Below are 230021 nucleotides of genomic sequence, written 5' to 3' on the forward strand. Positions count from 1 at the left end.
CCACCGCCGCCGTAGCCACCCTGCTGACCGCGGCCGCCGCCGCTGGTCTTGGTGACCTTGGCCGTGGCGCTCCGCAGGCTGGCGCCGACCTCGTCGACGTCCAGCTCGTAGACCGTCCGCTTGACGCCGTCGCGGTCCTCGTACGACCGCTGCTTCAGGCGGCCCTGGACGATGACGCGCATACCACGCTGGAGCGACTCCGCGACGTTCTCCGCCGCCTGCCGCCACACCGAGCAGGTGAGGAACAGGCTCTCGCCGTCCTTCCACTCGTTGGTCTGGCGGTCGAAGGTGCGGGGGGTGGACGCGACGCGGAACTTCGCGACCGCCGCACCGGACGGGGTGAAGCGCAGCTCGGGGTCGTCGACGAGATTGCCGACGACCGTGATGACGGTCTCGCCTGCCATTGGGATGACCTCTCGACTGGCTTTGGGCAGTGCTTGGTGACTGCTACGCGAAGTCCGGACTAGTGCAGTTCCGGACGGAGGACCTTGGTCCGCAGCACCGACTCGTTCAGGTTGAGCTGGCGGTCCAGCTCCTTGACGACATCAGGCGTGGCCTTGAGGTCGACGACCGAGTAGATGCCCTCGGGCTTCTTGTTGATCTCGTAGGCGAGACGACGACGGCCCCAGGTGTCGACCTTCTCCACGCTGCCGCCGCCGTTGCGGACGACGGACAGGAAGGACTCGATCAGCGGGGAGACAGCGCGCTCCTCGAGATCGGGGTCGAGAATGAGCATGAGCTCGTAGTGACGCATAGGGGAACCCACCTCCTTTGGACTCAGGCGGCCACGGCACTTCCGTGGCAGGAGGGTTTGTGCTTGCGTCGCAACGGTAGCGCGGGGCACCGACAAGGCGGCCCGGCAGCCTCTTCCGCTTCCTCGAAGGGGGCCGGGACCTCGGCGACACGCCCGGCAGACACCGGTGCAGACCGTACAGGCTACCCGCAACCGTCCCCCGGGTTGAAATCCGCTCCCGGATGCGCCCAATCTGTACACATCGGGTGTGACAGGCGCCACACGGCGCCACGACTCGGTCACGGAGGCATCCATGGCACAGCAGCACGCGGCACGGCCCGCACCGGCCGTCCGGACCCACCGACTGACCTTCAACACCGACGGCCGCCCCCATCCGCTGGAGAACAGCTTCGTGGCGGTCACCGCGGTCCTCGGCCTGATCGCCGTCATCACCTGCGCCTTCCACAGCCTGCACGTGCTCACCACGTGGACGGGCCTGGCGGGACTGCTCACCGGCGCCTACGGCCAGTTCATCTCGGCGACCACCGCCGAGCGCTACGTGCTGATCGTGAGCCTGGGCATGGCCGGCCTCGGCTTCTACCTGGGGATGGCGCACGGCGGCCTGTGGTGACCTCCCCGCGCCCCGGCGCGGCCGGCGCACCCCCGCGCCGGGGCCACCACGCGCGGCCGCGGTACTAGCGGCGCCGCTCCCCGTGCACAGTAGGCTTCGGGCCAGAAAAACCCGCAGCCGTGAGCACGTGAGCACCGAGAATCTTGAGCAAGGGGAGCGCGCCGGCATGAGCCTGACCCTGAGGACCATCAGCCGCGAGCAGCACCTGGCGTACATCCAGAGTCTGCCCGCGGCGAGCCACTGCCAGGTCCCGGCATGGGCTGATGTGAAGAACGAGTGGCGCTCGGAGAGCCTGGGCTGGTTCGAGGCGAAGAGCGGCCGGATGGTCGGCGCCGGCCTGGTGCTGTACCGCCAGCTGCCCAAGGTCAAGCGCTACCTGGCCTACCTGCCCGAGGGCCCGGTGATCAACTGGTACGCGCCCAACCTCGACGAGTGGCTGCAGCCGATGCTCGACCACCTGAAGAGGCAGGGCGCCTTCAGCGTCAAGATGGGTCCGCCGGTGATCATCCGCAGGTGGGACGCCACCGCGGTCAAGGCCGGCATCGCCGACCCGGACGTCAAGCGGCTGCGCGACGTCGAGGCCACCTTCATCGAGCCGCGCGCCTTCGAGGTCGCCGACCGGCTGCGCCGGATGGGCTGGCAGCAGGGCGAGGACGGCGGCGCCGGCTTCGGCGACGTGCAGCCGCGCTACGTCTACCAGGTGCCGCTGGAGAACCGCTCGCTGGACGACATCCTGAAGAACTTCAACCAGCTGTGGCGCCGCAACATCAAGAAGGCCGAGAAGGCCGGCGTCGAGGTGGTCCCGGGCGGCTACGACGACCTGCCGGAGTGGCAGCGGCTCTACGAGATCACCGCCGAGCGCGACCACTTCCGGCCGCGCCCGCTGTCGTACTTCCAGCGCATGTGGAAGGCGCTGAACACCGAGGACCCCAACCGGATGCGGCTGTACCTGGCGGTGCACGAGGGCGAGGCGGTGGCCGCGGCCACCATGCTCACCGTCGGCCGGCACGTCTGGTACTCCTACGGCGCCTCCGCCAACCACAAGCGCGAGGTACGGCCGTCCAACGCGATGCAGTGGCGGATGCTGCGCGACGCGTACGCCATGGGCGCGAGCGTCTACGACCTGCGCGGCATCAGCGACTCGCTGGACGAGACCGACCACCTGTTCGGCCTGATCCAGTTCAAGGTGGGCACGGGCGGCCAGGCTGCCGAATACTTGGGCGAGTGGGATTTCCCGCTGAACAAGCTGCTGCACAAGGCGCTCGACATCTACATGTCGCGCCGCTGAGCGGCTCCCCGCGGCCACGTCCGGCCGATGACGCACGAGGAAGGTCCCGAGCAGGCCATGGCGCTCACCCTGTATGTCGACACCGCGCGCTGGCGCGCCCACCAGCAGTCCGTGGTGGACCAGTTCCCCGGTCTCGTGCCGGTGTGCAAGGGCAACGGCTACGGCTTCGGCCATGACCGGCTGGCCGACGAAGCCACCCGGCTGCGCTCCGACATGCTCGCGGTCGGCACGACGTACGAGGCGGCCAGGATCAAGGACGTCTTCGGCGGCGACCTGCTGGTGCTGACCCCGTACCGGCTGGGCGAGGAGCCGGTGCCGCTGCCGGACCGGGCGATCCGCTCGGTGTCCTCGGTGGAGGGCGTGCGCGGGCTGGTCGGGGCGCGGGTGGTCATCGAGGTGATGAGCTCGATGCGCCGGCACGGCGTCGCCGAGGACGACCTGGGGAAGCTGCACACCGCGATCGACGACGTCCGCCTGGAGGGCTTCGCCATCCACCTGCCGCTCGACCGCACCGACGGCACCGACGCGGTGGAGGAGGTCTTCGCCTGGATGGAGCGGCTGCGGGCGGCCCGGCTGCCGCTGCACACGATGTTCGTCAGCCATCTGAAGGCCACCGAACAGGCCGCGCTGCAGCAGCAGTTCCCGCAGACCCGGTTCCGCGCCCGGATCGGCACCCGGCTGTGGCTCGGCGACCACGACGCGACGGAGTACCGCGGCGCGGTGCTGGACGTGACGCGGATCGCGAAGGGCGAGCGGTACGGCTACCGGCAGGAGAAGGCGGCGGCCGACGGGCACCTGGTGGTCGTGGCGGGCGGCACCTCGCACGGGGTGGGCCTGGAGGCGCCCAAGGCGCTGCACGGCCTGATGCCCCGGGCCAAGGGCGTCGCGCGGGCGGGTCTGGCCACGGTCAACAGGAACCTGTCGCCGTTCGTGTGGGCGGGCAAGCAGCGCTGGTTCGCCGAGCCGCCGCACATGCAGGTGTCGATCCTCTTCCTGCCCGGCGACGTGGCGCCGCCGGCGGTCGGCGACGAGCTGGTGGCCCATCTGCGGCACACCACCACGACGTTCGACCGCATGGTGGACCGGCAGCCCGCGTAGGCGCCCGGGGCGCGCACCGAAGGCGCGGCGCCTACCGCGTCGGAACCTGTGCCTCCGCGGCGTGCCGGGGGCGGTGCGGCTCGGGGCCGAGGACGAAGACGTCGTCCGCGCCGTCCAGCACACCGCCCGCCGGGTCGTCCTCGCCGCCCTGCCGCAGCACGTCGTACTGCGGCAGCAGGATGTCGCGGACCACGACCGCGCACAGGTAGAGCAGCCCGGCCAGGTGGACGGCGATGGCCAGCTGGTAGGCGTCGGCGGTCAGGCCGTGGTGCTTGGTGCCGGTGACGTACGCCAGCCGGTACCAGATGCCGAGGAAGTACAGCACCTCCGCGCCCTGCCAGATCAGCAGGTCCCGCCAGCGCGGCCGGGCCATCACGGCCAGCGGCAGCAGCCACAGCACGTACTGCGGCGAGTAGACCTTGTTGCTCAGCACCAGCGCCGCGACCGCGAGGAAGGCGAGCTGCCCGACCCGCGGCCGGCGCGGCGCGTACAGCGCCAGCCCCGCCGCCGCCACGAACAGCAGCATCATCAGCGCGGTGCCGAAGGCGTTGAGGGAGTCGACGCTGAAGGCGTGGTCGGTGCGCTCGCTGATCACCAGCCACAGCGAGCCGTAGTCGGTGGGCCGGTTGCGGCTGAAGACGTAGAACTGCTCCCAGCCGGGCCTGGCCCAGATGAGCAGCGGCAGGTTGACCACCAGCCAGGCGCCGGCCGCGGCGCCGAGCGTGACGGCGTAGGCCCGCAGGCCAGGCCCGCAGGCAGAGAACGAACAGCGCCGCGAGCAGCAGCACCGGGTACAGCTTGGCCGCGGTGGCCAGTCCGATCAGCACACCGGCCCAGCCGGTCCGGCCGCGCGACCACAGCATCAGCCCGGCCGCGGCGAGCGCCACCGCGAACAGGTCCCAGTTGACGGTGGCGGTCAGCGCCAGCGCCGGGGAGAGCGCGACGAGCAGCCCGTCCCACGGGCGCCGCCGGGTGGTCCTGGCCACGCAGACCACCAGCACGACCGCGCAGACCATCAGCATGCCGGAGTTGACCAGCCAGTACATCTGCGCGCTGTGCTGCGCCGAGCCGTGCGGGGTCAGCCAGGACGCGACCTCCATGAAGAGCCCGGTGAGCACCGGGTACTCCAGGTAGTGGATGTCGGCCGCGCCGCTGGTGGTGTACGGGATCTTGTCGAAGTACGGCACCAGGTCGGAGGCGAAGCCGCGCTGGGCGTACAGGTGCGGGATGTCGGAGTAGCAGGCGTGGATGTACTGCGGGTCGCCGCTGGCGAACCAGGCCCCGGAGTAGCAGGACGCCTTCTGCACCATGCCGAGCGCGAACATCCCGATGACGACCAGCGCCGCCACCCGCAGCGGGTTCCACCACGGGTGTCCGGTGACGGCGGCCCACCGGCCGGCCGGGCCGCCGATCAGCTCACTGCCCGAGGCGGCCAGCGGGTCCTCGTCCGTGGGGCGGACGGGGGACTCCCGCCGGTCGTCCTCTTCGCGGTCGCGCACGCTCGTCATGGGCGCCATCCTGCCGTACGCCGGGGCCCGGTGGGCCCCGGCGTGCCTCAGCCGCCGCCGAAGCCCGAGTTGTTCGGGCCGCCGCCGCCGTTTCCGTTGCCGCTCCCCGGTGGCGTGGCCGTGTCGGTCGGGGTGTCGCTCGGCGACGGCGACGAGTTGCAGCTGCGGTCCCACGGGAAGCACGGCGTGGTGGGCGTGTCGGTCGGCGTCGAGGGAGTGGTGGGCGGCGTCCACGTCGGGGTGGTCGGCGGCGTGGTGATCGTCGCCGGCGGCGTGGTCGTCATGGTCGGGGTCGGCGTGGTGTCGGTCGGTGTGGGCTTCGGGCTCGGCTTGCCGATGACCTCGCCGACCTTCTCCGTGGGCTTGGTGAACTGCTGCTGCGGCGAGTCCCCGAGCGCCGCGTTCATGTAGTCCTTCCAGATCTGCGCGGGGAAGGAATTACCGTGGATCGTCTCGTGGCCGCCGGTCCCGTACATCGACAGGAACGGGTTGTTGAGCGCCTTCCCGGTCTTGGGGTCGGTGTGCGTCTGGTCGTCGCGGCGGAACATCACCACGGTGGTGGACAGCTCCGGGGTGTAGCCGTCGAACCAGGCCGACTTGTTGTCGTCGGTGGTACCGGTCTTGCCGGCGGCGGGGCGGCCGTGCGCGAGCTGCGCGGTGGTACCGGTGCCCTCCTTGATCACGTCGGTCAGCATGCCGGTGATGGTGTCGGCCACGTTGGCGTCGAAGACGACCTTGGTCTTCATGTGCTGGCTGTGGTTGTAGATCTCGTCGCCCTGGTGCTTGACCGACTTCACCGAGAACGGCTCGTTCTTCTGCCCGTGGTTGTCGAAGGTGCTGTACGCCGTGGCCATCCGGATCGCGCTGGGCGAGGACGTGCCGATGGAGTACGTGACGCTGTTCTGGTAGTCGTTCAGCGCGTTGCTGGAGGTGGGGACCAGGCCGGCGGCGAGCGCCGCGTCGTGCACCAGATTGGTGCCCACGTCCTCGCCGAGCTGGACGAAGGGGGCGTTCAGCGACAGGTCCAGCGCCTTGCGCAGGGTGACGTGCGGGTAGCTGTCGCCGTCGTCGTTGGGCTGGAACCACGGGCTGCCGTCGTTGTTGTACCAGGGCTTGCCGTCGTAGCTCATGATCTGCTGCTTGTTCTTGCCGCTGAACACGCTGTCCGGCGAGACCTTGGTGCGGGTGTCGTCGCCCTGGACGGGACCGAGCTTGGGGTCGCGCACACCGTGCGTCATCGCGGCGGCGAGCACGAACGGCTTGAAGGTCGACCCGACCTGGGCGCCGGTCTCGTCGGCGTTGTTGGTGAAGTGCTTGGTGTAGTCGGTGCCGCCGTACAGCGCCAGGATCGCACCGGACTTCGGGTCCACCGAGGCCCCGCCGAACTGGACGTACTTGTCCTTGTCCGGGTCCTTCTTGTCGCTCTTGACGATGTGCGTGCCGGGCTTGATGTTCTCGCTCTGCACCTTCTTGACCGCGGCTTCCAGGTAGCCGACCTTCGACTTCTGGAAGGTGGTGAAGATCTGGTAGCCGCCCTGGGTGAGCTGGTCGACGGTGAGGACGTGGTTGTTGATCAGGTAGTTCTTGGCGGTCTCCACCAGGTAGCCGATCTGGCCGGCCATCTGGGCGTTCTTCACCACCGGCTTCGGCATCGGGTAGGTGGTGTACTTCGCGCGCTCGGCGGCGCTGAGCTTCCCGTCCTGGACCTCCTGGTCGAGGATCCAGCTCCAGCGCTCCTTGGAGTTCCTCAGGTTGGCCGCGGGGGTGGCCGCCGGGTCGATGTCGGTGTTGCCGGCCGGGTCGAAGTACGTGGGGCCCTTGAGCAGCGCGGCCAGCATGGCGGACTGGCTCGGGTTGAGGTTCTTGGCGTCGATGCCGTAGTAGGTGCGGGCGGCGGCCTGGATGCCGTAGGCGCCGCGGCCGAAGTACGAGGTGTTCAGGTAGCCGGCCATGATGTCCGTCTTCTTCAGGGTCGCGCCGACCTTGATGGAGATGAACAGCTCCTTGAACTTCCGGCTGAAGGTCTGCTGCTGGCTGAGCCGGGTGTTCTTCACGTACTGCTGGGTGATGGTCGAGCCGCCCTGGGTCTCGCCGCCCCTGGCCATGTTGTAGACGGCGCGGGTGATGCCCATCGGGTCGACGCCGCGGTCGGTCCAGAACGTCTTGTTCTCCGCGGAGACCACGGCGTTCTGCATGCTCTTGGGGATCTCGTCGATCTTGATGATCTGGCGGTTGACCTCGCCGCCGGTGGCGATCATCTGGCTGCCGTCGGCCCAGTAGTAGACGTTGTTCTGGGCGGTGGCCGCGAGGTTGACGTTGGGCACGCTGACCGTCGCGTAGGCGACGCCGATCACGCCGATGAGGGTGCCGAAGAAGCCGACGGCCATCGCCGTCACCTGGCGCCAGGACGGCATCCAGCGGCGCCAGCCCTCCTTGCCGAAGCGCGGGTAGTCGATGAAGCGCTTCTTGGCGGGGCGGCGGGCGGCGGTACGGCCGCGGCCGGGCCCGGCCGAGCCCGGACCCGCGGGGCCTCCCGGCCCGCCGCTGCCGCCGGGGCCGCCGCGCCGGCGGGCGCCGCGGCCCTGCGCGGCGCGCCGTGCGGCGGCGCGGCCCTGGTACGGCTCGCCGCCCGAGGGCGATCCGGCGGCCGAGCCGGCCGCGGGACCCGCCGCGGGCCCGCCCGCCGGAGTGCCCAGGGGCGTCGTTCCGTCGGTCCCGGCCGAACCGCCGGGACGGGACGGAGGGGGTGTCGGCTGCTGTCCCGCGCGCCGGGCGGCAGCACGGCCGCCGGGCGGCGGCGACTGCGGCGGCTTACGACGGTGCTCGCTCATGAACAGCTACTCCTCGACAGGCGGGATCGCCTGCAGGCATCGATGACGTTCTGGTCGGTCCCCCTGCGCGCGACCGGATCGAGTCGCACCGCACCGTGGATCAAGACGCTCGCCGGCGTCGCTGGGTTCCCGGTGCTCCGCATGGCGAACAGAGTACGCAGGGTCAAAAGAAGGGGGACCGGCCGCTTCACCGCATAACGGGCGCCACCGGGCCCACAGGTTCGCCGATGTGACACCGGTCACCACAGCGCGCCTTGCGTGATGTGTCGGGCCGTTCTATCGTCGCGATGTATCGACTCGATACATCGGGTCGAGACAGTCGGGAACGAACATGCTGAACACGGTAGCCGCGCCCCCGGACGGCCGGCGGCGGACCGCCCGATACGCGGACGAGGGGACGAGGGATTGAGCAAGCGCTCCGGAATCCTCGAATTCGCGGTTCTCGGTCTGCTGCGCGAGTCCCCGATGCACGGCTACGAGCTGCGCAAGCGGCTCAACACCTCGCTCGGGGTGTTCCGCGCCTTCAGTTACGGGACGCTCTATCCCTGCCTGAAGACGCTGGTCGCCCAGGGGTGGCTGGTCGAGGAGTCGGCTCCGGACGGCGACACGCCGGCCGCGCCGCTCGCCGGCCGGCGGGCGAAGATCGTCTACCGGCTGACGGCCGCGGGCAAGGAGCACTTCGAGGAGCTGCTCGCCAACTCCGGCCCGGACGCCTGGGAGGACGAGCACTTCGCCGCTCGTTTCGCCTTCTTCGGCCAGACGTCGAAGGACGTCAGGATGCGGGTGCTCGAAGGGCGGCGCAGTCGCCTGGAGGAGCGCCTGGAGAAGATGCGCGCCTCGCTCGCGCGCACCCGTGAACGGCTCGACGACTACACCCTCGAGCTGCAGCGGCACGGCATGGAATCGGTGGAACGCGAGGTCCGGTGGCTCAACGAGCTGATCGAGACCGAGCGGGCCGGACGCGTGGTGCGCCCGACCGCCGAGCGGGACGACAACGACAACAACCAAGAGAACGGCGGCCGACCCGGGGACCGGGGAACCGCGTGACGATTTCACAAGGAGCAACCGGTATGGGTTCGGTTCGCGTAGCCATCGTTGGCGTAGGCAACTGCGCCACGTCGCTGGTGCAGGGTGTCGAGTACTACAAGGACGCCGACCCGGACAGCAGGGTGCCTGGTCTCATGCACGTGCAGTTCGGCGACTACCACGTGCGTGACGTCGAGTTCGTGGCCGCCTTCGATGTCGACGCGAAGAAGGTCGGTCTCGACCTCGCGGACGCCATCGGTGCGAGCGAGAACAACACCATCAAGATCACCGACGTGCCGCAGACCGGTGTGACCGTGCAGCGCGGCCACACCCTGGACGGCCTCGGCAAGTACTACCGCGAGACCATCGAGGAGTCCGACGAGGCCCCGGTCGACGTCGTCCAGGTGCTCAAGGACCGCGAGGTCGACGTCCTGGTCTGCTACCTGCCGGTCGGCTCCGAGGACGCGGCGAAGTTCTACGCCCAGTGCGCCATCGACGCCAAGGTCGCCTTCGTCAACGCGCTGCCGGTCTTCATCGCCGGCACGAAGGAGTGGGCGGACAAGTTCACCGAGGCGGGTGTGCCGATCGTCGGCGACGACATCAAGTCGCAGGTGGGCGCGACCATCACGCACCGCGTGCTGGCCAAGCTCTTCGAGGACCGCGGCGTGGTCCTGGAGCGCACCATGCAGCTGAACGTCGGCGGCAACATGGACTTCAAGAACATGCTGGAGCGCGAGCGCCTGGAGTCCAAGAAGATCTCCAAGACGCAGGCCGTCACCTCGCAGATCCCGGACCGCGACCTGGGCGCCAAGAACGTCCACATCGGCCCCTCGGACTACGTGCAGTGGCTGGACGACCGCAAGTGGGCGTACGTCCGCCTGGAGGGCCGCGCGTTCGGCGACGTCCCGCTGAACCTGGAGTACAAGCTGGAGGTCTGGGACTCCCCGAACTCCGCGGGCGTGATCATCGACGCGCTGCGTGCGGCGAAGATCGCCAAGGACCGCGGCATCGGCGGCCCGATCCTGTCGGCGTCCTCCTACTTCATGAAGTCCCCGCCGGTGCAGTACTTCGACGACGAGGCCCGCGAGAACGTCGAGAAGTTCATCCGCGGCGACGTCGAGCGCTGAGGCGTACGGGGCTGACCGCCGGGCGCTGAGCCTGTCGGTCGCCGAGCCCACCGGGCGCACAGCCCGACGAACGCGCGTGCCGAGGCCCCGGGTCGTGTGCCCGGGGCCTCGGCATGCCGTGTGAAGGTGTGTCCATGGCTGTTCTCCGTGACCTGCGCGCACTGCTGCGGCTGCCGGACTTCCGGCGGCTGCTCGCGGTGCGCCTGCTGTCGCAACTGTCCGACGGCGTCTTCCAGGTCGCGCTCGCCGCCTACGTGGTGTTCTCGCCCGAGAAGCAGACCTCGCCCGGCGCGGTGGCCTCGGCCATGGCCGTGCTGCTGCTGCCGTACTCGCTGCTCGGGCCGTTCAGCGGAGTGCTGCTCGACCGCTGGCGCCGCCGGCAGGTGCTGCTCTACTGCAACCTGCTGCGCGCCGGGCTGTCGTGCGGCACCGCGGTGCTGGTCCTGCTGCACGTGCCGGACTGGCTGTTCTACCTCTCCGCCCTGTCGGTGACCGCCGTGAACCGCTTCGTGCTGGCGGGGCTGTCCGCCGCGCTGCCGCGGGTGGTCGACGGCGACCGGCTCGTCACGGCGAACTCCCTGTCGCCGACCGCCGGCACGCTCGCCGCGACCGCGGGCGGCGGCGCGGCCTTCGTGGTCCACCTCTTCCTCTCCGCCGGTGCGGGCGCCGACGCCGCCACGGTGCTGCTGGCCGCGCTGCTGTACGCCGCGGCGGGCGCGTCCGCGCTGACGCTCGGGCGCGATCTGCTCGGGCCGGACCTGGACGGGCGGGGCCCTCGGCTGGGCGCCGCCGTCGCGTCCACCGCGCGCGGGCTGCGCGAGGGGCTGGCGCACCTACGGGAACGCCCGCCGGCACGACAGGCGCTGACCGCCGTGACCGTGATGCGGTTCTGCTACGGCGCCCTCACCGTGATGCTGCTGATGCTCTGCCGCTACGCCTGGTCGGACCCGGGCGACGACGACCACGGGCTGGCGCTGCTGGGCCTGGCGGTGGGCATCTCCGCGGCCGGCTTCTTCGCCGCGGCCGTCGTCACCCCGTGGGCGAGCGCCCGCTTCGGCCGCTCGGGCTGGATCGCGCTGTGCTCGGCGGCCTCGGCGCTGCTGCTCCCGCCGCTGGCGCTGCCCTTCGACACCGCGCCGCTGATGCTCGCCGCCTTCGCGCTCGGCGTCACCACCCAGGGCGCCAAGATCGCCACCGACACGGTGGTCCAGACGGCCGTCGACGACGCCTACCGGGGCCGGGTCTTCTCCCTCTACGACATGGCCTTCAACGTCGCCTTCGTCGGAGCGGCGGCGGTCGCGGCGCTCGTCCTCCCGGCGGACGGCCGCTCGACGGGGCTCGTGGTCGCCCTCGCGCTGGTCTACGCGGCGGTCACCGCGGGGCTGCTGCGGACCGGTCAGGTGGCGACCGACCGCGCGCACGCGGACCGGGCGCTGCTGTAGGGCGCGACCGGGTGCGAGTTCACCGGGTGCGAGGTCGCCGGGTGCGATGTTCCACGTGGAACATCGCACCCCTCGCCGTCCGCTCGGCGGCGATGTTTCACGTGGAACATCGCACCCGCGTCAGGAGGACTGGGCCGCCCACCACTGCTTGAGGGCCTCCACGGCGGCTTCCTCGCCCAGCGGTCCGTGTTCGAGGCGCAGCTCCAGCAGGTGCTGGTAGGCGCGGCCGACGACCGGGCCGGGCGGGACGCCGAGGATCTGCATGATGCGGTTGCCGTCCAGGTCGGGCCGGATCGCGTCCAGCTCCTCCTGCTCCTTCAGCTCGGCGATCCGCGCTTCCAGGCTGTCGTACGTCCGCGACAGGGCGGCGGCCTTCTTCTTGTTGCGGGTCGTGCAGTCGGAGCGGGTGAGCTTGTGCAGCCGCTCCAGCAGCGGACCGGCGTCGCGGACGTAGCGGCGTACCGCGGAGTCCGTCCACTCCCCGGTGCCGTAACCGTGGAACCGCAGGTGCAGCTCGACCAGCCGGGAGACGTCCTTGACCTGCTCGTTGGGGTACTTCAGCCGGGTCATCCTGGCCTTGGTCAGCTTGGCGCCCACCATCTCGTGGTGGTGGAAGGAGACCCGGCCGTCCGGTTCGAAGCGGCGGGTCTTCGGCTTGCCGATGTCGTGCAGCAGCGCCGCGAGCCGCAGCACCAGGTCCGGGCCGTCGGTCTCCAGGTCGATGGCCTGCTCCAGCACGGTCAGCGTGTGCTCGTAGACGTCCTTGTGCCGGAAGTGCTCGTCGCGTTCCAGCCGCAGCGCGGACAGCTCGGGCAGCACCCGGTCGGCGAGCCCGGTGTCCACCAGCAGCCGCAGACCCTTGCGCGGGTGCTCCGACAGGATGAGCTTGTTCAGCTCGTCCCTGATCCGCTCGGCGGAGACGATCTCGATCCGGTCGGCCATCGCCGTCATGGCCGCGACCACCTCGGGGGCGACCTCGAAGTCCAGCTGCGCGGCGAACCGGGCGGCGCGCAGCATCCGCAGCGGGTCGTCGGAGAAGGACGACTCGGGGGTCCCCGGGGTACGCAGGGTGCGGGCGGCCAGGTCGTCCAGGCCGCCGTACGGGTCGACGAAGTCGGTGCCCGGCAGCGAGACGGCCATCGCGTTCACGGTGAAGTCGCGCCGGACCAGGTCCTCGTCGATGGTGTCGCCGTAGGACACCTCGGGCTTGCGGGAGGTGCGGTCGTACGCCTCGGAGCGGTAGGTGGTGACCTCCACCTGGTAGCCGTCCTTCTTGCCGCCGACGGTGCCGAAGGCGATGCCGACCTCCCACACCGCGTCCGCCCACGGCCGCAGGATCTTCAGGACCTGCTCCGGGCGGGCGTCGGTGGTGAAGTCCAGGTCGTTGCCCAGGCGTCCCAGCAGTGTGTCCCTGACCGAGCCCCCGACGAGGGCGAGCTGGAATCCCGCGTCGCGGAAACGGCGGCCGAGGTCCTCGGCGACCGGTGCGATCCGGTGACGGGCCTGCGGGTTCTGGGGGGCATGGCTGGCGTTCGGCACAACGTCAAAGGGTACGGGTCCGCGGGCACCCCCCGCGCCCCGGTTTCTCCCGCCCGGCAGCACTCGGACACAGTGCGGATCGTTACCATGCCAGCACGCACTTCCGATGAACGACCGACGAGTACCGACGAGTGACGACAAGGGACGGGCGAACGCGCGTGGGCGAGGCGGCACAGGCACCCGGCACACCTCCGTCCGCCCGCCGCCGGAGGCCCAGGGCCGCCGCGCTGCTCGCCGGCGCCACGGTGCTCGCCGGGCTGCTGCAGGGCGTCCAGGCGACCGGCTCGCAGGCGCGGGAACCCGACCGGGCGGACCCGCCCGCGGCGGCCCGGACGGCCCCGCAGAGCGCCTCGCGAACCCTGTCCGCGACAGCGTCCACCGCGACCTCGGCGACGGCGTCCACCGCGGCGTCCGCCACCGCCTCTGCGGCGTCCGCCACCGCCTCTGCGGCGTCCGCCACCGCCTCTGCGGCGTCCACCACCGCCTCCGCGGCCTCCTTCACCACCGCGGCGCCCACCGGCTCGCACACCGCCACGGTCTACCTCGACTCCGTCACCCCGCGGGTCCCGACCAAGGACGACTCGGTGACCGTCTCCGGCACCCTGGTGAACAACTCCAAGGTGACGATCACCCATGCGCACATGGCCCTGATGGTCGGCCCGCAGGGTCCGCTGACCAGCCGCAGCGCGATGAAGGCCGCCGTCTCCCGCAGCGGCTACGTCAGCGCCAAGGACGGCGACGAGATCGCCGACCACGTCGCGGAGCTGGCCGACGTCCCGGCCGGCGCCGGCGCCTCCTTCAGCCTCAAGGTCCCGGTCAGCGCGCTCGACCTCGGCTCCACCGGCGTCTACCAGCTCGGCGTCGTGCTGGAGGGCCGCACCTCGGTCGAGCCCTGGCAGCACGCGCTGGGCATCAAGCGCACGTTCCTGCCCTGGTACGCCGACGGGGAGAGCGCCAAGCCGACCCGCATCACTTACCTGTGGCCGCTCACCGACCGGCCGCACATCGCCGCCCGCGGCGACATCGACTCCCAGCAGAACCCGATCTTCCTCGACGACGACCTGGCCACAGAGCTGGCGCCCGGGGCCGGCTCCAGGTGATGGTGGACCTCGCCAAGAACCTCCCGGTCACCTGGGTCGTCGACCCCGACCTGCTGGCCACCGTCGAGGCGATGACCAAGGGCTACCGGGTCGCCGGTCCCGGCGGGGACGTCACCCACAGCACCCCGGGCACCGGCGCGGCGCTGGCCACCCAGTGGCTGAACGCCCTCAGAGGCGCGGTCACCGGCGACGAGGTGATCGCCCTGCCCTTCGGCGACACCGACCTCGCCTCGCTGGCCCACAACGGCCTGCACGTGCCCGGCAGCGTCGCCGGACTGAAGACCGCGACCCAGCTGGGCCAGGTCACGGTCGGCACCATCCTCGGCATCAAGCCGACCTCCGGCGTCGGCTGGCCGGTGGACGGCGCGATCGACCCGTCGATCGTGGCGGCGGCCAAGGCCGGCGGCGACGACCGGATCATCGCGCGCAGCGACCACTTCCCCGAGAACACGCTGGAGTACACGCCGACCGCCGCCCGGCCGGTGAGCGGCATGACCGCGGTGGTCGCGGACTCCTCGCTGTCCACCGCGTTCAGCGGCGACATGCTGAACGCGCAGGCCTCCGACCAGGCGGTCCAGAGCTTCGTCGCGCAGACCCTGCTGATCACCATGCAGGCGCCGGAGAAACAGCGGACCCTCCTCGTCGCGCCGCAGCGCCGGCCCACCGTCTCCCAGGCGCAGGCGATGGCAGAGGCCATCCGCACGGTGGACGACGACGGCAGCCGCTGGTCGCAGACCGTGGACTTCGGCACCGCGGCCTCGGCGCACGCCGACTCCCGGGTCTCCCACCGGGTGCCGGCCGCGGCCTCCTACCCCAAGGCACTGCGCGCACGGGAGCTGCCCGCCTCCGCCTTCCGGCAGCTGCGCACCGACCAGGACCGGGTCAACGAGTTCGTGGTGATCCTCACCATCAAGGACCGGGTGAGCGTGCCGTTCCGCAACGCCGAGATGCGGGCGATGTCCACCGGCTGGCGCCCCGACCCCTCCGGCGGCTCGTCCCCGGGCGGCGGACCGGACGCCAAGAGCTACCTGGACGCGATCGGCGTCTACTTCACCGACCTGATCAACGCCGTCCACATCATCGACAAGAAGACCGCGCTGACCCTGTCGGGCCGCAGCGGCACGATTCCGGTCACGGTGAAGAACGAGCTGAGCCAGCCCATCACCGGGCTGGTGCTGCGGCTCACCTCCAGCACCAACATCCGGCTGGAGATCAAGAACCCCGACCAGCCGATCAGCATCGACGGCGGCCACACCCGTACCCTGAAGTTCCAGACCAAGGCCAGCGCCAACGGCGCCGTCTGGGTCAACGCCGCGCTCTACGGCCCCGACGGCAGGATCTACGGCAGCAGCGGCATCCAGTTCGAGATCAAGGTCACCAAGGTGACCGACCTGGTGATGCTGATCATCGCGGGCGGTCTCCTGCTGCTGGTGCTCGCGGGCGTACGGATCTACCGTCAACGTAAGCGCCAGGCCGCTTCGGACGGCGGCGGGGACGACGGCGCCGGCGGCGGAGAGGGCAGCGACACGGAAGAAGAGGACGGCGGGGACCCCGGGCACCCGGGTGACCCTGTGGCTGACACCGGCCAGGAAAGTCCGGAGCCGTCCCCGGCAGGTGAGAAGGTGGACGGATAGCCGGCGGACAATAAGGTGGGGCACTGATGAACGCGCCGTATGACGGTGATCGCGACTCTGCGGGCCAGGTGCCTCCCACGCCCGAGCAGCGTCCCACGCCACCCGACCCGTACCTGCAGAACACCTACGCCTACGACCCGTACCAGCAGCAGGACCCGGCGGCGCAGGACCCGGTGGGCGAGGCGCTGTACGACCGCGCCGCGCACCCGCCGCCCCCGCCGTCACCGGACGGGGGCAGGCACTGGCAGCAGGGGGCGTACCCGCAGACGCCGTACGGCGACGATCCGTCGACCCGCTACGTCGGCGTGGACGGACTGGTCGGTCAGGCTCGCCCGGAGGACCCGCAGTACGACGCGTATGAGCACCTCTTCCGCGACCAGCGGCAGCCGGGCGGCGGTCCGCAGGACCCGGGGCAGTACCCCGAGCAGCACTACCAGCCGCCGCCCCCGCAGCAGTACGCCGACCCGCAGCAGCAGTACGCCGATCCGCAGCAGTACCAGGCAGCGCAGCAGCAGACGCCGCAGGCGCCGTACGGACAGCAGCAGTACGACCAGCCGCGGCAGCAGGACCCGCGGCAGGGGTACTTCCAGCAGCCGCAGCAGGACTATGCCGCCTACCCGCAGTACCAGGGCTGGGGGCAGACCTACCAGGCGTGGGACAACACCGGCACCGGCTTCTCCGAGCCGGTCTACGGCGAGCCCGCGTACGGCCCGCCGGTGTACTACCAGGGCGGCCAGTACCTCGGCCCCGACTACGGGCAGGAGCAGGGCGGCCGGCAGCAGTACGCCGAGCCCGGCTACGCCGATCCGCGGCCCGGCGCGTACCAGCAGCCGCCCGGCGGCCCGGACGAGGGGCTCGACGCGGGTCCGGCGACCGGCACGATGCCGCCGGTGCCACAGGACGGCACCGGGCAGATGCCCGCCGTCCAGCAGGCGCCCGCCGGGCGGGCCGGCGGCATCCTGAAGTCCAGCGCGCTGATGGCCGCCGGCACCCTGGTTTCACGTGTGACCGGCTTCGTCCGCACCCTGGTGATCGCCGCGGCGATCGGCGTCGCCACCCTCGGCGACTCCTACGCCGTCGCCAACACCCTGCCGACGATGATCTACATCCTCACCATCGGCGGCGGTCTGAACTCGGTCTTCGTGCCGCAGCTCGTGCGCGCGATGAAGGACGACGACGACGGCGGCCAGGCGTACGCCAACCGGCTGCTGACCGTCGTGATGGTGGTGCTCGGCGGCATCGTCGCGATCACGGTGGTCGGCGCGCCGCTGCTGATCCGGCTGATGTCCGCGAAGATCGCGGCCAATCCCGACACCTACGACGTGGCCATCGCCTTCGCCCGCTACTGCCTGCCGACCATCTTCTTCATGGGCGTGCACGTGGTGATGGGCCAGGTGCTCAACGCGCGCGGCCGGTTCGGCGCGATGATGTGGACCCCGGTCCTGAACAACGTCGTGGTGATCTTCACCTTCCTGATGTTCATCTGGGTCTACGGCCCCTACAGCACCACCCGGATGGACGCGACGACCATCACGCCCGAGGGCACCCGGCTGCTGGGCATCGGCACGCTGCTCGGCCTGGTCGTCCAGTCGCTGGCGATGCTGCCCTACCTGCGGGACGCGGGCTTCAGGTTCCGGCCGCGGTTCGACTGGCGCGGCCACGGCCTGGGCAAGGCCGCCAAGCTCGCCAAGTGGACGTTCTTCTTCGTGCTGGCCAACCAGGCGGGTCTGATCGTGGTCACCCAGCTGGCCACCTGGGCGGGCGCCGACGCCGACAAGAGCGGCTACCAGGGCACCGGCATCACCGCGTACAACAACGCCCTGCTGATCTGGCAGATGCCACAGGCCATCATCACCGTCTCGGTGATGGCGGCGGTGCTGCCGCGGATCTCGCGGGCGGCCGCCGACGGCGACATCACCGCCGTCCGCGACGACATCTCCTACGGGCTGCGCACCTCGGCGGTGGCGATCGTGCCGGCCGCCTTCGCCTTCCTGGCGCTCGGCGTGCCGATGTGCGCGCTGCTGTACGCCAGCACGGGCGCGGAGTCGGCGCGCAACATCGGCTTCATCCTGATGGCCTTCGGCGTCGGCCTGATCCCGTTCTCCGCCCAGTACGTCATCCTGCGCGGCTTCTACGCCTTCGAGGACACCCGGACGCCCTTCTACAACACGGTGGTCGTCGCGGTCGTCAACGCGGCGGCCTCGGCGCTGTGCTTCCTCACCCTGCCGGCCCGCTGGGCCGTGGTCGGCATGGCCTTCTCCTACGGGCTGGCCTACGCGGTGGGCGTGCGGGTGGCGGCGAAGCGGCTGCGCGGGCGGCTGCGCGGCGATCTGGACGGCCGCCGGGTGCTGCGGACCTACGCCCGTCTGGCGGGCGCCTGCGTCCCCGCCTCGATCGTCGCCGGCATCGCGGTCTACGTGATCACCCACTCGCTCGGCAGCGGCCCGGTGGGCGCGCTGGCCGCCCTGGTGGTCGGCGGCGTGCTGCTGCTCGGCCTGTTCGTGGCCGCGGCCAAGCGAATGAGGATCGAGGAGATGACCGCGATGATGGGCATGGTCAGGGGCCGGCTCGGCCGCTGAGGGGCAGGCGCGGCCTTCCCGGGCGCGTGCCGCGCAACCTTCACGCCCCACCGTGTGTCGTGCATAGAGCAGGAGTGCGGGCACAATTGTCTTCGGCGTCTTCGGTGCCTTCGGTGCCTTCGGGTTGATGTGGGATCGCGCAATGGATGGGGAGGCAGGAACGACGGTGGCGGATCGGAGCACGGCCGCCGTCGGAGTGGCCAACGAGGGCGGCGAGGGGTCGCCCGCCGTCCAGCAGGGCGGCGCCACATCCGACGGCGGGACGACGGACGACCAGACCAGCGGCAGCGGACCCGTCGGCGCGGGGGACGGTCAGGAGGACAAGCCCCAGGACAGGCCCGAGGGTGCGCGCGAGGACGAAGGCGCCGGGAGCGACACGGACGACGAGGCCGGGACGCCCGAGAAGGCAGGCGAGCCCGAGAAGACCGGGACGGCCGAGAAGACCGGGAGTGGCACGGGCGGGAGCGGGAAGGCGACGCCGGGAGATCCGGAGGCCACCGAGCCCATGGCGTCCCTGGACGCCTTCGACACGCTGGAGGAGCCCGCCGTCACCGCGAAGCCCGCCGTCGACGAGAAGCCCGGCACCGCCACGAAGCCCGGCACCGCCGCCAAGCCCGGCAGCGCCACGAAGCCCGGCGCCACCGAGAAGCCCGCGGCTGCGGCCAAGGCGGCGGTGCGGGAGCTGCACAGCGGTCACAAGCTCGCGCGCCGCTACCAGTTGGAGGAGTGCGTCACCCGCGTCGACGGCTTCAGCAGCTGGCGCGCGGTGGACGAGAAGCTGCGCCGGGCGGTGGGCATCCACATCCTGCCCGCCGACCACGAGCGCTCCCGTGCCGTGCTGGCCGCCGCCCGCTCCGCCGCGCTGCTCGGCGATCCCCGCTTCGTCCAGGTCCTCGACGCCGTCGAGGAGAACGACCTGGTCTACGTCATCCACGAGTGGCTGCCCGACGCGGTCTCGCTGGCCGACCTGCTGGCCGCCGGGCCGCTGGAGCCGCACGAGGCGTACCAGATGGTCAGCCAGGTCTCCCAGGGCATGTCCGCGGCGCACCGCGAGGGCCTGGCGCACCTGCGGCTCGACCCCGGGGCCGTGCTGCGCACCGTCTCCGGGCAGTACCGCATCCGCGGCCTCGCGGTCGCCGCCGCGCTGCGCGGCCTCAGCTCGGAGCGCCCGCAGCGCCAGGACACCGAGGCGATCGGTGCGCTGCTCTACGCCTCCCTCACCCAGCGCTGGCCGTACGAGGAGGACGCGCACGGTCTCACCGGGCTGCCCAAGGGCGTCGGTCTGGTCGCCCCCGACCAGGTCCGCGCGGGCGTGCACCGGGGTCTGTCCGAGGTCGCCATCCGCGCCCTGGTGAACGACGGCGCGACGGCCTCCCGCGAGGAGCCGCCGTGCACCACGCCGGAGGAGCTCGCCAAGGCGGTCGCCGCGGTGCCGCGCATCCGGCCGCCGGAGCAGGCGCCGCCGGTCTACCAGCCCACCGCGTTCCAGCCGCCCCCGCCGCAGCCCCGGGGCGCCACCCGCGCCCCCGCCCCGGTGCCGGCGCCGCCGCCCGCCCTGCCCGGCCGCACCGGGCGCGCGCTGAAGTGGGCGGTGTCCGCCCTGGTGATCGTCGCCATCGGGCTGGGCAGCTGGCAGCTCGCGGACGCGCTGAAGTCCCGCGAGGACCAGTCGACCAAGACCCCGCCGACCACGGGACAGAAGGCCGGGGGGAACCCGACGCAGTCGGCCGCTCCCCAGCCGATCACCATCGCGGACGCCAAGGAGTTCTCCCTCGACGGCGCCTTCCAGAACTCCGACAACGTCGGGACCACCTACGACAAGGACCCCTCCACCTACTGGCGGACGAAGTCGTACCACGGAGGACCGACGCTGGCGCCGTACAAGCCGGGTGTCGGTGTGGTCTACGACCTCGGCTCGCGGCAGACGGTCCGCTCCGCCGAGCTGGACGTCCTCTACCCGGGCGACCACACCTCGGTCACCCTGTACGCGGCGTCGTCGTTCTCCACCTCGACCCCGCTGTCGCAGATGACGAAGCTCGGGAGCGCCGAGAGCACCAGCAACACGATCAGGATCTCGGTCAAGGCGCCGCAGGCGACCCGCTACGTCGTCGTCTGGTTCACCGCCCTCCCGCACTCGGACGCGGACCAGTACTCCGACGCGGGGTACAAGCAGGGGCTCGAAGAGGTCTCCTTCGCCGGCTGAGCCCGGTCCCGGTACGCGTGCCTCAATGGGGGCCGGGTCCCGCCCGGCCCCCCACGCACGTCCCGCCCCCGTCCTGGGGAGCCGGTTCCTTGCGGTGCGGACCTTCGTTGTGGCGCCATCACCGCGGGGATAGCATGTGGGCGCGATTGGGGCCCGACACGTTCGCCCAGCGTGCACGGAACCGGGGAGCCGGCCTTGGAGGAGAACCCGCTCGGCGGCGTAGCCGACGCCGAGCTGCTCGCGCGGCATGTCGCGGGCGATCCGGACGCCTTCGGGGAACTGGTCAGGCGGCACCGGGACCGGCTGTGGGCCGTGGCCCTGCGCACACTCGGGGACCGCGAGGAGGCGGCGGACGCCGTGCAGGACGCTCTGGTGTCGGCGTTCCGGGCCGCCCACACCTTCCGCGGTCAGTCGGCCGTGACCACCTGGCTGCACCGGATCACCGTGAACGCCTGCCTCGACCGGGCCCGCAGGGCCGCCTCCCGGCGGACCGCCCCGGTCGCCGACGAGGAGAACTTCGAGGCTCTGATGGAGCCGCACGAGTCGGCGGAGGCGCCGGCCGAGCGGGGGAGCTGCACCGGGAGCTGCTGGCGGCGCTCGCCACGCTGCCGCCCGAGCAGCGGGCCGCGCTGGTGCTGGTCGACATGCAGGGTTATCCGGTGGCGGAGGCGGCCGAGGTGCTGGACGTCCCCGCCGGCACGGTGAAGAGCAGGTGTGCCCGCGGCCGGGCGCGGTTGCTGCCGCTCCTCGCCCATCTGCGACGGGACGCCACCCCGCCCGCGGCCGATCCGGTCGCCCGCCGAACCGGGGACGGACCCGCGCCGGCGGAGAACGGTGATCCCGCGCGGGGAAGGAACCGGACGGAGGGGACATCCGTCCCAGAGACGGGATCGGATCAGAGCGGAGGTGCACACCGATGACGTCGACCACGGGCCAGGGCCCGCACCCCGAGGTCTCGGAGCTCTCCGACTGGTCCGAGGGCCTGCTGCCGGCCGAGCGCGAGGCGGTCGTCCGCGCGCACGTGGACGGCTGCGGACTGTGTGCGGACGTCGTGGTCTCCCTGGAGGAGCTCCGGGGGCTGCTGGGCACGCTTCCGTCGGAGCCCATGCCGGCTGATGTCGCCGCGCGGATCGACGCGGCGCTCGCCGCGGAGACGGTCCTCGACGCGAGCGGCGACCGAGCGCCGGCGGCGGCGTCGGAGACCGCCCCCGAGTCGACGCTCGCGCATGTTCCACGTGAAACATCGACCGGCGCCGGCACCGGCGCTCCCGGCGGACGGCCGGCCGCGCCGACCGCGCGGACCGCGCCGACCGGGCCGACCGGGCCGACCGGGGCGGCCGGGCCCGGGCGCACGGGCTCGACGCGCAGCGGTCACGGCGGCCGGGGGGCACGCCGCCGCCGGGCCCTGCTCACCGGCGGGTACGCGGCGGCCGTCCTGGCGCTGGGCGGAGTCGTCTACGGCATCGTCGAGGCCGGGGGGTCGTCGTCGAACGGCGCGCAGACGGACAGCTCCACCGCCAAGACCCAGGCGGGAGCGAGCGCCGGTTCCGCCGACTCCGTCGCGTCCTCGGTACGGGCGCTGCTGGCTCAGCAGCCGGGTCAGGACGGCGCCGCCACCGACCGCGGCAACTCGCCGATGCTGAGCAAGACGCCGCATCCGGACGTGGCGCCGGCCGGCCCGACCGCCGTGCCGGCGTGCGTGCTGAGTGCCACGCACCGTGCCCAGCAGCCGATCGCCTCCGAGCGCGAGGTCTTCCAGGGCGTCGACGCGTACCTCCTCGTCCTGCCGCACCCGGCGGACAGCTCCCGGGTCGACGCCTTCGTGGTCAACGCCTCCTGCACGCCGGCCGCGCCGGGAACGGTTCTCTTCCGGAGCACCTACGCGCGGTGACCCGGCGCTCCGGCGCGCGTGCGTGAGCGGCTCGGCCCTCGGGGAATGCGGGACCCGTAGTATCCGTTAGGCAGGACGAGAGTCCAGCCAGGGCCCCCAAGCAGTTCGCAGAGACGAGGAAACCACCCGTGAGCGACGTCCGTAACGTGATCATCATCGGCTCGGGTCCCGCGGGATACACCGCGGCGCTCTACACGGCACGTGCCTCTCTCAAGCCTCTGGTGTTCGAAGGCTCCGTGACCGCGGGCGGCGCCCTGATGAACACCACCGACGTGGAGAACTTCCCGGGCTTCCGCGACGGCATCATGGGCCCGGACCTCATGGACAACATGCGGGCCCAGGCCGAGCGGTTCGGCGCCGAGCTCATCCCGGACGACATCGTCGCGGTGGACCTGACCGGGGACATCAAGACCGTCACCGACTCCGCCGGCACCGTGCACAAGGCGAAGGCCGTCATCGTCACCACGGGCTCCCAGCACCGCAAGCTCAACCTGCCCAACGAGGACCAGCTCTCCGGTCGCGGCGTCTCGTGGTGTGCCACGTGTGACGGCTTCTTCTTCCGGGAGCACGACATCGCCGTGATCGGCGGCGGCGACACCGCGATGGAGGAGGCGACGTTCCTCTCGCGGTTCGCCAAGTCGGTGACGATCGTGCACCGCAGGGACACCCTCCGCGCGTCCAAGGCGATGCAGGAGCGGGCCTTCGCCAACCCGAAGATCTCCTTCGTCTGGGACAGCGAGGTCGCCGAGATCCACGGCGACGGCAAGCTCTCCGGTCTGACGCTGCGCAACACCAAGACCGGTGAGACCTCCGAGCTGCCCGTCACCGGCCTGTTCATCGCGATCGGCCACGACCCGAGGACCGAGCTGTTCAAGGGCGTGCTCGACCTGGACGCCGAGGGCTACCTCGTCGTGCAGTCGCCGACCACCCGGACCAACATCCCCGGCGTCTTCGCCGCGGGAGACGTCGTGGACCACACCTACCGGCAGGCGATCACCGCGGCCGGCACCGGGTGCGCCGCCGCGCTGGACACCGAGCACTACCTGGCGGCGCTGTCCGACACCGAGAAGACCGCCTGACCGCCCTTCCAGACTTTCCGTCCCCACCACCGAGTCAGCCCGTTTCGAGATCCGAGGAGAGTGCAGTGGCCGGCAACACCAAGCCCGTGACCGACGCGACGTTCGCCGAGGAGGTGCTCGCCAGCGACAAGCCCGTGCTGGTGGACTTCTGGGCCGAATGGTGCGGCCCGTGCCGCCAGATCGCCCCGTCCCTTGAGGCGATCGCCGCGGAGCACGCCGACGACATCACCATCGTCAAGCTGAACATCGACGAGAACCCCGTCACCGCCGCCAAGTACGGCGTGATGTCCATCCCGACGATGAACGTCTACAAGGGCGGCGAGGTCGTGAAGACCATCGTCGGCGCCAAGCCGAAGGCCGCCCTGGAGCGTGACCTCGCCGACTTCATCGGCTGACGATCCCGCTCGACGGGTCGTCCGCGCAAGTCATCGGCACGAGTCGTCCGCAGTACCCGCAGTACCCGCAGTACCCGCAACGGCGAAGGGCGGGCGATGTTCCACGTGGAACATCGCCCGCCCTTCGCCGTTGTCACAGCGGGCGCAGCGCGGGTTCCTTCTGCACCGCGCCGAGCAGCCGGTCGATCGCCATCTCCACGTCTTCCTTCCAGGAGATGGTCGACCGCAGCTCCAGCCGCAGCCGGGGGTAGCGGGGATGCTGGCGGACCGTCTTGAAGCCCACCGCGGTCAAATGGTCGGCGGGCAGCACACACGAGGGCGTGGACCACTTGGCGTCCCCGAACGCCTCGATCGCCTTGAAGCCCCGCCGCACCAGATCCTTGGCGACGGTCTGCACCAGCACCCGGCCGAGCCCCTGCCCCTGGTAGCCGGGGAGCACCCGGGAGGTCATCAGCTGGACGGCGTCAGGGGAGACCGGGCTCGTCGGGAAGGCCAGGGAGCGCGGCACATAGGCCGCGGGGGCGTAGAGCACGAAGCCGGCCGGCACCTCGTCCACATAGACCACCCGGCCGCACGATCCCCACTCCAGGAGCGCCGCGGAGATCCAGGACTCCTTCTCCAGCTCGGGCTTGCCGGCCTGGACCGCCGCTTCACCGCTGACCGGGTCCAGCTCCCAGAAGACGCACCGCCGGCACGGCTTCGGGAGATCCGGAAGATTGTCGAGGGTGAGCGGTACGAGCCGACGTCCCATCGAGCCGAGACCCCATCTCTGTCGCGATCCGAACAGCCCTCGGGCACCCCGGCGATCGCACCGGGGTGCCGTCTGTCACTCGGCCTCGTCCTCGGACTCGTCGTCGTCTTCGAGCCGGCTTTCGAGGACTCGCCCTTCACCGGGGGCCATCGCTCCCAGGATGCGCTCCAGATCCTCTATCGAGGCGAATTCCACGACGATCTTTCCCCGCTTTTGGCCAAGGTCGACCTTCACACGGGTCTCGAAGCGGTCGGACAGCCGGGTGGCGAGGTTGGTGAGCGCCGGCGACACCCGGCGGCCGGCGCGGGGAGCGGCGGTCTTGCGTGCGGGCTGCGGGTTGCTGTTCATCAGCGTCACGATCTCTTCGACCGCGCGCACCGACAGACCCTCGGCGACGATCCGGTGGGCCAGCTTGTCCTGATCCTCCGCCTCCTCCAGAGCGAGCAGGGCCCGTGCGTGTCCGAAGGACAGCACACCCGCCGCGACTCGGCGCTGCACCGGAGCGGACAGCTTCAGCAGCCGCAGCGTGTTGGACACCTGGGAGCGGGAGCGGCCGATCCGGTCGGCGAGCTGCTCGTGGGTGCAGGCGAAGTCCCGCAGCAGCTGGTCGTAGGCGGCGGCCTCCTCCAGCGGGTTCAGCTGGGCGCGGTGCAGGTTCTCCAGGAGGGCGTCCAGGAGCAGCTTCTCGTCGTCCGTGGCACGGACGATCGCGGGAATCCGCTCCAGGCCGGCCTCCCGGCAGGCACGCCAGCGCCGCTCGCCCATGATCAGCTCATAGCGGTCACCGCCGATCTGGCGGACGACCACCGGCTGGAGCAGACCCACCTCCTTGATGGAGACGATCAGCTCGTTGAGGGCGTCCTCGTCGAAGACCTCACGGGGCTGGCGCGGGTTCGGCGTGATCACGTCGAGCGGCAGCTCGGCGAAATAGGCTCCGCTGACCGGGGCCCTGACGGCGGAGACGTCCGGCTCTGTTTCACGTGAAACAGGGATGTCCACCACCGGCGCGGAGGGCTCGGCGGCTTTGCGCTCGGTCAGACCGGCCACCTTGGCCGCGGCGACACCGCGTTCCGAGGGGAGCACCGGGCCGGTCGCCGTGGAGGCGCCCGCCGACGGCGGTCCGGCAGGGATCAGCGCGCCGAGACCACGGCCGAGCCCTCTGCGTCGATCACTCACTGGTTCCCCTCCGACATGCTGTGCTGGTTGTGCGCGTGCTGCTGTTGCTGGTCGTCCTGCGCGGGGTCGAACTGCGGGTCGTACTCGACCGCCACCTGACTCGGCAGACCGCGCAGGGCCATCTCCCGGGCCGCCTCCAGATAGGACAGGGCGCCACTGGAACCGGGGTCGTAGGTGAGCACGGTCTGGCCGTAGCTCGGAGCCTCCGAGATGCGGACCGACCGCGGGATGCTGGTCCGCAGCACCTCCTTCCCGAAGTGCGTCCTGACCTCCTCGGCGACCTGCGACGCGAGCCGGGTACGGCCGTCGTACATCGTCAGCAGGATGGTGGAGACGTGGAGCTTGGGGTTGAGGTGTGCGCGGACCAGGTCGACGTTCTTCAGGAGCTGGCCCAGGCCCTCCAGCGCGTAGTACTCGCACTGGATGGGGATGACCACCTCGGCGCCGGCGACCAGGGCATTGACGGTGAGCAGGCCGAGGGAGGGCGGGCAGTCGATGAGGATGTAGTCCAGCGGCTGCTCATAGGACTCGATGGCCCTCTGCAGCCGGCTCTCCCGGGCGACCAGGGACACCAGCTCGATCTCGGCGCCGGCCAGGTCGATGGTGGCGGGCGCGCAGAACAGGCCCTCCACATCGGCGACCGGCTGGACCACGTCCGAGAGCGGCTTGCTCTCCACCAGGACGTCGTAGATGGACGGGACCTCGGAGTGGTGGTCGATCCCCAGCGCCGTGGACGCGTTGCCCTGTGGGTCGAGGTCGATCACCAGCACCCGGCCGCCGTGCAGCGCCAGCGACGCCGCCAGGTTCACGGTCGTGGTCGTCTTCCCCACGCCGCCCTTCTGGTTGGCGACCACCATCACCCGTGTCTGCGCAGGCCGGGGCAGCCCCTCACCCGCACGTCCCAGCGCTTCGACGGCCAACTGGGCAGCGCGACCGATGGGGGTGTCGTCCATGGGTGGCAATGTTTCACGTGGAACATCGCCACCGAACCCCGGGGGCCCGGACAGGGGTCCCCCGGCTGAATCAGCGGATCGGGGACCGGGGACCGGATCGGCCATCGGCCCCGCGATGTTGGCGTCGGACCGCAAGGACTCACTCTCCTCGACTTCAGGCTCGCTATGAGAAGAGCCTGCCATGTCCGAGGGGTGCTGAACCAGCGAGCCCGGCCCACCTGTGGATAAATCGCGGGAATCGTGAGAACGGGAACCGGAACCGGTCGGCTTGGTGGATTTGTTGGCCCGCGCCTCGGCCGCGGCGCGACCTCGGCTGAGGACTCCGGGAAGCAGCGAGCGACGTTTCACGTGGAACACGATGCACAGCGCCGCACCACTATGTCCGGAGACACTCCGAAATGCGCATATCGGGCCATGGGGATGGCGTAGAGGTCGTCCACGGACCGGATCACCGGCCGACGCGTCGTCAGCGACGCCTGCGACCACCGTTGTTGTGCCTGGCGGCGCGGTCCGCCCGCGCGGCCTTGGCCCGGCGGGTGGCGGCCCGGACACCGCCGGGGCTCTCGCCGACCAGCACCCGCACCACGGTCGACATCGGTTCCACCACGCCCTCGCCGACATGGACCACCGTGGCGTCGACCGCGCCGAGCCTGCCCAGCGCAGCTCGCGCGCCCCTCAGCTCGTCCTCCGCGGTGTCCCCCTTCAGCACGGCCATCTCGCCGTGCGGCCGCAGCAGCGGCAGCCCCCAGCCGGCCAGCCGCTCCAGCGGCGCCACCGCGCGCGCGGTCACCACGTCGACCGGGGCCAGCTTCCCCAGTACCTCCTCGGCGCGCCCCCGCACCACCGTGACGTTGGACAGCCCCAGCAGACGTACCACCTCCTCCAGGAAGGTGGTACGACGCAGCAGCGGTTCCAGCAGGGTGATCTCCAGATCCGGACGTGCCAGCGCCAGCGGGATGCCGGGCAGCCCGGCCCCCGAGCCGACGTCGCACACCGAGACCTCGCGGTCGATCACCTCGGAGAGCACCGCGCAGTTCAGCAGGTGCCGCTCCCACAGCCGGGGCACCTCGCGCGGACCGATCAGCCCGCGCTGCACCCCGGCGTCGGCGAGCAGCTCGGCGTAGCGCACCACGTCGGCGAACCGGTCGCCGAAGACGGCGGCCGCCTGCGGGGGCGGCGCCGGAAGCTCCGCTGCTGCCTCGGTCACGGGGGGCGTCCTCTCTCCGGCGCCTTCTCCGGCGTTCCGGCGGTCTTGCGGGCTGGGGCTCTGCAAGGCTCGGCCCCGTCTGCGTACAGACGGGGCCGACACGTGATCGGGCCGGCGGCCCGCTCGACCGGTCAGGCCGGGAGGACGACCACCCGGCGCTGGGGCTCCTCGCCCTCGGACTCGCTGGTCAGTCCGGCGGCGGCGACCGCGTCGTGCACGACCTTCCGCTCGAACGGCGTCATCGGGTCCAGCTTCACCGGCAGGCCGGTCTCCTTGGCCTCGGCCGCTGCCTCGGCGCCGAGCTTGGCCAGCTCGGCCCGCTTGCGGGCACGGAACCCCGCGATGTCCAGCATGAGCCGGCTGCGCTCACCGGTCTCCCGGTGCACTGCCAGCCGGGTCAGCTCCTGAAGCGCCTCCAGCACCTCACCGTCCCGGCCGACCAGCTTGTTCAGGTCGCGGCTCGCGGAGTCGCCGATGATCGAGACGGACGCGCGCTCGCCCTCGACGTCCATGTCGATGTCCCCGTCGAGGTCGGCGATGTCGAGCAGACCCTCCAGGTAGTCCGCGGCGATCTCGCCCTCCTGCTCCAGCCGGGTCAGCGTCGCGGGCGTACCGCTGTCGGATGCCGTGCCGGTGTTGACGTCGCTCACGCCAGGACTCTCCTCTTACTTCTTCTTCGACAGGTTGGTCGGCTTGCCCTTGCCGCCGGCCTTGGGAGCGCCCGCCTTGCCGGCCCTCGGCGCACCGGCCCGGGGAGCGCCGGACGCCTTGGAAGCGCCGGACGCCTTGGAGGCACCGGACGCCTTGGAGGCACCGGACGCCTTGGGGGCGCCACCGGACCGCTGCTGCGCACCCGAAGCGCCGGAGCCGGCCGCCGCGCCGGCACCCGCCGCCGCGCCGCCACCGGAGCGCTGGGACTTGGTCTGCCGCTTGGGCTGGGTGCGGTTGGCGCGGGCTGCCTCGACGGCCTCGCGGGCCTTGACCTCCTCGACCGGCTCGACCAGCTTGCCCTTGGCCCGCAGCCGCTCCTGCCGCTGCTTGAACGCCAGGCTGCCGGGGGTCGGGTTGCGCCGGATGACCACCATCTGCTGGGCCATCGTCCACACGTTGGTGGTCAGCCAGTAGACCAGCACGCCGACCGGGGCGAAGATGCCGAAGACCGCGAAGATCACCGGGAACACGTACATCAGCATCTTCTGCTGCTGCATGAACGGCGTGTTCACGGACATGTCCACGTTCTTCGTCATCAGCTGGCGCTGGGTGTAGAACTGCGACGCGGACATCAGGACGATCATGATGATCGTGACGATGCGGACCTCGGTGTGGGTGGTGCCGAGGTGGGCCAGGGTGGCCGAGCTGTCCATGAACTTCGCCGGCAGCGGGGCGCCGAAGATGTGCGCCGACTGCGCGCTCTGGACGAGGTTCTCGTGGATGACGCCGACCGGCTTGCCCTTCGCCACGTTGCTGAGCACGTGGTAGAGGGCGAAGAAGAAGGGCGACTGCACCAGGATCGGAAGGCACGAGGAGAGCGGGTTGGTACCCGTCTCCTTGTACAGCTTCATCATCTCTTCCGACTGCTTCTGGCGGTCGTTCTTGTAGCGCTCCTGGATCGCCTTCATCTTCGGCTGGAGCACCTGCATGTTCCGCGTCGACTTGATCTGCTTGACGAACAGCGGAATCAGCGCGGTCCGGATCAGGACCACCAGCGAGACGATGGACAGACCCCACGCCCAGCCGCTGTCCTTGTCGAAGATCAGGCCGTAGAAGGAGTGGAACTGGACGATGATCCACGAGACGGCGTCATAGATGGGGTTCAAGATCCCCACGGTCAGGCTCCTTGGGCGTGAGAGGGTCCGGTGGGCTCGGGCGTGACGGGCCCGTCGGAGCCGCCCCGCAGGTAGCGGCGCAGCAGTTCGTGCCATCGCGGTCGCTTGCGCGGCGGGACGTGGTCCACGCCGCCGGGCGACCAGGGGTTGCACCGCAGGATGCGCCACGCGGTCAGCGCGGTGCCCTTGATCGCTCCGTGCCGGTCGATGGCCGTGTACCCGTAGTGCGAGCACGAGGGGTAGTAACGGCAAACCTGACCGAGCAGCGGACTGATCGTCCACTGGTACAGCTTGATCAGTGCCAGCAGCGGGTATTTCATCGGGCCACCCTCCCCTCGGCGTCGCCATGGGTGTCACGGCCCAGCAGCCGTTGCAGTGCGGCGTCCAGGTCGAGGGCAAGCTGTGCATGGGCCGCGCTGCCCGCGCCGGGCAGCGCGCGTACTACCACAAGGCTACCGGGGGGCAGCAGCGACATGCGGTCCCGCATCAGATGACGCAGTCGGCGCTTGACCAGGTTGCGCTGGACCGAGCCGCCGACCGCCTTGCTCACGACGAAACCCGCACGCGCCGGGGGAGACGTACTCCCCCTGGCGCATGCGGGTCCGTGGCGTCGCGGCGCAGGTGGACGACCAGCAGCGGGCGGCCCGCTCGGCGTCCGCGGCGAACCGCCTCCGCGAAGTCCTGTCGCCGCCTCAGCCGATTCTCGGTGGGCAGCACGGCATGATCCGATGAAAGCCGGGGCGATCAGGCGGACAGACGGGCGCGGCCCTTGCTGCGACGGGTCGCGAGGATGGCGCGGCCGGCGCGGGTGCGCATACGCAGACGGAAGCCGTGGGTCTTCGCGCGGCGGCGGTTGTTCGGCTGGAAGGTGCGCTTGCTCACTCGGGGGCTCCAGAAAAGATCGGGTCCGGCGGGGTGCGTCGCCTGGCTGTCACCGTTGGCTGTCACCGTGCGCCCACGAGAAGCTCGCGGACCTGTCGGGTGTACCGCTTTGACGATCACCCGGAGCCTTCCGGACGATCTTCGCCCATCAGTAGGCAGGCGGCAGCAGCCATCGACAACTCGACCTCGATACGGTACGTGCGGCCGGGGCGTCCGGTCAAACCCGCTCCCGGCCGCCCCCGCGCGCGCTCCGCCATTTGTACACACCCTGTGGACAACGACTTGAACCGCGCCTCTCGCCGTGACTACCGTGGCTGGACTCCGTGCCGGTCCGCCGGCGGAGCCGCGTGACTGGAGGACCACACGTTCGCGGGAGTTCTCAGCACCGACAGACGACCGAGAGAGCGTGCAACCGTGGCCGACGTGACTGCCGATCTTGCCGCAGTGTGGCCGCGGGTCCTGCAGAAACTGCTGGTGGAGAGCGAGGATCTCAAGCCCAAGGACGCGGAGTGGCTCAAGCGCACCCAGCCGCTGGCCCTGGTGGCCGGCACCGCGGTGCTCTCGGCGCCCAACGAGTTCGCCAAGAGCGTCCTGGAGGGCCGGCTGCTGCCGCTGATCACCGATGTGCTCAGCCGTGAGTTCGGTCACTCGGTGGGCATCGCGATCGCCGTCGCCTCCGGCGGCGACCAGGAGCAGGCCCCGCCCCCGCCGTCCTCCGCCGCCTCCCCTTCGGCCCCCCTCTCCTCGGCGCCGGCCCCGCAGGAGCACCGGCTCGGCCCCGACCTGTCCGACGGCGCCCGCCAGGACCCCGATCCGGGCCCGCGGATGCGCCCGGCGTACCCCGACCACGGCGACCGCGACCGGATCGACCACGCCGAGCGGATCGACCACGCCGACCGCCCCGGTCAGGGCCGCCGCGCCGACCCGGAGGACTGGCAGCAGCCGCGCCTGGGCAACTGGGGCGCGCCGGAGCCCGGCGTCTACACCGGGCGCGAGCCGTACGACGCCCGCGACCGCGACGCCTACGACGACCGTCGCGAGCTGCGCTACCGCCCCGAGCCGGGCGACGGCGGCTACTCGTCCGTACCGCACCAGCAGGGACCGCGCCGGCCGGACCTGCCGTCGCACCAACAGGGACCCCAGCACGGCGGGCCGCAGCACAACGGCCACCAGGGCCCGGTCTACGGGTCCGGGCCGTCGGGCTACCAGCAGCTCGGTCCACAGCTGCCGGGCGCCCGGTCCGCCGAGCCGTCCCCGGGGATGCCGGGTCACCAGGCTCACCAGGACCATCGTGATCCGCGCGACCACCGCGACGCTCAGGACCACCGCGACCCGCGCGACGGCCGCCCCGGCGGTCCGGGGGTTCCCGGCGGGCCCGGCTCGTCCGGCGGCTCCGGCGGCTCCGGCGGCTCGACCGGCGCCGTCGAGCCGACCGCGCGGCTGAACCCCAAGTACCTCTTCGACACCTTCGTCATCGGCGCGTCCAACCGCTTCGCGCACGCGGCCGCGGTCGCCGTCGCCGAGGCGCCGGCCAAGGCGTACAACCCGCTGTTCATCTACGGCGAGTCGGGCCTGGGCAAGACGCACCTGCTGCACGCCATCGGGCACTACGCGCGCAGCCTCTACCCGGGCACCCGGGTGCGCTACGTCAGCTCGGAGGAGTTCACCAACGAGTTCATCAACTCCATCCGGGACGGCAAGGCGGACGCGTTCCGCAAGCGGTACCGGGACATGGACATCCTGCTCGTCGACGACATCCAGTTCCTGGCGCAGAAGGAGTCGACGCAGGAGGAGTTCTTCCACACCTTCAACACCCTGCACAACGCCAACAAGCAGATCGTGCTCTCCTCCGACCGGCCGCCCAAGCAGCTGATCACCCTGGAGGACCGGCTGCGCAACCGCTTCGAGTGGGGTCTGATCACCGACGTCCAGCCGCCCGAGCTGGAGACCCGGATCGCGATCCTGCGCAAGAAGGCGGTGCAGGAGCAGCTGAACGCGCCGCCGGAGGTGCTGGAGTTCATCGCGTCGCGGATCTCGCGCAACATCCGCGAGCTGGAGGGCGCGCTGATCCGCGTCACCGCGTTCGCCAGCCTCAACCGGCAGCCGGTCGACCTGCAGCTGACCGAGATCGTGCTCAAGGACCTGATCCCCGGCGGCGAGGACTCGGTGCCGGAGATCAGCGGCACCGCGATCATGGCGGAGACCGCCGCGTACTTCGGGCTGGCGGTGGACGACCTGTCCGGCTCCTCGCGCAGCCGGGTGCTGGTCACCGCGCGGCAGATCGCGATGTACCTGTGCCGCGAGCTGACGGACCTGTCGCTGCCCAAGATCGGCGCGCTCTTCGGCGGCCGGGACCACACCACGGTCATGCACGCCGACCGCAAGATCCGCTCGCTGATGGCCGAGCGCCGGTCCATCTACAACCAGGTCACCGAGCTGACCAACCGCATCAAGAGCTGAGCCCTCGACGCTCCTCCGCGCCCTCCCCGGCCCGCCGCGCCCCGTGCGCCGCGGGCCGGTGCCGTGTCCGGTGCCCTGTCCGGTGCACACCCGCCTGTTCGATTACCGCGCGCCGCCGTGCCGTTCTCCACAGGATCGCGGCGTTTTGCTCGTCCACACCCTGGGGACACCGAAGTTGTCCCGATTCCCTCCACAGGCGGGCCGCCGTGGCGGCTCCCGGCCCAGCTCAGCGGCCTGGGGATATGTGGGCAACCGTCGTCCACAGCTTGTGGACGGTTCGGAGGCCCTCGACCGGCCGTCCACAGGAACGAGTCGATCACCCACAGGATGACGGCAGTTGTGCACAGGCAGGGCCCACTTCTCCACATCTTTGTCCACTGTTCGGCAACGAAATGCCCTCTGTCCCCCGCGGGAGTGAAAGGCGTCACACTGACGAGGTGGGTTGGCCTGGGGAGAACCTGGGTAAATCTGGGGACGCAGCTGGGGACAACCGGCCCTGCCCTGTGAATCAGGTGTGCACAACTTTCCGCCGTCCACAGGAGGCCCTGTTCGCCCACAGGCCCCGTCCACAGGCGCGGTGGACAAAAAACCGGGCCTGACCTGCGGTGGAATGGGTTATCCACGGGATCCACAACCCCTACTACTACTGCTACACGTAGAGAGCGGGGATCAAGCTTCGAAGCGGGGCCTGTGCACAACTCGCCCCGGAGCCGCCCGCGGCGCGTGTCACGGCTTGACGCCAACCCGCAGCGACTGTCGGTCCGGTACGTCAGACTGGTCCCCGACAGCCAGCAACAAGCAGGAGGCGGTTCCGGTGAAGATCCGGGTGGAGCGCGACGTACTCGCCGAGGCAGTGGCTTGGGCAGCCCGCAGCCTCCCGGCCCGTCCCCCGGTGCCCGTGCTCGCCGGGCTGCTGCTGAAGGCGGAGGACGGCAAGCTCAGCCTCTCCGGCTTCGACTACGAGGTCTCCGCCCGCGTGTCGGTCGAGGCCGAGGTGGACGACGAGGGCACCGTCCTGGTCTCCGGCCGGCTGCTCGCCGACATCTCCCGGGCGCTGCCCAACCGCCCGGTGGAGATCTCCACCGACGGCGTGCGCGTCACCGTCGTCTGCGGCAGCTCGCGGTTCACCCTCCACACACTGCCTGTGGACGAGTATCCGGCGCTGCCCGCCATGCCCACCGCCTCCGGCTCGGTGCCCGGCGAGGTCTTCGCCGCCGCGGCCGCCCAGGTGGCCATCGCCGCCGGCCGCGACGACACCCTGCCGGTGCTCACCGGCGTGCGGATCGAGATCGAGGGCGACACGGTCACCCTGGCCGCCACCGACCGCTACCGCTTCGCGGTCCGCGAGTTCCTGTGGAAGCCCGAGCAGGCCGACATGTCCGCCGTCGCGCTCGTCCCCGCCAAGACCCTGCTGGACACCGCCAAGTCGCTGACCAGCGGCGACACCGTCTCGATCGCGCTGGCCGGCTCCGGCGCGGGCGAGGGCCTGATCGGCTTCGAGGGCGCCGGGCGCCGCACCACCACCCGGCTGCTCGAAGGCGACCTGCCCAAGTACCGCACGCTGTTCCCGACCGAGTTCGCCAGCGTCGCGGTGATCGAGACCGCGCCCTTCGTCGAGGCCGTCAAGCGCGTCGCGCTGGTGGCCGAGCGCAACACGCCGGTCCGGCTGAGCTTCGAGCAGGGCGTGCTGACCCTGGAGGCCGGGTCCAGCGACGACGCACAGGCTGTGGAAAGGGTCGACGCCACCCTGGAGGGCGACGACATCTCGATCGCCTTCAACCCGACCTTCCTGCTGGACGGCCTGAGCGCGATCGACTCGCCGGTGGCCCAGCTGTCCTTCACCACCTCCACCAAGCCCGCGCTGCTCAGCGGCCGTCCCGCGGTCGACGCGGAGGCCGACGACGCGTACAAGTACCTGATCATGCCGGTCCGCCTGTCCGGTTGAGGCCCCGGCGGGCGGCCGACGTAGGCTCGTCCTAGGTCAGGTACCGGTCATGGACCGGACTCGCACGGGTCTGCCATGCCGCACGCGTCGAACGCTTCGAACGAAGGGTCAGTGATGGAGCTCGGTCTCATCGGTCTCGGCAAGATGGGCGGCAACATGCGCGAGCGCATCCGCCGCGCCGGCCACACCGTCGTCGGGTACGACCGGAACCCGGACCTCGCCGACGTCCACAGCCTCAAGGAGCTGGTGGACGCGCTGCCCGCACCCCGCGTGGTGTGGGTGATGGTCCCGGCCGGCCAGGCCACCCAGTCCACCATCGACCAGTTGGGCGAGCTGCTCTCCCCCGGCGACCTGGTGGTCGACGGCGGCAACTCGCGCTGGACGGACGACGAGAAGCACGCCGAGGAGCTGGCCGCCAAGGGCATCGGCTTCGTCGACTGCGGCGTCTCCGGCGGCGTCTGGGGCCTGGCCAACGGCTATGCGCTGATGTACGGCGGCAAGGCCGAGGACATCGCCAAGGCGCAGCCGATCTTCGACGCGCTCAAGCCCGAGGGCGACTCCGGCGCGGTGCACGCCGGCCGGGTCGGCGCCGGCCACTTCGCCAAGATGGTCCACAACGGCATCGAGTACGCGATGATGCAGGCGTACGCCGAGGGCTGGGAGCTGCTGGAGGCGGTGGACTCGGTCACCGACGTGCGCGAGGTCTTCCGCTCCTGGAAGTCCGGCACCGTCATCCGCTCCTGGCTGCTGGACCTGGCCGTCGACGCGCTGGACAAGAGCGAGCACCTGGAGAACCTCCGCGGCTACGCCGACGACTCCGGCGAGGGCCGCTGGACCGTGGAGGCCGCGATCGACAACGCGGTGCCGCTGCCGGCGATCACCGCGTCGCTGTTCGCCCGCTTCTCCTCGCGCCAGGACGACTCGCCGCAGATGAAGATGATCGCCGCGCTCCGCAACGAGTTCGGCGGCCACGCGGTCACCGCCGCCGAGTAGTCCGGACCGGCAGCGGGCCCGGCCCCGGCCGGGCCCCGCCGGGGCAGCACAGAGGGAGGTCGGCGCGCCCAGCGCCACAGCACGCGATGCACGTAGCGCACCTGTCGCTCGCCGACTTCCGCTCCTACGCCCGGGCCGAGGTCCCGCTCACCCCGGGCGTCACCGCGTTCGTCGGTCCCAACGGCCAGGGCAAGACCAACCTGGTCGAGGCGGTCGGCTACCTGGCCACCCTCGGCAGTCACCGCGTCGCGGCGGACGCGCCGCTGGTGCGGATGGGCGCCGAGCGCGCGGTGGTGCGTGCCCAGGTGGTGCAGGGCGACCGGCAGCAGCTGGTCGAGCTGGAGATCAACCCCGGCCGCGCCAACCGCGCCCGGATCAACCGCTCGTCCCAGGTCCGTCCGCGTGACGTGCTGGGGATCGTGCGCAGCGTGCTGTTCGCGCCCGAGGACCTGGCACTGGTCAAGAGCGACCCGGGCGAGCGGCGCAGGTTCCTCGACGAGCTGGTCATCGCCCGGACCCCGCGGCTGGCCGGGGTGCGCGGGGACTACGAGCGGGTGCTCAAGCAGCGCAACACCCTGCTGAAGTCCGCGGCGATGGCCCGTCGGCACGGCGCGCGGGCCGCGGCCGGCCCCGGCGGGCGTACCGGCGGCGGCGACCTGTCCACCCTCGACGTGTGGGACCAGCACCTGGCCAGGGCCGGCGCCGAGCTGCTGGCCCAGCGGCTGGACCTGGTGGCGGCGCTGCAGCCGCTGGCCGACAAGGCGTACGAGCAGCTGGCGCCGGGCGGCGGCCCGGTCGCCCTGGACTACCGCGGCTCGCTCGGCGAGAGCGGCGCCGCGGCGGGGCCGGCCGCGAGGAGCTGTACGCCGCGCTGCTGGCGGCGCTGGGCGAGGCCCGCCGGCAGGAGATCGAGCGCGGTGTGACGCTCGTGGGGCCGCACCGTGACGATCTGGTGCTGAAGCTGGGGCCGATGCCGGCCAAGGGCTATGCCAGCCACGGCGAGTCGTGGTCCTATGCCCTGGCGCTGCGCCTGGCCTCCTACGAGCTGCTGCGCGCCGACGGGGGCGAACCGGTGCTGGTGCTGGACGACGTCTTCGCCGAGCTGGACGAGCGCCGCCGGGTGCGGCTGGCCGAGCTGGTCGCGCCGGGCGAGCAGGTGCTGGTCACCGCGGCGGTGGACGACGACGTGCCGGACGTGCTGACCGGCACGCGCTACGGCGTGCGGGAGGGGAAGGTGGAGCGGCTGTGAGCGACCAGGAACCCGGCCGGCCGGGCATCCCCGCAGGTCCCGGCGGTCTCGCGGGTCCCGGCAGCCCGGCCGGCTCCGGCGTCTCCGGCGGCTCCGGTGTGGACCTCGCCCGGGTCGCGCTGCGCGCGGCGAAGGAGCAGGCCCGCGCCCGGGGCGCGGCGGCGGCGCAGAAGAAGCAGGCCAGGCGCGGCGGCCTGCGCAGCGGCGCGCGCGCGGACGGCAGGGACCCGCTGACGCTCGGCGCGGCCATCAGCCGGCTGATCACCGAGCGCGGCTGGGAGGCCCCGGCCGCGGTGGGCGGGGTGATGGGCCGCTGGCCGCAGCTGGTGGGCCCCGAGGTCGCGCTGCACTGCTCGCCCGACCGCTACGACGAGGACGCGCGGGTGCTGACCGTCCAGTGCGACTCCACCGCCTGGGCCACCCAGCTGCGGCTGCTCGCGCCGACGCTGGTCGCCCGGCTGAACGCCGACCTCGGACACGGCACGGTCAAGCTGATCAAGGTGCTCGGTCCGGCCGCGCCCACCCGCTCCTACGGCAGACTGCGCGCCCCCGGCAGCCGCGGCCCCGGCGACACCTACGGCTGACGGGCCCGACCGGCCGCGACCGCGCCCGGTCGACCAGCCCGGCCGCCCGCGCGCCCGGCTCCGGAGACCATCGCCAGCCCGTCCCCGCAGGCCCCCGAGTACCGCCGCCGTACGTGCCCGGAACCGGCCACCCCGGGCGCGTACGGCGATACGACCGTCGTACGACCGCCGCCGGCCGGGACCCGTACCGTCCGCGCACTCCCGACCGCGCGCCCCCGCGCCGCCGGAACCGCGGCGGGCGACCGGGCGGCGCGGCGCGCGGCGGGGGCCGGCGATGCCAGGCAGAGCCAGACGGGGCCGGACGGGGCGGAGAACGCACAGGTGAGCGGCGTGTGGCGAAGGGGACACCGGTGCCCCTGCTCACAGTAGCCGGGGGTTGACAGCCGGAAGCCCTGGACGCCCGTGTGAGCGGTTCGGGGGCTGGGGCCGCGTGTAGGGAGTCGGGCGATGGCCGTTTTGGACGGCACATGGGAACTCAGGTACCGCCAAAGCCCCCTTCATGTCGCCGCTACCGGTAGACTGAGCGCAGACCGCCCTCCCCTGGCATAGCGGCGGGGGGAACCCAGCGGAACATGTCGAGCGACATTCAAGCGACAGTGAGACGACACAGCCGATCCCGTACCGCGGGACCCGGCTCGTGCTGTGCCAGAAAGGGCGCTTCGTGGCCGATTCCGGCAACCCCAACGAGAACTCCAACCCGTCCTACGACGCCAGCGCGATCACCGTGCTGGAGGGACTCGACGCGGTGCGCAAGCGCCCCGGCATGTACATCGGCTCGACCGGTGAGCGGGGCCTGCACCACCTCGTGCAAGAGGTCGTCGACAACTCCGTCGACGAGGCGATGGCCGGCCACGCCGACACCATCGACGTCACGATCCTGCCCGACGGCGGCGTGCGCGTGGTGGACAACGGCCGCGGCATCCCGGTCGGCATCGTCCCCTCCGAGGGCAAGCCGGCCGTCGAGGTCGTGCTGACCGTGCTGCACGCCGGCGGCAAGTTCGGCGGCGGCGGCTACGCGGTCTCCGGCGGTCTGCACGGCGTCGGCGTCTCCGTCGTCAACGCGCTGTCCACGCGCGTCGCGGTCGAGGTCCGCACCGACGGCTACCGCTGGACGCAGGACTACAAGCTGGGTGTGCCGACCGCGCCGCTGGCCAGGAACGAGCCGACCGAGGAGACCGGCACGTCGGTCACCTTTTGGGCCGACCCGGACGTCTTCGAGACCACCGACTACTCCTTCGAGACGCTCACCCGGCGCTTCCAGGAGATGGCGTTCCTCAACAAGGGCCTGAAGATCTCGCTCACCGACGAGCGCCCCGACCACGTGGACGAGGAGGGCAAGCCGCTCTCCGCGACGTACCACTACGAGGGCGGCATCGTCGACTTCGTGACGTACCTCAACTCCCGCAAGGGCGAGCTGGTCCACCCCACCGTCATCGACATCGAGGCGGAGGACAAGGAGCGGCTGCTGTCGGTCGAGGTCGCGATGCAGTGGAACACCCAGTACAGCGAGGGCGTCTACAGCTTCGCCAACACGATCCACACGCACGAGGGCGGCACCCACGAGGAGGGCTTCCGCGCCGCGCTGACCGGCCTGGTCAACCGCTACGCGCGGGAGAAGAAGCTGCTGCGCGAGAAGGACGACAACCTGACCGGCGAGGACATCCGCGAGGGCCTGACCGCGATCATCTCGGTCAAGCTCGGCGAGCCGCAGTTCGAGGGTCAGACGAAGACCAAGCTCGGCAACACCGAGGCGAAGACCTTCGTGCAGAAGGTCGTCCACGAGCACCTGACGGACTGGCTGGACCGCAATCCCAACGAGGCCTCGGACATCATCCGCAAGTCGATCCAGGCGGCCACCGCCCGGGTCGCGGCCCGCAAGGCGCGCGACCTGACCCGGCGCAAGGGCCTGCTGGAGTCGGCCTCGCTGCCGGGCAAGCTCAGCGACTGCCAGTCCAACGACCCGACGAAGTGCGAGATCTTCATCGTCGAGGGCGACTCGGCCGGCGGCTCGGCCAAGTCCGGCCGCAACCCGCAGTACCAGGCGATCCTCCCGATCCGCGGCAAGATCCTCAACGTGGAGAAGGCCAGGATCGACAAGATCCTGCAGAACCAGGAGATCCAGGCGCTGATCTCCGCCTTCGGCACCGGTGTGCACGAGGACTTCGACATCTCGAAGCTGCGCTATCACAAGATCATCCTGATGGCGGACGCCGACGTCGACGGCCAGCACATCAACACCCTGCTGCTGACCTTCCTGTTCCGCTTCATGCGGCCGCTGGTGGAGGCGGGCCACGTCTTCCTGTCCCGGCCGCCGCTGTACAAGATCAAGTGGGGCCGGGACGACTGGGAGTACGCCTACTCCGACCGTGAGCGCGACGCCCTGGTGGAGCTGGGCAAGCAGACCGGCAAGCGCATCCGCGAGGACTCCATCCAGCGCTTCAAGGGCCTCGGCGAGATGAACGCCGAGGAGCTGCGGGTGACCACGATGGACGTGGACCACCGGGTGCTCGGCCAGGTCACGCTCGACGACGCGGCGCAGGCCGACGACCTCTTCTCGGTGCTGATGGGCGAGGACGTCGAGGCACGCCGCTCGTTCATCCAGCGCAACGCCAAGGATGTCCGCTTCCTCGACATCTGAGTCGGCCGACCACAGCCGCACCCCGCGAAAGGACTGAACACCAGCAATGGCCGACGAGATCTCCCCTGCCACGCCCGCGGACGGCCCCGAGGGCCCGGGTTCCGGAGCACCCGCAGCCCCCGCGGCCGCCGGACCGCTCGCCGCCGAGGACGGCCAGACGCTGCGCATCGAGCCCGTCGGGCTCGAGACGGAGATGCAGCGCAGCTACCTCGACTACGCGATGTCCGTCATCGTCTCGCGGGCCCTGCCCGACGTGCGGGACGGCCTGAAGCCGGTGCACCGCCGGGTGCTGTACGCGATGTACGACGGCGGCTACCGGCCGGAGAAGGGCTACTACAAGTGCGCCCGCGTCGTCGGCGACGTGATGGGCACCTACCACCCGCACGGCGACTCCTCGATCTACGACGCGCTGGTCCGCCTCGCGCAGCCGTGGTCGATGCGGATGCCGCTGGTGGACTCCAACGGCAACTTCGGCTCGCCGGGCAACGACCCGGCGGCGGCCATGCGGTACACCGAGTGCCGGATGGCGCCGCTGGCCATGGAGATGGTCCGCGACATCGACGAGGAGACCGTCGACTTCACGGACAACTACGACGGCCGCAACCAGGAGCCGACGGTGCTGCCGTCGCGCTTCCCGAACCTGCTGATCAACGGCTCGGCCGGCATCGCGGTCGGCATGGCCACCAACATCCCGCCGCACAATCTGCGCGAGGTCGCCGACGGCGCCCAGTGGTACCTGGCCAACCCCGACGCCGAGCCCGAGGAACTGCTGGACGCGCTCATCGAGCGGATCAAGGGCCCGGACTTCCCGACCGGCGCGCTGGTCGTCGGCCGCAAGGGCATCGAGGACGCCTACCGCACCGGCCGCGGCTCGATCACCATGCGCGCGGTGGTCGAGGTCGAGGAGATCCAGAACCGGCAGTGCCTGGTGGTCACCGAGCTGCCGTACCAGGTCAACCCCGACAACCTCGCGCAGAAGATCGCCGACCTGGTGAAGGACGGCAGGGTCGGCGGCATCGCCGACGTCCGCGACGAGACCTCCTCGCGCACCGGCCAGCGCCTGGTGATCGTGCTCAAGCGCGACGCGGTGGCCAAGGTGGTGCTGAACAACCTCTACAAGCACACCGACCTGCAGACCAACTTCGGCGCGAACATGCTGGCGCTGGTCGACGGGGTGCCGCGCACCCTGTCCCTGGACGCGTTCATCCGCAACTGGGTGACCCACCAGGTCGAGGTCATCGTCCGGCGCACCCGCTTCCGGCTGCGCAAGGCCGAGGAGCGCGCCCACATCCTGCGCGGCCTGCTCAAGGCGCTCGACGCGATCGACGAGGTCATCGCGCTGATCCGGCGCAGCGACACGGTCGAGACCGCGCGCGAGGGCCTGATGGGCCTGCTGGACATCGACGAGATCCAGGCCAACGCGATCCTGGAGATGCAGCTGCGCCGGCTGGCCGCCCTGGAGCGGCAGAAGATCGTCGCCGAGCACGACGAGCTGCAGGCGAAGATCAACGAGTACAACGCGATCCTCGCCTCCCCGGAGAAGCAGCGGCAGATCATCAGCGAGGAACTGCAGGCCATCGTCGACAAGTTCGGCGACGACCGGCGCAGCAAGCTGGTGCCCTTCGACGGCGACATGTCCATCGAGGACCTGATCGCCGAGGAGGACATCGTCGTCACGATCACCCGCGGCGGCTACGTCAAGCGCACCAAGACCGAGGACTACCGCTCGCAGAAGCGCGGCGGCAAGGGCGTGCGCGGCACCAAGCTGAAGCAGGACGACATCGTCGACCACTTCTTCGTCACGACCACCCACCAGTGGCTGCTGTTCTTCACCAACAAGGGCCGGGTCTACCGCGCCAAGGCCTACGAGCTGCCCGACGCCGGCCGCGACGCCCGCGGCCAGCACGTGGCCAACCTGCTGGCCTTCCAGCCGGACGAGCGGATCGCCCAGATCCTGGCGATCAAGGACTACGAGGCGGCGCCGTACCTGGTGCTGGCCACCAAGTCCGGGCTGGTGAAGAAGACCGCGCTGAAGGACTACGACTCCCCGCGCTCGGGCGGCGTGATCGCCATCAACCTGCGGGAGGCCGAGGGCGAGGCGGGCGGCGCCGGAGGATCGGACGAGCTGATCGGCGCCGAGCTGGTCTCGGCGGAGGACGACCTGCTGCTGGTCAGCCGGAAGGCGCAGTGCATCCGCTTCACCGCGACGGACGAGGCGCTGCGCCCGATGGGGCGGGCCACCTCCGGTGTCAAGGGCATGAGTTTCCGCGAAGGTGACGAACTGCTCTCCATGAACGTCGTCCGGCCCGGTACGTTCGTCTTCACCGCCACCGACGGCGGCTACGCCAAGCGCACCCGGGTCGAGGAGTACCGGGTGCAGGGGCGCGGCGGTCTCGGCATCAAGGCGGCGAAGATCGTGGAGGACCGGGGTTCCCTGGTCGGTGCGCTGGTGGTCGAGGGGACGGATGAGATCCTGGCCATCACGCTCAGCGGCGGGGTGATCCGGACGCGGGTCGACGAGGTCAGGGAGACGGGCCGTGACACCATGGGCGTCCAGCTGATTAACCTCGGCAAGCGCGATGCCGTCGTAGGAATCGCGCGGAACGCCGAAGCCGAGGAAGAATCGGTCGCGGCGGCCGTCGAGGCCGCCGCGGAGCAGCAGGACCAGCAGGACGTCCCGGCCGGCGAGAGCGGTCCGCGGGACGGGCAGGACCAGCACCACACTGCGGCCGAGGGCACGGAGCCCGCGGCCGGTGAACCGGAGGAGTAAGCCGTGAGTGGAGCCACGGGCGCCGCGGGCGGGACCGGGAGGACCGGGGGTACCCATGGCTCTGCCGACAGCGACGGCCCTCAAGAGGGGGGATACACCGTGACGGACACCCGTCAGCCGCCACAGCCGCACCAGCCGCCGTCGGCGTACGCGCCCACGCCGCCCGGCTCGCCCCCGGGCGGCCCGGTGGGCGGCCACGGCGGCGGGCACGCCACGCAGGGCGGCCGCGGCGCCGCGCCGTCGGCGAATCCGGCGGCGGCCGGGGTGCGCCGGCCCGGCCGGCGGCCCGCACCGTGCCGCGCACCCGCAAGGCGCGGCTGCGGGTGTCCAAGGCCGACCCGTGGTCGGTGATGAAGGTCAGCTTCCTGCTGTCCATCGCGCTGGGCATCTGCACGATCATCGCGGTCGCGGTGCTGTGGATGGTGCTCGACGCCATCGGCGTCTTCAGCACCGTCGGCGGCACGATCAGCGACGCGACCTCCACCGAGGGCGGCAAGGGCGGCTTCGACCTGGTGTCGTTCCTGTCGCTGAGCCGCGTGATGCTGTTCACCACGGTCATCGCGGTGATCGACGTGGTCCTGGCGACCGCGCTGGCCACGCTCGGCGCGTTCATCTACAACCTGTCCGCGGGCTTCGTCGGCGGCGTCGAGCTGACGCTGGCCGAGGACGAGTCGCCGGCCGCCGGCGGGCCCCGACAACCGATTTTGGGCGCGGGCCCGCCGTGCGCTAACCTTTCGGTGCAGCGCGGGGCTATAGCTCAGACGGTTAGAGCGCTTCCCTGATAAGGAAGAGGCCACAGGTTCAAGTCCTGTTAGCCCCACCGGCGATGCGGAGGGCGTCCACCCTGATGGGGTGGGCGCCCTCCGTGCCGTGCGGGGCGGGTGGCCCGGGGGGGGCGTCCGCCGTGTTCGGGCGGGGGTGCGGCCGGGCGGGTGTGCGGCGCGCGGGAGGGCAACCAGGAGGTCACTGTCAGGTATCGGCGGCTGTGTATAGTCGGGCGCGTCAGAAGCTGTCCCCACGTAGATGAAGGAGGTCACGCCATGAAGAAGTTTCTCCTGGTCGCGCTGGCCGCGGTTGCCGGGCTGTTCGTTTACCGACAGATTCAGGCGGACCGAGCCGAGCAGGACCTGTGGACGGAAGCCACTGACACGGTCCCGGGGTCCGGCGCGAACGTGTGAGACGCCGCCGGACGCCCGCGCGGCGTCCGAGCGCAGCAGGGCCCCGGCCGCCGGTGCGGTCGGGGCCTTCGCCGTCGCCGAGCGTGACGCCGCTCCCGTGAAGTCGCCTCGGCAGGCGCCGGGCAAGCACCGGCAAACAGAGGACGTTGCTCGGGCGGAACTGGTTGGGGTCGGGCCACGAGGGGGAGAGCGACGCCATGGAACGCCCGTGGATACGGCCGGCGCGGTCGGCGTGCTCGGCGCGGCGTGAGCGGACGGCGTGCTCGGCGCGGTCGGCGCGGCGTGAGCGGGCGGCGCGGGCGGCGCGGGCGGCGCGGCTGGCCCGGTCGGCGTGCTCGGCGCGCTGCTCGGCGCGGCTGCTCGCCCTCCTCACGCTGCCCCTGCTGCTCGCCGCCCTCGGCCCGGCGCAGGCCCGCGCCGAGGCTCCCGGGCGGGCCCCTGGCGCCTCCTACGAGCTGAAGGGCCGTCGGATCACCGGCGGCGCGAGCCGGGCCGCGGCGGCGCCGATCGCCCCCGGCCAGTACCTCGACACCATCGGCCCCGGCGAGACCCGCTGGTACGCGGCCACCCTGGGCGCCGACGCCGCCGACGACCTGTCGGCGACCGCGGTCCCACGGCCCGGCGTCGCGGTGGACTACGGCGACGGCGTCGAACTCCAGCTGAAGGCCGCCACCGGCTACGGCGCCACCTGCGACACCCAATCCCGGCACTTCGACCAGGCCGAGGGCGCGATGACGCTCACCGCGGCCGTCAGCCGCATCCCCGGCCAGGACCACGACGGCGGCTGCGACAAGGCCGGCCGCTACCTGCTGTCGGTGCACCGCACCAGCGCCGCCGCGTCCGACCGCGCCCGCTGGCCGCTGGAACTGCGCTTCGACCGCGAGGCGCCGCTGCCCGCAGGCACCGTGCCGGCCGCCGCCCGCACCGACTACGGCGCCCCGCCCGGGCCGCCGGCCGCCGCCCCGAAGGACGTCGCCGGCGGGACCGGCTTCAACGACGCGGCCCGGATCACCACCGGCTCCTGGCGCGACCGCGTGCTGCCGGCGCGGATCCGCTACTACACCGTCCACGTCGGCTGGGGACAGCAGCTGAGTTACACCGCCCAGTTCGCCAACGAGCCGGTCGCCGACGGCGCCGGCTCCGCCGCCTCGACCTTCGTGGCCACCTGGGCGTACGCGCCGGGCCGGGTGCCGCTGGCGGACGCCTCGGACGGGCACACCGAGCGGATGTACGACGGCACGCCGGCCGCGGTCGGCCTCGGGACGGTGCCGGTCACCTGGACCAACCGCTGGGTCGACGACGCACAGGCGAGCGGCGCCCACCGCGCGGGGGACTACGTCATCGCGGTCGGACTCGGCCCCGACGCCGCGCGGCTGGCCCGCGACACCGCGGTCGGCGTGGTGCTGCGGGTCCAGGTCACCGGCACGGAGCTGGCCGGACCGCAGTACCGCGCCCCCGCTCTCGCCGCTGGGGCCGACGCCAAAGCCGGCGGCGGCGCGGACGGCGACGGCGGGTCGGGCGGCGACGGCGGGTCGGGCGGCGACGGCTCAACGGCGCGGCGCGCGGCGGGCCCGGACGCCGCGCCGGTCGCCTCGGGGCCGGACTCCGGGTCCGGCATCACCGGCACGGACCTGCTCGCGGCGGGCACGGGCGGCGCGGCCGCGCTGGTCTGCGTCGCGGTCGTCGCCGCGGTCCACCGCAGGCGCGCGGGCGCCGGAGCCGGCGCGGGCACCGGCGGTCGTACGGACGGACGCGGCGCATGAGGCGTACGGACGGCAGGGGCGCGGTCGTGAGGAGCGCGGGTGTGAACGCGAGTGGGAGGGCCGCGAGTGAGAGAGTCGCGGCGGGCGTCGGTCCCGCGGCCACGGGCGCGGCGGCTGCGACCACGGACGGCACGGGCATGGACGGCACCGGCATGGACGGCACGACCACGGACGGCACCGGCACGGGCAGCATGCGCACGACGGGGAGGACGGCGAGCGTGGCACGTACGGCAGGGGCGGGGGACGGGGCGGCCGTGACCGGCGCGATGCCGCACACCGCGCGTACCGGCGGTCGGATCCTCGGGGGCGCGGTCGCCGGAAGCGCGGTCGCCGGGGGCACGGCCGCCGGGGGCGCGGTCGCCGGAGGGGACGCCGGGGCCGGGCGTACGGCGCAGGCGGCGCATACGGCGCAGGCGGCGCGTACGGCTGGGGCGGTGCGCCGGGCTGCCCGAGCCGCGGCCGGACGCACCGCCGTCCGTACCGGACCCCGCTCGGGTGGGCGGAAAGCCCGGCGGGGCGGGCGGGCCGCGGTCGCGTCGGCGGCCGTGCTGCTCGCGCTCGCCGCGCTCCAGGGGCGCGCCGCCGCCGACGCGACCACCGCGCCGGCCGGCCCCGCGGTGTGGCAGCCTCAAGGCGCGCCGCTCGCCGGGGCGGCCACCACCGCGGACGCGCCGCAGATGAAGGCCGCCGTGACGTACCGCGACGCCCTGAAAGTGGACGAGACCCGCTTCTACGGGCTCGCGCTGGACGCCGCCTCCTCCGCCGCGGTGTCCGTGTTCGCGGTGCCGCCGCCCGGCACCCGCGTGGGGTACGGCGACGGCATCGAGTTGACGTTGCAGAACGCCGACGGCGACGAGTGCGACAGCGCCGAGGTGCACTTCGGCGACGACGGCGACCCGCGCCCGATCGGCACCGCGGTCGCCCGGCTGGTCACCGGCGACGACTCGGACTCGTGCCAGAGCGCCGACCAGTACACGCTGGAGGTGCACAGGACCACCGACGCGACGTCCGACCCGGGGCCGTGGCCGCTGGAGCTGCGCTACGTCTCCGAACCCGGGCTGACCCCGGGCGCCCCGGCGCCGTCCGCCGCGGCGAGCGGTTCCGCGGCCGACGGCGGTTCCGGCGCGGACTTCGGCGGCTCGTCCGGCGACACCGCCTCGCCCACCCCGCTGCTCACCGGCATGCCGCGCCAGGCGTCCGGCGGCCCGTCGTTCGAGACGGCCGCGGCGCTGCGCACCGGCATCTGGAAGGACCGGGTGCTGCCCGGTGAGACCCGCTTCTACAAGGTGCCGGTCGACTGGGGCCAGCAGGCCACCGTCTTCACGGACTTCTCCAGCGCGCAGGTCACCGACGACTCGCCGTACGTCGCCGAGGGCGTGCGCGTCACCGCGTACAGCCCGGTGCGCGAGCTGGTGCGCGGCGACGACAGGTCGTACGCGGGCAAGCCGGTCTCGATCGGCGAGCAGCTCGCGCCGGTCGCCTACGCCAACCGCGCCTCGGACGACGGCGAGGTGGCCACCGTGCGCTACGCCGGCTGGTACTACGTGGCGGTGACCGTCCACCCGAAGGTCGCCGAGGCGGTCCAGGGGGCGGTCCCGGTCACGCTGCGCGTCGAGGTCTCCGGCGCCGTCCAGCCCGCGCCCGACTACGCCGGCGACCCCTCCGCCGCCGGGATCGGCGTCAGCTCCCACGACGTCGCGGCGGCCGACGGCACCGCGGGCGGCGGCGGTTCGGGCCACGGCGCGCTGCGCTTCCTCGCGTTCGCGATGTTCGGCGCGGCCACGGTGCTGCTGCTCACGCTCGGCTGCTGGTACGTGCTGGCGCGCCGCCGTGCGACGGCGGCGGCGGACACGGTGACGGCGCCGCGCCCGCCGGGGTACGGGTCGCCGCGGTGGTGACGGGCGGGGCGGGGTCGGGCGGCCCCGGTCCGCCGGCCGCGCGAGGGCTGTACGAGGACTGTACGAGGGTCGGGCGCGGGCCAGAGCCGGGCGTGGGGCGGGGCGGGGGTCAGGACGCCGCGAGGGCCACGATGCCGACGGCCAGGCAGAGGAGGGCGAGCGCGAGCATCGGGATCGCGATCCGCGCGGGCGGTCCGGGGCGTGGGGCACGGGCGGGCAGTTCGGCGGAGGCGGTGTCCGCGCCGGGTGCGCCGGGCACGCCGGCTACGTGGGGGCGTCCGTTTGCGGCGGCGGCAGCGGCAGCGGCGGCGTGCTGGCCGGGTGCGCCGGGCGGGCCGTACGGGCTCGGACCGGTCGGGCCGGTCGGGTGGTTCGGGTGGGGCTGGGGCAGCGGGTGGGGCGGCGCGGCCTCGTATTCGGGCAGCGGCTGCGCGCCCGCGCCCGCGTCGAGACGGGTCCTGGTGTGGCTGACCGGCTCGTACGCGGGCAGCGGCGCGGCGTGCCGGGGGCCGGACCGGAAACGGGTCTGCGGCTCGGCCCGCGCTTGTTCCCGCGCGGGGGCGGGCGGGGCGGGGGCCTGCGCGGCCGGAGCGGCGGGTTCGGCGTCCGGGCCTCCGTCCGGGTCGGCGGCGCGTTCGGCGTCCGGGTCGGCGTCGGCGTTCGGCGCCGGGCGTGGCCGCTCGGCGGCGGGCGCGGGACGGGCGGGTCCGGCGGCCGGAACCTCGGCGGGGATCTCGTCCGGGACCTCGGCTGGGACCTCGGCGGGGACCTCAGCGGGGGCGTCGGCGTGCACCCCGCCGCGCACCTCGCCGCCGGGCTCCCCCGCGGCGTCGCTCCGGGCCGCGTACCCCTGCGCAGGCGTGACCGGGCGCTCCGGCGGCGGCGCGACGTAGGGCGCGTTCGGAACCGGCACGGCCGGCGGTGGTGAGGCCGGCGTCCCGGGCCCGGCGGGCGCGGGCGGGGCGGGGCGCAGCGTCGGGCCCGCGGTGAGGCGGATCGGGCCGTCCGGGCCGAAGTCGACGGGCAGCGGCCCGATGTGGTCGAAGATCTCCACCGGCTCCTCGTCGGGATCCGGGTCCGGCAGGAGTTCGAGGGCGGCGCCCAGCGCCTTGCGCGCGCCGTTCGCGGTGCGGAAGCGGGCGAGCGGGTCGGGCTGCAGCAGCCCGGCGATGACCTGCCACAGCGGTTCGGGCACGCCCTGGGGCGCGGAGGGCGTGCCGACGGCCCGGTAGCGTTCGACGATCGCCCGCGCGTCGGGCTTGCTGCCGCTGAGCAGGTAGAGCGCGACGAGCCCGACGGCGTACAGGTCGGCCGGGAAGTCCGGTTCCTCGCCCTCCAGTTGCTCGGGGGCGAAGTAACCGGGCGTGCCGACCACGTAGTTGGTCTCGGTGAGCCGGGCCTCGCCCTTGCGCATGGCGATGCCGAAGTCCGACAGCCGGATGTGCGGGGTGCCGGTGCCGGTGGCCTCCAGCAGGATGTTCGCCGGCTTGATGTCGCGGTGGATGACGCCCTCGGCGTGCACGGCGGTCAGCCCGGCGAGCAACTGGCCGAGCAGCAGGGCCACGTAGCGCGGCGGCAGGGGTCCGTAGTCGCCGATCAGGTGGGAGAGCGAGCCGCCGCGGACCAGGCCCATGGTGAACAGCACCCGGTCGTCGTCGGCCGCCCAGCTCTCGGGCGCCAGCACGTGGGGGTGGTCGATCCGCAGCGCCTGCTCGCGGACGAAGCGCAACAGGGCGTGGGCGTCGACCTGTTGGAGCACCTTGGCGGCGACGTAGCGGCGCCTGCGGTGGTCCCAGGCGCGCCACACCGCGCCGACGCCGCCGCGGCCGATCGGGTCCACCAGCTCGTAGCGGCCCGCGAAGATCTCGCCCATCTGCCGCCGCCCCCTCGTATCGCTCGCCTCGTCCGGTCGGGTCCGTCCCGGCGCGTGGAGTCCCGGTGTGGTCAGCCCCCGCGCGTTCGGTCCTGGCGCGTTCGGTCCCGGCGCGGTCAGTCCTGGTGCGCCTTGTAGTGGTCGAGGGCGTCGCCGGTCCGACCCGTGCCGTAGACACGGAGGAACTCTGCCAGCTCCGGGTGGGAGGGCGCGAGGGCGCGGACGGCGTCGGCGATCTCGTCGGCGGCGGCCACCGAGCGCAGCACGGTCTGGATGCCGTGCACGACCTCGCGCGGCGAGGCGGGTGCGGCGGTGCGGCGGGAGGCGGCGGACGAGGGGGCGCCGGCCGAGGAGCCGGAGTGGGCGGTGCCCAGCACCGAGGTGCCCGCGGAGTTCCTGATCCGCTCCATCCGGGCGGCGGCCTCGGCCTGGCCGGTGGTCCCGTCGGCGACCTCCCAGGACAGCTGCTGCAGCATCTGGAGGCGCTGGACCACGGCGGGGTTGCCGATCTTCGCGCGCTGGCCGCTCATCAGCTGGCTCAGCATCGGCGCGGACAGGCCCAGCACCTGGGCGAGGCTGGCCTGGTTGCCCAGCCCCAGGCCGTCGATCAGCCGCCGGAACAGCTCGCCCAGCGGCTCCCCGTACCAGGTGCGCTGCAGCTCGACCGCCTCGCGCGTCCGGTCCCGGGCATCCCGCCCGTCCGCCGCGTCCCCCGTACCCATCCGTCAGCCCCTTCGCGCCCGCGGATCCGCGAACCATCCTACGGACCCCCGATACCGGCTCGGCCCACCCCGCCGGACCCGGTACGCTGGTGCCCCGAGGGGCCTTAGCTCAGTTGGTAGAGCGCTGCCTTTGCAAGGCAGATGTCAGGAGTTCGAATCTCCTAGGCTCCACTCTCATTCTCCGCGGGCCGGCGGCCCTTCGCCCGGTCATGGGCGGGAAGGCGACACCGCGTCTCAGAGGTTGGCGTAGCCGGGGACCGTGGACTTGATGCGGTCGAGTTCGCGGGGGTCGGAGACGCCCTGGTGGTCGAGGCGAGGGGTGTACGGAGCCTCCAGGCTGCGGGCCTCCTCGTCGGTGAGGACGAGGTCGAGGGACGCCACGGCGTCGTCGATCTGGCCGGTGGTGCGGGCGCCGACGACCGGGGCCGCGACCACGGGGTTGCGGCGCAGCCACGCCAGGGCGACCTGGGCGCGGGGGACGCCGCGGGCCTCGGCCAGGGCGCCGACCGCGTCGACGATCCGCCGGTCGGCGGCCGCGTCGGTGTAGAGCATGTCCGCGTAGGAGCCGTCGGTGGCGGCGCGGTCGCCGGCGTTCGCCCGGTCGAAGGGGCGGGCGAGGCGGCCCCGGGCCAGCGGGCTCCAGACCATGGTGGCCACGCCTTCGTCGGCGCACAGCGGGAGCATCTCGCGCTCCTCCTCGCGGGCCAGCAGGTTGTAGTGGTCCTGGAGGGTGACGAACCGGCTCCAGCCGTGGCGCTCCTGGAGGTGCAGCGCCTTCGCGAACTGCCAGGCGTGCATCGAGGACGCGCCGAGGTAGCGGGCCTTGCCGGCCTTCACCACGTCGTGCAGCGCTTCGAGGGTCTCCTCCAGCGGGGTCGCGCTGTCGAGCCGGTGGATCATGTAGACGTCGACGTGGTCGGTGCCCAGGCGGCGCAGGCTGTGGTCGATCTCGCTCATGATCGCCTTGCGGGACAGGCCGCCGCCGTTGGGCCGGCCGGGGCGCATCTCGTGGCGGACCTTGGTGGTGATGACGACGTCGTCCCGGTTCGCGTAGTCCTTCAGGGCCCGGCCGAGGATCTCCTCGCTGGAGCCGTAGGAGTACAGGTTGGCGGTGTCGAAGAAGTTGACGCCCGCTTCGAGGGCGTGGCGGATCAGCGGGCGGGCGGCCGCCTCGTCCAGCGACCAGACGGGGTGGCCGCGGTCGGGCTCGCCGTAGGTCATGGCGCCGATGGCGATGGGGGACACGTCCAGGCCGGTGCGGCCGAGCTTGATGTAACGCAACGGACTGCTCCTAGAATGGGGAACGAGGCAAACGGAGAACTCTCCGCCTGCTCCGCCACGCTAACGGAGAACTCTCCGCTTAGCAATCGGACGGCCGGGTGGCCGGGCGCCCGCGCCCCCACCGCATGCCTCGCACACCGGGAGGACCCTTGGCCGACGCAGGGCAGCACGCCGAGCAGCGGCATGCCGGGGCGCAGCACGCCGAGCAGCGCCGCGCCGCGCCGTCGCGGACCGAGCGGCAGCGCTCCGACGCGCTCAAGAACCGCGAGGCGATCCTCCAGGTCGCCCACGACGCGCTCGCCGAGTCCCCCGACGCCTCGCTCAACTCGATCGCCAAGCGTGCGGGCGTCAGCGCCGGCACCCTCTACCGGCACTTCCCGACCCGCGAGGCGCTGATCCTGGAGGTCCACCGGCACGACGTGGATCGCCTGGTCGCTTCCGTGACCGACGTCCTCGCCGCCCACGGCGACGCGCCGCTGGACGCGCTGCGCGCCTGGTTCACCACGCTCGCCGCGTACGTGCGGATCAAGCACGGCCTCGGCGAGGCCCTGCACTCCGCCGCGGCGCAGGAGGTGGTCAGCGCCTCCTGGCCCGCGGTCACCGCGGCCGTCGCCCGGCTCCTCGACGCGTGCGAACGGGCCGGTGAGGTGCGGGCGGGCATCGACCCGGTCGACGTGATCATGCTGCTGAGCTGCTTGTGGCGCACGCCCGCGACGCGGGAGGGTGCGGCGCAGGCGGAGCGCCTGCTGGAGCTGGCCATCGACGGGTTCCGGCCCTAGCGCGGCGAGGCGCTTTCTCGGGCCCTGCGGCGTCCCGGAGCGTCCCCCGGGCCGGGCGTCCTCCGGGCCGGGCGTCCCCGGGAGGGGTTCCCTCCGGGCGGGGCAGGGGCCGCCTTGTCGCTCCGACTACCGTGCGCATAGAGTCGGTCACCGGTCGTTCGAGGCGGTCGAACGTGCGGCGGCCGGGGGTACGTGTGGGGCGGGGCAGGGGGAGGGGGCGCGGTGAGCCGGTCGTTGCCGCATCTGGGGTTCGATCCGACGCCGGGCGATCCTGAGCAGGTGCGCGTGCTGGCGCGCAGCCTGGGGGACCTGCACGGCGACCTGACCACGACGGTGCACGAGCTGGACCGGCTGGACACGGGCGCCTGGAGGGGCGAGGCGGCGAAGGCGTTCGTCGCGCACGTCGACCACGACGTCGCGCCGCTGATCCGGAAGGCGCACACGTCGTTCGGCCGGGCGTCGACCGCGCTGGCCCGCTGGGCCGAGCAACTCGCCGGCTTCCAGGCCGAGGCGGACGCGCTGGAGCGGGAGGCCGCGGCCAAGCAGGGAGCGTTGGACCAGGCCAGGAGCGCGGCCGGGCTGCCGCCGGACGTCCCCGGGCGCCCGCAGCCGCAGCCGGAGGCGTCGCCGGTCCCGGGCCCGGACCCGGCGGCGGGCTCGGGTGCGGATGCGCGGGCCCGGTCCGAGGCCGCGGCCGCTGCCGCGAAGGAGCGGGCGGTGACCGACGCGGGCGACGCCCTGGACGCCGTACGCGGCCGGGCCCGTGAACTCCACGACCGCTACGCCCGGGCGGCCGGCGCCGTCAGCCACGACCTGGACAAGGTCGGCGACATCGCCCCGGACAAGCCCGGCCTGTTCCACCGCATCGCCCACGCCGTGGAAGGCGCCTGGAACGACGCGGTGCGGTGGGTCGAGGACCACGCCGAACTCATCAAGATGCTCGGCGACATGCTCAGCGCGCTGACCGGCGTCCTCGCGGCCATCGCCATCTTCACGGCCCCCTTCGAGCCGGTCGGCGCGATCTTCGCCGGCGCGGCCCTGGTCGCGGGCGCGGCCACCCTGGCCACCCACCTGGTCGCCATGGCGGCGGGCGCGGACGTGAGCTGGGTGACGCTCGGCTTCGACGTGCTGGGGGTGCTGCCGGGGATCGGCGGGTTCACGAAGGGCGCGAAGATCGCGAACCTCGGCAAAGCCCTCGACGCTGCCTCGGCCACGCGCATCGCGGAGGATGTCGCCGCCGGTGGCGGGCGGCTGTCGGCGTCCGTCGTCCAGGTGAAGAAGTACCTCATCTTCGGGCCCGCGAAAGACGAGTGGAAGGTCGTGCTCAAGGGCACGGGAATCGTCGGCCGCGGCCGAGCCGCCATCGAGGGCGCGATCCAGTTCGAGCGTGACAATCAACTCGTCGGCACCAAAGCCGTCAACACCGTGCTCAAGGTCACGGGACGCGAACCTTTGGAAGCGCTGACGCGGACCACCCGCCTCGTCGACGGCGCGGCCAAGGTCGCCAGCAAGGTTCCCGCCGCCCTGGAGATCAGGAGCGATGTGAAGGTCTTCGACAAGGAGCACCCACAGGCTGCGCAGGACATCAAGACTGCGGCGAAGGCGCTGGCATGGGTGGTCTCGGAGGGGCCGGGGTGAGCAAGGAGACAGAGAGCATTCCTCCTTTGTCGCTCTCGATCCCCGAGGGCTTCCACGAACTGCCCATCGACACGGCGGGCGAGGCGCGCGAGGAAGCCGTGGCGGCACTCGTCCAAGGCGTGTATCCCCAAGGGGACCCGGACCTGTGGAAGGGCGTCGCGCCCTTGTTCGCGAGCGCCACCGAGGCCATGGCCGGCGCGGACCTCACCTTCGCCGCGATCGGACTCTTCGGCGACGGAGCCGAGGGGGTCGCGCAGTGCGCGCTGACCCTGGCGGTGGCACCGTCGAACCACCCCACCGCCGAGGCCGCGGCGCACGGCATCCGCGAGATCCTGGCCCGTACGTCCACCGTCGAGGCCCAGTACGTGGACCTGCCGTGCGGACCGGCGGCGACGGGGATCTCGATCAGCGAGGTCACGTACGACGGCCGGTACACCACGACGGGCGAGCCGGCCACGGTGCGGATGGGCCGCCTGCAGGCCTACGTGCCGTTCCCGACCGGCCCCTATCTGGCGGTGCTCACCCTGGAGACGCCGGCCATGGACCACTGGGAGAACTTCGCCGTGATGATGGGGTCCGTGCTCACGGGCTTGGAGTTCCACGAAGCCTCGTAGCGGGTCGAGGAAAGTTCGTCACCCCGAAGCGGCGGGTGCTTCGGCCAGGAATTCCTTGAGCAGGGTGATGAACATGTAGGTCGGCTCGCTGGAGAGAGGGATACGCTTCGGCTCCCCCTTCACCGTGACGACCTGGTAGTTCTCCTCCCGTTCGGGGATCAGGGCGTCCTTGTCCGTCACCAGCCTGATGCGGACCCAGGACCCGTCGACGAAAGTCACCCGCATGACGGCCCCGGCGGTCATCGCCTTGATGTCCTTGTGCCCGAACTCCCAGAGCAGCGATCCCGACTTGGGATCGGTGAAGAGCAGCCGTCGGTTCGTGACGTGCAGGATCACGCGAGGACGCGCCTTGTTCCGTCCAGGGTCGAGCTGCCAGGGCGCGCCGGTGGCAAAGGTGCCGGGGTCCGCGCGCAGGACCGGGAAGTCGTTGAGTTCGTCGGGGTCCTCCGGCGCCGGAAGCGTGGCGGTGCTGAGGCCCACGAGGCTCAAGAGGATCGCGAGGGAGTTCAGCCCGAACCACGCGCTCGTGAGCAGTATGCCCTTGACCGACGTCCTCGCCGGCGGCTCGCCCGCCTTCGTGCTGGGGGGCCAGCCCGGTAGCTCCGCAGAGATGTTGCGGCCTTGGAAATCGCGGAAAGAGCGGAATCCCATGAGCCGCTTGTAATCGTGGCTGGGGAACTCCGTGGCGATGTTCCCGATCAGTGTCTCCCCCGGCTCCAGCGCCACGTCCAGCTTGTGCCCCATCGCCGCGTCCCCTCCCAGGTGGCCGACTGCCGGTCGACTGCCGGTCGAGCATTGCTGTAGCGAGCTGCTTGCGCAAGGTTACCCCGCTGCGGGTGGGCGGCCCCGGGAGGCGAGCTGGGACAGAATCTGAGGCGTGATGTTCGGGATTCTCGGTGCGACGCGGGTCGTGGGTGACGGCGGCGGCGAGGTCGGGATCGGGGGGCCGCGGCGGCGGGCGCTGCTCGCGTTGCTGCTGCTCGACGCGGGACGGGTGGTGGGCACCGAGCGGCTGGTCGACGGGCTGTACGGGGACGAGCCGCCCGCCGGCGTGGGGAACGCCGTGCAGTCGCAGGTGTCGCGGCTGCGCCAGGTGCTGCCGGTGCCGTTGGAGGGGCACCCCTCCGGGTACCGGCTGGCCGTGGAGCCGGAGGCGGTGGACGCGCACCGGTTCCAGCGGCTGGGCGCGCAGGGGCGGGACGCGTTGGCCGCGGGGGATGCGGAACGCGCCGCCGAGGTGCTGCGGGAGGCGCTCGCGCTGTGGCGCGGGCCCGCGTTGGCGGACGTGGGTGACGCGCCGTTCGCCGCCGCACAGGCCGTACGGCTGGAGGAGTTGCGTACGGCTGCGGTCGAGGACCGAGTCGAGGCCGATCTCGCGCTGGGGCGGCACCGGATGCTGGTCGCCGAACTGGGCGAGCTGGTCGGAGCGTATCCGCTGCGGGAACGCCTGCGCGGCCAGCTGATGCGGGCGCTCTACGGCGGCGGGCGGCAGAGCGAGGCCCTGGAGGCGTACGAGACCGCGCGGCGCGACCTCGCGGAGAGCCTGGGCGCCGACCCGGGGCCGGAGTTGGCGGCGGTCCACCTCGCGGTGCTGCGCGGTGATCCGGCGCTGCTGCCGGTGACGCCTGTGCTGCCGGTGACGCCTGTGCTGCCGGTGGCGCCGATGAAGCCGGTGGCGCCCGGTCAGGTGGCGGGGGCGGCGCCGGGGGTCGCATCGGCGTCGGCGGCAGGGAGTGTTTCACGTGAAACATTGCCCACGCTCTCGCCCGGCGCCGCGTCTGCCGCCGCGACCGGCGCCCGAGCCGCCACCGCCGGCGCACCCCGCGGCCCGCGGCACGACCTGCCCGCGTCCCTCACCAGCTTCATCTGCCGCGACGCGGAACTGGCACAGGTCGGTGACCAGTTGGCCGGGGCCCGACTGGTCACGCTGACCGGGCCGGGCGGCGCCGGCAAGACCCGGCTCGCGGTCGAGGCGGCCCGCCGCCATCCGTATGACGCGACGTTCGTGGACCTGTCCGGACTCGGCGCGGGCGCGGAGCTGCCACGGGCCATCGGCGCGGCGCTCGGTCTGCGCGACGGAGGTCTCGCGCTCACGGCCGCTCACGCCGCGCCGGGCACGGCCGCCCACGCCGCGCCGGGCACGTCTGCTCACGCCGCGCCGGGCACGTCCGCTCACGCCGCCCCGGCCGTCGACGCCCACCCCGGGCCCGGCACCGCGCCCCCCACGACCGCCGCCTCCCCCTCGGTCCCCGATCCTGTCCCCGGTCCCGCCGCGTGGATCGCCGGGGCCCTGGAGAGCCGGCCCACCCTCCTCGTCCTCGACAACTGCGAACACCTCGTCGAGGACGTCGCCCGCCTCGTCGAGGCTCTGCTCGCCGCCGCGCCGCAGGCCCGCGTCCTCGCCACCAGCCGGGAGGCGCTGGGCATCGCCGGCGAGGTGGTGTGCCCGGTCCCGACGCTGCCGGTGCCCGCGCCCGGCGCGGACCCGCAACGCGCCCTCGCCTTCCCCGCCGTGCGGCTGTTCGCCGAGCGCGCCGCGGCCGTCCGCCCCGGCTTCGACCCGACGGCCGACCCGGCCGGGGCAGCGGCCGTGCTGCGGCTGTGCGCCGCGCTCGACGGGCTGCCGCTGGCCATCGAACTGGCCGCCGCGCGGCTGCGGTCGATGTCCGTCACCGAGATCGCCGACCGGCTCGTCGCGGCGCCGGCCGACGACGCGCCGTACAGCCTGGGCGTGCGGCCCGACGCGCTGTTCCGGCTGCTGTCGCGCGGCAGTCGCACCGCGCGGCCGCGCCAGCGCACGCTGCGCGGCGTCGTGGAGTGGAGCTGGGACCTGCTGCCCGAGGACGAGCGCGCGGTGCTCCGCCGAGCCTCGGTCTTCGCGGGCGGCTGGACCCTGGAGGCCGCGGAGGCGGTCTGCGCCGACCCCGCCGACCCCGCCGGCTCCGCCGGTTCCGCCGACCCCGCCGGTTCCGCCGACCTCCGCACCCCCGACCCCGCCCGCCCGCGCATCGCGCCCGACGACGTCCTCGACCTGCTCGCCGCCCTGGTCGAGAAATCCCTCGTCGTGGCCCACCAACCCGCCGGCGCCGGTGGGGTCCGCTACCGCATGCTGGAGTCGATCCGCGCGTACGCCGCCGAGCGGCTCGCCGAGGCGGGGGAGAGCGCGGACACCCTGCGCGCCCACACCGCGTACTTCCTGGGCGTCGCGCTCGACGCCGACCCGCACCTGCGCCGGGCCGAGCAGTTGGACTGGCTGCGGCTGCTCTCCGACGACCGCGACAACCTCCAGGCGGCGCTGCACCGCAGCCTCGACGCGGGCGACGTCCGCACCGCGATGCGGCTGATCGCCGCGCTGTCCTCGTACTGGCTGCTGCGCGGCGTGCGGTACGAGGGAGCGGGAGCAGCCCGCAGGGTGCTCGCCGCGCTCGGGCCGAACCCGCCGCGCGGCATGGAGGAGGAGTACGTCCTGAGCGTGCTGGCCGTGGTCGGCACGCGCTCGGGCACCGAGGGCTTCGACGACCACGTGGCCGTCGCGACCCGGCTGGTGGACGCCATGAACCGGGTGTCGAGCCGCTTCCCGGCGCTCACGCTGCTGTGGGCGCCGTTCGCGGGGGTGCCGGAGGGCGACGTGGACACGCTGGAGGTCCTGGAGGAGTTCCTCGCCGAGCGCGACGACCCCTGGTACCGCGCGCTCGGCCACCTCGGCTCGGGCTTCCAGGCATGGTTGGTCGCGGGGGACGCCGCGCGCGCCGAGCGGCACTGGCGGGCCTGCCTGGACGGTTTCCGCGCGGTCGGCGACCGCTGGGGCATGATCACCTCCCTCGGCGTGCTGGCCGACCTCGCCGACCACCGCGGCGAGCCCGCCACGGCCACCGGCCTGCTCGGCGAGGCGCTGGGGCTCGCCGAGGAGCTGGACTCCGCGGTCGACATCGCCGAACTGCTCTGCAGCCGCGCCTCCTACGCGCTGCGCGCGGGCGACCACGCCGGGGCCGCCGCGGCCTGCGAGCGGGCCGTCGAGCTGTCCCGGCGGGCCGGCGCCGCGGACACGCTGGCGCTGGCGCACCTCGGCCTGGCCGAGACGGCCCGGCTGCGCGGCGAACTCGCCGCCGCGCAGGCGCTGTGCGAGCAGGCGCTCGCCGAGTGCCCGGCCGGCTGGTTCTCCGGCGCCGGCATCAGGACCGCGGTGCTGATCGCGATGGCCAAGATCGCGATCGCGGAGGGGGACGCGGACCGGGCCCGTACGGGGCTGGCGCAGGCCGTGGCGGGCGACCCCGCGGGCCTGCGCTTCCCGCGGTCCGGGGCCTCGGCCTGCGAGGCCGCCGCCGGACTCGCCCTCCTGCGAGCCGACCCGCGGCAGGCCGCCGCGCTGCTCGGCGCCGCCGAGGCGCTGCGCGGCAGCCCGCCGGCCGCCGACGCGGACGCCGCCGCGGCAGCCGCCCGCGCCGCGCTGGGCGACGAGCCCTACGACGCCGCCAGGACCGCTGCCGCCTCCGCCGACCGCGACACCGCCCTCGCCGCGGTGACCGCCTACCTCACGTCCCCGGCCGCCTGACCGGAGCGGGCGGTCGCCTCACCGGCCCCGGCACAGCGCCCCGCGCAGCGCGGACACCCGAGCGCAAGCCCAGCGCATGCGCACCGCCCGCCCACACGCACGCGCCCACGCCCGCCCACGCACCCCCATCGCACGCGCGGTGCGGGCGCGGTGCGCGTGCGGTCAGGGCGCGGTCAGCGCGGACCCGCACCCTCCTGGGCATGACACCGAAGACCCCGCACCCATCGACCACCGGGCAGGATTCCGCGACCACCCGGCAGACCCCCGCGACCGGGCAGGCGCCGCGGACCTCCCCGCGCACCGGCGCGGCCACCGCCGCCGGAGGCGACCCGCGCCGGTGGGCCGTCCTGGCCGTCTCCTGCGTCGCCGCCGCGCTGCTCGGCATCGACAACAGCGTGCTGACGTACGCCGTCCCCTCCCTGTCCCGGCAGTTGAACCCCTCCTCCACCCAGCTGCTGTGGATCGTCGACGTCTACGGCTTCGTGCTCGGCGGCCTGCTGATCGTCGCCGGCGCCCTGGGGGACCGGATCGGCGGCAAGAAGCTGCTGCTGACCGGCGTCGGCGGATTCGGCGCGGCCTCCGCGCTGACCGCCTACGCGCCCAGCCCCGAACTGCTCATCGCCGCACGGGCGCTGCTCGGCCTCGCGGGCGCCACGATCATGCCGTCCACGCTCTCGCTGGTCCGGACCGCCTTCACCGATCCCAGGGAGCGGACCACCGCGATCGGCGTCAGCGGCGGCGTCGCGGCGGCCAGTTTCGCGCTCGGCCCAGTCGTCGGCGGGCTGCTGCTCGACCACTTCTGGTGGGGCTCGGTGTTCCTGATCAACGTGCCGCTGATGGCGGCGATCCTGGTCGCGGGCGCGCTGGTGCTGCCGGAGTCGCGCAGCGCGCACCCCAGGCCGCTGGACTGGGCGAGCGTGCCGCTGTCGATCACGGGCATGTTCGGCGTCATCTACGCGATCAAGACCGCGGCCCGCGACGGCGTCGACGAGCCCGCGGTGTGGATCGCCGCGGCGGTCGGCGCGCTCGCCCTCGCCGCCTTCCTGCGCCGCCAGGGCCGGCTGGCCGCGCCGCTGCTGGAGCTGCGGCTGTTCCGCAACGAGGCGTTCTCCGGGACGATCGGCGCGAACGTCGTCACGATGCTCGCGTCCACCACCCTGTCGCTGGCCTGCTCGCTGTACTTCCAGGTGGTCCGCGGCTGGTCGCCGCTCACCGCCGGCCTGGCGCTGCTGCCGGGACCGCTGTCCGCGGCGTTCGCGGCGCCGCTGGCCACCCTGCTCGTCCCGCGGATCGGGCGCGCCCGCACCGTCGCGCTCGGGCTGCTGCTGATGGCGGTCAGCACCGCGGGCATCGGGATGCTGACCGCGCACACCGCGTACTGGAGGATGCTGCCGGTCCTGGTGGTCAACGGCGTCGGGATCATCTTCACCTTCGCGGTCACGTCCGACACGATCCTGGCGAGCGCGCCGCGGGACCGCACGGGCTCGGCCGCGGCGATCTCCGAGACGTCGATGGAGCTGGGCGGCGCGCTCGGCATCGCGATCCTGGGGTCGGTGCTGACCGCGGTCTACCGCGGCGCCGTCTCCCTGCCGCGAGGGCTGACCGGCGCTCAGGCGTCCGTGGCACGCGAGTCGGTGGCCGGCGGCGTCGACACGGCCGGCCGGGTGGGCGGCCCGCTGGGCCGCCGGATCGCGGACGCGTCCCGCGAGGCGTACCTGCACAGCTTCCACGTCACCACGCTGATCGCCGCCGCGGTCATGCTGGCCGGCGCCGCCGTCGCTCTGTGGACGCTGCGGAACGTCCCGGCGGAGCTGCCCGGCGACGCGGACCCGGTGCCGCGGCCGGCCGCGGCACCGGTGTCGGCGCCGTGACCGGGCCGTCGCCGGCGCGTCCGCGCGTCCGCGCGCGCCCTCATGCGTCCCTGTGCGTCCGGTGCGTCCGGTGCGTCCGGTGCGTCCGGTGCGTCCGGCAGAACGCGCGACGCCGCGGGTCCGGTCCGGGCGCGCCACGCGCCCGCTCGCCCCGCGCGACACCCGCGCCGGTCCGCGGCCCGCACGCTGCCCGCACGCCGCGCGCACGCCGGGCGGGTCATCCGGGGAATGCCCGGGTGACCCGCCTTCGGAGCGACGCCGACGCCCGCGCCGACGCCCCGCCGCGTAGGGACGCCCCGCCGCGTGGGCGACGCCCCGCCGGGTCAACGGCGCCCGCCGCGCGTGCGGCCGCGACGCCGCCGCGTCAGCGGTCCTCGTCGTCCCGCCGGTCCGCGTCCGCCTGCTTCGCCTCGACCTCGGGGTCCAGGTCCCCGCCGACCGAGCCGTCCACGCGGTCCACCTTCGGACCGGAGCCGTTGAGCGAGGCGGAGCCCTCGTCCAGCGGGTCCACGACCGTCAGCGTGCTGCCCGGGCCCACCCGGTCGTCGACCTCGGTGGCCTCCGCGGGCTCCACCAGCCAGTCGGGGCTGGTCTGCTTGCTCCACCACTTGTACGCGGCGAACACCGCGCCGCCGGCGAGCCCCGCGACCACCAGGGTCCGCAGCACCCGGCCGGCCTGCCGGCGCCTGGCCCGCTGCCGGACCAGTCGCTCGATCTCCGCGGCGGTCACCCGGCCGCGCAGCGCCTGGATCGCGGCCGCGCCGCGCACCGCGATCTCGTCCTTGGCCGGGACCGCGACCGCCATCGTGGAGGCCACGGCGGCGCCGACCTTGGGCGCGGTGAAGTCGGCCGCGGTCCGCGCGCCCTCCTTCGTACGGCGGGCGGCGGTCTCCACCGCGTCGGCCGCCTTGGGCGGCACCGCCGCCCACACCTGCTCGCGCGCCTGACCGACCCTGGGGGCCAGCCGCGCGTCGTACTTCTCCTTGGCGAGTGCGCCGGCCTGCCTGCCGTACGTACCGGCCTGGCGGCCGTACTGCACGGCGCTCTCCTTGGCCGTGCTCGCGTACGGGGCCGCCACCTCCGCGGCGTGCCGCACGCTGTCCTTCGTCACGTCGGCCGCGTGGCGCACGCTGTCGATGCGGGTCACAGGAACCTCCTCCTCGGTGGCGTACGGTTTTCGCCTTTCCACCCGGTTCGACATCATGCCCGGCAGCGGGAGCCACGGCATGCGCGGCGGGGCATCCGGGTCAGCGCCCCGGCCGGCCCGCGTCCCCGCACGCGGTTCGGGAGCAGTTCGGGGGAAGGCGGCGGCGGCACGACGCGGCGTGCGAGGATTTGTCCTCAGCAACTTCCGACGAGGCCGAGGCGGACCTCACCGGTGCGAGGGAAGGCAGATCGTGGCCGAGCAGCTCTACGCGACCCTGAAGACCAACCGCGGTGACATCGTGGTGCGGCTGCTGCCGAACCACGCCCCGAAGACCGTGGCGAACTTCGTCGGGCTCGCCGAGGGCACCCGTGAGTGGACCGACCCGCGCACCGGCAGCCCGACGACCGCGCGGCTCTACGACGGCACGGTGTTCCACCGGGTGATCTCCGGCTTCATGATCCAGGGCGGCGACCCGCTCGGGAACGGCACCGGCGGCCCCGGCTACGAGTTCGCCGACGAGTTCCACCCCGACCTGGCCTTCGACCGCCCCTACCTGCTGGCGATGGCCAACGCCGGCCCGGGCACCAACGGCTCGCAGTTCTTCATCACCGTCGCCCCGACCACCTGGCTGACCCGCAAGCACACCATCTTCGGCGAGGTCGCCGACGACGCCAGCAAGAAGGTGGTGGACGCGGTCATCGGCACGCCGACCAACCCGCGCACCGACCGCCCGCTGGACGACGTGGTGATCGAGACGGTCGTCATCGAAAAGCGCTGAGAGGCGCTGACAAGCGCTGGAGCGCCGGAGTACCGGGAAGGGCCGAAGGACCGGGAAGCGCCGAAGGACGCTGACAAGCGCTGGAGAGCCTGCGGGCCGCGCCGGCCCGCCCGACGGGAACACCCCGCCCCGCCCGGACGTATGACGGTCGGGGCGGAAACCGTACAGCCGGCGCACAGGTCGCGGGCGTCGTCAGGGAGAGGGCTTCGATGGATCAGCAGCAGGCGGTCACCTGCTACCGGCACCCGGACCGGGAGACGGGCATCCGCTGCACCCGCTGCAACCGACCGATCTGCCCGGACTGCATGGTCAACGCCTCGGTGGGCTTCCAGTGCCGCGAGTGCGTCACCGCACAGCACAGCGGCCATGTGCAGCCGCGCACCATCGCGGGCGGCACCGTCGCCGCCGACCCCTTCCTGGTCACCAAGATCCTCATCGGGCTGAACATCGCGGTGTTCATCCTGGTCAGGACGGTCGGCTACCGGCTGGTGGACGATCTGGGGCTGTACGCGATCTGCGGGCGCGATTTCGAGGGGCAGCAGCGGTGCTTCGGCGTCGCGCAGGGCGCCGACCAGTGGTACCGCCTGCTCACCTCGGCGTTCCTGCACTGGGAGTACTGGCACATCGGCTTCAACATGCTGTCGCTGTGGTGGATCGGCGCGCCGCTGGAGCAGCGGCTGGGCCGCTCCCGCTACCTGGCGCTGTACGTCGTGTCGGCGATCGGCGGCAGCGCGGTGGCGCTGCTGCTGTCCGCGGACGGACTCACCCTCGGCGCCTCGGGCGCGATCTTCGGCCTCTTCGGCGCGACCGCCGTCTACATGCGGCGGATGAACTACGACATGCGCCCGGTGATGATCCTGCTGGCGCTGAACATCTTCTTCAGCTTCACCTGGCCGAACGTCAGCTGGGAGGGCCACCTCGGCGGCCTCGTCTCCGGGACCCTGGTGGCGATAGGCATCCTCTACGCGCCGCGCGAGCGCCGCACGCTGATCCAGTGGGGGACGTGCGCGGGGGTCCTGGTGCTGTCGCTGGCCGTCGCCGGCATCGCTGTGGCACAGGTCACTCCCTGAACCCGTCGCGCCCCCGTGCCCCTGGCGTTGATCACACGTTATCCACAGCGTGACGGTCCCGACCGTCCTGTTGTGCACAGCAGGTGGGAACGGCTGTGCGGAGGGTCACCGGTCCGGGTTTGTCCTGCAAGATCACAGCAAGGGCAACGAAAAGACCGGTGGCCGCGGGTGGGCCACCGGTCGTACCGGCGTCAACCTCGTAGAGGTTATCCACAGATCTTCCGACCTTTTCCCCACTGTGGATACCCCTGTGGATAACCCTGTGGACAGGTCGGTGGACAACGCTGTGGACCGGCGTGTGGAGTGCTACTTCCACTGGGTCGAGACGACGAACCCGCCCGCGATGAAGCCGAAGCCGATGACGATGTTCCAGTTGCCGAGCGGGTCCACCGGCAGGCTGCCCTGGGTCACGTAGAACAGCACGATCCAGGCCAGACCGACGATGAAGAACGCCAGCATCAGGGGCGCCACCCAGCTGCGGTTGCCCAGCTTTATGGCGGTGGCGTTCTTCGCCGGGGGCGGGGTGAAGTCCGCCTTCTTGCGAATCCGTGACTTCGGCACGAGGGGTTCTCCTGTCGATGCGCGCTACTACCGCTTCCGGGCGTCGGTTAGCGTAGGGGCTACTCGGGCTGTCAAGGAGACAGGGTATTTGGTGACCGGAACCGGTGGCACCTCCCCCACCCCTTCTTCCTCCCGTTCTGTTCATCGCACGGTAGTCCTGCGAGTGCTCAGTGCGGGAGTCTTCGCGCTGGCCGGGCTCATCTTCTGGACGAGTTTCGACACCGCCAAGGGCGTCGACATCCGCAGTGACGACCCGCTGCCCAAGCTCTCGGACAACGTGCGGGCCAAGAACAACCGCAACGCCGAGCTGGACGCCCAGGTCGCGGCCGAGCGGCGGGAGGTCGACGAGCTGGCCGGCCGCGGCAGCGGGCTGAGCCCCGCCGAGCGGGCCCGGCTGGCCGCGCTGGACACGGCGGCCGGCACCGCGCCGCTGACCGGCCCGGGGCTGGAGGTCACCCTCGACGACGCCCCGCCGAACGCGGTGCCGCTGGAGCCCGGCGTCCCCGACCCGCAGCCGAACGACCTGGTCATCCACCAGCAGGACCTGCAAGCCGTGGTCAACGCGCTGTGGCAGGGCGGCGCCGACGGCATCCGCGTCATGGACCAGCGGCTGATCTCCACCAGCGCGGTCCGCTGCGTCGGCAACACCCTGATCCTCCAGGGCCGCGTCTACTCGCCGCCCTACCGGATCACCGCCGTGGGGGACCAGGACGCGCTGCGCAAGGCGATCGCCCGCAGCCCCGCGATCCAGAACTACCTCCAGTACGTCCAGGCGTACGGACTCGGCTGGAAGGTCTCCGCACCGGGCAAGGTCACCCTGCCGGGCTACTCGGGGTCGGTGAACCTGACCTACGCGAAGCCTGTGGACCAGCAGTGAAAGGGCGCCCCAACCCATGCCAATGCTTTGTCCTGGCGGGCCTCCCTCCGAGCCGATCAGCCTCTACTCTGTTCCGGGGACCCACGAGGAAGGCAGCAGCACATGTACGGCTGGATCTGGCGGCATCTGCCGGGTAACGCCTGGGTGAGGGCGTTCATCTCGCTCGTGCTGGTCCTCGCCATCGTGTACCTGCTCTTCCAGGTCGTCTTCCCGTGGGCGGAACCGCTGCTTCCGTTCAACGATGTGACGGTGGACAACAACAACGGCCTGCACGCCGTCACGCACGGGGTGACCGCCCTCCGATGAGCGCTCGCATCCTCGTGGTGGACAACTACGACAGCTTCGTCTTCAACCTGGTCCAGTACCTCTACCAGCTCGGCGCGCAGTGCGAGGTGCTGCGCAACGACGAGGTCTCCCTCGCCCACGCCGACGAGGGCTTCGACGGCGTGCTGCTGTCGCCCGGCCCCGGCACACCGGAAGAGGCGGGGGTGTGCGTGGACATGGTCCGGCACTGCGCGGAAACCGGAGTGCCGGTGTTCGGCGTCTGTCTGGGCGTGCAGTCGATCGCGGTGGCCTACGGCGGCGTCGTCGACCGCGCCCCCGAGCTGCTGCACGGCAAGACGTCCGCGGTGACGCACGAGGGCGTCGGCGTCTTCGCCGGGCTGCCCAGCCCGTTCACCGCGACGCGCTACCACTCGCTCGCGGTGGACCGCGCCACGCTGCCCGAGGAGTTGCGGGTCACCGCCTGGACGGAGAACGGGATCATCATGGGGCTGCGGCACCGCGACGCCGCCGTCGAGGGTGTGCAGTTCCACCCCGAGTCGGTGCTCACCGAGTGGGGACACCTGATGCTCGCCAACTGGCTGGGCGAGTGCGGCGATCCGGCAGCGGTGGAACGCTCCCGCGGCCTCGCCCCCGTGGTCGGTGCGGGCGGCCCGGCCGGGAGGGCCGGGGCGTGACCACGCTCCGACCGGAGCGTCCCGCCGACGGCCCGATGTCCTACGAGGACACCGGGCAGTTCGAGGTGGTCGTCGGCCAGCTGGCCGACCCGCTGAACGACCCCCTCCCGTCGCGCCCCCCGGTCGTCCCCGACCACCCGGAGGAGCCGACACCCCCCGCCGCCCCGCCGAACGCCACGGGGGCCCCGAGCGCCACCGCGCCGGGCCCGCTGAACGCCTCGACGCCGCCCGTGTCGCCGACGCGCGCCACGCATGCCGCTCCGGCCGCGCCGTCCAGCGCCGCCGCACCGCCGCCCGCGCCGAGCGCTGCCGCGCCGCGGTCGACCGCGCGGCACGCCGCGCCCGCGCCGCCGGTGACGCCGGAGGCCCCCGCCGAGCCCGCCTCGCCGTGGTTCCGGGCGCCCGCGGACCGCGAGCCCCGGGGACCGCAGCGGCCCGCCTCGCACGCCATACGTCCTCCCGACGCCGGTCCCGTGCCGCCCGTGGCTCCGGCCGCTCCCGGGCCCGTACGGCCGCCTGAGCCCGTACCGGCGCCCGCGCCGGTCCGCGCGCCGGAGCCGGCCGGTGCGCCCGAACCCGTAGCCGCGCCGGACGCCGGAGCGGGAGCCGGGGGCGGCGGTGACGACGACATCGCCGCGACCGCGCAGCTTCCCGTCGTCGACGCGGCGCTGCCGGCCGAGTCCGCGACCGCGCCGCTGCTCGCGCCGCCCGCGGACGGCGGCAGGGCCGCCCGGCGCAAGGCCGCGGCCCGCGGCGGCCACCGCGCGAAGGGCCGCGGGCCCGCGGCAGGAGCAGCGGGAGCGCCCGGCGCCGCCTCCGCCGCCTCGGAGAGCGCCCCGCCCGCTCCCCGATGAGCCGCGTCGAGGCCAGGAAGGCCGCCAAAGCCGCCAAGGACAGCCCCGCGGTGGTCATCAGCCGTATCGTCGGCGAACTGTTCATCACCACCGGCGTGCTGATGCTGCTCTTCGTCACCTACCAGCTGTGGTGGACCAACGTCCGCGCCCACCAGCAGGCCGCGAGCGCGTCCAACAACCTCGAACACCAGTGGGCGAAGGGCACCGCGCAGGGCCCGGACCGCAACCCCGGCACCTTCTCGCCCGGCGAGGGCTTCGCGATCATGTACATCCCGAAGCTGGACGTCAAGGCGCCCATCGCGCAGGGCGTGGACAAGCACAAGGTGCTCGACAAGGGCATGGTCGGGCACTACGACGGCTCGCTGAACACCGCGATGCCGTGGGACAAGACCGGCAACTTCGCGGTCGCCGCGCACCGCAACACCCACGGCGAGCCGTTCCGGTACATCAACCACCTGGTGCCGGGCGACAAGGTCGTGGTCGAGACGGCGAACGCGTACTACACGTACCAGGTGACCAGTTCCCTGGCCTCCACGCCGCCGAGCAACATCGGCGTGCTCAAGCCCGTGCCGGCCGGCTCCGGCTTCACCGCCCCCGGCCGCTACATCACCCTCACCACCTGCACCCCCGAGTTCACGAGCACCAACCGGCTGATCGTGTGGGGCAAACTTGTCGAGGAACGCCCCCGCAGCGCCGGCAAGCCGGACGCGCTCCTGCAGGGCTGACGGCACGGCGCGGTGGCCTCACGCGCCGACGCCGGCTCCGACGAAGCCACGAAGCCACGAAGCGACGAACGACCGAAGAACGGACCAGTGTGACCAGCGACCAACGCGGCGGACGCGGACGCGTCGCGGCCACCATCAGCGTCATCGGCGAGATCCTCATCACCCTGGGCCTGCTCCTGGCCCTGTTCGTCGTCTACTCCCTGTGGTGGACCAACGTCATCGCCGACCGGCACGAGAAGGCCGAGGCGAAGAAGGTGCGGCAGCAGTGGGCGCAGTCCGGGCCCACCGGCGGGAACGCCGCACCCAAGGGCCTGGACACCGGTGACGGCATCGGCTTCCTGCACGTCCCCGCGATGGGCAAGCACTACGAGGTGCTGGTGAAGAAGGGCACCTCGACCAAGGTCCTCAACGAGGGCGTGGCCGGCTACTACACCAAGCCCACGCCCTCCGCGCTGCCCTGGGACCCGACCGGCAACTTCACGCTCGCCGCGCACCGCGACGGCCACGGCGCGAAGTTCCACAACATCGACAAGATCAAGGACGGCGACCCGATCGTCTTCGAGTCCAAGGACACCTGGTACGTCTACAAGGTCTACAAGATCCTCGACCAGACCTCGAAGTACAACGTCGCCGTCACCGCCCAGGTCCCGAAGGAGTCGGGCAAGACCAAGCCCGGCCGCTACATCACCCTGACGACCTGCACCCCGGTCTACACCTCGCGCTACCGCTACATCGTCTGGGGCCAACTCGTCCGCACCCAAAAGGTCGACCCCCAGCGCACGCCGCCGGCCGAGCTGCGATAGCTCGGCCGCGCCATCGGATGTGGCCCGGAGCAAGTCGATCCGGTGTAACGGCTGTGTCGTATGTGGTGAGGCGAACGAGTCGTGTAGCAGCAGATGGCGGCTGCGAGGCCGAGGAAGGCCAGGTAGTTGCGGGAATGGCGTTCGTGACGGTGGTAACTGGTGAGCCAGGACATGGTTCGACGACCCATCTGCGGCGGCCGACGCGCTCGCTGGACTCGGCTTTTTTCCTGGCGATGCGGCACCCATGTCCTTGCCCCCAACCACTTTTCGCAGGTGGGGGACGTCGTACGCCTTGGCCGCATGGAGCTGACGGGGCTTGAAGTACCGGCCGTGGCAGGGATCGTGTCGGCTTGGGTGGTCGTCGACCATCGGCTTCAGCGCGAGGCTGTCGTGGAGTTCGCTGCGGAGACGCCGACGAGGAGGGGCAGTCCGTTCGCGTCCGACAACACGTGCATCCTGGAGCCCGGTTTAGCCCGGTCCACGGGGCTCCGACCCGTGAGGTCGCCCCCTTTTGGTGCGCACGTGGACCGAGCCGAGGACTGCGCGGGACGGATCGGGCAGGCTGGCGTCGTCCTGGTGATGCAAGATCTCCTCGTGTAGCCGTCCCCAGGCACCGGCTCTTGAACAGATGAGGAAGCTGCTGTGAGCCGTCGACTTCGATAGCCCGAAACGCAGGGCAGAGCCCGCCGGGCGCACTTAGAAGTCGTTTCTCTTGGTGAACGGGCGCGGGGCATCATGACCATCGGTAGAGGCCGCTGCGGGAGAGGACGGGTACGGCAGATGTCTGGAGGCGTAACGGCGGCTTTGACGGAGTTGTGGCAGCAGCACTGGCCCAACTGTCCTCCGGTTGGGTACAAGCTCCGCGACCCGTACCGGAATGCCTGGGTGCGGTTCCACAGCCTGCCGGAGTCGAAGCGATACGCGGACGACGAGAGCGAGTACACCGTCGTCCTGGAGCGGTACAACACCGTCCTCGATGAGTTGTTCGCCGGTGAGGATGTCTATGTGATCACTCCAGTTTGGGCGACCGAAGCCGAGGTTCCGCCATTCCAGCCAGATGCTGGCTACTGGCAGAGCCTGTTGGTGGAGGACGATCCAGATCCGGAGTTCCGTACCTACTGCCACCTCTTCGCCGCCCGCCAGCCCTGGCGATACGGCTGCCTCGACGAGCTGCTCCGCGACATCGCGGACGACAATGTTGCGGGAGTCCTCATCACCGACACCCAGATGGGGCGTATCTACCACCCCTACGACGGTGGCGCCGATGTCTTTCTCGCCACGCCCGAGGAGCGGGATCAGATGCGCGATCGGCATGCCGACTGGCTTTCCCGTCACCCGTCGGGTCTCTGACGGGACTGGTTCACCACCCCGCCCTCGTGGTGGGAATCAGGTGGTCAGCCGACGGAAGCAGATACGGAGGGCAGCTATGCCGACGAAGGCGAGGAAGTGTTCGGCCTTGCGTTCGTAGCGGCGGTGGAGGCGGCGGCAGCCGGCCAGCCAACTTACGGTCCGCTCCACTACCCACCGGTGATGGCCGAGCCGCTGTGAGGACTCCACGTCCTTGCGGGCGATGTGGTGGCGGATGCCAAGGTTGCGAAGCCACCGACGCAGATGGTCGTAGTCGTAACCCTTGTCGGCGTGCAGCTTCGCCGGGCGCCGACGGCGCGGGCCGCGGCGGGAGCGGATGGGCGGGATCCGGCGCACAAGCGGCTCCAGGCCCAGGCTGTCGTGCATGTTCGCACCGGAGATACCCAGGGACAGCGGCAGCCCGTTGCGATCGGTGATCAGGTGGATCTTCGATCCCAGCTTGCCTCGATCGGTCGGATTCGGTCCCGTCAAAGGCCCCCTTTTGCAGCCCTGACACTGACCGAGTCGATCGCGCACCGCGACCAGTCAAGCTCACCCCGAGCACCGAGTTCGTCGAGCATGACTCGATGCAGCCGGGCCCAGACCCGGTCCCGGCTCCACTGGGCAAAACGCCGGTAGACCGTGGGCCAGGCCGGCCCGAACACCGGCGGCAGCTGCCGCCAGGTGCAGCCTGACGTCGCCACGAAGATGATCGCGGCCAGAGCGTCACGGTCACCGGCCCGGCGCCGGCCACCGCCCTGCGGGCGCTTCACCTCAGTCGGCGGCACCACCCGCCGGAACAGCACCCACAACTCCTCCGGCACCAACCGCTCAACCAGATCTGTCATGCACGGCGCAACGAACGATCACGCCAAAGGAAGCGACCTCTTACAGCGGCTAACACAATGAGGTGGTTCGGTCCTGGTGGCCCTGTCCAGGGTGGTTGTTGCGCGTTCGGTTTGGTGTGAGTGCTGAGCCGTGGAAGGTGTCGGATGACTTGTGGCAGCGGATCGAGCCGCTGTTGCCGAGGCGGGAGCGGCGGTTTCGGTATCCGGGCCGCAGGCCGGTGCCGGACCGGGATGTGCTGTGCGGGATCTTGTACGTGCTGCATACCGGGGTGCAGTGGGAGTACCTGCCCAAGGAGCTGGGCTTCGGCTCAGGGATGACGTGCTGGCGGCGGCTACGGGACTGGAACGAGGCTGGAGTCTGGCAGCGTCTTCACGAGGTCCTGCTCGCCGAGCTCAACGCGGCCTCGCGCCTGGACTGGTCACGATGCGTGGTGGACTCTTCGCACGTCAGGGCGTTAAAAGGGGGCTCGCGACGGGCCCGTCGCCGGTCGACCGAGGCCGGGCGGGCTCGAAACACCACCTGATCACCGACGGGCACGGCACCCCGCTGGCAGTGCTGCTCACTGGCGGCAACCGCAATGACGTCACCCAGCTCCTGCCACTGCTCGACGCGGTTCCGCCGGTGCGCGGCCGACGTGGCCGCCCGCGCCGCAAGCCCGACTCGCTGTTCGCCGACCGCGGCTACGACCACGACGTCTACCGCGACCAGGTCCGCGCCCGCCGCATCGTGCCGGCCATCGCCCGCCGGGGAACCAGGCACGGCACCGGCCTGGGAACCTACCGCTGGGTCGTGGAACGCACCTTCGCCTGGCTCCACGGGTTCAAACGACTCCGCACCCGCTGGGAACGAAGGGCCGACATCCACGAGGCCTTCCTCAAACTCGCCTGCTGCCTCATCACTCACCGACAACTCAGCTCATTGTGTTAGCCGCTGTTATTGACCAGGACGTAGGTGATCGCTGCAAACAACGTCTCGTCAGGCGTGTCCTGCGTTTCTCCATCCTGCAGACGCACCTTGGACGGCGGGATCAGTGGCTTCGCGCTATCCCATGACCCCGTCCGGAACACTTCCAGCTCCAGGTACCCCGCTCCGTGCGGAGCCCAACGAGTGACCTCCAAATGGGACGCGGTATAAATATCATGGTAAGCAGGTCTTGTTCGATATTAATGTCCCATTCTGCACTGCTTTCAAATGAGATATAAAATGGCTCATCGGGTGTGATCTGCATAATATGGCAAGTGAGAAGTTTGATCGATTTTCACCCCATTGCCTGCTGCACCTCTGGGTGTCAGAATGAATAGAGGGAATCAGCGAGTCAGGCGAAGGAGAATGAGATGCGCAAGGCTGTCTCTGTAGTTGGAGGTGCTCTGCTGCTGCTGGGGGAGGACTCGTCTTCTCACCATCGGCCAGTGCTGCCACGGCGGCGTACGGATGTAGTGGCAGCGAAATTGACACCTACCCGATGTATGGGATCAATGGGCCCTTGCAAGGGGTGGAGGAGGCGAATGTGCATCTTTACTACGACTCGTCGACTGGTGACAACTGTGCCGTGACGGTTTCCACGACTGCCGGCGGGTACGGAACGAGCAAGTTCATGGCGGTCGAGTTGGCTGAATGTGCGCAAACTTCACCCGCGTCGACCTGCTCGATCATTCCGCCTACGCATACTGATCAGGGAAGCTATGCGTATTATGCCGGTCCCGTGACTGTGCATGCTCCTGGTCACTGCATCTACGTGTTCGGCGAGCAGAATTATCGCACGTCGGGCGCCGACTTCGTGAGTGGGGCCGTCCACTGTGGATGATTTCGTCGTCTATGGAATCGGCTGAGTCGGGAAATTCGAGCCACGGCTGTGGGCATTTCTCCTGTGGGTGGGGTGCTGAGGGCTGAGCGGGTGCGGGTGGTGGCGGTGTACACCGCACGAACCTCACAATTCGGCAGTTGGCGCCGCTGTTCGGGGTCTCGCCGGCAATGGTCTGCCGGGTGAGCCAGAAGCTGGTCCGCTGCTCGCGCTGGGGCCGGTGGCGCGTCGCACGGAAAATGCGGAGCGGTTGTGGATCGTGGACGGAACGCTGATCCCGGTGCGTGACCGCACCCTCGGAGCGTCGTCGCGCAGCTACCGGTTCTCGGCGAACGTGCAGGTCGTCATCAATGCGGACACCCGTCTGGTGGTGGCCACCGCCCGTCCGGCGCGGGGCAACCGGGCCGATGCGCAGGTCTGGCGCGCTTCGGGCCTGCCCGAGCAGTGCCAGGACGCCACCGTGCTGGGCGACGGCGCGTACATCAACACCGGCCTGGTCGTCCCGCACCGCAAGCACCCCGGCCGGTCCCTGCTTCCCGGCGAGGAAGCCGACAATGCCGAGTACCGACGGGTGCGGTCCCGTGTCGAGCACGCCTTCGCCCGCATGAAGACCTACAAGATCCTCCGCGACTGCCGCCAGAAGGGTCCCGCCCTCCACCACGCTGTCCAAGCCGTCGCCGGTATGCACAACCTTGCCTTGAGCGCATGATCACGCCGACCCGCAACCAGGCGTAGCGACGGAGATGCTGCGATCGGGAGCCAGGGTGTCGTGCTTGTGCAGGCGCACCAGACCGACGAGTTGGCTGCCGCAGAAGCTTGCAGTGGCGGTCACATTTTCGGTGACGATGAGCATGGCGACCGCGCAACCAGCGTATGAGGCAGGCTGGGCGCAGCAGCATAGGAGGCCGCCGAGGCACCTGCGCTGACGAGTTGAAACGTCTAACACCTCTCGATGGTACGGGTGCCTTGTGCGTTGCCTCCTCGTCACCCCATCAGTGGCCTCGCTGAAAAGCTTGGTGATGAGCAGGGAAGGATTTTCTCAGTTGCCTCCGCCGGGGCCGCCGCCGTTGCCGCCGCCCGGGCCGCCTCCGCCGCCGAACGCCTGGAGCTGGACGGGCTGGCCCTCCTGGAGTTGGCTTCCCGCGCCGGGCTGGACGTTGTAGATGCGGGCGTCGTCGCCGACCGGGTTTCCGTCCGGGCCCACCGCGGTGATCTGCAGGTTCAGACCCAGTGCGTTCAACTCGGCCTTGGCGTCGCCCACCGTCTTGCTGACGAGGTCATCCGGCATCGTCTGCTGCGGCTGCTGCGTCTGCTCCGGACCGGAGGAGACCGTCAGCACGATCTGGGTGTCCAGCGAGATCGCGCCGTCGCTCGGCGCCGGCGTCTGCTGGACCACGCTGCCCTTGGCCGTGGTGTCCGAAGGGATGTCCTGCTGCGCCCGAGTGACGTTGGTGAAGCCCTGCGCCTTCAGCTGCGCCTTGGCGTTGTCGTACGGCACGCCGGTGACGTCCACCGGGGTCTGCTTCTCCGGGGTCTTGGAGACCGTCAGCGTGATCTTGGTGTTCAGCGCCTTGCTCTCGCCGCCGGACGGGTCCTGCGCCAGGACGATGTTCGGGTCGTCCGTCGTGGAGTCCTTGTACTTCACCGTGATGTTGGTGAAGCCGTGGTTGATCAGCTCCTGCTTGGCGTTGTTGACCTCGTCGTGCAGCACGTTGGGCACGTCGGCCGGCGGCTTGCCCTTGCACAGCTGCACGGTGACCTGCTTGTCGGAGGGCGCCGGCGCGTTGGCCGCAGGCGTCTGCTTGCCGACCATGTTCAGCGGCACGGTCGGGCAGTCGATCGCGTCGCCCTCGGTGATCGTCAGGTCGACGTTCGCCGCCTTGGCCTTGGCGTCGGGCAGCGACAGACCGATGAAGGACGGCACCGCCTCGCTCCCGCCGCCGGAGTCCTTGCTGAACAGCGCCTTGCCCAGGAAGATCGCGCCGATCAGCACCAGCACGCCGGCGATGACCAGCAGCACTGTGGAGGTGTTGTTCTTCTTCTGGCGGCGCCGGTCCGGCCGGTCGTCGTAACCGTAGCCGCCGTCGTCCTCGCGCATCGGCGGCAGCATCGTGGTGTGCTGGTCGCCGCCCTGCGCGGGCAGCGCGGTGGTGGCCGCGCCGTCGCCGTAGGGCTGCGGGTAGCCATCGCCGGCCGCGCCCATCGCGACGGTCGCGCCGACCGGCTGGCCGTCCAGCGCCGCCTCGATGTCGGCCCGCATCTCGTCGGCCGACTGGTAGCGGTAGTCGGGGTCCTTGGTGAGCGCCTTGAGGACGATCGCGTCCATCGCCGGCGTGACCTCGGGGTCGAAGACCGACGGCGGCTGCGGGTCCTCGCGCACGTGCTGGTAGGCCACCGCGACCGGCGAGTCGCCGACGAACGGGGGCCGCACGGTGAGCAGTTCGTAGAGCAGGCAGCCGGTGGAGTACAGGTCGGAGCGCGCGTCGACCTGCTCGCCCTTGGCCTGCTCGGGGGAGAGGTACTGCGCGGTGCCGATCACGGCCGCCGTCTGCGTCATGGTCATGCCGGAGTCGCCCATCGCGCGGGCGATGCCGAAGTCCATGACCTTGACCTGGCCGGTGCGCGTCAGCATGACGTTGGCCGGCTTGATGTCGCGGTGCACGATGCCGGCCCGGTGGCTGTACTCCAGCGCCTGGAGGATGCCCACGGTCATCTCCATGGCGCGCTCGGGCAGCAGCTTGCGCCCGGAGTGCAGCAGCTCGCGCAGGGTGGAGCCGTCCACGTACTCCATGACGATGTACGGGATCGAGACCCCGTCCACGTAGTCCTCGCCGGTGTCGTAGACGGCGACGATCGACGGGTGGTTGAGCGAGGCGGCGGACTGGGCCTCCCGGCGGAACCGGGCCTGGAAGGACGGGTCGCGAGCGAGGTCCACCCGCAGCGTCTTCACGGCGACGGTACGGCCGAGGCGGGTGTCGTGGGCGAGGTACACCTCGGCCATGCCACCGCGGCCGAGCACCGAGCCCAGCTCGTACCGGCCGCCGAGGCGACGCGGCTCTTCCATAGCTCTGCCCTCTCCTCAAACCCGTTCGCTGACCGGCCCTGCCGTGCCCTGCTCCGACGGCGGTTCCTGCCATCCATCCGACTATCGGCCCGACGACCGTCGATCACCGAATCCGTGAAGCCGTAGCCTGCGCCTGCACGGGGATACGCTACCCGGCGTGTCGCGCGCAACTGCGCCCCGTGCGCCTGCTGATACCTGACCGGTACCTGCGGCGGACCCGGTCGCCACACCGCGCGCGGTGTGGCGCTTCTCACTTGTGGAGGACCGCCTCCATCACCTTCTTGGCGATGGGCGCGGCCAGGCCGCCGCCGCTGATGTCGTCGCGGTTGGCCGAGCCGTCCTCGACCACCACGGCCACCGCGACCGGGGAGCCCTGGTCGGTCATCGCGTAGGAGACGAACCACGCGTAGGGCGCCTTGTCGTTGCCGACGCCGTGCTGGGCGGTGCCGGTCTTGCCGCCGACCCGCACCCCCGGCTCGGAGATCTTGGCGTTGGTGCCGGTGCCCTCGTTGACCACGGTCTCCATCATCGACTGGAGCTTCTGCGCGTTCTCCGGGGACAGCGGCTTGCTCAGCTCGCTCGGGCTGGTCTGCGAGATGGTGCTCAGGTTCGGCGCCACCAGCTTGTCCACCTCGTACGGCTTCATCAGCACGCCGTTGTTGGCGATCGCCGAGGCGACCATCGCCATCTGCAGCGGGGTGGCCGCGGTGTCGTACTGGCCGATGGAGGACTGGGCGAGCAGGTCGTCCGACATCTTGGTGTCGAAGTTGCTGGCGTCCGCCCGCACCGGCACGAACTGCTCCTTGTTGAAGCCGAACTGCTCCGCCTCGTCGACCATGTCCTTCAGCCCGACCTCGGCGCCCAGCTTGCCGAAGACCGTGTTGCAGCTGTACTTCAGCGCGTTGCGCAGCGTGGCGTCCTTGCAGGGGATGTGGCCCTCGTTGACCAGCGGGGTGGTGGTGCCCGGCAGGGTGTAAGGGTCGGGCGTCGACGTCTTCTTGTCGATGTCGTCGATCTTCCCGCTCTGCAGCGCGGCCGCGGCGGTGACCAGCTTGAACGTCGAGCCCGGCGGGTAGGTCTGGCGCAGCGCCCGGTTGAGCATCGGGTCGTCCGGGTCGTTCTTCTTGTCCAGCGCAACCCAGTTCTTCTCGTCCGTCGCGGAGTTGCCCGCGAAGGACCCGGGGTCGTACGACGGGGTGCTGGCCAGCGCCAGGATCGCCCCGGTGCGCGGGTCGATCGCCGCGACCGCGCCCTTCTTGCTGCCCAGGCCCTTGTACGCGGCCTCCTGCGCCTTGGCGTTGAGCGTCGTGACGACGTTCCCGCCCTTCTTCTCCTTGCCGGTGAGCAGGTCGATGGTCCGGTTGAAGAACAGCCGGTCGTCGTCCCCGGTGAGGAACTTGTCGTCCACGCCCTCCAGGAAGGTGGTGCCGTAGGCCTGCGAGGCGAAGCCGGTCACCGGCGCCCACATCGGCCCGTCGGTGTAGGTGCGCTTGTACTTGAAGTCGCTGCCGGTGGTGGTGGTGTGGCCGGTGACCGCCTTGCCGTCGACGATGATGTCGCCGCGCGGCTGGGCGTACTGGTTGATCGCCACCCGGCGGTTGTGCACGTCGTTGGACAACTGGTCGGCCTGGACGAACTGGACGTAGTTCACCCGGACCAGCAGGGCGAGGACGAGCAGGCCGCAGAAGACCGCGACGCGTCGCAGGGGCTTGTTCACTGGCTGCGCACCACCTGGGTCGCTTCGGCGTCGGGGGAGGCCGCGGGGGCCGGGGCGGGCCGCCGCGCGGTGTCGCTGATCCTCAGCAGGATCGCGACCAGGGCCCAGTTGGCGATGACCGACGAGCCGCCCTGGGCCAGGAACGGCATCGTCATGCCGGTCAGCGGGATCAGCCCGGTCACACCGCCGGCCACCACGAACACCTGGAGCGCGAAGGCGCCGGACAGGCCGATCGCCAGCAGCTTGCCGAACGGGTCGCGGGCGGCCAGCGCGGTGCGCACCCCGCGCTCGATGAGCAGCGCGTAGAGCAGCAGGATCGCCATCAGCCCGGCCAGCCCCAGCTCCTCGCCGACGGTGGCCAGGATGTAGTCGCTCTTGGGCGCGATGCCGCCGATCAGCCGGGAGTAGCCCTGGCCGAGGCCGGAGCCGAACAGGCCGCCGGAGCCGAAGGCGTACATCGACTGCGCGGTCTCGGTGACGCCGCCGTTGGAGGCCAGCTCCAGCGGGTGCAGCCAGTCGTGGACGCGCACCTTCACGTGCGGCTCCGAGCTGCCGACCACGGCCGCGCCGCCCGCGCTGAGCAGCAGGCCGAAGACGATCCAGCTGGTCCGCTCGGTGGCCACGTACAGCATGATCACGAACAGGCCGAAGAACAGCAGCGAGGTGCCGAGGTCGGTCTCGAAGACCAGGATGAGCATGCTCATCGCCCAGATCACCAGGATCGGGCCGAGGTCGCGGCCGCGCGGCAGGTACAGGCCCATGAAGCGGCGCGAGGCCAGCGCCAGCGCGTCCCGCTTGACCATCAGGTAGCCGGCGAAGAAGACGGTGATGATGATCTTGGCGAACTCGCCGGGCTGCAGCGACCCGATGCCCGGCAGGGTGATCCAGATCCGGGCGCCGTAGACCGCGGGGAAGAACACCGGCAGCACCAGCAGCACCAGCGACAGGAACATCGAGATGTAGGTGTAGCGCTGCAGGATGCGGTGGTCCTTGAGGAACACCAGCACGCACACGAACAGCGCCACCCCGAGCGTCGACCACATCAGCTGCTTGGGCGCCATCGCCGAGCCGAGCACCGGCTCCTGGTCCAGCCGCCAGATCAGCACCAGGCCGAGGCCGTTGAGCAGGGTGGCGATCGGCAGCATCAGCGGGTCGGAGTACGGGGCGAACTTGCGCACCAGCAGGTGCGCGATGCCCGCGAGCACGCCCAGGCCCAGGCCGTAGCCGAGCAGGCCGGCCGGCACCGAGTCGTTCTTGGCCAGGCCGACGTTGGCGTACGCGAACACCGGGATGGCCACGGCGAAGACGAGCAGGGCCAGCTCGGTGTTGCGGCGGTTGGGCGCGCCGATCGAGGTGATGGTGGTGGTGTTGCTGGCGCTCATGAAGAGCCGGCTCCTCCTGCTGCTCCCGCTCCTACTGCTGACCGGTACCGCATTGCTGCGCCAGCTTCTTCTCGCTGTCGGTCAGGGGCGGGGTGGGGGCGGTGGACGGGGTCGGGGTGCTGCCGGCCGTGGGCGTGCCCCCCTTGGCGGGGGTCTTGCCGGGAGACGTGGTGGGGGTGCCGGCGGGCTTCTTCTGCCCGCTCTGCGTGCCGGCGCTGCCGGTGGCCCCGCCCGCGCCCACCGAGCCCGCGGCGGTCTTGGCCGCCCCGGAGCCGGCGCTGCCGACGACCGTGCGGGCGTCCGCGACCTTCCGGCACACGTCCGCCTGCTGGGCCAGCTCGTCGGCCTTGTCCGACGCCTGGCCGAGGCTGCTCACCGCGATGGTGTCCTCGACCTGCTTGCGCTGGTACGAGGGCAGGTACTTCAGCGGGATGTCGGTGCGGTCCTTGTGCACCTTCGACAGGCTGATCCAGCCCAGCTTCTGGTCGATGCCCTGGTAGACCGCGACGTGGTCGTCCTTGGCGCCGACGTAGTACTGCGTCTGCGTCCAGGCGTACGCGCCGTACAGCCCGCCGCCGACGACGGCCAGCACCACCACCGCGATGACGGTGCGCCTGAGCCAGGCGCGCCGCTTGGGCTTGTCGAAGGCGTCGTCGTCGTACGCGCCGAAGGAGCCGAGCACGCCGGCCTGCCCGGGGTCGCCGCTGCCGGGCGGCCCGAAGGCGCCGGAGGGGCCGCCCTGGTGCGGGGTGCGGCCCAGCTCCGAGGCGCGGCCCGCGGGGGTCTGCAGGTGCCGCGGGTCGGACAGCGGCAGCTGGGTGTCGGCGACCGCGCCTACGACCACTGGGGTGTCATTGAGCTGCGCGGCCAGCGTGTCGCCGTCGTCGGTGTCCAGCACGTCGGCGACGATGCACGTGATGTTGTCGGGTCCGCCGCCGCGCAGGGCGAGCTGGATCAGCTCCTGCACGGTCTCGTGCGGGGCCTGGTAGCCGGCGAGGGTGTCCTCGAGGGTCTGGTGGCTGACGACGCCGGACAGACCGTCGGAGCAGATCAGATACCGGTCGCCGACCCGCACCTCGCGGATGGAGAGGTCGGGCTCGACGTGTTCGCCGCTGCCCAGCGCGCGCATCAGCAGCGAGCGCTGCGGGTGCGTGGTGGCCTCCTCCTCGGTGATGCGGCCCTCGTCGACCAGCCGCTGCACCCAGGTGTGGTCCTGGGTGATCTGGGTCAGCGTGCCGTCGCGCAGCAGGTACGCGCGCGAGTCGCCGACGTGCACCAGGCCGAGCCGCTGGCCGGTCCACAGCAGCGCGGTGAGCGTGGTGCCCATGCCCTCCAGCTGCGGGTCCTCCTGGACCATGTGCAGCAGCTGGTCGTTGGCGCGCTGTACGGCGGTGCCCAGCGAGGTGAGGATGTCGGAGCCGGGGATGTCGTCGTCGAGCGTGACGATGGTGGAGATCACCTCGGAGGAGGCGACCTCGCCGGCGGCCTGGCCGCCCATGCCGTCGGCGATCGCGAGCAGACGGGGGCCGGCGTAGCCGGAGTCCTCGTTCCCCTCGCGGATCATGCCCTTGTGCGAACCGGCGGCGAAACGCAGGCTCAGGGACATGCGCACCTCCCCCGTCGGCTCCGGGTACATCCGCACGCTGCCCACCCTCTCGCTCGCGCGTCGTGGCTCCGCTCGCCCATTGTGCGACTACTTCCGCAGCTCGATGACGGTCTTGCCGATGCGGATCGGCGCACCCAGCGGAACCGGCGTGGGCGTGGTCAGCCGGTTCCGGTCCAGATAGGTGCCGTTGGTGGAACCCAGGTCCTCGACGATCCACTGGCCGTCGCGGTCCGGGTAGATCCTGGCATGCCTGCTGGACGCGTAGTCGTCGTCGAGCACAATCGTCGAGTCGTGCGCCCGGCCCAGGGTGATCGTCTGGCCCTGGAGCGCGACGGTCGTGCCGGCCAGCGATCCTTCGGCGACCACCAGTTTGGTCGGGGCGCCGCGGCGCTGCCGCGCGGGCTGCGGCTGCTGGCGGGCCGGTGCGGGCTGCGCCTGCTGCTGCCGCTGCTGCGGCGGCCGGGACCGGTCGTCCCCGCGGCGCGAGGCGCGCTGGGTCACCCGGGTCCCGAACAGGTCACTGCGGATGACCTGCACCGCGACGATGACGAACAGCCACAGCACGGCGAGAAAGCCCAGCCGCATGACCGTGAGGGTCAGCTCTGACATTGGCCCCGCTTCACCCTTCGGCTTGCCGGTAGACGATGGTGGTGCTCCCCACGACGATGCGGGAGCCGTCGCGGAGCGTAGCGCGCTGGGTGTGCTGTCCGTCCACCACGATGCCGTTGGTGGACCCGAGGTCCTGGACGACCGAGGGCGTGCCGACCCTGATCTCGCAGTGCTTGCGGGACACCCCGGGGTCGTCCACCCGCACGTCGGCCTCGGTGGAACGGCCGAGAACGAGCGTGGCGCGGGAGATCTGGTGCCGGGTGCCGTTGATCTCGATCCAGCGGCGGGTGCTCGCCGCGGGGGAGCCCGCCGGGACGCCGGTGCCGGGCAGCCGGGTCACCGAGGCGCCGCCGGGGCGGTGGGCGCCGGGCGGCGGGGCCGCGGGCATCGGCGGCGGGCCGGAGGGGCGTCCGCCGGGGGCTCCGTGGCCGCCGGGGCCGGGACGGCCGCCGGGCGCCGGGTAGGCCGGGCGGGGCTGCTGCGGGTAGCCCTGCTGGGGCTGCGGGCCCGGCTGGTACGGGGCCTGGTGCGGCTGGTGGGCCTGCTGCCCCTGGTGGCCCTGGTAGCCGCCGTGATCGGGGTGCTGCGACTCGCTGGCGGCCAGGGTGCGGCTGCGCACCCGGTACAGGCCGGTGTCGAGGTCGTCGGCCCGTTCCAGATGGACCTTGATGGCGCCCATGAAGGTGTAGCGCTGCTGCTTGGCGTAGTCCTCGACCATGCCGGCCAGTTCGTCGCCCAGCTGCACCGCGTACGGGCTCAGCCGCTCGTAGTCCGGCGCGCTCAGCTCCACGATGAAGTCGTTCGGCACCACGGTGCGGTCGCGGTTCCAGATCGTGGCGTTGTTGTCGCACTCACGCTGCAGCGCGCCGGCGATCTCGACGGGCTGCACCTCGCTCTTGAAGACCTTGGCGAAGGTGCCGTTCACCAGGCCTTCCAGCCGCTGCTCAAAGCGCTTCATCACACCCACCGGGCACCTCCCTCCTCGGGCTCTTCCATCGGGTCATGTCGATACTGCTTACTGATCGTATCCACGCGCGGGAAAAACGGCTGGTTCCCCGATCCCGGCGGGCAGGCCAGTGTCAACCCTCACACCCGCCCTGCCCGTGGACCCCCTGCCCACTGCGATGGTAGAGGTGCCGTCCGGTGACGGTCCCCGGTTCCCCTGTCCCCAGTGTCCCGTACCCCGTGACGGCAAACCGATGTGATCGAGCCCCTGGCGGCGTGCTAATCTTCTGCGTGTCGGGAGGCGCTCCCACACCACCGGGACGGCACAGTCCACCGGATGTGTGAGAATCGAACGACAGCACCTATGCGCGGGTGGCGGAATAGGCAGACGCGCTGGATTCAGGTTCCAGTGCCCGCAAGGGCGTGGGGGTTCAACTCCCCCCTCGCGCACCACGGCAGAACCCCCGTCCCGGATCTTTCCGGGGCGGGGGTTCTTCCTTTGTGCTGCTTTCGCGCTCGGAGGGTCGGCGACACGCGTGGGCGCGCCGGTGGCAGGGCGCGGGGAACCGGGGCAGGGTGGTGTCCGTTGGTCCCATTGGGCAAAGGAATCGTCAAGCGGCGCGGCCCGCGCCGAACCGAGCAGGGAGATCCACCATGGGTGTCAGCCTCTCCAAGGGCGGCAATGTCTCGCTGACGAAGGAGGCCCCCGGTCTCACGGCGGTCAGCGTCGGTCTGGGCTGGGACGTGCGTACCACCACCGGGTCGGACTTCGACCTCGACGCGAGCGCGCTGCTGCTCGACGCGTCGGGCAAGGTCGTGTCGGACAAGCACTTCGTCTTCTTCAACAACCTCAAGAGCCCGGACGGCTCGGTCGAGCACACCGGCGACAACCTCACCGGTGAGGGCGAGGGCGACGACGAGGTGATCAAGGTCAACCTGGCGGGCGTGCCGGCCGAGGTCGACAAGATCGTCTTCCCGGTGTCCATCTACGAGGGCGAGACCCGCCAGCAGAGCTTCGGCCAGGTGCGCAACGCGTTCATCCGCGTGGTGAACCAGGCCGGCGGCGCGGAGATCGCCCGCTACGACCTCACCGAGGACGCCTCCACCGAGACCGCGATGGTCTTCGGCGAGCTGTACCGCAACGGCGCGGAGTGGAAGTTCCGCGCCGTCGGCCAGGGCTACGCCTCGGGCCTGCGCGGCATCGCGCAGGACTTCGGCGTCAACCTCTGAGGCCCGCTCCGCCGCACGGGGCCCGGTCGCGGCTCCCGTGCGGATGGACGCCGTCTCCGCTCAGCCGGCGGGGGCGGCGTCGGCCCGCCGCGTCGGCCCGGCGGCGGCCGGCTCCGCGACCCGGTCGGCGGGGGCGGCGTCGGCCTGCGGCGCGACGTGCGAGGCGGCGTCGGCCTGCGGCGCGACGTGTGACGCGGCGTCCTCGTTGTAGCGCCGCAGATAGGCCGCGAAGCGCTCCAGGTCGGCCGGCTCCCAGTCCGCGAGCCGCTGGTCGAAGGCCGCCCGCCGGTTGAGCTGGGCCGCGGTCAGCACTTCGACGCCCTTCGGCGCCAGGTGCAGCACCTGCACGCGCTGGTCGGTCGGGTCGGTGCGGCGCTCGATGTACTCCAGCCGCTCCAGTGCCGCCACCTGGCGGCTCACCGTCGACTTGTCCAGCAGGTAGTGCGCCGCGAGGTCCGTCGCCCGGCAGCCCTGCTGCTCCTCCAGGTGCGCGAGGATCGTGTACGAGACCAGGGACAGGTCGGGGTGCATGCGGGCCGCGGTGGCCCGGGCGCGGCGGGCGAACGCGGTCAGCTCGCGCTGGATGCTGTTCAGGGACGACTGCCGGGTCGGCGGGGCGTCGCGCACCTCCGCCGCGGAGATCGCTGCTGGCGTCCCGGTCATCGCGCCACTCCTTGTCGGTCCCACCCGCGGGTCTCTCGCGGGTCGTTCGGTCCCTCGCGGGTCGTTAGCGGATCGTTCGCGGGCGCTCGCACGACGACGGCGTCCCGTGAGAGTTGCATAATACAACGAACTCGCGGGCCGATCCCGCGTCAGCCCGTCGGCAGCGGCAGCTCGAACCAGACGACCTTGCCGACCGCCTCGCGGCTGGTGCCCCAGCGCCGCGACAGGTGCGAGACCAGGGCCAGCCCGCGCCCGGTCTCGTCGTCGCCGTCCGCCCGCTGCAACTGCGGCAGATTGTGGTTGTCGTCGCTCACCTCGACCAGCAGTTTGCCGACCCGCATCATCCGCAGCTCCACCGCGTGCGACGCGGCCCGGATCGCATTGGTGACCAGCTCGCTCACCAGCAGCTCCGCGGTCTCCGCGAGCCGATCCAGCCTCCATGCGGCGAGCTGGCGGCGGGTCAGCCGGCGGGCCTCGGCCACCTCGGCCTGGTCCAGCCGCAGCGTCCAGCGGACCACGTCCTCGGGCGCGATGCCCTCGAACCGTGCGACCAGCAGCGCCACGTCGTCCGTACGGTCCTCGGAGTGCACCCGGGCGAGGATCTGCCCGCACACGTCCTCGGGGGTCTGCTCGGGCTCGATGACGTGCGAGCACAGGGCGGCGAGGCCGGCGTCTATGCCCTGGCCGCGCACCTCCACCAGGCCGTCCGTGCACAGCACCAGCCAGCTGCCGTCCGGCACCGGGATCTCCACGGTCTCGAACGGCACCCCGCCGACGCCGATCGGCGCGCCGCCGGGGATCTTCAGCAGCTCGCTGTGCCCGTCGTAGCCGGCCAGCACCGGCGGGATGTGGCCCGCGTTGGCCAGGGTCAGGGTCCGCTGGATCGGGTCGTAGACCGCGTAGACGCAGGTCGCCAGGTGCTCGGTGCCCAGGCGGTGGGCGAGGTTGTCCAGGTGGCGCAGCAGCTGGGCGGGCGGCAGGTCGAGCGCGGCCATGGTGATCACCGCGGTGCGGAACTGGCCCATCACCGCCGCCGCCTGGAGGCCGTGGCCCATCACGTCGCCGACGATCAGCGCGACCCGGCCGCCGGGGAGCTGGATGGCGTCGAACCAGTCGCCGCCCACCTGTGCCTGCCGGTCGCCGGGCATGTAGTGGTGGGCGATCCGCACGCCCGGCAGCCGCGGCGGCCGGGTCGGCATCATCGAGCGCTGGAGCGTCGCCGCGGCGCGCGACTCCTGCCGGTGCAGCCGCGCGTTGTCGATGTGGACCGCGCCGCGGGCCGTCACCTCGGCGGCGGTCGCGGCGTCCCGCGGGTCGAACGGGCGGCGGTCGGGACCGCGGACGAACGCCACCCGGCCCAGCACGGTCCCGCGCGCGGTGAGCGGCGCGACGATCAGCGAGTGGCCGGCCAGCAGCGGCCCGAGCGTCGGCACGCCGAGGTCGAGGGCGATGTCCGGGGCCAGCGCCGGGTCCACGACGGGCACCAGCACCGGTTCGCCGAGCGGCGGCACGATCCCGCCGGCCGGCAGCGTCAGCAGCTCCCCCTCCGGCAGCGCGGTCTCCCAGGCGTACGGCAGCTCCTGGCGGGCGATCGCCACCCGCCGGATCAGGACAGTGTCGCCCGGCTTGTCGTCCGTCGGCGGCTCGGTGTCGGAGAACAGCTGGTCCACCACGAGCACGGCGGCGAAGTCGGCGAAGCGGGGCACGGTCACCGCGCACAGCTCGCGGGCGGTGGTGTGCAGGTCCAGCGTCGAGCCGACGACCGCTCCGGTCCTGCGCAGCAGGTCGAGCTGCTCGTCCAGGGCGGTGCCGGTGGCGCGTATCACCGGGGCCTGCGGGGGATCGGGGGAGCGGTGGGGGCGGTTGGGGCGGCGTGGGCGTTCGGACCGGCCGGGGCGGCGGGATCGGTCGCGCCCGCCGGGCTGGTCGCGTCGGCCGGACCGGTCGGGTCCGCCGGACCGCTTGCGCCGGCCGGACCGGTCGGCCGGTGCGGGGCGCCGGGGCCGTCGGGCAGCGGGGCGGCGCCGGGGAACTGCGGGCCGAGCGGCTTGAGGAAGGGCGTGACCTTCGGCGCGGGGACGGCGGTCAGCGCGGAGGCGCTGGACAGGTCGGCGGGAGCGGCGCCGGCGGCGCCGGGAGCGTGGCCGGGCGCGGTGGAAGGTGCGGTGGGCGCGGCGGGGGTGGTGGGCCCTGGCTGCGGGAGGTGCGGGAGGTGCGGGAGGTGCGGGAGGTGCGGGAGGTGCGCGGGGTGGCCGGGGCGGCCGTACGGGCTCGGCTGACCGTGTCCGCCGGGCTGCTCCGCCGGTCCCGCACCGAGGGGCGTGGCCGGGCGGGCGGTGTCCGGGGCGCCGGGTCCGGCGGGGGCGTCGGCCGCCGCCGAACCGTTGCCGGCGGGGGCCGCCGGGCCGGTGGGGGCCGTGGCCGCCGGGGCTGCGACGGTACGGCGGTCGGCGCGCGGGCCGGGCAGCAGCTCGCGGCGGGCGGCCCGCTCGGCGCGTTCGGCAGCGGCGGCGCGTACGTAGTCGTGGGGGACCACCGGCAGCCGGGTCCCGGCGTCGATCTCCAGCGCGGGGTGTCCCAGCGCGGCGATCCGGCTCACGATCCGGTCCTGGCGGCCCTGCCGGGCCCCGGGCAGGACGCCGCGGAGCCGTGCCGCCGCGGCGTACGCCCGCTCGGCCTCGGCGCTCCGCGCCCCCTGGACGGGCGACGGCGCGTGCTCCGGGCCCGGGACGGCGGACCGAGGGTCCGAGGCGGATCGGGGGTCCGAGGCCGCGCGGGGGTCCGAGGCCGCGCGGGGGTCCGAGGCCGCGCGGGGGTCCGAGGCCGCGCGGGGGTCCGAGGCCGCGCGGGGGTCCGAGGCCGCGCGGGGGTCCGGGGCCGGCCGGGAGCCGGGCGGGCGGTCGGGGTCGGCGGCGTCCGTGCGGGCGCCGCCGGGGGCGGTGGGCGCGGTGGGCGCGGTGGGCCGGTCGTGGTCCGCGGCGTGACCGGGCGCGGCCGGGGAGCCCGCGTCGGGGACCTGGCCGAGCACTGCGGCGACCGCGATGTCCTGGCGCTGCGGGCCCTCCGGGACGTACGGCAGCATCCGGCCGCCCAGCGCGATCCGCAGGCTGCCGGTGCGCAGCGGCTTGGCGTGCGCGGCGATCGCGAGCAGGCTGCTCCCGCCCGGCTCCACCAGGCGGTACGTCCACCAGAGGACGTCGCGCAGGGTGCCGTCGCGATCGGTGGCGGCGAGGGCGCCGGCCCACGCGGGGTCCGTCAGGTCGTCCAGCAGGTCCAGGGTGTCGTGGCGCGGCGCCCCCGAACGCCTCCCGCGCGCGCCCACCGGCTGCAGCGCGGTCAGCAGCCCCGACGCCCGCTGCCCGAAGACGTGCTCCCAGCGGTGCCCGAACAGCTCCTCCGCGCCCCGGTTCCAGTACGAGATCCGGCCGTCGGGGTCCACGCAGAGCACGGCGAGCCGCAGCACGGCGGCCACACCGGCGTCGGGCCTGCGGTCCATGGGCGGGCGGTCCTGGGGCCCGCCGTCCGCGGCGTCGGCCGTCGCGTGGTTGGTCGCGTGGTCGGTCGCGTCGTCGTGCCGCCGGGCCGGGTCCTCCCGGTCGTGGGCGGGGTGGGCCGCGGGGCGGCCGGAATCGCGCGCGGGCGCGTCCGCTGCGGCGTCGGGCGCCGCCGCCGGGAGTGCGGCTGTCGCCGCAGTGGGCCGGGCGTGCGCCTCCCGGGGTTCGCGCTGTTCCTTGCCGGTAGGACGGTCGGTGTGCGGATCGCTGTCGGTGGCCGAAAGGGGCCGGATGCTCTCGTCCAACGTCGTGCACCTGCGGTTCGGCGCTGAATAGGGTCACGGGGTCCTGAACTCAAGGCAAGCACGAAACCATGGGCGGAGGCGACCGAATAGCCGGATTGCCCCCCACTTGTGGGACGATGACGGGTCGTCCGCTGACGTGGCTTCAGGCCAGCGCCGTACCGGGGCGGGAAAGCGCAGGGGGGCGGCGGACGCTGGGCGGGCGCGGTGGAAGGCACGGTGGAGGGCGCACCGGCGTACGTGGCGGTCCGCGGGACGACCGGCGCGGGACGGGCGGGCAGGACCCGCGCCGGATCACCGGAGGGTTTCACGTGGAACATTCGCCTCCCCGGGCACAGAGCGGACGCCCGGCCATGATCGGGCGTGCAGGGCCTAGGCTGTCCGGGTGACGAACACCTCCGGAGCCCAATCGTCCACCGCCTCGTCCACCACCCCTTCGTCCGCATCAGCCGACTCGACCGGGCCGACCGGGCCGGCCGCGTCCGCCGCCGGGGGCGTCGGCGGCGGGGAGGACCGCCTTGCCAAGGCCGTGCGGGCGGCCGAGCAGGCACTGATCGAGTTCGAGATCGCGGTGGAGACCTTCCGGGTCGAGGTGGAGAACTTCTCCCGGCTCCACCACCAGCGCCTCGGCCCGATGTACGCGCGCCTGGACGAGCTGGACGCGCTGATCGCCGAGGCGGTCGCCGCGCACAGCGGGGACCGGCAGGACATCGAGCGGGCCTGGGAGGCGCGGGCGCTCGTCATGCCGATGCCGGGGGTCGAGGAGCTGTTCGGCGGCATGCTGGGCGCCGACGGGGTGCGACCGGTGGAGGACCCCAACCCGCCGCGCCGGGTGCGGCCGGGCCGGGAGGCGCAGCGGCTGTTCCGCGAGCTGGCCCGCAAGGCGCATCCGGACCTCGCGCAGGACGACGCGGAGAAGGAGCGCAGGAGCGCCTTCATCGCCCGGGTCAACGAGGCGTACGCCTACGCCGACGAGGACGCCCTGCGCGCCCTGTCGCAGGAGTGGGACGCCGGTCCGGTGCCGGAGGAGGCGCCGCCGAGCGAGGCCGAGGTGCTCTACGCCCGGCTGGAGTGGCTCGCCGAGCGCAAGGAGAAGCTGGCCGCGCAGGCGGTCGAACTGGACCAGAGCGCCATCGGCCAGATGATGAAGCTGGCCCCCGACGATCCCGACGCCCTGCTCAACGAGATCGCCGAGCAGCTGCTCACCCAGGTCGCGCAGCGAGAGGCCCGCCTGGAGGAGCTGGTCCGCAAGCCCCCCGGCCGCGCCGAGCGCCGCCGCGCCGCGGCGGCAGCAGCCGCGTCCGGCGCGTCCGGCGCGTCCGCCGCCGGGCCGGGAGCGGCGTCCCCGGCCGGTGGATCCGACGCCCAGCGGGTGGAGGCTGCGGGTGCGGCCGAACCGGGCCGGGTGGAAGCGGCGGGTACGGCCCATGCCGAGCGGGTGGAGGCGGCGGGTGCGGCCGAGCCCGGCCGGGTGGAGGCCGCCGGTGCCGCCGATTCCAGCCGGGCGGACGCGGAGACCGGTGGGTCCGACGGTACGGAGCCCGGTAGCGCGGAAGGCTGAGGTAGCTTTTCGCGTTGAGCCGTTGAGCGGTCACGGCTTCCGGGCCCGGCCGCCACACCATCCGTAGGCGCGCCCGAACGGGCGCCCGTGCCCCAGGAGGCCGCGTCCGATGTTCCACTCCCAGCTTCCCGCCGTCGACGTGTCCGACGTGCCCGCCGACGGCATCGTGCTGGACGTCCGCGAGAACGACGAGTGGGCCGCCGGTCACGCCGAGGGCGCGGTGCACATCCCCATGGGCGAGGTCGTCGCCCGTATCGCCGAGGTGCCGGACGGCGGCCGGGTGCACGTCGTCTGCCGGGTCGGCGGCCGGTCCGCGCAGGTCACCCAGTACCTCGTCGCCCAGGGAGTGGACGCCGTCAACGTCAACGGCGGCATGCTCGACTGGGAGGCCGCCGGCCGCCCGGTGGTCGCCGACGGCGGCGAGGGCTACGTCCTCTGACCGTCCGCGGCACCCGGGCGGAGCCCCTCGCACCGTGGCTCGCCCGGGATCTCACGCGGCTCACGCGTCGAAGTCGACCTCGACCACCGGCGTGACCGGGTGCGACTGGCAGGCCAGCACATAGCCCGCCTCGGTCTCCTCCGGCTCCAGCGCGAAGTTGCGGTCCATCCGCACCTCGCCGGCGACCAGCCGGGTGCGGCAGGTGCCGCACACCCCGCCCTTGCAGGCGTAGGGCGCGTCCGAGCGGTTGCGCAGCACGGTCTCCAGCACCGACTCGCCGCCGCGGGCGGCCCAGCTGCCGCTGCGGCCGTCGAGCGTGGCCTTCACCGTGCCGCCGCCGGATATCGCCGCGGCGGCGCCGGACGGGGTCGCCGGGACCTCGTCGACGTGGAAGATCTCCTGGTGGACCCGGGAGCGCGGCACGCCCAGGGTGCGCAGCGCGCGCTCCGCGGCGCCGACCAGCCCGAGCGGCCCGCACAGGAACCAGCCGTCCACCTCCGGCACCGGCAGCAGCGCCGGCAGCAGCGCGGTCAGCCGGTCGGCGTCCAGCCGTCCCGAGGGCAGCCCGGCCTGCTGCTCCTCCCGGGACAGCGCCGAGACCAGGTGCAACCGGTCGGGCCAGCGGTCCTTGAGGTCCGCCACCTCGTCGAGGAACATCGTCGACGCCGCGGTCCGGTCACTGCGCACCAGGCAGAAGCTCGCCCGGGGCTCGCGCGCCAGCACCGTGGCGATCTGGGAGAGCACCGGAGTGATGCCGCTGCCGCCGACCACCGCCGCGTACCGGCCCGGCCGGGGCTCCAGCACGAACCGCCCGGCCGGTGTCATCACGTCCAGCGTGTCCCCGGCGGCCAGTTCCTTCAGCGCGTAGGTGGAGAACTCGCCGTCCTCCACCAGCCGCACGCCCACCCGCAGCCGCCGCGGCCCGGCCTCGCCCGGCCCGGGAGCGGGGTCGCACAGCGAATACGTGCGCCGGATCTCGGCACCGCCCTCCCTGCGGCGGACGGCGATGTGCTGGCCGGGCGCGTAGTGGTAGGCCGCGCGCAGCTCCTCGGGCACCTCGAAGGAGATGGTCACCGCGTCGTCCGTGAGCGGCCGCACCTCGGCCACCCGCAGCGGATGGAACATCACACCTCCTTGAAGTGGTCGAACGGCTCGCGGCAGGACTCGCAGCGGCGCAGCGACGTGCACGCGGTGGACGAGAAGCGGCTCAGCAGCCTGGTGTCGGTCGACCCGCAGTGCGGGCAGCGGATCGCGAGATCCACGGCCACCGGTCCCGGGCCGCCGGACCGGCCCGACGCGCCCGGTCCGCCCGCGCCCGGTCCGCCCGGTCCCGGTCCGCCCGGTCCCGGTCCGCCCGGTCCCGGTCCGCCGAGGGTCTGCGGCCGCGGCGGCGCCACCCCGGCCTCGGCGAGCTTGCGGCGGCCCTCCGCGCTGATCGCGTCCGTCGTCCACGCGGGGGTCAGCACGGTGCGCACCGACACCTCAGCCATACCGGCCTCTTCGAGCACGCCGGTGATGTCGGAGGCCATCGCCTCCAGCGCCGGGCAGCCGGTCCAGGTCGGGGTCAGCTCCACCTGGACCCGGCCGGGCCCGGTGACGCGTATGCCGCGCAGCACGCCCAGTTCGGCCAGCGAGATCATCGGCAGCTCGGGGTCGGGGACCTGTCCGGCCAGCCGCAGCAGCCTGCGCTCCAGCGGCGTCGGTTCGGCGGCCGGCGGCGTCGGGGGGAGGGTGGCGTCGGTGGTCACCATGACGCCCCCGGGTGCGCCCGGTGCAGATACTGCATCTCGGCCAGCAGCCTGCCGAAGGACTCCGTGTGGACGCCCTGCCGCCCGGCGCCTGCCGCCCACGGGGTGTGGTCGGGGCCCTGCGGCACCGTCAGGGTGGCCCGGCCGACGATGTCGGCGATCCGCCGCGCCCAGGGCTCGTGCAGGGCGGACAGGTCGACCGGGAGGCCGTCGAGCGGCTGGAACAACTCGCCCGTGTACCGCCACAGCCCGTCCAGGGCGCTCTGCATGCGGCGGTGGCTCTCCTCGGTGCCGTCACCCAGGCGCAGCGTCCACTGCTCGGCGTGGTCGCGGTGGTAGGCCACCTCGTGGACGGCCTTCGCCGCCAGTGCCGCGGTCGGTCCGCCGGCCCCGGCGAGCGCGGTGTACAGCAGCTCCTGGTACACCGCGACGTAGAGCTGGCGGGCGATGGTCCGGGCGAAGTCGCCGTTCGGCTGCTCCACCAGCTGCACGTTCCGGAACTGGTGCTCCTCGCGGCCGAACGCCAGCGCGTCCTCGTCCCCGACCATCGACAGCAGCGTCCGGGCCTGGCCGAGCAGGTCGAGGGCGATGTTGGTGAGGGCGACGTCCTCCTCCAGCACGGGCGCGTTTCCGGCCCACTCCCCCAGCCGCTGGGCGAGCACCAGCGCGTCGTCGCCGAGCGCCAGCACGGCCGCCGCGACGGTGTCGTCGGGGTCCGCGGCGCCGGTCGCCGGCGGCGCGGACGGGACCGATGGCGTGCTCACAGGTGCTTCACCCCCTCCGGGATCTCGTAGAACGTCGGGTGCCGGTACGCCTTGTCGCCGGCCGGCTCGAAGAACGGGTCCTTCTCGTCGGGCGAGGAGGCGGTGATCGCGGCGGACGGCACCACCCAGATCGACACTCCCTCGGCCCTGCGGGTGTACAGGTCGCGGGCGTTGCGCAGCGCCATGGCGGCGTCCGGGGCGTGCAGGCTCCCGGCGTGGCTGTGGCTCAGCCCGCGGCGGCTGCGGACGAAGACCTCCCACAGCGGCCACCCGCCGCCCGGCCCGCTCCGGCCGGAGCGCTCGCCGCCGGCCTGTTCGGCCCCGTCCTGCCCGCCGCCGGGCCGGGTGCCGCCGGACTCCCCGCTCATGCGCCTGCCTCCTCGTGCTTGGCCGCGTAGGCGGCGGCCGCTTCCCGTACCCATGCGCCGTTCTCATGCGCGGACCTGCGGCGGTCGAGCCGTTCCTCGTTGCACGGGCCGTTGCCGCGCAGCACCTCCTGGAACTCGCTCCAGTCGATCGGCCCGTAGTCGTACGCCTGCCGTTCCTCGTTCCACGCCAGGTCGGGGTCGGGCAGGGTGAGACCGAGCACCTCGGCCTGCGGGACGCATATGTCCACGAAGCGCTGGCGCAGCTCGTCGTTGGAGTGGCGCTTGATCTTCCAGGCCATGGACCGGGCGGAGTGGGCGGACTCCTCGTCCGGCGGGCCGAACATCATCAGGGACGGCCACCACCAGCGGTTCACCGCGTCCTGCGCCATCGCGTGCTGGGCGGGGGTGCCGCGGCTGAGCGCGAGCAGCAGTTCGTACCCCTGCCGCTGGTGGAAGGACTCCTCCTTGCAGATGCGCACCATGGCCCGGGCGTAGGGGCCGTAGGAGCAGCGGCACAGCGGGACCTGGTTGGTGATCGCCGCGCCGTCCACCAACCAGCCGATCGCGCCGACGTCCGCCCAGGTCAAGGTGGGGTAGTTGAAGATCGAGGAGTAGCGCTGACGGCCGGCGTGCAGCTTGTCGAGCAGCTCGTCCCGGCTGACGCCGAGCGTCTCGGTGGCGCTGTAGAGATACAGGCCGTGGCCCGCCTCGTCCTGGACCTTGGCCATCAAAATCGCCTTGCGGCGCAGCGAGGGCGCGCGGGTGATCCAGTTGGCCTCCGGCTGCATGCCGATGATCTCGGAGTGGGCGTGCTGGGCCATCTGCCGGACGAGCGTCGCGCGGTAGGCGTCCGGCATCCAGTCGCGGGGCTCGATCCGCAGGTCCGCCGCCACCGCCGCGTCGAAGGCCGCGGCCAGCTCGCCGGGGGCGTCCCCGGGCGGGCCGGAGGGCGCGGTCTGCCGCCCGGCGCCCGCCGCGGGCTCGGCCGTCGTCGTCATCGGAGCCTCCTCGATCGCCCTCTGGTCAGGTGGTGTGCCGACCGATGTCCGGCCGGCGCTCCAGCCGACCGACCGATCGTTCGGTAATTCCATGGTCAAGGGCGCGCGATGGGGTGTCAAGCCATTCCCGAGGCTGTGGATAACTCGGTATGGTCACCGCCCCGCCTCGGTGGGTAGCGTGCTCGCGTCAGCGTCCCGGCCGGGACGCGCGGGCGCGGGGTTGGGGAACAGGGGAGGCGGAGTGCATGGACCCGTTGGATGAACCGCCCGCGCGGGTGGCCGCGCTGTCGTTGCCGGCACGCATAGTGGTGGCGGTGACGGTGGGAGCGGTCACCGTCGCCGCCCTCTACCACCTGGCCATGGTGTTTCTGCACGTCGCGCCGTCGAACACGCTCAGCAAGGAGCACGCCACCGCGGTCAGCGACTACATCTATCCGGAGTTCGAGCAGAACTGGAAGCTGTTCGCCCCGGACCCGTTGCAGCAGAACATCCACGTCCAGGCCCGCGCCGAGGTCAGCAAGGCGGCCGGCGCCACCGAGACCACCGGCTGGGTGGACCTCACCGGCCAGGACATCGCCGCGATGCGGCACGACCCGGTGCCCAGCCACAGCCAGCAGAACGAGCTGCGCCGCGCCTGGGGCTTCTACACCGACACCCACGACGCGCAGGAGCAGGCCACCGGCGGCGACCGCAGCGACCTGAGCCGCAGCTACCTGCTGAGGATCGTCGAGCGTCGGTTCGGCACCCACCTCGACGGCGGAGTCGTCACGCGCGTGCAGCTGCGCGCCGCGACCACGCCCGTCCCCCAGCCGACGTGGATCGCCGGACCCAACAGCACCAGCACCCAGTACCGTCAGCTGCCGTGGTGGCCGGTCGACACCCGCACCGCCACGGCCTCGCCGCAGGAGAACGCCTCGTGAGCGCCCCCCACAGCCACCTGGCCGACGACCGCGCCGCGCCCGCCGGGGGACAGACCCCGTTCGCGACCTGGAGCGCCGGCATCGACCGCTCCCTCTCGCGCGGCCTGGCCCGCGTCACCGGCACCGCCGTCGCCCCGTACCAGATCGCGATCGTCCGGATCGGCCTCGCGCTGACCCAGCTGATCTTCCTGTTGCGGGAGTTCCCGCACCGCGACGAGCTGTACGGCCCGGACAGCCCCTGGGGGCTGGACCTGGCGCGCCGCCTGATCGCCGGCAACCACGCGTTCACGGTGCTGCTGTGGAACGACGGCCGCGCCTGGTTCGAGCTGGTCTACGCGGTGGCGATCGTGTCCGCCGTGGCGCTGCTGGTCGGCTGGCGCACCCGCACCGCCGCGCTGCTGTTCATGATCGGCGTGCTCTCGCTGCAGAACCGCAACGTCTTCATGGGCGACGGCGGCGACAACGTCATCCACATCATGGCGATCTACCTGGCCTTCACCCGCTGCGGGCAGGTCTGGTCGCTCGACCACCGGCGCGCGGCCCGCACGGCGGCCCGCGAGGCCGCGGCCTCCGAGCCGCCGGAGGGCGCCGTTGCGGCGGAGGAGACCGCGGCGGCGGAGAAGGCCGCAGAACCGGACGCGACGGACACCGGCGCGCCCGTACCGACCGGGGCCGGCGGCCGGACCGCGGCAGCCGACCTCGACCCGGTCGGCATCGGCCTGTGGGCGGTGCTCGGCGCCGCCCTGACCGCCGCGACCCTGGCCGGCAAGCTCACCGAGGGCTGGGGACTGATCTTCTGGGGCTGCTGGCTGGGCCAGGCCCTGTGGTGGGCGGTGCGCCGCTACGCGCCGGGCGAGCCGCGCACCCTCCTGCAGGTCATCGGCAACATCGTGCACAACGGCGCGATGCTGGTGATCGTCGTCGAGGTGTGCCTGATCTACTCCACCGCCGGCTGGTACAAGATCCAGGGCAGCCGCTGGCAGGACGGCACCGCGCTGTACTACCCCCTGCACCTGGACGACTTCACGCCCTGGCCGGCCCTCTCCCACGCGCTGGCCGGCAACGACGTGATGGTCATGCTCATCACCTACGGCACCGTCATCGTCCAGGTCGCCTTCCCCTTCACCCTGTTCAACCGCCGGGTCAAGAACGTGCTGCTGGCCTGCATGATGGTCGAGCACGCCTCCATCGCGATCGTGCTCGGCCTGCCGTTCTTCTCGCTCGCCATGATCGCCGCGGACGCGGTGTTCCTGCCCACGGGCTTCCTGCGCTGGCTCGGCCGGCGCGTGGTCGGCCTGGTCGGAGGGAGGGACCGGACGCCTGCGACGGCCCGGCACTCCGGGGAGGTGGAGGCCGCCGCCGCGACGGAGGCGGAGCCCGCGGTCGGCGCGCCGCCGCCCAACGCCGTGGCCTGACGCCGGGCGGGGCGGCGACCGTAGGCTGGCGCCATGACCGACCAGCAGGCCGCCGCCCGCCCCGCACCGCCCGCCGAGGAGGCGGTACGCCGCTGGCGCGCGGCGGCAGCGGCGCCGGACGCGGTGCTGCTGGACGGCTTCCACGCCCTCAAGCACGCGCTGCGCTTCAACGCCGACATCCGCGCGGCGGCCACCTCGGACCGGGCCGCCGCCCTGGCGCTGGCCGCCGACCTCGCTCCCGACCTGACCGCCGAGCTGGACGCGCGGCTCGCCGAGCTGCCGGCCGCGGCGCTGCGCGAGCTGGTGCCCCGGCCGCATCCCACCGGCGTCGCCGCCCTGGCCGGCCGCCGCTCCCGCGCCGCCAACCTCGACGCGCTGGCCCGCGTCCCGCGGCAGGCGCCGATCGTGGTCCTGGACCAGCCGCGCAACCTCGGCAACGTCGGCGCCGTGGTCCGGCTCGCCGCCGGCTTCGGCGTCACCGGCGTCCTCACCACCGGCGACCTGGACCCCTGGCACCCCAACGCCGTGCGCTCCGGCGCCGGGCTGCACTACGCGACCGCCGTGGAGCGCGCGTCGGCCGACCGCCTGCCGCCGGGGCCGCTGGTCGTCCTGGACCCCGAGGGAGCCGACATCCGGGCCGTCGGGCTGCCCGACGACGCGCTGATCGTCTTCGGCTCGGAGCGGCACGGCGTCGGCGAGGAACTGCGCGGGCGGGCCGACGCGCTGGTGGCGCTGCCGATGCGGCCGCAGGTCTCCAGCTACAACCTCGCCACCAGCGTGGGCATGACGCTCTACCACTGGGCCGCCACGTCCCGCTCCCCGCTGGTCCCGGCCGCGCCCTGAACCGCCGCGACGGGCCGGGCGGGCGTGTCCCGCGGGCTCAGACCGGGCGGCGCACCTCCACGATCCTGAAGCGGGACGCGACGAACGCGCCGTCGCACAGCGCCGCGTTGGCCGCCGGGTTGCCGCCGGAGCCGTGGAAGTCGGAGAACGCCGCGGTCTGGTTGACGTAGACCCCGCCGGTCAGGTTCAGCGAGAGCTGGGCGCTCTCCTCCCAGCACACCTCCTCAAGGCCGCGCTCCACCTCGGGCGAGGTGGTGTACCCGGCGACCGTCATCGCGCCCTTCTCCCGCACCGTGCGGCGCAGCAGCTTCAGCGCCTCGTCGGTGGAGTCCACGGCGACGGCGAACGCCACCGGACCGAAGCACTCCGACATGTAGGCCGCCTCCGCGTCGGGCTTGGCGCCGTCCAGCTTCACCAGCGCCGGGGTGCGCACCACCGCGTCGGGGAAGTCCGGGTGGGCGACCGCGCGGGAGGCGAGGGCGACCTCGCCGAGCCCCGGGGCCGCCTCCAGCCGCGCCTTCACCTCGGGGTTGACCAGGGCGCCCAGCAGGGCGTTGGCCCTGGCGTCGTCACCGAGCAGCCCGTCGACGGCGGCGGCCAGATCGGCGACCACCTCGTCGTAGGAGCGCGGGCCGGCGTCGGTGGTGATGCCGTCGCGGGGGATGAGGAGGTTCTGCGGGGTGGTGCACATCTGGCCGCTGTAGAGCGACAGGGAGAAGGCGAGGTTGGCGAGCATGCCGCGGTAGTCGTCGGTGGAGTCCACGACCACCGTGTTGACCCCGGCCTTCTCGGTGAACACCTGCGCCTGCCGGGCGTTGGCCTCCAGCCAGTCCCCGAAGGCGGTCGATCCCGTGTAGTCGATGACCTTGACCTCGGGGCGCAGCGCGAGGGTCTTGGCCAGGCCCTCGCCGGGACGCTCCGCGGCCAGGCACACCAGGTCGGGGAGAAGCCGGCCTCGGCGAGGACCTCGCGGGCCACCCGGACGGTGAGGGCGAGCGGCAGCACGGCCCGCGGGTGCGGTTTGACCAGCACCGCGTTCCCGGTGGCCAGCGAGGCGAACAGGCCCGGGTAGCCGTTCCAGGTCGGGAAGGTGTTGCAGCCGATCACCAGGCCGATGCCGCGCGGCACCGCGGTGAACGACGTGCGCAGCACCAGGGGGTCGCGCTTGCCCTGCGGCTTGGTCCACTCCGCCGTCTCGGGGGTGCGGACCTGCTCGACGTACGCGTACGCCACCGCCTCCAGGGCGCGGTCCTGCGCGTGCGGGCCGCCGGCCTGGAACGCCATGGTGAACGCCTGGCCGGAGGTGTGCATCACCGCGTGCGCGAACTCGTGGGTGCGCGTGTTGATCCGGGAGAGGATCTCCAGGCAGACCATGGCGCGCGCCTCGGGGCCCGCGTCCCGCCACGCCGCCATCCCGGCGCGCATCGCCGGCAGCAGCACGTCCGGGTCCGGGTGCGGGTACTCCACGCCCAGCTCGATGCCGTAGGGCGAGCGCTCGGCGCCGGTCCATCCGTCGGTGCCCGGCTGGTCCAGGGCGAAGCGGGCGCCGAGCAGCGCCTCGAAGGCGGCCTTGCCCTCCTCGGCGTTCGCATACGCCTTGGGGTGCTCGGCGTGGGGCGACCAGTAATCGCGCGTCCTGATGGCCTCGAGCGCCTTGTCGAGGGTGCCGCGATGGCGTTCGATCAGGAGCACGGAAGACAGATCGGCGGACATGGGACCAACTCCTCGTCGAGCTGGGCGGGACGGTGGGAAAGTGGGAACACCGCTAGATTAACCGAATGTTCGGTCGGGACAAGGGAGCGTTCCCGGCCTGTGGAAAACTTCCGTCACCGCCGACGTCAGGAGACCGCGCCCGTGACCGCACTGGACAACACCCGCACCGTGGCCGTCGTCGGCGCCGGCACCATGGGACAGGGAATCGCGCAGGTCGCGCTGCTCGCCGGCCACCGCGTGCTGCTGCACGACGCGGCGCCGGGCCGGGCGGTGGCCGCGGTCGACGGCGTCGGCGGCCGGCTGGACCGGCTGGTCGCCAAGGGCCGGCTGACCCCGGACGGGCACAAGGCGGCGCTGGCCCGGCTCGGCGCGGCGCGGGAACCGGCCGAACTGGCGGGCGCGGGCCTGGTGGTCGAGGCGGTGGTCGAGGACCTCGCGGTCAAGCAGCGGCTGTTCGCCGACCTGGAGGAGACCGTCGCGGCGGACTGCTTGCTGGCCACCAACACCTCCTCCCTGTCGGTGACCGCGGTCGCCGGGTCGCTGCGCCGGCCAGGACGGCTGGTCGGGATGCACTTCTTCAACCCGGCGCCGCTGATGCCGCTGGTCGAGGTCGTCGCCGGGGCCGCGAGCGACCCCGCGGCCGTGGCGACCGCGCACGCCACCGCCGCGGCCTGGGGCAAGACCCCGGTGCGGTGCACCGACACCCCCGGCTTCGTGGTCAACCGCGTCGCCCGCCCCTTTTACGCCGAGGCGCTGCGCGTCTACGAGGAGCGCGCCGCCGACCCGGCCACCGTCGACGCCCTGCTCACCGGCAGCGGCGGCTTCGCCATGGGCCCGTTCGCGCTGATGGACCTGATCGGACAGGACGTCAACGAGGCGGTGACCCGCTCGGTGTGGGAGGCCTTCTTCCGCGACCCGAAGTTCACCCCGTCGCTGGCCCAGCGCCGCCTGGTGGAGTCCGGGCGGCTGGGCCGCAAGACCGGCCGCGGCTGGTTCCCCTACGAGGGCGGGGCGGGCGGGAGCGGCGGGACCGGCGGCGAGCCGGTCCCCGAGCCGCACACGGCGGAGCCCGCGCTGCCGCCGCGGTTCGTCGCCGTCCGCGGCGACCTGGGGCCCGCGCGCGCTCTGGCGGCGCTCGCCGAGGAGGCCGGCGTCGAGGTGCGCCGGGACGAGGCGCGCGGGGACGCGGTGCGCGGGGACGAGGTGCGCGGGGACGTGGCGCGGAACGGCGAGGACGCCGGAGCCGGTCCGTGGCGGGGCCGGGAGCCGGGCGCACTCGTCCTGCCCTCCGGGACCCCGCTGCGGCTGGCCGACGCGGGTCCGCACCGCGCGCCGGTCGTCTCCTTCGACCTGGCGCTGGACTACCGCACGGCGGACAGGATCGGCATCGCGCCGTCGCCCGGGGTGCACGCCGCGGCGGTCGAGGAGGCGACGGGGCTGTTCCAGGCGATGGGCAAGGAGGTCAGCGTCATCAGGGACGTGCCGGGCATGGTGGTGGCACGGACCGTGGCGATGCTGGTGGACCTGGCGGTGGACGCGGTCGCCCGGGAGGTGGCGTCCCCGGAGGACATCGACACCGCGATGCGCCTGGGCGTCAACTACCCGCTGGGCCCGCTGGCCTGGGGCGAGGCGCTGTCGGCGCCCTATGTGTGCGCGCTGCTGGAGAACCTCCACGCCTGGTACCCCACCGGCCGCTACGCGCCCTGCCCCGAGCTGCGCCGCAGGGCGTACGCGCGGACCGGTGGTGTGATCTCCTGATGACCATGCCCAAGCGCGACACCTACACGCCGGACTCGCTGCTCGCCGTGGCCGTGGCGGTCTTCAACGAGCGCGGATACGACGGCACGTCCATGGAGCACCTCTCGCGCGCCGCGGGCATCTCCAAGTCCTCGATCTACCACCACGTCAAGAGCAAGGAAGAGCTGCTCAACCGGGCGGTCGGCCGTGCCCTGGACGGGCTCTTCGGCATCCTGGAGGAACGCGGGTCGGTCGACGGGCGCGCGGTCGAGCGGCTGGAGCACGTCACCCGGCGGATGACCGAGGTGCTGATGGACGAGCTGCCCTACGTGACGTTGCTGCTGCGGGTGCGCGGCAACACCAGGACCGAGCGCTGGGCGATGGAACGCCGCAGGGAGTTCGACCAGCGCGTCTCGGGGCTGGTCAAGGCCGCGGTCGCCGAGGGCGACCTGCGCGGCGACGTGGAACCGCGGCTGGCCACCCGGCTGCTGTTCGGGATGATCAACTCGCTGGTGGAGTGGTACCGCCCGGACGGCCGCGGGGCGGCGACCGGGGAGCAGGTGACCGAGGCCGTGGTCCGGCTGGCGTTCGACGGCCTGCGCAGGTAGCGCCGCGAGGCCGCCGGGCTCCGGCTCAGTCGCCGAGCACGAGGTCGGTCTCCTCGAAGACCAGCAGCGTGCGGCTGCTCAGCACCTCCTCGATGGCCTGCAGCCGGGTCAGCACCAGCTCGCGCAGGCTGCGGTTGTCGACCGTGTGCACGAGCAGCAGCACGTCGAAGTCGCCGCTCACCAGTGCGATGTGGACGACACCCGGAAGAGTGACGAGTTTCTCCCGGACGGTCCGCCACGAGTTCTGGACGATCTTGAGCGTGATGTACGCCGAGGCGCCGTGGCCGGCGCGTTCGTGGTCCACCCGAGCGGTGAATCCTCGGATGATCCCGTCGTCGATCAGCCGGTTGATGCGGGCGTAGGCGTTCGCCCGCGACACATGTACGCGCTCGGCCACGGAGCGTATCGAGGCGCGTCCGTCCTCTTGCAGCAGCCGCAGGATCGTGCGGTCGATCGGGTCCAGAGGTCGGACCGCCGCGTCGTCGGTGTCATCTCGGGCCATCTGTTCGCTCGCCATCCCCCGGGGGCTCCCTACCATGGACGTACTGGCTCCATCTCAGGCTGTGCAGAACCGTTTGTCCACAGGCGAAACCACCCCGTAGCCAAAATGCCTCCGGCGACCGAACAATCGGTTGGGAGAGCGGAACCCGCTCACGCCCGACCGATGACGGTCACCGATCCCGAGGAGGTGCTCGCGATGACCGTGCTGGACACCCCTGCTTGGCGCCCCCGCACCGATGCCGCGCCGCTGCTGCCCGACCAGGAGCCGTACCGGCTGCTCGGCACCCCCGCCGCCTGGCCTGGACGCCGCGCTGCTGCGCACGCTGTATGGACACCTGGTGCGCGGCCGCCGCTACAACCAGCAGGCCACCGCGCTCACCAAGCAGGGCCGGCTCGCGGTCTACCCGTCGAGCACCGGCCAGGAGGCGTGCGAGGTCGCCGCCGCGCTCGCCCTGCGCCCGCAGGACTGGCTCTTCCCCAGCTACCGCGACACGCTCGCGGTGGTCGCCCGCGGCGTCGACCCGGTCCAGGCGCTCACCCTGCTGCGCGGCGACTGGCACACCGGCTACGACCCCAGGGCCAGCCGCGTCGCCCCGCTGAGCACCCCGCTGGCCACCCAGCTCCCGCACGCGGTGGGGCTCGCCCACGCCGCCCGGCTCAGCGGCGACGACGTGGCCGCGCTCGCCATGGTCGGCGACGGCGGCACCAGCGAGGGCGACTTCCACGAGGCGCTGAACTTCGCGGCCGTCTGGCAGGCGCCGGTGGTCTTCCTGGTGCAGAACAACGGGTTCGCCATCTCCGTGCCGCTGGCCAAGCAGACCGCCGCGCCCAGCTTCGCCCACAAGGCCGTGGGCTACGGCATGCCGGGCCGCCTGGTGGACGGGAACGACGCGGCGGCGATGCACCAGGTGCTCACCGAGGCGGTGGACCGCGCCCGCGCCGGCGGCGGCCCCACGCTGGTGGAAGCCGTCACCTACCGGATCGACGCCCACACCAACGCCGATGACGCCACCCGCTACCGCGCCGACGACGAGGTGGCCGCCTGGCGCGCGCACGACCCCGTCACCGTGCTGGAGCGGGCGCTGGACGACCGCGGCCTGCTGGACGACGCACTGCGGCACACCGCCGCACAGGAGGCCGAGCAACTGGCCGCGGACCTGCGCGAGCGGATGCACACGGCGCCCGAGCCGGACCCGATGGACCTGTTCGCCCACGTCTACGCCGAGCCCACGCCCCAGCTGCGCGAGCAGCGCGCCCAGCTGCTGGCCGAACTGGAAGCGGAGCACCGGTCATGACGCCTGCCTCCCCCTCCAGCGCGGCGTCCACCGCGACGTCCACGTCCAGCGCGGCGTCCGCCGGGACATCTCCCGGGCCCGCGCCCGCCCCCGGCGCCGGGCGCGCCCGGGACGCCGGCGCGCGCAAGCCCGCCACCATGGCGCAGGCGCTGAACCAGGCGCTGCGGGACGCCCTGGCCGCCGACCCGTCCGTCCACGTGCTCGGCGAGGACGTCGGCACCCTCGGCGGCGTCTTCCGGATCACCGACGGGCTGGCCGCGGAGTTCGGCGACACCCGCTGCACCGACACCCCGCTCGCCGAGGCCGGCATCCTCGGCGCCGCCGTCGGCATGGCCATGTACGGGCTGCGGCCGGTCGTGGAGATGCAGTTCGACGCCTTCGCCTACCCGGCGTTCGAGCAGCTCGTCAGCCATGTGGCCCGGATGCGCAACCGCACCAGGGGCGCGCTGCCGCTGCCCATCACCGTGCGCATCCCCTACGGCGGCGGCATCGGGGGCGTCGAGCACCACAGCGACTCCTCGGAGGCGTACTACCTGCACACCCCGGGCCTCCACGTCGTCACCCCCGCGACCGTCGAGGACGCCTACGGGATGCTGCGCGCGGCCATCGCCTCCGACGACCCGGTGGTCTTCCTCGAACCCAAGCGGCTGTACTGGTCCAAGGCCGACTGGTCGCCGCAGCAGCCCGCCGAGGTCGCCCCGATCGGCCGGGCCGCGGTGCGCCGCGAGGGCCGCACCGCCACCCTCGTCAGCTACGGCCCCTCGGTGCCGGTGTGCCTGGAGGCGGCCGAGGCGGCCAAGGAGGAGGGCTGGGACCTCGGCGTGGTGGACCTGCGCAGCCTGGTCCCGTTCGACGAGGACACGGTGGCCGCGGCGGTGCGCGGCACCGGGCGCGCGGTGGTCGTCCACGAGTCGTCGGGATTCGGCGGCGCGGGCGCCGAGATCGCGGCCCGGATCACCGAGCGCTGCTTCCACCACCTGGAGGCGCCGGTGCTGCGCGTCGCCGGGTTCGACATCCCCTATCCGCCGCCGATGCTGGAGAAGCACCACCTCCCCGGCGTCGACCGCATCCTGGACGCCGTCGGGCGGCTCCAGTGGGAGGAGGGGTGATGGCCGTCGTCAAGGAGTTCACGCTGCCGGACCTCGGCGAGGGCCTCACCGAGGCGGAGATCGTCCGCTGGCTCGTCGAGGTCGGCGAGGTCGTCGCGGTGGACCAGCCGGTGGTCGAGGTGGAGACCGCCAAGGCCGTGGTGGAGGTGCCCTGTCCGTACGGCGGCGTGGTCACCGCGCGCTTCGGCGAGGAGGGCGACACCCTGGCGGTGGGCCGCCCGCTGGTGACGGTCGCGGTCGGCTCCGGCGACGGGACGCGGACCGCCGACGAGGGCTCCGGCAATGTGCTGGTCGGCTACGGCACCGGTCCGGCGACGACGCGGCGGCGCGCCCGGGTGCGGGCGGTCGGCGCGGCCGTCGCGCACACGGTCGACGCGGCAGACGCGGGGTCGGTCGACGCGGGAACGGGAGACGCGGGGCCGGCCGATCCGGCGACGGTCACCACGCGCACGGACAGCACGCGCACGGACAGCACGCGCGCGGCCGACGCGCAGGCGGTCGACGCACACGCCGCCCATGCCGCCACGGCCACGGCGGCCGTGGACGGCCCGGTCACCGCGGCGCCCGCGGTCGCGGCCGGGCCGGTGGCGGTGATCTCGCCCCTGGTGCGCCGGATCGCCCGCGAACACGGCCTGGACCTGCGGGCGCTGACCGGGTCGGGCCCGGACGGGCTGATCCTGCGGACCGACGTCGAGCGCGCGATCTCCGGCGCGGCCACCGCCGCGCGGCAGGAGACGGCCGCCCCGGCCGCGGCGCGGACGCCCGCACCCGCGCCGGCCGCCGCCGCCACGGGCGGGGAGGAGCGAATCCCGCTGCGCGGCATCAGGGGCGCCGTGGCGGAGAAGCTGGCCCGCAGCCGCCGCGAGATCCCCGACGCCACCTGCTGGGTGGACGCCGACGCCACCGAGCTGCTCGCGGTGCGCGCGGCGATGAACGCGGCCGGCCGCGCCGCGAACACCGAACCGATATCGGTGGCCGCGCTGTTCGCCCGGATCGTCACGGCGGCGCTGGCCCGCCACCCGGAGCTGAACGCCACGGTGGACACCGAGCGCGGCGAGATCGTACGCCTGCCGGCCGTGCACCTCGGCTTCGCCGCGCAGACCGACCGCGGCCTGGTCGTGCCCGTCGTCCGCGACGCGCACACCCGGACCACGGCGGGACTGTCGGCGGAGCTGCGCCGGCTCACCGAGGCGGCCAGGGCCGGGACGCTCACGCCGGCGGAGCTGACCGGCGGGACGATCACGCTGAACAACTACGGGGTGTTCGGCGTGGACGGCTCGACGCCGATCCTCAACCACCCGGAGGCCGCGATGCTCGGGGTCGGCCGGATTGCCCCCAAGCCCTGGGTGCACGAAGGCGAGCTGGCGGTGCGGCAGGTCGTGCAGCTGTCGTTCACCTTCGACCACCGGGTGTGCGACGGCGGCACCGCGGGAGGCTTCCTCCGGTTCGTCGCGGACTGCGTCGAGAACCCGGCGGTGCTGCTCGCGACGGTGTGACCGTCGCGTCCCGGCCGCGGCGACGGCTCCGCGCCGCCGTGCCGCCGGCGTGCCGCCGCCGCTCGGTCGCCGCTCGGCCGCCGCGCGGTCGCACCGGGACGTGCCGCGGGCGTGCGGGCGCGCCGCGGGCGCCGGGCGGCCTCGGGAGTGCGGCGGGCGGGTGGGGGGATACTCGCGGGATGACGACGAGGTACGACGCGGTGGTGCCGGCCGGTGGCGCGGCGCGGCGGCTGGGAGGCGCGGACAAGCCCGCGCTCACGGTCGGCGGGCAGCGGCTGCTCGACCGGGTGCTGGCCGCGTGCGCGGGGGCGCGGGCCACCGTCGTCGTCGGTCCGCGCCGGCCCACCGTACGGCCGGTGCGGTGGACCCGCGAAGCGCCCGCGGGCGGCGGCCCGCTGCCCGCGCTCGCCGCCGGCCTCGCCGCGTTGCCCACCGCGGACGCCGCGCTCGGGGCGGCGCCCGCGGTGGTGCTCGTGCTCGCGGCCGACCTGCCGTTCCTGACACGGGCCGCGACCGACGCGCTGCTCGGGGCGCTCGACGCGCACGACGCGCTCGACGGGGACGGTGCCGGCACCGGGTACGGCGCCGGCACCGGGTCCGTACCGCGGGTCGCGGAACCTCGGCCCGCAGAGCCCGGGCCCGCAGAGCCCGGGCCCGCAGAGCCCGGGCCCGCGCCCGCGCGACGGCACGAGCAGGAATGGGACGGCGTGATGCTCGTGGACGCGAACGGGCGGGACCAGCCCCTGGCCGCGGCTTATCGTGTCGAGCCGTTGCGCCGCGAACTCGCCCTGCTCGGCGCCGAGCACGGGAGCCTGACGGGGTTGCCGTTGCGGCTGCTCACCGGCGAGTTGACGTTGCGCAGGATCGCCGACCCGACCGGCGACGCGTCGTTCGACTGCGACACCTGGGAGGACGTGGCCGCGGCGCGGGCACGCCTCGGCACGGAGCCACACGCGGAGCCCCACGCCGAGCCGCACGGGGGACCCGGCACGCAGCCGCACCGGGAAACCGGCGGCGAATCGGCGGGGTGAGCCTGTCCCTGCGCGGGCCCCGGATCGGGGACGATGGCCTTGTGTTGGACGAATGGATCGCAGCAGCCAAGACCGAACTGGGCATCGACCTGGACGTCGACACCGGCGTCCTGCTCGACCTCGCCCGTGACGCCGCGCACGGCGTGGCCCGCCCCGCGGCACCGCTGACCACGTTCCTGGTCGGCTACGCGGCGGCGCACGCGGGCGGCGGACCCGACGCCGTACGGGACGCGGCGCTCAAGGCCGCGGCGCTGGCCCGGAGCTGGGCCGAGGAGTCCGAGCAGTCCGGGGAGTCCGAGCAGCCCGAGCAGTCCGGCGGCGCGGCAGGCGGCGACGGCGCCGACCGTACCGACCGCACCAGCACCGGCGGCGGCAGCGGCGGAGGCAGCGGCGGCGCCGACCGCGATCGGCGCGGCGGCGGCGCGGAAGCGGAACCCGCGCAATGACCGCCCAAGGCGGCGACGCGGCCGACCGCGCCCTCGACGACGCGCTCGCCCTCGCCAACGAACCGCGCCGCGCCCACCGCCCGGGCGACCCGTTGTCCGTCGCCTTCGACCTGGCGGCGGACGAGGAGCAGGACCCGGGCCGGGGCCACGTGCCGGACGCCCTCCGCGGACAGCCCGGCGCACGGGCCCAGGACCCCCGCGAACGGACCTCCGCCCGGCCCGGCAACTCCGCCGGGCCGGCAGCTCCGCCCGGCCCGGCAGCTCCGCCCAGCCCGCCCAGCCCACCCGGCCCGGCGTGCACACCTCGGCATCGCACGCGCTCCGCCAGGTCGCCCCCAACGACCCCTTGGCCGTCGCGCTCGGCCTGTCCGACGACCCCGCGGCCGCGGGAGACCCCGGACGTCCGACCGGCGACGACGAGACCCACGCGCGCACCGACCACTCCCGCACCGACAACGCGCGCTCCGACCAGGCCCGTGGCGACAACGAGCCCCCCACCGGCGGCGCCCCTGCCGCCCCTGCCCCTGCCCCTGCCGCCCCCGCCCCCGCCCCTGCCTCCGGCCGCGCTCCCACCGCCGACGCCTCCAGCACTGCCGCCACCCCCTGGGCCGACGCCCGGCGCATCGCGCGGCAGGCCGGGCGGCGGCTCGCGCCGCGTACGACCCCGCTGGGCGACGAGGCGTTGGGCGCGGCGCTGGCCCGCGGCCTGGTGGCGCTGACGGACCTGCCGTCGTTCGACTCCTCCGCGATGGACGGCTGGGCGCTCGCGGGTCCCGGGCCGTGGCGGCTGAAGGGCGAGGTGCTGGCCGGCCAGCGCCCCGCCGACGTGCTGCTCGACGGCCACGCCGCCCCTATCGCCACCGGCGCCGCGCTGCCGGCAGGCACCACCGCCGTGCTGCGCAGCGAGCACGGGCTGACCGAGCGCCGCACCGACGGCGAGTGGCTGCGGGTCCGTCCGCCGCACGCCGCGCCCGAGCCCGGCCAGGACGTGCGCAGGCGCGGCGGGGAGTGCCGCGGCGGCGACGAACTGCTGCCCGCAGGCACCATCGTGACGCCGATAGTGCTGGGACTGGCCGCGGCGGCGGGCTACGACGAGCTGACGGTCACCGCCCGGCCGCGCGTCGAGGTGCTGGTCCTCGGCGACGAACTGCTCGACCGCGGGCTGCCGGGCGCCGGCCGGGTACGGGACGCGCTCGGCCCGATGCTGCCGGCCTGGCTGCGCGGCCTGGGCGCGGAGGTGACCGCCGTGCGCCGCCTGGTCGACGACGAGGACGCCCTGCGCCGGGCGATCGCCGCCAGCACCGCCGACCTCCTGGTCACCACGGGCGGCACCGCCGGCGGCCCGGTCGACCACGTCCATCCGGTGCTGGCCGCGATCGGCGCGAGGCTGCTGGTGGACGGCGTCGCCGTACGCCCCGGCCACCCCATGCTGCTCGCCGAGCTGCCGCCGCCCGCATCCGCCGCCGAACACCCCCGTCATCTCGTCGGACTTCCCGGCAATCCGCTCGCGGCGGTCTCCGGCGTGCTGACCCTGGTCGCGCCGCTGCTGCGGACGCTGGCCGGGCACCCGCCGCCCGCCCCGTATGCGGCGCCGCTGACCCAGGACGTGGCCGGCCACCCCGAGGACACCCGGCTCGTTCCCGTGGTCTTCGACGAGGAGTCGGCCGCCCGGCCGCTGCACTACACCGGTCCCGCGATGCTGCGCGGCCTGGCCGCGGCGGACGGCATGGCGGTGATCCCGCCGGGCGGCGCCCGTGCCGGCCGGGAGACCGCGGTCCTCGACACCGCGGCCCTCAGCCCAACATGGGGGAGCGGCACGTGAGCGAGGAACCGTCAGGTGGGGAGCGTGAGCGGGACACGCAGCGGGACCCCGGGCCGAGCCCCGGGCGGGACCTTCAGCCGGGTTCGAACCCGGACCCGGACCCGGACCGCGTCCGCCGGGACAGCGCGACCCGCGAGAGTCCGGCACACAAGACTCCGGCCCCTGAGACTCCGGCCCGCGAGACTCCGCCCCGGGAGACCGCGCCCCGGGACGTCCCGACCCGCGACGTCCCGACCCGGGACACCGCGACCCTCGACGCAGCGGACTTCGACGCGGCCGGCCGCGACCCCGCGGCCCACGGCATAGCCGGCGCGGGCGGCGTCGGCCGTCGCATCCTCTTCCCACGACCGGCCGCGGGCCCCCTGCGCCAGGTGACGCGCCGCCTGCTGCTCGCGCTCCTCGTCTACGTCGTCACCGTGGTCATCGTCTACGCGGGCCGGCACGGCTACCACGACAACGCCAACGGCTCGGTGTCGTTCCTCGACTCCCTCTACTACGCCACCGTGACGCTCTCCACGACCGGTTACGGCGACATCGTCCCGTACAGCACCGGCGCCCGACTGGCGAACACCTTCCTGGTCACGCCGCTCCGGGTGATCTTCCTGATCATCCTGGTCGGCACCACCCTGGAGGTGCTGGCCGAGCGCACCCGCGAGCAGTACCGACTCAAGCGCTGGAGGAGCACCGTGCGCGAGCACGTGGTCATCGTCGGATTCGGCACCAAGGGCCGCTCGGCGGCCGAGACGCTCATCGGCCGCGGTGTGCCGCAGAACCGTGTCGTCGTGGTCGACCCCAACCCGAAGGTGGTGCAGGCGGCGGCGGACGAGGGGTATGTGGGCGTGGTCGGCGACGGCACCCGCAACGACGTGCTGCTGCGCGCCGAGGTCGCCCGCGCGCGGCAGATCGTCATCGCGGCGCAGCGCGACGACACGGCGGTTCTGGTCACCCTGACGGCGCGCCAGCTCAACCGAGGCGCGCACATCGTCGCGTCCGTGCGCGAGGAGGAGAACGCCCCCCTGCTGCGGCAGTCCGGCGCGGACGCGGTGATCACGAGTTCCAGCGCGGCCTGGCGCTGCTCGGCCTGTCGATGCTGAGCCCGAGCGTCGGCCAGGTGATGGACGACCTGATCACGTACGGGAGCGGGCTCGACCTGATCGAGCGCCCGGTCACCAAGCAGGAGGTGGGCAAGGCGCCCCGCGAGATCGCCGACCTGGTGGTCTCCGTCAAGCGCGGCCACCGGCTGCTCGACCACGACGACCCCGAGGTGGCGGCGCTGGAGCCGATGGACCGGCTGATCGCGATCCACCGGGTGGGCCCGACCACCGCGCCGCTGACCTGACGCGGGCGCGACGCGGGAAGGGGCCGCCGGATCATCGGACCGTACGGTGATCATCCCGTCGCCTCACCATCTGGTCATCTCCTCATCAAGTCGTGACGTCGGCTCGTCAGCTCGTCGGCTCGTCATGACGTCATCCATTCACTCCGTCATCCCGTACGACCGACGCACAAGCCGACCGTACGGACATCCGACCGTACGGACATCCGACCGTCCGACCATCGAACCCCTCCGACCATCGAACCGTCCGGCCACCCGATCACCCGACTACCCGACCGTCCGATCACCCGAACACCTCCGACCACGCGGCGCTGACCAGCGACGCGTCGAACGCCCCGGCGGCGTCGCGGAGTAGCCTCGCCCGCATGTACGCGATCACGATTCCCCAGCCCGGCGGACCGGAAGCGCTGACCTGGGCCGAGGTGCCCGACCCGGTGGCAGGCGACGGCGAGGTCGTCGTCGACGTCGCGGCCAGCGCCGTGAACAGGGCCGACGTGCTGCAACGACGCGGCCACTACAACCCGCCGGCGGGCGCGTCGCCGTATCCCGGCCTGGAGTGCTCGGGGCGGATCGCCGAGGTCGGTCCCGGCGTCTCGGGCTGGGCGGTCGGCGACGAGGTGTGCGCGCTGCTGGCCGGCGGCGGCTACGCGCAGAAGGTCGCGGTGCCGGCCGGCCAACTGCTGCCGGTGCCCAAGGGCGTCGACCTCGTGTCGGCCGCCGCGCTGCCCGAGGTGACCTCCACCGTCTGGTCGAACGTCTTCATGGTCGCCCACCTGCGTCCCGGCGAGACGCTGCTGGTGCACGGCGGGTCCAGCGGCATCGGCACGATGGCGGTCCAGCTCGGCAAGGCGGTCGGCGCCACCGTCGCGGTCACCGCGGGCAGCGCCGACAAGCTCGCCGCCTGCCGCGACCTGGGCGCGGACATCCTCGTCAACTACCGCGAGCAGGACTTCGCCGAGGAGGTCACCGCCGACGTGATCCTCGACATCATGGGCGCCAAGTACCTGTCGCGGAACGTGGACGCCCTCGCGGTCAACGGCCGCCTCGTCGTGATCGGCCTCCAGGGCGGCGTCAAGGGCGAACTCGACCTCGGCGCCCTGCTGGCCAAGCGCGCCGCCGTCGCCGCGACATCGCTGCGCCCGCGCCCGGTCGACGAGAAGGCCGCGATCGTCGCCGCGGTGCGCGAGCACGTCTGGCCGCTGATCGAGGCCGGCACGGTCCGCCCGATCGTCGACCGCGCCATTCCGCTCGCCGAGGCCGCCGAGGCCCACCGCGTGGTGGAGGCGAGCACCCACATCGGCAAGGTGCTCCTCACCACCTGAGCCCCCACCGGACAGCCGCGGGCAGCCGCGGGCAGCCACCACCCGCCGCGGGCGGCCACCACCCACCGCGGGCGGCCACCACCCACCGCGGGCGGCCACCACCCACCGCGGGCGGCCACCACCCACCGCGGGCGGCCACCACCCACCGCGGGCGGCCACCACCCACCGCGCAGGAGGTGCCGCCCGAACTGCCGGGCCCCCCGCTCCCTCTACGCCCGCCGCAGCCGCCACCCCAGGAACCCGATGCCGAGCCCGACCAGCGCCAGCCCCGCGCCGAGCGGCAGCACCCGCAACACCCTGCGGGCCGGCGCGTAGAGCGGTTCGGCCTGCTCGTCCCCCGCGGGCTGCGCCACCGGCGCCCCGGACGTCGCGGGCGCCGGGCCCGCGTCCGGCGCCTCCGGCACCGGCACGAACGACGGCTCCCGCCCCCGCGGCGGCGCGTACGGCCCGATCACCCGCCCGGGCGCGGCCGTCCTCCGCCCGGCCCCCGCGCCGCCGCGCCCGCCCGCCGGCGTCGACGACCCCGCCGTCCCCGTCCCCCGCCCGCCGTCCTGCGCCTTCCCGTGCCCCCCGCCCGGCGTCCCCGACGGTACGGCCCCGCTCGTCTGTGGCTGATCCGCCCCGGCCGTCCCCCTCCCCCCGCCTGCGGGGCCCCCACCCCGGCCCCGGGCTTCCAGGGCAGCACCGGCGGGAGTCGCGGCGGGCCGACCACGGGACGCGGCGGGGTCGGCAGCGGCGGCAGCGTGATGTGGGGGAGCACCGGGCCCACCGGGCCGGGGTCGGGAGCGTCCGCGGACCCGGCGTGGTGCGTCGGGCCGGCGGAGTCCGGGGAGCCGGACGGCCCGGGCCGACCCGTCCCGTCACCTCGGCCCGATCCGCTCGGTCGGCCTGATCCGCTCGGTCGGCCCGAGTCGTCGGCCTGGTCGGAATGGCCGGAGTGGCCGGAGCCGCTTGCCGGGCCGCTTGCCGATCCACCTGCCGAGCCGTCCGCCGAGCCGTCCGCCGAGCCGGAGCCGTCCGCCGACGCCGAGCCTGAGCCGTGGGACGGGGCGGGGTCGCTCGGGCCACCGGGCCGGCCGGGTTCGCCGGCCTGGTCCGAGCGGTCGGGGTGCTCCGCGGTGCCGGCGCGCCCGGCGTCCCCCGCGGCGTCCGGATGCGGCCGGGCGACCGGACGGGGCAGGCGCTCGGTGTCGGCGGCCGCGGGGGCCGGCGCGTGCTCGGCGAGGGCGGGGGACGCCGGGGCCAGCACGAGCACCGCCGCGACCACGGTCCACGCCCCCGCCGCGGTCGCCGCACGACCGCCCGCTGCCCACCGCACGCGTCCCCGCCTCCCGCCGACTGTCCGTCGGCCCAGCGTCACACGCGGTCACCGGTCCGGCATCCCGAGCCGGTCCGTCCGGGTGGCGGCCCGCCTCCCCGGCCGCCTCCCCGGCCGCCCGCGACGACCGCCCGCGACGACCGCCGGTCACGCCGCCTGGCGGGATCGCCCGCCGCTGTCCGCGCGGCCGTGCGGACGACGCAGTATTCGATCGCTCGTTCGAGTGAAAGCGGGGATCGGTGGGTCGATCGGGCTTGTGGGGGCGGACCATACTCGGTATACATACTGAGTATGTCGATCCGTCACGGCCTGCTGGCCCTCCTCGAACAGGGGCCGCGCTACGGCTTCCAGCTCCGCACCGAGTTCGAGTCCCGCACCGGCTCCACCTGGCCGCTGAACGTGGGGCAGGTGTACACCACGCTCTCGCGGCTGGAACGCGACGGACTCGTCGTGCCCGGCGGGGAGGACGAGGCGGGCCACGCGCTCTACGAGATCACCGAGCGCGGGCGGGCCGAGCTGCGCGACTGGTACGCCAGTCCGGTGGACCGGGCCAACCCGCCGCGCAACGAGCTGGCCATCAAGCTCGCGATGGCCGTCGGCTCGCCCGATGTGGACGTGCGCGCGGTCATCCAGGCGCAGCGCATGCACACGATCAAGGCCATGCAGGACTACACCCGGCTCAAGGCGCAGGCCATGGAGGCGGTGACACGGGGAGACACCGCCCTCGACCGGGACGACGTGGCCTGGCAGCTGGTCCTGGACCAGCTGATCTTCCAGGCGGAGGCCGAGGCGCGCTGGCTCGACCACTGCGAGACCCGGCTGGCCCGGCTCGCCGCGCTGGGACCGGCCCGGCCGTCGACCACCGGCTCGGCCGCCGCGCCGGCGGCGCCACCCGCGCCCGCCGCACCACCGCTGTCCGCGCCCGCGTCGGCCGCGCCGGGACGCCTCCGGCGCGGCGGCCGAGCCGGACGCCCGGACTGACCGGCGCCCCGACCAGGCGCCCGGCCACCCGGCCTCCCTACTCACCCACCTGTCCGCCTACCGATCGGCCTACCGATCCGCTTACCGATCGGCCCACTGACCCATCGAGCCACTGACCCACCGACCCGTCCACCACCCGTCCACCGACCGACCCGCCCATCGACCGAGCGACCGACCATCGCACGCCACGCACCGACCCGCAGGCACTCGCAGGGGGAACCGCCCATGTCCAGCCAGTCCACGCCGCCGTCACAGCCCACACCGCCCACGCCACGCGGCACACCGGAGTCCGCGGCGACGCCGCCCGCGGCCGGCGCGGGCCCGCAGCCGGTGCTCCGGCTGGCCGGGTTGACCCGGGTGCACGGCAGCGGCGCCACCGAGGTGCACGCGCTGCGCGGCATCGACCTGGACGTGTTCCCGGGCGAACTCGTCGCCGTGATGGGTCCCTCGGGCTCGGGGAAGTCCACCCTGCTGACCATCGCGGGCGGGCTCGACCTGCCCACGTCCGGCCAGGTGGTGGTCGAGGGCACCGACCTGACCCGCGCCACCCGCAAGGAGATGGCGGCGCTGCGGCGGCGCAGCATCGGCTACGTCTTCCAGGACTACAACCTGATCCCGGCCCTCACCGCGGCGGAGAACGTGGCGCTCCCCCGCGAGCTGGACGGGACGAGCGCGCGCCGGGCGCGCCGGGAGGCGCTGGCCGCGCTGGAGGAGATGGGCCTCGGCCACCTGGCCGACCGCTTCCCCGACGAGATGTCCGGCGGCCAGCAACAGCGGGTGGCGATCGCCCGCGCCCTGGTCGGCGACCGCCGCCTGGTGCTGGCCGACGAGCCGACCGGCGCGCTGGACTCCGAGACCGGCGAGGCGGTGCTCGCGCTGCTGCGCACCCGCTGCGACGCGGGCGCCGCCGGTGTGCTGGTCACCCACGAGCCGCGGTTCGCGGCCTGGGCGGACCGGGTGGTCTTCCTGCGGGACGGCGCGGTCGTCGACATGACGCTGCGCTCCTCCGCGGAGTCGCTGCTCACCGGCGGGGCGACGTCATGAGCCCGACCACGGAGGAGACATCGCGCGCCGCGGCCGGCGGCGGCCCGAGCGGCGGGCCCGGCGGCGGACTCCGGCCGGGCGGCGGCAGGCTGTCGTCCTGGCGGGTGGCGATCAGGATCGCCCGCCGCGACGCCTGGCGGAACAAGGGCCGCAGCCTGATGGTGCTGGCCATGATCGCGCTGCCGATCGTCGGAGTCAGCGCGGCCGACGTCACCATCCGCAGCTCCGAGCTCACCGCGGAACAGAAGATCACCCGGGACATGGGCGCCGCCGACGCGCGCCTGACCAGCGCGTACCTGGGCCCGCAGCCGGTGTTCCAGTCGCCGGACGGCAACGAGACGCGGCCCGCGCACGACAGCGGCGACGACTCGGACGGCGCGGAGGCGGGCGAGCCGGCGCCCGTCGACCTCAAGGCGGCGATCCCGGCCGGCGCGCACTGGATCACCGACCAGCAGAGCTGGGTCCAGATGCACACCAAGAGCGGCCTGCTGAGCACCGAGGTCCGTGAGCTGAAGGCCGACGACCCGACGGCCGAGGGCATCACGCGCCTGACCAAGGGCCGCTTCCCCGCCGCGCCCGACGAGGTGATGGCCACCGCCGAGTTTCTCAGGTCCAGCGGGCTGCACCTCGGCTCGTCGGTCAGCGCCTACGGGTTCGACCGCTCCTACCGGATCGTCGGCGCGTACGAACTGCCCAGCGACCTGAAGGCGACGCAACTCGACGCGCTGCCCGGCGCGTTCATCACGCCGTACGAGACGGCGCGCAAGGCGGCCGGCGCCGACGCGTCCTCCGACGACCTCAGCTACCTGCTCTCGGTCGGGCGCGACTTCAGCTGGCCGATGGTCCAGCAGGCCAACACCCGCGGCGTGACCGTGGTGTCGCGCGCGGTCCTGCTGCACCCGCCGGCCCGCGACCAGGTGCCGCTGTACAGGGCACAGGGCACGCAGGACCTGGTGACGCAGAGCGGTGCGAAGCGGGCCGCGGCGGTGGCCATAGCGGCGACCATCGCGGGACTGTCGGTGCTGGAGATCTGCCTGCTGGCCGGTCCGGCGTTCGCGGTGGGCGCCCGCAGGTCCCGGCGCCAGCTCGGCCTGGTCGGCGCCAACGGCGGCGACCGCCGGCACATCAGGGCGATCGTGCTCTCCGGCGGTCTGGTGATCGGCGCGGTCGCCGCGGTGGTCGGCACCCTGCTGGGCCTCCTGCTCACCGTGGCGCTGCGCGGAGCGCTGGAGGACTACGTGGGCTCGCGGTTCGGCGGGCTCACCCTGCGCCCGCTGGAGCTGCTCGGCATCTCCGCCCTCGCGGTGCTCACCGGCGTGCTCGCGGCGATCGTGCCCGCGATCACCGCGTCCCGGCAGAGCGTGCTGTCCTCGCTGACCGGCCGCCGCGGTGTGCGGCACGCCAACCGGGTGCTGCCGTTCATCGGGGTCGGCGCGATCGTGCTGGGCGGTGCCATCGCCCTCTACGGGTCGGTGCGCACCGACGACAATCTGGTGGTCGCGGCCGGTTCGGCGATCGCCGAGCTGGGGATGGTCGCGGTCACGCCGACGCTGGTCGGGATGGCGGGCCGGCTCGGCCGCTGGCTGCCGCTGTCCCCGCGGCTGGCGCTGCGCGACGCGGTGCGCAACCGCGGCCGCACGGCCCCGGCGGTGGCGGCGGTGCTGGCCGCGGTGGCCGGCACGGTCGCGGTGGCCACCTACGCGGCCAGCTCCGACCGGCAGGACCGGGACGACTACCACGCCAGGGCGCCGCGCGGGGTGTACGTGGTGAGCACCGGCAGCAACCAGGGCCGGGACCTGCCCGCGGTGCGCGCGGCGGTGCAGAAGCGGCTGCCGGTCTCGGGCCGCGCCGATGTCTCGCGGCTCGCGGTCGGCTCGCGGATCTGCGACATGTACAGCTCGCAGCCCGGCTGCGGCGCGGTGGAGGCGCTGGTGCCCAAGGCCAACCAGTGCCCGAGCCAGGCCGAAGACGGAGTGGCGTCCCTGAGCCTGGCGCAGCGCCGGGCGCTGGTGTCGGACTGGCGCTGCGCCTTCGACACGGGCAATGCGGCGATCAGCACCGAGGGCAACATCCTGGTGGGCGGACCGGCCGTCCTGCACGCGCTGGGCGTGCGCGACGGTGCGGCCGAGCGCGCGCTGGCCCGCGGCGAGAGCGTGCTGTTCGACCGCGCCGAGCTGGACCACGGCACTTTGCGGCTGCAGATCGACCCGGACGAGAACACGGGCGGGGCGCAGGACGGGAAGCTGCCGCCCGGGGCGCGGATCGTCGCGCTGCCGGTCCACCTGAGCACCGCGCACCGGCCGTACGGCATCGCGGCGGTGCTGCCGCAGCGGGCCGTCGCCTCGGCCGGGCTGCGCGCGGTGCCGCTGGGCTCGCTGTTCACCACCTCGCGGATGCCCACCGACGAGCAGCGGCAGGCGCTCAGCTCCGACCTGGCGAAGATCGGCACCGACGCGGACACGTATCTGGAACGCGGCTACCAGTCGCAGGACGGTGTGGTGCTGCTGGCGCTGACGATCTTCGCCGGGCTGGTGACGGTCGGCGCGGCCGGCATCGCCACCGGCCTGGCCCAGGCGGACGCCGAACCGGACCTGCGCACGCTCGCCGCGATCGGCGCGGAGCCGCGGGTGCGGCGCACGCTGTCCGGCTTCCAGTCCGGGGTGGTCGCGGCGATGGGGGTGGTGCTCGGCACCGTCGCGGGCGTGGTGCCCGCGGTGGGGCTGCGCCGCGCCGAGCGGCACCACGAGTGGGACTACTACCACCAGACGGTCGACAGGGGCTGGGGCGGCGCCGGCGACATCCCGCACGTCCCGGTGGTGCTGCCCTGGACGACCATGGCCATGCTGGTCGTCGCGGTGCCGGTGGGGGCCGCGCTGCTGGCGGCCCTGGTCACGCGCTCGCGTACCGAAATAGCCCGCCGGGCGGAGGCCTAGCGAGTCGGTGCGGGACAATGGGCGTATGGAGATGCCGATGAACGAACGCTCGCCTGAAGGCGCTCAGAATCCGCAGAACACGCACGTCCTGGTCGTCGGCCCCGACGGGATGGCGCTCGGCGGCGGCGCCGCCGAGGGCGAGGAGCCGCGCGAGGTGCCGGTGACGGAGATGGTCGAGCAGCCGGCCAAGGTGATGCGTATCGGCAGCATGATCAAGCAGCTCCTGGAGGAAGTGCGCGCGGCGCCTCTGGACGAGGCGAGCCGGGTGCGGCTGAAGGAGATCCACGCCAGCTCGGTCAAGGAACTGGAGGCCGGGCTGGCGCCGGAGCTGGTCGAGGAGCTGGAGCGGCTGTCGCTGCCGTTCATGGACGACAGCGTTCCCTCCGACGCGGAGCTGCGGATCGCCCAGGCCCAGCTCGTCGGCTGGCTGGAAGGGCTCTTCCACGGCATCCAGACGGCGCTGTTCGCCCAGCAGATGGCGGCGCGGGCCCAGCTGGAGCAGATGCGCAGGGCGCTGCCGCCGGGCATGGGCGGCCACGAGGACGACGCCGCGGACTCCCCCCAGACCCGCTCGGGCCCCTACCTGTAGCCGACCGGTGGCCGGGGCCGGAACCGACCGGAGGTCAGTTCGCTCCCTTGCCCGTCGACACCCAGATGGTGATCTTGCCGTCCTTCTTCGGGTCGTAGTCGTCGAGGTACTTGGGGTTCTGGTCGGTGACGGTGCCCTTGCCCCACTGCTGCTCGTCGACGTGCTTGATCTGGTAGGGCCAGCCCGCGGCCTGGAAGCAGGCGACGACCGAGTCGACGTAGATGAGGCTGACGTTCGGCATCGTGACGACGTTCGGCTTGTCGGGGTTGATCAGGCTGTTGTGGGCGTTGGTGCACTGGTCGGTGGGGATGGTGCGGCTCTGGTCGCCCTGGACGATGTCGTTCGCGCCGGTGGTGCTGGTCGGCTCGGCCGAGGTGGAGGCGGAGACCGAGGGGGTCGCCGGGCCGCTGCTGGAGTCGCCGCCGGCCTTGTCGTCGCCGCCGCCCCCGCCGGACATCGCGACGATGATCACGATGATCACCGCGATGGCGGCGACGGCGACCACCGAGCCGACCACGACCGAGGTGTTCGGGCCGCGGCCGCCGCCCCCGCCGGAGCGCTGCTGCGGGATCGGTGCCGGGCTCGGCGCCAAATTGTAGGCCGGGGTGGTGGGCGGCGGGGTCTGCGCACCGCCCTGGTTGGGGTAGCCGTAGGCGGAGGGCGGCGGCGTCGAGGGGCCGTACGGGCTCGGCGTCGGCGCGTAGGGGGTCTGGATGTGCGGCGGCGGGGTCTGCACCGGGCCGGGCGCGGACGGGAAGACGGCGGCCGCGACGCCCTCGCCGCGGTTGCCCGTGGCGGCCGGGCCGGAGATCACCGGCATCGTGCCCCGCGCGGTGGCGGCGTGCACGCGGTCGGTCTCGTCGTGCATGGCGTCGGCGGTCGGGAAGCGCTCGGCGGGGTTCTTGCGCAGCGCGCGGGCGACCAGCGCGTCCACCGCCGGGCCCAGCGCCCGGTTGAAGGAGGACGGCGCCGGCGGCGTCTCCTGCACGTGCTGGTAGGCCATCGCCAGCGGCGAGTCCGCGTCGAACGGCAGTCGCCCGGTGAGCAGTTCGAAGAGCATGCAGCCGACCGAGTACAGGTCGGAGCGCTCGTCGACGCCGCGGCCCAGCGCCTGTTCGGGGGAGAGGTACTGCGGTGTGCCGACGACCATGCCGGTCTGCGTCATCGAGGTCACGCCGGACTGCATGGCGCGGGCGATGCCGAAGTCCATCACCTTGACCACGCCGCGCTTGGTGATCATCACGTTGCCCGGCTTGATGTCGCGGTGCACCAGGCCCATCTCGTGGCTGACCGCGAGCGCCGCCAGCACGTCGCCGGTGATCTTCAGCGCCTTGTCCGCGGGCATGGCGCCGTACTGGGCGATGTCGGCGGCCAGCACGTCGCCGAGCGGCTTGCCCTCGACGTACTCCATGACGATGTACGGCACGACCTGGCCGTCGATCGCGTCCTCGCCGGAGTCGAAGACCGAGACGATGTTGGTGTGGTTGAGTTTGGCCACCGACTGGGCCTCGCGCCGGAAGCGCTCGCGGAAGGACTGCTCGTTGCCCAGGTTGGTGTGGAGGGTCTTGACCGCCACCGGCCGGTCCAGCACCGTGTCGTGTGCCAGGTGCACGGACGCCATGCCACCCTGGCCCAGGAGATCGCGCAGTACGTACCGCCCGCCGCCCACCGAGCGCCCCGTGTATCCGCCCTGTGCGGCGTCCCCGCTCATCTGTACCGCTACCCCCTGGAAGTCTGTTTTGGGACAGACTCGTCCCCGAGCTTGCCCGCCAAGTCTGGCCCATCGCACGGACACGTCAAGTTCGTTGACCATCTCGTCACCTGATGCGCATCGACCCCGCACAAGGCCGGGACGCTGCTGTGACATGCCGGTGACGGGGGCCGCGGGGGTGCCGGGAGGGGGCCGGAAGTCGTCGCCGGGCCGTGCCCGAAGCGGCCCGCGGGGCTGTGGACGGAGCTTTCGGGGGCAGGAAAAGCGGTACGGTGGCGCACCAGGGACGTTGCGCCCGAGGCGGTGCCGGAGCGGGACCTGGCGATGCCGGAACGACCGACGGACGAACGACGGCGAGGACTGATGGTCGACCCCAATGAGACGGCCGCGGGCGCCGGGGCGTCGGAGCCCTCCGGCCAGTGGGGCGTGGGGGCCCTGGTCGGCGACGGCCGCTACCGGCTGACCGGGCGGCTGGGCCGCGGCGGCATGGCCGAGGTCTTCGCGGCGGAGGACGTGCGCCTTGGCCGGATCGTTGCGGTCAAGCTGCTGCGCAGCGACCTGGCGGAGGACCCGACGTCCAAGGCCCGGTTCACCCGCGAGGCGCAGTCGGTGGCCGGCCTGAACCACCACGCGGTCGTCGCGGTCTACGACTCCGGCGAGGACCGCACGCCGACCGGCACGGTGCCGTACATCGTGATGGAGCTGGTCGAGGGCCACACCATCAAGGAGCTGCTGTCCGGGCCGACGCCGCCGCCGGTCGACCAGGCGCTGCTGATCGTCTCCGGGGTGCTGGACGCGCTCGCGTACAGCCACCAGCACGGCATCGTGCACCGGGACATCAAGCCGGCCAATGTGATCATCACCACGACCGGCGCGGTCAAGGTGATGGACTTCGGCATCGCCCGCGCGCTGCACGGCGCGGCCAGCACCATGACGCAGACCGGCATGGTCATGGGCACCCCGCAGTACCTCTCCCCCGAGCAGGCGCTCGGCAAGACCGTCGACCACCGCAGCGACCTGTACGCGACCGGCTGCCTGCTGTACGAGCTGCTGGCGCTGCGGCCGCCGTTCGTCGGCGAGACGCCGCTGTCGGTGGTGTACCAGCACGTGCAGGACGAGGCGCGGCCGCCGTCGCAGGTCAGCGAGCGGGTGCCGCCGGAGCTCGACGGGCTGGTGCTGCGCGCGCTGGCCAAGCACCCCGACGACCGCTTCCAGAGCGCGGAGGAGATGCGCGGCGTCGTCGCGTACGCGCACCAGGCGCTGACCCAGCGCGGCGGCTGGACGGACGGCGAGTGGAACACCGGGGCGGTGGCCGCGGTCGCGCCGGGCCCGACCGGCACCGCGCCCACGATGGTGCAGCCGGGCGGACCGGCCGGCGCCGGGCAGACCGCGCCGCTCGGCCCGCCGCTGCTGGCCGGCATCGGCGGCACCGGCGGCGACGACGTGCACGGTTACGGCGAGCGTCCGCCGGGCGGCGGCGGCAACCGGTGGCTCAAGCCGGTGCTGTTCGTCGTCGCCGCGGTCATGGCCATCGCGCTGGGCGTCTTCCTGGCCACCCGCGACTCCGGCCACGGCGACACCCCGGCCGAGACGAACCCGCCGACGGCCACGCAGCACACCGGCCAGCCCACCGGCCGGCCCACCGACGACCAGCCGACCGACAGCGGAGAGGTCAGCTCCGAGCCGACCGGCGGGGACAGCGGCTCGGACGAGACGTCCACCGACACCCCCACCGACACCCCGACGACCTCGGCGCCCACCACCACCGCGACGCCGACCAAGCCGACGACCACGAAGCCGACGCCGACCGAGACGACGCCCACGACCGCGCCGACCACCAAGACGCCGCCACCGCCGACGACGACGCCTCCCACCACCCCGCCGACCACCGCCCCCGGCGACGGCACGGACGGCTGAGGTCCCCGCTCAGTCCGCGAAGGCGTCCCGCACCGCCGCGTACTCCTGCGTCCACCACACCGCGAGCGCCGAGGCGGCCGGGAACAGCGGGTCGGAGCGGCGGTCGCGGCGCTGGTAGCGCCAGTCGAGCATCCAGAAGTCGTTGAGCCGCTCCCACCACACCCGGTGGACGGCGGCGGCCATCTCCCGGCGGGCCACCCCCGCGGCCTCGCGGTAGGCGTCCGCGTAGGCGCGTACCTTCGCCAGGTCGAGCCGGCCGTGCACCGGGTGCACGTAGAAGATCACCGCGGCGCGCACCGCCTCCTCGGCGCGCGGCCGCACGTCCAGCCGGTCCCAGTCGACGATCGCCGCGGGCTCGTCGCCGCGGTAGAGCAGGTTGAGGGGGTGGAAGTCGCCGTGCACCCAGCCGGTCACCTTGCCGCGCGCGTCCGGCGGCCTGCGGTGCGCGTGCCGGCGCAGCAGCGCGGCCCGCTCGCGCAGCCGGCGGGCGGCCAGCGCGTCGAAGGCCGCGTCGAGGGCGTCGTGCGGCACGTGCGCGCGCACCAGCGACAGCAGCCGGTCGATGTGCGCGTGGGTGCGGGCCGGGTCGGCGCTGGGGTGGCGGTCCCGGCCGCGGGCGGGCGCGGGCACCGGGCCCTGCACCCGGCGCAGGCCCGCGTGCACCCGGCCGAGCAGCCGGCCCAGCCGCCCGGACTGCCCCACGCTCAGCTCGGTGCCCTCGCGGTGCGTCCCGTCGACCCAGGGGAACACCGCGTGGCCGACGCCGCCGATCACGGCGAGGGTGCGGCCGGCCGCGTCCGCCAGCGGCGCGGCGACCGGCAGCCCGATCCTGGCCAGCGCCTGCGTCGCCCGGTGCTGCCGGACGATCAGCGCGGGGGCGGCCGTGTCGGGCGCGGTGTAGCGCTTGACGAAGTACCTGCCACGGGTGGTGGTCACCCGGAAGCCCTCGTTGAGCAGGCCGAGGGGCACCGGCCGGGCGTCCAGGGGTTCGCCCAGGCCGTCGTAGCGTCCGAGGAGGGCGGTCACCTGGGCGGGGGCGGCGGGCGCGGTGCGCGCCGGGAGCGTCGTTGCCGTGGCCGTCACGCGGCTCAGCGTAGATCACAAAAGACTTTCGACCTGATGTGAGCAGGAATGCGGCTGCTTTTCCGGTATCCTACGCCGCCGCCGGATCGCGACCCGCGTCCGGCGGCCACTCCGAGGGGCGATCGGGCCTTACGGAGATCGGGCATCCGGGATACCGTGCGGTTGTCCCGGTGGCCTGCGGGAACGCGGTGTTGTAGTGAAGTTACTAGGAAATCCAAGCAAAACTGCAGGTCGGACGGCTTCGCACAAGCGCGGAAGTTGTGGGTAACGTCTGACCGTGCAGGCCATCCGCCGGGGCGTCGTCACGCCTGGCCCGGCCATGCCGCACACACCCCGTGCGTCACGCCGGTCCTGGTGAGCCGCACTGGTTTCCCCGGCAGACCCCGGGGGCCGGACAGACGGAGGAGCGAACGTGAGCGTGAAGAGCACTGCCGCTGGGGGTCCCCCCGCCAAGGGCAGGGCGAGGGCGCCCCGGGGCGGCGCGAAGCGCCGTGCGGGCGACCCGGAACTCGTACAGCTGCTGACCCCCGAGGGCGACCGCGTCGAGCACGGCGAGTACTCCATCGACCTGACGCCGCAGGAGCTGCGCGGCCTGTACCGCGACATGGTGCTGACCCGGCGCTTCGACGGCGAGGCCATCACCCTGCAGCGGCAGGGCGAGCTGGGCCTGTGGGCGTCGCTGCTCGGCCAGGAGGCCGCGCAGATCGGCTCGGGCCGGGCCACCCGCCCCGAGGACTACGTCTTCCCCACTTACCGCGAGCACGGCGTGGCCTGGACCCGCGACGTGGACCCGCTGAACCTGCTGGGCATGTTCCGCGGCGTCAACAACGGCGGGTGGGACCCCAACGAGAACAACTTCCACCTGTACACGATCGTCATCGGCTCGCAGACGCTGCACGCCACCGGCTACGCGATGGGCCTGGCCAAGGACGGCGCGGACGCCGCGGTGATCGCCTACTTCGGCGACGGCGCCTCCAGCCAGGGCGACGTGGCGGAGTCCTTCACCTTCGCCGCGGTCTACAACGCGCCGGTGGTCTTCTTCTGCCAGAACAACCAGTGGGCCATCTCCGAGCCCACCGAGAAGCAGTCCCGGGTGCCGATCTACCAGCGCGCGGCCGGCTTCGGCTTCCCCGGCGTCCGGGTGGACGGCAACGACGTGCTGGCGGTGCTCGCGGTCACCCGCGCCGCGCTGGAGCACGCCCGCAGCGGGCAGGGCCCGATGCTCGTGGAGGCGTTCACCTACCGGATGGGCGCCCACACCACCACCGACGACCCGACCCGCTACCGCACCGACCAGGAGCGCGAGGAGTGGGCGTCGAAGGACCCGATCGCCCGGCTGCGCGCCCACCTGGACAAGGAGGGGCTGGCCGACGAGGCGTTCTACGCCGGCGTCGAGGAGGAGAGCGACGCGCTGGCCAAGCGGGTCCGCGAGGGCGTGCGGAACATGCCCGACCCCGACAGCATGGCGATCTTCGACCACGTCTACGCCGACGGGCACGCGCTGGTGGACGAGGAGCGCGCGGCGTTCGCCGAGTACCTCGACTCCTTCGACGACGCAGGCGACCCAGGCGACTCCCCGCACGCCGCGGGCGCGGCCGCCGCACACGGAAAGGGCCGCTGACCATGACCCGGATGCCACTGGCCAAGGCCCTCAACGAGTCGCTGCGCAAGGCGCTGGAGAACGACCCCAAGGTCCTCGTCATGGGCGAGGACGTCGGCCGCCTCGGCGGTGTGTTCCGCATCACCGACGGCCTGCACAAGGACTTCGGCGAGAGCCGCGTCATCGACACCCCGCTGGCCGAGTCCGGCATCGTCGGCACCGCGATCGGCCTGGCGCTGCGCGGCTACCGCCCGGTGGTGGAGATCCAGTTCGACGGCTTCGTCTTCCCGGCCTACGACCAGATCGTCACCCAGCTCGCCAAGATGCACGCCCGCGCCCTCGGCAAGATCAAGCTGCCGGTCGTGGTGCGCATCCCCTACGGCGGCGGGATCGGCGCGGTGGAGCACCACAGCGAGTCCCCGGAGGCGCTGTTCGCGCACGTCGCCGGTTTGAAAGTGGTCTCGCCGTCCAACGCCAACGACGCCTACTGGATGCTCCAGCAGGCCATCGAGTGCGACGACCCGGTGATCTTCTTCGAGCCCAAGCGCCGCTACTGGGACAAGGGCGAGGTCGACACCACGGCGGTCCCCGGCCACCTGCACAAGGCGGCCGTGGTGCAGCAGGGCACCGACCTGACGCTCGCCGCCTACGGGCCGATGGTCAAGGTCTGCCTGGAGGCCGCCGCTGCCGCCGCGAACGAGGGCCGCAGCCTGGAGGTCGTGGACCTGCGCTCGATGTCGCCGATCGACTTCGACACCGTGCAGGCGTCGGTGGAGCGCACCGGCCGGCTGGTCGTGGTGCACGAGGCGCCGGTCTTCTACGGCGCCGGCGCGGAGATCGCCGCCCGGATCACCGAGCGCGCCTTCTACCACCTGGAGGCGCCGGTGCTGCGCGTGGGCGGCTTCCACGCCCCCTACCCGCCGGCCCGCCTGGAGGAGGAGTACCTCCCCGGTCTCGACCGGGTGCTGGACGCCGTCGACCGCTCGCTGGCGTTCTGAGGAGAGGGCTGTGACCGTCATGACACAGACGCAGGGGCAGCGGTTCCGCGAGTTCAGGATGCCGGACGTCGGCGAGGGCCTGACCGAGGCGGAGATCCTCAAGTGGTACGTGGCGGTCGGCGACACGGTCGCCGACGGCCAGGTGGTCTGCGAGGTGGAGACCGCGAAGGCGGCCGTCGAGCTGCCCATCCCGTACGACGGGGTGGTCAGCGAGATCCGCTTCGACGAGGGCACGACGGTGGACGTCGGCACGCCGATCATCGTGGTCGACGCGGGGCCGGGCGCCGGCCCCGACGAGGGTCCGGTGTCGGACGCGAGCCCGGACACCGCGGCGGCCGCGCAGGAGACGCCCGGCCCCGCGCCGGCCGCGCCCTCCGGGCAGGAGCCCGCGGCCGAGGGCGGAGCGCCCGCGCGGCAGGCCGTGCTGGTCGGCTACGGGGTCGCGCCGTCGTCCACCACCCGCAGGCCGCGCAAGTCGCGCACGGGCGCCGCCCCGGCGGAGCCCGCGGCGCTGAACGGCCACGCGGCCCCCGCCGCACCGGCGCCGTCCCCCGCCGTACCGGCGCCGGCGCCCGCACCCGCCGTGCCGGCCCCGCGGCCGGCTCCGGCGACCGGCCGCTGGCCAAGCCCCCGGTGCGCAAGCTCGCCAAGGACCTGGGCATCGACCTGGCCGCCGTGGTGCCGACCGGGCCGGGCGGCGTGGTCACCCGCGACGACGTCAGGGCCGCGGCCGACCTGGGGGTGCCGGCCGCCGAGGCCGCGCCCGCGGAGCGGGCCGCCGGGCCGGACGCGGTTCCCCCGGCCGGGGACCGGGCCCAGGCGGACCAGCGGACCGCCGCTGGCGACCCGGCCGCGCGCGAGACCCGCGTCCCGGTCAAGGGCGTCCGCAAGGCCACCGCGCAGGCGATGGTCACCAGCGCCTTCACCGCGCCGCACGTCACGGAGTTCGTGACGTTCGACATCACGCGGACGATGAAGCTGGTGCAGGAGCTGAAGGCGGACCCCGCGTTCGCCGGGCTGCGGGTCAGCCCGCTGCTGCTGGTCGCCAAGGCGCTGCTGGTCGCGATCCGCCGCAACCCGGAGATCAACGCCGCCTGGGACGAGGCCAACCAGGAGATCGTCCACAAGCGGTACGTCAACCTGGGCATCGCGGCCGCCACGCCGCGCGGCCTGATCGTGCCGAACATCAAGGACGCGCAGGACCGTACGCTCCCCGAACTGGCCGCGGCGCTCGGCGAGCTGATCGCCACCGCACGGGACGGGAAGACCTCGCCGGCGGCGATGCAGGGCGGCACGGTCACCATCACCAACGTCGGCGTCTTCGGCGTCGACGCGGGCACGCCGATCCTCAACCCGGGGGAGTCGGCGATCCTCGCCTTCGGCGCGGTCAAGCTCCAGCCGTGGGTGCACAAGGGCAAGGTGAAGCCGCGCCAGGTCACCACCCTCGCGCTCTCCTTCGACCACCGGCTGGTGGACGGCGAGCTGGGCTCCAAGGTGCTCGCGGACGTCGCGGCGGTGCTGGAACAGCCGAAGCGGCTGTTGACCTGGGCGTGAACCGGACTGCGGGCCGGTAGCGGCCGGAAGCCGCTGACACGGCGGCGGAGTACGCGGACGTACACACGTCCGGGTACTCCGCCGCGCGTGTTACGTGCGCGAAGCGTCCCTTTTGTGCTGCGATCGACCGTATGGTCGTCTCAGTCTCCGTCGTGCTGCTGCTGGTCCTGCTCGCCGCCATGCTGATGCGCAACCGCTCCCTGAAGCCCAGTCACGCCGTGGTGTGCATCCTGCTCGGGTTCTGCCTGTCGTCCACCAGCCTGGCCCCCACCATCCAGTCCACGCTCGTCTCGACCGCGAGCCTGGTCGGCACGATGCGGCCGTAGCGCGGTCGCAGGCCCCGCCAGGCCAGCCTCCCGGTCGCGCGCCCGGTCACGCGTCCCGCCAGCCTCCCGGTCGCGCGCCCGGTCAGGCGACGGTGAACGCGCGGTAGACCGTGGTGACCGTGCGGTTGCCGCCGGTGTCGGTGACCCGGGAGCTGAGCGAGAGCGAGGCGCCCGCGCGCTGCGCGGGCAGCTTCACCGTCCACGAGCCGCCCGAGCCGGTGACGGTGAGCGGGTGCCAGCTGCGGCCGCCGTCGGTCGACCCGAAGACCTCGACCTTCTTCACCGCGGCCGGCCACATCGGCACGCCCGCCTGGGTGCCGGCGCGGTCCATGACCAGCGGCACGATGGCGGCCCGGCCGGCCGGGACGCGGTTGTACAGGTCCAGGCCGTCGGGCAGGAAACGCGTGAGGAAGGCGGGCGGCACCGCGTTCGAGGCGGGCCCGGCGTGGAAGGAGAAGGCCGCGTCGGTCGCCGTCGACATCATCCCGGCCGGCTGCGGCACCCCGGTGGCGTGCCGGTAGCCGTGCACCTTCAGCGTGTACGCGCCGGAGGCGGTGACCGGCGCCCAGAAGGTCTTCGGCCCCTTCGCGGACTGCGAGTCGCCGAGGCCGGTCCTGGTCACCACCGTCTTGCCGTCACGGAGAAGCGTCGCGGTGGCGTTGATGGTGATGTCCGCGCCGGTCCGCAGCGGGTCGGCGACCATGCCGGAGGTGTAGAAGCCCAGTTCGCCCTTGCTCACCCACGGCAGGTAGCGGGCCGGCCCCACACCGCGCGGCCGAAGTCGAGGCTGTCGCTGCTCCCCGCGCTGACGTCCGCCGTGCCGTGCCAGGTGTCGTAGCCGAAGTCCCACGCGCCCGGCGTGACGTGGTAGTCCCGCGCGTAGGGCAGGGCGAGGAACGGCACCTGCGTCTGCAGCCCCGCCGCGCAGCCGGTGGCCTTGGGGACCGCGTAGACCCGCGCGGTGGAGGTGTTCAGCGAGGACGGCCCGCGCATCGCCCGTACCGAGACCGTTCCGGTGCCGGCGCGCGCCAGGGTGATCGGGTCGCCGGTCAGCGCGGTCGTGCCGGTGGCGGCGTACGCGTCCTTCTTCGTGGGCGACACCCAGGTGGCGGTGTAGCCGAGCCGGACCAGCGGGTCGGCGTTCGGCACGACGTACACCGGGGCCGTGCCCGCCCCGCCGGCCACGCCCTCCAGGGCCTTGGCGGCGCCCGTGACGCACACCCGCGCGGCGACGGCCTGCCGGTAGTCCGCGCCCGGCGCGGCGTCCAGGCCGACCGACAGCGCGCGGCCCTGCCGGGCGTCGACGGTGACCTCGGTGGTCGCGTCGTCGGCGACCGTGACGACCTGCGCGGCGAGCGTCATCGTGGTGGTGTCGGGCTCCTCGACCGTGACCACCACCGCGTAGCGGCCGGCCGGGAGCACCGTGGGGTAGCCGGTCTGCAGCTCGCGCGGAGTCGCGCCCGGGACGTCGAGCGCGGTCACGCCCATCCACTGGTGGGCGGCCGTGCCCTGGCGGTTGAGCGCCGTCACGGTCAGCGAGCCCTCCACGGCCGCCGCCTGACCCGCCGTCACCGCGACCAGCGCGGGCGCGGCCACCGCGACGGCCGCGGTCAGCGCCGCCGCGCGGCGCCCGCGCCCGCTCCGGGTCTTCTGCGTTCTCCTGGCGTTCCGCACGCGTTCCCCTCCCCTTGTCCGTGTCCTGTCTGATCGCCGGGAGGCCCGCGAGGTTGCCCCCGCGCGGCCGTCGCTTCCCGCGCCCGCGACGGTGCGGGCCTCCCGGCGCGGTCGGTCAGCTCGCCGGGACGACGGTGAAGGCGCGGTAGACGGTGCTGACGGTCTGGTTGCCGCCGGTGTCGGTGACGCGGGAGCTGAGCGAGAGCGAGGCGCCCGGGCGCTGCGCGGGCAGGTGCGCGGTCCACGCGCCGCCGGTGTGGGTGACGGCGAGCGGCTGCCAGCTGCGGCCGCCGTCGGCGGAGGCGAAGACCTCGACCTTCTTCGCGGTGCTCGGCCACCGCGGCACCCCGGGCTGGGTGCCGGTGCGGTCCAGGGTGAGCGCGATGGAGGCGCCGGTGGCCGGGGTGCGGTTGTACAGGTCCAGGCCCGCGGGCTCGAAGCGGGTGAGGAAGCCGGGGGCCACGGCCTTCGAGGTCGGGCCGGCGTGGAAGCGGAAGGACACGTCGACCGCGCTGGACAGCCGGTTCGGGTCGGTTTCGAGGCCGGGGACGTGCCGGGTGGCGTGCACCTTCAGCGTGTACCAGGCGGATCGGGTGACCGGCCCCCAGAAGGTGCGCACGATGCCCGGCCCCCAGTTGCCGAGGCCGCTCGTGGAGGCGACGGCGGTGGAGCCCCGGTACAGCGTGGCACTGGCGTTGATGGAGGTCTCCAGACCGTCCAGCACCGGGTCGGCGAACAGCCCGGAGGTGAAGAAGCCGAGCTTGCCCTGCTGCACCCACGGCAGGTAGCGCACCGGGCCCCACACCGCGCGGTTGTAGAGCTGGCCTGGGTTGTCGCCGGGGACCACGGTCTGGTCGGCGAGGAAGTTGGTGGTGCCGGCGCCGAAGGTCCAGTTCCAGGCGCCGGGCGTCAGGTGGTACGCCGACGCGTAGGGCTCTGTGGTGAAGCGGCCGCCGGTGGAGGCCCACCGGTCGCAGCCGGCGTCGTCGGGGACCACGTCGAGGGCCGAGTAGCGGTCGAGGGCGGGGCCGCGCCTGACCTGGACGGGCACGGCGCCGAAGGACGCGCGGGCGACGGTCCCGCCGGGGTGGTCGTCGAGCGGGCCGGTGCCCGCGGCCTTCCACACGCTGTCGTTCTCCAGGCCGGTCCAGGTGGAGAGGTAGCCGAGTTCGGTGCTGCCGCCGGGGTCGGGGATCACGTAGAGGTTCCCCGGGTCGTTCGTCGCGCCGATGTGCGCCGGGTGGCCGTCGCTGCAGATCCGCGCGGTGAGCCGCTGCGGGTAGCCGTCGTCGAAGGGGCGGTCGACCTGCACGGAGACCGCGCGGCCCTGCCGGGCGTCGAAGTCCACCGCGGTGGTCGCCCCCGCGGTCACGGCGACCACCCGCCCGGCGAGGGTGTCGGCGCCGTTCTCCTCCTGGATGTCCGCGGCGACCTCGTAGCGGCCCGGGGCCAGCGCGACCCGGTCCCCGGTGGTGACCACGATCTGCCGCTGGGTCGCCTCGTCGGTGACGGACACCGTGCGGATGGTGACCGGCCCGCCCTGCCGGTCGGTCGCGGTGACCACCAGCGTGCCGTCGGCCGCGGCCGCGGCCGTGGGCGTGCCGGTGGCCGCCGTCGTCCCCGACGGCCGCGCCGCGGCCGGTGACACCGATCCCGCGATCACCGCGGGAACCGTGAGCGCCAGCGCCGCGGCCCGGACTCCCGCCCGGAATTCACCTCTGTGTCTCATGGCCGTCCCCTCCCGTTGGCCTGTGTGGACTGTCAGACACGCGAGGAACGCGCAGGGTTGTCCGGGGTGTGGACGCTCTGGTGGACGCCGCACTGTTGTATCTATGATGTGCGCATCATGGATGCCACTGCTTCCGCCGCCGTCAAGGCGCCGCCCGCCGCCGAGCGGGTCTACCTGCACGTCAAGTCCGGCGTGCTCGACCGCAGTTACGAGGGCGGCACGCTGCTCACCGAGGGCGATCTGGCCGAGGCCGTGGGGGTCTCGCGCACACCGGTGCGCGAGGCGCTGCTGCGGCTGGAGGCCGAGGGGCTGCTCAAGCTCTATCCGAAGAAGGGCGCGCTGGTGCTGCCGGTCTCGGCGCAGGAGATCGCCGACGTGGTGGAGACCCGGCTGCTGGTCGAGCAGCACGCGGTGCGCAAGGTGGTGGGCGCGGCGCCGCCGCGGCTGATCGAGCGGCTGGAGGAGTCGCTGGCCGAGCAGCGCGAGCACGCCGCGGCCGGCGACCTGTCCGCCTTCGCCGTCGCCGACCGCTGCTTCCACGCCGAGATCGTCCGCGCCGCCGGCAACCGCATCCTCGCCCACCTCTACGACCAGCTGCGCGACCGCCAGCTGCGGATGGGCGTGGCCACCATGCACGCCGAGCCGAGCCGGGTCGCCAAGACCCTCGCCGAGCACGCCGAGATCCTCGAAGCGCTGCGGGCGGGCCGGCGGCAGACCGCCGAGCAGGTCGTCGGCCGGCACATCTCCTGGGTCAACACCCTGGCCCGGGGCGAGTCGTGACCGGCCGCGGCCTGCCCGCCGCCACGCTGCCCGGCGACCCGCCGGGCGGCCGGCGCGCCGCCCTGGTCTGGGGGGTCGGCACCCTCGTCTACCTGGTGGCCGTGGTGCACCGCACCAGCCTGGGCGTGGCCGGCATCGACGCCTCGCACCGCTTCCACATCGGCGCCTCCGCGCTGTCCACCTTCTCCATCCTCCAGGTGCTGGTCTACGCGGGCATGCAGATACCCGTCGGCCTGATGGTCGACGCGCTCGGCACCAAGAAGGTGCTGATGCTCGGCGCGGCGCTCTTCACCCTCGGCCAGGGCGCGTTCGCCCTCTCGCACTCCTACGGCACCGCGCTCGCCGCTCGCGCGGTGCTCGGCTGCGGCGACGCGATGACCTTCGTCAGCGTGCTGCGGCTGGGCTCCCGCTGGTTCCCGGCCCGGCGCGGCCCGCTGGTCGCGCAGGGCGCGGCGCTGTTCGGCGTGGCCGGCAACCTCGTGTCGACCGTCGCGCTGTCCCGGCTGCTGCACTCGGCCGGCTGGACGACGACCTTCCTCGGCACCGCGATCGGCGGCGCCGGGGTCCTGGTGCTGGTCGCGCTCTTCCTCAAGGACCACCCCGAGGGATACGTCCCGCCGCCGTCGCGGCACGCCGGCGCGGCCTACGTGCGGCGGCAGATCGCCGACGCCTGGCGCGAGCCGGGCACCCGGCTGGGCATGTGGACGCACTTCACCACGCAGTTCCCCGGGATGGTCTTCCTGCTGCTGTGGGGCCTGCCCTACCTGGTGGAGGACCAGGGCCTGTCGCGCGGCGCGGCCGGCGGCCTGCTCACCCTGGTGGTGGTCGCGAACATGGTCTTCGGCATGCTCTTCGGCCAGCTCATCGCCCGCCACCACGGGCTGCGGATGCCGCTGGCCCTCGGCGTCGTCGCGGCCACGGCCGCGGCGTGGGCCGCGGTGCTCACCTGGCCCGGCGGCCAGGACCCGACCTGGCTGCTAGTGCTGCTGTGCGTGGTGCTCGGCGCGTGCGGCCCGGGCTCCATGATCGGCTTCGACTTCGCCCGCCCGGCCAACCCGCCCGAGCGCTTCGGCACCGCCTCCGGCATCGTCAACATCGGCGGCTTCACCGCGTCCATGCTCACGCTGCTGGCCGTGGGGGTGCTGCTCGACGCCACCTCCGACGACTACCGCGTCGCCTGGAGCTCGGTGTTCGTGCTGCAGGCGGTCGGCGTCACGCAGATCCTGCGGCTGCGGCGCGCCGCCGAGCGCCTGGAGCGTGAGCGGGTCGCGGTCTCCCGCGTCGAGTCCGTCCACCGCACCCGGCCGGCCGCCGTCCCCGACTGACCGCGGTCTCCGCTGACCGTGCGGTCGGCCGTGCGGTCGGCCGGCCGGTCGGCCGGGCGGCCAGCCGTGCGGCCCGCGGCTTCCGCCGCGCGCGGGGGCGGCGGCGCGGCGCGGGCCCGGGGGCTCGGGCGCGGGGGGCTGCTCAGGCGCGGGGGCTCAGATGCGGCGGGTTCAGATGCGGGGGGGGCTCAGGCGCGGCGGGCTCCGGCGGGGGGCTCGGCGAGGGGCGTGAAGTGGACCGGCAGCGCCGGCGGGGGAGCCAGCCGGGCCGGCGCGAGGGCCAGGTCGGGCAGCCGGTCGAGGAGGACCTCGACCGCGGCCGTCGCGATGACCTCGGCCAGCTCCGCCGCGGGCGCCGGGCAGCGGTGCTCGCCGTGGCTGAAGGCCAGATGCGCCTGGTTCCCGCCGCCGGCCGCGGCGAGCGCGCCCGTGCCGGCCTCGGGCGCGTAGGGGCAGACCTGCGGGTCGGCGTTGGCCGCGGCGAGGCCGAGCACCAGGCAGTCGCCGCGGCGGATGCGCCGGCCGCCGAGCTGGGTGTCGTGCACCGCCCAGCGGCCCAGCACGTTCTGCATCGGCGGCCGGGTCCACAGCACCTCGGTCAGCGCCTGGCCGACGCTGCGCCGGCCGCCGGACAGCGACACCGCGAAGCGGTCGTCGGTGAGCATCAGCCGCAGCGTGTTGCCGATCCAGTCGGCGGTCGGCAGCACGCCCACGGTGAACAGCGCGACGAGGTCCTCGGCCGCCTCGTCCGGGGTCAGCCGGGCGGGGTGCGCGAGCAGCCGCGAGGCCAGGTCGCCGCCGGGCTGCCGGGCCGCCCGCTCCAGCAGCAGCTCCATCGCGCCGTGCACGCGGGCCCGGCCGGCCGCCGCCTGCTGCGGGTCGTCGCCGAGCGAGGCGGCCAGGTCGCGTTCCAGGTCCAGGGTCTCGGCCTCGTCCAGCGCGAGCAGCCGGGCGACCACCCGGCGCGGCACCGGGTCCGCGTACTCCCTGATCAGCTCGGCGCGGCCGGCCCCGGCGAAGCGGTCGACCGCGGCGTCCGCGGTGCGCTCGGCGTCCAGCCGCACCCCCAGCGGGTCGCACCCGGCCAGCACGTCGCTGATCGCGCCGGCCCTGCGCCGATGCTCCTCCCCCTCGGTGAACAGCACCGACGCGGTACGGGAGACGAACGGCAGCATCGGCCAGTCGCGCGGCACCCGGTCCCAGGCGTTCCAGCGCAGCGGATCGCGGCCGAACAGCTCGGGGTGGGCGGCCACGTACTGCACCTCGCGGTAGCCGAGCACCAGCCACACCGGCACGTCGCCCTCCAGCAGCACCGGCGCCACCGGGCCGTACACGCGCCGCAGTTCGCGGTAGACCTCGGCGTCGCCGCCGCGCAGCGCCCGTCCGTCCAGCCGCGCGGGCTCGCTCCGGTCCCCCGTCATCGTGCCGCCCTCCCAGACGCGTCCGCCGCGTCCGCCGCGTCCGCCGGGTCGGCCGTGTCGGCCGCGCCCGCCGTGTCCTTCTCGGGTACGCCCCGCGGTCCGCTCGCCCGCTCCAGCGCGTGGCGGACGAGCGTGACCAGGACCTGCTTGGCCGACTGCCGGCTGCGCGCGTCGCAGTCGACCACCGGCACCCCGGGGGACAGCGCGAGCGCCTCGCGCAGCTCCGCCAGCGAGTGCTCGGGCGGCACGAAGTTGTTGCGGGCCACGACGAACGGCACCCGCAGGTGCTCCAGCCGGTCCACCGCGTACCAGCAGTCGGCCAGCCGCCGGGCGTCCACCAGCACCACCGCGCCGAGCGTGCCGGAGAACAGCCGGTCCCACAGGAACCAGAAGCGCTCCTGGCCGGGCGCCCCGAACAGGTACAGCACCCGCTCCTCGTCCAGCGTGATCCGGCCGAAGTCGAAGGCGACGGTGGTGCGCGACTTGCGCTCCACGCCCGCCGGGTCGTCGACGCCGACACCCGCGCCGGACAGCGTCTCCTCGGTGCTCAGCGGCCGGATCTCGCTGACCGCGCCGACCAGCGTGGTCTTCCCCACGCCGAACCCGCCGACGACCGCGATCTTCAGCCCGTCCCGCGCCGTATCGCGCAGCCACGGATGGGTGGCGTCAGAGGTTCTGGAGGGCACGGAGCACCTTCTTCAGGGTGTCGGGCGGCGGCAGCGCCGGCTCCTCGCCGCGCCCGCGCACCTGGGTCCGCGGGTGCCGGGCGGTGATCCGCCCGGCCGCCAGCAGGTCGCCGAGCAGCACCTTGACCACGCCGACCGGCAGGCCGAGCCGCGCGGACAGCTCCACCACGGCCACCGGATACCGGCACAACCGCAGGATCCGTACGTACTCCGACTGCATCCCGCGGACCGGCTCGCCCACGCCGACCACGATGGTCACCAGGTCGAACGCCGAATCGCGCCCCGGCGTACGGCCGCCGGTGACGGTGTAGAGCCGGTCGGGGTCGCCGCTGTCGACCGGCCCGCGGATCATGCCGAGAGCTTCCCCGCCGCGGCGGCCCGGCTCCCCGCGCGCGGGTCCTCGCGCAGGAAGTCGCCGATGTGCTCGACCAGTTCGTTCATCCGGAAGCCGATCACGCCGGCGTCCGCGGCCTCGTCGCCGACCACCGCGAGGTGCGCGCCGTGGCCCGCGCCGACGATGAACAGGATGCCGCCGGGGAACTCCGTCATCGACTGCCGCACCCCGCCGCTGCCGTCGCCGAACTCCACCGACGCGCCGTGCGCCAGCGCCTGTATGCCGGAGGCTATCGCCGCCAACTGGTCGGCCTGGTCCACCGAAAGGCCCGGCGACAGGCTCAGCTTGAGGCCGTCGCGGGACAGCAGCAGGGCGTGCCGGGCGCCCGCGGTGTGGTTCACCAGCCGCTCCAGCAGCAGTTCGGGGTGCTCCTCGTGCTCTTCGTGCTCTTCGTGCCCGTCGCGTGCGTTCGTGGCCGTGGTCGTCATCGCTCGCCGTCCCCTCCTCCGGTTCCGCCGTGTCCTTCGAGTCCTTCGGAGGCCGCGCGCGCCGCGGGGCCCGGCTGCTCCAGGGTCCGCCTGCCGCCGGCCCGGTGGCCGCCGGTGCTCTCGTCCGGCGCGGGCTGCCGCTGCCAGGGCGTGCCCGGCTCGGGACCGCTGCCGAAGTCCGCGGCGGCGCGGGCCCGTTCGCCGCGGCCGGCCCGGGGCGTGCGGTCGCTCTGCCCGGTGCGGTCGGTGCGGTCGGTGCGGTCGGCGCGCTCGGTGCGGTCGGTCGGCCCGGCGCCCTCCGCGCGGTCGGCCTGTCCCGCCTGCCCGGCCTGCCCGGCCTGCTCGGTCCGCTCGGTGCGCTGCTCACCGTGCCGTGCGGCGCGGCCGCCGGTGGCCGCCTCGCGGAAGGCGCTGAACCGCGATCCCGCGTCGGCCCTGGCCCGGGTCGCGCGCGCCTCCTCGGCCGGGTCCGGGTCGAGGAAGGCGTCGCTCGGGTCGGCGCCCAGGTCGCCGTGCTGCGCCGCGCCCAGCGTCTGCCCGCGGGGCCGTCGGGGCAGCGGCGAGGGCAGGCCGGTCGGCACGACCGCGCCGGGCGGGTACGCGTCCGCGCCGGATGCGTGGCCGGGAGCGCTCCCGTACGGCTCCTGCCGGTACGGGTCCGGTGCGTACGGGTCCGGTGCGTACCCGCCGGACGGGTACGGGCCGGCGGTGTGCCGGTCGGGCGGGTACGGCTCGGAGGCGTGCGGACCCGCGGCGTACGGGTCCGCGGCGTGTGCACCCGCGGCGTACGGGTCGGGTGCGTGCGGGCCCGCGGCGTACGGACCGGGCGGCTGCGGGGCCGGTACGTGCGGCGGCGGCAGGTGCGTGCCGCCGCCGATGTCCTGCGCGGGGCGGGCGTGCGAGGCGGCCCGCTCGTACGCGCCGGGCGCCGCGTTCGGGTAGCCGGAGCCGGGGAGCACCGGCAGCCGTCCCGCGCCCGCGCCGGCCTCCGGGCCCGCGCCGCCGGCGCCGCGACCCGCGCCGCCCGCGTCCGCGCCGGTCTCCGGCAGCGGGAAGTCGTGCGGCGTGCGGGTCAGCAGCTTCGGCGGGATCAGCACCACGACGCCGGTGCCGCCGCGCGAGGACGGGCGGAAGGAGACCGTCAGGCCGTGCTTGCGGGCGAGGCTGCCGACCACCGCGAGACCGAGGCGGGTGCCGGAGAGCGCGCCGAGCCGGGGGTCGGCCGAGCCCGCGCCGCTCGCCGCGGCCGGACCGCCGGCAGCCGCCGTGCCCGCGCCGAAGCCGGCCGCGCCGGCCGCGCCGGAGCCGCCCGCGCCGGCCGGACCCGCGGCGCCCGCGCCCCCGGCGCCCGGACCCGCGCCGCCCGCCGGATCGGCCGCCACCGCCTGCTCGGCGCGGGCCAGCACGGCGGCCGGCATGCCCAGCCCGGCGTCCTCGATGGTCACCACCACGCCGGAGGTCGTCTCCTGGACGTAGACGTGGACCTCCTCGCTCGGCGGGGAGAACGTGCAGGCGTTGTCCATGAGTTCGGCCAGTGCGTGCATCACGCCCTCGGCCGCCTGGCCGACCACCGCCGAGGTGCTGACCGAGTGCAGCCGCACCCGCTGGTACGCCTCGATGCGGCCGAGCGCGCCGCGCAGCACGCTCTCCATCACGATCGGCTTGGTCCAGCGGCGGCCGGACCGCGCCCCGGTGAGCACCGCGATGGTGTCCGCGAGCCGGCCGGCCTGGGCGGTGCAGTGGTCCAGGTGCAGCAGGTCGCCGAGCACCTCCTCGCCGTGCCGGTTCTCCATCTCCCGCAGGTCGGCGAGCATCGCCGTGGTCAGCGCCTGGGCGCGGCCCGCGGCGGTCGCGCACACCGCCATCCCGGCGGCGCGCAGCCGCTCGCTGGCGGCGATCTCGCGCAGCGCCACGTCCAGCAGCCGGCGGTGCGCGGCGCCGGCCGGCTGCGGCAGCCGGCTCAGCACGGCGTCCGCGGAGCCGCCGGCCCGCAGCCGCTCCACCGCGAGCGGGATGGTCACCTCGGCCAGCCGCGCGGTCTCGCCCTCCAGCGCCGCCGACTTGGCGGTCTCCGCCTTCAGCGCGGCGCGCAGCGAGATCTCGGCCTCGGCCGCGGTCCGCCGCCGCACCTCCGCCTCGCGCGCGGCGCGCTGCACCGATTCCAGGTCAGCGGACATCCGGCGGCTCGCCTCGGCGTAGGCGGCGGCGTTGCGGGCCGACTCGGCGCGCAACGCCTCGGTGTGGGTGCGTAGTTCGCCGGCCAGCCGGAGCCGGGAGAGCAGCAGCGCGACGCTGAGCCCGAGCAGCGCGGCGGCGGCCGCGCCGGAGACCGTGACCAGCGGGCGGTCCTGCGCGGTGGCGCGCGAGGCGGCCCAGACGCAGGCGGCGCCCGCGGCGACGGCGGCGGTCAGGGGGAGGACGGCGGAGCGGACCGCGGAGGAGGACCGCGGGGATAACGGGGACGAGCCGTGTGCTGACATCAGTCGGTACCTCGTGCCGAGAGCCCGGATGAGCGCGATCGCGCCTCACCCTACTCGGCCAACCCCCCGGTCACGGGGGAAAACCGACTCTTCCGCCATCGGAACGTCACCGGCCCCTCACCGTCCGTACCCAGCGCGATCGCCAGAGGCCTATGCGGTGACTCCCGGTGATACGAAGGCGGTTGACACCGGAAGTGCCAACCGCCGTTCCGTTTGTGCGAGTTGTGTGTGGCGCGTTCTCGCGGCTCCCCGAATGTTGAATTGACGGTATGTCAGCCGACTTGGCGGGCGCGGCCGGGCGGGATTTGACGTGGCGTCAGGCGTCGGGTCCGCATCGGCCGGCCGGTGATCCGCACCGGTCAGTCGGTGACCGCGATGTGCGCCAGGATCGCCTGCGCGAGGTCCGGGTCGCCCTCGGTCTTCAGCCGGTCGTCACCCACCGACGACGGCTTGATCCGGCCGCACAGCAGCCGCATGAAGGTCTCCCAGTCGAGCACGAAGGTGACCGCGGGCCCGAGCGAGACGGCCGAGTCGATCGTCCCGCGGCCCTCCTGGTCGACCCGGACCGTCCGCATGAACTCCAGCGGTCCGTGCACGTCGAAGACCACCGCGGAGCCCGGCTTGGCGCCGGCGTCGTGCGCCACCAGCTTGGGCAGCGCGCGCAGCACGAAGTCGCGGGCCAGCACCGCGGCGGGGGAGGCGAGGTTGCCGGGCCTGTCCAGCGCCCGGCGCAGGTCCTGCTCGTGCACCCAGACGTCGAAGACCCGCGCCCACAGCTGCTCCTCCAGCGTGATCTCGCCGCCGCCGATGGCGCGCACCTCGGCGTCCGGCTGCCGGGACTCGTTCCGCAGCTGCCGGGAGCGGCGGATGATGGTGTACTCCAGCTCCGAGGTCATCTCGGGCGCGGTGTGGTGGCGGCGGATGTCGACCGGCACCTCGGTGTAGCGCGCACTCTCGGAGGTGATGTGCCGCAGGTCGCTGGGCAGACTGTGGATCGGGCGGGGGTCGCCCAGTAGTTCGCACTCGAAGCCGATGAGGTGGGAGACCACGTCGCGCACCGACCAGTAGGGGCACTCCGTCGGGCGGTTCCACTCCCCCTCGGCGAGCGGGGCGACCAGTTCGTTGACGGATTCTATGGAGTGGGTCCAGGCGTCGATGTACGGCTGGAGCTTGCTGTGGACGGTCACGGGACCCCTCGACGGATCGGTGCGCGGTCGTGGTGGTTGGCGCCTAAGTTACGCTGCGCGCGGGCGCCCACGCAGTGCTTTCGAGTGACGATGGTAGGCCCGACTTGACGACCCAACGTATGGGCGGTGACCCGGTGCGCGCAACGCTTCTCCAGATCGACGTCGACCCGAGCGAGACGCCCGCCGACCGGCGCGCCCGCGTCGCCTCCGCGGTGCGCGCGCAGGCCGGCGCGGATCTCGTCGTCCTGCCCGAACTCTGGCCGGTCGGGGCGTTCGCCGCGGACTCCTTCGCGGCGGAAGCGGAGCGGGTGGACGGCGGTCCGACCGCCGTCGCGATGGCCGCGGCGGCGCGCGAGGCCGGGGTGTGGCTGCACGCCGGGTCGATCGTCGAGCGCGACGGGGACGGGCCGGACGCGCCCCTCTACAACACCTCGCTGCTCTACTCCCCGGACGGCGTACTGCGGGCCGCCTACCGCAAGATTCACACGTTCGGCTTCGACGAGGGCGAGGCGGCGGTGATGGCGGCGGGCGAGCGGATCGTCACGGCGGAGCTGCCGGCGGCGGTGGCCGGGCTCGCGACGTGCTACGACCTGCGGTTCCCGGAGCAGTTCCGGCTGCTGGTGGACGCGGGGGCGGAGCTTCTGGTGCTGCCGGCGGGGTGGCCGGCGCGGCGGCGGGAGCACTGGGGGGTGCTGGTGCGGGCGCGGGCGGTGGAGTCGCAGGCGTACGTGCTGGCGTGCGGGACGGCGGGGACGCATGCGGGGGTCGAGCAGGCGGGGCACAGCATGGTGGTCGATCCGTGGGGGGTCGTGCTCGCGGAGGCGGGGGCGGGGGAGCAGGTGCTCACGGTCGAGTTCGATCCGGGGGCGGTGGCGGCGACCCGCACGGATTTCCCGGTCCTGCGCGACCGAGTCCTGGGGCTCCCGACGCCCCCTCCCCCCACTGATCGCTGAGCGCTGCGCCTGGCCGGGTGCGCTGAGTTGCGTTTGGACGGGTACGGCCCATTCGGGGCAGCCGCGTAGCCGGTTTCTCAGGGGCGCGGGGAACTGCGCGACAAGCCACGACGGCGAGTCGGACGGCGACGGCGGGACCGGGGCAGACGGGACGAGGGGGAAAGAGCGTGAGCCGGGCGTGGGGGAAAGCGGTGGGCGGCGTGGCCGCGGGCACGGCCGGAGCGGCCGGGACGCTGCTGCTGTGGTGGCTGATCGCAGATCGCTCGTGGCGCTGGGAAGCGCTGTGGATCCTCCTCGCCGCGCTGGCCGTCGCGGCGGCGCAAGCCGCGACGAGGGGCCGCGACGCCGAGGAGTACGCCACGGTCGTCGCGCTGATCCTCGGCCTCGTCTGGGTCTGCGCCGCCTCGACCGCGTGGGCCACGTACGAGATCCGCGAGTGGAGCCGCTCGCCCACCTCCGTCGCGGCGACGGTCACCGACTGCCGCGACGCCGGAACCGTCGTGGACCCCAACAGCGGCGCCTCGTACGACCAGTACGACTGTCTCTACCACTGGACCGCGGGCGGCGCCGCCCACACCCAGCGGCGTTCGGCCAACCATCTGTACGCCGACGGCCACGCCGCGCACGTCAACGTCGACCGGTTGGGCGACGCGCACAGCCACGACGTGGTGGCGATCGTCTTCGCCCTGGTGATCGCCGTCGGCTCGGGCGGCCTGCTGATGTTCGGCGCGGGCTGGGCGATGGTGGAGTTCCGCGAGGAGCGCCGGAACAGGCAGAGCGAGGCAGCCAGGCGCGCGCGGGACCAGGAGCGGGCGGACCGGTCCGCGTAAGGTGCGGAACTGGAGGGCGTACGCGGACGTGGTGGAGGTGGCGATGGCGGGGGCGGGGCGGCCGGTGGACCATCGGCGGCGCGCCGAGCTGCTGGACGCGGTGGTCGACTACACCGTCGAGCACGGCTTCTCCGAGCTGTCCTGGCGGCCGGTGGCCGCGGCGCTCGGGGTGGCGCCCACGACGCTGGTGCACCGCTTCGGCACCAAGGAGGGGATGCTGGAAGCCATCCTCACCCGGCTGCGGGAGCGGATGTTCGCGGCGACCGGCGACACCCACGGCGAGGGCGCCGGCCTGGAGGCGGCGGCGCGCGCGGTCTGGACGCGCGCCTGCGACCCCGCGCGCGGCCCGGAGTTCCGGCTGTTCTTCGCGGCCTACGGCCGCGCGCTCCAGGCGCCGGGACCGTTCGCGGACTTCCTGTCCCACGTGGTGGCCGACTGGATGGACGCGCTGTGCGCCGCGCAGGGCCCGGATGTCGACCCCCAGACCGCGCGCCGCCGCGCCACCCTGGTGATCGCCACGATCCGCGGCCTCCTCCTGGACCTGCTCACCACCGCCGACCACCCCCGCGTCCAGTCCGCCGCCGAGACCTTCCTCGCCACCCTGGCCACGCCCGCGCCCCAGTAGCGCCACCCGCCAACCGGCCGACCTCCCGCCCTGCGCACGCTGCCTCCCACCGCGTGGACCTCGCCCATGCCCGGTACGCCACCCGCGATCAGGACGGAGTGTTGGAGACGCCGTTGGAGGTGCGGGCAGCGCAGCCCCAGGTTCACGCGTCGCCGGAGCTGAGGCTCTCGTACGCATTGCGTAGGTCGGCTGCCTCTGGCAGCCGTCTGGCCTCGACGGATTTCACGACCTCCAGCGCCCGCCAGTGGTTGGACGGAACCACGCGCCCCGAGAGTATGGCCTTCTGCGCCGCATCGCAGGCTTCGTCGGGCCGGGCATGCGGAGGCGCAGAGGTGAAGCAGACTCTCGCTGATGGACGTCCGTCGGTCGTCAGGACGTGGCCGCCAGCTGCCCAGTCGGTGGGCAGGGCGCGGCGGCTGCTCGCCGGGTACCTTGCCGCGTGGGGCCTGCCGCAGATCACGGAGGATGCCCAACTGATCCTCTCGGAGTTGGTGACGAATGCGATCACGCATGCGCATCCGCCGTTCGGCAACGTGATCGCTACCCGGTTCGAGCGGCTGGCGGACGGAGTGCGGATCGGGGTCCATGACGCCGGTGACAGCAGGCCGGAGCCGCGCCGGGCTCGGGTTGACGAAGAGTCCGGGCGCGGCCCGGATCTGGTCCACGCGCTGACGGGCGGAGCCTGGGGTCTTGGCGATCGGGACGGGCCGGGGAAGTCGGTGTGGGCGGTGTGCACCGGCAGTCAGGACGAGGTGCGTTCGTGACGCGCGCACATGACGATCGCGAATCCGCACGGCCCCGGTCGCCGTTCCGGACGTGGGTCGTCACGACCAGCGGCGGGGAGATCGTCCGCGGGTATCTGCCGTGGTGGGCTCAGGACGACCCGAGCAGGACCGCGGTACGGCCGGATAGGCTGCAGTTCCACCTGGCCGGCATCGTCCGTCAGGCCGATCGCGGTGGCTTGGTCGCCCGCGTGGTCACGGGGACGGGTTCGGCGCTGGACGCAGGCGTGCTGGTGGTCACGATCGACTGCGTTCCGTTCGGTGAGGACGGCGAAGCGGACCTGCCGGTGGTCAACCTCCAGATCGTGGACGACTTCTGGATCAGGGACCTGGACCCGGCCGGCGTGGTCGATCTAGGCCGGCGGCTGAGGGCTCTGGCCGACCGATTGACGGGCACGGTCGCGCCGGAACTCGCAGCCGCCCGTGCCGACTGGGCGGCACGCCATCGCGCCGACGACCCGGCCATATGACCCAGCCGCGCCGTTACTGTGTCGGGCATGCTGAGAACGCCGCCGTCCTGGCAGGCGACGTCGTTCTCGACTGCTCGACGACACGGAGGCCCGGCGACGATGACCGCCCGCGGTGATCAGCTCTCGCTGCCCGGCTCCGCCGTGGCGCGGCGGCGGGCGCGTGCGGACGCGGTGCGCGTGCTGGTGTTCAACGCGCAGCACGCCGCCCCGGCGCGGGCGTGGCGGCAGGCCGAGTGGATCGCCGCGCAGGATGCCGCCGACCTCGTCGTGGTCACCGAGGTCGGCTCCGGCCCCGGCGGCGCGGCGCTGACCGCCGCGCTGGCCGGGTGCGGGTACGGCTCGGTGGTCGCTCCGGAGGCCGACGCCGCGGACTACCGGACCGTGCTCGCCTCCCGCGGGGGCCCGCTGAGCCCCGTCCCCAGCGGCATCGGTGTCCTCCCGCACCGCGCTCCCGCGGCCACCGTGCGGGTCGGGGACCAGCCGGTGCTCCTCCTCGGCCTGTACGTCCCCTCGCGCGGGCCCAGGGAGCGCCGCAACGAGGCCAAGCGGGCGTTCCAGGACGCGGTCGCGAAGGCGCTGCCCGGCTTCCTCGCGTCGTTCGGCGGCGGCCCCGTGATCGCCGCCGGCGACCTCAACGTGGTGGAGCCCGGGCACGTCCCCCACCACGCCGTCTACGGCGACTGGGAGTACGCCTTCTACCGCTCCTTCGCCGAGGCCGGACTCACCGACGCCTTCCGCGTTCTGCATCCCACGGCCGCCGGGCACAGCTGGGTCGGCCGCAGCGGCAGGGGCTACCGGTTCGACCACGCCTTCGTCACGGCGCCGCACCGCGCCCAGGTGCGGCAGTGCGCGTACGACCACGCGCCGGTGGAGCTGGGGCTGACCGACCACGCCGCCCTGTCGCTCGTCCTCGACCTGCCGACCTGACCGGGCGGGCCGGCGAAGGGGGCCCAGTCGGTCCGAGAAGAGGGGCCTCAGCGGCCGTAGGGGGAGTCCGCCGGGATCGTGCCGAGGCGGCCGGCCTGGAAGTCGTCGAAGGCCTGGGCCAGCTCCGCGTGGGTGTTCATCACGAACGGGCCGTACTGCATCATCGGCTCGCGGATCGGGCGGCCGCCGAGCAGCACCACCTCGAAGTTGGCGCTGCGCGAGTCCTGCGTGGGCGCGGCCCGCAGGGTCAGCGAGGTCCCGTCGCCGTAGACGACCGCCTGGCCCATGTGGAAGGGCCGCGCCTGCGGGCCCGCGAAGCCCGCGCCCGCCAGGCCGTACGCCAGGGCGTTGAAGTCCTCGCGCCAGGGCAGCGTCAGCTCGGCGCCCGGCGTGAGCGAGACGTGCAGCATGGTGATCGGTGTGTGGGTGGCGCCCGGGCCGCGGTGGCCGTCGAGGTCGCCGGCGATCAGCCGGATCAGCGCGCCGCCGTCCGCGGAGGTCAGCAGCTTCAGCCCGCCGGCGCGGATGTCCTGGTACTTCGGCGCGATCATCTTGTCGCGCTTGGGCAGGTTCACCCACAGCTGGAGGCCGTGGAAGAGGCCGCCGCTCATCACCAGCGACTCCGGCGGCGTCTCGATGTGCAGCAGCCCGGACCCCGCGGTCATCCACTGGGTGTCGCCGTCGGTGATCGTGCCGCCGCCGCCGTGGCTGTCCTGGTGGATGAAGGTGCCGTCCATGATGTAGGTGACGGTCTCGAAGCCGCGGTGCGGGTGCCATGGCGTGCCCTTGGGCTCGCCGGCCGCGTAGTCCACCTCACCCATCTGGTCCATCATGATGAACGGGTCGAGGTGCCGGTAGTCGACGCCGGCGAAGGCGCGGCGCACCGGGAAGCCCTCCCCCTCCAGGCCGCTCGGCGCGGTGCTCACCGCGAGCGCCTGGCGCGGCCTCGCGTCGGCCGGCGCGGTCACGCGCGGCAGGCTCAGCGGGTTCTCTACGGTCACGGCGGGCATGTGGGGTGCCTCCTCGAATGATGTCCACGGGCCAAGTTAGTTGAACTCTGAACATCTAGCAAGGCGTGACTATTCCGTCACCCTCCCGGAGGAGCGCTCAGCGGTGCGGGGAACGCCTCAGCCGTACATCCGGCGCATCGTGAAGTCGACCATCTGCTCGACGGCCTTCGCGTCGAAGACCATCCGGTGCTGGCCGTCGATGTCGAGCACGAAGCCGTAGCCGGTGGGCAGCAGGTCGAGCACCTCGGCGCCGGTGATCACGAAGTACTTCGACTCCTTGCCGGCGTAGCGGCGCAGCTCCTTGAGCGAGGAGAACATCGGGATGACCGGCTGCTGGGTGTCGTGCAGCGCCAGGAAGCCGGGGTTCTCGCCGCGCGGGCAGTAGATCTTGGACGTGGCGAAGATCGCCTGGAAGTCCTCGGCGGACATCGATCCCGTGGTGAACGCGCGGACCGCGTCGGCCAGCGACGGCGGGGACGGCTCGGGGTAGGCGGGGGCCGGCTCCTGGTAGCCGCCGGGGCCGGGCATGGAGCTCTGGCCGGGGATCGGCCCGCCGGGACCGGGGCCGGGGTTCACGCTCTGCTCGTAGCCGTACACGCGCCCTAGCCTAACGAACACGGCTGCCCGCCACGGCGGAGAGGAAACCGTCACATCCGCAGGTCTGGGGTTGCTTGTTGTTACTCCCGGGTAGCATCATCGTCGTACGACCATGTGTCCGACCTTCACCACAGCCTTCACCACACGTACCTCACGTACTTCTCGACCAGACGTGAACGCAGCAGCGAGACGGAGCCTCGTCATGGGCCACTACAAGTCGAACCTCCGCGACATCGAGTTCAACCTCTTCGAGGTCCTCGGCCGCGACCAGCTCTACGGCACGGGTCCGTTCGCGGAGATGGACGTGGACACCGCGAAGGACATCCTCGGTGAGCTGGCCCGCCTGGCCGAGAACGAGCTCGCCGAGTCGTTCGCCGACGCCGACCGCAACCCGCCGGTCTTCGACCCCGAGACGAACACCGCGCCGATCCCGGACAGCTTCAAGAAGAGCTACGCCGCCTTCATGGACGCCGAGTACTGGCGGCTGGGACTGCCCGAGGAGATCGGCGGCACCACCGCCCCCCGCTCCCTGATCTGGTCGTACGCGGAGCTGGTGCTGGGCGCGAACCCCGCGGTGTGGATGTACTCCTCGGGCCCGGCCTTCGCCGGCATCCTCTTCGAGGAGGGCACCGAGGAGCAGAAGAAGATCGCCGCGCTGTCGGTGGAGAAGCAGTGGGGCTCCACCATGGTGCTCACCGAGCCCGACGCCGGGTCCGACGTGGGCGCGGGCCGCACCCGCGCGATCAAGCAGGACGACGGCTCCTGGCACATCGAGGGCGTCAAGCGCTTCATCACCTCGGGCGAGCACGACATGTCCGAGAACATCCTGCACTACGTGCTGGCCCGCCCCGAGGGCGCGGGACCCGGCACCAAGGGGCTGTCGCTGTTCCTGGTGCCCAAGTACGAGTTCGACCCGGAGACCGGCGAGCTGGGCGAGCGCAACGGCGTCTACGCCACCAACGTCGAGCACAAGATGGGCCTGAGGGTCTCCAACACCTGCGAGATGACCTTCGGCGACAAGCACCCGGCCAAGGGCTGGCTGATCGGCGAGAAGCACGACGGCATCCGGCAGATGTTCCGGATCATCGAGTTCGCCCGGATGATGGTCGGCACCAAGGCCATCGCCACCCTGTCCACCGGCTACCTCAACGCGCTGGAGTACGCCAAGGAGCGCGTGCAGGGCCCGGACCTCGCGCAGTTCATGGACAAGGCGGCGCCCAAGGTCACCATCACCCACCACCCCGACGTGCGCCGCTCGCTGATGACGCAGAAGGCGTACGCCGAGGGCATGCGCGCCCTGGTGCTCTACACCGCCTCGGTGCAGGACGCGATCCAGGTCGCGGAGGCGAACGGCGAGGACGCCAAGCAGCTGCACAGCCTGAACGACCTGCTGCTGCCCATCGTCAAGGGCTACGGCTCGGAGAAGTCCTACGAGCAGCTCGCCCAGTCCCTGCAGACCTTCGGCGGCTCCGGCTACCTCCAGGAGTACCCGGTCGAGCAGTACATCAGGGACGCCAAGATCGACACCCTCTACGAGGGCACCACGGCGATCCAGGGCCAGGACTACTTCTTCCGGAAGATCGTCCGCGACCAGGGCCAGGCGCTGACCGGGCTGAGCGAGGAGATCAAGAAGTTCCTCGCCGAGGCGTCCGGCGGCGAGGAGCTGGCCGCCGCCCGCGACCAGCTGGCGAAGGCCGCGGTGGACCTGGAGGCGATCGTCGGCACGATGCTCGCCGACCTGGCCGCCACCGAGCAGGACGTCCGCTCGATCTACAAGGTCGGCCTGAACACCTCCCGGCTGCTGCTGGCCTCCGGCGACGTGGTGGTGGGCTACCTGCTGCTGCGCGGCGCCGCGGTGGCCGCGGAGAAGCTGCCGTCGGCGACGGGCAAGGACGCCGCGTTCTACGCGGGCAAGATCGCGGCGGCGAAGTTCTTCGCCGAGTCGGTGCTGCCGGGCGTCGGGGTCCAGCGGACGGTCGCCGAGTCGGTCACGCTCGACGTGATGGACCTGCCGGAGGAGTCCTTCTGACGGACGCGCGGGACGGACGCGCGGGGTCCTTCCGGCGGCGCGCCGTACCGGCCAGGACGGCGGCGGACGGCCTGTGGGAGTTTTCCACAGGCCGTCCGCGGCGTTCGGACGGCCGAAACTAAGCTGTCGCGCATGACCAGCACACCGCACCGCGCGTTCGACCGCACCCACACCGACGACCTCGCCGCGTTCGTCACGGCGAGCCCCACGCCGTACCACGCGGTGGCCGCCGTGGCCGAGCGGCTGGACAAGGCCGGCTTCCGGCGGCTGGCCGAGTCCGAGCCCTGGGAGGCCGGCAGCGGCGGGCGGTATGTGGTGCGCGGCGGCGCGATCGTGGCCTGGCACGTGCCGGAGGGCGCCGCGCCGCACACGCCGTTCCGCGTGGTCGGCGCGCACACCGACTCGCCGAACCTGCGGGTCAAGCCGCGCCCGGACATGGGCGCCGCGGGATGGCGACAGGTCGCGGTGGAGATCTACGGCGGGCCGCTGCTCAACAGCTGGCTGGACCGCGACCTGGGCCTGGCCGGGCGGCTGACGCTGCGCGACGGCTCCACCGCGCTGGTCGACGTGCACCGCCCGCTGCTGCGCGTCGCCCAGCTCGCCGTCCACCTCGACCGGGGGGTCAACGACGGACTGGCGCTGGACCGCCAGCGCCACCTCCAGCCGCTGTGGGGTCTTGGCGAGGCGTCCGACGGCGACCTGATCGGCTTCCTCGCCGCCGAGGCCGGGCTGGACGCGGAGGACGTGGTCGGCTGGGACCTGATGACGCACGACGTGCAGCCGCCCGCCTACCTCGGCCGGGACCGCGAGCTGCTGGCCTCCCCCGGCTGGACAACCTGCTGTCGGTGCACGCCTGCACCGCCGCCCTGGCCGCCGCGGCCGCCGGCGGCGGCGAGCTGCCGCACATCCCGGTGCTCGCCGCCTTCGACCACGAGGAGAACGGCAGCGAGGCCGACACCGGCGCCCAGGGCCCCCTGCTGGGGAACGTGCTGGAGCGCTCGGTGCACGCCCGCGGCGGCGACTACGAGGACCGGATGCGGGCGCTGGCCGGCACCGTGTGCGTGTCCTCCGACGTCGGCCACGCCGTGCACCCCAACTACCCCGAGAAGCACGACCCCACCCACCACCCGCGGGCCAACGGCGGCCCCATCCTGAAGACGAACGTCAACCAGCGCTACGCCACCGACGGCGGCGGGCGCGGCGTCTTCGCCGCGGCGTGCGAGAGCGCCGGCGTGCCCTTCCAGCACTTCGTGTCCAGCAACGCGATGCCGTGCGGCACCACCATCGGCCCGATCACCTCGGCGCGGCTCGGTATCACCACCGTGGACGTGGGCGTGCCGATCCTGTCCATGCACTCCGCCCGCGAGCTGTGCGGCGCGGACGACCCCCACCTGCTGGCGAGCGCCCTGCACGCATTCCTGCGCGGCTGACCCGCCCAGCCCCGCCCCGACCAGCGTCCCGCGCCCCGCCCCGCGCCCGGCCGCGCCCCAACTCCCGGGGCGTGTCCGGAATGTGACAATCCCGTTCCCTGTCCGTCTATGCGACAAGAGGTCCAACTGATTTACTCGCGGCCATGACTGAGAACCAGCCACCTCCGTACGGCGGTCCCCCCGGCGGCCAGCCCGGGCCTTACGGACAGAACCCCTACGGCCAGAATCCGTACGGGCAGCAGGGCGGCATCCCCGGCCAGCCCGGTCCCTACGGGCAGCCGCAGCCCGGCGGCATACCCTCCTACCCCGGCGCGCCGCAGCAGGACATGGCCGCCTACGGCCAGCAGCCGGTGGGCATGCCGCCGCTGGCGCACTGGGGTTGGCGCGTGCTCGCGTCGATCATCGACGGCGTGATCGTCGGCGTCGCGGAGATCATCCTCGCGATCGCCCTCGGCCGGCTGGGGCCGTCGATCGCCAGCCTGTTGGCCCTGATCGTGTTCGGCTACCTGGAGGGCACGAGGGGTCAGACCCCCGGCAAGATGGCGGTCGGCACCCGGGTGCTGCGCGAGGCGGACGGCAACGTGCTGGGCGTGGGCCTGGCCATCGGCCGCCGCCTGCTGCACATCCTGGACGCGCTCGCGTGCCTGCTCGGCTTCCTGTGGCCGCTGTGGGACGCCAAGCGCCAGACGTTCGCCGACAAGATCGTCAAGTCGGTCGTCATCAAGCCCTGACGCGCGGCCCCGCCGCGCGCACCACGGCCTCCCGTCCCCCCGTCCCCCGGTCCGCTCCCGGCGCTTTTCCCGCAGCCGCGGGAGGAGCGCCGCTCTCCTGTCCGCTCTCCTGTCCGCTCTCCGGTCACGCTTATCCGTCCCGCTCCTCGGGCCGCGGCCGGCCGGTACGCCCCGCAGCGGCGGGTGGTGATTGCTCGTCGGAAGCCCGGGTAGGCGGCCGACGAGGGGAACTCCCCTCTACCTGGACACAATTGATGGAGGCGAGGACCGTGGGCATCGGAGGCTGCATCATTCTGATCGCGGCCGGTGCGATCATCACCTTCGCGACCGACTGGCACGCGAAGGGCGTCAACGTGGATCTGCTCGGCCTGATCATGATGGGCGTGGGCATCATCGGTCTCGCGGCCTACGTCAGCATCTTCAAGCGCCGGCGCGTACCCCCCACGGCTGATGGTGACGTGCCGCCCGTCGTGGAGGAGCGCTACTACCCCGGCAACCGCTACTGACCGACCGGCCCGTCTGCTCACTGAGGCGGTGCGTCCTGGTCGTCGAGCCCCGCCAGGACCAGCGCCAGCCGGGCGTCGCCGCCCTCGGCGAGCCGCACCGGCACCCCCCAGTCCTGCTGGTGCACATGGCAGGCGGGATAGGGGTTCACCGGGTCGTCGTCGCACGACGCGGCCATCGCCGAGACGTGCAGGACGCCCTCCGGCACCCCGGGATCGAGCACCAGGTCGCGGAAGAGGTCGGTGCCCTTGCCGGCACCCTCCTTGAGCAGTTCCGGCGGCGTCGCGCTGACCAGCAGCCGGGTGGACGGGCCGTAGCGCTCGTCCAGCTTCTGCCCGGCCGGCGCGCTGAAGACCACGTCGAGGCGGAAGGCGCCCGGCGCCACGTCGGTCGCGGCCCGCCGGGTGCGGTGGGCCACCGCCTCGACGCGTACCGCCTCCTCCGGCAGGTGCAGCCGGGTCAGCCGGTGCCGCGCGGACTCCACGACCACCACGTCGTCGTCGACCACCACCGCGTCCGAGGGCTCGCGCAGGTCGGTGGCGAGCGTCGACACCTCGCCGGAGACCGGGTCGTAGCGGCGCAGCGCGTTGTTGTACGTGTCGCTGACCGCGACGCTGCCGTCCGGGAGTGCGGTGACGCCCAGCGGGTGCTGGAACAGCGCCTGCCCGGCCGGCCCGTCGCGGTGCCCGAAGTCGAACAGGCCGGTGCCGACGGCCGTCCGCACCACGTAGTCCTCGTAGTCCTCGCCAGGGCCCTCGCCGCCGGCCGCGTCCCCGACGCCGCCTGCCGCGCCTGCCGCGCCGTCGGCCGCCCCGGGCGCCGCGTCCACCCGCTCGACCCAGCGCAGCGCCGACGTCTCGGAGTCGGCGACCCACAGCCGGGGGCCCGCCGCCGACAGGCCCGAGGGCTGGGCGAACCACGCCTCGGCCGCCGGACCGTCGACCAGGCCCTCGTTGGTGGTGCCGGCCGCCACCTCGACCCGGTCGGCCGCCGGGTCGTACGTCCACAGCTGGTGCACGCCGGCCATCGCGATCCACACCCGGCCCTCGAACCACGCCACGTCCCACGGCGAGGACAGCGCGACGTCCCGCGCCGGACCGGAACTGGGCGAGCCCTGCCACCACTGCCGGCCGGTGCCGGCCACCGTGCTGACCCGTCCGCTCTCGGGGTCCACCAGGCGCAGCACGTGGTTGACGGTGTCGGCGACCACGATCTCGCCCGTCGGCAGCAGGGCCAGGCCCTGCGGCTCGCTGAACCGGGCGGTCGCCGCGTCTCCGTCGACCAGGCCGCGCTCGCCGGAGCCGATCCGCCGGATCACCGTCTCGCCGTCCGCGGCCAGCTCCACCAGGGCGTGCCGGGTGGAGTCCGAAACCAGGTAGTGCCCCGAGACGGGCAGCGCCAGCGCCTTGCCGGGGAAGCGCAGGTCGGTGGCGACCGGCTCCGGCGGCACGTACGGGCCGTCGCCGCGGCGCAGCGTGCCCTTGGCCGCGTGCTCCTTCTCCAGCCGGGTGACCAGCCGCTCCAGCGCGTGCGCGTGGCCCTCGCCGGCGTGCTGGGCGACCACGTACCCCTCGGGGTCGATCACCACCAGCGTCGGCCAGGCGCGCACCGCGTACTGCTTCCAGGTGGCCAGCCGCGGGTCGTCCAGCACCGGGTGGTGCACCTCGTAGCGCTCGACCGCGTCGACGACCGCCTGGTGCTCGGCCTCGTGCACGAACTTCGGGGAGTGCACGCCGACGATCACCACGGTGTCCCGGTGCCGCTCCTCCAGCTCCCGCAGCTCGTCCAGGACGTGCAGGCAGTTCACACAGCAGAAGGTCCAGAAGTCGAGGATCACGATCGATCCGCGCAGGTCGGCGAGGGTCAGGCTCTTGCCACCGGTGTTCAGCCAGCCGCCCTCGCCGATCAGCTCGGGGGCCCGGACGCGTGCACGTGCAGTCATGCCTCCCATGAAACATCATCGGCGCACGGACCGAGAGCCGCCGCAGGGGGTAGGCATCCGGGCATGAAATACGTGGTGCGCGAGAAGATGTTCGCCGTCGGCGACGACTACTGGATCGAGGACGAGCACGGCCGCAGGGCGTTCTACGTCGACGGCAAGGTGCTCAGGGTGCGCGAGACGCTGGAGCTGCAGGACCCCGGCGGCGCGGTGCTGGCCGTCATCCACAAGAAGCTGCTGTCGCTGCGTGACGCCATGACCGTCGAGCGTGACGGGCAGACGCTGGTGACCGTGAAGAAGAAGCGGCTGGCGCTGCTGCACGACGTCTACCGGGCGGAGCTGGCCTCCGGTGAGGAGCTGGAGGTGCGCGGCGACCTGATCGACAAGGAGTACGACATCGAGTACGAGGGCGAGCGGCTGGCCCGGATCTCCCGCCGCTGGTTCTCGCTGCGCGACTCCTACGCGATCGACGTCGAACGCGAGGACGCCGATCCGGCCATGCTGATCGCCGTGGCGGTGTGCGTGGACCGGCTGGTGGAGAAGGAGCACGGCGAGGACGGGTAGCCGGGCGGGCGGCGGACCCCCGGGGCCGCCCGGGGCCGCCGCCTCGGGCCCGCGCGCCCACCCGGCCGCCGCGCCAGGGGCCGCGCGGCTACTCGTCGATCTCGAACCAGATGGCCTTGCCGTCGCCCCGGGGGTCCACGCCCCAGGCGTCGGCGAGCTCCTCCATCAGCAGCAGGCCGCGCCCGGAGGAGGCCATCTCGCCGGGGCTGCGGCGGTGCGGCATGTCGTCGGAGCGGTCGCCGACCTCGGCGTGCAGCCTGCGGGTGCCGGGCATGCCGATGACCTGCGCGGTCAGCACCGCGTCCTCGTCGGTGTGCACCAGCACGTTGGTGATCAGCTCGGAGACCAGCAGAATCGCGGACTCCACCTGGTCGGGCGACCGCCAGTCGTGCAGCAGCGCCCGGATGTCGTCGCGGGCCGCGCTGATCTGGGCCGGCGCGTTCTGCGCCACCCGCAGCACGGTGCGGCGCACCGGCACCGCGCAGGTCGGGCCGTCCGGGTCGCGGCGCAGCAGCACCAGGGCGATGTCGTCCTCCCGGCGGTCGGCCAGCGGCCCGGTGGTGTGGTGCGAGGCCGGTCCGTGCACCGCCCTGACCAGGGAGTCCGCCAGCTCCTCCAGATCGTCGGCGGGACCGGCCTCGAAGACCTCGAAGACCCGGTTCCAGCCGGTGTCCAGGTCGTGGCCGCCGGTCTCGATCAGCCCGTCGGTGCACAGCAGCAGCACCTCGCCGGGCTCCAGCGCCAGCCGCGCGGTCGGGTAGTCGCTGTCCGGCTCGATGCCCAGCGGCAGCCCGCCGGGCGTGCGGCGCACGATCGTGGTGCCGTCGCCCAGCCGGACGGCCGGCTCCGGGTGCCCGGCCCTGGCCACGTCCACGCTGCCGGTCGCCGGGTCGACCTCCAGGTACAGGCAGGTCGCGAAGCGCACGTCGTCCGGCCCGGCCTCCTGGGTGAGGCCGGCCAGGAACCGGGAGGCGCGCGAGAGCACCGCGTCCGGGCCGTGCCCCTCGGCGGCATACGCCCGCAGCGCGATGCGCAGCTGGCCCATCAGGCCGGCCGCCCGCACGTCGTGCCCCTGCACGTCGCCGATGACGATGGCGGTGCTCCCGGACGGCAGCCCGATCACGTCGTACCAGTCGCCGCCGACCTGGAGCCCGCCGCCGGTCGGCACATAGCGCGCGGCGACCGCCATCCCGTCGATGCCGGGCTCGCGCACCGGCAGCATGGTGCGCTGCAGGCCGTCGGACAGCGCCCGCTCCGACTCGTGCACATGGGCCCGGGACAGCGCCTGCCCGAGCATCCGGGCGACCGTGGTGAGCACCGACCGCTCGTCCGGGGTGAACCGCACCGGCTCGCGGAAGGCCGCCATCCAGGCGCCGATCGTGGTGCCCGCCACGGTCAGCGGCAGATACGCCCACGAGACCCGCTCGAAGGTCTTGACCACCGGCCAGATCCCCGGGAAGCGCCGTTCGTACTCCTGCGGGCTGGCCACGTAGACCGCCTGGCCGGTGCGGGCGACCTGGGCGGCCGGGTAGTCCGCGGCCAGCGGCATGCCGTCGAAGGCGTCGTTGGCGGCGGCGCCGTCCTGGCCGTGGTGGCCGATGAGCACCAGCCGGTCGCCCTCGACCCCGAAGACCGCCAGGCCGTCGGGGGAGAAGCCGGGCATGGACAGCGTGGAGGCCACCCGCAGCACCTCCGCGGTGGAGTCCGCCTCGGCCAGCGCGCGGCCGGCGTCCAGCAGGAACGCCTCCCGCGAGCGCCGCCAGTCCACGGGCGCGGCGCCCGGGCCCCGGCCGGCCCGCTCGCGCACCTCGTGCACGGTGCCGCTGAGCAGCGGGCCCTGCGGCCGCAGCCGGGCCCGCACGGTGCGCGTCACGCTGCCGTCCCGGCCCACCACGCGCAGCAGCGACTCGGCCACCGAGCCGTCCGCGGTGGCCAGCGAGACCGCGGAGGCGAGGGCGACGTAGTCCGAGGCGTGCAGGCAGGCCCGTACCGCGGCCGAGCGGTGCGTGGCGGGGCCTCCGGACAGTCCCAGCAGGCGGGCCGCGCGGCCGTCGACCGTGACGGTTCCGGTGGATTCGTCCCACTGCCACAGGCCGTAGCCCACGGCGGCGAGGACGTCCTCGGTGCGCATTCGCCCAGTTTAGGAGGACAAGGGTGGTATAGGCCAACGTATCCGAATGGGGAGCGGGCCGGTGCCGCCGGTAGGCTGTCGGGGTTCACCCCGCGGCCGCCACGCCGAGCCGCGCGTCCCCATCGAACCGACGACTTGGACGAACGATGCACCGGTACCGGTCCCACACCTGCGGAGAGCTGCGCGCCACCGACGTCGACACCGACGTCCGCCTGTCCGGCTGGCTGCACAATCGCCGCGATCTGGGCGGCATCCTCTTCGTCGACCTGCGCGACCACTACGGCTTCACCCAGCTCGTCGCGCGCCCCGGCTCCCCGGTCTACGAGCAGCTCAGCAGCCAGTCCAAGGAGTCCGTGGTGCGCGTGGACGGCCGGGTGGTGGCCCGCGCCGCGGAGAACGTCAACCCGGAGCTGCCGACCGGCGAGGTCGAGGTCGAGGTGATTTCCCTGGAGGTGCTCGGCGCCGCCGACCCGCTGCCCTTCCCGGTCTTCCCCGAGGACAACGCGAACGAGGAGCTGCGGCTCACCAACCGCTTCCTGGACCTGCGCCGCCAGCGCATGCACCGCAACATCATGCTGCGCACCCAGGTGATCTCCTTCCTGCGCCGCGAGATGACCGCGCTGGGCTTCAACGAGATGGCCACCCCGATCCTGTCCGCCACCTCGCCGGAGGGCGCCCGCGACTTCCTGGTGCCCTCCCGGGTGCACGCCGGCAAGTTCTACGCGCTGCCGCAGGCCCCGCAGCAGTTCAAGCAGCTGCTGATGATCTCCGGCTTCGACCGCTACTTCCAGATCGCGCCGTGCTTCCGCGACGAGGACTCCCGCGCCGACCGCTCGCCCGGCGAGTTCTACCAGCTCGACGTCGAGATGAGCTTCGTGGAGCAGGAGGACGTCTTCGGCGTCATCGAGAAGGTGATGACCGACCTGTTCACCGAGCTGGGCGGCGGCCGCACGGTCACCTCGCCGTTCCCGCGCATCCCGTTCCGCGAGTCGATGCTGAAGTACGGCAACGACAAGCCGGACCTGCGCACCTCGCTCGAACTGGTCGACGTCTCCGCGGTCTTCGCCGACTCCGGCTTCAAGGCGTTCGCCGGCAAGCACGTCCGCGCGCTGGCCGTGCCCGACACCGCCGACCAGCCGCGGAAGTTCTTCGACTCGCTCGGCGAGTACGCGGTCTCGCTCGGCGCCAAGGGCCTGGCCTGGGTGCGCGTCGGAGGCTCCCCGGAGAAGTACGAACTCACCGGCCCCATCGCCAAGTTCCTCACCGAGCAGGACACCGCCGCGCTCATCGCCGCGGTCGGCGCCGAGCCGGGCACCGCGATCCTCTTCGGAGCCGGGGAATTCGACGAGGTCTCCAGGATCATGGGCCCGGTCCGGGTCGAGGCGGCCAAGCGCGCCGGGCAGTTCGAGGAGAACGTCTTCCGGTTCTGCTGGATCGTGGACTTCCCGATGTTCGAGCGCAACGAGGACACCGGGCAGATCGAGTTCTCCCACAACCCGTTCTCGATGCCGCAGGGCGGCCTGGAAGCGCTCGACACCAAGGACCCGCTGGACGTCCTGGCCTGGCAGTACGACATCGTCTGCAACGGCATCGAGCTGTCCTCCGGCGCGATCCGCAACCACGAACCCGCGGTGATGTACCGCGCGTTCGAGATCGCCGGCTACGACCGCGCGACCGTGGAGGCGGAGTTCGGCGGGATGCTGCGCGCCTTCCACTTCGGCGCGCCGCCGCACGGTGGCATCGCGCCGGGCGTCGACCGCATGGTGATGCTGCTCGCGGACGAGCCGAACATCCGCGAGACGATCGCCTTCCCGCTGAACCAGAACGCGCAGGATCTGCTCATGGGAGCGCCGTCGGAGGTCTCCGAGGCCCGCCTGCGGGAGCTGCACCTGCAGCTGCGCCGGGCCGCGCCGAAGTCCTGATCCCGGCGCCGGGCAACCTCGGGGGGCTCGCACCCGGTTGGAGGGGTGTGGAGAGGACAGACGGTGAGCGAACCGGGGTTCGAGGAGTGGGTGGCGGCGCGGGGCCCGAGGCTGCTCCGCGTCGCCTGGCTGCTCACGGGCGACGCGCACCTCGCGGAGGACCTGCTGCAGACCGTGCTGGCCAGGATCTGGCCCAAGTGGTCGCGGATCGCCGCGGAGAACCCCGAAGCGTACGCGCGCAAGGCGCTGGTGCACACGCACGCCTCCTGGTGGCGGCGGCGTTGGCGGGGCGAACTCCCGCACGGGGAGCTGCCGGACCGGGCCGCGGTGAGCGACCCGTTCGCCGCGGTCGACCTGGAGGACGCGCTGGCCGCGGCGATCCGCTCGCTGCCGGTGCGCCAGCGGGCGGTCGTGGTGCTGCGCTACTTCGAGGACCTGAGCGTCGCGGAGACCGCGGCCGTGCTGCGCTGCTCGGAGGGCACGGTCAAGAGCCAGGCGTCCAAGGCGCTGCACTCGCTGCGGTCCCGGCTGCCCGCCGCGGTCGCCGTGGACGGGGGCGAGCACGGTGACTGACCCCACCCCCGACGGCGCCCGCGAGGAGCAGGAACTGCGCGTGCTGCTGGAGCGCGCCGTGCCCCAACTGCCCGCGCCCGCCCAGCGGCTGGAGAGCGTGCGGGAGCGGGTGCGGCGTCGCAGGCGGCGCCGGGCCGCGGGCCTGTCCGCGACCGCGGTGCTCGCGGTCGCCGCCGCGGGACTGCTGCTGCCGGGCGCCACCGATCCGGGCGGCAGCCCGCCGCCGGACGCCACCGGCACCCTCGCGCCCACCGTCACCGGCACCGCGTCCGGCACCGCCTCGGACCCGGCGGCCGGCAGCGCGCCCCCGACGGCCGTGCCCACGACGACGGGGGAGGCCACCTTCGCGCCCACCGCGATGCCGCGCAGGTTCCCCACGCTCAGCGGGCTGCGCGTGGCGGTGCCCGCGAAGTGGTCCGTGCTGGTCGCGCATGACAGTCCCAGGGCGTACGTGTCCTCGCAGGACCTCGCGCTGCCCCAGGCCGGCTGCGCCACCCAGCGCGACGACTTCTGCACGCCGCTGGTGCGGATGCTGGACACGGACGGGGTCCTGGTGCAGTTCACGCTGTCGCTGGACCAGGGCATGGCCGACAAGGCGCGGGGGCCCGGCCGGACCGGTGTGACCGGCGAGAGCGTGGTCGACGCGTGCCGGGCGGTCGGCGGCACCGAGCAGCTCGGCGCGCTGCTCGCCGACGGCTCGGGCTCGCCCGCGGTCGTCGTCGCCACCGCGTGCCTGGCCGACCCCACCCCCGAACAGGAGACGCGCGCCCGCGAGCTGATCGCCGGCGCGGACTTCTCCTGACCGCGCCCACCCGAGGTCCGTCCCGGCCCTGGCTCCGCACCCGTCCCGGCCGGCCCCGGCCCCGACTCCTCCTGATCCCGACTCCGGGCTCCGATCCGGGCCCCGGCCCCCCGGCCCCCGACCCCGGCCCCCCCATCCCGGCCCCGCCTCGTGAAAGGCCCGTACGCCGCCATGTCCACCGAACGGTTCCGCCCCTCGCGTCCCCGCCGTACCGCCGGGTCCCGCCGGCACCGCCGCCGCGCCGCGGTGTCCGTGCCGGCCGCGGTGCTCGCCTGCACGGGGGTGCTGGCCGCCGCCGCGCTGGTCGCCGGGTGCGGCGCGCAGCGGGAGTCCGGGGCGCGGCCGTCCCGGATCGCCGACGTCGCCCCGCTCACCAGCGGGCAGCCCGCGGTGGGCCGGGCCGGCCGCGGGGCGCCCCAGCCGGACGGCTCGGCGCTGCCCACCGCGCCCGTCGAGCCCGCGCAGCTGCCCGGCGTCGGCCCCCGCACCCGCGCGCAGATACCCGCCGGCGCCCAGCAGGCGGCGCTGGTCACCGGCGACGGGCACGACGCGACCACCTCGACGGTCCGGCTCTTCCGCCGCGACGCCCGGGGCGGCTGGGCCCCCGCCGGGCCGCCCTGGCGCGCGCACAACGCGGCGCACGGCTGGACCGACCGCCACCACACCGGCGACCTGCGCTCGCCCATCGGCGTGTTCACGCTCACCGACGCCAGCGGCCGGCTGCCCTCCCCCGGCACCAAGCTCAGCTACGACCACGCGCCGATCGGCTTCGACGTGCACGGCACCGGTGTCGAGGGCGAACCGCTGGCCGGCGCCTTCGACTACGTCATCGCGATCGACTACAACCGCAAGCCCGGCATGTCCCCGCGCGACTGGACCCGCCCCATGGGCGAGTCCCGCGGCGGCGGCATCTGGCTGCACGTCGACCACGGCGGCCCCACCGAGGGCTGCGTCAGCCTGCCCAAGCGCGTGATGGTGACCCTGCTGCGCACCCTCGACCCGGCACTGCACCCGGTGGTGGTGATGGGCGACGCGGCCGCGCTGGCGCGGTGAGCCGGGGCCTGGCCGTTTCTCAGGCCGCAGCCTCCGGGTCGCCGCCGAAGCGGGTGACGTACGACTCCAGGTCCTCGTCGGTGATCTTCGCGAACAGCACCGGCGGGACCGTGAACGGCGTGCCCGCGGGGACCGTGTCCAGCGCCGCGGCCTGCTGGGGGGTGACCCACGTGGCGTCGTCGGCCGGCAGCGCGAACGCCCCGCGCATCGCCTTCGCCGAGGCCGGGATGAACGGCTCGGAGACCACCGCGTACAGGTGGATCAGGTTCATCGCGGTGCGCAGCGTCAGCGCCGCGCCCTCCGGGTCGGTCTTGATCTCCAGCCAGGGCGCCTTCTCCTCCAGGTAGGAGTTGCCCGCGCTCCACAGCGCCCGCAGCGCCTGGGCGGCCTTGCGGAACTGGAGTGTCTCCATGTGGGTCTCGTACTCGGCGAGCAGTCCGGCGATCTGCTCGCCGAGCCGGGCCTCGACCGCCCCGGGCTTCGCGCCGGCCGGGACCTCGTCGCCGAACCGCTTGCGGGAGAAGGACAGCACGCGGTTGACGAAGTTGCCGAGGGTGTCGGCCAGGTCCTTGTTCACCGAGGACGCGAACAGCTCCCAGGTGAAGGAGGTGTCGTCGGACTCCGGCGCGTTGGCCATCAGGAAGTAGCGCCAGTAGTCGGCGGGCAGCAGGTCCAGCGCGGCGTCGGTGAAGACGCCGCGGCGCTGCGAGGTGGAGAACTTCCCGCCGTAGTAGTTCAGCCAGTTGAACGCCTTGACGTGGTCGACCTTCTTCCACGGCTCGCGTGTGCCCAGCTGGGTGGCGGGGAACATCACGGTGTGGAAGGGCACGTTGTCCTTCGCCATGAACTCCGTGTAGCGCACGGGATTCTCGCCGGAGTCCGCCTGCCACCACCAGGACTTCCAGTCGCGGTTCGCCGGGTCCTCGTCCGCCCATTCCTTGGTGGAACCGATGTACTCGATCGGCGCGTCGAACCAGACGTAGAAGACCTTGCCCTCGGCGGCCAGTTCGGGCCAGGTGTCGGCGGGGACGGGGACTCCCCATTCGAGGTCGCGCGTGATCGCGCGGTCCTGCAGCCCCTCGGTGAGCCACTTGCGGGCGATCGAGGAGGCCAGGGTCGGCCAGTCGGCGCTGGTGGCGTCGATCCACGCCTCGACCTCGCCGGCCAGCGCGGACTGGAGGAGGAAGAGGTGCTTGGTCTCGCGGACCTCCAGCCGGTCGCTGCCGCTGATCGCGGAGCGCGCCTCGATGAGGTCGGTGGGGTCGAGCACCCGGGTGCAGTTCTCGCACTGGTCGCCGCGCGCCTTGTCGTACCCGCAGTGCGGGCAGGTGCCGACGATGTAGCGGTCGGGCAGGAAGCGCTCGTCGTCCAGCGAGTACACCTGCCGGATGGACCGCTCCTCGATGAAGCCGTTGGCGAAGAGCGCGCGGGCGAACTCCTGGGTGATCTCCCGATTCTGCGCGGAGGAACTGCGGCCGAAGTGGTCGAAGGACAGCTCGAAACCGTCGTAGATCGCCTTCTGCGCGTCGTGCGCCTGCGCGCAGAAGACGTCGACCGGAAGTCCTGCCTCCTTCGCGGCGAGTTCCGCGGGGGTGCCGTGCTCGTCGGTTCCGCAGATGTAGAGCACCTCGTGGCCGCGCTGGCGCAGGTAACGGGAGTAGACGTCCGCCGGGAGCATGGACCCCACCATGTTGCCCAGGTGCTTGATCCCATTGATATAGGGCAGGGCGGAGGTGATGAGGTGACGAGCCATTGCAGGCTGCTCCCGATTCGTTGCGCGGAGTGAGTTCGTCCAACTACGGACCGTCAATATCATATCCGACCCGCCAGCCGTATCCCGCCGGGTTTTCCCGCCGCCGAACGGGCAGACGACGACTGGGGGTGGACATCACAGCCAGTTACTGCACGTGCACTTGCACGTGCAGATGCACGTGCTCGCATCACGAGTTATCATCTCCGGTACCAGGCAAGGCACTTATGGGGAGAAGCTGATGCGCCAAACGCACAACGGAATGGCGGCAGAAGACCTAACGGGCGTCGTCTGGCAGAAGAGCCGTCACAGCAACGCCAATGGCACATGCATGGAGTTCGCGGCGCTGCCCGACGGCGACGTCGCCGTGCGCAATTCACGCTTTCCGGACGGGCCGGCGCTCATATACACGCGCGCCGAGATCGAATCGATGATCATCGGCGTCAAGGCGGGGGAGTTCGACCACCTGATGCCGTAGTGGCGCCGATCACCTTTTATCGCCTTTTACCGGGCGATCATTCCTTGCACATCGTGACCGGTGCGAGGAACAGCGCCCAGACCACCTTGCCGGCGCCGTTCAGCGGGTGCCATCCCCAGTTCTCGCTGTACGACTCGACCAGGTGCAGGCCGCGGCCGGTCTCGGCCACGTAGTCGGGGTCCTTGGCGATCGGCGCGACCCCGCTGGGGTCGCGCACCGCACAGACCACGCGCGAGGTCCAGCGCACCAGGCTCAGCCGGATGGGCGTGCCCACCGCGCCCACCGGCACGGCGTACCGCAGCGCGTTGGTGACCAGTTCGGAGGCGACCAGCTCGATCGACTCGCGCAGCGCGGCCAGATCCCAGTGCCGCAGCGTCGCCGTGGTGAACCTGCGGGCCTCGCGGACCGACTCGAGGGCCGCGGGCAGCTCACAGGTGGCCCCGTGGTTGGCGGCGAGTCGCTCGGGCGCGAGCACGCCTTGCCATAACGGTTCCAGCACTGCCGTGGCCTCTGCCCTCATGCGAGCCCCCGAGGTGTCTGCACGCCCCCATGCTCATGGATCGGCACCCTGTGATGCAAGAGCGTCTGCACGTGCATCTGCATGCAATGATGCACGCGGCGTTGGAGAGTGACCGAATGGGTACTGCCCGCAGTGCGTTAGTGGCAGACTGCTGATGAGCCGAGGGCGGAGCGTGACCTATGAGTGCAGGGCAGCCGGGAGGCGGGTCCATCGTGCGACGAATGCTGCTGGGTGCGCAGCTGCGGCGACTGCGGGAGACCCGGGGCATCAGCAGAGAGGACGCGGGGTACTCGATCCGCGCGTCCGAGTCGAAGATCAGCCGCATGGAGCTGGGACGGGTCAGCTTCAAGGAGCGCGACGTCGCCGACCTGCTGACCCTGTACGGCGTCACCGACGACGGCGAGCGGCTGGCCATGCTGGGCCTGGTCCGCGAGGCCAACGCGGCCGGCTGGTGGCACGGTTACGGCGAGGTCATGCCGACCTGGTTCCAGACCTATGTCGGCCTGGAGGAGTCCGCCGCGCTGATCCGCACCTTCGAGGTGCAGTTCGTGCACGGACTGCTGCAGACCGAGGAGTACATAAGGTCGGTGATCCGGCTCGGCCACCCCGAGGCGGCCGAGCCCTGGGTGGAGCGCCGGGTGGGCCTGCGGCTGGAGCGGCAGAAGCTCCTGGTCTCCGAGCAGGCCCCGCACTTCGTCGCGGTGATGGACGAGGGCGCGCTGCGGCGTCCGTTCGGCACTCCGTCGATGATGCGGGAGCAGGTACGCCATCTGCTGGAGGCCGCCGAGGCGCCGAACGTGGGCGTGCGCATCCTCCCCTTCGCGGCCGGCGGCCACGCGGCGGGCGGAGGCGCCTTCACCCTGCTGAGCTTCCCCGAGTCGGACCTGCCGGACCTGGTCTACCTGGAACAGCTGACCGGCGCGCTCTACATCGACAAGGCCGACGAGGTCGCCGAGTACACCCGGGCGATGGACGCGCTGGACCGGATGGCGCTGGACACCACGGCGTCGCTGGACTGGCTGCACGCCTTCCAGCGGGACCTGTGAGCGCGGGGCGGCGACCTCGCGCCGCCGGCGGCCCCGGGGCTCCGGCCCGCGGCCCCGAAGCTCCGGCCCGCGGCCCCGAAGCTCCCGCCTGTGAATCCGGCCCGGTGCGGACGGTGTTCTTGATCTTCACCCCCGAGGTGAATAACGTCCCTCTATGTCCGCAACGCCCTCCCGGGCGACCGCGGGGTGGCACTACGGTTGCCGCGGGTCACGCGTGGGGCTGGCGTTACGAGGGGACGTACGGTGCAGCAGGAGCAGTCGCGCGCGGGTGATGCCGTACCGCCGCCGACCGCCAACGCCCGCAGCTACCGGCTCGGTCCGGTGACCGTGGTCGAGCTGCGCGGCGAGATCGACCTCGGCAGCGCCGACGCGATCGAGCCGCATCTGGCCGCCGCCGCGCAGGGGCCGCCGCCACTGACCGTGGTGCTGGACCTCGGCCCGGTGGAGTTCATCGACTGCTTCGGGCTCTCGCTGCTGGTGCGCGCCCGCCGCCGGATCACCGACCGCGGCGGCCGGGTGGCCATGGCGTGCGATCTGCGGGCCACCAGGAAACTGCTCGCGCTCACCGGGCTCGACGGCCTCTTCCATCCGTACCGTCATCTCGACGACGCCTTGCGTGACCAGATGCGGTGACCGCGGCCGCGGCGGTTTCCGTCCTCGCGGCTCCCGTCCTCGCGGCTCCCGTCCTCGCGGCTCCCGCGCCCCGGCTCCCGCCTCCCGCCTCGATGCCGGCGCGTGCCGGAAAGTGCGCTTTCGGGGGTTTTCGGGAGGCCCTTCTCACATTTAACCGCGTCCACATTTTCAGCCCGTACAGTGGTTCGCCGGGTCATGGCCCGGACCGGACGGAGTGTGACGGGAGTCATATATTCCGCCCGACCCAAGTGGTAAACGTGGGGCTTCCGTCGAGTGCGCGCAAGCCACCGGACCGAAGGTGTGGGAATGGGCGTACGTGGGCGCAAGCGCGAGCGGAGCCGCAAACGCTGGATCATCGGCGTCGTTGTGGCGCTCGCGGTGCTGGTGGTCGGCGCCGGCGGAGCGATCTACCTCAAGCTCAACGCCAACATCAGCACCTTCGACGCGGCCGGCCTGAGCAAGAACCGCCCGGCCGCCGCCCAGGCCGACGCCAACGGCGACAAGCCGGTGAACGTCCTGCTGATCGGCTCCGACACCCGCTCCGGCGAGAACGGCAAGCTCGGCGGCTCGGCGGCCGGCCCGATCGGCCGCTCGGACACCACGATCCTGCTGCACGTCTACCCCGACCACAAGCACGCGGTGGGCATCTCCATACCCCGCGACTCGCTGGTGGACATACCGCCGTGCCTGCTGCCGGACGGCCAGTGGTCGCCGGACCAGCCCAAGGCCCAGTTCAATTCGGCCTTCTCCATGGGCAACACGGCCAAGGGCAACCCGGCCTGCACCCAGAACACCGTCGAGAAGCTCTCCGGCCTGCGGGTGGACCACACCATGGTGGTCGACTTCGCCGGCTTCGCGGCCATGACCTCCGCCGTGCACGGCGTCGAGGTCTGCGTGCCCAACAACATCTACCAGGGGGACATGAACCCCAACCTCGGCTACAAGGGCAACGTCGTCCTCCAGGCCGGGATGCAGAACCTGTCCGGGCAGAAGGCGCTGGACTACGTCCGGGTGCGGCACGGCGTCGGCGACAACTCCGACGTCGGCCGGATGATGCGGCAGCAGGCGTTCCTGTCGGCGCTGATCAGCAAGGTCAAGAAGAACGGCATGAACCCGACCACGCTGCTGCCGCTGGCGGACGCGGCGACCAAGTCGCTGACCGTCGACCCGGGGCTGGGCAGCGCGAGCAAGCTGATGTCGTTCGGCCTGTCGCTGAAGAACATCGACCTGAAGAACATCCAGTTCGTCACCGCGCCGTGGAAGTACGACGGTCCGCGCATCGACCTGGTGCACCCGGACGTGGACGACCTGTTCGCCGAGCTGCGCGCGGACCGCACGCTGGAGGGCGTCAACGCCTCCGGCAAGGTGCAGCCCAAGCCCACCCCGGCGCCGACCGTGGACGGCACCGGCATAGCGGTCGACGTCTTCAACGGCACCACGACGACCGGGCTGGCCGGCAAGGCCGCGGACAAGCTCACCGCGGACCACTTCACGGTGACCGGCACCTCGACCGCCAAGTCGCAGGACCACCCCACCACGCGGGTGGAGTACGGGTCGGCGGACGCTGCGCAGGCCCGGTCGCTGGCCAAGCTCTTCCCGGGCGCGGAGCTGGTGCCGCTGAACATCGACGGCATCAACCTGGTGCTCGGGCAGGACTACGCGAAGACGGCGGCGGCGACGCCGAAGCCGCTGTCCACGGCGATCACGCAGCAGGCGCGGAGCGCGGACGCGAATCCGTGCTCGAAGCTGTCGTACGGGTGAGCCGCCGCCCGCTACGGCGGCCGGGCGCTCAGTCCGCGACGGCGCGGTGCGCGGTGACCTTGTCGACGCGGCCGACGACCAGGTACTCGCCGGGCACGCCGTTGCGCTCGCCGAACTCCCTGCCGCGGTCGGGGCCCATGTAGCGGGTGCCGATCCGGGTCGCCCACTCCTTGAGCCGGGCCGGGTCCTCGTCGATCTCCGCGGTGCACTCCAGCAGCACGAAGGAGAACGGCGGCGCCTCGTCGTCCACGCACAGCGCGAAGTGCGGGTCGCGGCGCAGCGCCCGGCCCTTGAGCGAGTCGGCGCCGGTGTTCCACATCACCCGGACGTCGTCGGGGTCGCCGTGGTCCAGCACGAACCACACCGGCGTCACGTGCGGGCGGCCGTTGGCCCGTAGCACGGCGAGCTTGCCGGTACGGGTCCCGGTGGAGACGAAGGCGTGCCACTCGGCGGGGGTCATCTGCTCCATGCGGCCAGGCTAGGTCACGGCTGCGCGCGGCCCGGCCAGGACACGGCGCGGGCCGCGGGGGCCGCGTGGGGACGTCGCGGGGTCTGCTCGGGCCGCGCGGTCAGGACGCGGCGGGGGTGTCCGCGCGGGCCGGACCGCGTACCTCCAGGCCGGCCAGCAGTTCGGCGGTGGCGGCGGCGACGGCCTCCACCGCGGCGTCGAACACCTCGCGGTTGTGCGCGGCCGGCGCGCGGAACCCGGAGACCTTGCGGACGTACTGCAGCGCGGCGGCCCGCACGTCCTCGTCGTGCACCTCGGGAGTCATCGGGGGGCGGAGGGTCTTGATGCTTCTGCACATGCCCCCAGTGTGACGCGCGCCTGCGACAGTCCCGCGACCCCTTGGCGTACGGGCGCGGTGGTGCTTCAATACTCCGCAATGGTTAGGAAGCTTTCCTAACTCAGGCGCACGTGCACGCGTACCGAGCCCTCCTCGGACGAACCCTCGAAACGGAGACGCACATGCAGTCCTCCCCCCACTCCCCCCGGCTGCCCGACTCCCCCCACACTCCACCCTCCGGGCCCGCCCGCACCAGGCGTCCCAGCCGCCGCGTCGCGCTGATCGCCGCGGCGGGCGTGCTCGCGGCGGGCGGCGCGTCCCTCGCGCTGGCCGGCACCTCCGACGCGGCCGTCCCCCACGGGCGCCACGCGGCCCGCGCCGCCGCGGCCGCGCCCAGGACGGACGCGGCGGGCCTGGACGACCCGCACAAGAAGGAGATCGCGATGGAGCTGGTCTCCTCCGCGGAGAACTCCTCGCTGGACTGGAAGGCGCAGTACAAGTACATCGAGGACATCGGCGACGGCCGCGGCTACACCGCGGGCATCATCGGCTTCTGCTCCGGCACCGGCGACATGCTCGAACTGGTCCAGCACTACGAAGACATGGAGCCCGGCAACGTCCTCGCCAAGTACATCCCCGCGCTGCAGCGGGTCAACGGCACCGACTCGCACTCCGGGCTGGGCAGCGCGTTCGTCAGCGACTGGAAGAAGGCGGCGAAGGACACCGTCTTCCAGCAGGCGCAGAACGACGAGCGCGACTCGGTCTACTTCGACCCGAGCGTCGGCCAGGCCAAGTCCGACGGGCTGGGCACCCTCGGGCAGTTCATCTACTACGACGCGATCGTGATGCACGGCCCCGGCGACGACCCGGTGAGCTTCGGCGGCATCCGCAAGACCGCGATGAAGAAGGCCAGGACGCCGGCCCAGGGCGGCGACGAGACCGCCTACCTCAACGCCTTCCTCGACGCGCGCAAGGCCGCGATGAAGACCGAGGACGCGCACGACGACACCAGCCGCGTCGACACCGAGCAGCGCGTCTTCCTCAACGCGGGCAACCTCGACCTCGACCCGCCGCTGCGCTGGAAGACCTACGGCGACCCGTACGAGATCCTCACCCTCCCCTAGCTCCCGGCCCCCCTCCGACCCCCGGCCCGCCGCAGCCCCACCCCACGCCCACCCCCGGCGGGCCGGGCCCCCTACCGGGAAGGGTCCGGGGGCCCTTCCCGGGGGGTGGTGGGGGTGGGGGTTACTTCAGGTGGCGGGTGAAGAAGCGGTCGGCGTCCTGTGTTTCGAACCAGGGGGTGCCGGTGTGGCCGCCCGTGTTCGCGTGGAGGGTCTTCTCGGCGCCGGCGAAGGAGTCGAACAGGTCGAGGGCCCGCTCGCGGGGGTTGCCCTCGTCGTCCCACTGGAGCAGGAGCAGCAGCGGGAGGGCGATCCGGCGGGCCTCCTCGCGCTGGGCGCGGGGGACGTAGCCGCCGGCGAAGAGGCAGGCCGCGGCGACGCGCGGGTCGGTCGCCGCGAGGCGGATGCCCAGCGCGGCCCAGCCCGAGTAGCCGACCGGGCCGGTGATCTGGGGCAGGTCGAGCAGGGCGTCCAGCGTGGTGCGCCACTCCGGGGCCGCGTTCTCGACCAGCGGGCCGATGAAGGACTCGAAGATCTCGTCCACCGGCTCGCCGGCCCGCATCGCCGCGCGCAGGTCGGCGCGGGCCTGCTCGTCGGCGGCGGTACGGGGCCGGTCCCCGCAGCCGGCCGCGTCGATGGACGCCACCGCGTAGCCGGACGAGACGGTGTGGCGGGCCCGGGCCGCCAGTCGGGGCTGCGCCTTGGACATGCCGTTGTTGGCCGCCATCAGGATCAGCCGGAGGGGCGCGGCGGACTCGGGCGCCCACAGCGTGCCGGGGGTCTCGCCGAGGGTGAACTCGCGTTCCAGGACGCCGTCGTCGAGGCGCCGCTCGGAGGTGAACCGCAGGGTCATGGTCGTGCCTTTCGGGAGAGCTCGTGACGGCACTCCCGGACGACCTATCGCCCGACCGCGACCCCAAGGGGGAACACCCATGTCGAAACGTTCACGGGTACCACCTCCTCGTCGTCCTGCACGGCCTGGCGGAAAGCTAACAGCGGCCCCCCGCAGGCCGCCACGGGTTTTCCGGCGCCGGGGGTCTCGCCGAGGGTGAGCTCGCGCTTCAGGACGCCGTCACGTCGCGGAGGGGTTCGGCGCCCCGGTGGGGCGGGTCGGGAGCAGGGGCTTGCACGTGGTGTACGCCTTCGCGGTCTTCGGGTCCGCGGTGTTCAGCCCGCGCAGCGCGCCGAAGCCGGAGCCGGCGCCGCGCCCTCCGGAGCCGTTGCCGGCGCCGGGCGTGGGCGTCGCGAGGGTCACCCCGTGGTCCTTCAGGCAGCTGGTGAACGCCTGGAACGCGCTGCTGTCGCCGCCCGCGCCGCCGCGCTGCCCGGTGAACTGCGGCCGCAGCGACGCGCACGCGTCGAGCGCCTTCTGGGTCGCCGCGTCGGGGGACGCGCCCCCGAATCCGCCGAACCCGCCGCCGAAGCCCCCGCCGAACCCGCCGCTCGGCCGCCCGCTCGGGCCGCCGCTCGGCCGCCCGGAGCCCGAGGGCCGCCCCGAGGGCCGGTGGAACGTCGGCAGGTCGACGCCGTGCTGCGACAGGCACTGCCGGTACGCCTCCATCGCCTGCGCGCCCTTGCCGTTCGACGCCGAGCCGGACGCGGACGCCGCGGGGGAGACGCTGCCCGAGGAGGCGCCGCCCGCGGCGGACCCGGACGACCCGGAGGACGACGAGCACGCGCTGAGCAGCAGCGCCCCCGCCGCGGCCAGCACGGCGACCGCGGCCCCCGCGCGCAGCGCCGCGCCCCTGCGCGGGATGGCGCCTGTCCGCGGGATGGCGTCCGCCTGCGGGATGGCGCCTGCCCGCGGGATCGCGTCCGTGCGCGAGACCGCGTCCGTGCGCGAGACCGCGCCTGCCCGTCCCGTGGGAGCCGGCGCCGCGGCGTCCCGCCGCAGAGGCGTCCGTCCGGGCTCCGGCGCCGCCGACTGCCCCGCGTTCTCCGGTGCCGCGGACGGCCGGCCAGGGGTCCAGGTCATCTCCGTGCGTCTCCTCGGATCGGCGGTACGGGTCGGATGGGGCCGTACGGGTCGGATGGGCGGTACGGGTCGGATCGGCGGTACGGGTCGTGGCGCGGGCCCGCGAGCCCGGTCGGAACTGAACCGCACCCAGGTGGGGACTGTCGGGGACCGACCTGTGAGTTCCCGGGGAAACCGGCGGCGGCCCGGCCCGCGGAGCCCGCGGTTCCGGGGGGATTCGTCCGGCCCCGTCCGTCATGCGGCCCGTGCGCCTGGCGCACGGGCCCGCGCTCCCAGCGAACTCCCAGGGTTCTCCCAGGGCTTCAAAGGCCGCCCCGGCCAGGATGCGCGCCATGAAGGTGCTCCCACGGCGGCGCAGGGCCGTCCTGATCAACTCGGTGCTCGGCGTGGTGGTCCTCGCGGGCGCCGGCGGTGCGTACGCGGCGGTGCACGACGACGGTTCCGGCTCGTCGGCGGGCAGCGGCACGGCGCGCGTGGCGACGGTGACCAAGGGCACGGTGCTGGCCACCGTGTCCGGCTCCGGCACGCTCGCCTCGCCGAGCGACGCGGGCGTGGACTTCACCACCGGCGGCACCCTCACCGAGGTCGACGTCAAGGCCGGCGACAAGGTGACGAAGGGCCAGGTGCTGGCGAAGGTCGACCCGACCGACGCGGAGGAGACCCTCGCCGAGGACCAGGCGTCGCTGACCGCCGCGCAGGCGAACCTGACGAAGGTCGAGGAGGGCGAACTGCCCGCCTCCACCGGCTCGTCGGGCTCCTCGGGCTCCTCCGGCTCCGACGGCTCGGGCTCCTCCGGCAGCCGCGGCGGCGCGGCCGCCACCCCGACCCCCACGCCCACCCCGACCGTCGACCCGGCGCAGCTCGCGCAGGCCCAGGCGCAGGTCACCCAGGCGCAGAACAAGGTCGACGCCGACCAGCGCGCGGTCGACGGCTGCGTGCTGAAGGCCCCGGTCGCCGGCACGGTCGCCTCGGTGGGCGGCGCGAAGGGCGACACGGTCTCCGGCTCCTCCGGCAGCAGCGGCTCCGGCACGACCGGCGGCTCCGGCGGCTCGGGGGCCTCCGGCTCGTCCGGCTCCTCGGCCTCCTCCGGCAGCACGCCGTCCGGCTTCGTCGTGCTGACCAACCCCAGCGGCATGCAGGTCACCGCGGACTTCTCCGAGGCCGACTCGCTGAAGATCAAGGCGGGCCAGGCCGCGACGGTCACGCTCAACGCCGAGTCCGGCACCGTGCTGAACGCGAAGGTGCTGTCCATCAGCTCGCTCCCGGCGAGCAGCGGCTCCTCGGGCGGCGGCAGCGGGTCGAGCAGCGCCGTGCAGTACCCGGCGACGCTCCAGATCACCAGCGACACCTCGAACCTGCGCACCGGCCTGAGCGCGAGCATCCAGGTGGTCACCGGCTCCGCGACGAACGCGCTGAGCGTGCCGACCGCCGCGGTCTCCGGCACCGGCGCCAACCGCACGGTGCTGGTCGTCAACAAGGACGGCTCGACCACCCGTACCGCTGTCACGGTCGGCGTCGAGGGCGACTCGACCGACCAGATCACCAGCGGCCTCACCGAGGGGCAGCAGGTGCAGATCCCGACCGTCGCCTCCTCCGGCAGCGGCGGCTTCCCGAGCGGCGCGTTCCCCGGCGGCATCGGCACCGGCGGCAGCCGGTTCGGCGGCGCCGGCGGCGGGGGCGGATTCCGCACCGGCGGCTTCGGCGGGGGTGGCGGGCGGTGAGGCTGCCCCGTACGCCCGCCGCGTTCCGCCGGGTCTCGGCTGCGGGCCGGCACGCCGAGGACCCGGTGCCGCTCGACCCCGGCGCCGGGCAGTCCCCCTGGGGCCCGGCCCCGGTCATCGAGGTACGCGCGCTGCGCAAAACGTACGGGCAGGGCGACGCGGTCGTCCGCGCGCTCGGCGGCCCGCCGGACCCGGCGACCGGCGAGGAGTCCCCGGGCGTCGACCTCGTCGTCGAGCAGGGCGACATGGTCGCGGTGATGGGCTCCTCCGGCTCCGGCAAGTCCACCCTGATGAACATCCTGGGCTGCCTCGACGTGCCCACCTCCGGCCGCTACCTGCTGGACGGCATCGACGTCGGCGGTCTGGACGAGCACCAGCTCTCGCTGGTCCGCAACCGCAAGATCGGCTTCGTCTTCCAGTCGTTCAACCTGGTGCCGCGCACCCCCGCGCTTGCCCAGGTCGAACTCCCCCTCGCCTACGCCGGGGTGAAGTCGGCCGAGCGCCGCCGCCGGGCGCTGGCCGCGCTCGAACTGGTCGGCCTCGCCGACCGCGTCGGCCACCGGCCGAACGAGCTGTCCGGCGGCCAGCAGCAGCGCGTCGCGGTGGCCCGCGCGCTGGTCACCGCGCCCGCGATGCTGCTGGCCGACGAGCCGACCGGCAACCTCGACAGCCAGAGCACCGAGGACGTGCTCGCCGTCATCGACCGGCTGAACGCCTCCGGCCGCACGGTCGTGCTGATCACCCACGAGGACGAGGTGGCCCGGCACGCCAAGCGGGTGATCCGGCTGGTCGACGGGCGGATCACCGCCGACGTGCGGCAGGCGCCGGTCGACGGCCCGCCGCCCGCGCTGTCCCCGCACGCCCTGACAGGGGGAACCAGGTGAACCCGTTCGAGATCCTGCGGTTCGCGGCCGGCGGGCTCGCGGCCAACAAGGTCCGCTCGGCGCTGACCATGCTCGGCGTGCTGATCGGCGTCGCGGCGGTGATCATCCTGCTGGCGGTGGGCAACGGCTCCTCGCAGTCGGTCAAGGACTCCATCGAGAAGCTCGGCACCAACGCGCTGACGGTCTCCTCCGGCGGCGGCTTCGGCTCCGGCGGCTCCACCGCGACCAGCACCAAGCCGCTCACCGTGGACGACGCGCGGGCGCTGGCCGACCCCTCGGCGGCGCCGGACGTGCAGTCCGTGGCGCCGGAGGTGACCACCTCGCAGACCGCGATCTACGACGGGACCTCGCACACCGTCGGCCAGGTCGTCGGCACCTACCCGGCGTACTTCGAGGCGTCCAACAGCAAGGTCGCCAAGGGCGACTACTTCAGCGCCGACGACGTGCTCAACTCCCGCAAGGTCGCGGTGATCGGCTCGACCACCGCCACCGACCTGTTCGGGACCGCGTCGCCGGTCGGCAAGAAGGTCGTCGTGGGCGGCACCCCGTTCACCGTGGTCGGCGTGCTGGAGACCAAGGGCGGCACCGGCTTCCAGGACCCGGACGACACGGTCGTCGCGCCGCTGCCGACGGTGCAGAACGCGTTCACCGGCTTCGGCCCGATCAGCCAGATCCTGGTCGAGGCGAAGTCCGCGGACGCCACCACGCCGGCGCAGAACGAGATCACCACGGTGCTGATGGCCCAGCACGGCATCAAGGACGCCACCGCGCTGGACTTCCGGGTCAGCAGCCAGGAGTCCCTGCTGAGCACGCAGTCCGACACCAACAAGACGTTCACGGTGCTGCTGGGCGCGGTCGCCGCGATCTCGCTGCTGGTCGGCGGTATCGGCATCACCAACATCATGCTCGTCACGGTCACCGAGCGGACCCGGGAGATCGGCATCCGCAAGGCGATCGGCGCGCCCAAGGGCGTCATCCTCGGCCAGTTCCTCGCCGAGTCGACACTGCTGTCCCTGGTGGGCGGCGGGCTCGGGGTGCTGGCCGGGCTGATCGGCTCGCGCTTCACCATCGTCGGCATCAAGCCGGTGGTGATCCCGGAGTCGGTGTGGGGCGCGTTCGCCATCGCGGTGGCGATCGGGCTGTTCTTCGGCAGCTACCCGGCGAACCGCGCGGCGGGCCTGCGGCCCATCGAGGCACTGCGGCACGAGTGACGCGATGGCACGGCACGGGCGGGGCCGCGGGCCCCGGCAGGACGAGCAGCACAGGCACGACGAGCAGTACAGGCACGACGAGCAGTACGGGCAGGACGAGCAGGTCAAGGGAGAGGCAGAGATGGCGCGACGCCGCACGGGGCAACTGGTCAAGGCCGACGCCGACGCGGGCCTGCCGGTCCCGCGCCCGCAGCCGGGCGAGATCGAGCCGGCCGGGGCCGCGGGCCCCGGCGACGGCCTCGCCCTCTTCGAGGGCGGCGAGATCGTCGAGGGGCCGGGCGGCGCGCCCGTCGAGCGGCCCGAGGAGATCCTCGCGCAGCCGCCGGACGCGCGGGACATCTCCGCCGAGCTGGCCGCGCCGCCGCGCCGCAAGCTGCCCTGGCTGACGCTGGCGCTCTCGGCGTGCGTGGTCGCCGCTGGCGCCTTCGCGGGCGGCGCGCTGGTGGAGAAGCACCACCTGAACGGCACGCCGGGCGGCGGCCGGGGCAACGCCTTCGCCGCGGCCGCCGGCGCGAGCCGCGGCGGGACCGGCACGGGCGGCGGCGGCCGGACCTTCGGCGGTTTCGGCGGCGCGGGGACCGGCGCGACCGCGGGCACGGGCGCCGGGACCGGCGCGGGAACGGGTACGGCCGCGGGCGGCGCCGGGGCGCGCTCCGGCACGGGCGGCTCCGGCGTCACCATCGGCACGGTCAAGCTGGTCGACGGCAACACGATCTACGTCACCGACGCCTCCGGCAACATCGTCAAGGTGACCACCGGCGCGAGCACCAAGGTCACGGAGGCCAAGGACGGCAAGGTCGCCGACCTGCAGCCCGGCCAGTCGGTGACCATCCGCGGCAGCGACAACGGCAGCGGCGAGATCGCCGCGACCACGGTCACCCAGGGCGAGGCCACCGCGGGCGGCTTCGGCGGTTTCGGCGGCTTCGGGAACTTCGGCGGCGCGGGTGGAGCCGGCGGCGGGACCGGCGCCGCGGGCGGGACCGGCGGCAACTGAGCGGGCCGCGCGCGCCCGTTTCCGACGCGCGCAGCCGTTTTCCGGCGCCCGCACCCGTTCACAGGCACGGGGCGTACGGTGCGGCGGCGGACATGTCGCCGCGGCGCCGTACGCCCGCAGGACTCACGCCCGCAGGACCTACGCCCGCAGGACCCACGCCCGCACGAACCCGACCGCGACCCGGGCCAGGAGGGACGACGCCATGGACACCCCCGAGGCCAGCCTGCTGGTCGTCGACGACGAGCCGAACATCCGCGAGCTGCTCTCGGCGTCGCTGCGCTTCGTGGGCTTCCGCGTCACCTCGGCCGCGACCGGCGCGGACGCGCTCGCCGCGGTCGCCAGGGAGCGGCCCGACCTCGTGGTGCTCGACGTGATGCTCCCCGACATGACCGGCTTCGCAGTGGTCAAGCGGCTGCGCGAGGAGGCGGGCTCGCCCGCCAGGTCCGGCGCGGGCGGTCCGGACGACCGGCTGCCGGTGCTCTTCCTGACCGCGAAGGACGGCGTCGAGGACAAGATCAGCGGGCTGACGGCGGGCGGCGACGACTACGTCACCAAGCCGTTCAGCCTGGAGGAGCTGATCGCCAGGATCCGCGCGATCCTGCGCCGCACCGGCGGCCCCGCCGACGACGGCCGGCTGGTCGCCGGCGACCTCGAACTCGACCCGGTCGGCCACCAGGTGCTGCGCGGCAGCCGGCCGGTCTCGCTGTCGCCGACCGAGTTCAAGCTGCTCGCGTACCTGATGGCCAACGCCGACCGGGTCGTCTCCAAGCTGCAGATCCTCGACCACGTGTGGGCGTACGACTTCGGCGGCGACCTGAGCATCGTCGAGTCGTACATCTCGTACGTGCGGCGCAAGGTCGACGCGGGCGCGGGCGGCGCGCCGAAGCTGATCCACACCGTGCGCGGCGTGGGCTACGTGCTGCGCCGGCCGCAGCCCGGGCAGTCCGCGCAGTCAGTGCCGTCGGCGCAGGGCGGCTGAGGCCGCCGTGGGCGCGGTGGCGCGGGCGGCGGTCGCGCGGGCGCGGGCCCTGCGGGCGCGGACCGGGTCCCGGCTGCGGTCCGGGACCGGTCTGCGGAACGGGCTGCGTACCGTGGGGCGGCCGGGGAGCGGCGGCGCGGGCCGGGCGCGGTTCCGGCTGTCGGCGGTGTCGCTGCGCTCGCGCCTGGTGCTGCTCTGCCTGGCGTTGGTGCTGCTCGGCCTCACGGTGAGCGACACCCTCGTGCTGGGCTCGGTGCGCGGGCAGCTCGTGCGCCGCGTGGACCAGCAGCTCGCCCGCTACGGGCAGCCGCTCGCGCAGCGGCTGGGCACCGACGGCGTCCCGGCGCCGCGCTACGTCCGGCCGGGCAGCGGCGGCGGGTCCGGCGGGAACGCCCGGCCGTGGCTGCCGAGCCAGTTCGTGGTGGCGTTCGCCGCGGTCGACGGGCAGGTCAGCGAGCAGTTCCGGGTTCCGGTCGCGGCCGACGACCCGCGCCCGCTGTGGCCGCGGATGGACGCGGCGGGACTGCGGGCACGGCTGGACAAGCCGTTCGACGTGGCCAGCGACCACGGCGGCGGCCACTGGCGGGTGCTGATCGTGCCGGTGGCCGGGCGCTCGGGCGGCGGGGCCCCGCGGGGTACGGGCGCGCACGGCGATTCGAGTGCGGGCGCGCACGGCGCCTCGGGTACGGGTCCGGGCGCCGCAACGGGCACGGGTGCCGGCACGGCTGCGGGTGCCGGCACCGCTGCGGACGGCGGGGCGGGCTCCGGCTCCACCTCGGGCTCTGGCTCGGGCTCCGGCTCCGGCTCCGGCTCCGGCGCGTACGGCCCGTACGCGCAGCCGCTCGCGCGGGACGGGCAGCCGCTGCCCGCGGGCGTCGTCGTCGCCGCGTCTCTGGACGACGTGTCGTCCACCACCGACCGGCTGAGCACCGGCTTCCTGCTGATCGGCGGGCTGGTCGCGGCGCTGCTGGGCGTCGCGGGCTGGTTCGCGGTGCGGGCCGGGCTGCGCCCGCTGCGCCGGATCGAGGCGACCGCGGCGGAGATCGCCGCCGGACGCCCGCTGTCGCACCGCATGCCGGCCGGCTCGCCCGGCACCGAGGCCAGGCCTGTCGCTGGCGCTCAACGGGATGCTCGCGCAGATCGAGTCGGCGTTCGCGGCCCGCGCGGAGTCCGAGGACCAGATGCGGCGGTTCGTGGCCGACGCCGGGCACGAGCTGCGCACCCCGCTGGCCGGCATCCGGGGCTTCGCCGAGCTGTACCGGATGGGCGCGCTGCCCGGCGAGGCCGACGTCAAGCGGACCATGGCCCGGATCGAGAGCGAGGCGATCCGCCTCGGCGGCCTGGTGGAGGACCTGCTGACGCTGGTCAGGATGGACGAGCAGCGCCCGTTGCAGCTCGCGCCGATGGACCTGCGGACCCTCGCGGTGGACGCGCTGCACGACACGACGGCGCTCGATCCGTCCCGTACGGTCACGCTGACCGGGCTCGGCGGGCCGCGCGGTCCCGTCGGCGGCGGCGCGGCCGGCGCGGTCGGCGCGGCCGGCGCCGTCGAGGGGTCCGGTACGCCGCCGGGGCCCGCGCCGGTGCTGGGCGACGAGGCGCGGCTGCGGCAGGTCGTCGCCAATCTGGTCGGCAACGCCGTCGCGCACACCCCGCCGGGCACCCCGGTGCGGATCGGCGTCGGCACGGCCGGCGGGCAGGGCGTCCTGGAGGTCGCCGACGCCGGGCCGGGGCTGACCCCCGCCGACGCCGCCCGCGTCTTCGAGCGGTTCTACCGCGTGGACGCCTCGCGCTCGCGGCACAGCGGCGGCGGCGCCGGGCTCGGCCTGTCCATCGTCTCGGCCCTGGTCGCGGCCCACCACGGCCACGTCGAGCTCGACACCGCGCCCGGGCAGGGCGCGACTTTCCGCATCCGGCTGCCCGCCCCGCCGCGCTGAGGCGGGGCGGGGCCGGGCGCGCTCCCGCCGGGCCGGGGGCGCGCCCGACGCGCCGGCACGCCGCGGCGCCTACCAGGCGAACGCCTCCGGGGAGGGGCCGGGACCGGGGAAGATCGCGTCGAGCCCGGCCAGGAACTCCGGGGACAGGTCCAGGTCGACCGCCCGCAGCGCGGACTCCAGCTGGGCCGTGGTGCGCGGGCCGACGATCGGTCCGGTGACGCCGGGCCGGGTCAGCAGCCAGGCCAGGGCCGCCTCGCCGGGCTCGAAGCCGTGCTCGGCGACCAGCTTCTCGTACGCCTCGACGCGCGCGCGGACCGCCGGGTCCGCGAGCCCGCGGGCCGAGCGCCCGGCGGCGGCCGAGGTGCGCGCCGCGCCGCCCTCGCGCTCCTTGCGCAGCGCGCCGCCCAGCAGGCCCTGGTGCAGCGGCGACCAGGGGATCACGCCGACGCCGTACGCCTGCGCGGCCGGCAGCACGTCCATCTCGGCGGTGCGCTCGGCGAGGTTGTACAGGCACTGCTCGCTGACCAGGCCGAGCATCCCGGTGCGCGCGGCGGCCTCGTTGGCCCGCGCGATGTGCCAGCCGGCGAAGTTGCTGGAGGCGGCGTAGAGGATCTTGCCCTGGCGGATCAGGACGTCGATCGCCTGCCAGATCTCCTCCCACGGCGTCGCCCGGTCCACGTGGTGGAACTGGTAGACGTCGATGTGGTCGGTGCGCAGCCGCCGCAGGCTCGCCTCGACCTCGCGGCGGATGTTGAGCGCGCTGAGGCGCTCGTGGTTGGGCCAGGACTGCTGGTGCCACGGAGTGCCGTCGTTGGTCATGTTGCCGTAGAGCTTGGTGGCCAGCACGACCTTGTCGCGGCGGTCCGCCCCGCCCGCGAGCCACCGGCCGACGATCTCCTCGGTCAGGCCCTTGTGGTCGTCGCGGCCGTAGATGTTCGCGGTGTCGAAGAAGTTGACCCCGGCGCCGAGCGCCGCGTCCATGATCGCGTGACTGTCGGACTCCTCGGCGTAGGAGCCGAAGTTCATCGTGCCGAGCACGAGGCGGCTGACCTTGAGTCCGGTACGTCCGAGCTGGGTGTACTCCATGGCGTTCAGCCAACACCCTGGAGTGCGCTCCATGGCAAGGACGCGGCGGGGCGTGGCGCGGTCCGGGGGCTGGGCTCAGCGGACCGGGCCGGGGGGCGGGGCGACGCCGGGGGCCACCGGACCGGGCTGGATCGCGTGGCGCAGGCGATCGGTGCGGTCGACGAGTTCGAGCAGGGCGACGCGCTGGTCCGGCGTGATCTCGCCGGCGAGGTCGCGCTCGCGGATGTGCGCGCGGCGCAGCAACTGGTGGCCGTCGAGCGCGGTCATCCCCGGCGCGGCGTGCACCAGCGCGGTGACCGGCATCGACGCGGCGTCGGCGTCCCCGGCCGCGGCGCGGCACCCGGGCGAGCCCGGGCGGCCCCTCCGCGGCGATCTCCCCGAGCAGCAGGGCCCTGCGGTGCCGTTCCTCCGGCCCCGCGCCCGCGCCCGAACCGACCCCCGGGGGCCGTGCCGCACTTCGGAACCCACCACGGCGACCACCTCGTTCCCTTCGGGAAGACACGCCCGGTTTCGTCCCGCATTCGAGGGTACGCCCGGGGGGTGGCCGGCGGGCGGCGGCTCCGGGCGGTCAGCGGGGCGTGCGGGCGCGGCGGCGGCCGGCCAGCCCGGCGGCGGTGAGCGCGAGGAAGGCGACGGCGCAGAAGACCTCGCGGCGGCCCTCGGCGGTCCGCAGGCTCGGCGCTACGGTCCGCAGGGCCGGGGCGGCGGCGTCGGCCGCGGCGGTACGGGCGTGCGGGCGCGGGGCCGGGCGCGCGGGCGTGGGGGGTACGGCGGCGTACGGGGGTGCGGTGGGGAGGCGGTCGAGAGGGAGGCTCTGGGGGAGGCCGAGCGGGGAGCCGGACGGCGGGTCCGGGGGCGCGCCCGGGGACGTGCCGGAGGGGTCGGCCGCGCCGGGGGCCGAGCCCGCGGACGGGGTCGCCGTACCGGCGGCGGGCGCCGCGGCGGGGGCGTCGGGGCAGTCGGCGGCGACGGTGAAGTCGCGGTGGCCGGACGCGGCGGGCGGACCGGGGGTGGTCCAGGCCAGGCGGTAGGCGCCGGCGGGCAGCGCGAGGTTCTCCGTCACGCCCTGCGCGTCGGGGCCGACGGTGATCGTGTCGGCGAGCGCGGGGGCCGGTTCCGCGTCTGCGCGTGCGCTCGGGCCGGTGGGTGAGCCAGGGGGCGCGGCCGTGCTCGGCCTCATGCCCGCACCTGCGCCGGTGCCCGCACCTGCGCCCGCCCCCGGAACGGCCGCGCGGGCGGTGACCGTCCAGTCGATGCGCCGGCCCGGGGCGAAGCCGAACGCGTCCAGGTAGAAGACGCACACCTGCGCCGCCTCGGCCCGCGTGCCGGGCGGCGCCGAGTCCGCGTGCACCTCGACGTCGCCGCCGCTCGCCGCGGCGGCCGGGACCGCGGACAGGGGCGTCCGGGACGCGGGCGCCGACGTGGACGTGGACGCGGACGCGGACGCGAGGGTCGCGGGCGCCCCCGCGGCGAGGAGGCAGCCGGCGGCGAGGGTCGCCGCCGCGGGACCGTAACCGTGCAATCGCCTCATTCCGTACATATAACAATCGGCTGATACGCCCATCGTCGCGCCGCGCCGCCGGCCCCGGGTTTCCGATCCGCCTCACGGGTTAGCCGTGCGATATGACGCAATCGCGCCGTATCGCGGCCCCCGGCACGTGCCGGGACCCTGCGGACGGCGCGGTGGACGGAGGTGAGGCGACGTGGCGCACGCGCACGTGAACGGTGCCGACCGCTCGGTGGGCACACTCGTCAAGCAGGGAACCGAGCAGCTCTCGCAGCTCGTGCACCAGGAGCTGAAGCTGGCGCAGGCGGAGCTGGCGCAGAAGGGCAAACGGGCGGGCGTCGGCGGCGGGCTCTTCGGCGCGGCGGCGCTGCTCGCGTTCTTCGGCCTCGCCGCCTTCGTCACGGCGGCGATCGTGGCCGTGGCGATACCGCTCCCGCTGTGGGCGGCGGCCCTGATCGTCGGCGGCGGCCTGCTGCTGTGCGCGGGCCTGCTCGCGCTGGCCGGCCGCGGCCAGGTGAAGCGCGCGGTGCCGCCGGTGCCGGGCGAGGCGGTCGACAGCATGCGGCACGACCTGGAGGCGATCAGGGAAAGGGCGAAGCGATGACGCGCGAGGACCCCACGCTGGCGGAGCTGGAGCGGCAGATCGAGCAGACGCGCGAGGAGCTGGGGCGCACCGTCGAGGAGCTCGCGGCCAAGGCGGACGTCCCGGCACGCGCGAAGGCGAAGGCCACGGAGACCGCGGAGCGCTTCCGGGAGTCGGCGCGGCGCGTGACACGGCACCGCGCGTCGTCCCCGGCCGCGGTGGCGGGCGGCGCGGACCGGGAGGCGTCCGGCGGCGCGGCGGCCGCCGGGGTGGGCCGGGAGGCGTCCCTGGCCGCGGCCGTGGACGGGGTCGCCCCGGAGGAGTCCGGCTCGCACCTGGCGCAGGCGCCGCTCTCCCCCGCTCCCGACCCGGCCCGGCGTGCCTACGGGGCCGCGGCTCTCGCCCTGACCGCCGCGACCGCCGGCGCCGCCGTCTGGGCGGCCCGCCGCTCCTGACCCGGCGCCGGGCGTCGCGCGCTCACGCCGCGAGCTTGGGGGCGATGGCTCGCGCGCGCTCGTAGAGGTGGCGGGCGGTGGGGTTCTTGAGGTGCGGGCGGATCAGGCGGAACATCTCGGCGATCCGCTGGTCGGCGCGGCCGGACTGTACGAGGGGGAAGTCGTCCAGTGCGGTGTGCCACGTCGCGCAGGCTGCTTCGAGGTGGCCTATGGCGAATTGGCGCTCTGCCAGAAGACCACGTTCCTTTACCCGTGTGCGTCGGTAGATGCTGTAGCGGAGTTTGTCGGACTGCTGCATCGCCTCGACTGCGCCACGCATGTCGCCGAGTTCGAACCGGACTTGGCTGGTGTGGTAGTTCAGTGCCGCCGGGTCGTACGAGCCGAATGCCTTCTCCCGGGACTCGGCCTTTTCCATCGCGGCGTCGGCTTCACGCAAATACCGCAAGGCGTTGGCGCGGTCGCCCACTTGCGCCGACGCGTGGGCCTGCTGCCCGGCGAGGAACGCGCGCATCCGCGGGCCGGCCTGCGGAGAAGCCGCCGCAGCGGCGTCGGCGAGGCGAAGCGCCTCCGGGCCATGCCGCAGATCCACCGCTTGAACGCTCATGCCTCTCAGCGTGGTGCAGAACGTGAGGTGATCTTCCGCGGCGCCGGCTAGTTCCAGCGCCTTCAGGTAATAGCGCTGGGCGATTCCGTGGACGCCTTCGTCCACCGCCATGTACCCCGTCAAATAGCACAGGTCCGACGCGGCCGACATCATCGCTTTCCGCGTCGCTTCGGAGGCGTCCGCTTTCAGATACGGCGCAACCGTGTTGACCAGGAAGGCGGCTGCCATCGGGCGGGCGTGCCGTCCGCCGAACTGGTCGTCCAGCTGGGAAATCTGCTCCGTCATCGCGACGACCATGTCCACCTCGGGCATCCCGATGCGCCGCGTCTGCCCGGTCGCAACAGCTTCCATCCGGCCGACGACTTCCGGCCAGCCGGGGACGGCGAGTGCCACGGAGAAGAGCGACGCGCCGACGACGCTCCTGCGCGTCGGGCTCATGTCCTGCTCGCCCAGGTCGAGCAGCCCGTCGACCGTTCCCGCGGCGGGGGAATCGCCCGGGGGCTGCGGGAAGCCCGCCTGTGCGTGGGTGACGGGCCGGCGCAGGCGACGGGACAGCGCTTCCAGGATGAGCGGCTGCACTTCCGTCTTGGGCATGTGGCCGTCCAGCCACTGGTGCACGGAGGGGCCCTGGTAACGGGTGGGCGTTCCGCGTTCCGTGGCGATCCTGTTGACCTCTTGGGCGAATCTCCGCTGTGTCCAGCCGCTCTCCCGGTACAGCCGGGTCAGGCCCTCGTTGGGCTGCCTGTCACCCATGTGCGCCTGCTCCCCGCGTTTAGCGCTCTTACGGACCGCCTTCTCCGTAACGGTACCGCGCTGCGTAACAGACCGGTTGCCTAGAGCAAGACAGACCCCCGCGACCGCGTGACCGGCCCGGGGGCATGGCCGACGCCGCAAGGAGCGCCGACGTGGAACACCGTATCGTCCAGCTGTTCGTCCCTGGGGCAGAGAGCGTGGTGAGGACGTGGCCGCCGACGCCGCGGTCCGTTGCGCGGGCGCGGCGGATGCTGCTCGCGCAGTTGGAGCCGTGGGGGTTGTCGCGGCTCGCGGACGACGCGGCGCTCGTGGTCTCGGAGTTGGTGACCAACGCCGTCGCGCACGCGCGTCCGCCGTACCGGAACGTGATCGCGACGCGGTTCGAGCGGCTGGCGGACGGTGTGCGGATCGAGGTGCACGACGCCTCCGAGCGGATGCCGGTGTTCCGCGGCGGCGCGCCGGACGACGCCGCGTCGGGGCGGGGGCTCGTGCTCGTCGACGCGCTCACCGAGGGGCAGTGGGGTGTGCGGGACCGGGAAGAACCGGGGAAGGTCGTGTGGGCGGTCCTTTCCGGCGCTCGCCCGTCGCAGGCGGACCGGCCGCGGGGGGCGAGGGACCGTGCCGCTGTGTGACGTCCGCGTCGAGGCGCCCCGCGGGATCCCGTGGGGCGTGGCGGTGAGCGACCTCGTCGACGCCGTTCTGCCGGTCCTGGAAGAGGTCACGCGGTTACGTGTGGGCGACGGCCCCGTCATTCGGCTGGTGACGCCGGAGGCCTGGCACGCCGCCCACACCGCGTACACCGGACGCGTCGTCCTGCGCGACATACGGGACTTCGCGTTTCCGGACGCCGCGTACGAGGTGTTCCGGAGGGCGGCGCTGACGCGGCACAGTCGGCGGACGAGCCTGTGGCGGCTCGTCCGGGGGGCCGTCGTCGAGACGGAGGCCTGGGAACCCGAGATCCTCCTGGTGCCGGACGCGCTGGCCGAGTGGGGGGTGGAGGACGACGGGCTGATGGCGTTCCTGGCCCATCACCTGGCACGGGTGGGACAGCACCGGGCGAGCGGGGGGACGGCGTTCCTCGCCCACGAGACGCTGTTCAAGGAGGCCAGGGGATGGCCCGACATCGCCACCGACCATGCCCTCCACGGCCATGCGCGGTGGGCGGACGCCGAGGTGACCACGCGGCTGATCGGGCGGAAGGTCGGGATGCGGACCGGCCGCGAGTCGGCGGAGATGAAGACGCTCATGACGGTCGTCGGCAGCGGCAGCGGCAGCAGCGGCAGCGGCGGCAGCGGCGGGGAGGCGGACGGCGAGACGCCCCAGGCCGTCCAGGACGCAGGCGCCGTGTGGGCCGTCGACGTCGTCACCCTCGCCGGGGCCGACACGCTCAACCTCGCATGGACCGCCCCCTCGCTGCTGCCGACCCGGCGCGAGATCGCCGACCCCGAGCAGTGGGTCGCCAGGGTGGCGCGGCCACCCGGTGAGGCGTCCCCTTGCGCCGGCTGCGGGCGCCCGGCGTAGGGTCGGGGGCATGGAGCAGCGAGTTTTGGGACGGACCGGGCGGTCCGTATCGGTGATCGGGTTGGGCACGTGGCAGCTGGGCGGTGACTGGGGGGACGTCCGCGAGGAGGACGCGACCGCCGTGCTCGACGCCGCCGTGGAGTCCGGCGTGACGTTCTTCGACACCGCGGACGTCTACGGCGACGGCCGCAGCGAGCAGGTCATCGGGCGCTACCTCAAGGCCCGTCCGGACGCGGAGGTGTTCGTCGCGACGAAGATGGGCCGTCGCGCCGACCAGCTCCCGGAGAACTACGTCCTGGACAACTTCCGTGCGTGGAACGACCGTTCGCGCGCGAACCTCGGCGTCGACACCCTCGACCTGGTCCAGCTGCACTGCCCGCCCACCGCGGTGTACTCCTCCGACGAGGTCTTCGACGCGCTGGACACGCTCGTCGCGGAGAAGCGCGTCGCCCACTACGCGGTGAGCGTGGAGACGTGCGAGGAGGCGCTGACGGCGATCGCCCGTCCGGGCGTGGCGAGCGTGCAGATCATCCTCAACCCGTTCCGGCTCAAGCCGCTGGAGCGGGTGCTCCCCGCGGCCGCGGCGGCCGGCGTCGGGATCATCGCCCGGGTGCCGCTCGCCTCGGGTCTGCTGAGCGGCAAGTACACCCGCGAGACGGTCTTCGCCGCCGACGACCACCGCACGTACAACCGGCACGGCGAGGCGTTCGACCAGGGCGAGACGTTCTCCGGTGTCGACTACGAGACGGGGCTGGAGGCCGCCGCGGAGTTCGCCGCCCTCGCGCCCGAGGGCGCCACGCCCGCGCAGACGGCGCTGCGCTGGATCGTCCAGCAGCCCGGCGTCACCTCGGTGATCCCCGGCGCCCGCAACGTCGGCCAGGCCCGCGCCAACGCCGAGGCCGCCGCGCTGCCGCCGCTGCCGGACGCGACGCTCGCCGCGGTCCGCGAGCTGTACGACCGCCGCATCCGGCCGCAGGTGCACGACCGCTGGTGAGGGGGTGCGGGCCCGCGGCGCCGCGGGCCCGCAGGCCGGTGGCGCGCCTCGGCGCGTGCGGGCCCTGCGGCCGGTCCGGGGGCGCGGCCCGCTACCGTCGTGCGGGTGACGACCTTCACTGCTGACGACCACGCGGAGTTCCCGGGCGCGAGCGGCCCGTACGCCACCACCGAGGCCGATCCGGACGCGGTGGGGCCGGTGCGCACCGCCTACGCGCCGGCCCACGACGGCGACCCGGACCCGGGCGAGATCGTGTGGACCTGGGTGCCCTTCGAGGAGAACGACGGCCGGGGCAAGGACCGCCCGGTCCTCGTCGTCGCGCGCGAGGCCGCCGGCACGCTGCTCGCCGTGCAGCTGTCCAGCAAGCGCCACGACGACGACCGCGAGTGGGTCGCGATCGGCTCGGGGCCGTGGGACCGCGCGGGCCGCGACTCGTGGGTGGCGCTGGACCGGGTGCTGCGGCTGCACGAGCAGGGGATGCGGCGCGAGGCGTGCGCGCTCGATCGCGGGCGGTTCGACCTGGTGGTCGGCCGCCTCAGAGAGCTGTACGGCTGGCGCTGAGCGCGGGCGACGCGTCGGCTGACCGCGGGCGGCGCGTCGGGCGCCGGACGCTTACGGGTCCGGCGCCGGCTCCCGGCTCGGGGTCCGGCCGCCCGCTCCGTCAGGCCGAGGTCTCGGCGTCCTCGGGCGCCTTGTCCGCGGCCTTGTCGGCGGCGGGCCCGGCCTTGTCGGCGGCCTCGGTCGTGTCGGCGGCGGCCTCGGTCGTGGCCTCGGGCTTGGCCCCTGACGCGGACTCGGCCTTCGTGTCGGCCTTCGACTCGGCCTCGGCCTCGGTCTCCGTCGCGGCCTTCTCCTCGGAGCCGTCGTCGAAGTGCACGTCCAGGACCTCGTCCAGCTCCGCGGCCCAGGACTTGAGCGCGGCGCGGTTCGGCGCCTCGACGTCGAACTGGAACCAGCGGCGCGGGGAGGTGTAGACGGTCACGCTGAAGCGCTTGCCGAAGCGGGGCGTGTCGATCTCGACGGCCTGCACCTCGTCCCAGCCGAACTCGGCGACCTCGGAGTCCAGGCGGAAGGTGACGCCCGTGCGGCCCACGCGGATCGAGCCGCGCCGGTCGGAGACCTCGAACACGGGCGAGTCGTCGTCCTCCGCGGTCTCACCGTCCTGGTCGGCCTCGTCGGCGTCGCCTGCCCGGCCGTCCGCCGCCGCGGTGCTCGGGGCGGACGCGGTGTCCGCCGCGTCCGCGGTGGTGTCCGCGTCCTCGGCCTCGGACGTCGCGGGCGCGGCCTCGCGCCCGGCGTCCTCGGAAGCGGCGTCCTTGCCGGAGGCGGCGTCGGGCTTCCCGGCGACCGTCTCGTCCGCCGCGGGGGCACGCGGTGGCAGGAGGCCGGGTACGTAGGCCGGATCGACTCCGGCAGCGTTCGTCGGCGGGACCGTCGGACCTATGCGCTGCTCCACGGCCAGCAGTATGGCGGACGTTCCTGTGGCGGCAAGGCGTCGGCCGGGGGAGGGCGCGCTTAGTGACCTAGTTGGAACGTTCGGACCCGCCCACGCCACCCCGGGGACGCCCACCTGCCCCTTCCCTATACCCCGGCGGGGTATCGTGGGCTCCGGTCGGCGGCCCGCACCCGTTCGGAAGGGGCGACGTGCTCCTCGGCAGCCGCGGCCGGGGCGCGCCCACCCGGAGGACCTCATCCATGCGTACTGCTTCGCGAACTCCCCTGCGCGCCCGCGCACTTCACCCGCGCCCGCGTCCGTTCCCGCACCCGCGCCCGCGTCCGCGCGGGGTGGTCGCCCGCGGTCCGGCCGCGCTCGGCGCCGCCGCCGCGCTGGCCCTGCTGCTCGCCGCCTGCGGCTCCTCCGGCGGTGACGGCTCCGGCAGGTCCTCCATGCCGGGCATGCACCACGACGGCGTGGCGCACTCCACCGCCGCCGCGACGCCGTCCGGCCCCTCCGCGGGCGCCGTGCCGTCGATGCCCTCGATGGCGGGCATGCCGGGCATGCGGCCCTCGGCCGGCGGCGACGGGCTCGCCGACCACCGCGCCGGCTACCGGCTGGTCCCGGTGGCCGTGAGCGTCTCGCCGACGGCCCGGGGAACGGCGAAGGCCGCGGGAACGGCGTCCGCGACGACACCGGGAACGGCGGGAACGGCGGCCGACACCGCACCCGCGTCCGGCGCTCCCGCCGGCGTCCCGCTGCGCTACCGCTTCCGGATCACCGCCCCCGGCGGCGCGCCGCTGACCGACTTCGCGGCGGAGCAGACCGAGCGGCTGCACTTCTACGCGATCCGCTCGGACCTGACCGGCTTCCAGCACCTGCATCCGGTGATGGCCGCGGACGGCACCTGGACCGCGGACCTCGCGGCGCTGCGGCCGGGCCGCTGGCGGCTGTTCACCACCTTCACCCCCGGCGCGGGGCCGGGCCGCGGCACGGACTTCGTGCTCTCGCACCCGCTCGACGTGGCAGGAGAAGCCTCCGGCGGCGCATCCGGCGGCGACGCGGCCGTGCCGCTGCCCGCGCCCGCCGGCTCGGTCCGGGTCGATGGCTTCACCGTGGCGTTGACCGGTCCCGCGCCCGCCGCGGGCGCCGCGCACCCGCTCACCGTGCGGATCACCCGCGGCGGCGAGCCGTACCGCGACCTCCAGCCGTACCTGGACAGTTACGCGCATCTGACCGCCTTCCACGCCGGCGACCAGGCGTTCGCCCACCTGCACCCGACCACGCCGGTGGCCGCCGGGCGCGGCGGCGGCCCCGATCTGGCGTTCCACGCGGAGCTGCCCGCGGCCGGCGACTGGCGGCTGTTCCTGCAGTTCGAGGCGGCCGGCTCGCTGCACACCGCCGCGCTCACCCTGCGGGTGGGCTGACCGGCGGCCGGCCCGGAGAAGCACGGCGGCCGGCCCGGACAAGCACAGCAGCAGGCCCGGACGAGCACGGGGCCCGGTGGGGAGAAGCGTCCCCACCGGGCCCCGCCCGTACGTCGCTTGCCGCTCAGGCTCAGCGGCGCGCGCCGAAGGACCGGAAGTAGTCCAGGTTCGGCGAGCCGACGCCGGTCGCGTCGTCGAAGCCGCGCACCGCGTTCAGCGAGGTGTCCTCGCCGAAGGCGACCAGGCGGACCGCCAGCGTGCCGTTCACCAGGCCGAAGTCGGCGATGCTGCTCAGCGGGGTGCTGCTGTGCTGGGCCTGCCGGTCGACCACGTCGGTGACCACGCGCGAGCGGGCGTAGATCGACGGGTTGGCGAAGCCGACCGCGTGGTGCAGCGCCTGCTTGACGTCGGCCTGCACGGCCGCGAACTCCGGCGAGGACACGCTCGTGCCGCCGTAGCCGGCCTCGCTGTAGTCGGCGCCGTCGGAGATGCCGACCAGCACCGAGGTGTACAGGTCGCCGTTCATCGAGATGTCCGGCGTGACGCGCTGCGCGGTCCGGCTCTTGTCACCGGTCATCAGCGTGTGCGACAGCGAGCCGGGCACGACGCCGCGCTGGTACCACGGCTGCGCGAAGTCCTCGCTGGTGCCGCCGCCACCGCCGAAGTAGAACGGCGCCGGGGGCGCGGGCGTCCAGCTCTTGCCGTCCGCCGACAGGTTGGAGCGCAGGGTGCCCATGTCGGTCTCGAAGCCGTACGAGCCGCTCTTGTTGCTGATGCCGAGCGCGGTGCCGCCGACCGAGGTCGCCCACGGGTCGGAGTCCGGCCAGTTGGCCTGCGCGCGCGAGGTGTCGGCCTGGCAGTTGACGCCGGTCGCGGCGGCCAGCGGGCTGGAGTCGCCGCAGTCGCCCGCGGAGAAGCCGATGCCGATGCCCTCGACCGCGGCCTGCTTGAACACCTGCTCGTACGCGGCGATCTCGGACGCGGTCACGTCCAGGTCGTCGGTGGTGTGCATGATCTCGCCCCACGAGTTCGAGACCACGTCCGCCAGGTGGTGGTCCACGATCGTGGTGATCGCGGCCAACAGATCCGTGTCGTCACAGGAGTTGGCGCCGACGTAGACCACGTTGGCGTCCGGCGCGAGGCCGTGCGCCATCTCGACGTCCAGCGCCTCCTCGGGCGCCCAGCCCTCCGGGCCGCCGCACAGGTCCTGGTTGGTCCACTGCGTCGGGTCCACGACCTCGCGGTACTGGCCCGGCCGGAACGCCTTGTCACCGTGGTTGGTGGCGTAGGTGTTCGCGTCCGACTCCATGGTGGAGCTGCCGTACGCGTCCACGATGGCGATCGTCGCGCCCTTGCCGGTCAGCCCGGAGGCGCTGATGCCGTACGCCTTGCGCAGCTGCGAGGGGTAGAACGAGCACTGGTCGAAGGGCACGTTCTTGTCGGTGTAGCCGGCCGGCGCGCCCTTGGCGATCTTCTGGCCCCAGTAGTCGGAGCAGGTCGACACGGTGGGCAGGCCGTCGGCGGGGCTCGCGGCCAGGCTCGCGGCCTTGGCGCCGTTGGCGGTGGCGCCGGCCGGGCGGGCGGCGGTGCTCACCTTGACCGAGTCGGGCCGGGCGACGTTGGAGCCGACCGAGGTCAGGCCGGTGACGCCCAGGATGGCGGTGGACACCGAGGCCGGCACGACCACGTCGGAGGACGGCGCGTGCCGCAGGGCGCCGGCGACGCGGTAGTTGTGCACGCTGGTGCCGAACGCCTTGGTGATCGCGGCGTTGGTGCCGCGCACCTGGATCGCGTGGTCGGTGGTGCTCACCACGGTCAGGCCGGAGTCGCGCGCCCACTTCTGCACGGCGGCGATCTGCGCGGGCGTGGCGCCGAAGCGCGCCTGGTACTGCGCGGGGGTGAGGAACGCGCCGTAGGCGGCGTTCGAGGGGTCGGAGACCGCGGTCGCGTAGCGGGTCAGCCCGGCGGCGTCCTGTCCGGCCAGATAGACCGTTCCGGTGATCTCGGCGCCGGCCGGGACGGCGCCGGCGTCGGCGGACGGGGTCGCCCAGGAGGGGTGGCTGCCCGCGATGGTTCTCGCGGCGCAGGCCGCCGAGGCCTGCGACGGCGCGGCGAGCACCAGCGAACCGGCCACGACGGCCAGGGACGCCGCCGCGACCACGCCGGCGCGGCGGGTCCGCAGGGCACGTGGGTTCTTGGCTATGTCGGTGATGACGACTCCAACGTGAAGGTCCGTAGGGTTTCCGGCGGGCGCGCCGAGCGCGGAAACCGCCGCTGAACTGGCTGTAGTGTGCACGCCACCCATTGACGCTGGGAATGGCGATCAGCGCCTCTTGGGAGGCCCTTGACCATCGCGTGGGCACGGGGGCGTACGGCTTGGGGCGCGCGCCGGCGAGCGGGACGCCGGCGGCGAGGTCCCAGCGGACCCACAGGCGGCCTTCATGGATTCCTCATCCTTGACCGCTACGTTGCCGGAACTGGGGGTTTCGGAGACATGTTGATGACGCGGCGGTGACGGGCCGGGCCGCGGGCCGCCGGGCCCGCGGCGGCCACGGGACCCGCGGTCGCCGCGGGACGAGGCAGGGCGGAGCATGAGGCAGAACGCGGTGCGGCTGACGAAGAGCGCGGCGGTCGCGCTGCCGCCGGTGCGGCGGCTGATCGAGCAGCGCGACCGGCTGATCCGGCAGCGCGACGAACTGCGCGTGCGCTGCGAGGGGTACCGGGCGGAGCGGGACGCGCTGGCGCGGCTCGGCGCGATGCGGGAGGCGGCGGCAGCGGGCGCCGGCGCGCCGGCGAGGGCGGGTGTGGGTGCGGGTGTGGGTGCGGGCGCCTCCGACGGCGCGCCGGCCCGCGACGCGGACCGCTTCGGCTACCTCTTCCTGCTGACCTACGGCCGCTCCGGCTCCACCCTGCTGCAGAACCTGCTGTCCACCGCGCCGGGAGTGCTGATCAGGGGCGAGAACCAGGGCGTCCTGTACCACCTGTGCCAGTACCACAGCCGGGTGCTGCACCACCGCGACCGGCTCGCGCCCAACGCCCCGCTGCCGTCCACCCATCCGTGGTGGGGCATCGACGGCTACCCGGAGCAGTACGCCCTGGACGCGCTGCGGCACCTGGTCCTGGACACGCTGATCCGCCCGCTGCCCGACTCGCGCGTGGTCGGCTTCAAGGAGATCGACTGGCCCTCGGGCGCGCTGCCCGGCTACGTCTCCTTCCTGCGCGCGGTCTTCCCGGGCGCCCGGTTCGTCGTCAACACCCGTGACCTGGAGGCGACGTCACGCAGCAAGTGGTGGGCGCGCCGCCCGGACGCGGCGGAGCACCTGGCCGGTCTGGAGCGCCAACTCCTCGACGTGGCCGAGGAGCTGGGCGACGACGCCTTCCGCGTCCACTACGACGACTACTGCGCGGACCACGACGCGCTGCGTCCCCTGTTCGACTGGCTCGACGCGCCCTTCGACCGCGACCTCGTGGACGCGGTGATGACGTTGCGGCACTCGTACTGAGATCGCGGCGGGTCGGCTCACGCGGTGGGAGGGCTCACGCGGCGGGCCGGCTGACGCGGTGGGAGGGCTCACGCGGCGGGCCGGCGCACGCGGTGGGTCGGCTCACGCGGTGGGTCGGCTCACGCGGTGGGTCGGCTCACGCGGCGCCGGCGCCGTCCGCGGTGCGGGTCAGCGCGGCGAACGTGCGCGCCGCGGTCGTCCAGGTGGCCGCGGCGGTCAGGCCCGCGGCCTCCGCGAGCCGGACCAGCGCCGCCAGCCCCAGCCGGGCCCAGGGGAAGGGCGCGCCGTGCGCCCCGGCCCCGTCGTGCAGCCGGACGTCGAGGTACTCCTCCAGGTCGCGCGGCACACCGTGCGGAGCGGCCTCGACCAGCAGCACGCCGTGCGGCGCGAGCACGCCGGCCGCGCGGGCGAGCAGGGCGGCCGGGTCGCCGCCGATGCCGATGTTGCCGTCCATCAGCAGCACGGTGTCCCAACGGCCCTCGCCCGGCAGCGGGTCGAACACCGAGCGGACCAGCGCGGGCCCGCCGGAGCGCGCGGTGCGGCGTACGGCCTCGGCGCTCACGTCGATCCCCAGCACCGGGACGCCGCGCGCGGCCAGCGAACCGACCAGGCGGCCGGGTCCGCAGCCGATGTCCAGCACGCTGCCCCGGCAGCGCGCCAGCACGGTCAGGTCGGCGGCGTCCGGCTCGGCGCACCAGCGCTCGACCTCCAGCGGCAGCAGCCAGCCGTCGCCGCGGTGCAGGAACAGCGGCCCGCGGCCGGTGCGCAGCGCGCGCGTCCACGGGTCGGCGCGGCTCCAACCGTCGCGCTCCGGCGGCCCGTTCGGCTCGTCGTGGTGCGCGTGCTCCTCGCGTCCGTCCGTCCCGTCGCGTCCGTCCCGCCCGCCGGCGCGCGCTGCCGCGGCCGAGGCGTGCGGTGCGAGGGCGCTCACCGGGCCGCCTTCGCGCGGGCGGCGGAGGCGGGTGCGGCGGAGGCGGGTGCGGCGGACGCGGGGGTCGCGGGCGCGACGTGCGCCGCGGCGGCGGGGCCGGCGGGCTCGCCGTGCCCGGCGCGGAGGTGCGAGCGGCCGGGTCCGCGGCGTCCGCGGCGTGCGCCGCCGCCCCCGCCCTCGGGGTCGTACGTATCCGCGCGAGAGTCGCGGCGAACCGCGTGCCGGGGGCCTGCGCGGCCACCAGGTCGGCGTCGTGCGGGGTGTCGACGTCGCGCAGTTCGGGCAGGTCGCGGACGGTGAGACCGGCCGCGAGGAGGCGTTCGCGCTGGAGGCGGCCGGTGTCCGGGCGGGACATCGGCACGCCGCGCAACAGCGCCGGGTCGGGGCGGGCCAGGCCCAGCGCCCAGAAGCCGCCGTCGGCCGCCGGCCCGAACCACGCGTCGGCGCGGTCCCAGCCGCCCGGTTCCAGCGCGGGCCGCAGCAGGTCGGCGGTGAGCTGCGGGGTGTCCATCCCGACCAGCAGCGCGGGACCGTCGCAGCCGCCGAACGCCGCGGCCAGCCGCTCGTCCAGGCCGCCGCCGGTCTGGGCGACCACCGCGAAGCCGGCCGGCAGCCACGGCCCGGCCGCCCCGTCGAGCACCACCACGCGCCGCACGCCCGCGATCCCCGCGAGCACCGCCAGCGTGTCCCGCAGCGCCGCCTCCGCCAGCGCCGCGGCCTGCGCCGCCGAATACACCGGCGTGAGCCGCGTCTTCACCCGCCCGGCCACCGGCGCTTTCGCCATCACCATCACGGTGTTCACCGCGTCCCCCCGATCGCCTCGTCAGCCCCGCCGCCGCGCGTGCGGAGCGCGCCGCCTGCGTCGCGGCCGGTCCGACCGGTCAGCGAGGGGCCCGGCCGAGCCCCCGCGCCGGGGACCGCGGACGAGGTCGCGCCGCCTGCCGCCGCGGCGCCGGGACGGTCCGTGCCGGCCCCGGCGGGTTCGCGCGGACCGCTGTGCGGGCCGGTCCGCGCGTCGGGACGCGTGCCGTCCGGGCGTGCTGCGGACGCGGCGGGCGCGGGTGTGCCGTTCGTCCCCGCGTGCCGGGGCGCGGCCGGGGCGCGGACCGCGGTGCGCGCGGCGGAGGTCGGGCGGGACGGCCGCTCGGCGCCTTCCGCTGCGGCCTGGTCCGGTTCCGCCGGACGGGGCACGGCGGCCGGGTCGCTCCCGGGCCGCGCGGGTGCCGCCTCACCGACGGTGCGGCCGGGGGACGGCAGGGGCGCGCGCGGCGGGGCGGCCAGGACCGCGGACATGTCGCGGACCGCCTGCCAGGTGCCGCGCCAGGTGCCGGTGACCTTGGAGGCGCCGGTGCGGGGGTGGTACGGGACGGGGTGCTCGGTGACCCGCCAGCCGGCGTCGGCAGCGCGGACCAGGGTCTCCAGCGGGTAGCCGCTGCGGCGGTCGGCGACGTCGAGGCCGAGCAGCGCGGTGCGCCGGGCGGCGCGCAGCGGGCCGATGTCGTGCAGGCGCAGGCCCGTTCTGCGGCGGAGCATGCGCGCGACGGCGAGGTTGCCCGCGCGGGCGTGCGGCGGCCATGCGCCGCGCGCGGTGGGGCGGCGCCGCCCGATCACCAAGTCGGCGGCGCCGTCGGCCACGTCGCGGACGAAGTCCACGAGCAGCGCGGGGTCGAGCGAGGCGTCGCAGTCGCAGAAGCACACGAACTCCGCGCGCGCGGCCAGCAGTCCCGCGTGACACGCCGCCCCGAAGCCCCGCCGCGCCTCGTGGACCACCCGCGCACCGAGCCGCGCCGCGACCTCGCCCGAGCCGTCCGAGGACCCGTTGTCCACGACGATCGCGCCCCACCCCTCGGGAATCCGCGCCAACACCCAGGGCAGCGCCTCGACTTCGTCCAGACACGGCAGCACCACGTCCGCAACGGCCCCCACACCGGCGTCGCTTCCCGGGACCGGGGGCGTAGATGCCCGCGCCTTGCCGGGCGTCGCGCTCATGCCGGCCTCCCCGCCGAGGTGATGACGCTCCGCGCGGCCCGCGCGGCGGTTGCGGCGGTCGCGGCCCCCGAGGCCCGCGCGGCGGTCGCGCCCCCGGTCGGCTCCGTCGGCGCCGCGGACCCCCGTGCTGCCGGCGGGCGTTGGGGGGCGCGGGCGAACTCGGTCATGCCGTCGGTGAAGTCCACGGCCGGGCGCCAGCCGAGTTCGGCGCGCAGGCGGGCGCTGGAGGCGGTGATGTGGCGGACGTCGCCCAAGCGGTACTCGCCGGTGATCAGGGGGGCCGAACCGCCGTACGCGGTGGCCAAGGCGGTCGCGGCGTCGGCGATGGTGTGCGGGGCGCCGCTGCCGGTGTTGTAGGCGCGGAAGGAGCCGGGCGCGCGGTCCGGCACCGCTTCGAGCGCGAGCACGTTGGCCGCGGCGACATCGCGTACGTGCACGAAGTCCCGCCGCTGGCCGCCGTCCTCGAACACGCGGGGCGCCTCGCCGCGGGCCAGCGCGGAGCGGAAGAAGGAGGCGACGCCCGCGTACGGGGTGTCGCGCGGCATGCCCGGCCCGTAGACGTTGTGGTAGCGCAGGGCGACCGCGCGGCCCGCGGTCGCACGCGCCCAGGACGACGCCAGGTGCTCCTGGGCGAGCTTGGTCGCCGCGTAGACGTTGCGCGGGTCCGCCGGCGCGTCCTCGGCGACCAGTCCGGGCGCCAACTCGCCGCCGCAGCGCGGACATCGCGGCTCGAACCGGCCGGCCGCCAGGTCCGCCGGGTTGCGCGGCCCCGGCGCCACCCGGCCGTGCGCCGCGCAGTCGTAGCGGCCCTCGCCGTAGACGACCATCGAGCCGGCGAGCACCAGGTCCCGTACCCCCGCCGCCGCCATCGCGGCCAGCAGCGTCGCGGTGCCGAGATCGTTGCAGGCCACGTACCCGGGGGCGTCCGCGAGGTCCTTGCCGAGGCCGACCATCGCGGCCTGGTGGCACACCGCGTCGACGCCGCGCAGCGCGACCGCGAGGGCCTCGCCGTCCCGCACGTCGGCGTGGAACCACCGCGCGCCCGCGGCCGCCGGCGGGAGTGTCCCGGGCGGCGGCTCGGGGTGCGGGCCCGGGCCGGCGCCGGGGTGGGCGGAGGGCAGCAGTGCGTCGAGCACCACCGGCTCGTGACCGCCGGCCGCGAGCGCGGCGACGATGTGGGAGCCGATGAACCCGGCGCCTCCTGTGACGAGTACGCGCATGCCGCGACCCTAGGAGGCGTTGACCCTGCGTGAGCGCATCGGAACGCGGACGCCACAGGTTCGTAAGGAATTCACCCGTGAGGGCGGCGTCGTCACCGCGGCCCCGCTCCGGCCCGTCCCGCTCCCCGCCCTTCGCCAGCGAGCCGCGCGCCGCGCCGCCGCAGGCGCAGCAGCCGCAGGCCCAGCAGCAGCGCGGACGCGCCGAACAGCGCGGCCGTGATCAGCAGCCAGCGGCCGAGGAAGACGTCCGGCGAGAGCAGCGTCGCGGCCCGGTAGGTCGGCCCCGAGTCCCGCGAGATCAGCGGCCAGTAGACGAGCAGCAGGAGCAGCGAGACGAACGCGGGCACGCGGATGTGGTGCAGGACGGCCAGCCGCACGGGCGACGGCGACGCGGGCGACGCGAGCGGTGCGTCGGGCGCGTCGGGTGCGTCGGGTGCGTCGGGCGCGGACGGTGCGTCGGGTGCGTCGGGCGCGGGCGGTGTGCCGGCCGCGTCGCCGCGCGCCCGCAGCAGCCGGTGCAGCACCCAGTCCGTGCCGCCGTACAGCGGCACCACCACCAGGTCGTGGATCAGCGCCGCTCCGACGAACCACTCGACGATCCCGCGCCAGTCGCCCTCCAGCAGCTTGGCCGCGGCGTACCCGCACAGCGCGAACGAGGCGAGCAGCACCAGCAGTTGCAGCGGCGACGCGCCGTACAGCGAGCGAAACACCCGTACGGCCCGCGCGCCGCGTCCGCCGGACCTCCGCTCCGGTCCGCCGGAGCCCTGCTCGCGCGCGCTCATGCCCGCTCCCCGAAGGTGTGTGCTCCGAAGGTGAGGCGGCGTACCCACTTGGTGTTCATCACGCCCGGCGCGTTCGGGACGATGATCCGGGCCGGGTAGCCGTGGTCGTGGGACAGCACCGCGCCGTTGACGCGCAGCGCCAACAGCGAGCGCGGGTCGCGTACTTGGTTGGCGCGCAGGGCCACCGCGCGGAAGGAGCCGGCGAGTTGGACGGACTCCACGAACACCCCCGGCGGCTCGGCGCCGTCGCCGTCGCCGTAGCCCGCCAGTCGGGCGAGGTCGCGCAGCCGCACGCCCTCCCAGTGCTGGTTCTCCGTCGACCAGCCCTCGACGCAGGCGATGGGCAACGCCACGCGGTGCTGTGGGAGTTGCCGGAGCTGGTCGAGCGTGAGCGTGACCGGGTCGCCCGCGCCGGCGCCGCGTACCGTCAACCGCCAGCCCTCGCTGGTGTCTTGCGGCCGGACGTGCGCGGTCGCCGCGCTCTTGTTGACCGGGAAGCCGTTCGGGCCGGAGCCCGGGTCGCGGCCGTGCGGCGCGAGCAGCGCGGTGCGCCGCAGCGGCCCGCCGATGCTCTGCCCCGCGGTCACCGCGAACAGCGCGAGCGAGCCGAGGCCGACCATGCCGAGCGCGCCGCGCCGGGAGGTCGTCGGCGCGGCCGGGTGCGCGGACACCAGCCCGCTGTCGTCCGGCGGTTCCGGCCGGGTGCGCGCGGTCGGCGTGCGCAGCTCGGCGCGGAAGTCCCGGCTGCGCAGGGCCCGTACGGTACGCGGCAGCCGCAGCGCCACGTGTGCGGCGAGCGCGCCGGCGAACACCCAGGCGCCGTAGAAGTGCAGCGGGTAGAACGAGCCGGGGAAGAGGTAGTCGAGCTGCGCGTTGAGCAGGCCGGTGACGAACTCGAAGAGCCCGCCGCCGACCAGTAGGAGCAGCGACAGCCGGTCCAGCGCGTGCGCGGCGCTGCGCACCGGCGGCATGGTGAACAGCTTCGGCGCGACCGACCACAGCTTCGCCAGCAGCACCGGCACCAGCACCACGCCGAGCGTCACGTGCACGCCCTGCGTGACCCGGTACAGCCAGTACGGGTGGGTCGGCCATGCGAACAGGTAGAACCCGAGCAGGCCCTTGCCGGGCGTCTTGTCGTTCACGGCCGACAGATCGGGGTTGTACGCGGCGTACGACAGCAGGCCGGTCACGAACACCACCGGCAGTCCGACCAGCAGCACCACCCCGAAGACCGAGGTCAGCCACGGACCGCGGATCGGACTGCGCCACGGGCCGGCGGGCAGCCGCAGCCGGCTCCGCGCCGGGCGGAGAGCCGGGCGGAGAGCCGGGCGGCCGGCTGGGCTGTCGGCCGGGCGCTCGGCCGCCCCGGCCGCGGGGCCCGGGGCGCGCGGGCCCCCCGCGGCGTCGGGCGCTTCCGGCGCGTCCGGCGCTTCCGGCCCACCGTCGGGGTCCCGGCCCGGGCCCGAGCTCGCGTCGGCGCGGCGAGTCGCGCCGAGATCCGCGGCGGGGGCTGATCCGGCGTCCGGCGCGGGGGCCGCGTCGGCACCGCGGGTCGTGTCGGCGTCCGGGCCTGGGCCCGTGGGCGTGCCGCGGGTCGCATCACCCTCGGGGTCGGGGTCCGCGGACGTACCTCGGGTCGCGTCACCGTCCGGGCCTGGGCCCGTGGGCGTGCCGCGGGTCGTGTCGGGTTCGGGGCCGCGGGGCGTGGCGGATCGCTGGTCGGGGGACGGGCTGTCGGGGTCGGGTGGGGGTGGTGGGGGAGCGTCCATGGGTCGCGACGATAGGTCGGCGCGGGGGGCTTTCCGCCGGACCGACTCATGACGAAAGTCTGACGTCCCGGGCGCGGCGCGGGTCCGCGCCCGCGGCGCTGCCTACGGTGACCGGGTGAGTTCCCCGCAGCCGCCCTCCCTGTCGCCCCCGCCCCCGCCGGACCCGCGCGCGGCGTCCGAGCCGGTGACCGTTCCCGCGCCCGAGCCGGTGACCGTTCCCGCGCCCGAGCCGGTGGCGGTGCCGGCGGCCGCGTCCGTACCGCCCGTGCCCCTGCTCGTGCCCGGGGCCGGCGACGGGACCGGGGAGCCGCGGGACCGGCGCGGGCGGCGGTACGACGTGGCCGCCGCGGTCTGCGGGCTGCTGCTGTTCGCCGCGGCGGCCGGGGTCGGCGCGTACCTCCAGCGCGACAGCTACGCGCTGCGGTCGCCGTGGCCGCCGCTGGAGGCGTGGTGGCGTCCGCACGCGGGGCCCGGCACCCCCGCCGCGGTCGTCGTGGCCGCGTTGGTCGCCGGCTGACGGGCCCGGGCTCGCGCAACGCCTCGGCCGGCGGGCGCTGGCCTGGTCGGCGTGGGCCGCGGCGATGGCCTGGACGTGGTCGCTCGCGCTGATCGACGGCTGGCAGCGCGGCGTCGCGGGCCGGCTCACCGACTCCACCGAATACCTGTGGGGCGTACCGCGGTTCGAGCGCGACGGCGTCGGCGCGACGCTGCGCGACTTCCACCGGCACATCCTGCTGAACTCGCCCGACCACTGGCCCACCCACATCGCCGGCCACCCGGCGGGCGCGGTGCTCACCTTCGTCGGTCTGGACCGGATCGGGCTCGGCGGCGGCGCGTGGGGCGCGGCCTTCTGCATCACCGCGGCCGGGTCCGTCGTGCCGGCCGCGCTGCTGACGCTGCGGCTGCTCACCGGCGAGGACCGCGCCCGCGCCGCCGCGCCCTTCCTCGCGCTGGCCCCCGGCGCGGTCTGGTCCGGGGTCTCCGCCGACGGCTACTTCGCCGGTGTCGCCGCGTGGTCGCTCGCGCTCCTGGCCGTCGCGGGCACGCGCTTTCGCGCCGCCGCGGCCTCCCCCGTCCCCCGGCCGGCCCGGCCCGGCGCGCGCGGGGCCGCGGCCTCCGCCGTCCCCGCCGTCCCCGCCGCCCTCGCGGCGTTCTGCGGCGGGCTGCTGCTCGGCGCCTGCGCGTACCTCTCGTACGGGCTGGTGCTGCTCGTCGTGCCGGCCGCCGCGGTGCTGCTGTGCACCCGCAGCGCGCGGCCGGTGCCGTACGCGCTGGCGGGCGCGGCGGTCGTCGTCGCGGCGTTCAGCCTGGCCGGTTTCGACTGGTGGCAGGCGTACGGGCTGCTGCGCACCCGCTACTACCAGGGCTACGGCGGCGTCCGCCCGTACACGTACTGGATCTGGGGCGACCTCGCCGCGGCCGTCGCCGCCGCGGGCCTCGCCTCCGTGGCCGGCCTGCGCCGCGTCCTGGCCGCGGCCCCCCGCGCCCTGCGCCCCGCGGAGGACCGGTGGACGCGGCGGGCGCCGTGGGCGCGGCGGCTGCCGTGGCCGCCGGGGGACCCGCGGGCCGCCGCGGCCGTGGTGGTGCCCTGCGCGCTGCTGCTGGCGATCGTCGCCGCGGACCTGTCCGGGATGAGCAAGGCCGAGACCGAACGGATCTGGCTGCCGTTCACGCTCTGGCTGCCGGCGACCGCGGCGTTCCTGCCGCGCCGCGACCATCGCGCGTGGCTCGCCCTCCAGGCCCTCGCCGAGCTGCTGGTCAACCACCTGCTGCTGACCGGCTGGTAGCCGCCGAGCCCGCGCGGCCTCCGGGCCCCGCCCCCGGGCGCTGCGGTCCGTCTGAACCCCTGGGCGCCGTTATCCGGTTCAACCGTGGTGGCCGCCGCCCCCGCCGTCGAAGCCGCCGCCGAACCCCCCGCCCCCGCCGTCGAAGCCGCCGTGGTGGCCGCCGCCCGCGTCGAAGCCGCCGTGACCGCCGCCGTGGTCGTGGTGACCATGGCCTCCGTCATGGCCTCCGTGGCCGCTGTGCCCGTGACCGCCGCCGTGCCCGTGGTGGCCTGGTCCGCCGTCGGGCCGGGGGCCGCTGTCGGCGGCGCCGGAGTCCGGCGGGTAGGGGGCGTCCGGCAGGTCGGGGCCGGGCGGGTCCCAGGGCCGGCTGCCGCCTCCGCCTCCGCCGCGGCGGCCCCCGCCGCGCCCGCGGCCCTGCGCCGCCCGTGCCAGGGCCAGCACGACGACCAGCACCACGAACAGCCCGACCACCCACACGATCACGGTCCCGCTGCCGTCCCTCTGCACTGCGTCCCCCCACCGTCGTCGAACGCGCCCCCGCGCGCTCCCCGGCTCAAGCTTCGGGCCCGACCGGGCGCCGTGTCACGCCACTTGAGGCGTTCCTGAGCCGGACGCGCGCACTCCGCCCCGCGCGCACTCCGCCCCGTGCGCGCGTCGCCGAACGCGCGCGCACCGCGCCGAACACGCATCCCGCCGCCCGCGCGCCCGCGCGCCGCCCCCCAGCCGGCGGGGACGGCGCGCGGGCACGACAGCCGTGACGTCACTCGTTGTTCGCGAGGTTCCGCAGACCCGAGATCGGGCCGTTGAAGTAGTCCTGGTCGCCGGGGAAGGTGCCGGAGTCGGCGTGCTGCCAGAAGGAGTAGAAGGGCCAGCCCGGCAGGGTGCCGGGCGTGGAGGCGTAGCGCGCGATGAACAGCGGGTGGTTGGCCGAGTAGAGCGAGGTGTTGCCGGTGCACTTCTTCCACCACGCGGTGGTCGTGTAGATCGTCGCCCAGCGCGTGGTCTTGGCGTGCACCTCGGTCAGGAACGCGCTGATCCAGCCGCGCATCTGGCTCTGGCTGAGCCCGTAGCAGGCCGCGCCCTCCGGGTACTCGATGTCCAGCAGCGGCGGCAGCGTCTTGCCGTCCTTGGACCAGCCGCCGCCGTGCGAGACGAAGTAGTCGGCCTGGGCCTTGCCGCCGGAGCTGTCCGGGCGGGCGAAGTGGTAGGCGCCGCGGATGAAGCCGGCGTAGTAGGAGTTGGTGTAGTTCGCGTTGAAGGTCGGGTCCTTGTACGTGGTGCCCTCGGTCGCCTTGATGTACGCGAACCGGGCGCCCTTCTTGTACGCGGCGTTCCAGTCGACCTTGCCCTGCCAGTTGCTGACGTCGAAGCCGGGGGTGCGCGGGACGCTGCTCGCCGCGGCGGTCACGCTGTCGCCGCCGGTCGAGCGGCCCTCGTGGGCGGCGACGGACGAGCCCAGCCAGTCGCGCTCGGGGTGGGCGAGTCCGGTGTGGGTGCGCGGGACGCCGATCGCGTCGCCGGCGCCCCGCGCCTGGGCGGGCGCGGCGAGCAGCGCGGTCAGCGTGGCGAGGATCGCGCCGAGGACCGCGCCGAATCCGAGCAGCGGACGCGTCGCCGGCGGGCGCGGACGCGGGGAGGGACGGTGGTGCATGGAGTGCCTCCAAGGTGTGGGTCCTTGGGCGTGGTCATGACAGCAAGGACATCGGGGGCGGAACACCCTCGCGGAGAGGAGGGCCGGTACCGCCATTCGACCAGCCGTTCCGGCGGTCGCTGCGACCAACGCGCGGTGTGACGATCTGATCACCCGATTGGCCCTGTCGGGGACCCGTTGGACGTTCCGGCCCTCGTGGAGTGAAGCTTGGAAGCGTGTGTGCGGTCCGCGACCGGAGGGGCGGGGGAGTCGCGGGGCGGACGCGGGGCACACGTGGGCACAGGGGTGCCCACGACGGCCCACGAAGACAGAGGAGTACGGAAACCATGCAGACCCGTCGTATCGGTACCGTCGAGGTGAGCGCGATCGGCCTCGGCGGCATGCCCATGTCGATCGAGGGGCGGCCGGACGAGGCCCGGTCGATCGCCGCGATCCACGCGGCGCTCGACGCCGGGGTGACGTTCATCGACACCGCGGACGCGTACCACCTGAAGGCCGGTGAGGTCGGACACAACGAGGAGCTGATCGCCAGGGCGCTGGCCTCCCACGACCGCGGCCGGGACGTGCTGGTCGCCACCAAGGGCGGCCACCTGCGGCCCGGCGACGGCTCCTGGACGCAGGACGGCCGGCCGGAGTATCTGAAGCAGGCGTGCGAGGCGTCGCTGAAGCGGCTGGGCGTGGAGGCGATCGGTCTCTACCAGTTCCACCGGCCCGACCCGCGCGTGCCGTACGCCGAGTCGGTCGGCGCGCTCGCCGAGCTGCTCGACGAGGGCAAGATCGTGCAGGCCGGGATCTCCAACGCGAACCCGGACCAGATCCGGGAGGCCAACGAGGTGCTGGGCGGCCGGCTCGCCTCGGTGCAGAACCAGTTCTCGCCGGCCTTCCGGTCCAGCCAGCCCGAGCTGGAGCTGTGCGACGAGCTGGGCGTGGCGTTCCTGCCGTGGAGCCCGTTCGGCGGCATCACCCGGGCCGGCGGCCTCGGCTCGTCCTTCGCGCCCTTCGCCGAGGTGGCGCAGGCGCACGGCGTCAGCCCGCACCAGGTGTGCCTGGCGTGGATGCTCGCGCTGTCGCCGGTCGTGGTGCCGATCCCCGGCTCCAGCCGGCCGGAGACCGCGCGCGACTCGGCGGCCGCGGCCGACCTGACGCTGACCGCGGCGGAGGTCGAGCGGCTGAGCGCGGCGGCCTGAGCGCGAGGGCCGGTCACGCCCGAGCCGGTCACACCGGGGCTGTCACACCGGGGGCTGTCACGCCGGAGCCGTCACGCCGGCCCGGCGTGACGGCTCCCGCCTCACGCCCCGTCTCACGCCCCCCTCACTCCAGGCCGTCGCCCATCGTGCGGGCGAACGTGTCCGGGTCGGCGTCGAAGCCGCGCAGCACCGGCCGGAACTCCCACGCGCCGGACTCCGCGCGGACGAACTCCGCGATCGAGGCGGCCGTCGCGTCGGCCACCGCGGCGAAGTCGCCCTCGGCCAGCACGTCGTAGCCCGCGACCACCTGGTACGCCGGTCCCGCCACCCGGGCGAACAGCCGCCGCACCGGCCGCTGTTGGATCGCGACGCCGACCACGACCCGGCCGTAGCGCTCGCTGAGCCGGCCCAGCTGGAGCGTCATCACCTCGTCCCAGCCCAGGCCCTTGCCGGTCCGGCTGTCGTGGTTGAGCCAGATCGTGCCGTCGGGCGACCGGCTGTCGTAGTGCACCAGGTACGCCGGCGCGCCGCCGGACCTGCCGTCGGTGTAGGGGCCGCGGTACGGGCCCTCGTACGGCCCCGCGATGATGTCCAGGTCGGTGTCCGGCTCGCCGAGCGGGCTCGGGTCCCACTTCACCCGCACCTCGCCCCGGTCCATCCCCTTGCCGAAGCCGCCGCTGCCGCCGCCGAGGCCGCTCCCCTTGCCGAAGCCGCCGCCGCTGCCGCCGATGCCGCTCACCCGGCCCACCCGCCTTCCCCCGTACGCGCCCCGCGGTCCCGCGCGGAACCGCCCTCCCCCGATTAACCCTCGCTGAACTGCCCGCTGTCCACCGCGCTTTGCGCCGACCTGGCGGCGCGCGGCCGGCCGTGTCCCGGGCGCCGCGCGCCCTCGCCGCTCTCAGTTCACCGCCGCGAGCGTGACCTGCCGGCGCAGCCGCGCGGCCGTCGCGCGGATCCACGGCAGCGCCGCGTAGAGCGCGTCGCCGGGGCAGGTCGTCTCGTAGACGTCGCGGTGGCCCGAGACGGCGTTCAGCTCGACGGCGGTGCCCTTGGGGTAGCGGCTCTGGTCGTTGCTGGAGACCAGCCTGACCCGGCCGGCCGGGTCGACGTCCCGGTCCAGCTTCCACGCGGCGATCTCGGCGATCGCCTGCAGCATGGGCGCCGGCACCGGCTCGCCCGCGCCGAAGCTGCCGAGCGCGGCGATGCCCACGGTGTCGGTGTTGAAGCCCTCGGTGTGCGCGCCGCGCACGTCGCGGTCCACACCGCCGCCGCGGCCCTCGTAGATGGTGCCGCACTTGTCGACGACGAAGTTGTAGCCGAGGTCGTCCCAGTCCAGCAGGTGGATGTGCCGCTCCTGCATGGCCAGCAGCATCGCCGGGACGTCGTGCCGGCAGTCGTAGCCGTTCGGGTTGTCGGTGTGGTGCACGAAGACCGCCCGCACGTGGTGGTCGTAGAGCGGCTTGCCGTGCACCGCCTTCTCGTCCGCGTGCCAGGCCGCCCGGCCGACGATCACCGGGCGCAGCGAGGCGGGGCGCAGCGCCACCGTGCCCCCGTGCGCGTCGTGCGCGGGGCGGGCGGGTGCGCAGCAGGTCGCGAGGAAGGCCAGCGCCAGGAGGGCGGCGGGCGCCCTCACCGGGTCGGGCCGCATGCCCCCACCCTGCGCCCGCCCCGCCCCCCTCGCGCCCGGCGCGCGGCCGTCCGGGTGACGCCTCCGGCGCGTCGCCCGCGTTCCGCGCCCGCCCGCCGGGCCGGCTGCTAGGGAGAGTCGGCTGCTGGGGAGATCTGCGCGGCGCCGCGCCGCCCAGGGGGGCGGCGCCGCGCCGCGCCCCCGCCCTACGGCACCCGGGCGCCCTGTTCCGGCTGGGCGCCGGCCGGGGTGAGGGTGCCGTCGGCCAGGCGCAGCTCCAGGCGGTGGCCCTCGATGTCCGGGTCGGGGACGCGGCGGGCGAACCAGCGCGGGTGGTACCAGATCCGCGCCCCCACGAGCGCCATCACCGCGGGCACCAGCGTCAGCCGCACCACGAACGCGTCGAGGAAGACGCCGACCGCGAAGCTGAAGCCGATCGCCTTGATCGTCGGGTCCTTGGTGACCATGAAGGCCACGAAGATGGAGAACATGATCAGCGCCGCCGCGGTCACCACGCGCGCGGACAGCCCGGTGCCGCGCCGCACCGCGCGGCGGGCCTCGCCGTTCTTGGTGTACTCCTCCTTCACCCGGGAGACCACGAACACCTCGTAGTCGCTGGACAGTCCGAAGATGATCGCCAGCATGATGATCGGCAGGAAGCTGATCGTCTCGGTCGGCGTGATCCCGAAGATGTGCCGGCCCAGCCCCACTGGAAGATCGCGACCTGCGCGCCGAGCGCCGCGGCCATCGACAGCAGGAAGCCCAGGATCGACTTGACCGGCACCAGGATGGTCCGGAAGGCGAAGGTCAGCAGCACGAACGCCAGTCCCACCACGACGATCAGGAAGACCGGCAGCGCGCCGGACAGCTTCGAGGAGACGTCGATGTTGGAGGCGGTGGTGCCGCCGACCAGGATGTGGGTGCCCGTGCCCGCCTCCAGCGACGCCCGGTCGTCGCGCAGCTTGTGCACCAGGTCGGCGGTGGCCTGGTCGTTCGGCCCCGAGCGGGGGACCACCCGGATCAGCGCGACGTCGTTCCGCGCGGCCAGCGGCGTCACCTTCGCCACGTCGGGCACGGTGGCCAGCCGCTTCGCGATCACCTGGGCGTCCGAGGGGGTGTCGGCGTTCTCCGCCACGACCAGCAGCGCGCCGTTGAAGCCCGCGCCGAACGCCTCGGTGGTCAGGTCGTACGCCTTGCGCTGGGTGTCGCTGGTCGGCTTGGACGCGCCGCTGGGCAGCCCGAGCCTGATGTCGGCGGCCGGGATCGCGAGCGCGCCGAGCAGCACCACGCCGGCGATCAGCACCAGCACCCGGTGGCGTACGACGAAGCGCGCCCAGCCGGCGCCCGCGGTGGAGTCGGGGTCGGCGGCCGACCGGCGGGCCACCCGCTCCGAGCGCGCGCCCAGCAGCGGCAGCCGGGTGAAGCGCGCGACCCGCATCCCGGCGAAGCCCAGCACGGCCGGCAGCAGCGTCAGCGCGATCAGCAGCGCGACCGTCACCGACGCGGCCGCCGCCAGGCCCATCACGGTCAGGAACGGGATGCCGACGACGGTCAGCCCGCACAGCGCGATCACCACCGTGAGCGCGGCGAAGACCACCGAGCTGCCCGCGGTGCCGACGGCCAGCGGCACCGACTCCTCCGGCGTCATCCCGTTCAGCAGGTTGGTGCGGTGCCGGGAGAGGATGAACAGGCCGTAGTCGATGCCGCAGGACAGGCCGAGCATCAGCGCGACGGTCGTCGACGCCGAGGCGATGGTGATCACCGAGGCCACCGCCGTGATGCCCATCAGCGTGGTGACCACGCCGATGATCGCGCTGAGGATCGGCATGCCGGCCGCGGCGAACGCGCCGAAGGTGATCATCAGGATGACGAACGCGACGACCAGGCCGACCAGTTCGGGCACCTCGGAGATCTGGGTGCGCCAGCCGGGATAGACGCTGCCGCTGTACTCCACCTGCACGCCGGCCGCCTGCACCGGCTTCATGGCGGCCTTCAGCGCGTCGAGGTTCGCGTCCTTGACGTCGGTGGCCTTCGCCGACCACTGCACCTGGCCGAGGCCCACCGTGCCGTCGCCCGACACCAGCTTGCCGGTGAACGGGTCGACGGCCGAGGAGACCTGCGGCACCGTCCGCACCCGGGCCATGGCCGAGGTGATCGCGGCCTTCTGCGCCGGGTCGGTGATCTTCGCGCCGGCCGGCCGGCGCCCGAACCGTGGGCGGTGGCGAAGACGACGCTGCTCTGGCCGCCGCTGAAGGCCGGGAGCTTGGCGCTCAGCACGTTCGCGGCGTTCTGCGACTCCGTGCCCGGGATCGTGAAGTTGTCGTCCGTCTTGCCGCCGCTCACCTGCGCCGCGGCGATGGCCGCCACCGCGGCGACCAGCCAGAGGACCAGGACCAGCCGCCGGCGCCGGTACGCGGCATGGGCAAGGCGGTACAAAAATGTTGACATGGGTAGATATCTCCACGGCCGTGCGGATGCAGAGCGAGCCCTCTGGCGTGGTCCGACGCTAAGCTTTCACTAGCCGATGGTCAAGTAAGTCGCTAGCCGATGTCTGGTGAGTCACTTGCCGACAGATGGGTGAACGCGGCAGGTCGAACCATGGCTGCGGCTGTCGCCCGGCTTGTATGCTGCGGAGCGTCGCGAAGGAGGGTGCCGCTCATGTCCAGTCCTGTCAGGGGCCTGTCCTCGCGCGCGGTGCAGGCGGAACAGACCAGACAGCAGATCGTGGACACGGCGAAGCGGCTGTTCGAGGAGCGCGGCTACAACTCCACCTCGCTGCAGTCGATCGCCGACGAACTGGGCCTGACCAAGGCCGCGGTCTACTACCACTTCCGCGCCAAGGGCGACATCCTGCACGCGGTGATGAAGCCCGGCATCCAGCAGCTCGCCACGCTGCTCGACGAGGCGGAGGCGCTGCGCGGCCGGCGTGCCCGGGTCGAGCACATCGTCGACGGCTACGTGGAATTCCTGCTGGCCAACCGGGTCTACGCGGTGATGGCGGCGAGCGATCCCGATCTCGACCGCGGCAAGCGGCACGACCTGCTGGACAGCGAGGCGGCGGCGCTGCGCGAGCGCGCGATGCGGCTGCTGTTCGGCGACGCCCCGAGCGGCGCGGACCGCATCGCCTTCCACGCGGTGGCCTCGCTGCCGGACATCCTGCGCGATCTGGTCGACCTCTCCGACGAGGAGCTGCGGGAGGCGCTGCGCACCAGCGTGCTGCGGTTCCTGCGGGTGCAGGGGGCGCGGCCCCGCTGACGGCTCCCGCCGGGGGCCTCCGGCGCGGGGGCGAGGGGGGTACGTTTCCGGTGCGGGAATACCCCCCGGGGTATGTGGTTGACGCATACCGGGGCACCCGTACGGCGAGGAGGGACGTCATGGAACGAGACCGCCGGGAGGCGACGGAACGCGGGAGCGTCCTCGCGCGGGACGAGCGCGCGGGACGCGCGGGGCTCGCGGGACACGGCGAGCAGGACGTGCGGGGCGGGCACGCGGCGCACGACGGTCACGCCGGTCACGCGGCGCACGACGAGCACGGCGGCCATGGGGGACACGCGGCGCATGACGAGCACGCCGGTCACGCGGCGCATGACGAGCACGCCGGCCATGGAGGACACGCGGCGCACGCCGGTCACGCGGGTCACGGCGGGGCGGCGTCGTGGCGCATGGCCGCGCAGGCCACGCTGCACTGCCTGACCGGGTGCGCGATCGGCGAGGTGCTCGGCATGGTCATCGGCACCGCCGCGGGGCTCGGCAACGTCGCGACGGTCGTGCTGTCCGTCGCGCTCGCCTTCGTCTTCGGCTACACGCTCACCATGCGCGGTGTGCTCCGCGCCGACGTGCCGCTGCGGGCCGCGCTGAAGGTCGCGCTGGCCGCCGACACGGTGTCCATCGGGGTCATGGAGCTGATCGACAACGGCTTCGTGGCCGCCGTCCCGGGCGCGCTGGACGCGGGCCTGGCCGACGCGCTGTTCTGGGGCTCCCTCGCGGCGTCGCTCGCGCTGGCGTTCGTCGTCACCACACCCGTCAACCGCTGGATGATCGGCCGCGGCAAGGGGCACGCGGTGGTCCACGCGTACCACTGAGGGCGCGGCCCGGTCCAGGACGCTCGGTCCGGGCCGCCGCCGCTCAGCCCAGCACGACCCGCGCCGTGGCCGTCAGGCCGCCGGACGCCACCGTGAGGGTGACCCGGCCGCGGCGGACCGCGGCGAGCGTGCCCGCCGCCAGGTCCAGGACGGCCAGGGTGCCCGGGGAGCGCCGCGCGGCCCGCGCCTGGTCGGCGTCCGCGGCCACCACCAGGCCGCGGCTGCCCGACCAGGTGACGCTGGCCGGGAAGCGCAACGGGAAGCGCAGCCCGAACTCACTGGTCACGCCGGTCGCCGCGACCGTGCCCGACGCGCCGGGGGCGAGCCGGTCCGGCGCGGCCAGTTCGATGCCGTCGATCAGCGGCCTGCTCTCCGCCCGCAGCCACTCGCGGGTCTCCGGGCTCGGCTGCCCTGCGCGTACCCGCGCCGGCCGCGGGTCGACCGCCACGTGCATCCAGCCGAAGAAGCCGCCCTGGTCGGGTGAGCTGTACGGGGTCTTGCCGACGGCCGGCGTGTTCACCTCCAGCACGCCGTCCGAGCGGGTCACCGCCGCGGTGTGCGCGTGCCCGTTGAACAGCGCGATCGGCTTGCCCGACTGCTCGCGGAAGTCCGCGAGCCAGCGCTTGAACAGGTCCGCCTCCAGCAGGTCGGACAGCTGCGAGGCGCCCGCCCCCGAGGGGTCCTTGAGCGGGTGGTGGAAGGAGACCACCACGCCGGTCACCGACCGGTCGGCCGCCGCCTTCGCCAACTCCTGCTGCAACGCGGGGACTTGGTCCCAGTCGGAGGTGCGCATGTCGCCGGTGTGTGAGTCCAGCAGGATGAACCGGGTGCCCTTGTGGTCCACCACCTGCCGGTTGGGCCGGCCGGTCACCGCCAAGAACGCGTCCAGGCCGCCGGTCGAGGACAGCCCCGCCTCGTGGTTGCCGGGCGTCCAGTAGACCGGCAGGTCGGCGGGCACGTGGTCGCGCAGCAGCCCGACGGCGAGTTCGAAGTCCTCGGGGTTGTTGTTGTCCACGAAGTCGCCGTTGATCAGGACGAAGTCCGGCCGGCTCGCCACGACCTGGTCCAGCGCGATGACCGCCTGCCGCCCGGAGAACGAGTCGAGGCCCGCCGCGGCGCTGATGTGCAGGTCGGATAGGACCGCGAACGTCCAGCGGTGCGCGGGCAGTTCGCCCTGCTCCACGACGTACGGGTCGGGCATCGGCGGCTCGGTGGCGTCCGGCTGCTGCCCCACCTGCGCGTCGAGCAGGTCGAAGTCCAGCCGCCCGGCGTTCTTGTTGGTCTGCGAGGTCTCGGCGATGTAGAGGCGGCTCAGCGTGACCGGGTCGGAGAAGCCCGCGGGAAGGTCGCCGACCACCCGCCGCCAGCCGGTCCAGTCCACCGTCAGCGCGAAGGTGAACGGCACGTTGGTGGTGCCCTGCGAGGTCACCGTCGCGCGCAGCCAGTGCCCCTGCCCGTCGCCGTTGACCCACAGCGCGAGCCGCTTGGCGCCCGGCGGCAGCGTGAACGGCGCGGGGCCGGCCACCGCGTACGCCGCGGAGGTGCCGGACTGGCCGGTGAAGTCGTAGGTCAGGCGCAGCGCGTGGTTGCCGGCCGCCGCGCCCGGCCGGTCGGCCGCGTCGACGTAGCCCACCGAGGCGGTGCCGCGCGCGGCGGTCGCGGTCCACGTCTCGCCGGGCTCGAACGCGGCCAGCGCGACGTCCACCAGGCCCACGGTGACCGGCAGCCGCGCGGTCACGCCCTGCACGGTCGCGGTGACCGTCGCGGTCCGGCCCGCGGCGCCCGCGGCGCCGGTGACGGTGAGCGCGCCGCCGGGGCCCTCGGCGACGGTCAGCACGTTCTTGTCGTAGTCGAGCGCGACATCGCGCGGCGCGACGGGGGCGTCGAAGCCGTCGGCGTCCGCGCCGGTCAGGCCGACGTGCGCGGTGGCGCCCGGGTCGATCGTCAACGCCCGCTCGGTGAAGGCCAGTCGGTGCAGTTCGCCGACGACCCGCAGGCCGCTCTCGCCGCTCGCCTCGCCCGCCCGCGCCCGCAGCACGCCGGCGCCCGGCCGCCTGGCCCGGAACACGCCGTCCTCGGCCCGGCCGAGCGAGCCCGGCGACGCCGACCACGCCACCGGCCGGCCGCCCAGCGGGGCCGGCGCCCACGTCTCGTCGTAGCCGGCGACCGCCACGTCCACGGTCAGGCCCGGCACCACCCGGTCGGCGGCCGGCCGTACGTCCAGGCCGCGCGGCCGTCCCGATCCGGTCCGGGCGAACAGCCCGACGCCGTCCGGCACCGGGCGTTCCGCGCCGTCCGAGGGCGTGTTGACCACGCCCACCGCGCTGTCGCCGGGCGTGCGCGCCACGATCTCGGTCGAGCCGCCGCCGTCCAGCATGAACGCCTCGTACGCGCCGAGCCGCACCAGCAGCGTGGCCGTGTCGTCGAAGCTCAGCCCGGCGGAGAAGTTCGCCGAGCCGTCGACCGCCACCAGCAGCAGCCGGCGGCCGCCCTGCGCCCAGCCGATCGCCGTACGCGGCTTGGGCGTGTCGTTGCCGGTGCTCGGCGGGAAGTCGACCGCCGTGCCGCCCCTCACCAGCACCGCGCCGCTGCCCAGCGCCGTGCGCAGGTCCACGGGGGCGTCGGTGCGCGGCGCGAACGCCACCGTGACCGCGTCCCCCGGCCGTACACCGGCCAGTTGGGCCGCGGCGGCGCCCCGGCCGAGCACCACCAGGCCGTCCGACGGCACGGCGGTGTCGGTGAGTCGGCTGTTGACCGCGGTCACCCGGCCGCCGGAGACGACGAGTTCGGTGTACGGGCCCGCGTCCTGGATGAGCGTGCGGTCGCCCGGCCCCCACAGCGGTGTGTACGCCGCGATGCCGTCCGCCGGCACGGAAGGGGAGTTGAGGGCGGCGAGCGGCCGGGCCGTACCGGCGAGGGTGACCGTGCCGGTCAGCACCAGGTCGGCCAGGCGCGCCACGCGGTCCGCGCCGATCGCGGCGACCGTGGTGTGCGCGGTGGTGCCCTTGCGCAGCTGTCCGCCCTGGATCTCCGGGCCCTCGGCCGCGTAGGTCTCGGTGATGTCGAAGTAGTCGCCGTTGACCGCGGCCACCGCGTGCTGGGCGTTCGCCGCCTGCGCGAGCGGCTGCGCGCGGCTGACCTGCGTGGCGACCAGGTCCACCGAGACGGCGCCGTCGGCGAGGTCGGCGTTCAGCACGTGCACGCGCAGCCAGCCGGTGCGGCCGAACAGGTCGAACGAGGTCAGCGCGATGCCCGGCGCCACCGGCAGGTCCGTCCTGCGGCTGACCAGCGACTCGCCGGGCACGGCGATGTCGTAGCGCGGCGGCTCGAAACGCGGCGGCCCGGAGCGCGCGGGACCCTCCGCCGCCCCGCGGGCCGGGCCGCCGGCGTTCCCCGCTCCCGCGCCCTGCCGGTCCGGCGCGGCGGCGGCCGTCCCGGCGCCGGCCGCGACCAGGCCCGCGGCGACCGCGCCGACGATCACGCCGCGCCGGGAGACGGCGGGGGGCGCGATCGCGGCCGGGGTCGGGTCGGCGCCGGTGCGGGCGCGCGGGGCGGCCGTACCGGCGCGGTCGGCATCGTGTCTGTCGTTCATGTCCATGACGAAGGAGGGTATGGGCTCCGGCTGACGCGGAGCCGAACCGCGCACCGATGGGACATGACTCCAACCTGCCGTCATCGCGCCGCCCTGGCCGGTTGACGCGCGTGCGAAACCTGGACGTCACCGATTCGTACTAGATTCCGCTCACACATGATCGCCGGCGGTCACCGGCGGTCCCGGACCCCAAGGAGCCCGCGATAGCACTACGGATCTGGCTCAGCAGCGCGGGGGTCGCCTCGACCCAGGTGATGCGGATGCTGCGCGACAACCCCGACGCCGCCGACGTGCGGATATACGGTACGAACGTGGACCGGGACGCCCCCGCCCTGTCCGCGTGCGAGGTGGCCGAGGCCGAGCCGCGGCACGTCGGCGACGACTCCTACGCCGCCTTCGCCCTCGACTTCTGCCGCAGGCACGCCATCGACGTGCTGATCCCGCCGAGACGGCTGACCGCCCTGGCCCCGCACGCGGACGCCTTCGCCGCGCTCGGCACCCGGCTGATGAGCTCGCCGCCCGCCGCGGTGGACGTCCTCACCAGCAAGAACCGGACGTACCAGGCCGCGCGGGCGGCCGGCGTCCCGGTCCCCCCGTGGCGGCTGGTCCGCGACGCGGCCGGATTCGCCGCGGCTGTCGCGGAGTTGGGCGCTGACGGCGATCGGGTCTGCTTCAAACCGGCGGGCGAGTTCAGCGCGTTCGGCTTCCGGGTGCTGGACGACCGGCCGCTGCGGTTGCGCGACCTGCTGGCCGCGCCGACGCCCCGGGTGTCATTGCCCGCGGTCCTGGGCGCGCTGCAACGCGCCGCGGACGAGGGCGAGTCGGTGCCCGAGCTGCTCGTCATGCCCTACCTGGACGGGCCGGAGGTCAGCGTGGACTGCCTCTCGGCGCCGGGCGGACGGGTGCTGGCCGCGCTGGCGCGCGCCAAGCAGGGACGCTACCGGCTGCTGCTCGACGATCCCGCGCTCACCGCGGTGGCCGAGCGGCTGGTCGCCCACTTCGGCCTCGCGTACCTCTCCAACGTCCAACTCCGCCACCACCGGGGCGAACCGGTCCTCCTGGAGGCCAACCCCCGGCCGTCCGCAGGTCTCTTCCAGACAGCTTTCACCGGTCTGAACCTCCCCTGGGCGGCGGTGCGCCTCCTCCTCCACGGCGACCCCGGCGCCCTCCCGGCGCCGCGGCTGGGCATCCGCGTGGCGGTGACGGAGTCCGCGGCGGAGGTCGTGACGCGCGGCGCGGAACTCGTGGCGCGCGGTGCCGACGCCGTGACGCCGGCCGTGGACGTGGTGCCGGCGGCGGTCGTCCCGACTCCGGCGGCCGACCCACCCCCCATAGCACTGACGGCATAGCCCCCGGCGGTGCGCCGTGCCCGGCCGGACGCGCCGGGCCGGCGCGACGCAGGGCGCCGCCCAGGTCGGATGCGCTGCGTCGGCGTGACCCGGGAGGTACCCCCCCACACCACGCACGACCCCGCGGTCGGGAACCGCGAGCACGGGGCAGCGTCGGAGGTCAGCGGGTCGCGGCGTCGGCGGCCGGGCGGTAGGCCGCGTGGAACCGTTCGATCGCCCCGTCCGGCAGATCCCGGCTGCCCCGTGCTCGCCGTGCCCGGCTGCGGGTCCGCTGGGGTTGCTCGCGCAGTTCCCCGCGCCCCTGATGACGCGACGTGCGGCGCGTTCGCGGCCCGAGGGGGCGGTCCGTGGGGGCACCTCCCAGCCGCCAGGCTGGGGAGAGTCACCCCCGGGGCGACCTCGGCCCGAGCACGCAACGCGGCGCACCCGGCCGGGGCAACGCCCAGCGTCACGGTCACGCAGTGCGCGGGGTGCGCGCGGGACGGTGAGGGGGGGCGGGGTCAGCCGGTGAGGAGTTCGGCTGCGGCAACTCCGGACGCCGCCGTGGCCCCGTGCGTGAAGATGCGGACCGCGCCCGCGCGCGGATCCTCGGGCAGACCCATCTCGACCACGATCGCATCGGGCCGCGCCGCCGCCAGCGAAGCCAACGCCCGCCCCATCCACGGCAGCCGCGCGGCATCGCGCACGACCACGACCAGCGGCCGCCCCACCGCGGGAGCGAGCCCGTGCTCGTCCAGCACCCCCGGCCGCGCCACCAGTTCCTCGTGGTGCACGCGCACGAACGTCGTCCCCGGCAGCCGCTCGCGCAGCGGCGCCGCGACCCCCCACGGCGTCTCCTTGGCGATCGCGAGGTTCGTCGAGGGGACCAGCTCGACCACGTGCGGCGGCGCGGCCAGCGGCAGCACCCCTTCCGCCGCCCCGGCCAGCCGCACCGCGCGCCGCGCCGCGACGTAGCCGATGTCGCCGCCGACCGGGTCGACCGGCACACCCCGCGCGAGCCCCGCCGACCACGCCGCGAACTCCCGCACCCGGCCCGCCGCTTCGGCGAGCCGCTCCTCGGTCAGCCCGGCCGCACCGCGCCCCGCACCGTCCCCCGGACCGCGCCCCGCGCCCCCGCTCGAAGGCGAAGCCGAACCCGAAGCCGCACCCGAACCCGCGGAGCCACCCCGCACCCCCTCCACCAGCGCCCCGGTGAGCAGCTCGACCACGCCCTCCTCCGCGTGCTCCCCGCCGACGCACACCGCGTCCGCGCCGGCCGCCACGGCCCGCACGGTCGCGCCGCCGATGCCGTAGCGCTCGGTCACGCCGGCCATCTCGATCGCGTCGGTGACGATCATGCCATCGAAGCCGAGGTCGTCGCGGAGCACGCCGCCGAGCAGGCGGCTGCTGAGGGTGGCCGGGAGGTCCGGGTCGAGCGCGGGCACCAGCAGGTGCGCGCTCATGATCGCCCGCGCGCCGGCCTCGATCGCGGCGCGGAACGGCGGCAGCGCCTGGGCCCTGAGCGTCGGGGCGTCGACGTCGTAGACGGGCAGGCCGTGGTGGGAGTCCACCGCGACGTCGCCGTGGCCGGGGAAGTGCTTGGCGCAGGCGGCGACGCCGCCGGACTGCAGCCCGCGCACCCAGGCCGCGGCGTGCCGCGCGACCCGCTCCGGCTCGACGCCGAAGGAGCGCACGCCGATGATCGGGTTGTCCGGGTTGGAGTTGACGTCGACGCTGGGCGCGTAGTCCAACGTCACGCCCGCGGCGTGCAGTTGGCGTGCCAGGTCGCGGGAGACGGCCGCGGTCAGCTCGGGGTCGTCGACCGCGCCGAGCGCGAAGTTGCCGGGCCGGCTGGACCCGGTGGCCGACTCGATGCGGGTGACGTCGCCCGCCTCCTCGTCGATCGCGATGATCAACTCATGGTTCTCCGCGCGCAGTTGCGCGGTGAGCCGGGCGACCTGCTCGGGCGAGGCGATGTTGCGGGAGAACAGCACCACCGACTGCAGGCCCTCGCCGATGGCCCGCAGCACCCAGTCCGGCGCCTGCGTGCCGACGAAGCCCGGCTGCAGCACGGAGAGCGCGAGCCGGCGCAGGCCGCCGTCACTGTGCGCGGCACCACTGGGTCCGGCTGCGCGCTGCGCACCGGCGGACGTCAACCCGGACATCGTGTAGGGCCTTTCCCGCAGATTGGTACAGACCAAATGGATGGTGACCCAGCCCGATCTTGAGTGTCAAGGCGTGCCGCAATGAGTCACCGCCGGTGATTGGCCACTTGCTTACCGCGACCGAATTCCCGCTCATTGTCAACGGAATCCCGCCAATTCCCCTGCCCCGTACGATCGTTCGACAGTCGGGTGCACGCCGGCCATTTGACACGGCCATCTGGTCTAGTCCAGTTTAGGGGGACGCGAGTTGAGCGAGCGACAGCCGTGGCGCCAGGCGCTGGTACGCCTCGACGCCGATACCCATTGCCGTGCGTGATTTCTCGCGCACCGACCGCAGCGTACACGCCGAATCGTGCGCCGCGCCGGTCTCCATGGCTTTGCCCCGGAAGCTGATCCGAACCTTGGAGCGACCGTTGTCAGCGCCTGATCGTCTTTACCGAGCGGCCTCGGAAATCCCCTACTTCAGCGCGGACGGCGAGACCTATCTCGCCCCCACTGCGCTGCGCGATCTCCGTAAGACGCGAAAGCTGCGCGTCCTGTCGGACGAGGACTTCGCCTTCTGGCAGAAATACGGCTACGTGGTGGTCGAGCAGGCGATCCCCGCCGCCGCCGCGGGCGAACTGCTCGACTTCGCCTGGGACTTCCAGGGACTCGACCCCGACCGACCGGAAACCTGGTACCAGGAGCGGGAGTTCCGCTCCGACCTGGAACGCGAGCTGCACATCTACGGCTTCGTCGAGGCCTACCACCACCAGCTGATCTGGAACAGCCGGCAGACCCAGCGGGTCTACGACGCCTTCGTGGACGTCTGGGACTGCGAGGAGCTGTGGGTGACGCTGGACCGGCTCAACCTCAACCCGCCGAACGTCAAGACCCGCGACCGCGCGCTGATCGCGCCCACCGAGCGCGGCTTCGACATACGCCTGCACTGGGACATCGACACCACGCTGGAGGACCTGCCGCAGCGTGTGCAGGGCATCATCGCGCTCGCCGACACCAAGCCGGACATGGGCGGCTTCCAGTGCTCGCCCGAGCTCTTCCACAGGTTCGACCAGTGGAAGGCCGGCCAGCCCGCCGACCGCGACCCGATCCGGCCGAACACCGACCCCGACGAGTTCCCGGTGGTCCGCCCCGACCTCAAGGCCGGCGACCTGCTGATCTGGAACGGCGCCCTCGCGCACGGCGTCGCCCCCAACCTGTCCGCGGACGGCGTGCGTTCGGCGCAGTACATCGCGATGATGCCCGCGCTGGAGTCGCACGAGGAACTGCGGCGCTCGCGCGTGGAGTCCTGGCGCACGCTGTCCACCCCCGACTGGAACGCCACGCTCGTCGGGGACGCCGACAAGCACGAGTCGCTGCGCTACGGTCGGGCCGAACTCACCGAGCTGGGCGAGAAGCTGCTCGGCAAGACGTCCTGGAACGCCGAGCAGCCGGCCGGGGCGTAGCCATGCGCCGCATCTGCCTGGCTCTGCCGACCAACCGGCCGTGCGCCGAGGCGATCACCGCGCTGCACGAGGAAGCCGCCTACGCCGCCGAGCGGTTCGGCGCCGAGGTGCACCTGCTGGTGCTCGACTCGTGCGCGGACGCCGTACGGGCCGAGCACGCCGCGCTCGTGCGGGAACTGCCGCGCCATGACAACGTCGTCAAGCACCACCTCGGCGAGGCGGAGCAACGGGACTTCCTGCGCCGGGCGATCACCCGCTCCGGCGCGGACAAGCCCGACCTGCTGCTGGACCTGATGCTGCCCGACGGGCTGTCCTACGGCGCCTGCACCAACCGCGCGTTCCTGATCGCCGCCGCGCTCGGCTGCGCCTCGGTGCACCGTCGCGACTCCGACAGCCGCTACCAGCGGGTCGGCGGCGAGACGGTGTACCCGATCCACCACGAGTTGGCCACCATCGGCCGGCCCGCGCGCGAGGCGGCGGCGCACGTCACCGCGACCGACCTCGACCCGCGGCACCTGGACAAGACGGTGTCGCTGGTCGGCGCCTCCTTCATCGGCGAGATGTCCGTCGACATCGCCGAGATGGAACGCATCGACCCGGACACCTACCACGACGTCGTGGGCCTGTGGGCGCCGTTCGACTGGCCGGCCACGCGCAAGCGGGAGTTCGCCGCCGACTCCTTCCGCGGCGCCGGCACGACGCCGTTCACCGCGGACCGCGCGACGCTGACCCTGGTCGACCCGATGCGGGTGGACATGTGCAACATCGCCTTCCACGGCGTGCACGAGCAGGTGCCGCTGCTGCCGGCCACCGACACCATCGGCAGCGACTACTTCCTCATCCACCTGGTGTACGACGCGACGCTGCCCGGCGTGCTGCACAACCGCGACATCGTCAACTACTACACCGGCGAACGCCGCACCGACGCCGGATTCGCCGCGTACCACCTGCGGTTCGTGAAGTTCCTGCTGTCGATGCTGTACCTGAACGTCGTCTACGACCGGATGGCCGAGGCCGGCGCCTCGCTGCTCGACGCCGACGGCCGGGTGCGTACCGCCGCCGTGGCCGAACTGCTGTGGGAGAGCAGCCGGTTGGACACCGGCGACAACGTCCTGCGGCTGGACGCCGTGGACCGCGCCTACCGCCGGCTCGGCGGCAGGTACGCGCTGTTCGCGCGGTCCCTGGCCGACCGGCGGGAACGCCTGCTGGACGAGGCCCGGCGCGCCATGGAGGACTTCGCCCTGCTCACCGAGGTCTGGCCGGCCCTGGTCGGCGCGGCGAAGGCCACCGCGGTACGGACCGACGCCCCGCCATGCTGACGACCGCCATGCCGGGACTCACCGACGGCGCGCTCCGATCCGCCCTCGCGGCGGCCGGCGAGGACCGGATCGTCTTCGACCTCACCGGGATCGAGCGGCGGTACGCCGCCCTGCTGGACGAACTGCCGGGCGTGGCCGTGCGGTTCGCGCTCAAGGCCTGCCCGGTCGACGAGGTGCTGGACGCGCTGGCCCGCAAGGGCAGCGGCGTCGACGCCGCGAGCCTGGAGGAGATCGAACAGGCGCTGCGCTGCGGTGTGCCGCCGGGGGCCATCCACTACGGCAACACCATCAAGTCCGACGCCGACATCGCGCGCGCCTACCGCCTGGGCATCCGCGACTTCGCCACCGACAGCCGCGAGGACGTCGCCGCGATCGCCGAACACGCCCCCGGCTCTCGGGTGTTCTGCCGGCTGGCGACCGACGGCGGCGGCGCGCTGTGGGGCCTGACCGGGAAGTTCGGCTGCACCGTGCCGGACGCGGTGCAGGTGCTCGAACAGGCCCGCGCGGCCGGCCTGGAGGCCGGCCTGTCGGTGCACGTCGGCTCGCAGCAGATGACGGCCGGCGCGTGGTGCCGGGCCTTCGACCTGCTGACCGAGGGCATCGGCGAACTGCGGGCGCGCGGCATCGCGCTGCGCTACCTCGACCTCGGCGGCGGGCTGCCCGCGCTGGGCTACCTCGACCGGCGCGGCGAGCCGCTGGACCCGCCGCTGGACAAGATGTTCGCGGTGATCCGCGAGGGCATGCAGCGCTGCCGCGAGGCGGCCGGGCGCCCGCTGGACTTCGTCGTGGAGCCCGGCCGGCACCTGGTCGCCGACCACGGCGCGGTGCGCGCCCACGTGGCCCGGCTGACCGTGCGCAACACCGCCTCGGGCGAGCCGGAGCGCTGGCTGTACCTGAGCTGCGGCAAGTTCAACGGCCTGTACGAGATGGACGCGCTGCAGTACCGGCTGGTCTTCCCCGGCTACGACCCGGACGGCCCGCAGGTGCCCGTCACCGTCGCGGGACCCACCTGCGACAGCGACGACGCGTACGCGAGCGGCCACCGCCCGGTCCGGGTGCCGGCGGGCCTCGCCTCCGGCGACCCGGTGTGGGTGCTGTCCAGCGGTGCGTACGCGGTCAGTTACATGACCCAGGGCTTCAACGGCTTTCGCCCGCTGCCCTGGACGTGCGTGCGCGATGACGAGGAGGCCGCTGACCGGGCCGCCGGCCCGGGCGGCGACGAGGACGGGGGCGCGTAGATGGCAAGCGAGGCAAGGGCCGGCGGTGACGGCGCGGGTGGCGGTGTGAACGGCCGCGCGGACAGCGGTTCGTACGGCGCCGGCGGCACGCACGACGGAAGTCCGCGGGGCGCGCGCGCCGAGCCCGGCGTGCGCGTCCGGCGTATCGCGGACGGCGACTGGGACGCCATCGTGGCGCTCGAAGCCGCCGCGTACACCCCGCTGGGCATCAGCGAGGGCCGGGCCCCGCTGGAGTCCAAGGTCCGCGCCTCGCCGGACACCTGCCTCGCGCTCGACGTCGGCGGGCGCACCGCCGGCTATCTGCTCGCGCTGCCCTACCCGCCCTCCGCCTACCCGGAGTTGAGCCGCGGCGAGCAGACGGTCTTCCGCTCGGCCAACCTCCACCTGCACGACCTGGTGATCGCCGCCGACCTGCGCGGGCGCGGGCTGGGCCGGCGGATGCTCGGCCGGCTGACCGCGGACGCGGCGCGGCAGGGGTTCGAGCGGATCTCGCTGGTCGCCGTCGGCGGCAGCCACACCTTCTGGTCGGCCGCCGGCTTCCGCGCGCACGAGGGCGCGGTCGACTCCGGCGGCTACGGCCCGGATTCCGTGTACATGTCCCTGCCGCTGCGGACGGCCGGCACACCGACACCAGACGAAGTGGGGGGCGCCTGATGCTGCGCGTCGACGATCCGTTCCGCCGGGGGCAGTTGGCCACCGCCGCGCTGTTCTGCTCGCTGGGCTTCCAGTACGCCACCTGGGCGTCGCGGCTGCCCGCGATCAAGTCCGACCTGGGCCTGAGCGCCGCCGAGGTGGGCCTGCTGCTGATGGCCACCGGCATCGGCGCGGTCGGCACCTTCCCGCTGGTCGCGCTGCTGATGCGGCGGCTCGGCTCGCGGCGGCTCGCGCTCGGCTCCGCGACGTGCCTGGCGCTGCTGCTGCTCGCGATGTCCGGTCTGCCGGACTACCCGGTCGCGCTCGCGGTGATGCTCGTGGACGGCGCGCTGGTCGGCGGTCTGAACGTGGCGATGAACGCGCAGGGCGCCGCGCTCGAAGTGGCCTACGAGCGCAACGCGATGGCCAAGCTGCACGCCACCTTCAGCGGCGGCTCGCTGGGCGCGGCGCTGCTGGCGTCGGGCATGAACGCCGCGACGTCCACGCTGATCGTCCACTTCGGCGTGGCCGCCGCGCTGCTCCTGCTGCTGGTCGGCTACGCCAGGACCGGGCTGCTGACCGAGGACGGCACGCAGGAGGCGGCGGGCGGGACGGCGGACGCGGACGGCGCGGACGCCGAGGGCTCGCGGGGCGCGGACGCCGCTGACGCCGCTATCGTCGCCGACGGCGCGGCCGACTCCCCGGCCGGGGCGGGCGCGGACGCCGGACGGAAGAAGCGCCGCTGGACCGTGCCGTCGAAGGCGACGCTGTGGCTCGGCGCGGCGATGGTCTTCGGCACGGTCACCGAGGGCGCGATGAACGACTGGTCGGCGCTGTACATGAAGGAAGTCGCCAAGGCCTCCGCGGAGGTGGCGCCGATGGGCATCGCGGTGGTCTCCACGATGATGGTGCTCGCGCGGATCTTCGCCGACGGGTGGCGCGGCCGCTGGGGCGACGGGCGGATCGTCCGCGTCGGCAGCGCGCTGGCCGGCCTCGGACTCGCGCTGGCGCTGGTCACCGGCGGCGTGGTGCCCGCGCTGCTCGGCTTCGCCTGCGTCGGCCTCGGCATCGCCGCGGTCACCCCGTGCGTCTACGTCGCCGCCGCCAAGAACGGCTCCGACGCGCTGACCGTGGTGGCCACCATGGGCACCACCGGGCTGCTGGCCGGCCCGCCGGTGATCGGCTTCATCGCCAACGGCAGCGGGCTCGTCTGGGGCATGGCCGCCGTGGCCGCCACCGCGCTGCTGGTCTCGGTGTGCGCGACGCGCATCCGCTGGACGCCGCGCGAGAGCGCGCCGGCCGCCGCCGCGCAGCCGGCGGCGGCCGAGGTCTGACCGGCCGCGCGGCGCCCGCTCGTCGGCGACCGCCGGTGTGACCAGAGGATCTACGCACCCGGCGGCGTTTGGGTGCGCGGGCGCGGCGGGAAAGGGGGATTCGCCCGCCGCCGTACCGGAATCACCGGAGGTACACCGTTGCGCCCGCTGACCGACAACCCCGTCACCATGGGCGCGGACGACGCGTTCGAGTTCCTGCCGCTGGTGGAGGCGCTGCACGAGTCCGTCGCGGCGGCGAGTCCGCTGCCGCTGACGGTCGGGGTGTTCGGGTCGTGGGGCGCGGGCAAGTCCAGCTTCCTGGGCCTGTGGCGGAGCCTGTTCGCCGAGGGCGGCCCGGACCGGACGATCTGGTTCAACCCCTGGAAGTACGACCGCAAGGTGGAGGTCTGGGCGGCGCTGCTGCACAGCGTGCTGGCCGAGATGGAGCAGCAGGAGGGCCTGCGCGAGCGGGCCAGGAGGCTGGCCAGGGCCGCGACATGGCTCTCGCTGCGGGCCGGCCTCGGCCACGCCGCCTCCCTGGCCACCGGCGGCGTGGTCGGCGGCGACCAGGTCAACCGGCTGCTGGACGACTTCAGCGCCACCGACTCCGAGGAGTACCGGCAGATCAACCGGTTCGAGCACGACTTCGCCGCCGCGGTACGCGAGTTCGTCGGCGAGGACGGGCGGCTGGTGGTCTTCGTCGACGACCTCGACCGCTGCACGCCCGACGCCGCGCTGACCGTGCTGGAGTCCCTCAAGCTCTTCCTGGGCGAGTCGCGGTGCGTGTTCGTGCTGGCACTGGACGTGGACGTGCTCGCGGCCGCCGCCGCCAACAAGTTCGCCGGCGCCCTGTCCGGCGCGCCCGGCGAGGCGGCCTCCGGCATGGCGTACCTGGACAAGATCGTCCAGTTCCCGTTCTTCCTGCCCGAGGTGGACTTCGAGACGCTCAGGACCGCGTACGCGGCGCACGTCCCGCTGTCCGGCGCGGACGCCGCGGCGTTCTGGGACCTGCTCCAGATCGAGCTGGGCACCAACCCGCGCCGGATCAAGCGGTTCCTCAACATGCTCAACCTGACCATGCTCATCTACCGCAGGAGCATCGGCGCCGCCGCGGACGACGAACTGCGGGTCGACACCCTGCTGTTCACCGAGCTGCTGTTGATCCGCAGCCGGCACCGGGACTTCTACCACGCGCTGAGCCGCGAGCCCGACTACTGGCGGCTGCTGGAGGGGTTCGCCGCGGTCGCCATGCGCCGCCCCGCACAGCGGGACACCCTGGTGTCCCAACTCCCGTCCCCATTACGCCGGTTCACCCAGGACGAGCAACTGCTGCGGCTGCTGGAGGCCGGGCTGGGCATGTACGACCCTCCCCGGGCGCCCGAGGGCCCGCTGGTGCGCGCCATGGTCAGCACGGTCCAGCGGTCCCTCGGCCCCACCACGCCGCCGACCCCGCCGGTGCCCTCCTCCCTGAGCCGGTCGTCCTCCCCGTCCCCGTTCGACATCGTGTGACCGGGCGGTCCCCGCACCGTCCGGTGCGGCCGGCCGCGTCGTACCGCCGCGCCGCGGCGGACGGGACCGGCCTCAGCGGGTCAGCAGCTCCCGCAGTGCCGCGGCGACTTCCGCCGGCGCCTCCTCGGCCATGAAGTGGCCGTAGGACACGGGGACGTGGCGCAGGTCCGGCGCCCAGGAGCGCCACAGGGCCGCCGCGTCGAAGCCGAGCGCCGCGCCCCAGTCCTGCTGGAGCACGGTGACCGGCATCCGCAGCCAGCGGCCGGCCTCCCGGTCGGCTCGGTCGTGGTCGACGTCGACACCGGCCGAGGCGCGGTAGTCCGCGACGATCGACGGGACGGCGGCCCGGCAGGCGTCGAGGTAGGCGGCGCGGACGTCGGCGGGGATCGCGCCGGGGTCGCCCGTCCAGATGTCCAGGAAGTGGCCGAAGAAGTCGTCGGAGGAGGCGGCGATCATCCGCTCGGGCAGCCCGGGCGGCTGCGCCATCAGGTAGAGGTGGAACCCCACGGCCGCGCTGGCGCCGTGCATCACCTCCCACATGTCGAGCGTCGGCAGCACGTCGAGGCAGGCCAGGTGCGTCACGGCGGCCGGGTGGTCGAGCCCGGCGCGGAACGCCACCAGCGCGCCGCGGTCGTGCCCGGCCAGCGCGAACCGGTCGTGCCCGAGCGCCTTCGCCAGCGCCACCACGTCCGCGGCCATCGTGCGCTTGGCATACGTGTCGGGGCCCGCCTCGGCCGGCTTGTCGCTCGCGCCGTAGCCGCGCAGGTCGGGGCAGATCACCGTGTGGTCGGCCGCGAGGTCGGCGGCGACGTGCCGCCACATCAGGTGCGTCTGCGGGAAGCCGTGCAGCAGGACCACGGGGGAGCCGGCGCTGGCGACGGCGGCGTTGAGCCGGACGCCGTCCGCGACGGGGACGCGGTGGTAGGCGAACCCGGGGATCGCGGCGGGCGGAACCGGGGCCGAGGGGACGGCGGGGGTCGCGGGGGTGGGGGCCGGTGAGGCGGTCATGGCGGGCCTTTCGTGGGCGGTGTGGCCGGTACGGAGGGTGCGCGGGCCGGGCGCCGGCCCGTACCTCCGCCGGTACGTCCACCTTGCGGCCCGCGGATGAGCATCCGGTGAGCGGCGGGACGTCGGCGGGTCGGCGCCGGGCTCCCGCCGGGTTGCCGCCGGGTTGCCGCCGGGCCGCTGTCGGTCGGGCGCGCTACCGTGACCAGGGACGACGCCGTCCGGGGCGCCCGGAGGCGGGCCGCCGCGCGGGCGGTGCGCGGGCGGTGCGCGGCGTGCGGGCGGTGCGCGGCGTGCGGGCGGTGCGCGGTTGCGGTTCGTACGGGCCGGAGCGTGGGAACCGCGCGGGCGGGCGTACGGGCCGCGCCGGCCGTACGGTCCCGCGGGCGGGCGACGGGTCGGGAGGACGGGCCGGGAGGCGGAGGGAGCCGGGCGTGCAGGTCGGTTTCGGTGTGCTGGGGCCGGTGGCCGCGTGGGACGCCGCCGGTGGCCCGATCGCGCTGAAGGGGCCGCGGCACCGCGCCGTGCTGGCCCGGCTGATCGTCGCGCGCCGCCGTGTCGTGCCGGTCGCGCGGCTGGTCGAGGACCTGTGGGAGGACGCGTGGGAGGACGCGTGGGAGGTCGCGTGGCAGGGCCAGGGACAGGCCGCATGGCAGGACCGGGCCGGTGATCTGACCGGCGGCCCGGTGGGCGAGGCGGAGCGCGCGGGCGGGCCGCGCGGCCGGACGGGGATCCCGGCGGACCCGGTGGGCGCGGTGCGCACGTTCGTCGCGGCGCTGCGCCGCGCGCTGGAGCCGGACCGCCCGCCGCGCGCGCCGGCCGCGCTGCTGGTCACCGAGGGCCCCGGCTACGCGCTGCGGGCCGCGCCGGACGCGGTGGACGCGTGGCGGTTCGAGCGGGAGGTGGCCGACGCGGCGGCCGGCCCGCCCGCGCGGGCGCTCGCGCGGCTGGACGAGGCGCTGGGCCGGTGGCGCGGCCCGGCGTACGCGGACTTCGCCGGCCAGGCGTGGGCCCGGGGGGAGCGCGCCCGGCTGGGCGAGCTGCGCCTGCACGCGGTCGAGCGCCGCGCGGAGGCGCTCCTCGCGCTCGGGGACGCGGCCCGGGCCGTCCCCGATCTGGACGCCCATGTGGCCGAGCACCCGTGGCGCGAGGACGCCTGGCGCCTGCTGGCGCTCGCCCTCTACCGCACCGGCCGCCAGGGCGACGCCCTCGCCGTGCTCCGCCGCGCCCGCACCCTGCTGGTCGAGCAGCTGGGCGTCGACCCGGGACCGGCGCTGCGCCGCCTGGAGGCGGACGTCCTGGCGCAGGCGCGGCACCTGGAGGGCGGCGGCGAGCCCCCCGGTCCTGGCGGGCCCGGTGGCCCGGGCGGGCCCGGTGGCCTGGGCGGGTCCGGTGGCCTGGACGGGCCCGGCGACCCCAGCGGAGGGCCGGGCAGTCCCGGCGGTCCCGGCGGCCGACGTGAACCAGGCAGCCCCCGGGAGTCCGGCGGTCCGGACGAGCCCCGCGGTCCGGACGAACCCGCCGGTCCGCGGGAGCCCGGCGGCCGGTCAGGGGAACCCCGCGGCCGGGGGGATTCCGTCGAGCGGGGGGATTCCGCCGGCCGGGGGGATTCCGTCGAGCGGGTGTGGGCCGGGGCGGCCGCCGCGTACGACCGGGCGGTGGGCGCCGGGGCACGGGCGCGGCTGGAGTCGACGGTCGGCCTGCTGCGCGACCTCGCGGTCACCGGCGGCCAGGGCCTGCGGGCCGCGCGCGCCCACCGCGTCGCCGCCGTCGCCGCGGCCGAGGAGCTGGGCGACCCCGAGCTGACCGCGCGGGTCATCGGCGCGTACGACGTGCCGGCGATCTGGACCCGGGTGGACGATCCGGAGCAGGCCGCGCGGGTCACGGCCGCCGCCGAGCGCGCCCTGGCCGCCCTCCCGCCGGGCGCGCACCCGGCCGCGCGGGCCCGGCTGCTGGCCACGGTCGCGCTGGAGTCGCGCGGCACGCACTCGGCGCGCGGCCCGCAGGCCGCCCGGCAGGCCGAGCGCCTCGCCCGCGACCTGGACGACCCCGCGCTGCTCGCCTTCGCCCTCAACGGCGTCTTCATGCAGACCTTCGACCGCACCGGGCTGGCCCCGCGCCGGGACGCGATCGGCGCCGAACTCGTCGACCTGGCCGCCCGGTCCGGGCTCGTCACCTACGAGGTGCTCGGCCGTCTCGTACGGCTCCAGGCCCGCGCCGGGCTCGCCGACTTCCGCGCCGCCGACGCCCACGCCGACGCGGCGGACCGCCTCGCCGCGCGCCACGAGCTGCCGCTGGTCGGGGTGTTCACGTCGTGGTACCGCGCGATGCGGCTCGCGGAGACGTCGGCGGCCGCGGGTCCCGGGCCGGGTTCGCCCGCGCCCGACGGTCCGGGCCCCGGCTCACCCGCGGGTCCGCGCCCGGACACGGCGGCGGCCGAGGCGGCGTACCGCGACGCGGCGGCGCTGCTCGACGGCGCGGGGATGCCAGGGCTGGAGCGCGGCCTGCTCCCGTTGGCCCTGCTCTGCCTGCGGCTGCGCCACGCCCAACTCCTGCGCGCCGACGCGGACATGGACCCCGACTTCGCGTGGGTCACGGGAGCGGCCACGGCGCCGCGGCCGGACGTGGCCGGGGGCGGAAACGGACCGGCGGGCCCGGAAGCGGACGCGGACGCGCGGACGGGGGCCGGACCCGACCCGTACCGCTGGTACGGCCCCTACGAGCCGTGGGCGCGGCCGTTCCTGCTGCTGGCGCGCGGGCGGCGGGCGGAGGCGGCTGCGGCGGTGCGCGAACTGCCCGATCCGCCCGGCGACTTGATGACCGAGGCGATGTGGTGCCTGGCGCTGCGCGCGGCGGTCGCGGTGGGGGACCGTGAGGCGGCGGACCGGGCCCGTACCGCTCTCGCGCCGGCGGCGGGCGAACTGGGGGGCGGCGCGAGCGGGTTGGTCACGCTCGGGCCGGTCGCGGCGCACCTGGAGGCGGGGTCGAGGCCGGGCGCCGCCCCGGCCGCGGGGTCCGGCGCGCCCGCGCCGGGCGGGGCGTGACGCGTCGCATCACAGCCGGGAGATCGCGAATGGCGGCGCGCCCGCGTCCGGCGGGGCGTGACCCTCGCCGTCAGGGCGTCGCCTTCTCCAACCGGGCGGTGAGCGCGGCGAGTTCGGCGACCAGCGCGGTGGCCTCGGCGCGGGTGAGGCCGGTGGCGGCGGCGATGGCCTGCGGGACCGCGTCGATCGTGGTGCGCATCTGCTCGCCCGCCGGGGTGAGCCGGACGATCACCGAGCGCTCGTCCTGCGCGCTGCGTTCGCGCCGCACCAGGCCGGCCGACTCCAGCCGGCGGACCAGCGGCGAGAGCGTGCCGGAGTCCAGGCGCAGCCGGGTGCCCAGCTCCTTGACCGACAGCGGGCCGTACTGCCAGAGCACGAGCATCACCAGATACTGCGGATAGGTGAGGCCGGACTCCTTCAGCAGGCTGCGGTACAGGCCGTCGTAGGCACGTGACGCGGCGTGCAGCGCGAAGCAGAGCTGGTCCTCCAGGCGCAGCGCGCCTCCCGCGGTGGGGCCGGCGGGGGCGCGGGGTCGGCGGTGGGGCCGGCGGGGGCGCCGCGTCCGCGGTCGGGAGGCTCTCGGGGGGAACGCCCGCCGCGGTCCGGGCGTCGTCGGCGGTCGGCTTCATGGGGCCAGTCTACGGCGGCATTCGGTTTTCCACAGTTCAGTTGCGCACAACTCAATTGCGTGCTTCACTTCTGGTGTCGGGTCCGGAACGGCCGGGTCCGCAGATGAGGGGAGACCCCTGATGGACGTCCTCTACACCGCCGCAGCCACCGCCAACGGCCGTGACGGCCGCGCCGTCAGCTCCGACGGCCGGCTGGACCTGAAGCTGGCCTTCCCGCCCGCCCTCGGGGGCGACGGCGAGGGGACCAACCCGGAGCAGCTGTTCGCCGCGGGGTACGCGGCCTGTTTCGCCAGCGCGCTCGGCCTGGCCGGCCAGAAGGCGAAGGTCGACACCAAGGACGCCTCGGTGACCGCGGAGGTCGGCATCGGCCCCGAGGGCGAGAGCTTCGGCCTGACCGTCACCCTGCGGGTCGAGGTGCCCGACAGCATCCCGGCGGACACCGCACGCGAGCTGGTCGAGCGCGCGCACCAGCTGTGCCCGTACTCCAAGGCGACGCGGGGCAACATCACGGTCGACCTCGTCGTCGAGTAGTCGGCGCGTGTCGTCGGCGCGCGCCCGGCGGGGGCGGGCGCCCGGGCGCTGGCGGCGGCCCTGGCACCCGGCCGGAGCGGCCCGCCGTCGCGACGCGCCCCGTCGCCGGGAGGCGGCCCCCCTGCTTCCCCTACTTGTTGCCGTGCACCGGGCCGACCTCGAGGTTCTGCACGCCGGGGCCGACGCACTCCTTGGTGTTCCACGGGATGTTCGTGGACTCGGTCTGGTTCGGCGGGTAGATCCGCAGGGTGGGCACGGTGGTCAGGTCGCACTGCGAGGGGTCGTAGCCGCCCACGCCGTTGACGGTCCGCACATCGGCGTACGCGTGGGCGTTGGGGATCAGCGTCACGACCGGGGTGGCGCCGCCGGTGCGGGCGGCGGCCTTGCCCAGCTGGACGTTGTGGGCCTTGACGAAGGACACGCCGGGGTAGCCGTGCAGCGTGCACGGCGCGCTCCCAGTGTTCTGGAAGACCAGCTGGAACATCGTGCTGCCCGCGCCGCTGTTGGTGCCCGTGGTCGTCGTCCGCAGGTGGCTGGTCGCGCACGCGGGCACGATGCCGCCGGCGGCGGAGCGCGGGCCCGAGGTCGACGACGGCGCGGCGCCGCCCGAGGTCCCCGAGCCCGAGGAGCCGCTGGGCGCGGACGCCGAGCCGGACGTCCCGGTGGGCGTGACGGACGGCGACGGCGCGGACGGCGCGGACGGCGTGGACGAGGCGGAGACCGAGGACGACGACGCGGCGTTCGACGCGTCGTCGTTCGACCCGCACGCCGCCAGCGCCAGTCCGGCGCCGACCAGCAGCACGGCAGCTCCGCCGCGGCGGACGTTCCTGAAACGCATGGTGGCCCTCTTCCCTGAGTGCAGTCAGTGACGCCCGGGGCGCCACTGACCATCCTGCCCACGCAGCGCCCCACCATGAACGAGCGTTACCACCCAGGGACAAAACCCCCACCCCCACGCGACATCCGTCGCCCCCGGGGCCCGGGCCGGCGCCTGGCCGCCCGGCCGGTCCCGAGTCCGGGCCCCACGCCGGCCGGTCCCGGGCCTGGGGAGGAACCGGTGCCCTCACCCCAGGTACGGAGCAGCGCGCTGTTCTAGAAAGTGATCCAGTCTCAGCCGCTGGGTATGGTGCATCGGCAAAGTGTCGATCTCGCTCGGCGCGACGAACCGGAGCTCCGTCGATTCATCGGATATGGCGAGGGATCCACCGATGATCCGGGCGGTGAAGCACACATTGAACTGTCGGCGCACTTCTCCGTCGCTGTACGCGATGATATGGCGAGGGTCCGTGTACGTACCGACCAGACCCGTGATCTCCACGTCCAGGCCCGTTTCCTCCTTGACCTCCCGTACCGCTGCTCCGGGCAACGAATCGGTCATTTCCATGCCGCCTCCGGGGAGCGCCCACAGACGGTTGTCCTTGCGCCGCTGCAGCAGCACGCGGCCCTCGTCGTCGGTGACAACGGCTGAAGCCGCGACGACCAAGCTGTTCGGTGCCGGTGATCTCGGGTCGTCGTAATATTCGGTTCGCGCCACTCCTCAGCCCTCCGGTACGGGTTTCGCCGTGCTCCAGACTTCGTCGAAACTCCTCG

Annotated in this window: 185 protein-coding genes, 3 tRNA genes and 19 pseudogenes (2 of these 207 cut by a window edge); 119 read left to right on the forward strand and 88 right to left on the reverse strand. The window is 73.7% G+C overall.

Annotation, left to right across the window (positions count from 1 at the left end; genetic code table 11):
• Nucleotides 1-404, reverse strand: the 5' portion of a protein-coding gene (locus VSR01_RS19720; RefSeq protein ID WP_326450513.1) for a single-stranded DNA-binding protein. Its footprint begins 181 nt before the window's first position; 404 of the gene's 585 nt are visible here — the first part of the coding sequence; its start codon is at nt 402-404; its stop codon lies beyond the left edge, outside the window.
• Nucleotides 405-463: 59 nt separating this feature from the next.
• Nucleotides 464-754 (reverse strand): 30S ribosomal protein S6, encoded by a 291-nt coding sequence (rpsF, locus tag VSR01_RS19725; protein ID WP_205357828.1) that lies wholly within the window; start codon nt 752-754, stop codon nt 464-466.
• 292 nt (nt 755-1046) lie between these two features.
• On the opposite strand from rpsF, the gene VSR01_RS19730 reads away from it, so the two are divergent.
• The 3 genes from VSR01_RS19730 (at nt 1047) to VSR01_RS19740 (ending at nt 3750) form a co-directional block, all read left to right on the forward strand.
• The gene (locus VSR01_RS19730) at nt 1047-1364 is read left to right on the forward strand and encodes a hypothetical protein (protein WP_326450514.1); all 318 of its coding nucleotides are present in this window, start codon (nt 1047-1049) and stop codon (nt 1362-1364) included.
• 166 nt (nt 1365-1530) lie between these two features.
• Nucleotides 1531-2652: a lipid II:glycine glycyltransferase FemX gene (locus VSR01_RS19735; protein WP_326450515.1), complete on the forward strand. Its 1122-nt coding sequence runs from the start codon at nt 1531-1533 to the stop codon at nt 2650-2652.
• Between the two features lie 57 nt (nt 2653-2709).
• Nucleotides 2710-3750, forward strand: coding sequence for an alanine racemase (locus VSR01_RS19740; protein WP_326453722.1), 1041 nt, complete (start codon nt 2710-2712; stop codon nt 3748-3750).
• A 31-nt stretch (nt 3751-3781) separates the two neighbouring features.
• Here the strand turns inward: VSR01_RS19740 and VSR01_RS19745 are convergent.
• Together VSR01_RS19745 and VSR01_RS19750 are read right to left on the reverse strand one after the other, a co-directional pair.
• Nucleotides 3782-5258, reverse strand: a pseudogene (locus tag VSR01_RS19745) (glycosyltransferase family 87 protein).
• 47 nt (nt 5259-5305) lie between these two features.
• The gene (locus tag VSR01_RS19750; protein ID WP_326450516.1) at nt 5306-8089 is read right to left on the reverse strand and encodes a transglycosylase domain-containing protein; all 2784 of its coding nucleotides are present in this window, start codon (nt 8087-8089) and stop codon (nt 5306-5308) included.
• A 405-nt stretch (nt 8090-8494) separates the two neighbouring features.
• On the opposite strand from VSR01_RS19750, the gene VSR01_RS19755 reads away from it, so the two are divergent.
• The 3 genes from VSR01_RS19755 (at nt 8495) to VSR01_RS19765 (ending at nt 11684) form a co-directional block, all read left to right on the forward strand.
• Nucleotides 8495-9136 carry a PadR family transcriptional regulator gene (locus VSR01_RS19755; protein ID WP_326450517.1) on the forward strand — a complete coding sequence of 214 codons (642 nt, stop codon included), beginning with the start codon at nt 8495-8497 and terminating at the stop codon, nt 9134-9136.
• Between the two features lie 23 nt (nt 9137-9159).
• Nucleotides 9160-10242, forward strand: a complete 1083-nt coding sequence (locus VSR01_RS19760; protein ID WP_326450518.1) for an inositol-3-phosphate synthase — start codon at nt 9160-9162, stop codon at nt 10240-10242.
• 134 nt (nt 10243-10376) lie between these two features.
• Nucleotides 10377-11684, forward strand: coding sequence for an MFS transporter (locus VSR01_RS19765; RefSeq protein ID WP_326450519.1), 1308 nt, complete (start codon nt 10377-10379; stop codon nt 11682-11684).
• Between the two features lie 120 nt (nt 11685-11804).
• On the opposite strand, the gene VSR01_RS19770 is transcribed toward VSR01_RS19765, so the two are convergent.
• Complete coding sequence (locus tag VSR01_RS19770; protein ID WP_326450520.1) at nt 11805-13223, reverse strand: CCA tRNA nucleotidyltransferase; 1419 nt, start codon at nt 13221-13223, stop codon at nt 11805-11807.
• A 158-nt stretch (nt 13224-13381) separates the two neighbouring features.
• Here VSR01_RS19770 and VSR01_RS19775 point away from each other — a divergent pair, with 158 nt between their 5' ends.
• The 8 genes and pseudogenes from VSR01_RS19775 (at nt 13382) to trxA (ending at nt 24104) form a co-directional block, all read left to right on the forward strand.
• Nucleotides 13382-14323 carry a hypothetical protein gene (locus VSR01_RS19775; RefSeq protein WP_326450521.1) on the forward strand — a complete coding sequence of 314 codons (942 nt, stop codon included), beginning with the start codon at nt 13382-13384 and terminating at the stop codon, nt 14321-14323.
• The gene (locus VSR01_RS19780; RefSeq protein WP_326450522.1) at nt 14323-15957 is read left to right on the forward strand and encodes a DUF6049 family protein; all 1635 of its coding nucleotides are present in this window, start codon (nt 14323-14325) and stop codon (nt 15955-15957) included. The genes VSR01_RS19775 and VSR01_RS19780 overlap by 1 nt, the downstream gene beginning before the upstream one ends.
• A 26-nt stretch (nt 15958-15983) precedes the next feature.
• Entirely contained in the window at nt 15984-18536 is a 2553-nt protein-coding gene (murJ, locus tag VSR01_RS19785) for a murein biosynthesis integral membrane protein MurJ (protein WP_326450523.1), read from the forward strand.
• Between the two features lie 505 nt (nt 18537-19041).
• Complete coding sequence (locus VSR01_RS19790; RefSeq protein ID WP_442785689.1) at nt 19042-20739, forward strand: protein kinase family protein; 1698 nt, start codon at nt 19042-19044, stop codon at nt 20737-20739.
• A gap of 195 nt (nt 20740-20934) precedes the next feature.
• Nucleotides 20935-21659, forward strand: a pseudogene (gene sigM / locus VSR01_RS19795) (RNA polymerase sigma factor SigM).
• Nucleotides 21656-22630: a hypothetical protein gene (locus VSR01_RS19800; protein WP_326450525.1), complete on the forward strand. Its 975-nt coding sequence runs from the start codon at nt 21656-21658 to the stop codon at nt 22628-22630. The pseudogene sigM and the gene VSR01_RS19800 overlap by 4 nt, the downstream one beginning before the upstream one ends.
• A 128-nt stretch (nt 22631-22758) precedes the next feature.
• Entirely contained in the window at nt 22759-23709 is a 951-nt protein-coding gene (trxB, locus tag VSR01_RS19805) for a thioredoxin-disulfide reductase (protein ID WP_326450526.1), read from the forward strand.
• 65 nt (nt 23710-23774) lie between these two features.
• Nucleotides 23775-24104, forward strand: a complete 330-nt coding sequence (gene trxA / locus VSR01_RS19810) for a thioredoxin (protein WP_326450527.1) — start codon at nt 23775-23777, stop codon at nt 24102-24104.
• Between the two features lie 133 nt (nt 24105-24237).
• Here the strand turns inward: trxA and VSR01_RS19815 are convergent, their stop codons facing one another.
• From VSR01_RS19815 to rpmH, 9 genes and pseudogenes are all read right to left on the reverse strand, one after another.
• A complete protein-coding gene (locus tag VSR01_RS19815; RefSeq protein WP_326450528.1) occupies nt 24238-24855 on the reverse strand; it encodes a GNAT family N-acetyltransferase in 618 nt (205 codons plus the stop codon).
• A 75-nt stretch (nt 24856-24930) separates the two neighbouring features.
• Complete coding sequence (locus VSR01_RS19820) at nt 24931-26031, reverse strand: ParB/RepB/Spo0J family partition protein (RefSeq protein WP_326450529.1); 1101 nt, start codon at nt 26029-26031, stop codon at nt 24931-24933.
• Nucleotides 26028-27167, reverse strand: coding sequence for a ParA family protein (locus VSR01_RS19825; protein ID WP_326450530.1), 1140 nt, complete (start codon nt 27165-27167; stop codon nt 26028-26030). Before VSR01_RS19825 ends, VSR01_RS19820 begins: the two co-directional genes overlap by 4 nt.
• Nucleotides 27168-27450: 283 nt before the next feature.
• On the reverse strand, nt 27451-28191 hold the full coding sequence (gene rsmG, locus VSR01_RS19830; RefSeq protein WP_326450531.1) for a 16S rRNA (guanine(527)-N(7))-methyltransferase RsmG: 741 nt from the start codon (nt 28189-28191) through the stop codon (nt 27451-27453).
• A 131-nt stretch (nt 28192-28322) separates the two neighbouring features.
• Complete coding sequence (locus VSR01_RS19835; RefSeq protein WP_326450532.1) at nt 28323-28841, reverse strand: Jag family protein; 519 nt, start codon at nt 28839-28841, stop codon at nt 28323-28325.
• A gap of 15 nt (nt 28842-28856) precedes the next feature.
• A complete protein-coding gene (gene yidC, locus VSR01_RS19840) occupies nt 28857-30017 on the reverse strand; it encodes a membrane protein insertase YidC (protein ID WP_326450533.1) in 1161 nt (386 codons plus the stop codon).
• Nucleotides 30018-30019: 2 nt separating this feature from the next.
• A complete protein-coding gene (gene yidD / locus VSR01_RS19845; protein ID WP_326450534.1) occupies nt 30020-30337 on the reverse strand; it encodes a membrane protein insertion efficiency factor YidD in 318 nt (105 codons plus the stop codon).
• Nucleotides 30334-30734 (reverse strand): annotated as a pseudogene (gene rnpA / locus VSR01_RS19850) (ribonuclease P protein component). Before rnpA ends, yidD begins: the two are co-directional and overlap by 4 nt.
• Before the next feature lie 27 nt (nt 30735-30761).
• The gene (rpmH, locus tag VSR01_RS19855) at nt 30762-30899 is read right to left on the reverse strand and encodes a 50S ribosomal protein L34 (protein ID WP_003975051.1); all 138 of its coding nucleotides are present in this window, start codon (nt 30897-30899) and stop codon (nt 30762-30764) included.
• A gap of 414 nt (nt 30900-31313) precedes the next feature.
• On the opposite strand from rpmH, the gene dnaA reads away from it, so the two are divergent.
• The 12 genes and pseudogenes from dnaA (at nt 31314) to VSR01_RS19915 (ending at nt 48377) form a co-directional block, all read left to right on the forward strand.
• The gene (gene dnaA, locus VSR01_RS19860) at nt 31314-33359 is read left to right on the forward strand and encodes a chromosomal replication initiator protein DnaA (RefSeq protein ID WP_326450535.1); all 2046 of its coding nucleotides are present in this window, start codon (nt 31314-31316) and stop codon (nt 33357-33359) included.
• Between the two features lie 814 nt (nt 33360-34173).
• The gene (gene dnaN, locus VSR01_RS19865) at nt 34174-35304 is read left to right on the forward strand and encodes a DNA polymerase III subunit beta (protein WP_326450536.1); all 1131 of its coding nucleotides are present in this window, start codon (nt 34174-34176) and stop codon (nt 35302-35304) included.
• Between the two features lie 75 nt (nt 35305-35379).
• A complete protein-coding gene (gnd, locus tag VSR01_RS19870; protein WP_326450537.1) occupies nt 35380-36297 on the forward strand; it encodes a phosphogluconate dehydrogenase (NAD(+)-dependent, decarboxylating) in 918 nt (305 codons plus the stop codon).
• Nucleotides 36298-36383: 86 nt separating this feature from the next.
• Nucleotides 36384-37546 (forward strand): annotated as a pseudogene (recF, locus tag VSR01_RS19875) (DNA replication/repair protein RecF).
• A complete protein-coding gene (locus VSR01_RS19880) occupies nt 37543-38130 on the forward strand; it encodes a DUF721 domain-containing protein (RefSeq protein WP_442785494.1) in 588 nt (195 codons plus the stop codon). Before recF ends, VSR01_RS19880 begins: the two are co-directional and overlap by 4 nt.
• 637 nt (nt 38131-38767) lie before the next feature.
• Nucleotides 38768-40768, forward strand: coding sequence for a DNA topoisomerase (ATP-hydrolyzing) subunit B (gene gyrB, locus VSR01_RS19885; RefSeq protein ID WP_326450538.1), 2001 nt, complete (start codon nt 38768-38770; stop codon nt 40766-40768).
• Between the two features lie 46 nt (nt 40769-40814).
• A complete protein-coding gene (gyrA, locus tag VSR01_RS19890; protein ID WP_326450539.1) occupies nt 40815-43538 on the forward strand; it encodes a DNA gyrase subunit A in 2724 nt (907 codons plus the stop codon).
• Nucleotides 43539-43541: 3 nt separating this feature from the next.
• Nucleotides 43542-44209, forward strand: a pseudogene (locus VSR01_RS19895) (DUF3566 domain-containing protein); the annotation flags it as partial.
• A 75-nt stretch (nt 44210-44284) separates the two neighbouring features.
• Nucleotides 44285-44358: transfer RNA gene (locus tag VSR01_RS19900), tRNA-Ile, on the forward strand.
• Nucleotides 44359-44578: 220 nt separating this feature from the next.
• Complete coding sequence (locus tag VSR01_RS19905) at nt 44579-44716, forward strand: DLW-39 family protein (protein ID WP_326450540.1); 138 nt, start codon at nt 44579-44581, stop codon at nt 44714-44716.
• A 197-nt stretch (nt 44717-44913) separates the two neighbouring features.
• Nucleotides 44914-46479 (forward strand): hypothetical protein, encoded by a 1566-nt coding sequence (locus VSR01_RS19910; protein ID WP_326450541.1) that lies wholly within the window; start codon nt 44914-44916, stop codon nt 46477-46479.
• Between the two features lie 137 nt (nt 46480-46616).
• Nucleotides 46617-48377, forward strand: a complete 1761-nt coding sequence (locus VSR01_RS19915; RefSeq protein ID WP_326450542.1) for a hypothetical protein — start codon at nt 46617-46619, stop codon at nt 48375-48377.
• Between the two features lie 109 nt (nt 48378-48486).
• Here the strand turns inward: VSR01_RS19915 and VSR01_RS19920 are convergent, their stop codons facing one another.
• The gene (locus VSR01_RS19920) at nt 48487-50250 is read right to left on the reverse strand and encodes a serine/threonine-protein kinase (RefSeq protein ID WP_326450543.1); all 1764 of its coding nucleotides are present in this window, start codon (nt 50248-50250) and stop codon (nt 48487-48489) included.
• Between the two features lie 116 nt (nt 50251-50366).
• Nucleotides 50367-50972 carry a DNA-binding protein gene (locus tag VSR01_RS19925; protein WP_326450544.1) on the reverse strand — a complete coding sequence of 202 codons (606 nt, stop codon included), beginning with the start codon at nt 50970-50972 and terminating at the stop codon, nt 50367-50369.
• Between the two features lie 98 nt (nt 50973-51070).
• Here VSR01_RS19925 and VSR01_RS19930 point away from each other — a divergent pair.
• Nucleotides 51071-51143 (forward strand) — tRNA-Ala (locus tag VSR01_RS19930).
• Nucleotides 51144-51206: 63 nt separating this feature from the next.
• Here the strand turns inward: VSR01_RS19930 and VSR01_RS19935 are convergent.
• The gene (locus tag VSR01_RS19935) at nt 51207-52253 is read right to left on the reverse strand and encodes an aldo/keto reductase (protein ID WP_326450545.1); all 1047 of its coding nucleotides are present in this window, start codon (nt 52251-52253) and stop codon (nt 51207-51209) included.
• Nucleotides 52254-52402: 149 nt separating this feature from the next.
• On the opposite strand from VSR01_RS19935, the gene VSR01_RS19940 reads away from it, so the two are divergent.
• The 3 genes from VSR01_RS19940 (at nt 52403) to VSR01_RS19950 (ending at nt 55284) form a co-directional block, all read left to right on the forward strand.
• Complete coding sequence (locus tag VSR01_RS19940) at nt 52403-53032, forward strand: TetR/AcrR family transcriptional regulator (RefSeq protein ID WP_442785495.1); 630 nt, start codon at nt 52403-52405, stop codon at nt 53030-53032.
• Between the two features lie 222 nt (nt 53033-53254).
• Nucleotides 53255-54670 carry a WXG100 family type VII secretion target gene (locus VSR01_RS19945; RefSeq protein WP_326450546.1) on the forward strand — a complete coding sequence of 472 codons (1416 nt, stop codon included), beginning with the start codon at nt 53255-53257 and terminating at the stop codon, nt 54668-54670.
• Complete coding sequence (locus VSR01_RS19950) at nt 54667-55284, forward strand: hypothetical protein (protein WP_326450547.1); 618 nt, start codon at nt 54667-54669, stop codon at nt 55282-55284. The genes VSR01_RS19945 and VSR01_RS19950 overlap by 4 nt, the downstream gene beginning before the upstream one ends.
• An 18-nt stretch (nt 55285-55302) precedes the next feature.
• Here VSR01_RS19950 and VSR01_RS19955 read toward each other — a convergent pair whose 3' ends face one another.
• The gene (locus VSR01_RS19955; RefSeq protein WP_326450548.1) at nt 55303-56028 is read right to left on the reverse strand and encodes a hypothetical protein; all 726 of its coding nucleotides are present in this window, start codon (nt 56026-56028) and stop codon (nt 55303-55305) included.
• Nucleotides 56029-56164: 136 nt separating this feature from the next.
• Between VSR01_RS19955 and VSR01_RS19960 the strand changes: the two genes are divergently transcribed.
• Together VSR01_RS19960 and VSR01_RS19965 are read left to right on the forward strand one after the other, a co-directional pair.
• Nucleotides 56165-59836 (forward strand): AfsR/SARP family transcriptional regulator, encoded by a 3672-nt coding sequence (locus VSR01_RS19960; RefSeq protein ID WP_326453725.1) that lies wholly within the window; start codon nt 56165-56167, stop codon nt 59834-59836.
• 200 nt (nt 59837-60036) lie between these two features.
• Nucleotides 60037-61707 carry an MFS transporter gene (locus VSR01_RS19965; protein ID WP_326450549.1) on the forward strand — a complete coding sequence of 557 codons (1671 nt, stop codon included), beginning with the start codon at nt 60037-60039 and terminating at the stop codon, nt 61705-61707.
• A 364-nt stretch (nt 61708-62071) separates the two neighbouring features.
• On the opposite strand, the gene VSR01_RS19970 is transcribed toward VSR01_RS19965, so the two are convergent.
• On the reverse strand, nt 62072-62854 hold the full coding sequence (locus tag VSR01_RS19970) for a DUF5324 family protein (protein ID WP_326450550.1): 783 nt from the start codon (nt 62852-62854) through the stop codon (nt 62072-62074).
• A 250-nt stretch (nt 62855-63104) separates the two neighbouring features.
• Here VSR01_RS19970 and VSR01_RS19975 point away from each other — a divergent pair, with 250 nt between their 5' ends.
• A complete protein-coding gene (locus VSR01_RS19975) occupies nt 63105-63632 on the forward strand; it encodes a peptidylprolyl isomerase (RefSeq protein WP_326450551.1) in 528 nt (175 codons plus the stop codon).
• 209 nt (nt 63633-63841) lie between these two features.
• Entirely contained in the window at nt 63842-64702 is an 861-nt protein-coding gene (locus VSR01_RS19980) for a rhomboid family intramembrane serine protease (protein WP_326450552.1), read from the forward strand.
• Between the two features lie 306 nt (nt 64703-65008).
• Here the strand turns inward: VSR01_RS19980 and crgA are convergent, their stop codons facing one another.
• Nucleotides 65009-65263 carry a cell division protein CrgA gene (gene crgA / locus VSR01_RS19985; RefSeq protein WP_326450553.1) on the reverse strand — a complete coding sequence of 85 codons (255 nt, stop codon included), beginning with the start codon at nt 65261-65263 and terminating at the stop codon, nt 65009-65011.
• 163 nt (nt 65264-65426) lie between these two features.
• On the opposite strand from crgA, the gene VSR01_RS19990 reads away from it, so the two are divergent.
• From VSR01_RS19990 to VSR01_RS20010, 6 genes are all read left to right on the forward strand, one after another.
• Nucleotides 65427-66140: a DUF881 domain-containing protein gene (locus VSR01_RS19990; RefSeq protein WP_442785496.1), complete on the forward strand. Its 714-nt coding sequence runs from the start codon at nt 65427-65429 to the stop codon at nt 66138-66140.
• Between the two features lie 102 nt (nt 66141-66242).
• Nucleotides 66243-66446 carry a hypothetical protein gene (locus VSR01_RS19995; protein ID WP_326450554.1) on the forward strand — a complete coding sequence of 68 codons (204 nt, stop codon included), beginning with the start codon at nt 66243-66245 and terminating at the stop codon, nt 66444-66446.
• Entirely contained in the window at nt 66443-67099 is a 657-nt protein-coding gene (locus tag VSR01_RS20000; RefSeq protein ID WP_326450555.1) for an aminodeoxychorismate/anthranilate synthase component II, read from the forward strand. The genes VSR01_RS19995 and VSR01_RS20000 overlap by 4 nt, the downstream gene beginning before the upstream one ends.
• A complete protein-coding gene (locus tag VSR01_RS37865; RefSeq protein WP_442785497.1) occupies nt 67096-67953 on the forward strand; it encodes a hypothetical protein in 858 nt (285 codons plus the stop codon). Before VSR01_RS20000 ends, VSR01_RS37865 begins: the two co-directional genes overlap by 4 nt.
• On the forward strand, nt 67950-68678 hold the full coding sequence (locus VSR01_RS37870) for a class E sortase (RefSeq protein WP_442785498.1): 729 nt from the start codon (nt 67950-67952) through the stop codon (nt 68676-68678). The genes VSR01_RS37865 and VSR01_RS37870 overlap by 4 nt, the downstream gene beginning before the upstream one ends.
• A gap of 89 nt (nt 68679-68767) precedes the next feature.
• The gene (locus VSR01_RS20010; protein ID WP_326450556.1) at nt 68768-69481 is read left to right on the forward strand and encodes a class E sortase; all 714 of its coding nucleotides are present in this window, start codon (nt 68768-68770) and stop codon (nt 69479-69481) included.
• A gap of 61 nt (nt 69482-69542) precedes the next feature.
• Here the strand turns inward: VSR01_RS20010 and VSR01_RS20015 are convergent.
• Nucleotides 69543-70182 (reverse strand): annotated as a pseudogene (locus tag VSR01_RS20015) (transposase); the annotation flags it as partial.
• 79 nt (nt 70183-70261) lie between these two features.
• Between VSR01_RS20015 and VSR01_RS20020 the strand changes: the two are divergent.
• Nucleotides 70262-70831, forward strand: a complete 570-nt coding sequence (locus VSR01_RS20020) for a DUF3885 domain-containing protein (RefSeq protein WP_442785499.1) — start codon at nt 70262-70264, stop codon at nt 70829-70831.
• Between the two features lie 36 nt (nt 70832-70867).
• Here the strand turns inward: VSR01_RS20020 and VSR01_RS20025 are convergent.
• A protein-coding gene (locus tag VSR01_RS20025; RefSeq protein WP_326450558.1) for an IS5 family transposase occupies nt 70868-71676 on the reverse strand; the annotation gives its coding sequence in 2 pieces (ribosomal slippage) (nt 70868-71326 and nt 71329-71676; 807 coding nt in all).
• Between the two features lie 62 nt (nt 71677-71738).
• On the opposite strand from VSR01_RS20025, the pseudogene VSR01_RS20030 reads away from it, so the two are divergent.
• A pseudogene (locus VSR01_RS20030) lies at nt 71739-72604 on the forward strand (IS5 family transposase).
• Between the two features lie 8 nt (nt 72605-72612).
• Here VSR01_RS20030 and VSR01_RS20035 read toward each other — a convergent pair.
• Nucleotides 72613-72818, reverse strand: a pseudogene (locus VSR01_RS20035) (hypothetical protein); the annotation flags it as partial.
• Nucleotides 72819-73562: 744 nt separating this feature from the next.
• On the opposite strand from VSR01_RS20035, the pseudogene VSR01_RS20040 reads away from it, so the two are divergent.
• Nucleotides 73563-74187 (forward strand): annotated as a pseudogene (locus VSR01_RS20040) (transposase family protein); the annotation flags it as partial.
• On the opposite strand, the gene VSR01_RS20045 reads toward VSR01_RS20040, so the two are convergent.
• The 7 genes from VSR01_RS20045 to VSR01_RS20075 form a co-directional block, all read right to left on the reverse strand.
• Entirely contained in the window at nt 74188-74331 is a 144-nt protein-coding gene (locus tag VSR01_RS20045) for a hypothetical protein (protein ID WP_326450559.1), read from the reverse strand.
• A 186-nt stretch (nt 74332-74517) separates the two neighbouring features.
• A complete protein-coding gene (pknB, locus tag VSR01_RS20050) occupies nt 74518-76542 on the reverse strand; it encodes a Stk1 family PASTA domain-containing Ser/Thr kinase (RefSeq protein ID WP_326450560.1) in 2025 nt (674 codons plus the stop codon).
• A gap of 250 nt (nt 76543-76792) precedes the next feature.
• Nucleotides 76793-78259, reverse strand: a complete 1467-nt coding sequence (locus tag VSR01_RS20055) for a peptidoglycan D,D-transpeptidase FtsI family protein (RefSeq protein WP_326450561.1) — start codon at nt 78257-78259, stop codon at nt 76793-76795.
• Nucleotides 78256-79641 carry an FtsW/RodA/SpoVE family cell cycle protein gene (locus VSR01_RS20060; RefSeq protein ID WP_326450562.1) on the reverse strand — a complete coding sequence of 462 codons (1386 nt, stop codon included), beginning with the start codon at nt 79639-79641 and terminating at the stop codon, nt 78256-78258. The genes VSR01_RS20055 and VSR01_RS20060 overlap by 4 nt, the downstream gene beginning before the upstream one ends.
• A 31-nt stretch (nt 79642-79672) precedes the next feature.
• The gene (locus VSR01_RS20065; protein ID WP_442785690.1) at nt 79673-81277 is read right to left on the reverse strand and encodes a Stp1/IreP family PP2C-type Ser/Thr phosphatase; all 1605 of its coding nucleotides are present in this window, start codon (nt 81275-81277) and stop codon (nt 79673-79675) included.
• 57 nt (nt 81278-81334) lie between these two features.
• Nucleotides 81335-81856, reverse strand: coding sequence for an FHA domain-containing protein FhaB/FipA (locus VSR01_RS20070; protein ID WP_326450564.1), 522 nt, complete (start codon nt 81854-81856; stop codon nt 81335-81337).
• Between the two features lie 10 nt (nt 81857-81866).
• Nucleotides 81867-82823: a DUF3662 and FHA domain-containing protein gene (locus VSR01_RS20075; protein WP_326450565.1), complete on the reverse strand. Its 957-nt coding sequence runs from the start codon at nt 82821-82823 to the stop codon at nt 81867-81869.
• Between the two features lie 344 nt (nt 82824-83167).
• Here VSR01_RS20075 and VSR01_RS20080 point away from each other — a divergent pair.
• Together VSR01_RS20080 and VSR01_RS20085 are read left to right on the forward strand one after the other, a co-directional pair.
• Nucleotides 83168-83254, forward strand: a tRNA-Leu gene (locus tag VSR01_RS20080).
• A 201-nt stretch (nt 83255-83455) separates the two neighbouring features.
• Complete coding sequence (locus VSR01_RS20085; protein WP_326450566.1) at nt 83456-84031, forward strand: TerD family protein; 576 nt, start codon at nt 83456-83458, stop codon at nt 84029-84031.
• 60 nt (nt 84032-84091) lie between these two features.
• On the opposite strand, the gene VSR01_RS20090 is transcribed toward VSR01_RS20085, so the two are convergent.
• The 3 genes from VSR01_RS20090 to VSR01_RS20100 form a co-directional block, all read right to left on the reverse strand.
• Nucleotides 84092-84694, reverse strand: coding sequence for a MarR family winged helix-turn-helix transcriptional regulator (locus VSR01_RS20090; protein WP_442785500.1), 603 nt, complete (start codon nt 84692-84694; stop codon nt 84092-84094).
• A 149-nt stretch (nt 84695-84843) separates the two neighbouring features.
• A complete protein-coding gene (locus VSR01_RS20095; RefSeq protein ID WP_326450567.1) occupies nt 84844-86520 on the reverse strand; it encodes an ATP-binding SpoIIE family protein phosphatase in 1677 nt (558 codons plus the stop codon).
• Entirely contained in the window at nt 86517-88493 is a 1977-nt protein-coding gene (locus tag VSR01_RS20100) for a PAS domain-containing protein (protein ID WP_326450568.1), read from the reverse strand. The genes VSR01_RS20095 and VSR01_RS20100 overlap by 4 nt, the downstream gene beginning before the upstream one ends.
• Nucleotides 88494-88875: 382 nt before the next feature.
• Here VSR01_RS20100 and VSR01_RS20105 point away from each other — a divergent pair.
• Both VSR01_RS20105 and VSR01_RS20110 read left to right on the forward strand, forming a co-directional pair.
• Nucleotides 88876-89739 (forward strand): annotated as a pseudogene (locus tag VSR01_RS20105) (hypothetical protein); the annotation flags it as partial.
• 421 nt (nt 89740-90160) lie between these two features.
• Nucleotides 90161-90490 carry a rhodanese-like domain-containing protein gene (locus VSR01_RS20110; RefSeq protein WP_326450569.1) on the forward strand — a complete coding sequence of 110 codons (330 nt, stop codon included), beginning with the start codon at nt 90161-90163 and terminating at the stop codon, nt 90488-90490.
• A gap of 60 nt (nt 90491-90550) precedes the next feature.
• Here the strand turns inward: VSR01_RS20110 and VSR01_RS20115 are convergent, their stop codons facing one another.
• The 5 genes from VSR01_RS20115 to paaA all read right to left on the reverse strand — a co-directional run bounded on the left by VSR01_RS20115 (nt 90551) and on the right by paaA (nt 94368).
• Nucleotides 90551-91615 carry a 2Fe-2S iron-sulfur cluster-binding protein gene (locus VSR01_RS20115; RefSeq protein ID WP_326450570.1) on the reverse strand — a complete coding sequence of 355 codons (1065 nt, stop codon included), beginning with the start codon at nt 91613-91615 and terminating at the stop codon, nt 90551-90553.
• Nucleotides 91615-92241 carry a PaaD-like zinc ribbon domain-containing protein gene (locus VSR01_RS20120; RefSeq protein WP_326450571.1) on the reverse strand — a complete coding sequence of 209 codons (627 nt, stop codon included), beginning with the start codon at nt 92239-92241 and terminating at the stop codon, nt 91615-91617. Before VSR01_RS20120 ends, VSR01_RS20115 begins: the two co-directional genes overlap by 1 nt.
• A complete protein-coding gene (gene paaC, locus VSR01_RS20125; RefSeq protein ID WP_442785501.1) occupies nt 92235-93002 on the reverse strand; it encodes a 1,2-phenylacetyl-CoA epoxidase subunit PaaC in 768 nt (255 codons plus the stop codon). The genes VSR01_RS20120 and paaC overlap by 7 nt, the downstream gene beginning before the upstream one ends.
• A complete protein-coding gene (gene paaB, locus VSR01_RS20130; protein ID WP_326453728.1) occupies nt 92999-93265 on the reverse strand; it encodes a 1,2-phenylacetyl-CoA epoxidase subunit PaaB in 267 nt (88 codons plus the stop codon). The genes paaC and paaB overlap by 4 nt, the downstream gene beginning before the upstream one ends.
• 101 nt (nt 93266-93366) lie before the next feature.
• A complete protein-coding gene (paaA, locus tag VSR01_RS20135; protein ID WP_326450572.1) occupies nt 93367-94368 on the reverse strand; it encodes a 1,2-phenylacetyl-CoA epoxidase subunit PaaA in 1002 nt (333 codons plus the stop codon).
• 245 nt (nt 94369-94613) lie between these two features.
• Between paaA and VSR01_RS20140 the strand changes: the two genes are divergently transcribed.
• Genes VSR01_RS20140 through VSR01_RS20150 form a run of 3 tightly spaced genes read left to right on the forward strand, consistent with a single transcriptional unit; the run spans nt 94614 to nt 97546 of the window.
• The gene (locus tag VSR01_RS20140; RefSeq protein ID WP_326450573.1) at nt 94614-95288 is read left to right on the forward strand and encodes a DUF5819 family protein; all 675 of its coding nucleotides are present in this window, start codon (nt 94614-94616) and stop codon (nt 95286-95288) included.
• Entirely contained in the window at nt 95285-96703 is a 1419-nt protein-coding gene (locus VSR01_RS20145) for an HTTM domain-containing protein (RefSeq protein ID WP_442785502.1), read from the forward strand. The genes VSR01_RS20140 and VSR01_RS20145 overlap by 4 nt, the downstream gene beginning before the upstream one ends.
• A 33-nt stretch (nt 96704-96736) precedes the next feature.
• Nucleotides 96737-97546: a TrmH family RNA methyltransferase gene (locus tag VSR01_RS20150; protein ID WP_326450574.1), complete on the forward strand. Its 810-nt coding sequence runs from the start codon at nt 96737-96739 to the stop codon at nt 97544-97546.
• Nucleotides 97547-97583: 37 nt separating this feature from the next.
• Here VSR01_RS20150 and paaN read toward each other — a convergent pair.
• A pseudogene (gene paaN / locus VSR01_RS20155) lies at nt 97584-99259 on the reverse strand (phenylacetic acid degradation protein PaaN).
• 141 nt (nt 99260-99400) lie between these two features.
• Here paaN and VSR01_RS20160 point away from each other — a divergent pair.
• Both VSR01_RS20160 and VSR01_RS20165 read left to right on the forward strand, forming a co-directional pair.
• Nucleotides 99401-101017, forward strand: a complete 1617-nt coding sequence (locus VSR01_RS20160; protein ID WP_326450575.1) for a 3-hydroxyacyl-CoA dehydrogenase — start codon at nt 99401-99403, stop codon at nt 101015-101017.
• Nucleotides 101017-101604, forward strand: coding sequence for a TetR/AcrR family transcriptional regulator (locus VSR01_RS20165; protein ID WP_326450576.1), 588 nt, complete (start codon nt 101017-101019; stop codon nt 101602-101604). Before VSR01_RS20160 ends, VSR01_RS20165 begins: the two co-directional genes overlap by 1 nt.
• A 25-nt stretch (nt 101605-101629) precedes the next feature.
• Here VSR01_RS20165 and VSR01_RS20170 read toward each other — a convergent pair whose 3' ends face one another.
• Complete coding sequence (locus VSR01_RS20170) at nt 101630-102121, reverse strand: Lrp/AsnC family transcriptional regulator (protein WP_326450577.1); 492 nt, start codon at nt 102119-102121, stop codon at nt 101630-101632.
• A 180-nt stretch (nt 102122-102301) separates the two neighbouring features.
• On the opposite strand from VSR01_RS20170, the pseudogene pdhA (VSR01_RS20175) reads away from it, so the two are divergent.
• The 8 genes and pseudogenes from pdhA (VSR01_RS20175) (at nt 102302) to VSR01_RS20210 (ending at nt 111962) form a co-directional block, all read left to right on the forward strand.
• Nucleotides 102302-103400, forward strand: a pseudogene (gene pdhA / locus VSR01_RS20175) (pyruvate dehydrogenase (acetyl-transferring) E1 component subunit alpha).
• 137 nt (nt 103401-103537) lie between these two features.
• A complete protein-coding gene (locus VSR01_RS20180) occupies nt 103538-104509 on the forward strand; it encodes an alpha-ketoacid dehydrogenase subunit beta (RefSeq protein WP_326453730.1) in 972 nt (323 codons plus the stop codon).
• The gene (locus VSR01_RS20185; RefSeq protein WP_326450578.1) at nt 104509-106005 is read left to right on the forward strand and encodes a dihydrolipoamide acetyltransferase family protein; all 1497 of its coding nucleotides are present in this window, start codon (nt 104509-104511) and stop codon (nt 106003-106005) included. Before VSR01_RS20180 ends, VSR01_RS20185 begins: the two co-directional genes overlap by 1 nt.
• 179 nt (nt 106006-106184) lie before the next feature.
• Entirely contained in the window at nt 106185-107036 is an 852-nt protein-coding gene (gene mobA / locus VSR01_RS20190) for a molybdenum cofactor guanylyltransferase (protein WP_326450579.1), read from the forward strand.
• A gap of 29 nt (nt 107037-107065) precedes the next feature.
• Nucleotides 107066-107482, forward strand: a pseudogene (locus tag VSR01_RS20195) (DUF6457 domain-containing protein); the annotation flags it as partial.
• A gap of 295 nt (nt 107483-107777) precedes the next feature.
• Nucleotides 107778-109304 (forward strand): molybdopterin molybdotransferase MoeA, encoded by a 1527-nt coding sequence (locus VSR01_RS20200; protein ID WP_326450580.1) that lies wholly within the window; start codon nt 107778-107780, stop codon nt 109302-109304.
• Nucleotides 109305-109606: 302 nt separating this feature from the next.
• A pseudogene (locus tag VSR01_RS20205) lies at nt 109607-110643 on the forward strand (potassium channel family protein).
• A 362-nt stretch (nt 110644-111005) separates the two neighbouring features.
• Nucleotides 111006-111962 (forward strand): NAD(P)H-quinone oxidoreductase, encoded by a 957-nt coding sequence (locus VSR01_RS20210; RefSeq protein WP_326450581.1) that lies wholly within the window; start codon nt 111006-111008, stop codon nt 111960-111962.
• Nucleotides 111963-112171: 209 nt separating this feature from the next.
• Here the strand turns inward: VSR01_RS20210 and VSR01_RS20215 are convergent, their stop codons facing one another.
• Nucleotides 112172-112372 (reverse strand): hypothetical protein, encoded by a 201-nt coding sequence (locus VSR01_RS20215; protein WP_326450582.1) that lies wholly within the window; start codon nt 112370-112372, stop codon nt 112172-112174.
• A gap of 1199 nt (nt 112373-113571) precedes the next feature.
• Between VSR01_RS20215 and VSR01_RS20220 the strand changes: the two genes are divergently transcribed.
• From VSR01_RS20220 to VSR01_RS20235, 4 genes are all read left to right on the forward strand, one after another.
• Complete coding sequence (locus tag VSR01_RS20220; protein WP_326450583.1) at nt 113572-114261, forward strand: PadR family transcriptional regulator; 690 nt, start codon at nt 113572-113574, stop codon at nt 114259-114261.
• Nucleotides 114262-114486: 225 nt separating this feature from the next.
• The gene (locus tag VSR01_RS20225) at nt 114487-115305 is read left to right on the forward strand and encodes an ABC transporter ATP-binding protein (RefSeq protein WP_326450584.1); all 819 of its coding nucleotides are present in this window, start codon (nt 114487-114489) and stop codon (nt 115303-115305) included.
• A complete protein-coding gene (locus VSR01_RS20230; protein WP_326450585.1) occupies nt 115302-118238 on the forward strand; it encodes an ABC transporter permease in 2937 nt (978 codons plus the stop codon). Before VSR01_RS20225 ends, VSR01_RS20230 begins: the two co-directional genes overlap by 4 nt.
• A gap of 25 nt (nt 118239-118263) precedes the next feature.
• Nucleotides 118264-118827, forward strand: a complete 564-nt coding sequence (locus VSR01_RS20235; protein ID WP_326450586.1) for a bacterial proteasome activator family protein — start codon at nt 118264-118266, stop codon at nt 118825-118827.
• Nucleotides 118828-118861: 34 nt separating this feature from the next.
• On the opposite strand, the gene VSR01_RS20240 is transcribed toward VSR01_RS20235, so the two are convergent.
• Nucleotides 118862-120538, reverse strand: a complete 1677-nt coding sequence (locus VSR01_RS20240) for a protein kinase domain-containing protein (RefSeq protein ID WP_326450587.1) — start codon at nt 120536-120538, stop codon at nt 118862-118864.
• A gap of 363 nt (nt 120539-120901) precedes the next feature.
• Here VSR01_RS20240 and VSR01_RS20245 point away from each other — a divergent pair, with 363 nt between their 5' ends.
• Nucleotides 120902-122455 (forward strand): protein kinase domain-containing protein, encoded by a 1554-nt coding sequence (locus VSR01_RS20245; protein ID WP_326450588.1) that lies wholly within the window; start codon nt 120902-120904, stop codon nt 122453-122455.
• 9 nt (nt 122456-122464) lie between these two features.
• On the opposite strand, the gene VSR01_RS20250 is transcribed toward VSR01_RS20245, so the two are convergent.
• The gene (locus VSR01_RS20250) at nt 122465-123538 is read right to left on the reverse strand and encodes a phosphotransferase (RefSeq protein ID WP_326450589.1); all 1074 of its coding nucleotides are present in this window, start codon (nt 123536-123538) and stop codon (nt 122465-122467) included.
• Nucleotides 123539-123950: 412 nt separating this feature from the next.
• On the opposite strand from VSR01_RS20250, the gene pdhA (VSR01_RS20255) reads away from it, so the two are divergent.
• The 4 genes and pseudogenes from pdhA (VSR01_RS20255) (at nt 123951) to VSR01_RS20270 (ending at nt 128016) form a co-directional block, all read left to right on the forward strand.
• A complete protein-coding gene (pdhA, locus tag VSR01_RS20255) occupies nt 123951-125159 on the forward strand; it encodes a pyruvate dehydrogenase (acetyl-transferring) E1 component subunit alpha (RefSeq protein WP_326450590.1) in 1209 nt (402 codons plus the stop codon).
• A 2-nt stretch (nt 125160-125161) separates the two neighbouring features.
• Complete coding sequence (locus VSR01_RS20260) at nt 125162-126136, forward strand: alpha-ketoacid dehydrogenase subunit beta (protein ID WP_442785503.1); 975 nt, start codon at nt 125162-125164, stop codon at nt 126134-126136.
• Between the two features lie 19 nt (nt 126137-126155).
• Nucleotides 126156-127690 (forward strand): annotated as a pseudogene (locus VSR01_RS20265) (dihydrolipoamide acetyltransferase family protein).
• Nucleotides 127691-127821: 131 nt separating this feature from the next.
• A complete protein-coding gene (locus VSR01_RS20270; RefSeq protein WP_326450591.1) occupies nt 127822-128016 on the forward strand; it encodes a hypothetical protein in 195 nt (64 codons plus the stop codon).
• A gap of 82 nt (nt 128017-128098) precedes the next feature.
• Here VSR01_RS20270 and VSR01_RS20275 read toward each other — a convergent pair whose 3' ends face one another.
• From VSR01_RS20275 to VSR01_RS20285, 3 genes are all read right to left on the reverse strand, one after another.
• Complete coding sequence (locus tag VSR01_RS20275; protein WP_326450592.1) at nt 128099-128755, reverse strand: hypothetical protein; 657 nt, start codon at nt 128753-128755, stop codon at nt 128099-128101.
• The gene (locus tag VSR01_RS20280) at nt 128752-129690 is read right to left on the reverse strand and encodes a hypothetical protein (protein WP_326450593.1); all 939 of its coding nucleotides are present in this window, start codon (nt 129688-129690) and stop codon (nt 128752-128754) included. Before VSR01_RS20280 ends, VSR01_RS20275 begins: the two co-directional genes overlap by 4 nt.
• A 115-nt stretch (nt 129691-129805) precedes the next feature.
• Complete coding sequence (locus VSR01_RS20285; RefSeq protein WP_326450594.1) at nt 129806-131419, reverse strand: hypothetical protein; 1614 nt, start codon at nt 131417-131419, stop codon at nt 129806-129808.
• A gap of 117 nt (nt 131420-131536) precedes the next feature.
• On the opposite strand from VSR01_RS20285, the gene VSR01_RS20290 reads away from it, so the two are divergent.
• Both VSR01_RS20290 and VSR01_RS20295 read left to right on the forward strand, forming a co-directional pair.
• On the forward strand, nt 131537-132199 hold the full coding sequence (locus VSR01_RS20290) for a GntR family transcriptional regulator (protein WP_326450595.1): 663 nt from the start codon (nt 131537-131539) through the stop codon (nt 132197-132199).
• Nucleotides 132196-133524, forward strand: coding sequence for an MFS transporter (locus tag VSR01_RS20295; RefSeq protein WP_326450596.1), 1329 nt, complete (start codon nt 132196-132198; stop codon nt 133522-133524). The genes VSR01_RS20290 and VSR01_RS20295 overlap by 4 nt, the downstream gene beginning before the upstream one ends.
• A 188-nt stretch (nt 133525-133712) precedes the next feature.
• Here VSR01_RS20295 and VSR01_RS20300 read toward each other — a convergent pair whose 3' ends face one another.
• The 6 genes from VSR01_RS20300 to VSR01_RS20325 all read right to left on the reverse strand — a co-directional run bounded on the left by VSR01_RS20300 (nt 133713) and on the right by VSR01_RS20325 (nt 140120).
• Nucleotides 133713-134945 (reverse strand): cytochrome P450, encoded by a 1233-nt coding sequence (locus VSR01_RS20300; protein WP_326450597.1) that lies wholly within the window; start codon nt 134943-134945, stop codon nt 133713-133715.
• Nucleotides 134942-135631 carry a GTP-binding protein gene (locus tag VSR01_RS20305; protein WP_442785504.1) on the reverse strand — a complete coding sequence of 230 codons (690 nt, stop codon included), beginning with the start codon at nt 135629-135631 and terminating at the stop codon, nt 134942-134944. Before VSR01_RS20305 ends, VSR01_RS20300 begins: the two co-directional genes overlap by 4 nt.
• On the reverse strand, nt 135612-135983 hold the full coding sequence (locus VSR01_RS20310) for a DUF742 domain-containing protein (RefSeq protein ID WP_326450598.1): 372 nt from the start codon (nt 135981-135983) through the stop codon (nt 135612-135614). The genes VSR01_RS20305 and VSR01_RS20310 overlap by 20 nt, the downstream gene beginning before the upstream one ends.
• Nucleotides 135980-136453: a roadblock/LC7 domain-containing protein gene (locus VSR01_RS20315; RefSeq protein ID WP_326450599.1), complete on the reverse strand. Its 474-nt coding sequence runs from the start codon at nt 136451-136453 to the stop codon at nt 135980-135982. Before VSR01_RS20315 ends, VSR01_RS20310 begins: the two co-directional genes overlap by 4 nt.
• A complete protein-coding gene (locus VSR01_RS20320; RefSeq protein WP_326450600.1) occupies nt 136450-138933 on the reverse strand; it encodes an ATP-binding protein in 2484 nt (827 codons plus the stop codon). Before VSR01_RS20320 ends, VSR01_RS20315 begins: the two co-directional genes overlap by 4 nt.
• A 359-nt stretch (nt 138934-139292) precedes the next feature.
• Nucleotides 139293-140120 carry a maleylpyruvate isomerase family mycothiol-dependent enzyme gene (locus VSR01_RS20325; RefSeq protein WP_326450601.1) on the reverse strand — a complete coding sequence of 276 codons (828 nt, stop codon included), beginning with the start codon at nt 140118-140120 and terminating at the stop codon, nt 139293-139295.
• A gap of 134 nt (nt 140121-140254) precedes the next feature.
• On the opposite strand from VSR01_RS20325, the gene VSR01_RS20330 reads away from it, so the two are divergent.
• From VSR01_RS20330 to VSR01_RS20355, 6 genes are all read left to right on the forward strand, one after another.
• The gene (locus VSR01_RS20330) at nt 140255-141073 is read left to right on the forward strand and encodes a carbon-nitrogen family hydrolase (RefSeq protein WP_326450602.1); all 819 of its coding nucleotides are present in this window, start codon (nt 140255-140257) and stop codon (nt 141071-141073) included.
• Between the two features lie 167 nt (nt 141074-141240).
• Nucleotides 141241-141903, forward strand: coding sequence for a hypothetical protein (locus VSR01_RS20335; protein ID WP_326450603.1), 663 nt, complete (start codon nt 141241-141243; stop codon nt 141901-141903).
• Nucleotide 141904: 1 nt separating this feature from the next.
• Nucleotides 141905-142528: a TetR/AcrR family transcriptional regulator gene (locus VSR01_RS20340; protein ID WP_326450604.1), complete on the forward strand. Its 624-nt coding sequence runs from the start codon at nt 141905-141907 to the stop codon at nt 142526-142528.
• A gap of 332 nt (nt 142529-142860) precedes the next feature.
• Nucleotides 142861-143292 (forward strand): ATP-binding protein, encoded by a 432-nt coding sequence (locus tag VSR01_RS20345; protein ID WP_326450605.1) that lies wholly within the window; start codon nt 142861-142863, stop codon nt 143290-143292.
• Complete coding sequence (locus VSR01_RS20350) at nt 143289-143780, forward strand: DUF6907 domain-containing protein (RefSeq protein WP_326450606.1); 492 nt, start codon at nt 143289-143291, stop codon at nt 143778-143780. Before VSR01_RS20345 ends, VSR01_RS20350 begins: the two co-directional genes overlap by 4 nt.
• Before the next feature lie 27 nt (nt 143781-143807).
• Nucleotides 143808-144707, forward strand: coding sequence for an endonuclease/exonuclease/phosphatase family protein (locus VSR01_RS20355; protein ID WP_326450607.1), 900 nt, complete (start codon nt 143808-143810; stop codon nt 144705-144707).
• 47 nt (nt 144708-144754) lie between these two features.
• On the opposite strand, the gene VSR01_RS20360 is transcribed toward VSR01_RS20355, so the two are convergent.
• On the reverse strand, nt 144755-145717 hold the full coding sequence (locus tag VSR01_RS20360; protein WP_326450608.1) for a pirin family protein: 963 nt from the start codon (nt 145715-145717) through the stop codon (nt 144755-144757).
• Nucleotides 145718-145834: 117 nt separating this feature from the next.
• Nucleotides 145835-146314, reverse strand: coding sequence for an SseB family protein (locus tag VSR01_RS20365; protein ID WP_442785505.1), 480 nt, complete (start codon nt 146312-146314; stop codon nt 145835-145837).
• 202 nt (nt 146315-146516) lie between these two features.
• Here VSR01_RS20365 and VSR01_RS20370 point away from each other — a divergent pair, with 202 nt between their 5' ends.
• The 4 genes and pseudogenes from VSR01_RS20370 (at nt 146517) to VSR01_RS20385 (ending at nt 151010) form a co-directional block, all read left to right on the forward strand.
• Nucleotides 146517-148343 (forward strand): acyl-CoA dehydrogenase, encoded by a 1827-nt coding sequence (locus tag VSR01_RS20370; RefSeq protein ID WP_326450609.1) that lies wholly within the window; start codon nt 146517-146519, stop codon nt 148341-148343.
• A gap of 132 nt (nt 148344-148475) precedes the next feature.
• Nucleotides 148476-149773 (forward strand): annotated as a pseudogene (locus VSR01_RS20375) (M18 family aminopeptidase).
• A 143-nt stretch (nt 149774-149916) separates the two neighbouring features.
• A complete protein-coding gene (locus tag VSR01_RS20380; protein ID WP_326450610.1) occupies nt 149917-150504 on the forward strand; it encodes an RDD family protein in 588 nt (195 codons plus the stop codon).
• 269 nt (nt 150505-150773) lie between these two features.
• On the forward strand, nt 150774-151010 hold the full coding sequence (locus tag VSR01_RS20385) for a hypothetical protein (RefSeq protein WP_326450611.1): 237 nt from the start codon (nt 150774-150776) through the stop codon (nt 151008-151010).
• A gap of 17 nt (nt 151011-151027) precedes the next feature.
• Here the strand turns inward: VSR01_RS20385 and VSR01_RS20390 are convergent, their stop codons facing one another.
• Nucleotides 151028-152950, reverse strand: coding sequence for an NHL domain-containing thioredoxin family protein (locus tag VSR01_RS20390; protein WP_326450612.1), 1923 nt, complete (start codon nt 152948-152950; stop codon nt 151028-151030).
• A gap of 63 nt (nt 152951-153013) precedes the next feature.
• Between VSR01_RS20390 and VSR01_RS20395 the strand changes: the two genes are divergently transcribed.
• Nucleotides 153014-153511, forward strand: a complete 498-nt coding sequence (locus tag VSR01_RS20395; protein WP_326450613.1) for an LURP-one-related/scramblase family protein — start codon at nt 153014-153016, stop codon at nt 153509-153511.
• Nucleotides 153512-153599: 88 nt separating this feature from the next.
• Here VSR01_RS20395 and VSR01_RS20400 read toward each other — a convergent pair whose 3' ends face one another.
• Nucleotides 153600-155642, reverse strand: a complete 2043-nt coding sequence (locus VSR01_RS20400) for an ATP-binding SpoIIE family protein phosphatase (protein WP_326450614.1) — start codon at nt 155640-155642, stop codon at nt 153600-153602.
• Between the two features lie 146 nt (nt 155643-155788).
• On the opposite strand from VSR01_RS20400, the gene aspS reads away from it, so the two are divergent.
• The 4 genes from aspS (at nt 155789) to VSR01_RS20420 (ending at nt 159992) form a co-directional block, all read left to right on the forward strand.
• On the forward strand, nt 155789-157564 hold the full coding sequence (aspS, locus tag VSR01_RS20405) for an aspartate--tRNA ligase (protein WP_326450615.1): 1776 nt from the start codon (nt 155789-155791) through the stop codon (nt 157562-157564).
• A 63-nt stretch (nt 157565-157627) separates the two neighbouring features.
• On the forward strand, nt 157628-158137 hold the full coding sequence (locus tag VSR01_RS20410; RefSeq protein ID WP_326450616.1) for a SigE family RNA polymerase sigma factor: 510 nt from the start codon (nt 157628-157630) through the stop codon (nt 158135-158137).
• A complete protein-coding gene (locus tag VSR01_RS20415) occupies nt 158130-158939 on the forward strand; it encodes a hypothetical protein (protein WP_326450617.1) in 810 nt (269 codons plus the stop codon). The genes VSR01_RS20410 and VSR01_RS20415 overlap by 8 nt, the downstream gene beginning before the upstream one ends.
• 171 nt (nt 158940-159110) lie before the next feature.
• Nucleotides 159111-159992 (forward strand): hypothetical protein, encoded by an 882-nt coding sequence (locus VSR01_RS20420; protein ID WP_326450618.1) that lies wholly within the window; start codon nt 159111-159113, stop codon nt 159990-159992.
• A 19-nt stretch (nt 159993-160011) separates the two neighbouring features.
• Here the strand turns inward: VSR01_RS20420 and metG are convergent, their stop codons facing one another.
• Nucleotides 160012-161745: a methionine--tRNA ligase gene (gene metG / locus VSR01_RS20425; protein WP_326450619.1), complete on the reverse strand. Its 1734-nt coding sequence runs from the start codon at nt 161743-161745 to the stop codon at nt 160012-160014.
• A gap of 238 nt (nt 161746-161983) precedes the next feature.
• Between metG and VSR01_RS20430 the strand changes: the two genes are divergently transcribed.
• Nucleotides 161984-162220 carry a DUF397 domain-containing protein gene (locus VSR01_RS20430; RefSeq protein WP_326453734.1) on the forward strand — a complete coding sequence of 79 codons (237 nt, stop codon included), beginning with the start codon at nt 161984-161986 and terminating at the stop codon, nt 162218-162220.
• Between the two features lie 37 nt (nt 162221-162257).
• On the opposite strand, the gene VSR01_RS20435 is transcribed toward VSR01_RS20430, so the two are convergent.
• Nucleotides 162258-162719, reverse strand: coding sequence for an ATP-binding protein (locus VSR01_RS20435; RefSeq protein ID WP_326450620.1), 462 nt, complete (start codon nt 162717-162719; stop codon nt 162258-162260).
• A gap of 200 nt (nt 162720-162919) precedes the next feature.
• On the opposite strand from VSR01_RS20435, the gene VSR01_RS20440 reads away from it, so the two are divergent.
• The 3 genes from VSR01_RS20440 (at nt 162920) to VSR01_RS20450 (ending at nt 166180) form a co-directional block, all read left to right on the forward strand.
• The gene (locus VSR01_RS20440; protein ID WP_326450621.1) at nt 162920-163786 is read left to right on the forward strand and encodes a helix-turn-helix domain-containing protein; all 867 of its coding nucleotides are present in this window, start codon (nt 162920-162922) and stop codon (nt 163784-163786) included.
• Between the two features lie 243 nt (nt 163787-164029).
• Nucleotides 164030-164419, forward strand: coding sequence for an anti-sigma factor antagonist (locus VSR01_RS20445; RefSeq protein ID WP_326450622.1), 390 nt, complete (start codon nt 164030-164032; stop codon nt 164417-164419).
• 306 nt (nt 164420-164725) lie between these two features.
• On the forward strand, nt 164726-166180 hold the full coding sequence (locus VSR01_RS20450) for an LCP family protein (RefSeq protein ID WP_326450623.1): 1455 nt from the start codon (nt 164726-164728) through the stop codon (nt 166178-166180).
• Nucleotides 166181-166208: 28 nt separating this feature from the next.
• Here the strand turns inward: VSR01_RS20450 and VSR01_RS20455 are convergent, their stop codons facing one another.
• Nucleotides 166209-166649 (reverse strand): PPOX class F420-dependent oxidoreductase, encoded by a 441-nt coding sequence (locus tag VSR01_RS20455; protein WP_326450624.1) that lies wholly within the window; start codon nt 166647-166649, stop codon nt 166209-166211.
• A 100-nt stretch (nt 166650-166749) separates the two neighbouring features.
• A complete protein-coding gene (locus tag VSR01_RS20460) occupies nt 166750-166986 on the reverse strand; it encodes a DUF2277 family protein (protein ID WP_326450625.1) in 237 nt (78 codons plus the stop codon).
• A 161-nt stretch (nt 166987-167147) separates the two neighbouring features.
• Between VSR01_RS20460 and VSR01_RS20465 the strand changes: the two genes are divergently transcribed.
• Nucleotides 167148-168089: a chitosanase gene (locus VSR01_RS20465; RefSeq protein WP_326450626.1), complete on the forward strand. Its 942-nt coding sequence runs from the start codon at nt 167148-167150 to the stop codon at nt 168087-168089.
• A gap of 121 nt (nt 168090-168210) precedes the next feature.
• On the opposite strand, the gene VSR01_RS20470 is transcribed toward VSR01_RS20465, so the two are convergent.
• Nucleotides 168211-168933, reverse strand: a complete 723-nt coding sequence (locus VSR01_RS20470) for an alpha/beta hydrolase (RefSeq protein ID WP_326453735.1) — start codon at nt 168931-168933, stop codon at nt 168211-168213.
• A gap of 225 nt (nt 168934-169158) precedes the next feature.
• The gene (locus tag VSR01_RS20475; RefSeq protein ID WP_326450627.1) at nt 169159-170061 is read right to left on the reverse strand and encodes a hypothetical protein; all 903 of its coding nucleotides are present in this window, start codon (nt 170059-170061) and stop codon (nt 169159-169161) included.
• A gap of 332 nt (nt 170062-170393) precedes the next feature.
• Between VSR01_RS20475 and VSR01_RS20480 the strand changes: the two genes are divergently transcribed.
• From VSR01_RS20480 to VSR01_RS20500, 5 genes are all read left to right on the forward strand, one after another.
• Complete coding sequence (locus tag VSR01_RS20480) at nt 170394-171782, forward strand: efflux RND transporter periplasmic adaptor subunit (protein ID WP_326450628.1); 1389 nt, start codon at nt 170394-170396, stop codon at nt 171780-171782.
• Nucleotides 171779-172666: an ABC transporter ATP-binding protein gene (locus tag VSR01_RS20485; RefSeq protein WP_326450629.1), complete on the forward strand. Its 888-nt coding sequence runs from the start codon at nt 171779-171781 to the stop codon at nt 172664-172666. The genes VSR01_RS20480 and VSR01_RS20485 overlap by 4 nt, the downstream gene beginning before the upstream one ends.
• Nucleotides 172663-173877, forward strand: coding sequence for an ABC transporter permease (locus VSR01_RS20490; RefSeq protein WP_326450630.1), 1215 nt, complete (start codon nt 172663-172665; stop codon nt 173875-173877). Before VSR01_RS20485 ends, VSR01_RS20490 begins: the two co-directional genes overlap by 4 nt.
• 4 nt (nt 173878-173881) lie before the next feature.
• Complete coding sequence (locus VSR01_RS20495; protein ID WP_326450631.1) at nt 173882-174871, forward strand: hypothetical protein; 990 nt, start codon at nt 173882-173884, stop codon at nt 174869-174871.
• A gap of 202 nt (nt 174872-175073) precedes the next feature.
• Entirely contained in the window at nt 175074-175850 is a 777-nt protein-coding gene (locus tag VSR01_RS20500) for a response regulator transcription factor (RefSeq protein ID WP_326450632.1), read from the forward strand.
• 351 nt (nt 175851-176201) lie between these two features.
• Here VSR01_RS20500 and VSR01_RS20505 read toward each other — a convergent pair whose 3' ends face one another.
• Nucleotides 176202-176924, reverse strand: coding sequence for a hypothetical protein (locus tag VSR01_RS20505; RefSeq protein ID WP_326450633.1), 723 nt, complete (start codon nt 176922-176924; stop codon nt 176202-176204).
• 53 nt (nt 176925-176977) lie between these two features.
• Here VSR01_RS20505 and VSR01_RS20510 point away from each other — a divergent pair, with 53 nt between their 5' ends.
• Nucleotides 176978-177787: a sensor histidine kinase gene (locus VSR01_RS20510; protein ID WP_326450634.1), complete on the forward strand. Its 810-nt coding sequence runs from the start codon at nt 176978-176980 to the stop codon at nt 177785-177787.
• 69 nt (nt 177788-177856) lie between these two features.
• On the opposite strand, the gene VSR01_RS20515 is transcribed toward VSR01_RS20510, so the two are convergent.
• From VSR01_RS20515 to VSR01_RS20525, 3 genes are all read right to left on the reverse strand, one after another.
• The gene (locus tag VSR01_RS20515) at nt 177857-178873 is read right to left on the reverse strand and encodes an aldo/keto reductase (protein WP_326450635.1); all 1017 of its coding nucleotides are present in this window, start codon (nt 178871-178873) and stop codon (nt 177857-177859) included.
• Between the two features lie 75 nt (nt 178874-178948).
• A complete protein-coding gene (locus VSR01_RS20520; protein ID WP_326450636.1) occupies nt 178949-179176 on the reverse strand; it encodes a hypothetical protein in 228 nt (75 codons plus the stop codon).
• Between the two features lie 265 nt (nt 179177-179441).
• On the reverse strand, nt 179442-180404 hold the full coding sequence (locus VSR01_RS20525; protein WP_326450637.1) for a hypothetical protein: 963 nt from the start codon (nt 180402-180404) through the stop codon (nt 179442-179444).
• Between the two features lie 172 nt (nt 180405-180576).
• Here VSR01_RS20525 and VSR01_RS20530 point away from each other — a divergent pair, with 172 nt between their 5' ends.
• Both VSR01_RS20530 and VSR01_RS20535 read left to right on the forward strand, forming a co-directional pair.
• Complete coding sequence (locus VSR01_RS20530; RefSeq protein WP_326450638.1) at nt 180577-180984, forward strand: phage holin family protein; 408 nt, start codon at nt 180577-180579, stop codon at nt 180982-180984.
• Nucleotides 180981-181418: a DUF3618 domain-containing protein gene (locus tag VSR01_RS20535; RefSeq protein ID WP_326450639.1), complete on the forward strand. Its 438-nt coding sequence runs from the start codon at nt 180981-180983 to the stop codon at nt 181416-181418. Before VSR01_RS20530 ends, VSR01_RS20535 begins: the two co-directional genes overlap by 4 nt.
• Nucleotides 181419-181440: 22 nt before the next feature.
• On the opposite strand, the gene VSR01_RS20540 is transcribed toward VSR01_RS20535, so the two are convergent.
• Nucleotides 181441-182775: a tetratricopeptide repeat protein gene (locus VSR01_RS20540; protein WP_326450640.1), complete on the reverse strand. Its 1335-nt coding sequence runs from the start codon at nt 182773-182775 to the stop codon at nt 181441-181443.
• A 152-nt stretch (nt 182776-182927) separates the two neighbouring features.
• Between VSR01_RS20540 and VSR01_RS20545 the strand changes: the two genes are divergently transcribed.
• The 4 genes from VSR01_RS20545 (at nt 182928) to VSR01_RS20560 (ending at nt 185851) form a co-directional block, all read left to right on the forward strand.
• On the forward strand, nt 182928-183407 hold the full coding sequence (locus VSR01_RS20545) for an ATP-binding protein (RefSeq protein ID WP_326450641.1): 480 nt from the start codon (nt 182928-182930) through the stop codon (nt 183405-183407).
• A gap of 43 nt (nt 183408-183450) precedes the next feature.
• Nucleotides 183451-184296, forward strand: a complete 846-nt coding sequence (locus tag VSR01_RS20550) for a zinc-dependent metalloprotease (protein ID WP_326450642.1) — start codon at nt 183451-183453, stop codon at nt 184294-184296.
• A gap of 10 nt (nt 184297-184306) precedes the next feature.
• A complete protein-coding gene (locus tag VSR01_RS20555) occupies nt 184307-185290 on the forward strand; it encodes an aldo/keto reductase (RefSeq protein WP_326450643.1) in 984 nt (327 codons plus the stop codon).
• A 105-nt stretch (nt 185291-185395) separates the two neighbouring features.
• The gene (locus tag VSR01_RS20560; protein ID WP_326450644.1) at nt 185396-185851 is read left to right on the forward strand and encodes a type II toxin-antitoxin system PemK/MazF family toxin; all 456 of its coding nucleotides are present in this window, start codon (nt 185396-185398) and stop codon (nt 185849-185851) included.
• A 100-nt stretch (nt 185852-185951) separates the two neighbouring features.
• On the opposite strand, the gene VSR01_RS20565 is transcribed toward VSR01_RS20560, so the two are convergent.
• Nucleotides 185952-186746: a hypothetical protein gene (locus VSR01_RS20565; protein WP_326450645.1), complete on the reverse strand. Its 795-nt coding sequence runs from the start codon at nt 186744-186746 to the stop codon at nt 185952-185954.
• Between the two features lie 239 nt (nt 186747-186985).
• On the opposite strand from VSR01_RS20565, the gene VSR01_RS20570 reads away from it, so the two are divergent.
• Nucleotides 186986-188152, forward strand: coding sequence for a hypothetical protein (locus VSR01_RS20570; RefSeq protein WP_326450646.1), 1167 nt, complete (start codon nt 186986-186988; stop codon nt 188150-188152).
• Nucleotides 188153-188282: 130 nt separating this feature from the next.
• Here the strand turns inward: VSR01_RS20570 and VSR01_RS20575 are convergent, their stop codons facing one another.
• Nucleotides 188283-190313: a S53 family peptidase gene (locus VSR01_RS20575; RefSeq protein WP_326450647.1), complete on the reverse strand. Its 2031-nt coding sequence runs from the start codon at nt 190311-190313 to the stop codon at nt 188283-188285.
• A 430-nt stretch (nt 190314-190743) separates the two neighbouring features.
• On the opposite strand from VSR01_RS20575, the gene VSR01_RS20580 reads away from it, so the two are divergent.
• Complete coding sequence (locus VSR01_RS20580; RefSeq protein ID WP_326450648.1) at nt 190744-191655, forward strand: sulfotransferase; 912 nt, start codon at nt 190744-190746, stop codon at nt 191653-191655.
• A 136-nt stretch (nt 191656-191791) separates the two neighbouring features.
• On the opposite strand, the gene VSR01_RS20585 is transcribed toward VSR01_RS20580, so the two are convergent.
• The 6 genes and pseudogenes from VSR01_RS20585 to VSR01_RS20610 form a co-directional block, all read right to left on the reverse strand.
• On the reverse strand, nt 191792-192586 hold the full coding sequence (locus VSR01_RS20585; RefSeq protein WP_326450649.1) for a class I SAM-dependent methyltransferase: 795 nt from the start codon (nt 192584-192586) through the stop codon (nt 191792-191794).
• 181 nt (nt 192587-192767) lie between these two features.
• Nucleotides 192768-193376 (reverse strand): annotated as a pseudogene (locus VSR01_RS20590) (TIGR04282 family arsenosugar biosynthesis glycosyltransferase); the annotation flags it as partial.
• A gap of 476 nt (nt 193377-193852) precedes the next feature.
• Nucleotides 193853-194575 (reverse strand): annotated as a pseudogene (locus VSR01_RS20595) (glycosyltransferase family 2 protein); the annotation flags it as partial.
• Nucleotides 194572-195795 (reverse strand): NAD-dependent epimerase/dehydratase family protein, encoded by a 1224-nt coding sequence (locus tag VSR01_RS20600; RefSeq protein ID WP_326450650.1) that lies wholly within the window; start codon nt 195793-195795, stop codon nt 194572-194574. The gene VSR01_RS20600 and the pseudogene VSR01_RS20595, both read right to left, overlap by 4 nt.
• Nucleotides 195796-195887: 92 nt before the next feature.
• Nucleotides 195888-196577 (reverse strand): hypothetical protein, encoded by a 690-nt coding sequence (locus VSR01_RS20605; RefSeq protein ID WP_326450651.1) that lies wholly within the window; start codon nt 196575-196577, stop codon nt 195888-195890.
• Entirely contained in the window at nt 196574-197866 is a 1293-nt protein-coding gene (locus VSR01_RS20610) for a molybdopterin-dependent oxidoreductase (protein ID WP_326453736.1), read from the reverse strand. The genes VSR01_RS20605 and VSR01_RS20610 overlap by 4 nt, the downstream gene beginning before the upstream one ends.
• A gap of 745 nt (nt 197867-198611) precedes the next feature.
• Between VSR01_RS20610 and VSR01_RS20615 the strand changes: the two are divergent.
• Nucleotides 198612-200133 (forward strand): annotated as a pseudogene (locus VSR01_RS20615) (hypothetical protein).
• A 78-nt stretch (nt 200134-200211) separates the two neighbouring features.
• On the opposite strand, the gene VSR01_RS20620 reads toward VSR01_RS20615, so the two are convergent.
• Nucleotides 200212-200640: a hypothetical protein gene (locus tag VSR01_RS20620; protein ID WP_326450652.1), complete on the reverse strand. Its 429-nt coding sequence runs from the start codon at nt 200638-200640 to the stop codon at nt 200212-200214.
• Between the two features lie 253 nt (nt 200641-200893).
• The gene (locus tag VSR01_RS20625; RefSeq protein WP_326450653.1) at nt 200894-201784 is read right to left on the reverse strand and encodes a lysozyme; all 891 of its coding nucleotides are present in this window, start codon (nt 201782-201784) and stop codon (nt 200894-200896) included.
• A gap of 326 nt (nt 201785-202110) precedes the next feature.
• Between VSR01_RS20625 and VSR01_RS20630 the strand changes: the two genes are divergently transcribed.
• Nucleotides 202111-202971, forward strand: coding sequence for an aldo/keto reductase (locus VSR01_RS20630; protein WP_326450654.1), 861 nt, complete (start codon nt 202111-202113; stop codon nt 202969-202971).
• Nucleotides 202972-203095: 124 nt separating this feature from the next.
• Here VSR01_RS20630 and VSR01_RS20635 read toward each other — a convergent pair whose 3' ends face one another.
• From VSR01_RS20635 to VSR01_RS20650, 4 genes are all read right to left on the reverse strand, one after another.
• The gene (locus VSR01_RS20635) at nt 203096-203629 is read right to left on the reverse strand and encodes a TerD family protein (protein WP_326453737.1); all 534 of its coding nucleotides are present in this window, start codon (nt 203627-203629) and stop codon (nt 203096-203098) included.
• A 240-nt stretch (nt 203630-203869) separates the two neighbouring features.
• Entirely contained in the window at nt 203870-204619 is a 750-nt protein-coding gene (locus VSR01_RS20640; RefSeq protein WP_326450655.1) for an N-acetylmuramoyl-L-alanine amidase, read from the reverse strand.
• A gap of 185 nt (nt 204620-204804) precedes the next feature.
• Nucleotides 204805-205242: an MMPL family transporter gene (locus VSR01_RS20645; protein ID WP_326450656.1), complete on the reverse strand. Its 438-nt coding sequence runs from the start codon at nt 205240-205242 to the stop codon at nt 204805-204807.
• Complete coding sequence (locus tag VSR01_RS20650) at nt 205182-206741, reverse strand: MMPL family transporter (protein WP_326450657.1); 1560 nt, start codon at nt 206739-206741, stop codon at nt 205182-205184. The genes VSR01_RS20645 and VSR01_RS20650 overlap by 61 nt, the downstream gene beginning before the upstream one ends.
• A gap of 515 nt (nt 206742-207256) precedes the next feature.
• Here VSR01_RS20650 and VSR01_RS20655 point away from each other — a divergent pair.
• Complete coding sequence (locus tag VSR01_RS20655) at nt 207257-207853, forward strand: TetR/AcrR family transcriptional regulator (RefSeq protein WP_326450658.1); 597 nt, start codon at nt 207257-207259, stop codon at nt 207851-207853.
• A 407-nt stretch (nt 207854-208260) separates the two neighbouring features.
• Complete coding sequence (locus VSR01_RS20660; protein ID WP_442785691.1) at nt 208261-208680, forward strand: DUF4396 domain-containing protein; 420 nt, start codon at nt 208261-208263, stop codon at nt 208678-208680.
• A gap of 43 nt (nt 208681-208723) precedes the next feature.
• Here the strand turns inward: VSR01_RS20660 and VSR01_RS20665 are convergent, their stop codons facing one another.
• A complete protein-coding gene (locus VSR01_RS20665) occupies nt 208724-212272 on the reverse strand; it encodes a phosphodiester glycosidase family protein (protein WP_326450659.1) in 3549 nt (1182 codons plus the stop codon).
• 260 nt (nt 212273-212532) lie between these two features.
• Here VSR01_RS20665 and VSR01_RS20670 point away from each other — a divergent pair, with 260 nt between their 5' ends.
• Nucleotides 212533-213621 carry an ATP-grasp domain-containing protein gene (locus VSR01_RS20670; RefSeq protein ID WP_442785506.1) on the forward strand — a complete coding sequence of 363 codons (1089 nt, stop codon included), beginning with the start codon at nt 212533-212535 and terminating at the stop codon, nt 213619-213621.
• 500 nt (nt 213622-214121) lie between these two features.
• Here VSR01_RS20670 and VSR01_RS20675 read toward each other — a convergent pair whose 3' ends face one another.
• Complete coding sequence (locus tag VSR01_RS20675; RefSeq protein ID WP_326453740.1) at nt 214122-215693, reverse strand: glycoside hydrolase family 3 protein; 1572 nt, start codon at nt 215691-215693, stop codon at nt 214122-214124.
• 485 nt (nt 215694-216178) lie between these two features.
• Between VSR01_RS20675 and VSR01_RS20680 the strand changes: the two genes are divergently transcribed.
• The 6 genes from VSR01_RS20680 (at nt 216179) to VSR01_RS20705 (ending at nt 223222) form a co-directional block, all read left to right on the forward strand.
• A complete protein-coding gene (locus VSR01_RS20680; protein WP_326450660.1) occupies nt 216179-217210 on the forward strand; it encodes a phytanoyl-CoA dioxygenase family protein in 1032 nt (343 codons plus the stop codon).
• Between the two features lie 2 nt (nt 217211-217212).
• A complete protein-coding gene (locus VSR01_RS20685; RefSeq protein WP_326450661.1) occupies nt 217213-218529 on the forward strand; it encodes a DUF6271 family protein in 1317 nt (438 codons plus the stop codon).
• The gene (locus tag VSR01_RS20690; RefSeq protein WP_326450662.1) at nt 218523-219767 is read left to right on the forward strand and encodes a type III PLP-dependent enzyme; all 1245 of its coding nucleotides are present in this window, start codon (nt 218523-218525) and stop codon (nt 219765-219767) included. The genes VSR01_RS20685 and VSR01_RS20690 overlap by 7 nt, the downstream gene beginning before the upstream one ends.
• Nucleotides 219768-220421 carry a GNAT family N-acetyltransferase gene (locus VSR01_RS20695; RefSeq protein ID WP_326450663.1) on the forward strand — a complete coding sequence of 218 codons (654 nt, stop codon included), beginning with the start codon at nt 219768-219770 and terminating at the stop codon, nt 220419-220421.
• Entirely contained in the window at nt 220421-221734 is a 1314-nt protein-coding gene (locus VSR01_RS20700; protein ID WP_326450664.1) for an MFS transporter, read from the forward strand. The genes VSR01_RS20695 and VSR01_RS20700 overlap by 1 nt, the downstream gene beginning before the upstream one ends.
• A 138-nt stretch (nt 221735-221872) precedes the next feature.
• Complete coding sequence (locus tag VSR01_RS20705) at nt 221873-223222, forward strand: KAP family P-loop NTPase fold protein (protein WP_326450665.1); 1350 nt, start codon at nt 221873-221875, stop codon at nt 223220-223222.
• A 72-nt stretch (nt 223223-223294) separates the two neighbouring features.
• Here the strand turns inward: VSR01_RS20705 and VSR01_RS20710 are convergent, their stop codons facing one another.
• Entirely contained in the window at nt 223295-224230 is a 936-nt protein-coding gene (locus VSR01_RS20710) for an alpha/beta fold hydrolase (RefSeq protein WP_326450666.1), read from the reverse strand.
• Between the two features lie 431 nt (nt 224231-224661).
• Here VSR01_RS20710 and VSR01_RS20715 point away from each other — a divergent pair, with 431 nt between their 5' ends.
• Nucleotides 224662-227271, forward strand: coding sequence for a BTAD domain-containing putative transcriptional regulator (locus tag VSR01_RS20715; RefSeq protein WP_326450667.1), 2610 nt, complete (start codon nt 224662-224664; stop codon nt 227269-227271).
• A 70-nt stretch (nt 227272-227341) separates the two neighbouring features.
• Here the strand turns inward: VSR01_RS20715 and VSR01_RS20720 are convergent, their stop codons facing one another.
• Nucleotides 227342-227653: a MarR family winged helix-turn-helix transcriptional regulator gene (locus VSR01_RS20720; protein ID WP_442785507.1), complete on the reverse strand. Its 312-nt coding sequence runs from the start codon at nt 227651-227653 to the stop codon at nt 227342-227344.
• A 367-nt stretch (nt 227654-228020) separates the two neighbouring features.
• Here VSR01_RS20720 and VSR01_RS20725 point away from each other — a divergent pair, with 367 nt between their 5' ends.
• On the forward strand, nt 228021-228431 hold the full coding sequence (locus tag VSR01_RS20725; RefSeq protein ID WP_326450668.1) for an organic hydroperoxide resistance protein: 411 nt from the start codon (nt 228021-228023) through the stop codon (nt 228429-228431).
• Nucleotides 228432-228561: 130 nt separating this feature from the next.
• Here VSR01_RS20725 and VSR01_RS20730 read toward each other — a convergent pair whose 3' ends face one another.
• A complete protein-coding gene (locus VSR01_RS20730) occupies nt 228562-228915 on the reverse strand; it encodes a DUF4232 domain-containing protein (protein WP_326450669.1) in 354 nt (117 codons plus the stop codon).
• Here VSR01_RS20730 and VSR01_RS20735 point away from each other — a divergent pair.
• Nucleotides 228890-229300, forward strand: coding sequence for a hypothetical protein (locus VSR01_RS20735; RefSeq protein WP_326450670.1), 411 nt, complete (start codon nt 228890-228892; stop codon nt 229298-229300). The two genes, VSR01_RS20730 and VSR01_RS20735, sit on opposite strands and share 26 nt — an antisense overlap.
• A gap of 194 nt (nt 229301-229494) precedes the next feature.
• On the opposite strand, the gene VSR01_RS20740 is transcribed toward VSR01_RS20735, so the two are convergent.
• Both VSR01_RS20740 and VSR01_RS20745 read right to left on the reverse strand, forming a co-directional pair.
• Nucleotides 229495-229965 carry an NUDIX hydrolase gene (locus VSR01_RS20740; protein WP_326450671.1) on the reverse strand — a complete coding sequence of 157 codons (471 nt, stop codon included), beginning with the start codon at nt 229963-229965 and terminating at the stop codon, nt 229495-229497.
• Between the two features lie 3 nt (nt 229966-229968).
• Nucleotides 229969-230021: the final stretch of a helix-turn-helix domain-containing protein gene (locus VSR01_RS20745; protein ID WP_326450672.1), read on the reverse strand. The gene runs 691 nt beyond the window's last position; 53 of the gene's 744 nt are visible here — the last part of the coding sequence; the start codon falls outside the window, past its right edge; it ends in the stop codon at nt 229969-229971.

It is taken from the genome of Actinacidiphila sp. DG2A-62 (assembly GCF_035825295.1).
Lineage (GTDB): Bacteria > Actinomycetota > Actinomycetes > Streptomycetales > Streptomycetaceae > Actinacidiphila.

What these genes read in the sequence shown, in the direction of transcription:
- rpsF (WP_205357828.1), bottom strand. Translation starts at nt 754, where the DNA reads ATGCGTCACTACGAGCTCATGCTCATTCTCGACCCCGATCTCGAGGAG.
- VSR01_RS19730 (WP_326450514.1), top strand. Translation starts at nt 1,047, where the DNA reads ATGGCACAGCAGCACGCGGCACGGCCCGCACCGGCCGTCCGGACCCAC.
- VSR01_RS19735 (WP_326450515.1), top strand. Translation starts at nt 1,531, where the DNA reads ATGAGCCTGACCCTGAGGACCATCAGCCGCGAGCAGCACCTGGCGTAC.
- VSR01_RS19740 (WP_326453722.1), top strand. Translation starts at nt 2,710, where the DNA reads ATGGCGCTCACCCTGTATGTCGACACCGCGCGCTGGCGCGCCCACCAG.
- VSR01_RS19750 (WP_326450516.1), bottom strand. Translation starts at nt 8,089, where the DNA reads ATGAGCGAGCACCGTCGTAAGCCGCCGCAGTCGCCGCCGCCCGGCGGC.
- VSR01_RS19760 (WP_326450518.1), top strand. Translation starts at nt 9,160, where the DNA reads ATGGGTTCGGTTCGCGTAGCCATCGTTGGCGTAGGCAACTGCGCCACG.
- VSR01_RS19765 (WP_326450519.1), top strand. Translation starts at nt 10,377, where the DNA reads ATGGCTGTTCTCCGTGACCTGCGCGCACTGCTGCGGCTGCCGGACTTC.
- VSR01_RS19780 (WP_326450522.1), top strand. Translation starts at nt 14,323, where the DNA reads ATGGTGGACCTCGCCAAGAACCTCCCGGTCACCTGGGTCGTCGACCCC.
- murJ (WP_326450523.1), top strand. Translation starts at nt 15,984, where the DNA reads ATGAACGCGCCGTATGACGGTGATCGCGACTCTGCGGGCCAGGTGCCT.
- VSR01_RS19790 (WP_442785689.1), top strand. Translation starts at nt 19,042, where the DNA reads ATGGCGTCCCTGGACGCCTTCGACACGCTGGAGGAGCCCGCCGTCACC.
- VSR01_RS19800 (WP_326450525.1), top strand. Translation starts at nt 21,656, where the DNA reads ATGACGTCGACCACGGGCCAGGGCCCGCACCCCGAGGTCTCGGAGCTC.
- VSR01_RS19815 (WP_326450528.1), bottom strand. Translation starts at nt 24,855, where the DNA reads ATGGGACGTCGGCTCGTACCGCTCACCCTCGACAATCTTCCGGATCTC.
- VSR01_RS19825 (WP_326450530.1), bottom strand. Translation starts at nt 27,167, where the DNA reads ATGGCAGGCTCTTCTCATAGCGAGCCTGAAGTCGAGGAGAGTGAGTCC.
- yidD (WP_326450534.1), bottom strand. Translation starts at nt 30,337, where the DNA reads ATGAAATACCCGCTGCTGGCACTGATCAAGCTGTACCAGTGGACGATC.
- gnd (WP_326450537.1), top strand. Translation starts at nt 35,380, where the DNA reads ATGCCGCACGCGTCGAACGCTTCGAACGAAGGGTCAGTGATGGAGCTC.
- gyrA (WP_326450539.1), top strand. Translation starts at nt 40,815, where the DNA reads ATGGCCGACGAGATCTCCCCTGCCACGCCCGCGGACGGCCCCGAGGGC.
- VSR01_RS19905 (WP_326450540.1), top strand. Translation starts at nt 44,579, where the DNA reads ATGAAGAAGTTTCTCCTGGTCGCGCTGGCCGCGGTTGCCGGGCTGTTC.
- VSR01_RS19910 (WP_326450541.1), top strand. Translation starts at nt 44,914, where the DNA reads ATGGAACGCCCGTGGATACGGCCGGCGCGGTCGGCGTGCTCGGCGCGG.
- VSR01_RS19915 (WP_326450542.1), top strand. Translation starts at nt 46,617, where the DNA reads ATGGACGGCACCGGCATGGACGGCACGACCACGGACGGCACCGGCACG.
- VSR01_RS19920 (WP_326450543.1), bottom strand. Translation starts at nt 50,250, where the DNA reads ATGGGCGAGATCTTCGCGGGCCGCTACGAGCTGGTGGACCCGATCGGC.
- VSR01_RS19925 (WP_326450544.1), bottom strand. Translation starts at nt 50,972, where the DNA reads ATGGGTACGGGGGACGCGGCGGACGGGCGGGATGCCCGGGACCGGACG.
- VSR01_RS19955 (WP_326450548.1), bottom strand. Translation starts at nt 56,028, where the DNA reads ATGGGGCACAAGCTGGACGTGGCGCTGGAGCCGGGGGAGACACTGATC.
- VSR01_RS19960 (WP_326453725.1), top strand. Translation starts at nt 56,165, where the DNA reads ATGTTCGGGATTCTCGGTGCGACGCGGGTCGTGGGTGACGGCGGCGGC.
- VSR01_RS19965 (WP_326450549.1), top strand. Translation starts at nt 60,037, where the DNA reads ATGACACCGAAGACCCCGCACCCATCGACCACCGGGCAGGATTCCGCG.
- VSR01_RS19980 (WP_326450552.1), top strand. Translation starts at nt 63,842, where the DNA reads ATGGATCAGCAGCAGGCGGTCACCTGCTACCGGCACCCGGACCGGGAG.
- VSR01_RS19995 (WP_326450554.1), top strand. Translation starts at nt 66,243, where the DNA reads ATGTACGGCTGGATCTGGCGGCATCTGCCGGGTAACGCCTGGGTGAGG.
- VSR01_RS20000 (WP_326450555.1), top strand. Translation starts at nt 66,443, where the DNA reads ATGAGCGCTCGCATCCTCGTGGTGGACAACTACGACAGCTTCGTCTTC.
- VSR01_RS37870 (WP_442785498.1), top strand. Translation starts at nt 67,950, where the DNA reads ATGAGCCGCGTCGAGGCCAGGAAGGCCGCCAAAGCCGCCAAGGACAGC.
- VSR01_RS20020 (WP_442785499.1), top strand. Translation starts at nt 70,262, where the DNA reads ATGTCTGGAGGCGTAACGGCGGCTTTGACGGAGTTGTGGCAGCAGCAC.
- VSR01_RS20045 (WP_326450559.1), bottom strand. Translation starts at nt 74,331, where the DNA reads ATGCTCATCGTCACCGAAAATGTGACCGCCACTGCAAGCTTCTGCGGC.
- pknB (WP_326450560.1), bottom strand. Translation starts at nt 76,542, where the DNA reads ATGGAAGAGCCGCGTCGCCTCGGCGGCCGGTACGAGCTGGGCTCGGTG.
- VSR01_RS20060 (WP_326450562.1), bottom strand. Translation starts at nt 79,641, where the DNA reads ATGAGCGCCAGCAACACCACCACCATCACCTCGATCGGCGCGCCCAAC.
- VSR01_RS20065 (WP_442785690.1), bottom strand. Translation starts at nt 81,277, where the DNA reads ATGTACCCGGAGCCGACGGGGGAGGTGCGCATGTCCCTGAGCCTGCGT.
- VSR01_RS20070 (WP_326450564.1), bottom strand. Translation starts at nt 81,856, where the DNA reads ATGTCAGAGCTGACCCTCACGGTCATGCGGCTGGGCTTTCTCGCCGTG.
- VSR01_RS20085 (WP_326450566.1), top strand. Translation starts at nt 83,456, where the DNA reads ATGGGTGTCAGCCTCTCCAAGGGCGGCAATGTCTCGCTGACGAAGGAG.
- VSR01_RS20090 (WP_442785500.1), bottom strand. Translation starts at nt 84,694, where the DNA reads ATGACCGGGACGCCAGCAGCGATCTCCGCGGCGGAGGTGCGCGACGCC.
- VSR01_RS20110 (WP_326450569.1), top strand. Translation starts at nt 90,161, where the DNA reads ATGTTCCACTCCCAGCTTCCCGCCGTCGACGTGTCCGACGTGCCCGCC.
- VSR01_RS20115 (WP_326450570.1), bottom strand. Translation starts at nt 91,615, where the DNA reads ATGTTCCATCCGCTGCGGGTGGCCGAGGTGCGGCCGCTCACGGACGAC.
- VSR01_RS20120 (WP_326450571.1), bottom strand. Translation starts at nt 92,241, where the DNA reads ATGGTGACCACCGACGCCACCCTCCCCCCGACGCCGCCGGCCGCCGAA.
- paaA (WP_326450572.1), bottom strand. Translation starts at nt 94,368, where the DNA reads ATGACGACGACGGCCGAGCCCGCGGCGGGCGCCGGGCGGCAGACCGCG.
- VSR01_RS20140 (WP_326450573.1), top strand. Translation starts at nt 94,614, where the DNA reads ATGGACCCGTTGGATGAACCGCCCGCGCGGGTGGCCGCGCTGTCGTTG.
- VSR01_RS20150 (WP_326450574.1), top strand. Translation starts at nt 96,737, where the DNA reads ATGACCGACCAGCAGGCCGCCGCCCGCCCCGCACCGCCCGCCGAGGAG.
- VSR01_RS20165 (WP_326450576.1), top strand. Translation starts at nt 101,017, where the DNA reads ATGACCATGCCCAAGCGCGACACCTACACGCCGGACTCGCTGCTCGCC.
- VSR01_RS20170 (WP_326450577.1), bottom strand. Translation starts at nt 102,121, where the DNA reads ATGGCGAGCGAACAGATGGCCCGAGATGACACCGACGACGCGGCGGTC.
- VSR01_RS20180 (WP_326453730.1), top strand. Translation starts at nt 103,538, where the DNA reads ATGGCGCAGGCGCTGAACCAGGCGCTGCGGGACGCCCTGGCCGCCGAC.
- VSR01_RS20185 (WP_326450578.1), top strand. Translation starts at nt 104,509, where the DNA reads ATGGCCGTCGTCAAGGAGTTCACGCTGCCGGACCTCGGCGAGGGCCTC.
- mobA (WP_326450579.1), top strand. Translation starts at nt 106,185, where the DNA reads ATGACGACGAGGTACGACGCGGTGGTGCCGGCCGGTGGCGCGGCGCGG.
- VSR01_RS20210 (WP_326450581.1), top strand. Translation starts at nt 111,006, where the DNA reads ATGTACGCGATCACGATTCCCCAGCCCGGCGGACCGGAAGCGCTGACC.
- VSR01_RS20220 (WP_326450583.1), top strand. Translation starts at nt 113,572, where the DNA reads ATGTCGATCCGTCACGGCCTGCTGGCCCTCCTCGAACAGGGGCCGCGC.
- VSR01_RS20225 (WP_326450584.1), top strand. Translation starts at nt 114,487, where the DNA reads ATGTCCAGCCAGTCCACGCCGCCGTCACAGCCCACACCGCCCACGCCA.
- VSR01_RS20230 (WP_326450585.1), top strand. Translation starts at nt 115,302, where the DNA reads ATGAGCCCGACCACGGAGGAGACATCGCGCGCCGCGGCCGGCGGCGGC.
- VSR01_RS20235 (WP_326450586.1), top strand. Translation starts at nt 118,264, where the DNA reads ATGGAGATGCCGATGAACGAACGCTCGCCTGAAGGCGCTCAGAATCCG.
- VSR01_RS20240 (WP_326450587.1), bottom strand. Translation starts at nt 120,538, where the DNA reads ATGAGCGGGGACGCCGCACAGGGCGGATACACGGGGCGCTCGGTGGGC.
- VSR01_RS20245 (WP_326450588.1), top strand. Translation starts at nt 120,902, where the DNA reads ATGGTCGACCCCAATGAGACGGCCGCGGGCGCCGGGGCGTCGGAGCCC.
- VSR01_RS20260 (WP_442785503.1), top strand. Translation starts at nt 125,162, where the DNA reads ATGACCCGGATGCCACTGGCCAAGGCCCTCAACGAGTCGCTGCGCAAG.
- VSR01_RS20270 (WP_326450591.1), top strand. Translation starts at nt 127,822, where the DNA reads ATGGTCGTCTCAGTCTCCGTCGTGCTGCTGCTGGTCCTGCTCGCCGCC.
- VSR01_RS20285 (WP_326450594.1), bottom strand. Translation starts at nt 131,419, where the DNA reads ATGAGACACAGAGGTGAATTCCGGGCGGGAGTCCGGGCCGCGGCGCTG.
- VSR01_RS20290 (WP_326450595.1), top strand. Translation starts at nt 131,537, where the DNA reads ATGGATGCCACTGCTTCCGCCGCCGTCAAGGCGCCGCCCGCCGCCGAG.
- VSR01_RS20300 (WP_326450597.1), bottom strand. Translation starts at nt 134,945, where the DNA reads ATGACGGGGGACCGGAGCGAGCCCGCGCGGCTGGACGGACGGGCGCTG.
- VSR01_RS20310 (WP_326450598.1), bottom strand. Translation starts at nt 135,983, where the DNA reads ATGATCCGCGGGCCGGTCGACAGCGGCGACCCCGACCGGCTCTACACC.
- VSR01_RS20315 (WP_326450599.1), bottom strand. Translation starts at nt 136,453, where the DNA reads ATGACGACCACGGCCACGAACGCACGCGACGGGCACGAAGAGCACGAA.
- VSR01_RS20320 (WP_326450600.1), bottom strand. Translation starts at nt 138,933, where the DNA reads ATGTCAGCACACGGCTCGTCCCCGTTATCCCCGCGGTCCTCCTCCGCG.
- VSR01_RS20355 (WP_326450607.1), top strand. Translation starts at nt 143,808, where the DNA reads ATGCTGAGAACGCCGCCGTCCTGGCAGGCGACGTCGTTCTCGACTGCT.
- VSR01_RS20360 (WP_326450608.1), bottom strand. Translation starts at nt 145,717, where the DNA reads ATGCCCGCCGTGACCGTAGAGAACCCGCTGAGCCTGCCGCGCGTGACC.
- VSR01_RS20370 (WP_326450609.1), top strand. Translation starts at nt 146,517, where the DNA reads ATGGGCCACTACAAGTCGAACCTCCGCGACATCGAGTTCAACCTCTTC.
- VSR01_RS20380 (WP_326450610.1), top strand. Translation starts at nt 149,917, where the DNA reads ATGACTGAGAACCAGCCACCTCCGTACGGCGGTCCCCCCGGCGGCCAG.
- VSR01_RS20390 (WP_326450612.1), bottom strand. Translation starts at nt 152,950, where the DNA reads ATGACTGCACGTGCACGCGTCCGGGCCCCCGAGCTGATCGGCGAGGGC.
- VSR01_RS20395 (WP_326450613.1), top strand. Translation starts at nt 153,014, where the DNA reads ATGAAATACGTGGTGCGCGAGAAGATGTTCGCCGTCGGCGACGACTAC.
- VSR01_RS20400 (WP_326450614.1), bottom strand. Translation starts at nt 155,642, where the DNA reads ATGCGCACCGAGGACGTCCTCGCCGCCGTGGGCTACGGCCTGTGGCAG.
- aspS (WP_326450615.1), top strand. Translation starts at nt 155,789, where the DNA reads ATGCACCGGTACCGGTCCCACACCTGCGGAGAGCTGCGCGCCACCGAC.
- VSR01_RS20420 (WP_326450618.1), top strand. Translation starts at nt 159,111, where the DNA reads ATGTCCACCGAACGGTTCCGCCCCTCGCGTCCCCGCCGTACCGCCGGG.
- metG (WP_326450619.1), bottom strand. Translation starts at nt 161,745, where the DNA reads ATGGCTCGTCACCTCATCACCTCCGCCCTGCCCTATATCAATGGGATC.
- VSR01_RS20430 (WP_326453734.1), top strand. Translation starts at nt 161,984, where the DNA reads ATGCGCCAAACGCACAACGGAATGGCGGCAGAAGACCTAACGGGCGTC.
- VSR01_RS20440 (WP_326450621.1), top strand. Translation starts at nt 162,920, where the DNA reads ATGAGTGCAGGGCAGCCGGGAGGCGGGTCCATCGTGCGACGAATGCTG.
- VSR01_RS20450 (WP_326450623.1), top strand. Translation starts at nt 164,726, where the DNA reads ATGGGCGTACGTGGGCGCAAGCGCGAGCGGAGCCGCAAACGCTGGATC.
- VSR01_RS20455 (WP_326450624.1), bottom strand. Translation starts at nt 166,649, where the DNA reads ATGGAGCAGATGACCCCCGCCGAGTGGCACGCCTTCGTCTCCACCGGG.
- VSR01_RS20460 (WP_326450625.1), bottom strand. Translation starts at nt 166,986, where the DNA reads ATGTGCAGAAGCATCAAGACCCTCCGCCCCCCGATGACTCCCGAGGTG.
- VSR01_RS20465 (WP_326450626.1), top strand. Translation starts at nt 167,148, where the DNA reads ATGCAGTCCTCCCCCCACTCCCCCCGGCTGCCCGACTCCCCCCACACT.
- VSR01_RS20475 (WP_326450627.1), bottom strand. Translation starts at nt 170,061, where the DNA reads ATGACCTGGACCCCTGGCCGGCCGTCCGCGGCACCGGAGAACGCGGGG.
- VSR01_RS20480 (WP_326450628.1), top strand. Translation starts at nt 170,394, where the DNA reads ATGAAGGTGCTCCCACGGCGGCGCAGGGCCGTCCTGATCAACTCGGTG.
- VSR01_RS20495 (WP_326450631.1), top strand. Translation starts at nt 173,882, where the DNA reads ATGGCACGGCACGGGCGGGGCCGCGGGCCCCGGCAGGACGAGCAGCAC.
- VSR01_RS20500 (WP_326450632.1), top strand. Translation starts at nt 175,074, where the DNA reads ATGGACACCCCCGAGGCCAGCCTGCTGGTCGTCGACGACGAGCCGAAC.
- VSR01_RS20505 (WP_326450633.1), bottom strand. Translation starts at nt 176,924, where the DNA reads ATGCGGTGCGACAGCGGGCGTCCGGCGGCGATCTCCGCCGCGGTCGCC.
- VSR01_RS20510 (WP_326450634.1), top strand. Translation starts at nt 176,978, where the DNA reads ATGCTCGCGCAGATCGAGTCGGCGTTCGCGGCCCGCGCGGAGTCCGAG.
- VSR01_RS20515 (WP_326450635.1), bottom strand. Translation starts at nt 178,873, where the DNA reads ATGGAGTACACCCAGCTCGGACGTACCGGACTCAAGGTCAGCCGCCTC.
- VSR01_RS20520 (WP_326450636.1), bottom strand. Translation starts at nt 179,176, where the DNA reads ATGCCGGTCACCGCGCTGGTGCACGCCGCGCCGGGGATGACCGCGCTC.
- VSR01_RS20525 (WP_326450637.1), bottom strand. Translation starts at nt 180,404, where the DNA reads ATGAGGCGATTGCACGGTTACGGTCCCGCGGCGGCGACCCTCGCCGCC.
- VSR01_RS20535 (WP_326450639.1), top strand. Translation starts at nt 180,981, where the DNA reads ATGACGCGCGAGGACCCCACGCTGGCGGAGCTGGAGCGGCAGATCGAG.
- VSR01_RS20540 (WP_326450640.1), bottom strand. Translation starts at nt 182,775, where the DNA reads ATGGGTGACAGGCAGCCCAACGAGGGCCTGACCCGGCTGTACCGGGAG.
- VSR01_RS20555 (WP_326450643.1), top strand. Translation starts at nt 184,307, where the DNA reads ATGGAGCAGCGAGTTTTGGGACGGACCGGGCGGTCCGTATCGGTGATC.
- VSR01_RS20570 (WP_326450646.1), top strand. Translation starts at nt 186,986, where the DNA reads ATGCGTACTGCTTCGCGAACTCCCCTGCGCGCCCGCGCACTTCACCCG.
- VSR01_RS20580 (WP_326450648.1), top strand. Translation starts at nt 190,744, where the DNA reads ATGAGGCAGAACGCGGTGCGGCTGACGAAGAGCGCGGCGGTCGCGCTG.
- VSR01_RS20600 (WP_326450650.1), bottom strand. Translation starts at nt 195,795, where the DNA reads ATGCGCGTACTCGTCACAGGAGGCGCCGGGTTCATCGGCTCCCACATC.
- VSR01_RS20605 (WP_326450651.1), bottom strand. Translation starts at nt 196,577, where the DNA reads ATGAGCGCGCGCGAGCAGGGCTCCGGCGGACCGGAGCGGAGGTCCGGC.
- VSR01_RS20625 (WP_326450653.1), bottom strand. Translation starts at nt 201,784, where the DNA reads ATGCACCACCGTCCCTCCCCGCGTCCGCGCCCGCCGGCGACGCGTCCG.
- VSR01_RS20630 (WP_326450654.1), top strand. Translation starts at nt 202,111, where the DNA reads ATGCAGACCCGTCGTATCGGTACCGTCGAGGTGAGCGCGATCGGCCTC.
- VSR01_RS20635 (WP_326453737.1), bottom strand. Translation starts at nt 203,629, where the DNA reads ATGGACCGGGGCGAGGTGCGGGTGAAGTGGGACCCGAGCCCGCTCGGC.
- VSR01_RS20640 (WP_326450655.1), bottom strand. Translation starts at nt 204,619, where the DNA reads ATGCGGCCCGACCCGGTGAGGGCGCCCGCCGCCCTCCTGGCGCTGGCC.
- VSR01_RS20645 (WP_326450656.1), bottom strand. Translation starts at nt 205,242, where the DNA reads ATGCTGGCGATCATCTTCGGACTGTCCAGCGACTACGAGGTGTTCGTG.
- VSR01_RS20650 (WP_326450657.1), bottom strand. Translation starts at nt 206,741, where the DNA reads ATGGCCCGGGTGCGGACGGTGCCGCAGGTCTCCTCGGCCGTCGACCCG.
- VSR01_RS20655 (WP_326450658.1), top strand. Translation starts at nt 207,257, where the DNA reads ATGTCCAGTCCTGTCAGGGGCCTGTCCTCGCGCGCGGTGCAGGCGGAA.
- VSR01_RS20660 (WP_442785691.1), top strand. Translation starts at nt 208,261, where the DNA reads ATGGCCGCGCAGGCCACGCTGCACTGCCTGACCGGGTGCGCGATCGGC.
- VSR01_RS20665 (WP_326450659.1), bottom strand. Translation starts at nt 212,272, where the DNA reads ATGAACGACAGACACGATGCCGACCGCGCCGGTACGGCCGCCCCGCGC.
- VSR01_RS20670 (WP_442785506.1), top strand. Translation starts at nt 212,533, where the DNA reads ATGCTGCGCGACAACCCCGACGCCGCCGACGTGCGGATATACGGTACG.
- VSR01_RS20685 (WP_326450661.1), top strand. Translation starts at nt 217,213, where the DNA reads ATGCGCCGCATCTGCCTGGCTCTGCCGACCAACCGGCCGTGCGCCGAG.
- VSR01_RS20690 (WP_326450662.1), top strand. Translation starts at nt 218,523, where the DNA reads ATGCTGACGACCGCCATGCCGGGACTCACCGACGGCGCGCTCCGATCC.
- VSR01_RS20695 (WP_326450663.1), top strand. Translation starts at nt 219,768, where the DNA reads ATGGCAAGCGAGGCAAGGGCCGGCGGTGACGGCGCGGGTGGCGGTGTG.
- VSR01_RS20700 (WP_326450664.1), top strand. Translation starts at nt 220,421, where the DNA reads ATGCTGCGCGTCGACGATCCGTTCCGCCGGGGGCAGTTGGCCACCGCC.
- VSR01_RS20710 (WP_326450666.1), bottom strand. Translation starts at nt 224,230, where the DNA reads ATGACCGCCTCACCGGCCCCCACCCCCGCGACCCCCGCCGTCCCCTCG.
- VSR01_RS20720 (WP_442785507.1), bottom strand. Translation starts at nt 227,653, where the DNA reads ATGCTCGTGCTCTGGCAGTACGGCCCGCTGTCGGTCAAGGAGCTGGGC.
- VSR01_RS20725 (WP_326450668.1), top strand. Translation starts at nt 228,021, where the DNA reads ATGGACGTCCTCTACACCGCCGCAGCCACCGCCAACGGCCGTGACGGC.
- VSR01_RS20730 (WP_326450669.1), bottom strand. Translation starts at nt 228,915, where the DNA reads ATGTTCCAGCTGGTCTTCCAGAACACTGGGAGCGCGCCGTGCACGCTG.